A 230686-nucleotide genomic window follows, 5' to 3' on the forward strand; every position below is an offset into this window, starting at 1 on the left:
GCGCGCACCGAGACCGCCGACCGGGTGGCCCGCTCGGTGTGTCCGTACTGCGCGGTCGGCTGCGGCCAACGGGTGTTCGTCACCGGCGGGCAGGTCACCCAGATCGAGGGCGACCCGGACAGCCCCATCTCGCGGGGCCGGCTCTGCCCGAAGGGCTCCGCCAGCAGATCCCTGGTGACCAGCCCGCTGCGCCAGACCACGGTCCGCTACCGCCGGCCGTACGGCACCGAGTGGGAGGACCTGGAGCTCGACACCGCGCTGGACATGATCGCCGACCGGATCCTCGCCGCCCGCGACGAGACCTGGGAGGACGTCGACGGCGAGGGCCGCCCGCTGAACCGGACGCTGGGCATCTCCAGCCTCGGTGGCGCGACCCTCGACAACGAGGAGAACTACCTCATCAAGAAGCTGTTCACCGCGATGGGGGCGCTCCAGATCGAGAACCAGGCCCGGATTTGACACTCCGCCACCGTCCCCGGTCTGGGGGCCAGCTTCGGTCGCGGCGGCGCGACGGACTTCCAACAGGACGTCGCCAACGCTGACGTCATCGTCATCCAGGGCTCCAACATGGCCGAGGCCCACCCGGTGGGTTTCCAGTGGGTGATGGAGGCGAAACGGCGCGGCGCCACGGTCTTCCACGTCGACCCGCGGTTCACCCGCACCAGCGCGCTGGCCGACGTGTACCTGCCGATCCGGGCCGGCACCGACATCGCGTTGCTGGGCGGGGTGGTCCGGTACATCCTGGACAACGAGCTGGACTTCCGGGAGTACGTGCTGGCCTACACCAACGCCGCGACGATCGTCAGCGAGCAGTTCGTCGACGCCGAGGACGGCGACGGGTTCTTCTCCGGGTTCGACCCGGAGACCGGCAGCTACGTGCAGGACACCTGGCAGTACGCCGGGCACGAGGCGGACTCCGGCAGCGGGGGCACCGCCGCCGAGCGGGACAGCGCCGCCGGGTTGCAGCACGAGTCGCACGGCGCCCCGGTCGCCGGGCAGACCGAGCGGGACGAGACGTTGCGGCATCCGCGCTGCGTCTACCAGATCCTGCGGCGGCACTTCGCCCGCTACACCCCGGAGATGGTCGAGCGGGTCTGCGGCATCCCGCAGGAGAAGTTCCTGGCCCTGGCGCGGGCGTGGACGCGCAACTCGGGCCGGGAACGGACCGGCTGCCTGATCTACTCGGTGGGGTGGACGCAGCACAGCGTCGGCGTGCAGTACATCCGGACCGGGGCGATCATCCAGTTGCTGCTGGGCAACATGGGCCGCCCGGGCGGCGGGATCCTGGCCCTGCGGGGACACGCCAGCATCCAGGGCTCGACGGACATCCCGACCCTGTTCAACCTGCTGCCGGGCTACCTGCCGATGCCGCACCACGCCGACCACCCGACGTTCGACCAGTGGGTGGACAGCATCGCGCATCCGGGGCAGAAGGGGTTCTGGGGCAACGCCCGCGCGTACGCGACGAGCCTGCTCAAGGCGTACTGGGGGGACGCGGCCACCCCGGAGAACGACTTCTGCTACGGGCACCTGCCCCGGATGACCGGGGACCACGGGACGTACCAGCAGGTGTTGAACATGATCGACGGCAAGGTGAAGGGTTACTTCCTGCTGGGGCAGAACCCGGCGGTCGGGTCGGCGCACGGCCGGGCGCAGCGGCTGGGCATGGCGAACCTGGACTGGCTGGTGGTCCGCGACCTGTTCATGATCGAGAGCGCGACGTTCTGGAAGAACGGCCCGGAGGTCGCCACCGGGGAGATCGTCCCGCAGGAGTGCCGCACGGAGGTGTTCTTCCTGCCGGCGGCGTCCCACGTGGAGAAGGAAGGCACGTTCACCCAGACGCAGCGGTTGCTGCAGTGGCGGGAGAAGGCCGTCGAGCCGCCGGGCGACTGCCGCTCGGAGCTGTGGTTCTTCTACCACCTGGGACGCCGGCTCCGGGAGAGGCTGGCCGGCTCCGACCGGCCACGGGACCGCGCGCTGCTGGACCTGACCTGGGACTACCCGACACACGGCCGGCACGCGGAGCCGAGCGCCGAGGCGGTGCTGCGCGAGATCAACGGCTACGACGTGGCGTCCGGACGGCTGCTGTCGTCGTTCGGCGAGGCGGCCGAGGACGGCTCGACGGCGATCGGATGCTGGATCTACACCGGCGTGTACGCCGACGGCGTGAACCAGGCGGCGCGGCGTCGGTCGCGGCTGGAGCAGGACTGGGTGGCGGCCGAGTGGGGCTGGGCGTGGCCGGCGAACCGGCGCACGCTGTACAACCGGGCGTCGGCGGATCCGGCCGGTCGGCCGTGGAGCGAGCGGAAGAAGTACGTGTGGTGGGACGCCGGGGCCGGCGAGTGGACCGGCTACGACGTGCCGGACTTCGAGCGGACCAAGCCGCCGACGTACCGGCCGCCGGAGGGCGCGGCTGGGGTGGCGGGCATCGCCGGCGACGACGCGTTCATCATGCAGGGCGACGGCAAGGGCTGGCTGTACGCGCCGAGCGGGGTGCTCGACGGGCCGTTGCCGACGCATTTCGAGCCGGCGGAGTCGCCGGTGCGCAACCCGCTCTACGGGCAGCAGGCGAATCCGACACGTAAGGTGTACCGGCATCCGGTGAACTCGGTGAACCCGTCGCCGCCGCAGGCGCACGGCGACGTGTTCCCGTACGTGTTCACGGTGTCCCGGTTGACCGAGCACCACACGGCCGGCGGGATGTCGCGGACCGTGCGGCCGCTGGCGGAGCTGCAACCGGAGCTGTTCGTGGAGGTGTCGCCGGAGTTGGCCGAGCTGTGCGGGCTGGCGCATCTGGGCTGGGCGCACCTGGTGTCGGGGCGCGCGGTCGTCGAGGCGCGGGTGCTGGTGACCGACCGGTTGACGCCGCTGCGGGTGGAGGGCCGGATCGTGCACCAGGTGTGGCTGCCGTACCACTTCGGGTCGGAGGGGCTGGTGACCGGCGACTCGGCCAACGACCTGTTCGGGATCACCCTCGACCCGAACGTGCTGATCCAGGAGAGCAAGATCGGCACCTGTGACGTGCGCCCGGGGCGGCGGCCGGTGGGCCCGGCGTTGCTGGCGTTGGTGGCGGAGTACCGGCGGCGGGCGGGGATGTCCGACGAGCCGACGGGGCCGCTGCTGACCGCGCGGCCCCCGACCGACCCGGCAGGACAGGACGGGAGCCAGGATGCCTGACCGCAACAGTTTCTCCGGGCCGCTGGATCCGGCGCCGGACGCGGGATGGGTCGACGCCGAGCCCCGGGTGGGGTTCTTCACCGACACGAGCGTCTGCATCGGCTGCAAGGCGTGCGAGGTGGCCTGCAAGGAGTGGAACGGGGTGCCCGACTCCGGGTTCGACCTGCTCGGCATGTCGTACGACAACACGGGCGCGCTGACGGCCAACTCGTGGCGGCACGTGGCGTTCGTGGAGCAGCCGCGCCCGGCCGGTCCTGGTCCGGCGACGTTCGCCGGGGAGCCGACCGGCGGTCCGCAGCCGCTGGGCATGCCGGGCTCGCAGCCGCCGGGCCGCTCCACCGGCGTCGAGCAGCGCTCGGATTTCCGCTGGCTGATGATGTCGGACGTGTGCAAGCACTGCACGCACGCCGCGTGCCTGGACGTGTGCCCGACGGGCTCGTTGTTCCGTACCGAGTTCGGCTCGGTGGTGGTGCAGGAGGACATCTGCAACGGCTGCGGCTACTGCATCTCGGCGTGCCCGTACGGGGTGATCGACCAGCGGGCCGGTGACGGTCGGGCGTGGAAGTGCACGTTGTGCTACGACCGGCTGGGCGCGGGGCTGACGCCGGCGTGCGCGCAGGCCTGCCCGACGGAGTCGATCCAGTTCGGGCCGTTGGACCAGTTGCGGGAGCGGGCCGCCGAGCGGGTGGCTGCGCTGCACGAGCGGGGCGTGCCGCAGGCCCGCCTGTACGGGCACGACCCGGCGGACGGGGTGGGTGGCGACGGGGCGTTCTTCCTGCTGCTCGACGAGCCCGAGGTGTACGGGCTGCCACCGGATCCGGTGGTGGCCACCCGTGATCTGCCGCGGATGTGGCGGCGGGCGGGGTGGGCGGCGGCGGCGATGGCGGCCGCCGTGGTGGCGGCGTTCGTGGGTGGCGGGTCGTGAGCGGGGACGACGGCACCGACGGCCGGGGGCGGCAGCCGCGTCGGCGTCGCGGTGGTGGCGGGGAGCCGTTGGCGGTGCCGCCGGCGGAGTTCACGTCGTACTACGGGCGGCCGGTGCTGAAGCCGCCGGTGTGGCGGTGGGACATCGCCGCGTACCTGTTCACGGGCGGGTTGGCGGCCGGGTCGTCGCTGGTGGCGGCGGGTGGGCAGGTGACGGGCCGGCCGGCGCTGCGGCGGGCGGGCCGGTTGACGTCGTTGGCGGCGGTGGGCGCGAGCACGTACTTCCTGATCAACGATCTGGGGCGGCCGGCGCGGTTCCATCACATGCTGCGGGTGGCGAAGGTGACGTCGCCGATGTCGGTGGGCACCTGGATCCTCAGCGTGTTCGGTCCGGCGGCGGCGGTCGCGGCGGTCGCCGAGGCGGCGCCGTTGCTGCCGGGGCGGGGCGTGTGGGGTCTGGGACGCCGGGCGCTGCCGCCGGCGGGAGGCGCGGCGGGTCTGGTGGCCGCCGTGGCCGCGCCGGCGTTGGCCACGTACACCGGGGTGCTGCTGGCCGACACGGCGGTGCCGTCGTGGCACGAGGCGTACCGGGAGTTGCCGGTGCTGTTCGCCGGTAGCGCGTTGGCCTCGGGCGCGGGCGTGGGGTTGCTGGCGGCGTCGCCGGGGGAGGCGGGGCCGGTACGGCGGTTGGCGGTGGCGGGCGCGGCGATGGAGTTGTGGGCCGCGCGTCGGGTGGAGCACGGTCTGGGCCTGGTCAGCGAGCCGTACGCGACGGGTCGGCCGGGCCGGCTGCTGCGGGCGGCCCGGGTGTTGACGGCGGTGGGCGCGGTGGGCGCGGTGGGCGGGCGGCGCAGTCGGGTGGTGTCGGCGGTGTCGGGGGCCGCGTTGGTGGCGGCGGCGGTGTGCGCCCGGTTCGGGATCTTCCACGGCGGGGTGGCTTCGGCGCGGGATCCGCGCTACACGGTGGTGCCGCAGCGGGAGCGGCTGGATCGACGCGCGGCGGGCGGTGGCGGCTAGGGCCTCCTGGCGCGGACTGGTCGCGCGTGGGGCGGGCCGCTGTGGTTGACTGCTGCCTGGAGGCGTTCAGGCGGCTGGTGCCCCTCCCGGTCTTCAAAACCGGTGTGGTCCGGGATCCGGGCCAGGCGGGTTCGATTCCCGTCCGTCTCCGTCTGTCAACTTCGGTGGGGATGACGTCGATGTCCGGTGGTGTGGCCGATCCTCGGCGTCGGGTGCCGCGTACGGACGTGGTGCTGGCCGATCCGGCGGTGGCCGCGGCGGTGGCCGAGTTCGGCCGGCCCCGGGTGAAGGCGGCCGTCGGCGTCGCCCAGGAGCGGGCCCGTCGTGGCGAGGTCGCCCCGGAGGCGGTGGCGCAGGCGGCCCTGGCGGCGTTGGCCGCGCCGACGCCGCGGGTGGTGCTGAACGCGACCGGCGTGGTGCTGCACACCAACCTGGGGCGGGCGGCGTTGTCGGCGTCGGCGGTGGCGGCGCTGGTGGCGGCGGCCGGGCACACGGACGTGGAGTTGGATCTGCGGACGGGCCGGCGGGCCCGCCGGGGGCGGGACACGCTGGCCGTGTTGGCGGCGGCGGTGCCGCACGCGCAGGCGGCGCACGTGGTCAACAACGGCGCGGCGGCGTTGGTGCTGGCGGCGACGGCGTTGGCCGGGGGCCGTGAGATCGTGGTCAGCCGGGGTGAGCTGGTCGAGATCGGCGACGGGTTCCGGTTGCCGGAGCTGCTGGAGAGCACCGGCGCGCGGCTGCGGGAGGTGGGCACGACCAACCGGACGACGGTGGCCGACTACGCGGCGGCGGTGGGGGAGCGCACCGGGTTCGTGTTGAAGGTGCATCCGTCGAACTTCGTGGTGTCGGGTTTCACCTCGGCGGCGCCGGTGCGGGACCTGGCCGGGTTGGGCGCGCCGGTGGTGGTGGACATCGGTTCGGGTCTGCTGGCGGCGGATCCGTTGCTGCCGGCGGAGCCGGACGCGGGCAGCGCGCTGCGGGCCGGGGCGGCGTTGGTGACGGCCAGCGGTGACAAGTTGCTCGGTGGGCCGCAGGCGGGTCTGCTGTTCGGTACGGCGGACGTGGTGGACCGGCTGCGACGGCATCCGTTGGCGCGGGCGTTGCGGGTGGACAAGTTGACCCTGGCGGCGTTGGCGGCGACGGTGGCCGGTCCGGTGTCGCCGACATGGTCGGCGTTGCGGGCGGATCCGGTGGCGTTGCGGGGGCGGGCGCAGCGGCTGCGGGAGGATCTGGTGGCGGCGGGCCACGCGGCGGAGGTGACGCCGTGCGTGTCGGTGGTGGGTGGTGGGGGCGCCCCGGGGGTGGAGTTGCCGTCGTGGGCGGTGGCGTTGCCGCAGCGGTACGCGCAGCCGTTGCGGCTGGGTGAGCCGGCGGTGCTGGGTCGGGTGGCCCGGGGGCGGGTGTTGCTGGATCTGCGGTGTGTGCCGGCGGAGGCGGACGGCCGGTTGCGGGAGGCGGTCCTGCGGGTGGGCGGCGCGCGGTGTGGGTGATCGCCACGGCGGGGCACGTGGACCACGGCAAGTCGACGTTGGTGCGGGCGCTGACCGGGATGGAGCCGGACCGGTGGGCGGAGGAACGTCGTCGGGGCATGACCATCGATCTGGGGTTCGCCTGGACGCGGTTGCCGTCGGGGGGCACGGTGGCGTTCGTGGACGTGCCGGGTCACGAGCGGTTCGTGCCGAACATGCTGGCCGGGGTGGGGCCGGCGCCGGCGGCGTTGGTGGTGGTGGCGGCCGACGAGGGGTGGATGCCGCAGTCGGCGGAGCACCTGGCGGCGTTGGACGCGTTGGGCGTGTCGTTCGGGTTGGTGGCGGTGACGCGGGCGGATCTGGCTGATCCGGGTCCGGTGTCGGCGCGGGCCCGGGCGGAGCTCGCCGCGTCGTCGTTGGGCGAGGTGGAGGTGGTGGCGGTCAGCGCGGTCACCGGGGCCGGGCTGGCGCGGTTGCGGGCGGCGTTGGACCGGTTGGCGGCGCGGTTACCGCCGCCGGCGTTGGCGGGGCCGGTGCGGTTGTGGGTGGACCGGTCGTTCTCGGTGCGGGGCAGCGGCACGGTGGTGACGGGCACGTTGGGGGCGGGCCGGTTGCGGGTCGGTGACCGGCTGGCGGTGGCCGGCGTGGACGCCTCGGTGCGGGTGCGGGCGTTGCAGTCCCTGGGGGTGGCGCGGGATCAGGTGGACGCGGTGGCCCGGGTGGCGGTGAATCTGCGGGGGGTGGCGCGGGAGCGGGTGGGCCGGGGCGCCGTGCTGGTGTCGCCCGACGCGTTCGGCCTGACGGATCTGGTGGACGTGCGGGTGGCCGGCACGCCGGCCGGTGAGCTGCCGGCGACGGTGATGCTGCACGTGGGGTCGGCGGCGGTGCCGGCGCGGGTGCGGCCGTTGGGGGCGGACACCGTGCGGCTGCGGTTGGCCCGCGCGTTGCCGCTGTTGGTGGGGGATCGCGCGGTGCTGCGGGATCCGGGCCGGCGGCTGGTGGTGGGTGGGGTGACGGTGTTGGACGTGACGCCGCCGGGGTTGGCGCGGCGGGGCGCGGCGGCGGCGCGGGCGGTGGTGCTGGCCGGGTTGGACGGTCGGGCGGACGCGGTGGGCGAGGTACGTCGGCGCAGGCTGGTGCGGGCGGCGGAGCTGGCCCGGATGGGGGTGCCGGTGACGCTGACGCCGGTGGCGGGGGACTGGTTGGCCGACCCGGAGCACTGGGCGGGTCTGGCGGCGCGGTTGACGGCGGAGGTGGCCCGGTACGCGGGCGAGCATCCGTTGGAGGTGGGCGCGCCGGTGGAGGTGCTGCGGCAGCGGCTGGGGCTGCCGGACCGGGCGCTGGTGGAGGCGTTGGTGGGTCCGCCGTTGTGGTTGCGGGGTGGCCGGGTGGGCGCGTCGTCGGCGGTGGGGCTGCCGGAGCCGGTGGCGCGGGCGGTGCAGCGGGTGCGGGCCCACCTGCGGGGGCGGCCGTTCCGGGCCCCGGAGGCGGATCAGCTGGCGCGGTGGGGGTTGGGGGCGCGGGAGGTCGCCGCGGCGGCGCGGGCGGGGCAGTTGCTGCGCCTGGCGGAGAACGTGGTGTTGTTGCCGGACGCCCCGCAGGAGGCGGCGCGGGTGTTGGCGGGGCTGCCGCAGCCGTTCACGGTGGCGGCGGCGCGGGGGGCGTTGGACACGTCACGGCGGGTGGCGGTGCCGTTGCTGGAGCTGTTGGACCGGCGGGGGCTCACCCGGCGGCTGCCGGGTGACGTCCGGACGGTGGTGACGTGAGGGCCGGTTTCCCGAAGGTCGGGGTGGGGCGGGGGCTGTCCGGTTACGGTGCGGGTGTGGATCCGTCCGCGGTCTGGCGGGACCGGCTGCACCGGTGGCGCATCGAGGCGTACCGGGCGCCTGATCTGCGGTTCGCGGTGTTCGCGACGAACGGTCCGACGGAGTCTGCGCCGTTGTGGTTGTTCGGGATGCCGGCGTTGGCGCGGTGGTTGATGACGCACGCCATCGAGCTGGACGACCTGGAACCGGACTGACCACCCCGAACGGGTGACAACACCGCTTTTGCCCGTTTCGCCGCTCGGGTGGCCCTACCGTCGGCGAGGTGAAGGATCGAGGGCTGCGGGTCTTCGTGGCCGTGCTCACCGGTCTGGCGGTGCTCTACTTCGGCGGCGCCGGCCGGGACCCGGCCGAGGGTGGCCGGGTGTCCAACGGGGTGATCGTCCTGGCGGTGCTCGCCGCGCTGCTGGTGTGGCAGGTCACCAAACCGGGCGACACCTCGGCCAAGTAGCGGCCGGTTACCGGGTCGACGCGGCCCGGGTCACCGCGGCGGCCGACTCGGCCCCCAACGCCACCCGCACCAGCGCCGAGGTGAGCCGGCCGAGGTCCGCCGGCGCGACGAGCGCGGCCAGGTCCCGCGCCGAGGGGGGCAGGCCGAGCCGGTGGGCGCCGGCCAGGGCCCGCCGGTCGGCGAACGGCCGCAGGTCCGGCCAGACCGCCTGGACCTCCCGCAGGAAGATGTCCGCGCCGGTGGGGCCGATGCCGGGGAACGCGGTGAGCAGCCGGCGCAGCCGGTCCGGGTCCCCGGCGCCGGCGGCGCGCAACCGACGCAGGTCGCCGTGCCACCGCTCCAGGCACAGCCGCGCTCCGGTACCCAGCAGCGTGGCGGTCCGTTCGTCGTAGCGGCGGTAGTGGCCGCGACCGAGAGCGTCGACGCGGTCCTGCCAGTCGGCGGCCTCCATCCGCTGCGGCGTGGTCCAACCGGCGGCGAACAGCTCCCGGGCGGCGGCCACGGCCACGCCCGCCCGGATCCGGGTGCTGAGCAGGGTGGCCAGCACCAGCAACTGGTAGAGGGCGGCAGGCCGGTCGGCTAACCGGATGCCGGCCTCGTCGGCGTAGGTGTGGGGTTGGCGGCGCAGCAGGACCCGGGCCAGAGTGCGGTGGTCGCTCACGGTGACCGGATACCCACCGGCGGGCCGGTTCAGCCGTCGGACGGGCGGCCCGCCGCATGGGCCCGACCGGGTCGGGTACGCGGTGCGGACGCGGCCCGCGACGGTGGGTCGCAGGTTCCGGAAGGAGACTCCCGTGACGAACCCGCAACAGCCCGAGCTGCGACGTAACGGCCGCAACGACGCCGTACAGGACGCGAAGGGCCCGGGCCCGGGCGCGCGTCCGCGTGGCGGCGCCTCCCGGGGCGACGAAGGTCGTCCGGTGCCCCGCGGCCAGAGCTCCCCGTACGGGCCGGCCGCCGGGCAGGTCGCCGACGACGACAGCGACGACTAACCCCGCCATGGGGTGGCTGGCCGTAGCCGGTTCCAGGTGGCGGCGGCCACCACCCCGTACACCAGGTGCGGCACCAGGTCGGACAGCCAGTCCACGCGGCTCCACCGGCGCGGGTCGGTGACCCCCAGCGCGGTCATGCCGCCGTCGGAGAGGGCCATCACGCCCAGGCCGAGCACGGTTGCCGACACCGGCAGCGGTGGCCGGCGTCCCCGGGTGAGCAGCGCGAACCCCACCGCCGCCCCGACGCCGAGCCCGTAGCCGAGCAGCGGCCCGAGACCGGCGCGGCGGTTGGCCGCCGGCTCCGACGGCCCGAGGTCGACGTGCGCGGCGTCGGCGAGCCGTCCGGCGGCGGCGTCCGGGGTGCCGCTGGCGGGTCGGGCCCGGGCCACCATGTCCAGGTAGGTGGTCATGTTCAGCGCGGTGCTGCCGGCGGCGCCGGCGATCATCGCGTCGACCAGGGCCCCGCTCATCGCGGGTCGCCGGGTTCCCGCTCGCCCTTCGGGCCGAAGGTCCGCTCGCCACGGGGCACGCCCCGCTGGCCCCGGTCCTGTTGCAGGATCCGGTTGGCGACCTCGTCGGCGGCGCCGTCGGCGGCGCGTCCGGAGTTGTCCACCTGGTTACGCAGGCGGGCGCGTTGCTTGTCGTAGGCGTTGCTGCCCGGTCGTGGTCCCGGCATGACGTCGTCCCCTCCGTGCTGGTGGTCACCTTCCGCAGGGCCGGGTACCCGCCGTGTCGGCGGCCATGCCGCCCACCGGCCCTGGCCAGGCGGCCGTGCCGGGCCGGCCAGCGGCGCTCAGTGCGGGGGACGGACCACGGCCACCGGGCAGGCGGCGTGGTGCAGCATGGACTGGCTGACCGAGCCGAGCAGCAGGCCGGTGAGCTCGCCGTGCCCGCGAGCGCCCACGACCAGCAGTTGGGCCTGCCGGGACGCCCCGGCCAGGGCCGGGCCGGGCCGGTCGCGCGCCACCTGCCGGGTCACCGGCACCTGCGGGTAGCGGTCGGCGAGCCCGGCGACGGACTCGGCCAGGAGCCGCTCCTCGTCGCCGCGCAACGCCGTGTCGTCGTGCACGAGGGGTTGCATGTCGCCGGGGCCGGTGGAGGCGGGATGCCGGTAGGCGTGCAGCGCGACCAGGCCGACGCCGCGCGCGGCGGCCTGCTCGGCGGCCACCTCGACGGCGTACCGGGACAGCGGGGAGCCGTCCACGCCGACGAGCACCGGCGCGCCGGGGCGGTCGACGCCGCGGGCCACCAGCACCGGGCAGTCGGCGTGCGCGGCGACCTGCACGGCGACGGAGCCGACCAGCAGCGCGGTGAACCCGCCGAGCCCCCGGTCGCCGATGACGACCAGGGCGGCGGTCGGTGACTCGCCGAGCAGCACGGCGGAGGCCGCGCCGTCGATGATCTCGCCGGTGATCCGCAGGTCCGCGTCGACCCGCTCGGCTTCGGCGACTGCCTCGTCGACGAGGTGGCGGGCCTGCTGGCGCAGCCCGCCGGCGCGCGGCCCGCCGGGCGCCGGCTCCCCGCTGACCCGCAGCAGCGGCCAGATGAAGGCGTGCACGATCCGCAACGGCCGTCGACGGCGGCCGGCTTCGGCGGCGGCCAGCCGCACGGCGCGCAGCGCGGCCGGTGAACCGTCCACACCGACGACCACCGCCGCCGAGTCCGCCGTGTTCACCTCGTCGTCTCCTTCCCGTGACTCCCAGTATCGCCTGCGTGCGGGTCGTGGCGGGCCGATACCGGCCGGCCGGGGCGTCGGTACGCTGTCGGCCACCACAGTGGAGAGGGACGACACGCATGGACGAGCCGAGCGGGCCGAGCACCGCACGTATGATCGACTTCTGGTTGGGCGGGGACGACCACTTCCCGGTCGACGTGGCCGCCGCGCGGGCCTTCGAGCAGGCGTACGGGCCGTGCGCGCCGGTGTTCCGCTCGCTGCGGGCGTTCCTGGGGCGGGCGGTGCGGCACGTCGCCGACGCCGGGGTGGATTCCTTCCTGGTGTTCGGGGCGGGGGTGCCGACGTGCGGCAACGTCCACGAGATCGTCCCGCAGGCCCGGGTGCTCTACACCGATCTCGACCCGGTGATCGTGCGGCACGGCCAGCGGCTGCTCGCCGGCCAGAACCGGGTGGGCTACGGCTTCGGCGACGCCCGCGACGTCGCCGGCATCGACCCGGCGCTGCGGGAGCGGTTCCTGCCCGGTTGGGGCAGCCGCCCGGTGGGGCTGGTGTTCCTCGGGCTGGCCGCGTTCCTCGACGACGACACCCTGGCCGGCGTCCTGGACGACCTGTACGAGGCGGTGGCCCCGGGCAGCCGGCTGGCCGTCGACTTCGACACCGAGGAGCTGGCCGGGTATCCGCAGGCGCTGGCGATGATGGGGCCCGAGTTCCGGATGCGGGCCCCGAAGGAGTTCGCGGCGCTGCTGGGGCGGTGGCAGCCGACCGACGACGGGATCGTGCCGGTGGCCCGGTGGCGTCCGGACGGTTCGCCGGAGCAGGTGCCGGACGCGTTCTACGGGGCGGTGGCGGTCAAGCCCGCCGGGTGAGGGCCGGCGAGAGCGCCGGGGCGTCCTCCGTATGCTTGCTTGCCGTACGGCAAACAGTTTCTCGGAGGGTATCCATGCCGCAGGCGCCCGCATCGGTGTCGCGCGTGTTGCGTCACGCCCCGCCGGACCGGCTGGTCGAGGTCGCCGACCGGGCCATCCGGTCGGCGACCGGCGCGGTGCGGACGGACGTCTTCGTCGCCGACTACCGCATCGCCGGGCTGTGGCCGGTGTTGGACCCGAGCCTGTCGGCGTCCGACCCGTCGGCCGGCGGTGACGACGCGCAGCGGTGTTTCCGCAGCCAGCAGCCGGTTGTCGACAGCCCTGACGGGGGCCGGTGCCGGATGTGGTTGCCGCTGACCGTGTGGGGTGAGCGGCTGGGCGTGCTGCTGGTGGAGTTGTCGGGGCCGCCCGCCCCGGAGACGGTGGACTGGGTGGGGGAGGTCGCCGGTGACCTGGCGGTGGCGTTGCGCGCCGCCGACCGGGAGACCGACAGGTACCGTCGGGCACGCCGGCGGGAACGGCTGACCATGGCCGCCGAGCTGCAGTGGGACCTGCTGCCCGGACGCAGCCTCACCCATCCGGCGTTCCGGCTGGCCGGGCAGCTCGAGCCGGCGTACTCGGTGGGCGGGGACCACTTCGACTGGTCACTGGACACCGACCGGTTGACCGTCACGGTCCTCAACGGCACCGGCAGCGGTCTGTCCGCGGCGTTGCTGACGTCGGTGGCGGTCAACGCGATGCGCAACGCCCGCCGGTCCGGGGGCAGCCTGGTCGAGCAGGCGGAGCTGGCCTCGGACACGCTGTTCTACCAGCACCGGGGCGTCCGGCACGTGGCGACGCTGCTGTTGGAGGTGGACGTGCGCCGGGGCCGGGTGCGCGCGGTCGACGCCGGGTCGCCGCACCTGCTGCGGGCCCGTGCCGGCGCGGTCGAGCGGATCACGTTGGAGCAACAGTTGCCGCTGGGCATGTTCCCCGAGACCCGCTACCACCCGCAGGAGTTCGACCTGGACGTCGGGGACCGGCTCTTCGTGGTCAGCGACGGGGTGTACGCGGCCGATCCGACGGGCGCGGAGCCGTACGGGTCGCGGGCGATGGCCCGGTCGATCCGGTCGACGCGGCTGCAACCGGCCGCCGAGGCGGTTGGTACGGTGATGCGCGAACTGCACGCCTACCACGCCGACGCGGATCTGCGCGATGATGCGGTGGTCGTGTGCCTTGACTGGCGGGGCGGGTGGGAGCAGTAGCCGTACGTGTGGGGTAACCACGAGCGGGACAATCGCAGGGGACATCGGGTGGAGCGACCTCCGAATCTGGCTGCGGCGATCGAGGCGGCCGCCGGGGCTCTGGTCGGCGTGCTGGAGCAGGCCGGCTCCCGGCACAGCGTGTCGGTGCCGCCGACGCAGCTTCGGGTGCTGTCGATCGTCAGCGCCCGGCCGGACACGAACGTGAACCGGTTGGCGGAGCTGCTGGACGTGGTGCCGTCGTCGGCCAGTCGGCTCTGTGACCGGTTGGAGGCGACCGGCCTGTTGCGGCGGGTGGCCGATCCCCGGGACCGGCGGGAGGTGCACCTGGTCCTGACCCCGGCGGCGGAGAACCTGCTGCGGGAGATCACCGAGCGGCGGCACCGGGCGGTGCAGGCGGTGCTGGACCAGATGCCGCACCGGACCCAGCACGAGTTGCTGCTGGCCCTGGCGGCGTTCGGTCAGGCGGCCGCGTTGGTGGAGGCGGCCGCCGCCCCGCAGGACCGGACGGCCTGGACGGCCTGAGCGTCCCACACTCTTTCATCCTAGGACGATTTACAGAATATGGCACCCGCCACCAGCGCCACCCAACCGCCTCGACGACCGGAAACGGAAAAAGCGAGAGCCACACCCAGCGCAACGACCAGCCGCACGGAGTGGTCACGGGGGCCGGATATAGTGGCACCGCAGCGGGCCAGCCCATGATCGTCACGACCGGGCCGGGCCGCCGATCGCCCCGGCCCGGGGCGGAGGGCGCCCGACAGCGCACGTTCCTCCGCAGCGCCCCGACCGTCGGCCGGGAGTCGGACCTGTCACGGAGGGGAGGGTCGGTGACGCGTCGCGAGGTTCGGCCGGAGCGCTCCCGGCCCTCCGGTGACGCCGCCGACCGGGCCACGGACTCCGGGGTGTGGACGGTGCCCAACCTGATCAGCTTCGTGCGGCTGCTCGGGGTGCCGCTGTTCCTGTATCTCTTCCTGAGCCTGCGGGCCGACGTGGCGGCGATCGTGGTGCTGGCCGTGGGCGGCACCACCGACTGGGTCGACGGCTGGGTCGCCCGGCGGCTGCGTCAGGTGAGCCGGTTGGGGGAGCTGCTCGACCCGTTCGCCGACCGGCTCTACATCCTCGCCACGCTGCTGGCGTTCACCGCCCGGCAGGTGGTGCCGTGGCAGTTCACCGTCGCGCTGCTCGGCCGGGAGGTGCTCCTGCTCGGCGCGTTGGCCGTGCTGCGCCGCCACGGGTACGGTCCGCCGCCGGTGCACTACGTCGGCAAGACCGCCACCTTCCTGCTGCTGGCGGCGTTCCCGATCCTGCTGCTGGCCGCGACCGTCCCGGCCGCGGCCGGGGTCGCCACCGCGATCGGCTGGGGGCTGGCCTGGTGGGGCCTGGCGCTGTACTGGGTGGCCGGTTTCTTCTACGTGGTGCAGGCCGGCCAGCTCGTGCGGGTCCGTCGCGGGGAGGGCGCCCGATGAGCGGCCCCGACCGGCGTGAGCGCGGCTACCCGGCGGACTTCCTCACCGAGCTGTTCCGCAACCCGCTCGACGCCGGCTACACCGACGCGGCGGCCCGGCGACGCTCGCAGCCGCCGTCACCGGCGCGGCTGCGGGCCGGCCGGGCGGTCACCGCGGTGGTGCTGGTGGCGTTGGGGTTCCTGCTCGCCGTGGCGTACCGGCAGACGGTCGAGGAGGAGCCGAGCCGCAGTCAGGCCCGCTCGGGGCTGGTCGACCAGATCCGGGACCGGCAGGACGAGACCGACCGGCTGACCGCCCGGGCCGAGCAGTTGCGGGCGGAGGTGGCCCGGCAGCGCGACGCCGCCCTGTCCCGCAGCGCCGCGGCCCGACTGCGCGACCTGGAGGCGGCCACCGGGCTGGGCCCGGTCCGCGGTGACGGGGTGGTGGTGCGTCTCGCCGACGCCCCGGACAACGCCGACGTGGTGACCGGCGCCGGCGGTCCCGGGCCTGGTCGGGTGCTCTACCGTGACCTGCAACTGGTGGCCAACGCGTTGTGGGCGGCGGGCGCGGAGGCGATCGCCGTCAACGACCAGCGGTTGACCTCCACGTCGACGATCCGGTCGGCCGGGGAGGCCATCCTGGTGGACTTCCGGCCGGTGACCGGGCCGTACCGGGTGTCGGCGGTCGGGCCGGAGTCGATGCGGGACCGGTTCGAGGCCAGCTCGGCGGCGGCGCTGCTGCGTCGGGTGGCCGAGCAGACCGGGCTGTCGTTCGGCGCGCGGGAGGTCGAGGGGCTGACCCTGCCGGAGGCGGCGACCGATTCGGCCCTGCGGTACGCCCATCCGCCGCCGTCGCCGTCAGGTTCCTCCGTTCCGCGGCCGTCCGGGTCGGGAACGTCGTCTCCCCGTTCTTCCGGAGGTGGCCGATGATCGCGGTGCTGGCGCTGATCGCCGGGGTGGCGCTCGGGGTGTATCTGGATCCGACCGTTCCGGCCGGGCTTCAGCCGTACCTGCCGATCGCCGTGGTGGCGGCGCTGGACGCGGTGTTCGGCGGGGTCCGCGCCAAGCTGGACCGGATCTTCGACGACAAGCAGTTCGTGGTGTCGTTCATCTCGAACGTGCTGGTGGCGGGCCTGATCGTGTATCTGGGTGACCAGTTGGGCGTGGGTGGTCAGCTCTCCACGGGCGTGGTGGTGGTGCTGGGTGTGCGGATCTTCGGCAACGTGGCCGCGATCCGCCGGCATCTGTTCCGGGCGTAGTGGCCGGTTTTCGGGCGTAGGTTGGCAGGCGATGAGCGACGAACGCGACGACACGGGCACCGGCTGGCCGGAGCCGACGGGCCCGTCCCGGCCGATCGGGCCGGCGGCCGAGCCGGATCCCCGTCCGGACGCCCCGGATCCGGACCAGACGGCGCCGCTGCGGGCCGAGCCGGTCGACGACGACGTGGCCGAGCGGCGTCCCGTGCCGTCGGAGCCGTCGCCGGACGATCCGACGGTCGAGTTGACCCGTCGGCGGCCGACGGCCGGCGAGCAGGAGCCGGTCGCCGCGACGCCGCCGCGGCGACCGGTCAGCGTGGCCTCGGTGATGATCGTGGTGTTGCTGGCGCTGCTGGGGTTCACCCTGGTGGTGCAGTTGAGGAGCACCTCGGCGGATCCGACGTTGGCGGCGACCCGGCAGGAGGACCTGGTGCGGATCCTGTCGGACCTGGACGCCCGGGAGAGCCGGCTGCGGCAGGACATCGCCCAGTTGGAGGAGAGTCAACGGCAGTTGGCCTCGGGCGCGCAGGGCCGTGAGGCGGCGTTGGAGGAGGCCGCGCGGCGAGCTGACGAGCTGGGGATCCTCGCCGGGACGCTGCCGGCGACCGGGCCGGGGATGTTGATCCGGCTCAGCGGCGGCGGCAAGCCGGTGTCGGCCAGTCGGGTGCTGGACGCGGTGCAGGAGCTGCGGGGCGCGGGCGCGGAGGCGATGCAGATCTCCGGTGGGTCGGGCTCACCGGTGCGGATCGTCGCGTCGACGTACTTCCTGGACGGCGACGGCGGTGGGCTGGTCGTGGACGGGCGGCGGATCTCGGGGCCGTACGCGATCATGGTTATCGGTGATCCGGCCACGATGCGAACGGCGTTGAACATTCCCGGCGGGGTGGCCGCATCGATCAGGGGTGACGGCGGTACCGTGCTCTTCGAGGATCGTGCGGCGGCCGAGGTTTCGGCGTTGCACGCGCCGATCAGGTTGGAACACGCCCGTCCGGTCTCCTGACCGTACGGGCGGCGCCGGGCGACCCCCGGCGCGCCGTTTGTCGGTACGAGGACGAAGGACGCGTCTGGTGATTCCCGAGGACCTGCGGTACACCGCCGAGCACGAGTGGGTGGCGGGTGACGGCGACGGCCCCGTGCGGGTCGGCATCACCCATTTCGCGCAGGACGCGCTGGGTGACATCGTGTACGTCCAGTTGCCGGACGAGGGCGCGGTGGTGGCGGCGGGCGAGTCGTTCGGCGAGATCGAGTCGACCAAGAGCGTGTCGGAGATCTACGCGCCGCTGAGCGGCACGGTCTCGGCCCGCAACGAGGCGCTCGCCGACACGCCCGAGGTGATCAACACCGATCCGTACGGCGACGGCTGGTTGGTGGAGATCCGCCCGGACGATCCGGCGGCGGTGGCGGGTCTGTTGACCGCGGCCGCGTACCGGGACGTCACCGGGAGCTGAGTTTCCTTTCGCCGGAGCGAGGGTCGTCTCCGCGCGTCCGGTTGCCCTGCATTTCGGCGCTGGCTAGGCTCGCCCAGTCGACCGAGACAACCCAAAATTAGTTGAGCGTCGTGGAAATAGCCTTCCCGGGCACGGGGAGCCAGCCGCCGGGTGTTCCTGGGCCCGGCGGCCAAGACCGGTCATTACCCGACGCCGACCGAACAAGATCCGTGAGGTGGTCCCATGACGCGCCCAGACGACGAGTTCCCCCCGCTCGACGTCACGTCGACGCTCAATCTCGGCTCGCTCGACGAGGTCCTGGAGGGCCCGGACGCCGACGTGGTGCCGAGCCGGATGTCGGGCTCGCTGCCGCCGGGTATGGCGTTGCTGGTGGTCCGTCGCGGGCCGAACGCCGGCGCCCGGTTCCTGTTGGACCATGACGTGACGACCAGTGGCCGGCATCCCGATTCCGACATCTTCCTCGACGACGTGACGGTGTCGCGTCGGCACGCGGAGTTCCACCGTGACGGTGGCACGTTCACGGTGCGGGACGTGGGCAGTCTCAACGGCACGTACGTGAACCGGGAGCGCGTGGAGGCGGCGACGCTGAGCAACGGCGACGAGGTGCAGATCGGTAAGTTCCGCGTCGTGTTCATCGCCGGTCCGCGCCCGGAGGAGGAGGCCGGCCGGGGGTGAACGAGCCTGCGGCCTCCATGCCGCCCGGGGCGGCCCGGTCCCAACCGCTGATGAGCATCGGCGAGGTGCTGGCCCAGTTGCGGGTGGACTTTCCGGACACCACGATTTCGAAGTTGCGGTTTCTTGAGGCCGAGGGCCTGGTGGAGCCGCAGCGCACCCCGGCGGGGTACCGGAAGTACAGCTGGGACGACGTGGCCCGGTTGCGTTTCGTGTTGACCGCGCAGCGGGACCAGTACCTGCCGTTGCGGGTGATCCGTGAGCAGTTGGCGGAGTGGGACGCCTCGTCGGACGGTTCCGGTCGACCGCGGCCGACGCTGGTCGCGGTCGGTCCGGGCGGTGAGGTGCCGGGGCGTGCCCCGGCGGAGCCCGAGCCGGTCGAGTCGGCCGCGGTCCGGTTGAGCCGGACGGATCTGGTGGCCCGCAGCGGGGTGGACGAGTCGACGCTGGGTGAGCTGGAGCGGCTCGGGGTGGTGGTGTCGAGTCCGCCCGGCTGGTACGACGGCGACGCGTTGATCATCGCGCAGGCGGTGGCCGGGTTGGCGGCGTACGGGCTGGAGCCGCGGCACCTGCGGGCGTTCCGGACGGCCGCGGACCGCGAGGCGGGCCTGTTCGCGCAGTTGCTGCTGCCGTTGGCGCGGCAGAGCGACCCGCAGGCGCAGGCGCGGGCGGCAGAGACGGCCCGGGAGTTGGTGGCGTTGTCGCAGCAGTTGCACGCGGCGTTGGTGCGGGTGAGCCTGCGGTCGTCGCTGGGTCGGTGAGCGGTCGGCAGAGATCTGTCCGGCCGTAGCGTGCCGTAGGCTTGCGGGGGTAATCCCTCTCTGTCGCGGGTGCGCGGCGGGCGTGGTGCGCGGGGACGCTCCTTCCGGGGGCGCGTGTACCGTGCAGGGAAGGCGCGGTGCGTAGGTGACGACGACACGGAGGCGGCGGTGCGCGAGCTGAGCGTGGTCGGAGTGCGGGTGGAACTGCCCACCAACCAGCCGATCGTCCTGCTCAGGGAGGTCGAGGGGGACCGCTACCTGCCGATCTGGATCGGCGCGGTGGAGGCGACGGCGATCGCCTACGAGCAGCAGGGGGTGAAGACGGCCCGCCCGTTGACCCATGATCTGCTGCGGGACGTGCTGGCGGCGTTGAAGGCGCCGCTGCGGGCGGTGGAGATCATGGAGCTCAAGGAGAACGTCTTCTACGCCGACCTGCTGATCGGTGACGGCCTGCGGGTGTCGGCGCGGCCGAGCGACTCGATCGCGTTGGCGTTGCGGGTGGGCGCTCCCATTCGTTGTGCCGAGCAGGTCCTCACCGAGGCGGGGATCGTGATTCCCGACGAGCAGGAGGACGAGGTGGAGAAGTTCCGGGAGTTCCTGGACCAGGTGCGCCCGGAGGATTTCGCCGGTTGACCCCCGCCGTCGAGCGGGTTCACCGGGTGGGCGGCGCGACAGCAGCCGCCACCCGCTCTGGTGACGGTGCGTGAAGCACGGTGATCGTTCGGCGTGTCGCGCCCGTGCCTGCCCGGTGACTCCTGAACCGCGCTATAGGGTTGCGGTGTCGAGGGGTGCGCGTCCCGCGAGCGACGTGGCGCCGCACGGGCGGGGAGGTTTCGGGATGCACGGGCCACGAGATTCTGATCCGGGTACGGCGTCGCAGAGCCCGGACGTGGTGTCGCCGTCGGCGACCGACAGTGACGGCTCGGTGGGCTACCGGGGCGTGACGGCGTGCGCGGCGGTGGGGATCAGCTACCGCCAGTTGGACTACTGGGCGCGGACGGCGCTGGTGGTGCCGAGCGTGCGGGACGCCTCCGGGTCGGGTACGTCCCGGCTGTACTCGTTCCGGGACCTGGTCGTGTTGAAGGTCGTCAAGCGGCTGCTGGACGCCGGGGTGTCCCTGCAGAACATCCGCAAGGCGATCGAGGCGTTGCGGTCCCGTGGGGTGGGTGACCTGGCGGGCATCACGTTGATCTCCGACGGGACGACCGTGTACGAGTGCCGGTCGCCGGAGGAGGTGGTCGACCTGTTGCAGGGCGGCCAGGGGGTGTTCGGCATCGCCATCGGCGGCGCGTTCAAGGAGATCGAGGGTTCCCTGTCGCATCTGCCGGCGGAGCCGGCGGTGGCCGGGGTCGAGGAGCCCACGCCGACCGCCGGCGACACGGTGGGTGACGAGTTGGCGGCGCGGCGGGCACGCCGCCGGGCGGGTTGACCGAACGGTTGAGCGTCACCCGTCCGCTGTGGACGCCACCGGGACGCCGACAGGCCGGGCGCGGGTCGTCCACAGCGGCACGCTAAGGTCCGTCACACGGTTGGCTGGCGTGGCTGCGCGGGTTGGGCCAGCGACCGCGCTGTTCCCCTCCCGGAAGGAAACCCCGTGACGGTTACCGAGCAGACCTCCCCCTCGCACTACGAACGTATCGGGGGCGCGGCCTCCGTGAAGACCGCGGTCGACCTGTTCTACGACCGGGTCCTGGCCGACCCGGAGCTGGCCGGCTACTTCTCCGGCGTGGACATGGCGCGGCAGCGCCGGCACCTGGCGTTGATGCTGACGGTGGTGCTGGGCGGTCCGAACGAGTACGCCGGTCGGGGGTTGGCCGAGGCGCACCAGCCGTTGGGTATCACCGTCGCGCACTACCAGCGCGTCGGGGCGCACCTGGTGGACACGCTCACCCAGTTGGGGGTGCCGGCGGACGTGCTGGACCACGTGGGCGTGGTGCTGGCGCAGGTGCAGGACCAGGTGGTGGCCGCCGGGAACCGTCCGGGCGTCTGAGCGTGGACGTCGCGCGGCTCAAGCAGAGCTGGCATCAGGTCGCGGCGTACGGTGACCAGGTTCCGCTCTATTTCTATTCGGCGTTGTTCCTGTCCCATCCGGAGACCCGGCAGATGTTCCCCACGAACATGGCCGGGCAGCGGGACCGGCTGGTCACGGCGCTGGGGCACATCGTGTCCCACGTGGACCAGGTCGACCGGCTGACGGGGTTCCTGGGGGATCTGGGCGCGGACCACCGCAAGTTCGCGGTGCGGCCGGAGCACTATCCCGCGGTGGGGGAGGCGTTGCTGGCGACGCTGCGGCACTTCCTCGGTGACCGGTGGACCGACGAGCTGGCCCGGGACTGGGCCGGCGCGTACGGGCTGGTGTCGCAGGTGATGATCGAGGCGGCGCAGGCCGCGGAGCAGGTCCACCCGCCGTGGTGGGTGGCGGAGATCGTCGGGCACGAGCGGCGCACGTTCGACGTGGCGGTGCTGACGGTGCGCCCGCAGTACCTGCTGCCGTTCGTCGCGGGCCAGTCGATCGGGGTGTCGCATCCGGCGGTGCGGGCGTGGCGGTACTACTCGCCGGCGAACGCGCCCCGCCCGGACGGCACCCTGGAGTTGCACGTGCGGGCGGCGCCCGGCGGGGTGGTCAGCTCCCGCCTGGTGTACGGGTGCGCGGTGGGCGACCACATCCATCTGGCGGCGCCGGTGGGGGAGCGGTTGACCCTGTGGCCGGCCGGCGGCGCGGATCTGCTGCTGTTGGCCGCCGGCACCGGGTGGGCGCCGGTGCGGGCGCTGGTGGAGCAGGTGGCGGCGGAGGGCGCCCGACGGCGGGTCGACCTGTACGTGGGGGCGCGGTCACGGACGGAGTTCTACGACACCGAGATGATCGACAAGTTGGCCGCGACGTACCCGTGGTTGACGGTGACGTACGTGGTGGGCGTGGATCCGCGGCGTCCGGGGGAGGTCGTGCAGGTGGTGGACCGGGCGTTGGCCGACGGTGACTGGCGGTCCCGGCACGTGTACGTGTGCGGTTCCGACGAGATGGTGGGCCGGGCGGCGCAGACGTTGGCGGCGGCGGGCTACCACGCCGGTCAGGTGCACCATGAGGGGCTGGGCCGGCACTGGTACGGCCCGGCGTGGCGGACGGCGGTGGATGCTTCCCCGGCGGGAGACGAGTCCGGAGGTGCCCGGTGAGCGCGACCCCGATGAGCGGCTACGACGGCGTGCAGGTGACGCCGCAGGTGCGGATGACCGCCGACCGGGTGCGCCGGTGGGAGTTCTCCTCGGCGTCGTTCACCCGCCGCGGCTACGACCACCAGGACGTGGACCGGTTCCGGATGCAGGTGGCCGACGAGCTGGATCTGCTGGCCGCGCAGTTGGCGACCCTGCGGGCGGAGAACGAGCGGCTCACCGATCGGGTGGAGCTGCACCGGCACGGGGTGATCCCGAACGCCGGTCCGGCGGCGCCGGCGGCGAAGGAGGTGAACCTGCTGTCGGCCGCGCAGCGGGAGGCGGAGCAGATCATCGCCCAGGCGCACGACTACGCGCGTCGGGTCGCCGAGTACGCGCGGATGCAGTACGACAGCTATCTGCAGGCGGCGGCGGAGGAGGCCCGGCAGGAGGCGGAGCGGGCGGTGCAGGACTACCGCCGTGCCGCCGGGCCGCAGTTCGACGACTCGGTGGCCACCCGGGAGGCGTTGCGCATCTACGGCGAGATGATGATCGCGCACATGCAGTCGGCGGCGCGGCAGCTCGACGACGGCAGCGACCATTTGGCGCGGACGATGCAGCGGCTGGCCGCCGGGCAGGCTCCGCCGGGCGGCCAGCCGCCGGCGGTGGGGCACGGCGGGCCGCCGGGCGGGCAGCAGCCGGCGGCGCTGCCCCGCCAGTACCACCCGCAGCGGTGACCCACCGGGCCGGGCCACGACCCGGTGGCCCGGCCCGGTGGTCGTGACGGGTCGGCTGAGGCAGCATGGACACGTGACGGAGCAGGTCGACGCCCTCGCCGCGCTGGTGGCCGGCGGTCAGGTGGTGGTGCTCAGCGGGGCCGGGTTGTCCACCGAGTCGGGCATCCCGGACTACCGGGGGCCGAGCGGGGTGGCGCGCCGGCACGCTCCGATGACGTACCAGACGTTCACCGGTGACCCGTCGGCGCGTCGGCGCTACTGGGCGCGCAGTCATCTGGGGTGGCGGCTGGTGGCGCGGGCGGCGCCGAACGACGGGCACCGGGCGGTGGCCCGTCTGCAGCGGGCCGGGCTGGTGGATTCGGTGATCACCCAGAACGTCGACGGGTTGCACACGGCGGCGGGCAGCCCGCGGGTGGTGGAGCTGCACGGCCGTCTCGACGAGGTGGTGTGTCTGGGGTGTGGCGCGCGCGGCGGCCGGGAGGAGCTGGACGGGCGGTTGCGGCGGGCCAACCCGGGGTTCGACGCGACGGTCACCGCCGTCAACCCGGACGGTGACGTGGATCTCACCGACGACGAGGTGGCCCGGTTCCGGCCGGTGGACTGCGCGTCCTGCGGCACGGGCATGCTGAAACCGGACGTGGTGTTCTTCGGCGAGTCTGTTCCGGCGACCCGGGTGGCCCGGTGTTTCGACCTGGTGGGCTCGGCGCGGCTGCTGCTGGTGCTGGGGTCGTCGTTGACGGTGATGTCGGGTCGCCGGTTCGTCACGTACGCGGCCAGACGCGGCATCCCGGTGGTGATCGTCAACCAGGGGGTCACCCGGGGCGACGGGTACGCGACGTTCACCGTGGACGCGCCGCTGGGCCGGCTGCTGCCGGCCCTGGCCGACCGGGTCACCGCCGCGGGCGCCCTGACCGCCCCGTAGGGGGCGTGGCGTGGGGCTCGACACGCGGCGGAAACACCGGCGCTGGTAGCGTTGACCATGCCGGTACCCACCCACGCGGGAGAGACCACCCGGATGTCACGGGTGGCGCCGAAGGGGCAACCCCTCCCCGGAACCTCTCAGGCAGAAGGACCGCGTGGGGCAGGCACTGTGGAGCGCCGTGCCCGGGCGTGACAGAGGGGGAGGCCGACCCGTCGACCTCACCTCCCGGGAGCGCAACCCATGACCGCAGCACCGTTCGCCGCCCGCCACATCGGCCCCGATCCGGACAGCGAGCGCCGGATGCTGGAGGCGGTGGGCTACGGCTCCGTCGAGGAGCTGATGGACGCGGCGATCCCCGAGGTGATCCGCTGGCACGGCGGCCTGGACCTGCCGGCGGCGGCCACCGAGCAGGAGGCGGTCGCCGAGCTGCGGGCCCTGGCCGCCCGCAACACCGTGGCCGTGTCGATGATCGGTCTGGGCTACCACGGCACGCACACCCCGGCGGTGATCCGCCGCAACGTGCTGGAGAACCCGGCCTGGTACACCGCGTACACCCCGTACCAGCCGGAGATCAGCCAGGGCCGGCTGGAGGCGCTGCTGAACTTCCAGACGATGGTCACCGACCTGACCGGTCTGGCCACCGCCAACGCGTCGATGCTCGACGAGGCCACCGCCGCGGCGGAGGCGATGACCCTGGCCCGGCGGGCCGCCAGGGCGACGAGCAACGTGTACGTCGTCGACGCGGACACCCTGCCGCAGACCCTGGCGGTGATCGTCGGTCGGGCCGAGCCGCTCGGCATCGACGTGCGGGTCCTCGACGTCGACGTCGACGATCTGCCGGAGCAGTTCTTCGGTCTGCACCTGCAGTACCCGGGCGCGGGTGGGGCGGTACGCGACCATGCCCGGCTGGTCGAGGCGGCACACGCGGTGGGCGCCCTGGTGACCGTCGCGGCGGACCTGCTGGCGTTGACGCTGCTGCGTCCGCCGGGTGAGATCGGCGCGGACGTGGCCGCCGGCACCACCCAGCGGTTCGGGGTGCCGATGGGGTTCGGCGGCCCGCACGCCGGCTACCTGGCGGTGCGGGCGGGCCTGGAGCGGATGCTGCCGGGCCGGCTGGTCGGGGTGTCCCGGGACGCCGCCGGCGACCCGGCGTACCGGTTGGCCCTGCAGACCCGTGAGCAGCACATCCGCCGGGAGAAGGCGACCAGCAACATCTGCACCGCGCAGGTGCTGCTGGCGGTGATGGCCGGCATGTACGCCGTCTACCACGGCCCGGACGGGCTGCGGGAGATCGCCCGCCGCACGCACGCCATGGCGGCGCGGCTGGCGGCCGGGTTGCGGGCCGGCGGGGTCGACGTGGCGCACGTGGCGTTCTTCGACACGGTGACCGCGTGGGCGCCGGGCCGGGCCGCCGCGGTGGTCGCGGCGGCGGGGGAGCGGGGGGTGAACCTGCGGCTGGTCGACGCCGACCGGGTCGGGGTGTCCTGCGACGAGACGACCACCGAGGCGCACCTGGGGGCGGTGTGGGCGGCGTTCGGGGTCGACGCGCCGCCGGCCGGGCAGCAGCCGCCGGACGCGCTGCCGGCCGGCCTGGTCCGCGACAGCGACTTCCTGACCCATCCGGTGTTCCACCGGCACCGCTCGGAGACGGCGATGCTGCGGTACCTGCGGCGGCTGGCCGACGCCGACTACGCGCTGGACCGGGGCATGATTCCGCTCGGGTCGTGCACGATGAAGCTGAACGCCACCACCGAGATGGAGCCGGTGTCCTGGCCGGAGTTCGCGCACCTGCACCCGTTCGCGCCGGCGGAGCAGACCGCCGGCTACCGGGAGCTGATCGCCCAACTGGAGCGTTGGCTGGCCGAGGTGACCGGCTACGACGCGGTGAGCGTACAACCCAACGCCGGCTCACAGGGGGAGCTGGCCGGTCTGCTGGCGATCCGCTCGTACCACCGCAGCCGCGGGCAGGGTCACCGTGACGTGTGTCTGATCCCGTCGTCGGCGCACGGCACCAACGCCGCGTCCGCGGTGATGGCGGGCATGCGGGTGGTGGTGGTCGGCTGCGACGCCGACGGTGACGTCGACCTGGCCGACCTGGACGCCAAGATCGACCAGCACCGGGCGGACCTGGCGGCGATCATGGTGACGTACCCGTCGACGCACGGCGTGTACGAGAGCGGCATCGCCGGGTTGTGCGCGAGGGTCCACGACGCCGGCGGCCAGGTGTACGTCGACGGCGCTAACCTCAACGCCCTGGTCGGCTACGCCAAACCGGGCCGGTTCGGGGCGGACGTGTCGCACCTGAACCTGCACAAGACGTTCTGCATCCCGCACGGCGGGGGCGGCCCCGGGGTGGGGCCGGTGGCGGTGCGGGCGCACCTGGCGCCGTTCCTGCCGGGGGACTCCCTGGCCGGCCCGGACCGCGACCGGCCGGCGGTGTCGGCGGCCCGGTACGGGTCGGCCGGGATCCTGCCGATCCCGTGGGCGTACCTGCGGATGATGGGCGCCGACGGCCTGACCCGGGCCACCGGCACGGCGGTGCTCGCGGCGAACTACGTGGCGGCCCGGCTGCGCGCCCACTACCCGGTGCTGTACGCCGGCAACAAGGGCCTGGTGGCGCACGAGTGCGTCCTGGACCTGCGGCCCCTGACGAAGGCGACCGGGGTCAGCGTCGACGACGTGGCGAAACGACTCGTCGACTACGGCTTCCACGCCCCGACGATGTCGTTCCCGGTGGCCGGCACCCTGATGGTGGAGCCCACCGAGAGCGAGGACCTCGCCGAGCTGGACCGCTTCTGCGCGGCGATGATCGCCATCCGCGCCGAGATCGACAAGGTCGCCTCGGGGCAGTGGCCGGCGGGGGACAACCCGCTGCGCAACGCCCCGCACACCGCGGCGATGGTGTCGGCCGACGAGTGGCCGCACCCGTACCCGCGGTCGGTGGGCGGCTACCCCGACGGCGTGGACCGCGCCGGCAAGTACTGGCCGCCGGTGCGTCGCGTCGACGGCGCGTACGGCGACCGGAACCTGGTGTGCGCGTGCCCGCCACCGGAGGCGTTCGCCGGGTGAGCGGCGCCGACCTCACCCCGCCCCGGCGCGGACAGGTCGGGGCGGGCGGCTAGCCTGTGCACCGGCGACGACGCCGGCGGGTCGACCAGGGGCAGGTCAGGCGACGAGGACGTGCCGGGCCGGCCCACGGTGCGGGGCGATGGTGCGGCCGTCGGGAAGCAGCTCGCCGGTGTCCTCGAACACGATCACCCCGTTGCAGAGCAGGCTCCAGCCCTGCTCGGGGAAACAGGCGAGGACACGGGCGGCTTCCCGGTCGGTCGCCTCAGCGGAGGGACAGGTGGGTTGGTGCTGGCACATCGGGTTCTCCGGGCTGTGGGGGAACTGTGTCATGGTTCACATGACCAGTGACGCACAGTACCAAGCCGACGGGCGCGGTATCGACAAGCAACCGACACCGTTCCCACGAAATCCGCTGAACGGATGAGGCAGCATGAGCCGGTCGGCGTGGAAACGCTCCCACAGCGGCTGATCGACGCCCCCGCCGCCCCCACCCACTGCCGACCCCACCTCGTCGAGCGGGCCCGACTCCAGTGGCACACCACCGACGGCGGCGACCCCGCCCGCCTCGCCCAGGACTTCCTCACCGCCCACGGCCTGCCCGTCACCGACCTCGCCCGCCCCGCCCACCACCACCCCACCGGCGTCTGCGGCGCGTCCCTGTATCTCTCCGCCGCCGCCGGCGCCCACCTGACCGGCGCCCCACCCGGCCCACCCACACCCGTACCCACGCTGCCCGACCTCGTCGTGATCGTCTACCACCACGGCCGACCCCCCATCCCACCGGCCGACCCGCCGCCCCGCCCGTGGCGGCTCGGCCCCTGGCAGCCCAGCTGGACCCCCACCGCGCACGCCGCCGCCGTCGACACCGTCCGCGCCGCCATCGGCCGCGGCGACGTCTACCAGGTCAACCTCGTCGGACACGCCACCGCACCACACACCGGCGACCCCCTGCCCGCCCTCACCCGCCTCGGCGCGCTGCCCGGCGCCCGCTACGGCGGCACCCTGCACGGCGACGGCTGGGCCATCGGCTGCGCCTCCCCGGAAACCCTCGTCGCCGTCCACGCCGGCCGCGCCGTCACCCGCCCCATCAAAGGCACCCGCCCCGCCACCGGCCAGGGCCACCGCGACCTGCTCGCCTCCGCGAAGGAACGCGCCGAACACATCATGATCGTCGACCTGGAACGCCACGACCTCGGCCGCATCGCCCGCACCGGCACCGTCCACGTCGACGAGCTGTTCACCGTCCGCCGCTGGTGCGACCTGTGGCAGGCCGAATCCAGCATCTCCGCCGCCGTCGCCGACGGCCTCGGCCTGGCCGACCTGCTACGCGCCGTCTGCCCCGGCGGCTCCGTCACCGGCGCCCCCAAAATCGCCGCCCTACGCCACATCGCCGCCGCCGAACCCGTCGGCCGGGGCGCCAGCATGGGCGCCCTCGGCTGGATCGGCGCCGGCCACCTCGACCTCGGCCTGACCATCCGCACCGCCGCCGCCGACCCCCACCGGCTGCACCTGTGGGCCGGCGGCGGCATCACCTGGGACAGCGACCCCACCGCCGAGGTCGCCGAAGCCGCCGCCAAAGCCGCCCCGCTACGCGCCGCCCTCACCGGCCACTGACCACCACCCCCTTCACCCCCCGGCGAACCCGTCCACCGCGGCTACCACCGCCTCGGCCATCCCCGGCCCACCCGAGCCGTGCCCGGCCGCCTCCACCACCACCAACCGCGCCTCCGGCCACGCCCGCGCCAACCGCCACGCCCCCTCCAACGGAGTGGACACGTCCCACCGGCCGTGCACCAGCACCCCCGCAATCCCCGCCAACCGCGACGCCCCCCGCAACAACTGCCCCTCGTCGAGAAAACACCCGTGCCGCCAGTAGTGCGTCACCAACCGCGCGAACACCATCCGGAACCCCGCGTCAGCGAACCGAGGATCCGGCCCCCGTCCCGGCACCGTCGCCACATGCGTGTCCTCCCACGCGCACCACCGCCGGGCCGCCCGCTCCCGCACCACCGGATCCGGATCCACCAGCAACCGCGCGTACGCGTCGGCCAGACAACCGTCCCGGTCCGCCACCGGCGCCCCCGCCCGAAACCGCGCCCACTGCTCCGGAAACACCCGCCCCATGTCCCGCAGGATCCACTCCACGTCCCGCCGCTCACCCAACGTCACACTGAACAACACCAGCTCCGACACCCGATCCGGATGCCGCTGCGCGTACGCCAACGCCAACGTGCTGCCCCACGACGCCCCCAACACCAACCACCGCCGCACCCCCAGGTGCTCCCGCAGCCGCTCCAGATCCGCCACCAGACGACCCGTCGTGTTCGTCGACAGATCCACCCCCGGATCCCCGGCGCCCGGCGTGGACCGCCCACACCCCCGCTGATCCAGGAACACGATCCGGTACCGGGCCGGATCGAAGAACCGCGCCCACCCCGGCGAACACCCCGACCCCGGACCACCATGCACCACCACCGCCGGCTTACCGTCCGGATTCCCACCCACCTGCCAGAACACCCGCTGACCGTCACCGACGTCGAGCATCCCCCCGGCATGCGCCCGCATCTGTGGATACACCACGACCCCCTCACCCGGTCCACCACGAACACGACCCACCACCATCACCCACCACCGGCCACCCCGGCCACCCCCTTTCCCCACCCACCCGACCGGCGTACGCCGTACGAACCGGCCGCTAGGGTGAACCACGATGACCACCGAGTACAGCGGCACCGGCGACCCCGCCCGCAGCCTCGCCCTGCTCTGGCGCACCCGCGAACGCCCCCACCGCAAAGGCCGCACCGACCTCACCGTCGACCGCATCGTCCACGCCGCCATCACCCTCGCCGACACCGACGGCCTGCCGGCCCTGTCCATGCGCCGCGTCGCCGAACACCTCGGCGTCGGCACCATGAGCCTCTACACCCACATCCCCGGCAAAGGCGAACTCCTCGACGTCATGCTCGACACCGTCCACGGCGAACCCGACCCCGAACCCACCCCACCCGACGCCGACTGGCGCGCCCGACTGGCCGCCATCGCCCGCAACGCCTGGGCCCGCTACCTACGCCACCCCTGGCTGCTGCAGGTCGCCACCACCCGCCCACCCCTGGGCCCCCACGTCATCGCCCGCTACGAACACGACCTACGCGCCGTCGACGGCCTCGGCCTCACCGACCTCGAAATGGACGCCGTCGTCACCCTCGTCCACGGCTACGTCCACGGCGCCGTCCGCGGCGCCGTCGAAGCCGCCCAGGCCGCCCGCCACACCGGCATGACCGACGACCAGTGGTGGCACGCCCACGCCCCCTACCTGGAAAAAGTCCTCGACGCCCGACGCTGGCCCACCGCCGCCCGCGTCGGCGCCGCCGCCGGCCAGGAATACGGCGCCGCCACCGACCCCACCCGCGCCTTCACCTTCGGCCTCGACCGTATCCTCGACGGCGTCACCACCCTCGTCGCCGCCCGCCGACCCACCCCGCCACCCAACGCCACCGACGACTAACCTGCCGCCATGACCATGCGCCCCATCCGGATCATCGGCGACCCCGTCCTGCGCACCCCCTGCCAACCGGTCACCCACTTCGACGACGCCCTACGCGCCCTGGTCACCGACCTGATGGACACCCTCCTCGGCGCCCCCGGCCGCGCCGGCGTCGCCGCCCCCCAGATCGGCGTCGACGCCCAGGTGTTCGTCTACGACGCCGACGGCCACCGCGGCCACCTGATCAACCCCACCCTCGAACTGTCCACCGAGCTCGACCACGACGACGAGGGCTGCCTGTCCATCCCCGGCCTGTACTTCCCGACCCCCCGCGCCCGCCACGCCACCGCCCACGGCTTCGACCAGCACGGCCAACCCCGCACCGTCACCGGCACCGGATTCCTCGCCCGCGCCCTGCAACACGAAACCGACCACCTCGCCGGCACCCTCTACGTCGACACCCTCCGCGGCGACACCCGCCGCCGCGCCCTGCGCGACATCCGCGCCGGCCGCTACGACTCACCCCGCCGCTGACCCACCCCACGCCGACAACGTCGTCTCCTCGTACCCGGCCACCACCGTGAACCCCAACCGCCCGTACAACCGCAACGCCACCGCGTTGTCCGCCCGCACGTTCAACACCACATGACCCACACTCGCCCGTAACCGCCCACACAGCCGCGCCAGCACCGCCGCCGCCAACCCCCGCCCCCGCCACCGCGGATGCGTCGCCACGTTCCCCACCGCCGCCACCCCGTACCCCGGCGACCACACGTGCACCCCCGCCACCGCCACCAGCTCCCCACCGCGCCGCAACCCCACGTACGGCCCCGCCGCCAACATCCCCGGATCGAACCAGTTACCCGGATACGCCACCGCGTACAACGCCACCAACTCCGGCAGATCCGCCACCGTCAACGCCACCCCCTCCGGCCGCACCCCCGCCAACCGGCCCGGATCCGTCAACGCCAACCTCCGGTGCGCCACCACCGGCCCCACCCGCACCACCCCACCCACCGCCGCCGCCACACCGGGGGACAGGTGCGCGTGCACCCGCGCCGGCAACACCGGCGCCGCCCCCACCAACACCTCCGCCAACGCGCCCACCCGCTCCGGCCGCGCCAACGCCACCACCGTCGCCGGAACCACCCCGTGGAACATCAACACCACCTCGTCCCCACCCCGCCACCACGTCGTGAACGGCCACCACACATCATCAAGATCACCCAACTGGTACGCGTGCAACACCGGATCCCGCCCCAACAAACCCGCCAACACCCCCCGGTCATGCTCCGCCCGCACCCCCACCACTCACCCCACCACCCACTGGTCGTAACCCAACCGCGCCACCAACGCGCACACCACCACCAACAACACCACCCGCACGAAACCCGCGCCCCGCCGCACCGCCATCCGCGCCCCCACCACCGCCCCCACCACGTTGCACACCGCCATCGCCAACCCCAACCACCACCACACGTGCCCACTCACCCCGAACACCACCAACGCCCCCAGATTCGTCCCCGCGTTCACCACCTTCGCCATCGCCGAACCCCGCACGAAATCCGCCCCCACCAACACCGTGAACGCCACCACCAGAAACGTCCCCGTACCCGGACCCACCAACCCGTCGTACAACGCGATCACCCCACCCGCCACCACCACCGCCACCACCACCCGCGCCCGGGTCCGCCGACCCGGTGCCGCCACCACCCCCAACCTCGGCCGCGCCACCACGAACACCGCCACCCCCACCAACACCACCAACACCACCGGCCGGTACGCCTGCCCCGGCACCAAACCCGCCAACGCCGCCCCCACCCCGGCCACCACCACCGCCAGCACCGCCGACGGACCCGCCACCGCCCAATCCACCCCCGTACGCCGCGCATACGTCACCGCCGCCGTCGACGTCCCCGCGATCGCCGCCAACTTGTTCGTCCCCAACGCCGTCGCCACCGGCAACCCCGGCGCCGCCACCAGCAACGCCGGCAACAACACCAGACCACCCCCACCCACCACCGCGTCCACCCAGCCCGCCAGCACGGCCACCGTCAACAACGTCACCACAGAACCCGCATCCACGGGCCGCATTCTGCCCACCCACCCCACCCCTGACCCGCCCCCTGTGGCCAGCCTCACCGCCGCCGCCGCAACCCCCACCCCACCCACGCCACCACCACGAACACCACCACCAGACAGCACCACACCTTGATCATCAGGTAACCCTCCCACGCCCACGTATGGTGCAGAAATGCGCCTGGCCACCTTCAACCTCCTGCACGGCCGCTCCCTCGCCGACGGCCTCGTCGACCCCGACCGGCTCACCGCCGCCGTCACCGCCCTCGACGCCGACGTCCTCGCCCTACAGGAAGTCGACCGCGACCAGTCCCGCAGCGGCCACCACGACCTCACCGCCATCGCCGCCCGCGCCCTGCACGCCCCCGAACACCGCTTCGCCGCCGCCGTCGTCGGCACCCCCGGCCACCAGTTCCGCCCCCTCACCCACGACGACGACGGCCACGGCGAACCCTGCTACGGCGTCGGCCTCGTCAGCCGATACCCCGCCCGCACCTGGCAGGTCACCCGCCTACGCCCCGCCCCACTACGCTCCCCGGTCCTCATCCCCGGCCCCGGCGGCGGACTCGTCCTGCTCCGCGACGAACCCCGCGTCCTACTCGCCGCCGTCCTCGACACCCCCCACGGACCCCTCACCGCCGCCGCCACCCACCTGTCCTTCGTCCCCGGCTGGAACGCCCGCCAACTACGCCAAGCCATCCGCGCCCTACGCACCCTGCCCGCCCCCCGCATCCTCCTCGGCGACCTCAACCTGCCCACCACCCCCACCCGACTCCTCACCGGCTGGCAACCCCTCGGCCGACGCCCCACCTACCCCGCAGCCCAACCCCGCATCCAACTCGACCACATCCTCGCCGACCCCCACGACGCCCACCGCCTCCCACCCGTCACCGCCGTCACCACCCCACTGTCCACCATCTCCGACCACCGCCCCCTCGTCGTCGACCTCGGCTGAACCCCACCATTGACACACCACACTCCATTGGAGATCGTCGGACCACCAGCCACCCCACAGGAGGACCGGTGCCCGACCACCCCCACCCCACCCGACGACACCGCTACCTCATCATCGGCGCCGGACCCTCCGGCCTCCAACTCAGCTACTACCTCCAGCAGACCGGCAGCGACTACCTCACCATCGAACGCGCCCCCGCCCCCGCCGAATTCTTCCGCCACTTCCCCCGCCACCGCCGCCTCATCTCCCTCAACAAAACCCACACCACCAGCGACGACCCCGAAATCAAACTCCGCTGGGACTGGAACTCACTCCTCCACGAACCCGCCGACCTGCCCTTCCCCCACTACAGCCACGACTACTTCCCCCACGCCGACGACATGGTCCGCTACCTCACCGACTTCCACCACCACCACAAACTCAACATCCAGTTCGACACCCCCGCCCACCACATCGACCGCACCCCCCACGGCTTCACCGTCCACACCGACCACCACACCATCCACGCCCAATGCCTCATCGTCGCCACCGGCTGGGGCCACCCCCACATCCCCGACATCCCCGGCATCGAACACGCCACCGGCTACGAAACCATGTCCACCGACCCCACCCACTACACCAACCACCGCGTCCTCATCCTCGGCAAAGGCAACTCCGCCTTCGAAACCGCCTCCGCCCTCCTCGGCCACGCCGCCATGATCCACCTCGCCAGCCCCCGCCCCCTCCGCCTCGCCTGGAACACCAAACACCCAGGCGACGTCCGCGGCCACCACGGCGCCGTCCTCGACAGCTACCAGTTCAAAACCCTCCACTCCGTCCTCGACTGCGTCATCGACGACATCCGCCCCCTCGACAACCGCTACCAGGTCCACCTCACCTACACCCACGCCGACAACGAAACCGCCGTCATGGAATACGACACCGTCCTCCGCTGCACCGGCTTCACCATGGACACCACCCCCTTCACCCCCCACACCCGACCCCACCTCGCCCCCAACCGCCGCATGCCCGCCACCACACCCGACTGGCAATCCACCAACATCGACGGCCTCTACTTCGCCGGCACCATCGCCCAGGACCACGACTTCAAACGCGCCTCCTCCGCCTTCATCGACGGGTTCCGCTACAACCTCCGCACCCTCACCCACCTGCTCCGCGAACGCTACGACAACCAACCCCTACCCCACACCCACCACCAACCCGACCCCGACACCCTCACCACCCTCATCCTCGACCGCGTCAACTGGAGCTCCGCCCTCTGGACCCAGTTCGAATACCTCTCCGACGCCATCGTCATCGACCCCGACAAACCCGCCCGCCACTACCAGGACCTACCCGAAAACCACATCCGCCAACGCTTCCAACACCACCCCTACTACTACACGATCAGCCTCCGCTGGGGCCGCGACCCCCACCCCGACGTCTTCCACATCCGCCGCCACCCCCAACCCGACCGCGCCGCCGAAAGCGCCTTCATCCACCCCGTCATCCGCCGCTACCACGGCCCCAACCTCACCGACGAACTCCACCTCCTCGAAGACCTCCTCGCCGAATGGCGCCGCCCCGACCGCCACATCACCCCCCTCCACACCTGGCTCACCACACACCTCACCTGATCACCGCCACACCAACACCTCCTCCAACGGCTTCCGCCCCACATCCGGCACCCACGCATCCTCCGCCGGAAACCCCACCGGCATCACCACGAACGGACGCTCCTCCGGCGGACGCCCACACACCTCATTCAAAAACCGCATCGGACTCGGCGTATGCGTCAACGTCACCAACCCCGCCAGATGCAACGCCGTCACCAACACCCCCACCGCCATCCCCACCGACTCCTTCACGTAATACGGCTTCGGCGACCGCGGCCCCTGATGCACCTCGAACACCACGATCACCACCGGCGCCACCTCCAGAAACGGCTTACGCCAATCCGTCCCCAACGGCGCCAACGCCTCCAACCACCCCGACGACGCCCGACGCCCGTAAAACTCCCGCTCCTCCGCCTCCGCCGCCTCCCGCAACCGCCGCTTCCGCTCCACATCCGTCACCACCACGAACCGCCACGGCTGCACATTCGCCCCCGACGGCGCCGACGCCGCCGCCCGCACCGCCTCCTCCACCACCCCCAACGGCACCGGATCCGCCGAAAAATGACGCACCGAACGCCGCACCACCACCCGATCCGCGAAACCCCGCGCCACCCCCACCATCTCCGCCGCCGACAACCGACCACCCCCAGAACCCACCAACCGACCCACCACACACTCCCTTCACCCAAGACCACGACAGCCAACCCGCCGCGACCCCACCAGCCTCCCCCCACCACCACCCCCACCCCTAACGCCAAAAAGCCCAACCCCCACCACACCCTCCACACCCGACAACCACCACACCCCCACACCCCCACACAGGAGAAACACCCGGTGCCCCCACCCACCACCGCCCCCCGCATCGGCGTCGAAGAAGAATTCCTCGTCATCGACCCCACCACCGGAACCACCACCCCCCACGCCACCACCATCATCAACCACGCCACCCCCCACCTCGGCACCCGCGTCTCCGGCGAAATCACCACCCTCCACATCGAAACCCGCACCAACCCCACCACCTCCACCACCCAACTCCTCCACGAACTCCTCGACGCCCGCACCACCATCGCCCACGCCGCCACCACCAACGGACTCCACGTCATCCCCACCGGCACCCCCATCCAACCCGGCGCCGTACCCCCACCCATCACCCCCGGCCCCCGCCAAGACCACGGCACCGCCACCTACCGCGCCCTCCACGACGAACTCGCCATCTGCGCCGCCCACATCCACGTCGAAATACCCGACACCGAACACGCCCTCTACGTCAGCAACCACCTCCGCCCCCACCTACCCCTCCTCATCGCCCTCACCGCCAACTCACCCCACTGGGAAGGCCGCGACACCGGCTACGCAAGCTGGCGCACCATGACCTGGACCCGCTGGCCCAACGCCGGCCCCCCACCCCACTTCACCTCCCTCACCCACTACCACCACACCATCCACACCCTCACCACCGCCGGCGCCCTCGTCGACCCCGCCACCCTCTTCTGGGACATCCGCCCCTCACCCACCCACCCCACCCTCGAAATCCGCGCCGCCGACGTCCCCATCACCGCCACCGAAACCGCCACCCTCGCCGCCATCGTCCGCGCCCTCACCACCCACGCCACCCACGCCATCCACCACGGCGACCACGGCCCCGACACCCCCACCGAAACCCTCCGCGCCGCCTACTGGCGCGCCGCCCGAGACGGACTCGACGGCCACCTACTCGACCCCCACACCCACCAACTACGCCCCGCCCACCACATCCTCACCGACCTCATCGACCACCTCACCCCCACCCTCCACGCCCACGACGACCACCACCTCGTCACCACCACCATCAAGCACCTCACCACCACCGGCACCGGCGCCACCCGCCAACGACACGCCGCCCGTCAACACGGCAACCTCACCGACGTCACCACCTACCTCGCCAACCACCTCACCGCCACCCACCCCTGAGACCCCACCACACCCACACATCCCGCACGATCGCGACAGACCCCGCACCCCACCCACTGACACCATCGCCCCATGGCCGACACCACGCACCTACGACACCGCGCCCACGCCCACACCGACCTGCTCACCACCCGACTCCGACAACTCGTCGAACACGAAACCCCACCCGGCCACACCACCGCCCTCACCACCTGCGCCGACCTCCTCCACACCTGGGGAACCGCCGCCCTGCGCCGACCCCCCCGACACATCCACCGCGACGGACCACCCCACCTCCTCTGGGCCGCCGAAGACCAACGCGTCCTCCTCCTCGGCCACTACGACACCGTCTGGCCCGCCGGCACCATCCACGACTGGCCCTTCACCACCAACGGCCACACCGCCACCGGCCCCGGCATCTGCGACATGAAAGCCGGCATCGTCCAGATGCTCACCGCACTCGAACTGACCACCGACCCCACCCACATCGGCGTCCTGCTCACCAGCGACGAAGAAAGCGGCTCACCCACCTCCCGCGCCCTCATCGAAGAACAAGCCAGCCGATCCGCCGCCGTCCTCGTCCTCGAACCCAGCACCGAAACCGGCGACCTCAAAATCGCCCGAAAAGGCGGATCCGCCTACCAGATCCACATCCACGGCCGCGCCGCCCACGCCGGCGTCGAACCCCACCGAGGCATCAACGCCGCCGTCGAACTCGCCCACCAGATCCTCACCATCCGCGACCACAACACCCCCGACACCACCGTCACCCCCACCGCCCTCACCGCCGGAACCATGTCCAACGTCGTCCCCGAAACCGCCACCCTCACCGTCGACGTACGCGCCTGGACCCCCCACGAACTCCACCGCGTCGACACCCTCCTGCACAACCTCCGCCCCCACCTACCCGGCGCCACCCTCACCGTCACCGGCGGCATCAACCGCAACCCCCTCACCGACACCCTCTCCCGCCCACTCCTGCGCCTCGCCCAGGACGCCGCCACCCAACTCGGCCTACCCCCCATCCACGGCGCCCACGTCGCCGGCGCCTCCGACGCCAACTTCACCGGCGGCCTCGGCGTACCCACCCTCGACGGCCTCGGCGCAGTCGGTGGCCTACCCCACGCCCGCGGCGAATGGATCGACCTCACCCGCATGCCCGAACGCGCCGCCCTGCTCGCCCTCATGCTCGAACACCTCACCACCACACCCCACGCCACCACCACCAACCCGCCTGACCTCACCCCACCAACCCCGCCAACACCCGATGCGTACGGTTCGACCGCACCGCCGCCCGCTGCTGACCCGCCGTCACCTCGATGTACGACTGCGACGACGACAACGACGCATGCCCCAGCAACCGCATGATCTCCGCCGCGCTCGCCCCGTCCTCGGCCAACCGCGTCGCGAACGTGTGCCGCAACGCGTGCAACCGCGCGCCCACCGGCACCCGATCGGTGACCCCTGCCCGCCGGTAACACGAATCCACCAGATACTGCAGCCCGCCACGGCGCAACGGCTCACCCCGACGGTCCACCAGCAACGCCGAGTCCGGCCGTACCGAACGCCTACCGAACCGCCGCGCCCGGCTCTCCAGGTAGGCCACCAGCACCTCGTCCAACTCCGGCTCCACCGGCACCACCCGCGGCCGGCCACCCTTGCCCGCCACGTCCACCCGCCGCTCACCGGGCCGACCGGCCACACTCGCCACCCGTAACGCCAGCAGCTCCGACAGTCGCAGCCCCGTGCACAACGCCAGCGCCAGGACGGCCACGTCCCGCTCCGGCCACGGGTCGTGCTGCCGACCGGCGCCCTGCGCCACGGCGGCGAGCAGCCGCTCCGGGGTGTCCTCCCCGCGTAGCGGCTTGGGCTGGGGGAGTGGGGCGCGGGGCCGGTCCACCGCCGGCATCGGATTCCCGGCGACCACCCCCTCCGCCACCAGGTACGTGAAGAAGTTGTTCCAGGTGGACCAGGCCCGGTGCACCGACGCCGCCGCGCGGGGAGCGGCGTACGCCGCGAACGCGGCCCGCAGCAGCCGGGGGGAGAGGTCGGTGATCGTCAGGGCGTCCAGGGGGAGGGGAGTGGCCGCCCGTTCCGCCGCCAGGCGCGCCACCCCCACCAGGTCCCGCCGGTACGCGTCGAGCGTGTGCGGGGACGGCTTGCGGGTGGCCCGGGCGACGAGGAACTCCTCGACGAGCACCAGAAACACACTGTCCACTTTGTCATGCATAAGGGTAATTATGCATGATTTTCGGGTCCGGTGGCCAGGGCGGGGGAGAGCGGCAATCCGGCCGCCCACGTCTCCTCCGCCCCATGACGGGGACACGCCGGGCGCTCTGCGCGCATGACGGCCTGCGTCGCCGTACCGGAGAGGGACCCGACCACCGGGGGTGGAGACGGTGGCCCGACCCGGAGTGAGAGCCGTCGGGCCGGTGTCGGGCTGATCGGCCATCCGGCCGGCGCCACTCGGTACCACCCGGCCTCACGTCGGACCACGGATGCCTCGCGGTTGCTCGCGCCGCGCGAAGACGCCTCGCCGCGGCGCGAGGCGTCTTCGCGCAGTAGACCGGACTCCGGCTGGTGCGAAAATCCCGACCGATCCCGACCGGACCGCATGATCGACTCCAGATCAGCGAGACGGGGTGATCCGCCTTCGGGAGACACTCCTGTTTCCGTGAACCGCTCGACCCAGCCAAAATTCGATAATGTACATTATGTCAAGTTGAGGATGGCGAGCCTCCTCCGCCCGAAGGTCAGAGGCCGCCGCCGACGCGCAGCACCGTCCCGGTGGTGTACGACGCGTCCGGTCCCAGCAGCCAGGCGACGGCGGCGGCCACCTCGTCGGGTTCACCGGGACGGCCGAGCGGGATGCGGTCGGCGGAGCGGTCGGGTCGGTCCGGCATCCCGGACTGGGCGTGGATGTCGGTGCGGATGATGCCGGGCGCGACCGCGTTGACCCGGATGCCGCGCGGGGCGAGCTCCTTGGCCAGGCCGATGGTGAGGGTGTCGGTGGCGGCCTTGCTGGCGGCGTAGTGGATGTACTCCCCCGGGCTGCCGAGGGTGGCGGCGACCGAGGAGACGTTGACGATTGCCGATCCGGCTGCCATCCGGCGGGCGGCCTGTTGGGCGCAGAGCAGGTAGCCGACGATGTTGACGTCGACGACCTGGCGGATGTCGTCGACGGCGAGGTCGACGAAGGGGCCGATCGGGCTGGTGACGCCGGCGTTGTTGACCAGGCCGGTGATCGGGCCGAGAGTCTGGGTGGCGGTGTCGAACAGGTGGGTGACCTGGTCGGGTTCGCGGGTGTCGGTGGGCAGGGCGATGCCGTGGCGTCCGGCGGCGTGGATGTCGGCGAGCACCGCGGTGGCGGCGGCGTGGTCGCGTCGGTAGCACAGGGCGATGTCGTGGCCGGCGTGGGCGAGTCTGCGGGCGGTGGCGGCGCCGATGCCGCGTGCGCCGCCGGTGATGACGGTTACCGGTGCCACGGTGTCCTCTCCCCCGGTCGGTGGTCGTGTCGGGGAGGTTACCGGCGTGGTCGGGTGGGGGTGGTCCCCCGGCGGGTGGGGTGTCGGGGCGGGCTGGTATCAAGGCAGGGAAATCAGACAGATGTTCGGAAATGAGGTTGGCATGGGTGCCGAGGGCCAGGGTTTGTCCACTGACGAGGTGCAGGGCATCCGGGAGGCGTTGGCGGCGGGGCGGAAGCCGAGGGTGGTGTTCACGGCGTCGGCGGGGCAGGTGGCCGGTCAGGTGGGTCAGGTGGTGGAGTTGACGGATCCGGCGGTGTCGGACGAGTTCGTGGTGGTGCGGTTCGGGCGGGACGAGTTGCCCTTCTCCCCTGCCGATGTGGCGGTGGCGCCGCGGGGTGTGGGGCGGCGGGTGAAGGCGGAGCCGGAGCCGGAGGTGGCGCCGGTGGTGGAGGTGGCGCCGGTGGAGCCGGAGTTCGTGTTGGAGCGTCCGGTGTCGCGGGTCGAGGAGTCGGGTGGGCAGGGGGCGCGGCGGGAGGAGCCGAAGGTGGGGTCCGGGGAGGCGCGGCCGGCGCGGCGGCCGGTGAAGGCGGTGAAGGCGAAGGGGCCGTCGGGTCTGGTGGTGACGTTGCAGTACGCCGAGGGTGAGTGGACGGTGGCGGCGCAGCAGGGCAGTCGGTCGTTGGCGAAGCCGTACGTGGTGCGGCCGGCGGAGGCGTTGCGGATGGTGGCGTTGGTGGATGTGCCGGGGGTGCAGGAGGCGGTGGAGCAGATTCTGGCGGCGGAGCGGGCTGAGGCGGAGCAGCAGGCGGAGAAGTTGCGGGCGGAGTTGGCGGAGATCGAGGCGCGGTTGGCGGAGTTGCGCGAGGCGGGTTGAGGTTGTTCGGGTGGGTGGGGTGTGGCGCGGGGCGTTCGCTCCGCGCCACGGGTGTCAGTGGGTGGGGATGTGGGTGATGCCGATGCGGTGGCGGAAGACCCAGTAGGTCCAGCCCTGGTAGGTCAGGACGACGGGGGTGAAGAGGGCGGCGACCCAGGTCATGATGCCGAGGGTGTAGGAGGTGGAGGCGGCGTTGGTGGCGGTGAGGGTGCCGGCGGGGTCGGTGGTGGAGGGTAGGAGGGTGGGGTGGAGGGCGGTGAAGAGGGTGGCGGTGGTGAGGGCGATGGCGGTGGCGGTGGCGGTGAAGGCCCAGCCTTCGCGGCGGGCGCGGGTGGCGGTGAGGGCGGTGAGTAGGGCTGCGGTGGCGGTGGCGGCGAGGATGGTGGCGGTGGTGTTGCCGCGGATGGTGAGGGTCCAGGTGAGGAAGGCTGCGGTGGAGATGGTGGTGAGGGTGGCGAGGCGGGTGGCGAGGGTGCGGGCGCGGTGGCGGATGTCGCCGGTGGTCTTGAGGGCGGTGAAGACGGCGCCGTGGGTGAGGAAGAGGGTGGTGGTGGTGAGGCCGCCGAGGAGGGCGTAGGGGGTGAGGAGGTCGAGGAGGGTGCCGGTGTGGTCGTGGTGGTTGTTGAGGGGTACGCCGCGGAGGATGTTGGCGAAGGTGATGCCCCAGAGGAGGGCGGGGGTGAGGCTGCCGATGGTGATGGCGGTGTCCCAGCGGCGTTTCCAGGTGGTGTCGGGGCGTTTGTGGCGGTATTCGAAGGCGACGCCGCGGATGATGAGGGCGAGGAGGATGAGGAGGAGGGGTAGGTAGAAGCCGGAGAAGAGGGTGGCGTACCACTCGGGGAAGGCGGCGAACATGGCGCCGGCGGCGGTGATGAGCCAGACTTCGTTGCCGTCCCAGACGGGTCCGATGGTGTTGATCATGACTCGGCGTTCGCGGTCGTCGTGGGCGAGGAGGGGTAGGAGCGCGCCGACGCCGAAGTCGAAGCCTTCGAGGATGAAGTAGCCGGTGAAGAGGACGGCGATGAGGACGAACCAGACGGTGGTGAGGTCCATGGTGGGGCTCCGGGGTCAGTAGGCGAAGGCGAGGGGTCGGTCGGGGTCGTCGGTGTGGTCGGGTGGGTTGGGTTCGTCGGGGGGTAGGCCGGTTTTGGCGTAGCGGATGAGGAGCCGGACTTCGATGACGGCGAGGGTGGCGTAGACGAGGGTGAAGGCGGTGAAGCTGGTGAGGACTTCGGTGCGGCTGACGGCGCGGGAGACGCCGTCGCGGGTGAGCATTTCGCCGAAGACGATCCAGGGTTGGCGGCCCATTTCGGTGAAGATCCAGCCGAAGCTGTTGGCGGCGAGTGGGAGCAGGGGCATGGTGAGGCCGGCGCGGAGGAGCCATTTTCCGGTGGGGGTACGGCCTTTGCGGTGGGCCCAGAGGACCCAGAGGGCGATGGCCGCGGTGGCGAGTCCGAAGCCGATCATCATGCGGAAGCTCCAGTAGGTGACCGGGATGATCGGGGTGTAGTTGCCGGGGCCGTACTGGGCGGCGTATTGGGCTTGAAGGTTGTCGATGCCGTGGACGGTGCCGTGTGGGTCGCCGGTGCCGAGGACGCTGAGTAGGTAGGGGATTTTGAGGGCGTAGAGCTCGCGGCTTCCGTCGAGGCTGCCGATGGTGAGGACGCTGAGGGCGGCGGGGGTTTCGGTGGTGTAGAGGCCTTCGGCGGCGGCCATTTTCATGGGTTGGACGTCGGTCATGATTTTGCCTTGGATGTCGCCGGTGACGAGGACGGCGGTGGTGGCGGCGAGGGTGGTCCAGGCGCCGAAGCGGGCGGCGAAGCGGTAGGTGGGGGTGTCGGGGTGGTGGGGGTGTCGGGTGAGGTGCCAGAGGGCGACGGCGACGATGATGCTGCCGGCGACGAGGAAGCAGCCGGCGATGGTGTGGGGGAAGGTGACGAGGGCGACTTTGTTGGTGAGGACGGCGAGGAAGTCGGTGAGTTCGGCGCGGCCGGTGTCGGGGTTGATGTGGTAGCCGACGGGGTTCTGCATCCAGGAGTTGGCGGCGAGGATGAAGTAGGCGCTGAGGGTGGAGCCGGTGGCGGCGGCCCAGATGGTGGCGAGGTGGATGCGTTTGGGGAGGCGGTCCCAGCCGAATATCCAGAGTCCGAGGAAGGTGGATTCGAGGAAGAAGGCGACGAGGGCTTCGATGGCGAGGGGCGCGCCGAAGATGTCGCCGACGAAGCGGGAGTAGTCGCTCCAGTTCATGCCGAACTGGAATTCCTGGACGATGCCGGTGACGATGCCCATGGCGAAGTTGATGAGGAAGAGTTTTCCGTAGAATTTGGTGAGTTTGAGGTAGTGCTGGTGGCCGGTGCGGTGCCAGAGGGTCTGGAGGATGGCGACGAGGACGGACAGGCCGATGGTGAGTGGGACGAAGAGAAAGTGGTAGACGGTGGTGACACCGAATTGCCAGCGGGCGACGTCCAATGCGTCCACCAGGAACCCCCCAGGTCGTACTACATGGCGTAGTAGATACTACCGGGTGTCGTAGTCGTGGGGGTGGGAGCGGGGGTCCTGATCCGCCTCGGGTCGGATGACCCTGGTCACCCCGACCGGGCGGCTACCCTGTCCCCCGCCGTCCGGCGCGGCGTGCGACCATCCTCTGCTGATGGACACCTCCCCCTGGCGGACGCCGTGGTCGTGGCGTGCCGCCCAACTGGTCGCGCGGATCGTGGTCGCCGCGGTGGCCCGGCTGGAGGTCAGCGGCGACGTGCCGTCGGCGGCACGTCGGGGTCCGCTGATCCTGGCCGCCAACCACATCAGCCCGTTCGATCCGGTGGTGCTGGCCGCGGCGTGCCGCGCCCGTGGGGTCGCGCCGCGGTTCCTGGCCACCGGCGGGCTGTTCCGGGCGCCGGTGGTGGGCGCGATGATGCGGCACGCCGGGCACATCCGGGTGGACCGGGGCAGCGCGGCGGTGGGGCGGGTGCTGCAGGAGGCCGCGGCGGCGGCCATGGCCGGGTCGGTGCTCCTGGTGTATCCGGAGGGGCGGATCGGCCTGGATCCGGGGATGTGGCCGGAGCGCGGCAAGACCGGCACGGCGCGGTTGGCGTTGGCCTGTGGCGCGCCGGTGGTGCCGGTGGCGCAGTGGGGGTCGCACGAGGTGTTGCCGTACCGGGCGCCGAAGGGCATCGTGGCGGCGCTGTGGCGGGCGGTTCGACGGCGTCCGGTGGTCCGGGTGCGGTTCGGCGCGCCGGTGGAGTTGGGCGGGGTGGATCGGGTCGGGCCGGGGGCGGCGCGGCGGGCGACGGATCTGATCGTGGACGCGATCACCGACACGTTGGCGCCGTTGCGGGTCGACGAGCCGGACCGGCCCCGGCACGTGGATCCGGGTCGGCCGGTGGATGTCGGTCGTCGGCACCGGCGGCGACCGGCCGCCGGCTGAGCGGTGGGACGGGCGTTCGCCACGGCGGTGAGGTGGGTCGGGCGGGGAGATTTCGGCCGGTCTGTGGTGGTGTCGGCGTTATGGCCAGGACTACCGGTGGTGGTCCCGCGCGGGGCACGCTGACCGTGCAGGGGGCGTGACCGGCGTCTGCCGGGCCCGTGCCGATCTGGAGGCGGTATGCCGGTGCCGATGCCCCGCTCCCCCGTTCCCGCGTCCGCGCGGGTGACGCCGGTGCTGGCGTTGGTCTCGGTGTGGGGGCGGGATCTGCCGTTGCCGGTGGAGATCGTGGTGGTGGTGGCGTCGTCGTGGTTGGCGGGGCCGCTGGCGCTGGGGTTGGGGCCACGCAGATCGTGTTGCTGGCGCTGACCGCGGTGGTGGGGATCCTGACGGTGATGCCGGGTCGGGCGACCCTGTTGCAGGCGTGGGTGCGCCTGTCGCCGTGCGCCAGTTACCTGTTCGACCAATCCGTGAGGGGCCGGTGGTCGGTCTGACGGCGGTTGGTCGGACGCCGCTGGGGTGGCGGTCACCGGCGGGTCACCGGGCGCGGGCATACTGCCGGCGTGCCGCAGCATGCCTTTCTGGACGCGCCCGCCCCGTTGGCCTTCGCCCACCGTGGTGGGGCCGCGCAGGGTGACGAGAACACGGTGGCGGCGTTCGCGCGGGCCGTGGCGCTCGGTTACCGGTACGTGGAGACCGACGTGCACGCCACCTCCGACGGGGTGCCGGTGGTGTTCCACGACGCGACGTTGGAGCGGTTGACCGGGCAGCGGGGGCGGTTGGCGGCGTTGCGGTGGGCGGACCTGGTGACGGTGCGGGTGGGTGGGGCCGCGGTGGTGCCGAGGCTGGACGAGGTGCTGGACGCGTGGCCGCAGGTGCGGTTCAACGTCGACGTGAAGGCCGACGCGGCGGTGGAGCCGACGGTGGCGGCGGTGCGGCGGGGCGCCGCCGGTGAGCGGGTGCTGCTGGCGTCGTTCAGTGACGCCCGGCTGGCGCGGTTGCGGGTGGCGGCCGGGCCGGCGGTGGCCACGTCGTTGGGGATGCGGGGGGTGGCGTGGCTGCGGTGGGCGTCGGTGACGGGGCGGCGGCTGCGGTTGCCGCCGTCGGTGGTGGCCGCGCAGGTTCCGGTGCGGTGGGGGCGGGTGCCGGTGGTGGATCGGCGGTTGGTCGGTCACGCCCACCGGCTCGGGTTGCAGGTGCACGTCTGGACGATCGACGAACCTGACGAGATGCACGAGTTACTGGACCTGGGTGTGGATGGCATCATGACCGATCACGTCGGTGTGCTGCGCGACGTGTACCGCAGTCGCGGCCACTGGGCCGCCTGAGCCACCCCGGGGGTTCGTCGATGGCCGAGACCACCCTGCCGTCCGCGCCGGTGGGGCCGGTGAGCACCCGTCGGGAGCGTACCGGCTGGTATTTCTACGACTGGGCGATGTCGGCGTTCTCCACGACGGTGGTCACGGTGTTCCTGGGGCCGTTCCTGACGAGCGTGACGAAGGTGGCGGCCGGGTGCGGGTTGGGCGCGGACGGGTGTGACGGGCACGTGTACCCGTTGGGGGTGCGGGTGGCGGCGGGGTCGTATTTCCCGTACCTGGTGTCGTTGTCGGTGTTGTTGACGGTGTTCGTGTTGCCGGTGGTGGGGGCGGTGGCGGACCGGTCGCCGCGGCGTAAGCGGTTGTTGGCGGTGTTCGCGTTCGTGGGGGCGGGCGCGACGGTGGCGATGGCGTTGGTGACCGGGGGCCGGTACCTGCTGGGTGGGGTGTTGTTCGTGGTGGCGAACATCGCCTTCGGGGCGGCGGTGGTGGTGTACAACTCGTTCCTGCCGCAGTTGGGTGGGCCGGACGACCGGGACGGCATCTCCAGTCGGGGGTGGGCGTTGGGGTATCTGGGTGGTGGGCTGCTGTTGGCGGTGAACCTGGTGGTGGTGAACTCGTTCTCCGACGGCACGGCGCAGCGGACCCTGGATCTGGCGCGGTGGTCGATCGTGTCGGCCGGGGTGTGGTGGGCGGTGTTTACGGTGGTGCCGTTGGCGTGGTTGCGGGAGCGGCCGTCGGTGGCGGCCGTGGCGGGGGGCGGCCACGTGCTGGTCGACGGGTTCCGGCAGTTGGGTCGTACGGTGCGGGAGATGCGGGCGTATCCGTTGACGTTGTTCTTCCTGTTGGCGTTCCTGGTGTACAACGACGGCATCCAGACGGTGATCGCGTTGGCCAGCCAGTACGGCACGGAGGAGCTGCGGCTGGGGCAGTCGACGTTGATCGTGACGATTCTGCTGGTGCAGTTCCTGGCGTTCGGTGGGGCGTTGACGTTGGGGGCGTTGGCGAAGCGGATCGGGGCGTGGAAGACGGTGCTGCTGTCGTTGGTGTTGTGGACGGCGGTGATCCTGGCGGCGTTCCGGTTGCCGGCCGAGGCGCCGGTGCCGTTCATGGTGCTGGGGGCGGGTATCGGGTTGGTGCTGGGGGGTAGTCAGGCGTTGAGCCGGTCGTTGTTCAGTCAGATGATCCCGGCCGGCCGGGAGGGCGAGTACTACGGCTTCTACGAGATCAGCGACAAGGGGACCAGTTGGTTGGGGCCGTTGGCGTTCGGGGTGGTGTTCCAGCTCACGAGTTCCTACCGGGTGGGGCTGGTGTCGTTGCTGGTGTTCTTCGTGGTGGGGTTCGTGTTGTTGGCGGCGGTGCCGGTGCGGCGGGCGATCGTCGCGGCGGGCAACGTCCCGCCTCGGGTCCTGTGACCAGGCTCATTGGCGGCTTTCGATGGGATAGGCTGCCCGACCGTGACCGATGTCGACGACGCCGCCCCGACCTGCCTGGCCCGGCCGTTGCCGGGTGAGCCCGACGGTCCGGCCCGCGCCGCCGCGCCGGGGCCGGACGCGGGCCGCGCGGACGGGCGTCCCCGGCACGCCGCGGCGTTGAAGTTCTTCTGGGGGCCGATGGACTGCGGCAAGTCCACCATGGCGTTGCAGATGAACTACAACCATGCCCGGCAGGGCCGGCGTGGGCTGGTCACCACCCGCATCGACCGGTCGCTGGGCCCACAGGTCACCACCCGGATCGGGTTGGCGCACGAGGCCATCGAGGTCACCGACGAGCTGGACCTGCGGGCGTTGGTGCGTGGCCGGTGGGCCGAGGGGGTGCGGGTGGACTACCTGATCTGCGACGAGGCGTCGTTCTACCGGGTCGAGCACGTCGAGCAGATGGCGGAGCTGGTCGACCACGACGACGTCGACGTGTTCGCGTTCGGGTTGGCCACGGACTTCCGGTCGTGTTTCTTCCCGGCCGCGCAGCGGCTGTTCGAGCTCGCCGACCAGGTGGCCCGCATCCAGGTGGAGGTGCTGTGCTGGTGCGGGCGGGAGGGGCTGCTCAACGCCCGGGTCGTCGGTGGGCGGGTGGTCCGGGAGGGCGAGCGGGTCGTCATCGGTGACACCGCCGCCGACGCGCGGGTGCACTACCAGGTGCTGTGTCGGCGGCACTACCGCAACGGGGACCTGGGCCCGCGCGGCTGAGGCGGTCTCCGTGACCATGTCGTGATCGACGACGTGGCCGCACGCGCCAACCTTTCCGGTGGGCCCGGTTGTCTCTGACGGCACGCGGGGACGGCGGTCGGCCTCCCTGACGCGCGACGGCGACCGGGGGGACGACACACATGCAGGTGGCGCTACGGCGGGCCCGCGGGGCCACCGGTCTGCTGCTGGCCGCCGCGGCGGCCACGCTGGTCGCGGCGGTCGCGTTGACCGCGCTGGCCGGCTACCACCGGGACGTGGTCGACTCCGGGGCCCGGGCGGTCCTGTCCGCCGCGCCCGCCGAGGAACGCTCCGTGCTGGTGCGCGGGCCCGCCGGGCGGACCCCGCAGGCGTTGACCGACACCGACCGCGCGCTACGCGAGGCGGTCGGCGTCGCTCTCGACGGGTGGCCGGGCACGGTCACCACCGCCGGGTACGCCGCCGGACGGCAGTTGCGGGGGCCTGTCGGGGACGCCGTCGGCGACGGCGACGGGGTCGTCTACGCGGCGGTGATGTTCCTCGACGACCTGGCCGCGCACGCCCGGCTGACCGGTGGGGCGTGGCCTGTTGCCGGGGCCAGCCCGACGCAGGCCACCCTGCCCGAGTCGGTGGCGGTGACCCTGGGCGTGGGCGTCGGGGACCGGATCCCGGTCACCGACGGGTTCACCGGGCGGGTCACCGACGTCGCCGTGGTCGGGTTGTGGCGGCCGGACGCCGCCGGCGACCCGTACTGGCGGCTGGCCCCCGGGGCGGACGCCGGCGGGCAGGGCAGCCCGGGCACGTACGGGCCGGTGACCGTGCACCGGGACGACTTCGTCCGCGGTTTCCTCGGCAACGCCTCCGTCGGGTGGCTGGTCGCGCCGGACGTCGACACCGGCGCGGACGGCCTGGACCGGCTCGCGGCCGTCGACGCCGCCGCCGCCGGACTGCCGGACGCCGCCGGTCTCGGCGACGCCGGCACGGTCGCCACCGGCCTCGGCGCGCTGGTGGAGCGGATCCGCCGCTCCGCCCTGGTGGGCCGGTCCGCGCTAATCACCCCGATGCTGCTGGTGGCGGTGTTGGGCGGGTACACGCTGCTGCTGGTCGCCGCCCTGCTCACCGAGCGACGACGCGGCGAGACCGCGCTGCTGCGGGCCCGCGGCACCGGTCGGGTCCAGGTGGCCGCCCTGGCCGCCCGGGAAGCCGCGCTGGTGGTCGCGCCGGCGGCGCTGCTCGCGCCGCCGCTGGCCGCGTGGGCGCTGCGGCAGGCCGACGGCAGCGCGACGCTGTCGACGGCGGCGCTGCGGCTGACGCCCCGCCTGGACGTCGCCGCCTGGACGGTGACCGGTGTCGTCGCCGTCGGCTGCGTCGCGGCGATGCTGGCGCCGCACCTGCGGCGCGCCGACACCTACGTGGCCGACCTGGCGGCCCGGTCCCGGCCCGGCCGGCGCGGCCTGGCGCAACGCGCCGGCGTGGACGTGCTGCTGGTCGTGGTGGCGCTGCTGGGCTGGTACCAGCTACGCGCGTACGCCTCGCCGTTGTCGTCGGGTCCGGGCGGTGACCTGGGCGTCGACCCGCTGCTGGCCGCCGCCCCCACCGTGGCGGTGCTCGCCGGCGCGGTGCTGGCGTTGCGGCTGCTGCCGCCGTCGACGCGGCTGGCCCAACGGTGGGTCGACCGGACGAGGGCGACCGCGGCGACGCTGGGCATGTGGCAGGCGGGGCGGCGTCCGCACGCCGGGCCGGTGCTGCTGGTCGCCCTCGCCGTGGCGGTCAGCGCGTTGGCGTGGTCGCTGGCCGGCACCACCAGCCGGTCCCTGAGCGACCAGGCCGACCATCAGGTCGGCGCGGACCTGCGGCTGACCGAGACCCGACCCGACGCCGACGCGCGCCGCGGCGCGCAGGTGGCCGCGCTGCCCGGCGTGAGCGGCGCCCTGCCCGCCTGGCGGGACACGCTGCGTCTCGGCGCGGCCGCCACGCCGGCGTCGCTGCTGGCCGTCGACGCCGCCGCCGCGCCGACGGTGCTGCGGATGCGCGCCGACCTGGGCGGCGGCTCCCCACGTCGACTGTTCGACGCCCTCGCCGCCGCGCGGGCCGCCGCCCCGGTCACCGTGCTGCCGGCCGACGCGCGGCGACTGGCCGGCCGCTGGGTCGGCACGGTCGACGGCGTCGACGCGACGCTGCGCGCCTGGGCGGTGTTCGCCGACACGGTCGGCGGGCACCAGCGGGTGCCGTTGGGCGCCTCCACGGCCGGCACGCCCGTGGAGTTCACCGTGGACGTGCCCGACGCCGACGCGGCGGCCCGGCTGGTCGGGTTCACCGTGGAGGCCGACGCGCCCGCCGACGCGGCCGTGCGGTGGCGGCTGACCGGCCTGCGTGCCGGCGACGGCGTCGGCCCCGCCCGCCCGGTCGACCTGACCGGCGGCGGCCCGTGGCGCAGCGTCGACCGGGCCGGCGTGCGCCTCGACGCCACCGCCGCCGGTGACAGTCTGACCGCCGAGCACCGGCGGCCCGACGCCGCCGCGCGTCGACGCGGCGGCGTGGGCGTGGGCGTGCGCCTGGCGGTGACCCGCCCGGCCGCGGGGCCGGTGCCGCTGCTGCTCACCCCGGCCGCGTTGGCCGCGCTGCGGCTGGACGTCGGCGCCACCACCCGGCTGCTGCTCGGCGCGGCCGAGGTCGACGTGCGGGTCGTCGGCGCCGTCGCGGCCGTCCCCGGCGACACCGCGGCGGCCACGATCGTGGCCGACCTGCCGTCGCTGGCCGGCCGGCTCTTCGGCGACCGGGGTCTGCTGCGGGCCCCCCAGGAGTGGTGGGTGGGCGTGGACGCCGCGTCCCGCGACGCCACGGTCGCCGCCGCGGCCACGCTCGGCGGACTCACCGTGCACGACCGCGACGCCGTCGCCCGCGACCTGGCCGGGGACCCGTTCGGCGTCGGCGCGCGGGGCGCGTTGTTCGCCGCGACCGTCGCGGCGGCGCTGCTGGCCGCCGTCGGCGTCGCCGTCGACGTGGCCGCCACCGCCCGCCGCCGCCGCGCCGAGCTGGCGGTGCTGCGCGCCCTGGGCGCCGGGCACCGCACCGTCACCCGGTCGCTGGTGGTCGAGCAGGCGTTCCTCGCCGGCGTGGGGGTGACCGCCGGGCTGGCCGTGGGGGTCACGGTCGCCGCGACCATGGCGCCCCTGGTGGTGCTGACCCCGTCGGCGCAGCCACCCACCCCACCGGTGACACTGGTGATCGACTGGCCGCCGCTGCTGGCCACCGCCGCCGGGGCGCTGCTGCTGGCGGTGGCCGCCACCACCGTCGCCGCGCGGCGCACGCGCCGGCACGCCGAGGCCGGTCTGCTGCGCGACGGAGCGGACCGGTGAGCGCCGCCGCGCGCCGCTCCCGCGCCGGCGCCCTGGGGCGGCGGGTCCGCGCCACCGCCGGACCCACGCTGCTGCTGGCCGTGCTCGCCCTGGTCGCCGCGGCGCTGGTCACCGCCGCTCCCCGGCTCGCCCACGGCCACGCCGACCGGGCCCTGCGCGCCGACCTGGCGGCCCTGCCCTACCAGGTGCGCGACGTCACCGTGGCGGCGCGGTCCGGACCCACCGACCCCGCCCCGCCGTCGGACGCCCTGGAACGCATCGGCGCGGCGCTGCCCGGACCGCTGCCCGGCCTGGTCGGGCAGCGGTGGCAGGCCGTGGCGGTCGACGCGGAGCAGGCCGTGGCCGGCGGTGACGTCGGCCCGCTCGGTGAGGGCGCCCGGGTGCAGTTCGGGCTGCGCGCCCAGACCGGGCTGCCGGCGGCGGCCCGGCTGACCGCCGGCGCGTGGCCGCGCACCGCCGCCGGGCAACCCGCCCAGATCGCCGTGTCCGGGCCGGTCGCCGACACCCTGGGACTGCGTCCCGGCGTGCGGCTCACCGTCGGCGCGCCCGGCCGCGCCCGCGCCGACCTGATCGTCTCCGGGGTGTTCACGCCGACGTCCGACCCCGACTGGGAGCCGATGCCGCAGGCCCGGGAGCCGCTGCTGCCGGTCGGGGACAACGACCCGTTCGTGGCCGTCGCGGTCACCGACCCGGCCGGGATGACCCAGGTCGCCACCACGGCCGGGCTGCCGGTGACCCGGACCTGGCGCTACCGGCTCGACACCGACCGGATCGAGGCGTCGTCGGCGCAGGAGCTGGCCACCGCCGTCGGCGTCGCCCGCCGTACCGCCTGGCTGCCGGCGGCCACCGTGCAGACGTCCCTGGACACCACTTTGGTCGGTTTCGACGCGCGACTGGCGTCGGCGCGGACCCTGCTGGCCATGGTGCAGGCCGGGCTGCTGGCCAGCCTGCTCGGGCTGATCCTGCTGGCCGCGCGGGTCACCGTGCGGACCCGGCACGCCGAGCTGGCGCTGCTGCGGTCCCGGGGGGCGTCGCTGCCGGACCTGGCCCGGTGGACCCTGACCGAGGCGTTGCTGCTGCACCCGGCGGCGGTGGCGGCCGGATGGCTGGCCGGTCGGCTCGCCCCCGGCCGGGACGACCCGGCGACCCTGTGGGCGCTGCCGACGCTGGCGGTGGCCACCACCGTCGCCGTGCCGCTGTTCGCGGTGGCCGGGCACCGGCGGGTCACCGTCGTGACCGCGCGCGCCGACCAGCGTCGCCGCCGCACGGCGTGGCGGCTCACCGTCGAGGCCGGCGTGTGGGGCGCCGCCGCGCTGGGGGTGGCGCTGCTGCGCCGCCGCGGCGTCGACGACGGGCCGGTCGACGTGTACCTGGCCGCCGTGCCGACGCTGGTGGCCGTGGCGGTCGCGGCGCTCACGCTGCGGGTCACGCCCGCGGCGGTGCGGCTGCTCGACCGGGCCGCCGCCCGTACCCGGGGACCCCTGCTGCTGCTCGGCGCGGCCCGCGCCGGCCGGGGCGGCGTGTCCGCGGCCACCGGGCCCCTCGCCGTGCTGGTGGTCGCGGTGGGCACCGGCGTGTTCAGCGCCGTGGCCGCCGACACCGTCACCCGGGCCCGGGACACCGCCGCCGACCTGAGCGTGCCCGCCGACGCGTGGCTCACCGGGTACGCGTTCGACGCGGACACCGGCGGGCGGCTCGCCGCGCTGCCCGGGGTGCGGGCGGTCGCCCCGGCGCGGGTGGAGTCGAACCGGCCGCTGCTCACCGGCGTCGACCCGCGGGCCGAGCCCGTCACCACCGCCCGGGTGCTGGTCGTCGACGGTCCGGCGTTCGCCCGGGTCGTCGCCGGCAGCGGCGTCGACGTGGACGTGCCGGCGGCGCTGGCCGCCGCCGCCGCCCGCGGCGACGGGCCGGTCCCGGCGGTGGTGTCACCGCCGGTGGCCGCCGCCGTGGCCGCCGGCGCCACCGCCGCCGACGTGCAGGGCCGGCTGTACGCGTTCACCCCGGCCGCCGTGGTCGACACGTTCCCGGGCGTGGACCTGGACGCCGAACGGTTCGTGGTGCTGCCGTGGCAGGCCCTCGTCGAGAGCCCGGACACCCCGATCGTGGCCAACCGGTACCTGCTCGCCGTCGACGACGTGGACCGGGCGGCGTTGCTGCGGCTGGCCGACGACGGGCAACGGCGGTGGCTGTCGTCGGTGCGCGGGGACCCGGTGGGCGTCCCGGAGCTGCCGGCGCGGCTGCTCACCCGGCACGAGCACCGGCAGGCGCTGGACCGTACCGGCGTCAACGACGTGCTGACGTTGACGTTCACCGTCGGCGCGGTCGGCGGCAGCCTGCTGGCGTTGCTCGCGGTCGGGTTCGCGGTGCTCGCCGACAGCCGCTCCCGGACGCTGCTGCTGTCGCGGCTGTCCGCGCTGGGGCTGTCCGCCGGGCAGGGCCGCCGGCTGCTGGTGTACGAGGTGGCGCCGCTGGTGGGCGCGACCGCGGTGGCCGGGGCCGCCGTGGGGGTGGTCCTGCCGTTGCTGGTGGGCCCGGCGTTGGGGTTGTCCGCGTTCACCTCCGGGGTGAGCGCCGGCTGGCGGCTGGACCCGCTGGTGGTCGCCGCGGTGCTGGCGGTCGTCGCGGTGGGGGTGGCCGCCGGGGTGGCCGTGGAGATTCTGGTGAGCCGACGGGCCCGCCCCGGTGGGACGCCGCGGCGAGGAGAGGAGAACCTGTGACCGACGTGCGCGCTGGTGAGGACCTGGCGGCGTTGCAGCGGCGCGCCGCGCAGGCCGCCGCTGACCGGGCCGGCGGCGCCGACCGGCTGCGCGGGCACATCGTCTGCGACGGCCTGGTGCGGATCTTCACCACCGACGGGGTGGAGGTGGTCGCCCTGCAGGGCCTCGACCTGGTCGTCGACCGGGGTGAGCTGGTCGCGGTCGTCGGCGCGTCCGGCTCCGGCAAGTCGACCGTGCTGAACATCCTCTCCGGGTTGGACGTGCCGACCGCCGGGATCGCCCGGGTCGCCGGGTACGACCTGCTGACCATGTCGGCGCGGACCCGGCTGGCGTACCGCCGGCACACCGTCGGGTTCGTGTGGCAGCAGACCGCCCGGAACCTGCTGCCGTACCTGAGCGCGGCGGAGAACGTCGAGCTGCCGATGCGGTTGGCCGGGCGGCGGGGCCGGGCCGCCCGGCGGCGGGCCGTCGAGCTGATGGAGCTGGTCGGGGTGGGGCACTGCGCCGACCGGCGACCGGACCGGATGAGCGGCGGCGAGCAGCAGCGCTGCGCGGTGGCCGTGGCGGTCGCCAACGACCCGGAGGTGCTCTTCGCCGACGAGCCCACCGGGGAGCTCGACGAGAGCACCGCCGCGGAGGTGTTCGGGGCGCTGCGGGCCATCAACGCCGAGCTGGGCGTGACGGTGGTGGTGGTCACCCACGACCCGGCCGTGGCCGGTCAGGTCCGCCGGACCGTGGCGATCCGCGACGGCCGCGCCGCCAGCGAGGTACGGCGGGTGGCGCGGGTCGGCGCCGACGGCGTCGAGGAGGTGCGCACCGAGGAGTACGCGGTGCTCGACCGGTCCGGGCGGATGCAGTTGCCCGCCGGGTTCGTCGACGCTCTCGCCCTGCGGGACCGGGTGCGGCTGAACCTGGAGACCGATCACGTGCGGGTGCGACCCGGCGACGACAGGGAGGCGTGATGGGTGAGCAGGTGGTGACCGTGGAGAACGTCAGCCGGGACTTCCCGGCGGCCGGACGGCAGGTGGTGCACGCGCTGCGGGACGTGTCGTTCACCGCCGGTCGCGGTGAGCTGGTGGCCGTGCGGGGCCGTTCCGGGGCGGGCAAGACGACCCTGCTGAACCTGGTCGGTGGGCTGGACCGGCCCACCGGCGGTCGGATCCGGGTGGCCGGTCGGGAGGTCAGCGCCGCCCGGGAGCGGGAGGCGCTGGCGTTGCGCCGCGACACCGTCGGGTTCGTGTTCCAGTCGTTCGGGCTGATCCCGGTGCTGTCCGCGGCGGAGAACGTCGGCCTGCCGTTGCGGCTGGTCCGCGCGGATCCGGCGCGGCGGGAGCAGCGGGTGGCGATGCTGCTGGAGCTGGTCGGTCTGGGTGGGCACGCCCGGCAACGCCCGTACGAGATGTCCGGCGGGCAGCAGCAGCGGGTCGCGTTGGCCCGGGCCCTGGCCAACGACCCGGCGGTGCTGATCGCCGACGAGCCGACCGGCCAGTTGGACTCCGAGACCGGCGCGCAGGTGATGGACCTGCTGCGGGCGGTGGTGCGCTCGCGGGGCACGACCGCGCTGGTGGCCACCCACGACGCGGCGCTGGTGGCCGTCGCCGACCGGGTGGTGACGTTACGGGACGGGCGGCTGGTCGACGAGGCGTGAGTCAGTACGGGTCGCCGCAGATCCGCCACCCGTCGTCCTCCCGCACCACGGTGAGGTCACGGTGTTCGCTGCCGCCGCCGTCGCGGGTCAACCGCACCGCGACCGTGCCGGTGGGTCGGCCGCCGCGGGTGCTCACCGACACGTCGGTCACCTGGTGGCCGGTCACCACCGGCGGGGTGCGGGTCCACGCGGCGAACCCGATCGGGCTCCACCGGCTGCGCGCCGACGCGCACAACCGCCGGTAGGCGGCCTCGGCGTCGCCGGCGGTCAGGTCGGTGAGGAACGTCTCGGCGGCGTCGCGTACCGGCCCGTCGGCCTGCCGGACCGTCTGCACGTTCCACACGCCGAGCCCGGCCACCCCGACGCAGCACACCCCGGCCGTGGCCGCGGCGACGGCCGCGCCGACCCGCGCCGGGCGGCGTGGCCGGTGCGGTCGGGACCACTGCGCCGAGGACATGATGACCCACGGTAGAGAATCCGACACCTGCCGCGCAGGCGCTCGCCGCTGACGGCGCCGGCAGGCATCGTCTACGGTCGACGCGTCCCCGTCGTCGTCCCGGCAGGAGTGCCGCATGGCCCGTTTCGTGCAACCGGCGCCGGTCCCCGGCGACCCGTACACCGGTGATCCGCTGCTGCGGTCGTGGCTGGACCGGCAGCTCGGCGCGGCCGGACACGACGCGGCGCGGCAGCGGCTGGTCGACCTGGCCGCCGACGTGGTCGGGCCGCTGCGCGCCGCGCACGCCGACGCCGAGGCGCGCCCGCCGACGCTGACCCGCTACGACGCGTGGGGCGGGCGCATCGACCGGGTCGACACCAGCGCCGGCTGGCAGACGCTGCGGGCCGCCGCCGCCCGGCACGCCCTGGTCGCCCTGCCCTACCTGCCGGAGGCCCGCGGCACGTGGGGCGCGGCGGCCCGGGTCGTGCAGCACGCCCTGCTGCACCTGTACGGGGCGGAGTCGGCGACGTTCTCCTGCCCGGTGGCGATGGCCGACGGGGCCGCCGCGCTGCTGTCGCGTCCCGAGGTCGACCCGCGGGTGCGGGCGGCGTGGCTGCCGAGGCTGGTCGCCACCGACCCGCGGGTGGCGGTCACCAGCGGGCAGTGGATGACCGAGTCGCAGGGCGGCTCCGACCTGGCGCGTTCGGGCACGGTGGCCCGGCCCGCCCGGGACGGGTCGTGGCGGCTGACCGGGGAGAAGTGGTTCTGCTCGGCGGTGGACTCGGCGGTGGCGGTGGCGTTGGCCCGCCCGGAGGGCGCCGGCCGGGGCAGCCGGGTCCTCGCGCCGTTCCTGGTGCCCCGCTACGCGGTGGACTCGCCGTTGGCCGACGACGGCGGGGATCCGGGCGCGCCCGCCCCGGGGGTGCGGGTGCGCCGGCTCAAGGACAAGCTCGGCACCCGGGCGTTGCCGACCGCCGAGGTGGGGCTGACCGACGCGTACGCGTGGCCGCTGGGTGACCCGACGCAACCGGGTCTGGCGCGGGCGATGACGCTGGTGGTGGTGACCCGGCTGCACAACGCCGCCGCGGCGGCGTCGGGGATGCGGCGGGGCCTGGCGTACGCGCGGGCCTGGGCGCAGTCGCGGCAGGTCGCCGGGGGCCGGCTGGTCGACTCGCCGCTGCACCGGGCCACGCTGGGCACGGCGGCCGTGGACACCGCCGGGGCGTTCGCGTTGGCCGGGCACGCGTTCGCGCTGCTGGGCCGGGTGGAGGTGGGCGCCGACCCGGACGCCGCCGCCGAGCTGCGGATCATCGCGCCGCTGGCGAAGCTGGTCACCGGTCGGCTCGCGGTTGCCTGCGCCAGCGAGTACGTGGAGGCGTTCGGTGGGGCCGGCTACGTCGAGGACACCGGCGTGCCGAGGTTGCTGCGGGACGCGCAGGTCCTGCCGATCTGGGAGGGCACCACCAACGTGCTGGCCCTGGACGTGCTGCGGGCGGTGGCCCGGGAGGACGCCGCCCGGCCGCTGCTGCGTCGCCTCGCCGCCGCCGCGCACACCGCCCGGGGCCTGTCCCCCGCGCTGGCCCGTACCCTCACCGAGAGCACCGAGCAGCTACGGGACGCGTTCACGGCGGTCGCCGCGGACCCGGACGGGGTGGAGACGGTCGCCGGGGCCCGGGCGGTGGCGGCGCGGGCCGGGCACGCGTTGGCGGCGGCGCTGCTGGTCGAGCACGCCGCGTGGGGCGACGAGCCGGCCGAGGTGGCCGCCCGGCTGTGGGCGCGGCGCTGGCTGCGGCACGAGGACATCGCCGTGGACGCCCACCAGCACCTGGAGGCGCTGTGCTGACCGGGCCGGCGGGTCAGCCGGGCGTCCGGCGGGACCGGGCGGCCCAGATCACGTACGCCGGGTCGCGGTCCAGGTTGTGCCGGTCCCGGTCGTAGCGGCGGGTGGTGCGCGGGTCGGCGTGGCCCATGGCGTCCTGCACGTCTTCGAGGGGTACGCCCTCGGCGCGGGCGGTGGTGGCGAACGCGTGCCGCAGCGAGTGCGGGGACAGCCGCGCCCAGGAGGCGATGCCGGCGTCGCGGGCCAACCGGCGGACCAGCCGGAACACCGAATGCCGGTCCAGTCGACCGCCGGTGGCGGTGACCAGCAGCGGCCCGGTCAGCTCGGCCGGCGGCAGGCCCTGGGCGGCGGCCCGCTCGGCCAGGTAGGCGTCCACCGCGTACGCGGTGGGTGGCGTCAACGCCCGCCGCCGGGGCCGGCCGCCCTTGCCGACGAAGCGGACGCTGCGGTGTCCGCGCTCCACCCCCAGGTCGGTCAGGTCCAGGCTGACCAGCTCCCCCACCCGCAGACCCAGGTCGGCCAGCAGCGCCACCACGGCGCGGTTGCGGGCGGCGGTCGGGCCGGTGTCGGCGTGCGCGGCGGCCAGCAGCGCGTCCACCTCCTGCGGGCTGAGCCCGACGGTGGCCGAGTGGTCCCGGTCGACGCGGGGCCGGTCGGCGCCGGCGACCGGGTTGGCGTCGACCGCGCGCAGCTTCACCAGGAAGTCGTACCAGCTGGACACCGCCGACAGGCGGCGGGCGACGGTGGCCGGGGTCAGGGGCCGGCCGGTACGCGCGCCGACGCTGCCCTCCAGCGCGCGGGCATACGCGTTGACGTGCAGGAACGTGGCGCGCAGCGGGTCCAGGTCGGTGTGCGCGCACCAGGTCAGCCAGGCGGTGACGTCCCGCCGGTAGGCGTCGCGGGTGTGCGCGGACAGCCGACGGTTGGCCAGCCACGCCTCGGTGACGTCGACCGGCGCGGCGGGCAGCGCCGGCGTGGCCGTGGGACGGGGCAGCACCGGCACGTCGGGTGGGGGCATGGCTAGAGGTTCTCAGGTTCCGGCGGTGACGGCGACCATGCGGGTGGGGCGTGTCGGCGGGGGCACGCCCCACCCCCGGGGGTCAGCCGTCGATCTCCTTGCGGCCGTGGCCGTCGCGGGCGGCCGTCACGGCGACCCGGCGTGGCTTGGCGCGCTCGGCGACCGGGATGCGCAGGGTGAGCACCCCGTTGTCGTAGCCGGCTTCGAGGCGGTCGGTGTCGAGGGTGTCGCCGAGGAACAGCCGGCGGGTGAAGACGCCCATCGGTCGTTCGGCGGCAACCAGCTCGACGTGGTCGCCGGTGGGTCGGTGACGCTCGGCCCGGACGGTGAGCACGTTGCGCTCCACGGTGCAGTCGATGCTGTCGGGGCGCACGCCGGGCAGGTCGAGCACGGCGTAGAAGTGGTCGCCGTCGCGGTAGGCGTCCAGGTGCATCACGGTCGGCCGGGCGGCGGCGCCGAAGACCTGGTCGGCGAGGCGGTCGATGTCCCGGAACGGGTCGGTGCGCATCAGCATGGTGTGCCTCCTCGGCTCTCCTGGTACCGAAGGATCAGGTTGAGTCCAGGTGACTCAACTCGCTTCTTTGATACCGCGTCCGCGTCAGGTCGTCAAGTCGACGCCGGGCGGGTCCTGCGCGCCGCAGCGTCACACCCGGCTCGTACGCTGCCGCGCATGCTCTCCGGCGTCACCGGGCTGTCCCGGCACTTCACTCCCGACAGCCTGCGCGCGCACCTGCTCGCCCGCGCCGTACGGGCCGGGACCGGCTGCCTGATCGTCACCGGCTACGGCGCCCGACGCGGCGTGCACCAGAAGGTCGCCGGACGCGCCTGGGCGCACATCGCCGCCTACGCCGTCTTCGTCGGCGACTACGACCCCCGGCTGGAGGTCGACCATGTCTGCGGCGTCCCCGACTGCATCGAGCCCACCCATCTGCGGCAGGTGACGCACGCGGAGAACTGCCGCGCCCGGGAGCGCGCGCCGCGCTGCCGCAACGGCCACGACCGGGAGGTCGACCCCGCCACCGGCGCCTACCGTCGGACCTGCCGCGCCTGCAACCGCGACGCCCAACGCCGGTGGCGGCAACGGCAGGCCGCCGAGGTGGCCCGGGCCCGGCAGGCGTACGGGGTCGGCGTGCCGCCGGCGCGCCCGGACGGGCGCGGGTGAACGTCGCTCGCCGGCAGCGCTGATCGACCGGTCGGGCGACCGCATTACACCAGCGTAGTTCTTTACGCACCTTAACTGTCATTATGATGCACTACCTCTATGCCCGTTTTGTCCACGCGAATTATCGGATTGTCATTTCCGGTAATCCGATAATTGCTGAAAGGGAGGCCGGTGGCGCTCGCCACCGGGCCCCGGGTCAGCGGGGAGAGAAACAGGGTGGACAGCCGACAGGGCGAAGGCGAGTGTGGACCGATGAGCCAGGAAACCGTGGGGGGTCAGGCGGTACGGCGCGCGACGGCCGAGATGCTGCGGGCGCTGGAGCCCCACACGTCCGCCGACTGGAGCGTCCCGGCGGGCAGCGTGCGGTGGAGTTGCCGGGACACCGCCGTACACGTCGCCCACGACCTGCTCGCCTACGCCGGGCAGGTCGCCGGCCGACCCGCCGACGGATACCTGCCGTTGGACCTGACCGTCCCCGGGTCGGCCGGCCCGGCCGACGTGCTGCGGGTCGTCACCGCCTGCGGCGCGCTGCTGGCCACCGCCGTCGACGCCGCCGGACCGGACGTCCGCGCCTGGCACTGGGGGTCGTGCGACCCGGAAGGCTTCGCCGCCATGGGGGTCGCCGAGGTGCTGCTGCACACGTTCGACATCACCGCCGGCCTCGGCGTGCCGTGGCAACCGCCGGCCGACGCCAGCGCCGCCGTGGTGAACCGGTTGTTCCCCGACGCTCCCGCCGGGCCGCCAGTCCCGGTGCTGCTGTGGCTGACCGGCCGCGCCCCGCTGGGCGACCGGCCCCGCCGCGCCGCCTGGTCGTGGCGGGCGGCCCTGGGCTGACCGGCGTCACCGCGCCGGACAGCAGCGGTCATCAACGACGGTGCGTCCGCCGTCGCCCCGATGACCGCCCGGTATCCGGACACCGAAACCCCGTCGGTGACCTGCACGGCCCCAGCCCGGCCCAACCCGCCCGGGGAGACCCAGGCGACCGCTGCCAAGACGCCGACCGCAGCCAACAGCCGCCCAGCCCCGCTGGTAGCTCGTGATTCTCGTTTCATGGGGGTCGACACCGTAGAAACGAAAGCAGCCGGAAACCCGGGCCGAACGGCAACCGCGCGCCCCCGACGATCGTCAGGGTTGACCAGTCCGCGTTCTCTGTCACACAGCCGATGATCAACCCGCCACCTGCTCGCACCGCCACCAGGGCGAGGGTGACTCGGCCACCTCGCCACATCAGCAGGCCGCGCCCGTCGACGAGCACCAAGTCGACGCGCCGGCAAGTCGCAGAGGTCGCACAACATGTTCGACGGGGACAACCCGTGATGACGTTTGCACTCCCGTTCAGACGACGTCGTCTGATGAGGGAGGAGCACACATGCAGGGATGGATCGCAGCGGCCTACACGGTGGCCGTGGGAGCGTCATTCGTCTTCGCCGTGGCTTTCGCCGTGGCGTCCCGCAGCGAGAAGAAGCGCGCTGACGCCTACAAGGTCCTGGTGAGGCTGGCGGTGCTGATGGCCCTCGCCGCCGCCGTCATCTTCGCCCTGTAGGGAACCGACGGCCAACCGGCGGTCCGCTGGGCCGGGACAGGGTGTCGCGTCCCAGCGTCTCGCTGGGCCGGGACAGGGTGTCGCGTCCCAGCGTCTCGCTGCCCAGCGGACCGTCTACCCGGCCCGAACCAACTTTGCCCGGTGCTCGGAATGCCGGAATCCGGCGACATCATTATCAGATTGCTGGGTTGCGGCGTTTGCGCTGGCTGCGGTCCAGCCCGCGCAGCCCTGTCGTTGGTGTCGCCCAGGTCGACCGCCGGGGCCCGCCGTGGGGTGGTGGCCGGGGTCGGCTGGCGGGGAATGGCCGGTGGGGTGGGTCGGTTGTATCCCCGGTACGGCCGTAGCCCTCTTCGAGCGGGCGGGTGGTCGGGGTGGCCTCGGGGAATGGGGCCGGCCCGTCGGTCGTTACACCATGTCCACGCCGTTGGAGCAGCCCGCCGTGCGGGCCTGGTAGATCCCCCGGTCCCCTCCTCCGGCGCGGTGACATTCCCCCTGGATCTTTCTCAGAGCGCCCGTACGCGAGGTGCTTGCGCACAAACGCCCGTGCCTGCCCGTGTGGGTGGTGTGTCCGGGCGCGTGCGTCAACCCCCGAATGGAGCTTTGATCATGAACAAGCTTATTCAGCGTGGTGTGCTGTCCATCGCCGGTCTGACCGCCGCGGCCGGAATGGTCGCTGGCCCGGGTCTGTCGCAAAACACGACCCCCGCGATGGCGGGTAAGCCGGCGGCGGCGACCCAGCAGGTGTCGGTCGACAAGCTGCTGCCCAACGGTGTGCCGGCCGGGCAGTCGACGGCGCCGCTGAACGGCGAGCAGACCGCGAACGCCAAGGCCATCATCGAGGCCACGAAGAAGGCCGGCATGGACGAGCGGGCCGCCGTGGTCGCCATCGCCACCGCCCTGCAGGAGTCCAAGCTGGAGAACCTGGGTCACCTGGGTGACCGTAACGACCACGACTCGCAGGGCCTGTTCCAGCAGCGCCCGTCCAGCGGCTGGGGCACGGTCGAGCAGATCACCGACCCCGAGTACTCCACGATCGCCTTCCTGAAGGGCCTCAAGCAGGTCGACGGCTGGAAGGACATGCCGCTGACCCAGGCCGCGCAGAAGGTCCAGGTGTCGGCGTACCCCGACCACTACGCGCAGTGGGAGAAGCAGGCCGCCGACCTGGTCGCCGAGCACTGGAACAGCTGACACGCAGAACAGGCTGAGGGCCCCTTCCCGAGCGGGAAGGGGCCCTCAGCCGTTTCCGCGCGATCGCGGCTACGCGACAGGCGGGGGTGTGGCGGTGGGCGGCTGCTCGTGCTGGCCGGTGGCGGCCGTGGCCGCGAGCTGCCGGGGTGGTGTGCGTGCGGGTAGGGCCTTGTAGAGGGTGGCGATGGAGGTCAGGGACCGGTCGGGTTCAGCGAGCGGTTGGAGCGTGTAGGCGACCTTTTCGGGGTCATGGCGGGTGGGCGGCCGAGGCGTCGGCCGCGGGCGGCGGCGAGGCCCTCGTCGGTGTTGGCGACGATGATGGTGCGGATGAGCTCGGCCAGGGCGGCGAAGACGAACATGCCCCCGCCGGGACTAGCTGCTGCGGTCGCGCCACGGCCACCAGCGGCGGCGTCGCCGACCCGACCGGTCGGGCGCAGGCGCGACGCGGGTCGGCGTCGGGGCGGGACCGGCCGCACGGTCGGCGCGCCACCGCCGCGTCACCGCGTCGACGTCGACCGGGCGGACCGCCACCCGGGGGCCGGTGGGGGTACGCAGCCACGCCATGATCTGCGCGTTCAGGTCCTGCGCGTACGCCCGCACGGCCGTCTCGGTGGGCAGGTCACGGACCTCGGCGGAAAGTTGCTCGACGCGTCTGCGCAGCAGCAGCGGGGTGGGCAGGAACAGGTCGGAGGGGATCGACTCCCGCTCCAGGAAGCTCTTGATCCACCACTGTTCGTCGTAGGGTTGGTCCCGGCCGGGCAGCGGACGGCCCGCGCCGGGCAGGTTGTCGAACTCGCCGCGCTGCGCAGCGGCGCGGATCTGCGCCTCGACCGTCGCCTCCCACGCCTGCACCCGCGCCTCCCCCGTCGTGTGGCTTCCGTCGGGTCGCCACCCGGGCGTCCCGTCGGATACAGCGTGCCGGACCGGTCGGGCATTCCACCACCGGTGGCCTAGACTTCGCCCTCGATGGACGACCAGGCGAGCCCCGTCGAGACCCGGCCCTGCGCGCACTGCGGACGCGACGTGCCGCAACGCGCCGGCGCGGGACGGCCCTTCCGGTACTGCCGGGACAACGACGGGGACTGCCAGCGGGCCTCCCGAAACAGCCGGATGCGGCACCGTAACGCCCCCGGCCTGCCGGGGCAGGTGGCACGGACCTGGGAAGCGGTGGACCGGCTCGACCAGATCGTGGCGACGCTCACCGAGGCGCTGCACGCCGAGCTGTCGCCGGTCGGGGTGCAGCGCCAGCTCGCGCAGGTCCGCGCGGATACCGCCGCGGAGGTCGCGGCGGCCCACGCCGAACGCGACGAGGCCCGGCGGGCGGTCGAGGACGCCGAGGCCGCCGCGGCGGCGGCCCGCCGGGAGACCCGCGCAGCGGTCGCGGCCCGCGACACCGCCCACGCGGAGACGGCCCGGCACGCCGAGGCCGCCGCGCAGGCCGCCGACCTGGCCTCGGCGGCGCAGGCGGCCCGCGACGCCGCGCAGCACGCCGCCAGCGCCGCCGAGGCGCTGCGCGCGCAGGCCGAACGGGACCGTGACGCCGCCCGGCACGACCTGCGGACGGTCCGCGCGGAACGGGACACCGAACGGCGACTGGTCGCGGAGCTGACCACCCAGCGCGACAGCGCGCGGGCGCAGGCGCAGCGCGCGGACGCCGACGCGGCCGACGCCGCCGCCCGGGAGAGCCGGCACCGGGCCGACGCGGAGGCGGCCCGACGGGACGCCGACACACAGCGGGCCACCGCCGAGACGGCCCGGGCGCAGGCCCGGGCGCACCGCGCCGACGCGGAGGCGGCCCGACGGGAGGCCGCCGACGCGGCGCGGGCCGCGGAAGCGGCCCGCGCCGACGTCGAGGCGATGCAGGGGGAGATCGCCGCGACAGCCCAGCGGGCCCGGGAGGAGGTCGCCGCGGCCACCGCGCAGCGGGACCGGGTCGCCGGCGAGATCGACGCCGCCCGGCAGGCGGCGGCCGTCACGCAGGCGCGCCTGGCGGAGATGACGGCCCGGTTGCGGGCCGCCGAGACCGACCGGGACGCGGCCACGGCCCGGGCGGCGCAGCTCGCCGACCAGGTCAGTGACCTGGCGGCGGCGCTGGTACGGCTCGGCGCGGGGCAGGGCCCGGCCGCGTCGTCCCGGTGAGGCGACCGACCGGCGGCGGGCGGTCGTCGCCGGGGGCCGGTGGGCCGGTGCGGGTACCATACGTGGTGCCAGCCGACACGCTCCCGCCGTGCGCGACCGGCCGGGGCCAGGCGACGGCAGCAGACGGACGTCACCGCGTCACCGCCCGTGATCAGGGAATGCGCCCGTCGCGGCGGGCCGTTACACCGAGAAGACCAGCATCACCAACCGAGGGGAAGCCGAACATGGGCGAGCGCATGCTGCGCGGAAGTCGTCTGGGCGCGGTCAGCTACGAGTCCGACCGCAACACGGAGCTCGCGCCGCGTCAGACCCGCGAGTACCTGTGCGCCAAGGGCCACCAGTTCGAGGTGCCGTTCGCGGTCGACGCCGAGGTGCCGACGACCTGGGAGTGCAAGTTCGACGGCAGCGTCGCCCGCCTGGTCGACGGCAGCGAGCCCGAGCAGAAGAAGGCCAAGCCGCCGCGCACGCACTGGGACATGCTGCTGGAGCGCCGCTCGGTCGCCGAGCTGGAGGACATCCTCGCCGAGCGGCTGCAGGAGGTCCGCACCCGCCGCGGTCGCGCCTGATCCACCGACGTGCGCAAGCCCCCGGGTGGCGACACCCCGGGGGCTTGCGCACGTCAGCGGCCCGGTTCGACGATCTCGCCCTCGATGGCGGCGGCCGGGCCCGGCTCCGCCGCCGGCGGGGGCGGCGGCGGGTCGGCCGGTCGCGGCGCGCCGGGGCGCACCCGCACCCGGCGGGGACCGAACAGGTCACCGGCGGCCATCGACGACATGCGCCGCTCGGCGACCGCACGCACCCCGCCGCCGGCCAGCCGCCGCAGCGGCGGCGTCAGCAGCAGCACCCCGACCAACCCGGACAGCAGGCCCGGCGCGGCCAGCAGCACCGCCCCGAGCAACCCCACCAGACCGTCGGTGAGGCGCGGGCCCGGAGGCTGGCCCGACTCCACGCCGGCCCGGAAGCCCCGCCAGGCACGCATGCCCTCCCGGCGCAGCAGCAGCAGACCCGTCAGGGACGCGGCGAACACCACCAGCACCGCCCACCCGAACCCGATGGCCCGGCCGACCAGCACGAACACCGCCAGCTCGGCGACCAGAGCGGCCAGCAGCCCCAGCGGTACGAACCTCCACCTGCGGCGCATCACACCCTCGATCCCGGCCCTCGACGACGTCCGACCTGCTCAAGCATGCCACGGTCGGCGGTCACGGCCAGCGGCCCGGCACCGCCCGGCGGCGGGTCCACCGGCGGTCCTGCAGCCCCCACGCGGTGATCCGCCACAGCGCCTCCAACACGATCCACGGGCTCATCTTGCTGGCGCCGCGTTCCCGCTCGGCGAACGTGATGGGCACCTCCACCATCCGCGCCCCGGCCCGGTGCAGCAGCCGGGACAGCTCCACCTGGAACGCGTACCCGCGTGACGACACCGACGCCAGGTCGACCCGGTCGAGGGCGCGTAGCCGGTACACCCGGTAGCCGCCGGTGGCGTCGGAGACGGGCATCCGCAGCGCCCACCGCGCGTACAGGTTGCCGCCGCGGGACAGCAGCAGCCGCCGCCACGGCCAGTTCAGCACCCGCGCGCCGTGCCGCCAGCGGGAGCCGATCACCACGTCGGCGTCGCGGGCGGCGTCCAGCAGCGCCGGCAGGTCCTCGGGGGCGTGCGAGCCGTCGGCGTCCATCTCGACGACCGCGTCGTAGCCGTGCCGCCGCGCCCACGCGAACCCGGCCAGGTAGGCCGCGCCGAGACCGTCCTTGCCCTGCCGGTGCAGCACGTGCACCCGGTCGTCGGCGCGGGCCAGGTCGTCGGCCAGCGCGCCGGTGCCGTCGGGGCTGTTGTCGTCGGCGACCAGCACGTCCACCGTCGGCGTGCACCGGCGTACCCGGTCCACGATGCCGGTGAGGTTGTCGGCCTCGTTGTAGGTGGGCACCACCACGAGCACCCGTCCCATCTGCGGTGACCCGGCCTGCCGGCCGGTGCGCTCGCCCACTGTGCCGACCTCCCCCCGTCCGCCGGCCCCGCGGGCCGGCTGCCGTCTCCTATCCGGGTCCGGACGCGCGCCGCCGGCGGCGGGTCACGGCCGCGGCGGCCAGCGCGCCCGCGGCGGCGGCTGCCAGCAGCCCCTCCGGCCACGCCCCCAACCGGGTGGCCAGGGTACGGCCGTCGGCCGGTCGCATCTGCCGGAGCACCACCGCGGCGGTGTTGAACCCGGTGGAGGCGTCTACCCGCCCGTCGGGGGCGACGAACCCGGACACTCCGACCGTGGAGGCCATCAGGGCGTCGCGGCCGTGCTCGACGGCCCGCAACCGGACCATCGCCATCTGCTGCAACGCCTCCGCCTCGTCGAAGGTGGCGTTGTTGGTCTGCACGACCAGCAGTTGCGCGCCGCCGGTGACGGTGTCGCGGACCACGCCGTCGTAGGCGACCTCGAAGCAGATCACGTCACCGACGACGGCGGCGCCGGTGCGCAGCACGCCCGGTTCCGTGCCGGGCACGAAGTCCGCCCGGATCCGGTCGACCTGACTGCTGACCAGGCGGGCGACGTCGCGCAGGGGCACGTACTCGGCGAACGGCACCGGATGGCGTTTGGTGTAGAGCTGGTCGGTGTCGGGGCCGCTGCCGGGACGCCACAGCAGCCCCGCGTTGCGCACCTGCCCCGGGCCGGGGCCGCGCAGCACCGCGCCGACCAGGATGGGCGCGTCCACGGCGTCGGCGGCCTGGGAGATCCGCGCCCCGGCGGACGGGTCCCGCAGCGGGTCGATGTCGCTGGAGTTCTCCGGCCACACCACCAGGTCGGGGCGGCGGGCCTGCCCGGCGGTGACCCGCCGGGCCAGGTCGAGGGTCGCCTCGACGTGGTTGTTCAGCACCGCCTGGCGTTGGGCGTTGAAGTCCAGGCCGAGGCGGGGCACGTTGCCCTGCACGATGGCCACCGTGACCGGCTCACCACCGCCGCGCAGCCCGACCGGGGAGAGCAGGCCGGCGACGAACACCGCGGCCAGCCCGACGGCCGGGGCCGCCAGGGTCGGCCAGCGGGGGCGCCGCGGCTGCCACGCCAGCGTCAGCAGCAGACCACCGGCTACGGCGACGGCGCAGGTCACCAGGGGAGCGCCGCCGATCGCGGCGAGCCGCAGCAGCGGCGAGTCGCCCTGACTGAACGCCAGCCGCCCCCACGGGAACCCCCCGAACGGGGTACGGTCGCGCAGCGCCTCCTGGCCGACCCACAGCAGCGCGGTCAGCGCCGGCCAGGCGGCGCGGCGCCGGTCGACCAGCGGCGACACCCAGGCGGTGGCCGCGCCCAGCAACGCCAGGTAGGCGGCCTGCGACACCGACAGCAGCAGCCACGGCAGGTTCCCGGTGTGCAGGTTCGTCCAGGCCAGCAGCGGCGCGAACAACGCCACACCGGTCAGGAAGCCCAGACCCGCCCCGGCGCGGACCCGGCGGCGGTGCGCGGCGGCGGCCAACGCGGCCACCCCGACCGGCGCGAGCGGCCACCACCCGTACGGGGGGAAGGCGGCCAGCAGCGCCAGCCCGGCCGCCACCGCCAGCGGCCCGGCCACCGCCAGCGGCAGCGGCCGGGCCGGGGCGGGCACGGGCGGCGTGGCCGCCGGCCGGGTGTCGTCCAGCGTCGTCACCGGCACCTCACCTTTCGCCGTCGTTCCGGGCGAAGGCTACCCGCCCGCGGCCGACCGGCAGCGGGCGAGACCGGGTCGGGCCGGTAGCGCGCTGTTCCGGGCGCAGGGCGAACTGATGCGCGTGCGGGCCCGCGCCGAGAAACAGCGGAACGACCCGGAGACGAAAAATCGGGGCGCGGCTGACGCCGCGCCCCGATGCTCCCAGGCCCTTCCCGGCCGGTGGGGCCGAAACCAGACACGTCGACCTTCGGACCGACCTGGCGGTGGGCTGGCTGCCCCCGCCGGGCCGTTGTCTACTGGCCGTGCGCCTCGTCCTGCCCGGACACCGGTAACCGCGGCCGGTCCGCGCCGCCCCGCCGACCCCCGCCCGCTGGACCTGGCCGCCCGCGACCCGTGAAGGTCGCTCGGCCAGCGGACGAAGGGACGAAGCGAACAACAGCCGCTTCCCGTGGTAGGACTCAAAGACGGTACGTGCTGCCCCCCGGGGACTGTCAACCCGTCCCAGGCCGGTCGGGCGTGTCGCGCCCGGCGAGTCCCCGCCACACCCGTCAGGGCCGGCCGTCCGGCCACGCCACCCGGGCCAGCACCGCCCGCGCCGCCGCCGGATGCTCCGCCGCCAACAGACCCGCCGCGGCCAGCACGTACGCCGAATCCACCACCGGCCGTGCCGCCCGCGGCACCGCCCACCCGCCGGCATGATCCGACAACACCGCCGCCAGCACCGCCGCCGCGTCGGCCGGCGCGGCGTGCCGCACCACCCCGCCGGAACCCACCAGCAGCCGCACGTCCCGCAGATCCCGACCCGCCCGCTCCCCGGTGGCCGCCCCACGGGCGTGCCGACGCACCGCCACCGTCGCCGCCAGCCCCGCCAACCGCCGGTCCACCGCCGCGTCGAGCGGGCCCACCGGCACGAACCCCGGATCCGCCGCCCGCGCCCGCGCCGCCACCGCCAACCCGTCCGCCTCGACCGGATCCAGCAGCCGCTCCGCCACCGCGGCCCGCACCACCCCCGGCGCGCTCCACCGCATCCCCAGATCACCCTCCACGGTGCGGGCCCGCCACAGCGTCCCCGTCACCTCCCGGGCCGGGCCGTCGGCCCGCTCGTCCGGCGTCAACACCGAATACACGTCGGTGGTGGCCCCACCCACGTCCACCACCGCCAGGTCACCACCGTGCGCCTCGGCGAGCACCGCCACCCCGGTCAGCACCGCGTCGGGGGTGGCCGCCCGCACCAGCCGCCCGAAGCGCGGCCCCCGCGACAGCCGCTTCCCGCCGATCACGTGCCGCAGGAACACCTCCCGGATCGCCGCCCGCGCCGACGCCGCCGCCAGCACCCCCAGCCGCGGCAGCACGTTCTCCGCCACCGTCACCGGCACCCCCGCCCCGGCCAGCAGCCCCGCCAGCTCGTCACGCACGGCCACGTTGCCGGCCAGCACCGTCGGCACCCGCCAGCGGGCCCGCGCCAACCGGGACGCGTTGTGGGCGAGCGTGTCGGCGTCCCCACCGTCGGTGCCCCCCACCAGCAGCACCACGTCCGGACGGGCGGCCCGTAACGCGGCCAGCTCCGCCGCGCCCAACCGGCCGGCGGCCACGTGCACCACGTGCGCCCCCGCCGACAACCCCACCCGCCGGCCCGCCTGCGCCGTCACCAACGGCTCGTAACCCACCACCGCCAGCCGCAACCCGCCACCGGCCGACGAGCACACGTACCACGGCACGCCGTCGACCCGCCGGCCCCCGGCCGCCGCCGCGACCGCCGCGTCCAGACCACGCAGCACGTCCGAGCCCACCGTCGTACGGGCCGACGCCGACCCCACCAGCACGCCCGCGTCGACGTCCACCAGCGCGGCCTTAGTCCAGGTCGACCCGACGTCGGCGCACACCACCACGCTCACGCCGACGCCGGAACGACCACCGTGCCGGTCGCGGTCACCGCCACCACCGGTGGATCCAGCACCTCCGCCGCCGAGGCGCCCCGCTCCGGGCGCCCCCGGCACACCACCACGCACGCCAACTCCAACGTCCGGCTACGCGAACCCACCCGGACCACCCGCGCCGTCACCTCCACCACGTCACCGGCCCGCACCGGCGCCCGGAACCGCACGTCGGCGTACCCGGCGAACAGACCCTCGTCACCGTCGGTCCGGATGCACACCTCGGTGGCCACGTCCCCGAACAGACCCAACGCGTACGCCCCGTCGACGAGGTTGCCCGCGTAGTGCGCGTGCGCGTACGGCACGTACCGCCGGTGCGTCACCGTCAACCCCACCCGCGCGTCGGTCATGCCCCCGCCCCCCTGCTCGTGATCAACGCGTGCACCAGATACGACGCCACCTCACCGGGCGTGGTGCCCCGACCGAAGATCCGGTCCACGCCCAGCTCCACGGCCATCGACTCGTCGAACCGGGGGCCACCGACCACCAGCAGCGGACGCCGCCCCGCCGGCATCGCCTCCCGGAACGCCGCCGACATCTCCCGCGTGTTGTGCAGATGCGCGTCGCGCTGCGTCACCACCTGCGACACCAGCACCGCGTCCGCCCGCTCCCGCCGCGCCGCCTCCACCAGCTCCGGCACCCCCACCTGCGCGCCCAGATTCGTCACCGACAACTCCCGGTAGTACTCCAGGCCCTTCTCCCCCGCGATGCCCTTCACGTTGAGGATCGCGTCGATGCCCACGGTGTGCGCGTCCGTGCCGATACACGCCCCCACCACCGACAGCTTCCGCCGCAACCGCCGCTTCACCACCGTGTTGACCTCCTTCGCCGACAACAGGGGGAAGTCCCGCTCCACCACCCGCACCGCCGCCAGGTCCACCAGATGGGCCACCCGCCCGTACACCACGAAGAACGTGAACCCGTCACCCATCTGCTTCGCGTGCACCAGCATCGCCGGATCCAGGCCCATCTTCGCCGCGAGCTGCAACGCCGCCCCCTCCGCCCGCTTGTCGTGCGGCACCGGCAACGTGAACGACACCTGCACCATGCCGTCACCCGTGGTGTCCCCGTACGGCCGCACCACCGGCCCGCCGTTCACGCCGACACCGCCGCGCCGGCCCGCGCCGGCCGCTCCAGGATCTCGGTGGCCGGATTGAAGTAGTCCTCGTCGTGCCGCGCCACCCCGTCCAGGCCCCGCCCCCGGTCCGCCGGCCGCCGCATGATCCCGAACGTGCCCTCGGCGATCGCCGTCAACAACGACCGCTCCCCGATCCGCTCCAACAACCGCACCGCCTCGGCGAGCACCTCGTGCGCCCGCCGCTGGATGAACCCGCCCGGCGCCGGCACGAAATCCTCGTGCAACCCGCCGGCCGCGCCCAACACGTACCGCACGTTCTGCAGGGCGATGTCCCGGTCCGACAACCACGGCGTCACCACCGCCTCGGTCATCATCCCCACCAGCAGGATGCCCTGCCCCGTCATCGCGCCCACCAGGTTGAAGAACCCGTCCAGCAGGTTCCCCCGGAACACGTCACCGGTCATGTGCTTCGTCGGCGGCATCCACTTCAACGGCGCGTCCGGGAACAACTCCCGCGCCAACAACGCGTGCGCCAACTCCAGCCGGAACGACTCCGGCACGTCCGGGTTGATCTCGAACGCGTGCCCCAACCCCAACTGCCAGTCCGCCAGCCCCGCCTCGTGCGCGAAGAACTCGTTCAACAACTGCGACACCGTCACCGTGTGCGCCTCGTCCACCGCGTCCGCCGTGGTCAGGTAGTTGTCCTCACCGGTGTTGATGATGATCCCCGCCCGCGCGTGCACCTGCCGGGAGAACCGCTGGTCCACGAACGTCCGGATCGGATTGATGTCCCGGAACAGGATCCCGTACATCGAGTCGTTGAGCATCATGTCCAACCGCTCCAGACCCGCGAGCGTCGCCATCTCCGGCATGCACAACCCCGACGCGTAGTTCGTCAACCGCACGTACCGGCCCACCTCCCGCGACGAGACGTCCAACGCCGCCCGCATCAACCGGAAGTTCTCCTGCGTCGCGTACGTCCCGGCGAAACCCTCCCGGGTCGCGCCCTCCGGCACGTAGTCCAGCAACGACTGCCCCGTCGACCGGATCACCGCGATCACGTCCGCCCCCGCCCGCGCCGCCGCCTGCGCCTGCGGAATGTCCTCGTGGATGTCCCCCGTCGCCACGATCAGGTACACCCACGGCCGCCGCGCCGGATCCCCGTACCGCCGCACCAGCCGCTCCCGCTCGACCCGCCGCCGGTCCACCCGCCGGATCCCCGCTCCCACCGCCCGCCGCGCCGCCCGCCGCGCCGCCGTGGCCGCCCGCCCCGACGGCGCGACGAACCGCACCGACCCGGCGGCGGCCTTCTGCGCCAGCAACGTCACGTCGACGATCTCCTCCCGGGCCAACGCGTCGAACACCGGCGCCGCCACCCCGTGCCCCAGGCCGACGTCCGCCACCACCGCGTCCACCAGCCGGTTCACCCACGGAATCCCGTCCGGGTCCGCGCCCGTCACCCCGGCCAACCGCAGCACCGCCCGCTCCACCGACACCGTCGTGTGGCTGCGCGCCAACTCCACCACCGGCTGCCCGGCCCGACGCGCCAACTCCCGCGCCCGCGCCACCAGCACCGGATCCAGGTCAAGTTTGCCTGTCACGACGACCCTTCCTCGAAGATCACGTCACCACGCGACACCGTCCGCCGACACACCGGCAACGGCGTCGGATCCGCCGCCCCCCGCGCCTCCGGATCCGCCGCCTGCAACACCGGCAACCCCCGCCGCGTGCCCGCCGGCGTCGACCACACCGCGAACGTCGCCGGCGCGCCCAACGCCAACACCCCCTCGCCGTCGCGGCGCACCGCCCGCCACCCGCCCCGGGTGTGCGCCGCGAACGCCGCCGGCACGCTCATCCGCTGCACCGGATTGTGGTGCGCCGCCGCCGCCCGCACCGCCCCCCACGGATCCACCGGCGTCACCGGCGAATCCGACCCGAACGCCAACGCCACCCCCACCGAGTGCATCGCCCCCATCGGATTCGACTCCCACGACCGCTGAAGACCCAGCCGCGACTCGTACATCCGACCCGCCCCACCCCACAACCGGTCGAACGCCGGCTGCACCGACGCCACGATCCCGTACTCCACGAACCCCGCGATCAACCGCCGGGTCATGATCTCCGCGTGCTCCACCCGGTGCCGGCCCGCCCGCAACCGGTCCACCCCGACCCGACCCGCCGCGCCCGCGAACCCCTCCAGCACCGTCGAGATCGCCGCGTCCCCGATCGCGTGGAACCCGCCCTGCACCCCGTGCGCCACACAGTCCAACAGATGGTCACGCACCTGCTCGGCGCTCAGATAACCGTGCCCGCACCCCTCGGCGTCCCGGTACGGCTGCGACACGTGCGCCGTCCGCGACCCCAACGCCCCGTCGGCGAACAGATCCCCACCGGCGCCCACCGCGCCCAGCTCCCGCGCCCGCGCCGCCCCCGACAACTCACCCCAGTACCCGTACACCTCCGGCACACCCGCCCCCGACAACGCCAACAGGCCGGTGAAGTCCTCCTCGTCGGAGATCTCCGGCCCACCGCACTCGTGCACCGCCGCCACCCCCGCCGACGCCGCGTGCGCCAACGCCACCCGCTGCGCCGCCACCCGCTGCGCCCGGGTCACCGACGCCCGCGCCGCCGCCCGCACCACATGGTGCGCGTCCCGCCGCAACCAGCCCGACCCGTCGAACCCCGGCTGCCGCGCCGCCTGCGGACACGCCGCCAGCAACGCCGACGACACCAACGCCGAATGGATCGACGCCTGCGACAGGTACACCCGACGGCCACCCGCCGCCCGGTCCAGCGCCGCCGCGTCCGGCAGCTCCCGCGCCGACCAGGTCGACTCGTCCCACCCGTGCCCCAGCACCACCGCGTCCGCCGGCAGACCCGCCGCGAACCCGGCCACCGCGTCCAACAGCGCACCGGCCGACCGCGCCGCGGACAGGTCCAGCCCCGACAGCACCAGACCCGTGTCGGTGACGTGCACGTGCGCGTCCACGAACGCCGGCGTCACCAGCGCCCCCGCCAGGTCCACCACCCGGTCCGCGGCCGGCGCGTCGGCGTCCGCCCCCAACCAGGCGATCCGGCCGTCCCGCACCAGCAGCGCCGTCGCGCTCGGATCCGCCGGACAGTGCAACACTCCACCGCGGTACAGCGTCGAGGGGTTCGTCATGACGATCAGTCTGCCGCCAACCGGGCCTCGAACAAGCCCCGTACCCCGGGCTCCGAACGCACCAGCTCCAACGCCAGATCCGCGTGACCCGGCACGTACCCGTTGCCCACCAGCATCGTCACGTCCGCCGCCAGGCCCTCCGCGCCCAACGCCGCCGCCGCGAAACTCGTCGCCATCGAGAAGAACACCACAGTCCCGCCGTCCGCCGTGGCCAGGATCGCCCCGTGCTCGCAGCCGGGCACGTCCACACAGACCACCGTCACGTCCGCCGGCGTCCCCAACGCCGACGTCACCGCCGTCGACAGCGCCACCGGATCCCGGGCGTCGGCCACCGCCACCTGCGTGGCCAGCCCGGCCGCCGTCAGCGCGTCCCGCTCCGCCGCCGACGGCACCACCCCGACCGTACGGGTCGCGCCCGCCCGTCGCGCCGCCGCCAACGACAGCGACCCGCTCTTGCCCGCGCCCCCGATCACCGCCACGCCCACCCCGCGCCCGGCGCCGGACTCCCGCGCCACGTACCCGGACACCACCCGCGCGGTCAACGCCGGCGCGCCGCACACGTCCAGCACCGCCAGGGACAGTTGCGGGTCCTCGTCGGCCGGCAGCACCGCCGCGGTCGACCGGGCGAACAGGATCGCCCACCCGTCGCACGGCGCCTGCTCGCCCCGGCCGTCCCACCGGGCCAGCCCGTCGGTGACCGTGAGCGGGGTCAACGTCAACGACACCAGGGTCGCCACCCGGTCACCGGCGCGCAGACCCAGCGGCGAGCGACGGCCGGCCTCCTCGACGGTGCCGATCAGCATGCCACCGGAGCCGGTCACCGGGTTGTGCATCTTCCCCCGGCTGGTGATGATCTCCAGCACCTCGGCGCGGACCCGCTCGCCGTCCCCGCCGTGCTTCTCCGACAACTGCCGGAAGCTCGCCGCGTCCAGGTTCAGCCGCTCCACCCGGATCCGCACCTCGTTCGGCCCGATCTCCCGGGCGGCGTCCAGCCGCCACGCCGCCTGCGGCAGCACTCCCGCCGGGTCCACCACGCGATGCAGTCCTACCGGTGACGTCACGCCCACCTCCCTGTCCGGCCGCGCGAAGCTCCGGTCAAGACTCGCTTCGCGGGAAAACTTACGGCAGAATAATTTCTCTGCCGGATAATTTCCAGTAGCCTCCGGCTCGCTGACAGCGGCAACCGCACCGAGGAGGGTTCGTGACACAGACACAACCGGTGGAGACGGTCAGCCTGTCCCACCCCACCCCGGTCACCACGCCGACCGCCGGCCAGCCCTACGAGTACCGCCGCGCCCCGCTCGTCGAACCGGACTGGACCCGCTTCCCCGGCTGGCGGCACGTCACCCGCGACCAGTGGGAGTCCGCCCAGTGGCAACGCGCCAACTGCGTCAAGAACATCAAGCAGCTCCGCGCCGTCCTCGGTGACCTCGTCGACGAGACCTTCTACGCCGACCTCGACGCCGACCAGCGCGCCCTGGCCACCATGTCGATGCTCGTCCCACCCCAGATGATCAACACCATGTCACCGGCGGCCCCGCCCACCACCGAGGCGTTCCTGGCCGACCCGATCCGCCGGTACATGATCCCGGTCGCCAGCGACCGCCGCGCCGACTGGCCCTCGCACCCCTACGCCAGCCGCGACTCACTCCACGAGCACGACATGTGGGTGGCCGAGGGGCTCACCCACCGCTACCCCACCAAGGTCCTCGCCGAGCTGCTCTCCACCTGCCCCCAGTACTGCGGGCACTGCACCCGGATGGACCTCGTCGGCAACTCCACCCCGGCCGTCGACAAGCTCAAGCTCACCCTCAAGCCCGTCGACCGCTACGACGCGCACGTCGACTACCTCAGGGCCCACCCCGGCGTCCGGGACGTCGTGGTCTCCGGCGGGGACGTCGCCAACGTGCCGTGGCGCAACCTGGAGTCGTACCTGATGCGGCTGCTGGGGATCGAGACCATCCGCGACATCCGACTGGCCACCAAGGCGCTGATGGGGCTGCCCCAGCACTGGCTGCAACCCGACGTGGTCGAGGGCCTCGAACGGGTCGCCCGCACCGCCGCCCGCCGCGGCGTCAACCTCGCCATCCACACCCACGTCAACCACGCCCAGTCGCTCACCCCGCTGGTCGCCCGGGCCACCCAGACCGCCCTCGACGTCGGCGTCCGCGACGTACGCAACCAGGGCGTGCTCATGCGCGGCGTCAACGCCACCGCCGCCGACCTGCTCGACCTGTGCTTCGCGCTGCAGGGCGAGGCCGGGATCCTCCCGTACTACTTCTACCTGTGCGACATGATCCCGCACGCCGAGCACTGGCGGGTCCCGGTCTGGCATGCCCAGCAGCTCCAACACGACATCATGGGCTACCTGCCCGGATACGCCACCCCGCGGATCGTCTGCGACGTCCCGTTCGTCGGCAAACGCTGGGTCCACATGCTCACCGAGTACGACCGCGAGCGCGGCATCTCGTACTGGACCAAGAACTACCGCACCTCGATCGAGTCGGCCGACCTGGAGGCGCTGGACAAGCGCCACCCCTACTACGACCCGATCGACACCCTGCCCGAGCCGGGCCGGCGGTGGTGGGCCACCCACCGCGCCGACGACTGAGCCACCAGGGGGCGGCGCACAGACGGTGGGGGCGTCCGGTCACGTGACCGGACGCCCCCACCGTCGTTGTTCACTTCGTGAAAGCGTCTCGCACATCCCGACCGGCGTCCTTGACGTGCTCCCCGGCCTGGCGGGCCCGGGCGTCCGTCTGCTGCGCGGCGCCCTCGCCACGCATGCGCTCGTTGTCGGTGGCGTCACCGATGCGCTCCTTCGCGGCGCCGGTCAGCTCGTCGGCCTTGTTCTTCATCTTGTCGGCGAAACCCATCTTCACCACTCCCTCCGGCTGTTCCGGCCCGTCGTCGGGCCATGACTTCGGTGTGCCCACTGGAGGCTGGCTGGAAACGTTCTGGGTGGGGCTCACCACCCCTATGGCATCCTAGGAAGATAGGCGGAATAGGGTGCTGGTTGACTGGGGCCATGGGAGAACTCCTGCTCGTACGGCACGGCGAGACCGCCTGGAGCGCCGCACGTCGGCACACCTCGTACACCGACCTCGAACTCACCGCCGACGGCGAACGCCAGGCCCGCGCGCTACGCGACCGGCTCACCGACCGGACCTTCGTCGCCGTGCTGGCCAGCCCCCGCCGACGCGCGCTACGCACCGCCGAACTCGCCGGCCTGCCCGTCACCACCGTCGACGAGGACCTGACCGAATGGCACTACGGCGCGTACGAGGGCCGCACCACCGCCGACATCCACACCGAACGCCCCGACTGGACCATCTGGCACGACGGCTGCCCCGACGGCGAGTCACCCGACCAGATCGGCGCCCGCCTCGACCGGCTGCTGCGCCGGGTCACCCCGCTGCTCGACCGGGGCGACGTCGCCCTCGTCGGCCACGCCCACGCCCTGCGCGTGCTCGGCGCACGCTGGATCGACCTGCCAGCGTCGGCCGGCGGGAAACTCCGACTCGACACCGCCACCCTCAGCGTCCTCGGCCAGGAGCACGGCCGCCCGGTCATCCTCGGCTGGAACGCCCGCTGAGCCGGCATCGGCCACTCCCCCGACCGGCGCTCGCGCCCGTCACCCGACCGGTACGCCGTCGCTCGGCCGGCCCCGCCCAGCCCCCGGCGGACGCTTCTCGTACGGAGTGGACAGCACCACCGTCGTCCGGGTCGTGACGTTCGCCGCGGTGCGGATCTCCTGCAGCACCCGCTCCAGGTCCGCCGGACCGGCCACCCGCACCAGCAGCAGGTAGAAGTCCTCCCCCGCCACCGAATAACACGAATCGATCTCCGGCAGGTGGGCCAACCGCTCCGGCGCGTCGTCCGGCTGCGACGGGTCGAACGGCCGGATCGCCACGAACGCCGTCAACGGCAACCCCAACGCCTCGAACGACACCTGCGCGGCGTACCCACGGATCACGCCCCGCTGCTCCAGCCGCCGCACCCGCTGGTGCACCGCCGACACCGACAACCCCACCCGCTCGGCCAGGTCGGTGTACGACAACCGGCCGTCCACGCCCAGGGCGCCGACGATCGCGCGATCGATCTCCTCCACGGCGGCCAACCTACCGGGAAAACCCTTCCCCGGCGACGACCTTCCCCGCCGCGGCCCGCCCCCGTGGAACCCGGTCAGCCCTTCGCCAGCGCCCGGGAGATCACCAGCCGCTGGATCTGGTTGGTGCCCTCCACGATCTGCAGCACCTTGGCCTCCCGCATGTACCGCTCCACCGGATAGTCGGCGACGTACCCGGAGCCGCCGAGCACCTGCACCGCGTCGGTGGTCACCCGCATCGCCACGTCGGTGGCGAACAGCTTCGCCTTGGCCGCCTCGATCGAGTACGGCCGCCCCGCGTCCCGCAACCGCGCCGCCGCCAACGTCAACGCCCGCGCCGCCGACACCTGGGTCGCCAGGTCCGCCAGGGTGAACCCGAGGCCCTGGAAGTCGATGATCGGCTGGCTGAACTGCCGCCGCCCACGGGCGTAGGACACCGCGTGGTCCAGCGCCCCCTGGGCCAACCCGACCGCGCAGGCGGCGATGCCCAGCCGGCCGGAATCCAGCGCCGACATGGCGATGCCGAACCCCGACCCTTCCTCGCCGACCAGCCGCTCCGCCGGCACCCGCACGTCGTCGAAGGCGATCTGCGCCACCGGCGACGACCGTAGCCCCATCATCTTCTCCGCCGCCTGCGGCACGACGCCCGGCGTGCCCGCGTCGACAAGCAGACAGGAGATGCCCTTCGCGCCCGGCCCGCCGGTACGGCAGAACACGTTGTAGAAGTCCGCGGTGTGCGCGTGCGTGATCCACGCCTTCGTGCCCGACACCACGTACCCGTCGCCCTCGCGCGTCGCGCGGGTGGTCAACGCGGCCGCGTCCGAACCGCCCTGCGGCTCCGACAGGCAGTACGCCCCCAGCAGCTCCCCGCCGAGCATCTCCGGCAGCCGACCGCGCAGCTTCTCGTCGCCGTAGCGGGAGACCGGATAGCAGGCCAGGGTGTGCACGCTGACCGCCTCGGCCACCGCCAACCACCGGCTCGCCAGGATCTCCAGCACCTGCAGGTACACCTCGTACGGCTGACCGGCGCCGCCCTGCTCCTCCGGGTACGGCAGGCCGAGCAGCCCGGCCCGGCCCAGGACACGCAGCGGCTCCCGGGGGAACTCGCCGCGTTCCTCGTACTCGGCGGCCCGGGGCGCGAACTCCCGGTCGGCCAGCTCGGTGGCCAGGTCGAGCAGGTCTCGGGCCTCGTCGGTGGGGAGGATCCGGTCGACAGTCAGCACCCCGTCAGCTTAACGCTCGTTCGGGCCGACCGGATCGGGTGGTCGGACGACCGCGTCGACGGTGGGCGGATCCGCCGGGTCGGGCTGCGCGTACGCGCGGGCGACGGCGGCCCGGTCGAACACCCGCCAGGTGGCCGCGGTGACCAGCGTCGCCACCACGAACCCGACCCAGTACGGGGCGGTCAGCCCGAACCGGGCCACCAGCGCCCCGCCCAGCAACGCGCCGACACAGTTGCCGCCGGCCACCACGAACAGGTTCACGCTGCCCACCCGCCCCAACAGGCGCGGCGGAGTGAGCCGCTGCCGAAGCGACACCGCCACTATCCCCCACAGCGCGCCGTGCACCCCGAACAGCGTCAACGCGGCGCCCACCAGCCACGGATCCGGCGACATCGCCAGGACCAGGTGCAGCAGCACCTCGGTGAGCAGGCCCAGCCGGATCGTCCACGTCGCGGTGGCCCACCTGATCAGCCGGTCACCGACCACCGAGCCGAGCAGGCTGCCCGCCGCCAGGCAGGTCAGCAGCAGGCCGTAGCCGACCTCGCCCAGCCCGAGGCGCTGCTCGGCGACCAGCACCAGCATCGCGTACGCGGCGGTGAGGGTGACGTTCAACAGCCCGATCAGCACCGCCATGGCGCGCAGCAGCCGCTGCCCGGCCAGCCAGCGGATCCCCTCGAGCAGGTCGGCCCGGGCCGACCGGACCCGGGTGTCGGGGGTCGGCCCGAACGAGCCGGCGAGCCCGGCGAGGAGCACCGCGCCCACCGCGTAGGCGGCGGCGTTGGCGAGGAACGGCGCGCTCGCCGCGAGGACGAACAGGAACCCGCCGAGCGGGCCGGCGAGCATGCCGTGCGCCACCATGGCGCCGCCCACCAGCCAGCCGTTGGCCCGTTCCAGGCGCTCGCGCGGCACCACGGCGGGCACCAGCGCCTGACTGGCCGTGCGGTTCAGGATCTCGCCGGTGTTCAGCAGGAACAGCACCACGTAGAGCAGGGCGACGGTGACCAGCCCACCGACGATGGCCGCGCCCAGCCCGGTCAGCGCGGCCACCCGCAGCCAGTCCACGACGATCATCAAACGGCGGCGGTCGACCCGGTCGACCAGCACGCCGCCGGGCAGCGCGAAGAGCAGCCACGGCAGCCAGGCCACCGCGAACGCCCCGGACACCAGCAGCGGAGTCGGTGCGGGCGGCGACCAGCAGCGGCGCGGCGACCGTGCTCAGGCCGCTGCCCAGGGCCGAGGCGGTGCTCGCCGCCCACAGTCGACCGAAGCGGGCATCGAGCTGTCTCCCCGTCACCCGGGAGACGCTACCGACGCGCTCCGGCCCGGGCGACGGGGTTTTCCCGCCGCCCGGGCCCGGTCAGCCCTTGACGCAGACCACCTGCCGCAGGTGCGCGACCACCTCGACCAGGTCCTCCTGCCGCGCCATCACCTCGACGATGTCCTTGTACGCGCCGGGGATCTCGTCGACCACCCCGTGGTCCTTGCGGCACTCCACGCCGGCGGTCTGGGCGGCCAGGTCGTCGGTGGTGAAGGTGCGCCGGGCCTGGCCGCGCGACATCCGCCGGCCCGCCCCGTGCGAGGCGGAGCAGTACGCGTCCGGGTTGCCCCGCCCGCGTACCACGTACGAGCCGGTGCCCATCGAGCCGGGGATGACGCCGAGGTCGCCCGCGCCGGCCCGGATGGCGCCCTTGCGGGTCACCAGCACCTCCTCGCCGCCGTAGGTCTCCTCGGCCACGTAGTTGTGGTGGCAGGAGATCGGCTGGTCGTAGCGGACCTGCGGCAGGTGCGTGCGGACCACGTCGCACAGCAGCGCCAGCATGACCGCCCGGTTGCGCCGGGCGTACTCCTGCGCCCACCACAGGTCCCGCCGGTAGGCGTCCATCTCGGGGGTGCCGGTGAGGAACACCGCGAGGTCCCGGTCGGGCAGGTCGGCGTTGTGCGGCAGCCGCCGGGCCACCGCCATGTGCCGCTCGGCCAGCTCCTTGCCGATGTTGCGGGAGCCGGAGTGCAGCATCAGCCAGACCCGGCCGTCCTCGGCGCCGCCCTGCTCCACGCAGACCTCGATGAAGTGGTTGCCGCCGCCCAGGGTGCCAAGCTGGTGCCGGGCCCGGTCCTCGAGCTGGCGCACCCGCGGGTCCAGGTCGCCGAAACGCCGCCAGAACGCGTCCCAGCCGGCCTGCTCCAGGCCGCGGACCCGGCGCGGGTCGACCGGCCGGTCGTGCTTGGCGAAGCCGACCGGAACAGCCGCCTCGATGGCGCTGCGCAGCCGGCCCAGGTCGTCGGGGAGGTCGGCGGCGGTCAGCGAGGTCCGTACCGCGGACATCCCGCAGCCGATGTCCACCCCGACCGCCGCCGGGGACACGGCCTGCCGCATCGCGATCACCGAGCCGACGGTGGCGCCCTTGCCGAAGTGCACGTCGGGCATCACCGCGACGCCCTGCACCCAGGGCAGCGCGCCGATGTTGCGGAGCTGCCGCAGGGCCTGCTCCTCGATGGCGTACGGGTCGGTCCAGACCCGGACCGGGGCGCGGGTGCCGGGCAGCGGGGTGAAGCTCATGGTCGTCTCCTGGGGTTCGGCTGGCGGGGATGCCGGCCGGGCCCGAAGAAAGCCGCCCGACCCGGCAGGGGTGGGCGGCGTGGACGCCGTCAGGTGGGCGCGGTCAGCGCCACCACCCCGGTGAATGTTCCTGGCCGTGTCGGGGCGACGACGCCGACGGCACGACCGGCGCACACCACGACGGACGTGGCGTGCCGGTGCGGGCCGGGCGGGTCACGGGGCGCTCCCGAGGGGTCGGTGGGCGGGCTGTCGGGTCCACCGTAGGAGCCGGGTGGTCCGTCCGCAACGGATATCCACCCCGGGCGGGCGCGTCGCCGCGCGGAACGGACCGAAGTGGAAAGATCACGGTCTATGGAGCAGGGCTCCGGTTGTCGACGTGGGACGGGAGCGACGGGATGTCCACACCACGCCAACGCATGGTCGAGCTGGGCATCGCCCAGGAGGGTGATCCGGTGCTGGACCGCCCGGCGACGCCGTTCGCGCTGCCCGGCGAGGCCGACGAGGCCGGACGGCTGGTGGACCGCCTACGGGCCACCATGTCCCGGATCGCCACCGTGCACGTGTTCGCCAAGGGCATGGGCCTGGCCGCGCCCCAGGTCGGTGTCAGCCGGTCGGCCGCGCTCGTGCGCGCCCCGGACGGGGCGGAGCTGGTCCTGCTCAACCCCCGGGTGCTCGACGAGTCCCCGGAGACCGACGAGCAGTACGAGGGTTGTCTGAGCTTCTTCGACGTGCGTGGGCTGGTGCGCCGGCCGACCCGGATCGAGGTGGCCCACCAGCAGGCCGACGGCCGCACGGTGGTCACCGGGTTCCGGGACGGGTTGGCCCGGCTGGTCGCCCACGAGATCGACCACCTCGACGGTCGGCTGTACCGGGAGCGGATGCCGCCCGGGGTCGAGGTGATCCCGGTGGCGCGGTACCGGGGCACCGGGGCCCGCTGGTCGTACCGGGCCGGCGACGGCCGGGACGACTGACCGGGGCCGGGAACGGCGTGCCGCCCGCCGGACGGCTGTCCGGCGGGCGGCACGGGTGGATCGGGCGTCAGCTCGCGGCCCCCGAGCCGAACCGGCTGCGCCGACGCCAGAGGAAGGTCCCCAGCAGCATCACCGCGCCGGCGCCGACCAGGCCACCGCCGACCTTGATCGGCAGTTCCATGTCGTCACCGGTCACCGGCAGCTTCCCACCGTGGTGCGGGGGCTTACCGCCGTGGTGCGGGGGCTTGCCGCCGTGGTGGCGCGGCAGGACGGTCAGCACGGCCGTCGCGGTGCGGCCGGTCTCCAGCCCCCGGGCGGTGAAGGTCACCCGGCCGGCGCACCAGGCCCGGTAGGGGAACGAGAAGGAGCCCTGCGCGTCGGCGCGGACGGTGAAGGTCTGCTCGCCGCAGTCGCGCGAGCCGTCCCAGGTGCCGCCCCGGTGCTCGGGCGGGCCGTCACCGGGCTGGGAGGCGTCCTGCCGTTGCCGGACGACGGACGCCAGCGCCACGGTGCCGTCACCGTCGAGCCGGGCGCCGCGTTCCGAGTTGAGGGCGCCGGCGGCCAGCGGGCTGAACGTGATGGTGATCTCCACCAGCTCGTTCGGTCCGAAGCCGGTGCCGGTGACGGTGGTGGTCTCCCCTTCCACCACCGTGCTCGGGTTGACCGTCAGGGTCGGCCCGACCGGCGGGTAGGGCGGTGGCTGGGTCGGGCCGGGTGGACTGGTGGGCGGAGGTTGCGGCTGGGACAGGGCCGCCCCCGCCGCGGTCGGCGCGGCCACGACGGCCATGCCGACCGCGATGGCCGTGATGATGCGGGATAGCCGCATGATGGGTCCTTCCTACTGGTCACAGCGAGATGCCTGGTGGATGTGGGTGGTCCATGGGGTGGCGGTGGGAGTCAGCCAGAGCTCCGCCCCGCCGGTGCCCGTGGACGCCGTCAGCAGGTCGACCTCCAGGGCCCGGGTGGCGCCGGGTCCGACCGCCATGGTGACGATGGCGACCTGACGGCGGCGTTCGGTGCCGCTGCCCAACGCCGTGTCGACCCCGTCCAGTCGGGCGCGCACCACCGCGCCGCCGGCCGGGCTGAAGACGTTGACCAGGGTGTGGACGACGTACGGGTCACCGTCGCGTCCCATGCCGAGCACGGATGACGTGAGTCCCGCCCGGGGCGCCGTCGAGTGCAGCGACACCCTCAGTCGAAGCTCGCGCCGGCCGTCCGCCCGGCACCTGCCGACCGTCAACGACACGTCCGGCTTCAGGTAGTAGCCGAGTTTCGCGCCGCTGCTGTCGTTGAGGAACACGCCGACGGTCGGCTGTTCCTCCCGCTCCGGAAGCGTCCCGGTCAACCGGCTGTCGCCGAGCGCCTGTTGGTGCACCGGATCGGTACTCCAGAACAATATCCGTCGTTCACCTATAGAACGGTCGAATGCCGACAAAAGCGTTCGAGGATCGACCGGTCGGGTGAGAAACGCCTCGAAGACCTCCGCCGCCGCCCGGGCGAAGAACTCGTCCTGTTCGGCCAGGTCCAGCCGCAGGTAGCTGTCGGAGAGCAGGACCCGGACGATGGTGTCGCTGGTCAGCGCCCCGTAACCGGGAACCTCTACCGGACCGGTGCCGACCAGCAGGTAGGACAGGGCCACCGGGTCCATCGCCAGCACGCCGTCCACGGTCGTCCCGGTGTGCCGGCGGAACATCTCCCGGTACAGCGCGGCGGCGGTGGGGAAGTGCGGGGTCAGGTTGACGTCCGCGGGATAGATGCCGGGCAGGTCGGTGTAGAGGGCGCGCATCTCCCGGCTGATCCCCGGCAACGGCGGCTGGAAGTAGCCCATCTCCACGGCGGCGCCCTGTCCGGCCAGCCGTACCCGCCCCCGGTCCGCCTCGATCACCGCGTACGCGCCGAACATGCCGCCGGTGGCCCGCAGCTCGGCGAGGTTCTGCGAGACCAGCAGGTAGGACCGTTTTCCGCCCGCGCCGAGCAGCGACGGCAGGATGCCGGCGCCCCGGCTGACCGCGCCGGTGAGCCGGGCCAGCCGGTCGACCTCGGCGCGCAGCCCGGACAGCGCCGTGCGGACCTGGGCGGTCAGGCCGGCCGCCGGCACCGCGCCGAGCCGGCCGGCCGCCTGCCGCACCGCCGCGTCGGCCGCGGCGAGCTGCTCACCGGTCGACCGCAGCACAGCCAGGTCGAGGCGGCCGTCCCGGGGAAGCAGGCCGGTGAGGTCGACGGCGAGCAGCCGGGGGAACGCCTGGTGGGCCAGGTCGTCCAGGGCGACCGTGATCTGCCGGACGGCGGTCAGGTCGTCCCCGACGTACGGCGCCCTGCGGGCGAGGGACCAGCCAGGATCCGCGGCGGCGCGCCGGGCCGCGGTGGTCTGTTCCTGCAGGGCGGCCAGGGCGCGTCGGGCCCGGTCGGTGTCCCCGCCCACGAGCTGCGCGTTGAGATCACGGGCCAGACCGGCGACGCCGAGCAGGTGGCCGCGGGTCTGCCAGACGCGCAGGCCGACCCAGCCGCCCGCCACGAGCAGCAACGAGACAGCCACGAGACCGGCGAGAAGCGCCCGGCGCAGTCGCGGCCGGCGGTGCCGGCGGGTACGCCGTCGCCGGGGCGTCACGCGTGTCGTCACACCCGTTCTCCTGGGACAAAATGGTCAGAAAAGTACGCTTCCTTGGGATTTTCTACCCCATACTGATATGGCGTAGGGGTTTTAACGCCTTATTCAGTCTTATGTGTTATTCGCGAGGTGGCTTCACGTCGCCGACGGTCACGTCCCGCAGGATCCGCTCGATCCGGTCCACTCCGGCCGCCCGGGACATCTGCCGCTGGTACGCCTCGCGGCCCCGCCGCCCCATCTGCGCCCGCGCCTCGGCCGGGATCGTCGCGGCCAGCCAGAACCGGTCGGCCAACGCGGACCAGTCCTCCGGTGGGCAGGACAGTCCGGCCCGGGCCCGTTCGACGATCGTCACCGTGTCCCCGGCGGCGGAGGCCACCACGGGCGCCGCGCAGGAGAACGCGGCCTGGACCTTCGCCGGCACCACCCCGCGCAGCTCGGGCAGGTCTCGGGCGGCCACGAGCTGGTAGTCCGCCGCGGCGTAGAGGTCGGCCATCTCCACCGGCGACCGGCGCTCGAGGAACCGCACGTTCGGCACCCGCCGGTCGGCCACCAACGCACGCAGCCCCGGCTCGTCCACGCCCGAGCCGACCAGGACCAGATCCATCCGGTCGGCCACCGCGGCGGCGGCCCGCACGGCGGTGTCCAACCGCTGCCGTGGCCCGATCGCCCCCGCGTGCATCACCACGCAACGTCCGTCCCCGCCCACCAGTCGCCGGGCGGCCGGGCTCGGCCGGGCCGGATGGAAGATCCGCTCGTCGGTCCAGTTGAGCACCAGACGGACCCGGGCCGGGTCGGCGCCGGCGGCGACCACCAGGTCCCGCATGGACCAGGCGGTGACGACGACCGCGTCGGCGTCGGCGTAGAGCCGACGCGACGCCGCCGCCACCCGGGCCCCGACCGGATCGCCGGTCGACTCTTCCCGGGACCACAGGTCCTGCACGTGCAGGACGGTGGGCACCCGGCCCAGCACCCGCCGCAACGCGGCGGCGGCGAGGGTCACCGCCGGGACCTGACAGACGTGCAGCACGTCGATCCCGGCCAGGAAACCCCGAGCGGCCAGCGCGACCGCGCCGGCGAACGACACCGGGCCGGCCAGCCGGGCCGCCGGGGAGGCGTCACCGGTGGGATAACGGGGCACCCGCCGTACGGTCAACCGCTCGCTACGCGTCTCGTACCGCCAGTGCTGCCGCCAGCCCGGGTAGATCCGGCCGCCCGGGTGGTGCGGGAACCCGGTGAGCACCCGCACCTCGTGGCCCCGGGCGGCCAGCTCCTCGGCGAGGCTGCCGGGGACGAAGGCCGGCTCCGGCGGGAAGTGGTACGACAGGATGCCGATCCGCGCCACGCCGTCCCCTCACCCGCCGGCCGGCGCGGCGGGCTGCCGGACCGGCCGGCGGCCCGCATAGGATGCCGACACCCCCTCAACCGTCGGCCGGCCGACGCCCGGCTGGAGCGCCCCCCGGTCACGGCGCACGAGAGGGACTGTCATGCCAGAACAGGTGCTGTTCGTCTGCCACGCCAACCTGTGCCGGTCGCCGATGGCCGAGCACATCGCCCGCCGGCTGCTGGCCAGGTGGCCGGTCGCGGTGGCCAGCGCCGGCACCGCCGCCGTGCCCGGCCGGCCCATGCACCCGTACGCGGCCTTCGTCACCGCCACCCGGGGCGGCGATCCGACCGGGTTCCGCAGTCGGCGGCTGGACGCCGCGGACCTCGTCGAGGCGACCCTGGTGCTGACCGCCACCCGCCGGCAGCGGTCGTTCTGCGCCACGCTGGCGCCCGCCGTCCTGCGCCGGACGTTCACCCTGCGCCAGTTCGCCCGCCTCGCCGCGGCGGCCGACCCGCCGTCGGGCGGGGACGGGCGTCCGTTGCGGGCGGTGGTGGAGGCCGCCGCCCTGGCCCGCGCCCGGCTGCAACCGGCGCTCGACGGTGACGACCTGGCGGACCCGATCGGGGGCGGCCCGGCCGACTTCACCCGCTGCGCGGAGGAGATCGAACGGTCGGTGGCGCCCATCGGCGCGCTCATCGCGGCAGCCGGGTGAGTTCCTGGGTGGCGTTGTCGGCGGGGACGCGGTCCTCCCCGGCCCGGCGGGCGGCGGCCCGGTCGGCGGGCACCGACCGCGACGACACGACCACCCGGTACGCCTCGTACTGGTACGCCTCGCGCTTGTCCACCTTCGCCATGTTCAGCACACAGCCGAGGATCCGCACCGAGACCGACTGCAACGCCCGGGACGCGGCGGACACCTGGGTGCGGGAGATGCGCCCCTGCTGGGTGACCATCAACGCGCCGTCGGCCTGGACCGCCACCACGACCCCGTCGGTCACCGCGAGCAGCGGCGCGGTGTCGATGATCACGATGTCGGCCGACTCGCGCAGCGACGTCAGCAGTTCCGCCATCGCCTTGGAGCCGAGCAGCTCGCTGGGGTTGGGCGGGTTCGACCCGCTGGGCAGGACCAGCAGGGAACGGTCCCCCCACCGCTGCACCGCGTCACCGACCGGCACGTCGCCGAGCAGCACGTCGGTCAGCCCGACCGCGGACTCCAGGCCGAGGTACTCGGCCACCCGTGGACGCCGCAGGTCGGCGTCGACGAGCAGCACCCGCCACCCCGCCTCGGCGAGCGCGATGCCCAGGTTGCAGGAGAGGGTGGTCTTGCCCTCGCCCTGCAGGGCGCTGGTCACCGCGATGATCCGGGCCGGCTCGTGCACGTCGACGAAGCGCAGGTTGGTCCGGATCTTGCGGACCGCCTCGGCGCGGGCGGAGTTCGCCGCGTCACCGACGATGAGCGGATCGGTCCGGGCGGCGGCCTCGAACGGCACCACACCGAGCAGCGGGCTGTCGGTGATCCGACGGAGGGTGTCGACGTCGCGCAGCCGGTTGTCGGACATGCCCCGCCCGATGGCGAGCGCGACGCCGGCGATCAGGCCGGCCAGCAGGCCGAGCAGCAGGTTGCGGTCCGGGCGGGGGGAGACCGGGTCCGTGCCGACGCGGGGGCCGCTGACCACCTCCAGCTTGATCGAGAGCCGGCCGTCCGGCGGCGTCTCGACCTTCTGCACCAGGTCGACGAACTTCACCGACAGCGCCTCGGCGACCTTCAGCGCCCGGGTCCGGTCGGTGTCGGTGACGGTGGCCCGGAGCAGGACGGTGCCGGTCTGGACGCTGGTGTCCAGCCGGGCCCGCACCCCGTCGGCGCTGAGCCCCAGACCACGGTCCTCGGCGATGACGCGGGCCAGCCGCTCGCTGCGGAGCAGGTCCGCATAGGACTTGACCCGCTGCTGGAGCCAGAGGCTGCCCTGGTAGGCGTCGGTCACGCCCTGACTGGGCGTGGTGACGAAGAAGGTCACCGTGGCCTGGTAGCGAGGCTCGGCCCGCACGGTGAGGTAGCCGGCGGCCCCGAGGGCGGCGACGACGGTCACCAGCACGATCCACCATTGTCGGCGGACGAGCAGGACGTAGCTACGGAGATCCATCAGGCGTGACCTCGCTTCCGGATCACCATCGGATCGATGCGCTGCACGAAACTCCCCCAAACCGGACTAAAGACATGACAGGATGAAGACCGCTCACTCACCGCACAAAGCGTCTCGCCGAATGTAATGGATTAACCACTTCAAACAGTCGCATTCCCCTCAATGCGCTCCAATCACCTGAACAGGATCTTGAGGGCATACGATGGACCACGCTTCCGCGGCCGAGCCGAGCCGCGCCACGCCCCACCGGGACTGGGTGACCCGACGGGCCGCCACCCTGTCCCTGCTCACGGTCGACCTGCTGGCCTGGTGCGCGGGCTTCATGGCCGCCGCCTGGACCCGCTACGAGTTCGGCCTCACCACCCGCCAGACCAGCCTGGTACTCGGCAGCGCGCTGGTCTGCGCGATCCTGCACGCCGGCATCGGCCAGTGCTGGCTGACCGTCCGGGGACGACACCCGGTGGGCAGCGTCGGCGAGGCCGGAGCCGTGGCCGGCACCGTCACGCTCGCCACCGCCGCCATGCTGGCGGCGCTGCTGCCGATGGCCTACCGCCCCGTCCCGACGAGCACCCCGCTGCTCGGCGGCGCGCTCGCCCTGCTGGTCATGGTGTCGGTACGGGTCGCGTACCGCCAGCACCGGGACCGCCGCGACCGCCCCGTCCGGGCCGCCACCCGCACCCTGGTGTACGGGGTCGACGCCGCCAGCGAGCGGCTGGTACGGGCGCTGCTCGGGGACCCGCGCAGCAGGTACCTGCCGGTCGGGCTGCTCGACGACGACCCGGAGAAGTGCACCCTGCGGCTGCACGGACTGCGGGTGCTCGGCGGTCGGACGGCCATCCAGGAGGCGGTACGCCGGACCCGCGCGGCGACGGTGATCTTCTCGATGGCGGGCAGCGACCCGGAGCTGCTGCGCGACGTCCGCCGCCGGACCCTGGAGGCGGGCGCGGCGTTCAAGGTGCTGCCCCCGGTACGGGAGCTGCTGGAACGCCCGGTGGCGGTCACCGACGTACGTGACCTCCAGCTCACCGACCTGCTCGGCCGCGCCCACCGGGCCGCCGAGCTGACCGTCGAGCGCAGCGGGTTGGCCGGCCGACGGGTCCTGGTCACCGGCGCGGGCGGCTCCATCGGCGCCGAGCTGTGCCGGCAGATCGCCCGCTACGACCCCGGGGAGCTGATGATGCTCGACCGGGACGAGTCGGCCCTGCACGCGCTGCAACTGTCCCTGCACGGCCGGGCCCTGCTCGACGGGCCGGAGCTGATCCTCGCCGACATCCGGGACGCCGCCGGCATCGCCCGGATCGTCGCCGACCGCCGCCCGGACGTGGTGTTCCACGCCGCCGCCCTCAAACACCTGCCGCTGCTGCAACGGCACCCCGGCGAGGCGGTCAAGACCAACGTCCTGGGCACCCTCGCCGTGCTGGAGGCGTGCCGGGACGTCGCCCGGTTCGTCAACATCTCCACCGACAAGGCGGCCCGCCCGACCAGCGTCCTCGGCTACTCGAAACGGGTCACCGAGCGGCTCACCGCGCACTACGCGCAGGAGGCCGGCGACGCCTTCCTGAGCGTCCGGTTCGGCAACGTGCTCAGCAGCCGGGGCTCGGTGCTCAACGCGTTCCGCGCGCAGATCGAGGCCGGCCGTCCCGTCACCGTCACGCACCCCGACGTCACCCGGTACTTCATGACCGTGCAGGAGGCGGTGCACCTGGTCCTGCTGGCCGCCAGCATCGGTCGCGGCGGCGAGGCGCTCGTGCTGGACATGGGCCGACCGGTCCGGATCGCCGACGTGGCCCGCCGGCTCGCCGCCGAGGCGCCCCACCCGACCGAGATCGTCTTCACCGGGTTGCGCCCCGGCGAGAAGCTGCACGAGGACCTCTTCGGCGCCGACGAGACCGACAGCCGGCCCCTGCACCCGCTCATCTCGCACGTGCCGGTCCCCGCCCTGGACCCGGGGGACCTGCGCGACCTCGACCCGTACGCGGACCACGAAGAGGTGATCGAGCGGCTGGCGGCGCTGTGCACGGCGAGCGGACCGCTGCCGGTGCTTCCGCTGCCCCGGTGACTCTTCTCCCGTCTTACCGGCTCGCCGTCGCCGTCCCCGCTGGGTAGGGTCGGAGGCGGTGTGCCGGGAAGTCTGGTCGGCGATGGTTCCCTGCCGTCCTCAGACCGAGAAGAGTCACGTCCGTGAACGACCGCACCCCCGAGCGCCCTGACGGCGCCCGCCGGCTCTTCTCCCGCAGCGCCTCCTGGGGGGAGGCCCGGTTCCTCGGCGACGTCCTGCGCACCGAGACGGTCGGTGGCGGGCTGCTGCTGCTCGGCGCGGTGATCGCGCTGGTCTGGGCGAACTCCCCCTGGTCGGGCAGTTACACCGCGCTCGGCGAGTGGGTGCCCTGGCCCGGCGGGGAGCCGCTGCACCTCGACCTGAGCCTGTCCACCTGGGCCGCCGACGGCCTGCTCGCGATCTTCTTCTTCGTCGTCGGTCTGGAGCTCAAGCGGGAGTTCGTCGCCGGCGAGCTGCGCGACCCCCGCCGGGCCGCGCTGCCGGTGGTGGGCGCGGTCGGCGGCATGATCATGCCCGCGTTGATCTACGTCGGGGTCGTCCTGTTCGCCGGCGTCGACGGGCTGCGCGGCTGGGCCATCCCGGTCGCCACCGACATCGCCTTCGCCCTGGCCGTGCTCGCGGTCATCGGCTCCCACCTGCCCCAGGGCCTGCGCGCGTTCCTGCTCACCCTGGCCGTGGTGGACGACCTGCTGGCCATCGTCATCATCGCGATCTTCTACACCTCCAGCTTCAGCCTGCTGCCGCTGCTGGCCGCGGCGCTGCCCGTCGCCGCGTTCGCGCTGCTGGTGCAGCGCCGCAAAACCTGGTGGTGGGCGCTGATCCCGCTGGCGGTGACGGCCTGGACGCTGGTGCACTCCTCCGGGGTGCACGCCACCATCGCCGGCGTGCTGCTCGGCTTCACCGTCCCGGTGCTCGGCGGGCGGGGCTCCGGGCCGGGGCTCGCCGAGCACCTGGAGCACCGCTGGCGGCCGGTCTCGGCCGGCTTCGCGGTGCCGGTCTTCGCCTTCTTCGCCGCCGGCGTCTCGCTGCGCGGCACCGACCTGGGCGGGCTGTTCACCGATCCGATCGTGCTGGCCATCGTGCTCGGCCTGGTGCTGGGCAAGGTGACCGGCATCTTCGGCGCCACCTGGCTGGTGGCCCGGTTCACCCGGGCGGAGCCCGACAGCGAGCTGAGCTGGGCCGACCTGCTCGGCGTGGCCTGCCTGGCCGGCATCGGGTTCACCGTGTCACTGCTGATCGGTGAGCTCGCCTTCGGCACCGGCACCGACGCGGAGGACAAGGTCAAGACCGGCGTGCTCACCGGCTCGGTGCTCGCCGCGGTCGCGGCGTCGGTCCTGCTCACCCGCCGCAACCGGGTCTACCGCCGGATCAGCGAACGGGAACGACGCGACGAGGACCGCGACGGCATCCCCGACGTCTACCAGCAGCGCCCCGGGGACGCCCAGGGCTGACCGCCGCCGGCCCGCTGTCCGCGCTGGCCGGCCGCCCGCCGCAGCCGGCTATCCGCGGTGGGCGGTCGCCGTCGCGGCACGACCGGCGCCGCTCCCGGCGCCGGGGCCGGGCCGGGGTGGCCGCAGGGCGGCCCAGAGCAGTCGACGCAGGGCCACCACGGCCACCGCCCCCGCCAGGTCCACCCAACCCTGCGCGTCGGTCAGCCGCAGCAACCCGGCCGCGGTCAGCAGATCCAGCAGGACCCGCAGCGCGGTACGCCAGGAGCGGACGGTGACCAGCGCCACCGCCGCGCAGAGCAGAGCCGCCGCCACCACCACGGCGACCAGCCCGCTCACCGGCCGGCCTCGCTGACCTGACGCTGCTCCTGGGCGATCTCCCTGCGCAGGAAGTAGTTCAGCGCCGTCCGGATGGTGGCGATCGCGGCGAGCTGACCGATCTGGGTGAAGGTCGGGGAGACCGCCGTGCGGAGGATGTCCGCGGCGAGCTGGAACTCCAGACCGAGGGTGAGGAACCGGCCCAGCGAGAGCCGGATCGGGGTGAAGGCGGCGGCGTCGCGGCGCCGCAGCCCCTCGACCACGAACCGCAGCGCCGCCCAGAGCGCCCCGACGAAGATCACCGTCGCTCCGGCGATCTCCACCAGGGCCACCAGGAACTGGTCACCCTGACGCAGGAGCTCCTGAAGACCCACCGGCCACCGTTACCCACCCCCCGCCCGGGTAGTCACCGACCCGGCCCTGGTCAGGTGAGCTCGGTGACCGCCTCGAGGATCAGCCAGAGACCACAGATCGCGAAGAGGACCGCCGCGCCGTACTTGATGGTCTTCTCCGGCAGCTTGCGGCCCAGCATCCGACCCACCATGATCGCCAGGGCGTCGGCGGCCACCATGCCGATCGTCGAGCCGATCCAGGTGCCGAACCAGCCGTACTGGGTGGCCAGGGTGATCGTGGCCAACATGGTCTTGTCGCCCAGCTCGGCGAGGAAGAACGCCACCCCGACGGCCACCACCGCCGATTTGCTGTTCTGCTCGGCCTTGCGCTTCTCCTCCTCGGTGAGGGTGTCCCCGCGCAACGTCCAGGCGCCGAACCCGAGGAACGCCACCCCGGCGACCAGCGAGATCCAACCGGTCGGCAGGGCGGCGCCCAACCCGTGCCCGATGGCGACCGAGACGAGATGGACCACGGCGGTCGCGACGGTGATCCCGATCAGCACCGGCACGGTCCGGAACCGGGTGGCGAAGGTCAACGCCATGAGCTGGGACTTGTCGCCCAACTCGGCTACGAAGATCACGCCGAAGCTGACCGCCAACGCGACGAGGAAACCCTCCATGGACGTCCTTCCGGATCGAGCCGGGAGGAGGAACGGGGCGCCCTCGACCCGGCTGCCAACAGCCTGGGTCGAAGGTCTCGCCCGCCCCTGGCGGGGCCGCGTGGCCGGGCGCGGAACGCGCCAGTGTGTCGACCACGACGTTGCGGGCTACTCCCCTTCGCGCCGACCAGGGTAGCCGACCCGCCGGGCGGCGTGCCGCCGGGGCCTGCCCGACGCCGCGCCGGGTCACTCCGCCCGGGCCAGACTCACCCCGAACAGCCCGCCCGGGTCGGTCCAGCAGGCCTCGGTGGCGAAACCGGCCGCCGCCAGCTCGGCCGCCACGCCGGCCGGCCGGAACTTCGCCGACACCTCCGTCCGCAGCTCCTGCCCGGCGGCGAAGTCGACCGTCAGGTCGAGCACCCGGACCCGCATCGGCCGCGTCGCCCGCAGCCGCATCTCGATCCACTCCTGCTCCCGGTCCCAGTGGGCCACGTGCGCGAAGTCCTCGGGGACGAAGTCCGCGCCCAGCTCCCGGTTGAGCACCCGCAGCACGTTGCGGTTGAACTCGGCGGTCACTCCGGCGGCGTCGTCGTACGCCGGCACCACCACCGCCGGGTCCTTGACCAGGTCCGTGCCGAGCAGCAGCCAGTCCCCGGTCTCCAGGGCGGCCCGCATCGCGGCGAGGAAGGCGGCCCGTTCGGCCGGCAGCAGGTTGCCGACGGTGCCGCCGAGGAACGCCACCAGCCGCCGGCCACCGGCCGGCAGCCGGTCGAGGTGGCGGGTGAAGTCACCGACGATGCCGCGTACCCGCAGTCGCGGGTACGCGGCGGCGATGTCGGCCGTGGACTGCCGCAGCGCGCTGACCGACACGTCCAGCGGGACGAAGGTGCCCAGGGTGCCGTGCCGGCTCAACGCGTCCAGCAGCAGCCGGGTCTTCTCCGACGAGCCCGAGCCCAGCTCGATGAGGGTCTTGGCGTCGGTCAGCTCGGCCACCCGGGCGGCCCGCTCGACCAGCACCGCCCGCTCGGCACGGGTCGGGTAGTACTCGGGCAGCCGGGTGATCTGCTCGAACAACTCACTGCCCCGGGCGTCGTAGAGCCACTTCGGGGGCAGCCACATCGGCCGGGCGGTCAGGCCGGCCCGTACGTCCTCGCGCAACGCGCGGGCCACGTCCCCGGCCGCAAGATGGATCTCCAGCGGTTCGGCGCTCATCGGTCGTCGGTTCCTTCCGTCAGGTACGGGGGACGCGGCGGCCTGGGCCAGCCGGCCAGCGGGGTCACCTGCGCCCCGGCGGCGGTGGCCCGGACCAGCGAGCCGTCCGGCACCGCCCGCCAGGCCGGATCGTCGTCGTCGGGCTCGGAGGCGACCAGTACGGCGTCGTCGCCCGCGCGGACCGACAGGGCGTGCCCGGCGGCCGTCGCCACCACGACACGGCCGTCGGTGAGCAGCAGGTTCAGCCGGGAGCCGGGCGCCGCCGCGGCGACGGCGTGGACCGTGTCGGTCACCGCCTCGGCCGGCTCGGCCCCGGCCCGCAGCCGGTGCCGGACCAGCGCCCACAGCAGCGCCGAGTCGGTGGGCGCGTCCAGGGTGAGCAGGTCACGCGCCGGCAGCGCGGCGGCCAGCGGGGCCACCGAGTCGGGCCAGCCGCGCACCACGCCGTTGTGGCTGAACAGCCACCGGTCCTCGGCGAACGGGGCCGCCGCCTGGGCGTGCACCGGCATGCCGACCGTGGCGGAACGGACGGCGGCCAGCGCCGCCCCGGTGACGGTGGCGGCGGCCAGCCCCGGCAGCGCCGGATCGTTCCAGATCGGCGCCGCGCTCCGGTACCGCACCGGCGTCGGAGCGTCCGGGTACCAGCCGACGCCGAAGCCGTCGGCGTTGACCGTGCCGCCGCCGCGCATGTCCCGGGGGGCCCAGGACTGCCGCGCCAGCGAGTGCGGCGGGTCGAACAGCAACGCCCGCAGCGTCACCGCCGGCCCCAGGTACGCCAGGTGCCGGCACATCAGGGCGGGCCGCCGCGCCGGCCGGACACCACCGGCCGCCCGGTCACCGTTCCTCCGGGCGGGCGTCCCGGGCGCAGCGGAACCCGCTGAAGATCTGCCGCCGGATCGGATAGTCCCAGTTGCGGAAGGTGCCCCGGCAGGCCGCCCGGTCGGTGCCGAACGACCCGCCCCGCAGCACCCGGTGGTCGTCGCCGAAGAACACCTCGGAGTACTCCCGGTACGGGAAGGCGACGAACCCCGGGTACCCCCGGAACGGCGTCGACGTCCACTCCCAGACGTCACCGACGAGCTGGTGCGCGCCCAGCGGGGACGCCCCCGCCGGGTACGCCCCGACCGGGGCCGGCCGGAGATGACGCTGACCGAGGTTGGCGTGCCGGTCGGTCGGGTCCTCGTCGCCCCACGGGTAGCGGCGGGACCGGCCGGTCGCCGGATCCCAGCGGGCCGCCTTCTCCCACTCCGCCTCGGTGGGCAGCCGCCTGCCGGCCCAGGTGGCGTACGCCTGCGCCTCGTGGAAGCAGACGTGCGCCACCGGCTCGTCGTCGCGTACCGGCGACCACCGGCCGAACCGGCGGTACGCCCAGCCGTCACCGTCGCGTCGCCAGTGCAGCGGGGCGGTAAGCCCCTCGGCCTGCCGGTGCGCCCAGCCCTGCGGCGTCCACCAGCGCCTGTCGTCGTAGCCGCCGTCGGCGATGAACTCCCGGTACCGGCCGTTGGTCACCGGAGCCGCGTCGATCACGTACGCCGGCAGGTCCACGACGTGCGCGGGGCGCTCGTTGTCCAACGCCCACGGGTCCGTGGAGGTGCCCATGGTGAACGGCCCGGCCGGCACCAGCACCTCGTCGGCCACCGGCCCGGCCGGCTCGGGCGGCGGCGGGGCGTCGAGCACCGGCGGCCCGGCCCGCAACTGGTGGGTGGCGAGCATCGTCTCGTCGTGCTGCTGCTCGTGCTGGACGATCATGCCGAAGGCGAACCCGTCGGCGACCAGTCGCCGGTCGGTGAACCGGACCCCGTCCAGCAGGTCGTGCACCTTGTCCCGGACGGTCGCCACGTAGGCGCGGGCCTCCGCCGGCGGGAGCAGCGGCAGACTCGGCCGGTCCCGCCGGGGCTGCTTGAACGCGTCGTACAGGTCGTCGATGTCGTGGCGGACCGGTGGACGGCCGCCGACGTCCCGGACCAGCCAGAGCTCCTCCTGGTTGCCGACGTGGGCGAGATCCCAGACCAGGGGGGACATCAGCGGGGAGTGCTGTCGGGTCAGCTCGTCGTCGTCGATCCCCTCGGTCAGCGCGGCGGTGCGGGCCCGGGCGCGGGCCAGCTCGGCGGCGATCCGGCCGCGCAGGGTCTCCGGGTCCGATTCGGTGAAGGTCACCGGCCACCTCTCTCCGCGGCGGCGCGCCGCCGTCGTACGCCTGCCCGGATCTCCTCGTGCGCCCCGGTGGGCAGGTCGAGCCGGGGCAGGGCGGTCAGGGCCAGGTCGAGCAACGCCACGGCGGCCCGGGCCAGCGGCGGGTCCGCCAGCCCGTGCCGGGCGGCCTGCCGCCACCGGTCGGCGACGGGCAGGGCGTGTTCCGTCGCCGCCCGGGTGGTGGCCGGGTCGGCGAACAGCGCCGCCAGCACCGCCACCGGCGTCGACCAGTCCCGGCCCGGCTGGGCGTCCAGGTAGCGGATCTCCAGGTAGCCGCGCGGACGCACCGGCGGGAACAGGGTGCTCAGGTGGTAGTCGAGGTCGTCGGTGGTGGGTGGTCGGGGCAGCGCCCCGTCGATCCAGTCGACGAAGGTGATCCCCGACGGGACGGGCCAGTCGGGGCCGTCGGCGCGGACGCAGAGCAGCGGCGCGGACAGCGCGTACTCCGTCCAGGCCGTCACCGGGTCCCGCGCCGCCCGCGCCGGTGACCAGACCGGCCCGGTCCGGGGCGGGTCGATGGTGAGCCAGGCGGCCATCCGGGCCGACGCCCACCCGGTGGGCCGGCCGGCGTGCCGGTCGGCGGTGGCGAACGCGGCCAGCAGCGGCGGGCCGACCGCGTGCGCGGCGACCCACCTGGCCGGCGCGTCGTCCGGCGTCCCGGCGTCCAGGCACACCTGGAGCCCTGCGGTGCTGTACATCATGGCGCGTCCGGCGGGGCCGCGACGGTCGAAGGCCCGGCGCATCGCCCGGTATCGGGGGGTGTCGACGACCGGGCCGGGTGGGCGGTGGGGATCGATGCCGCTGCCGCCCAGCGCCAGGCCGGCGGCGGCGAGCCGACGGCTCAGGGCGCCGATGTCGGCGTCGGTGTCGGTGAGCAGCGCGGCGATCGAACGACGCGGCGCGGTGGAGAGTTCGACCTGCCCGCCGGGCTCCACGGTCACGGCGCCGCCGCACGGGAGCCGCTCGGCCGGGCTGGTGCTGTCCAGTGTGGTGGGGCTGTGCCGCCCCAGCGCCGCGCGCAGCCGTTCCCGGTCGACGGGACGGGCCGGATCCGCGGCGTCGTGCACGGTCCATTCCAGTTCGACGCCGGTGAACAGCGGCGGACCGGTCTTGAAGCAGATCCGGGCGATGTGGGCGGCGGCCACGCCGGCCTCCCGCAGGATTCCCGCCCGGTCGAGCTCCGGCGACATCACCACAGAGCCCCTCCTCCGCGTCGTCGGAACCGATGAGCCGGCGCACGCCGAGGCATCGGCAACCATCGTGTCCTGTCTAGCAGAGGCGTCGCGTTCGCGCGAGGTGACGGCAGCTACGCGCTCGGTGACGGGCTGCTGCCCGGTCCGCTCCGGTCCTTCGGCTCCTTCGGCGTCCGGCTGGGGCGGCTGGTGGCCGACGGACGGTCCGTGGGGCGACCGGTCGCGGTGGGCGCCTGCGCCGCGCAGTACGCGTCGACGTGCTCGGGTCCACCGGCGGCCTCGACCAGCGCGCGGAACATGGGCGTACGCAGGGACTTTCCCCGCTGGTCGGCCGGTCGGGCGCGGTAGGCGACGCAGAGCCCGGGCACGGACGTCGGGCCGGTGGACGGGCCGTGCGGCGGGCGACCGGCGTCGTTGTGGCCCGGGGCGCTTGGCGCGGGCGCCGTGGTCGGGGCGCCGTCGGACGCCGTCGTCGGCACGCCGGGGCTGGTGGGGCTGCCGGAGTCGCCGGGGTCGCCTGGGCTGGTGGCAGGCGGGTCGGTGACCGACCGGGTCGGCGTGGGCGCCGGGGCGGAGCGGTCCAGACCGACGGCGGCCACCGCCGCCCCGGCGGTCGCGATCACCACCACGCCGGCCGCCCAGGCCGCCACCGTGACCCGGGACCGGCGGCGGGCGGGCGTCGGCGTCGGTCGCTGGGCGCGGGCGTCCCGGAAGGCCGTCAGCGCGGCCTCCTCGCCGGCCAGCTCACCGGGGCGGGCCGGGGCGGCGGCGGCGGCCAGCAGCCGCCCGACCGGCTCCCGGGTCTCGACGCCGTCGGCGGTGGGGTCCTGCGCCCCGACAGCGACGTCGAGGAGCCGGTCGGCGGCCGACTCGGCGGTACGGCGGGATCGGCGGAAAGGCATCCAGGTTCCCCTCACGTCAACCGTCCGCGCCGGCACGGGTACGCGTCGGGGTGGCCGCGTCGTCGGCGGCGGAGCGGGTCGCCCCGCCCTGGTCGAGCAGCGCGGCGAGCCGGCGCAGACCCCGGTGGGCGGCGGTGCGGACCGCGCCGGGGCGTTTGCCCAGCACCCGGGCCGCGGTCTCCGCGTCCAGCCCGATCACGGCGCGCAGCAGGACGGCTTCGGCCTCCCGGGGCGGCAGCGTGGCGATCAGCGCGATCGCCGACTCGGTGCCCATGGTCTCGCTGGCGCGTTCGGCGGTGTCGCTGTCGCCGGGCAGCTCGCCGAGGGACTGGACGGGCACCGGCACGCTCGGCCGACGCCGCTGCCGACGCAGGTGGTCCAGGGCCCGGTTCCGGGCGATGGTGACGGTCCAGGCGCGGAACTCCCCGCCGGTGAAGCCGGACAGGTCCCGGGCGACCTGGAGCCAGGTCTCGGAGGCGACGTCCTCGGCGTCCGCCCCCACCAGCGCGGTGAGGTAACGCAACAGCCCGGGTTGCAGGGTCCGGTAGAGGAGACGGAATGCCTCCTCGTCGCCGTTCTGGGCGGCGGCCACCGCCGCGTTCAGCTCACCGGTCATCGGGGCGCTGATCCTGCCATACGTCGGGGGCGACCCGGTCCGCCGGGTCGGGACCGTCGGGGCACAAACCGACACGCCACAGCCAACCCCCGTCGACTCGGTCCAGTCCGCCGCCGGAGCGGGGTAACGCTAGGAGCGACATCGCGCGACGACAAGTCGGCAACCCGGAAGAAACAAGTGACGTACCTCAACACCCGGAACCGGCGGGTCGCCGTGACATGATCGACGCCTCGGACGCTGCCCGGCCGGATCGACCACCGCCATGACGTCGGCCCTGGTCGGCCGCGCGAGCGACCGGTCACCCAGGGTGCCCGTTCCGGCTGCGGCACGCCGACGGTACGGGGATCGCGCGCGGGTGGGCCGGGGCGGCGGTGGGTACGGTAGTGCCGTGTTGTCTTCGGAAGTCGTACTCAGCGGTCGGTACCGCTTGGACGAACGTGTCGCCACCGGCGGCATGGGTGATGTCTGGCGCGCGTCCGACGTGGTGCTGGGTCGACAGGTGGCAGTCAAGGTGCTGCTGCCCGCCCTGGTCTCCGACCCGGACTTCATCGCCCGGTTCCGCGCCGAGGCCAGGATGATGGCCGCGCTGCGCCACCCCGGCATCGTGCAGGTCTACGACTGCGGCCAGGACGAGTTGGACGGCGGGGCCAAGGCCGACTACCTGGTGATGGAGTTCGTCCAGGGTCAGCCGCTGTCCAAGCGGATCGAGGCCGACGGCCGGCTCGGCGTGGCCGAGACCATGTCGGTGGTGGCCCAGGCCGCCGAGGCCCTGCACGCCGCGCATCTCGGCGGCATCGTGCACCGGGACGTCAAACCCAGCAACCTGATGGTCCAGGAGTCCGGCGCGGTGGTGCTGGTGGACTTCGGCGTGGCCCGCTCGACGAATGTGACAAGCATCACCAGCACGAACGCGGTGCCGGGCACCGCCCTCTACATGGCACCCGAGCAGGCCGCCGGGCGGCCGGTCTCCGCCGCGACGGACATCTACGCGCTGGGCGCGGTCGCCTACTGCTGCCTGACCGGCGGTCCGCCGTTCACTGGGGACAACCCCCTGCAGGTGGCGGTGCGGCATCTGGACGACGAGCCGCCGCCGCTGCCCGACGAGATCCCCGAGCCGGTCCGGGCGCTGGTCTCCCGGGCGCTGGCGAAGGAGCCCGCCGACCGGTACGCCAGCGGCGCGGCGATGGCCGGGGCCGCCCGGGCCGCCGCCGGTGACGCCCTGGGCACCACCGCCGGCGGCACGCCGACCGTGGTGGTGTCGGGCGCCCTGCGCGCCTCCGGCCCGGACACCCGGACCGACCTGCCGGCGGTGCCGGCCGGCGCGGCGCCCGCCCCGACCGGACGCCCCCGTCGGGGGACGCTGATCGGCGCGGGCGCGGCGGTGCTGGTGGCGCTGACCGGCCTGGTCGCCGCGTTGGGCTTCACCAACGACAACGCCGCGCCGGCCACCAACCTGAAACCGACCCCGTCGGCGAGCGTGACGAGCGAGGTCCCCCAGCAGGTCGTCCCGTCGGACGAGAGCGACCCGGACCCGACCCGCCCGAACCGGCCCGGCACGTCGAGCAGTCGCCCCTCGGCCGATCCCACCGTCACGCCCAGCGCCGATCCCAGCGTCACCCCGAGCGCGCCGGCGCCGACGACCGGCCCGACGGGCGCGCCGACGACCACGCCGCCGGCCGCGCCGCCCACCACCGCGCCGACGACCACGCCGCCGGCCGCGCCGTCGGAGCCGCCTCCGCCGACCGACGCCACCGGCGGGGGCGGCTCCGAAGGCGACGAAGGCTGAGCCACCCCCCGGCGTCGGGCCCGTGGTGGCGGGCGGGTCAGCGGTCGACCAGGGCGCGCATCCGGTCGATCTCGACGTTCTGTTCGACGGCGACCGAGGTGGCGAAGTCCGACAGGGTCGGCTCCGCGCCGACCCTGAGCAGGTCCGTGGCCATGGTGACCGCGCCCCGGTGATGGTCGGACATCATCGTGACGAAGAGCCTGTCGAACTCGGCGCCCCGGGCCGCGGCGAGCCGCCGCACCGCCTCGGCGGACTGCATCCCGGGCATGGCGGCGTGGTCGTGGCCGGTCTCCTCCAGGGGCAGCCGGCGGGCGTCGAGCCAGCCGCGCAGCACGCCGACCTCCGGTGTCTGGTTGGCGCGGATCCGGTCGGCCAGCGCCCGTACGGTCGGATCCCCGGCCCGGTCCGGCGCGAGGGCGGCCATCTCCAGCGCCTGCGCGTGGTGCGCGATCATCATCCGGGCGAACCAGACGTCCATGCTGTTGTGCGCGGGTGACGGGTCGACGCCTACCGCGTCGCCGGGGACGGTCTCGGCCGGCTCGCCGGGGCGGCCGGGCACGATCACCGCGGGGGCGTCGGGCCGCGCCGCCGCGGTGGTGGTCGGGGCGGTCGACGGCGGGCGTGGGTCCGCTGTGGTCCGCAGCGCCACCGCCAGCGCCGTCACCAGCAGCAGCACCGCGGCCACCGCGACGAGCCGCCCGTGCCGGATGGACATCGGCGACCTCCCTTCCCCTGCGGTCGCCGGAATCGTATCCGTCGACGATAATTAGTGGCTTCCCATACATCGACTGATATCGTCGACGGCAGAGGCGCCCTGCGCCAGAATCCCGCCGCGAAGGATGCCGTCGATGAGCAGACTTTCCGCACCCAACCGCCGGTTCCGGCTGCTGGCCCTGGCCGCCGCCGGTCTGCTGGCCGCCACCCTGGCCCCCGTGACGCCCGGCATGGCCGCGGCCTCCTCCGCCGGGCCGGTGACCACCACCGTTCCCGGTGTCGACGAGATCGTCAGCAGCCCCAACCTCCGCCAGGTCGCGAACGTGCCCCGGCCCGCGCCGCTGGACGTCGGCTTCAACAGTGACCTGGCCTTCCAGGACCGGTACGTCTTCGTCGGCAACTACGACGGTTTCCTGATCTACGACATCGGCCGCCCGGAGCAGCCGACCCTGGTGTCGCAGGTGCTCTGCCCGGGCTCGCAGAACGACATCTCCGTCCACGGTGACCTGCTCTTCCTCTCGACCGACTCGCCCCGTAGCGACGACTCCTGCGCCAGCGAGCGGGTCAACCCGGACCAGACGGCGTGGGAGGGCATCAAGATCTTCGACATCAGCGACAAGCGGAGCCCGCGGTACGTCAAGTCCGTCCAGACGGCCTGCGGCTCGCACACCCACACCCTGGTCCCGGCCGCCCGGGGCCGCAACGTCGCCTACCTCTACGTCTCCTCGTACGGGCCGTCCGACACGTACGTCGGGTGCGCCCGGCCGCACGACTCGATCTCGATCGTGAAGGTGCCGCTGCGCGACCCCACCCGGGCCGCCGTGGTCGCCACGCCGAACCTCTTCCCCGACGGCGGGTACGAGGGCCGTCCGGGCGCGTCGGGCACCAGCGGCTGCCACGACATCACCGTGTTCCCGTCGAAGGACCTGGCCGCCGGCGCGTGCATGGGCGACGGGATCCTGCTGGACATCGCCGACCGGGAAGCCCCGACGGTGATCAACCGGGTGCGGGACACCACGAACTTCGCGTTCTGGCACTCGGCCACGTTCAACAACGCCGGCACCAAGGTCGTCTTCACCGACGAGCTGGGCGGGGGCGGCGCGGCGACCTGCAACGCCACGGTCGGGCCGGACCGGGGCGCGGACGCCATCTACGACATCGGCGGCGCCGGGGCGACCCGGACGTTGACCTTCCGCAGCTACTACAAGATCCCCCGGGCCAACGCGGACACCGAGAACTGCGTCGCGCACAACGGCTCGCTGATCCCGGTCAAGGGCCGCGACATCATGGTGCAGTCGTGGTACCAGGGCGGCATCTCGGTGTGGGACTTCACCGACTCGGCGAAGCCGAAGGAGATCGCGTTCTGGGAGCGGGGGCCGCTGTCGGACGCCACGCTGACCTTCGGGGGCACCTGGTCGGCGTACTGGTACAACGGCTACATCTACTCCAGCGACAGCATCAAGGGGCTGGACGTGCTGAAGCTGACCGACCCGCGTACCTGGTCGGCGAACCTGACCCGCTACCAGGAGCTGAACGTGCAGACCCAGCCGAGTTACCGGAGCTGGTGACCGTCCACTGAGCGCCCACGTCGGCCCGGTCCTCCCACGCGGAGGGCCGGGCCGACGTCCGTCGGGGTCCAGGATGGCCGGGCGACGCCGGTTTCCGCCGCGCCGGCCCGGGGTATCGCCCTGTCACGGAAGGGACGGTGATGACGATGGCGCGCAACGAGTACCACGTGGTGCCGAACGGGTCGGGCTGGAAGGTCGAGCAGGGCGGCAACCAGATCGGCTCGTACGACAACAAGCAGTCGGCGGTGGACGCCGGCCGTAAGGTGGCGCACGGGAACGAGCCGAGCCAGCTCGTCGTGCACACCGCCGACGGCAAGATCGAGACCGAGTACACCTATCAGGACGATCCGTACCCGCCGGCGGGCTGAGCCCCGCGCCCCGGGACCCCGACGCCCTGTCGGAGCCATCAGCGTCGATGGCCCCGGCAGGGCGTCGGTCGTGTGCGGGTCAGTCTCGACAGGATCCGGTCGAGCTGCGTGGCCAGCGCGGCCCCGGTCAGCTCCGGCCTGCCACCGGGAAGTCCCACGGTGGCCCGGCCGCCGCCACCGCAAGTCGGGCCGCCCGCTGGTACGGCTCGTCGCGCAGCAGGGCGAGCTGGGTCTCCGGCGGCTCCGGCCACCGGCCGGTGTGGTAGGAGGTCGCGATCACACCTGATCGGGACGGGTCGGCGAGCCGGGCTGCGCCTGGCATCGCGGGCACGGGTGCCGTTCGACCTCCGCGGTGTCACGCGAGTCGGATTCACGGTTCTCGGGCTCGACCATGCCGAGAGGTTCGCACACACATTTCTCAGGACTCCGGAGCAACACGCTTGCGTGCGAACGGAGAGTGGCGAACGGCGCTGTCGTCGATGACGCGGCAATTCGGTACAGCTTCCGCTGGATACATCAGAGAATGTACTCTGCGGTGGTGGAGACGATGACCTATGGGCAGGTGCTTGCCCGCTTCGGCCATGCCCTGTCCGATCCGACTCGGGCGCGGCTGCTGCTGGCCCTGCGCGACGGCCCTGGATATCCGGCCGAGCTGGCCGTGTTGCTGGGCACCACCCGGCAGAACCTGTCCAACCACCTGACCTGCCTGCGCGGCTGCGGCCTGGTCGTGGCCGTACCCGAAGGCCGGCGCACCCGCTACGAGCTGACCGACGCCCGGCTCGCCCACGCCCTGGGTGACCTGCTCGGCGTGGTCCTCGCGGTGGACCCGGTCTGCGGAGACCCGACCGAGGAAGGGTGCTGCTGATGAGCCTGCCCCCTATCCCCCGGACACCTGCCGGGCCGTCGGCACAGCGCCAGGCGGTGCTCACCCGCAGGGTGCGCCTGCTGATCGCGGCGACCATCACCTACAACGTGATCGAAGCGGTGGTGGCCATCACCGCCGGCACGATCGCGGACTCCACCGCGCTGATCGGCTTCGGACTGGACTCCATCATCGAGGTTGCCTCCGCCACCGCCGTGGCGTGGCAGTTCGCCGGCCGCGACCCGCAGGCCCGTGAGAAGACCGCGCTGCGCATCATCGCGATCTCGTTCTTCGCCCTCGCCGGCTACGTCAGCATCGAAGCGGTCCGCGCCCTGCTCGGCGGGGCCGACGCCCAGCACTCCACGATCGGCCTGGTCCTGGCCGGCCTGTCCGTGGTCGTCATGCCCGTGCTGTCGGGCGCGCAGCGCCGCGCCGGTCGCGAACTCGGCTCCCGCAGCGCGGTGGCCGACTCCAAGCAGACCCTGCTGTGTACCTACCTGTCCGCGGTGCTGCTCATCGGTCTGGCCGTGAACAGCCTGTTCGGCTGGTCCTGGGCCGACCCGATCGCCGCGCTGGTCATCGCCGTCGTCGCCGTCAAGGAAGGCCGCGAAGCCTGGCGCGGGGACACCTGCTGCGCCGTCCCTCCGGCCGCGCTGATCAACTCCACGCCGACCAAGGTCGATGAGCCGGCAACAGCCGGCAAACCCGTAACGGCCGGCGATGTGGCCCCGGACGCCTGCGGGTGCCAGCCCGGATGCTCCTGCTGCACCCCGCCCGGCATAAAGATCCGCAGCCTGTCCAGCACCAGCCCCTCGGCACCGTCCCGATGAGCGGCGACTGCTCCAGCCGGGACGGACGCGCCTGGACCCGGCGGCGGTGTGGACCTTCCCCGCCGACACCACCCCCCGGGATCGGTCTGGTCGCGCGCGGCGGGGCCGAGCCTGCGGTCACCGCGCGGTTCGACTACCTGCGTTTCCACAGGTAACCGGCGATCGGGCCGGGTCTCCCGCGACGGTGGGAGGCCCGGCCGGGCCGGGTCTAGCGGATCGAACCGCGCATCACCCCGGAGATCACCCAGCGTTGGGCCAGCAGGTACACCACCACCATCGGGGTCAACGCCATCAGGTACGAGGCGAACGCCACCGTGTAGTTGGTGTCGAACTGGCCCTGGAAGACGTACTGCGCCAGTGGCAGGGTCTGCGCGTCCGGGCTGGACAGGATCACCAGCGGCAGCAGGAAGTCGTTCCACGCCCACAGGCAGGTCAGGATGCCGACGGTGGCGTTCATCGGGGCGAGCAGCGGGAAGACGATCCGCCAGAACGTCGTCCAGATCCCGGCCCCGTCGGTCAGCGCCGCCTCCTCCAGCTCCCGGGGCACCGAGCGCAGATAGGCGACGTAGACGAAGATGTTGAACGCCAGCCCGTACACCACGTACAGAAAGATCAGGCCGAGCTGGTTGTCCATGTTCAGCCAGGCGGTCTGCTTCACCACCGGCAGCATGATGATCGGGAACGGCACGAACAGCGCCGACACGAAGTAGAAGTACAGCCCCTTGAACAGCCGGTGCTGCATGTTCCGGGCGATCGCGTAGGCGACCATCGAGTTGGTCAGCAGGGTCAACAGCACCGCCCCGACGGTGATCAGCGCGCTGTTCAGCGCGGCGTGTGGGAAGTCGGTGAGCCGCCAGGCGTCGGCGAAGTTCGCCCAGCGCGGGTCGGCCGGCAGGTCGAACCCGGCTCCGCCCAGCTCGTCGGGGGTCTTCAGCGCGGTGACCACGGTGAAGTACAACGGCACCAGCACGGTCAGCGAGCAGACCGCCAGCAGCGCGGTGAGCCACCAGCTCACCCCGGAGACCTGCCGCCGCCGACGCCGGGGCCGGTCGGGCGCGGCGACGGCCGGCGGCGGCGCGGTGGTCCCGGGCATCGAGGGAACGGACATCAGAGCGACACCTCCCGACGGCGCAGGACGCGCAGTTGGACCACCGACACCAGCACGATCACCACGAAGTACGCCACCGCGTTGGCGGTCTGGTACGCGAACTCGCCGCCCTGGAAACCACCCCGGAAGATGACCATCGACACCGGTTCGGTGCTGGTGCCCGGCCCGCCGTCGGTGAGCGCGACGACATGGTCGAAGACCATCATGAAGTTCTTCAACGACAGCACCATGTTGATGGTCAGGAACGCCGCGATCAGCGGGAACGTGACGCTGCGGAACTGCCGCCACCGCCCGGCCCCGTCGATCGCCGCCGCCTCGTACAGGTCGCCGGGAATGGCCTGGAGACCGGCCAGGTAGAGGATCACCGCGAACGCGGTGGCCTGCCATACCGCCAGCACCACCACGGCCAGCCAGGCCCACTCCGGGTCGGCGAGGATGCTGGTGGAGAGCGCGTCGACGCCGAGGGCCTGACCGAGCGCCGGCAGCGAGGTGCTGAACAGGTACTTGAAGATGTAGCCGACCACCAGCACGGCCAGCACGTTGGGCAGGAAAAAGACCGCCCGCAGCGTGGTGCGGAACCGGATCCGGGCGTGCAGCCCCATCGCGATCGCCAACGCCAGCACGTTGACCAGGATCGTCGCCACGATCGCGAACCGGAACGTGAACAGGTACGACGCCCGAACCCGGTCGTCGAGCAGCAGCGCGGCGTAGTTGTCCAGTCCGACGAAGTCCCACTCGCCGTAGCCGGCGTAGTTGGTGAAGCTGTAGAACACGCCCTGGAGCACCGGCACGGTGTGGAAGACGAAGAACAGCAGAAACGCCGGCAGCACCATCGCGTAGAACGCGGCCGGCACCCCACGTCGGCGGCGACCCCGCCGGCCGGGGGACGCCGGGCGGGCGGACGCGTCCGGGGGTCGGTCGGTCTGGACGGCCATAGGGGTACCTCCTGGTGTTCCCGGGCGGAGTCGGGTCAGCGACGGCGGGCGGCGACCTTCTCCCACTCCCGGTCCAGGGTGCGCAGCCACCGGTCCAGGTCACCGTCGATCAGGTACTGCTGGGTGACCGGCGCGAGCGGCACGGCCGGCGGGATCTGGTGGTCGACGAAGCCGGTCACCCGACCGTCACGGAACCAGGGCAGCGCCTCCCGCAGCACCGGGTCGGTGGGCTCGCTGCCACGCAGCGTCGGCACCGCCGCCTGCTCCCTGGCGTACGTCGCCACCACCTCGGGACGCAGCAGGTACCTGGCGAACGCCAGCGCCTCGGGACGGCGGTCGGTCTGCCGGCCGACGGTGATCGTCACGTCCACCCCGGAGACCAGGCGGGTCTCCTGCGGGGTGTCCGCCGGGAACGGGAAGACCCCGATGTCGAGATCCGGCCCGACGTCCCGGATCGGCGGCAGGGTCCAGCTCCCCTGCGCGTACATGGCCACCTCACCCCGGCCGAACGCCTGGTTGCCGGCGGCGTAGTCACGGGCGAACCGGTCCGGCTGGCCCAGCTCGGTGAGCTGCCGCAGTCGGCGACCGGTCTCGGCGTACCCGTCGGCGAAGGTGGTCTCCTCGGCGCGCAGCTTGTCGAAGAAGTCGTCCGGGGCGAAGTTGGTGGCGACGGCGTTGAAGGCGGGCATCGCCGTCCAGGCCTCCTGGAGGGTGAAGAAGAACGGGGTCACCCCGGCGGCCCGGAAGGTGCCCGCCGCCGCGAGCAGCTCCGCCCAGGTGGTCGGCACCGCCACCCCGTGCTGGGCGAAGAGCCGCTTGTTGTAGAGGATGCCGTTGGCGCTCGCGGCGAGCGGCAACGCGTTGACCTCGCCGTCGGCCCGGACGCCGAGGCCCTGCTGGATCTCCAGGATGCCCGGGTCGATCGTCTGCACCACCGGGTCGTCGGCGAAGTCGTGGAAGATGCCCGCCTCGGCCAGCTCGCCGAAGCTCCCGTCGCCGTTGAGCGCCAGCACGTCCGGCACGTCGTCGCGGACCAGCCGGGTGCGCAGCGCGGTCTCCGAGTCGGGCACGTGGTTCTGCCGTACCCGGATGTCCGGCCGTTCCCGCGCGAAGTCGGCGATGATCCGGTCGAAGGTGGCGATCGCCTCCGGTTTGAACTGGAAGAACTCGATGGTCGTCCGCCCGTCGGACGACCCGCCGGTCAGGGCGCACCCGGCGGCCAGCACGGTCAGGGTCAGCCCGGCGACGGCCCGGACGAGTCGACGTCGTACCACGGATCCCACCCCCGTTCCGCCGGAGGCGACATGCTTCCGGTTACGGACGGATCAATGGGTTAACTTCTACGCCTCGCCCCGGGGTCCCGCAATCCGAGCGCCGCTACGGCCGGTCATTCGGCCTCGTCGGGGGCGTCCAGATGCGGACGGTACTGCCGGATCCACGCCTCCACCTCGTCGATCCGCCACACCGCCCCCATCCCGAGCACGTCGTACGGCTTCGGGAAGTCCGGACGCGCGACAAGCTGCCGCACCCGCTGACGCGAGACCCCCAGCCGACGCTGGAGTTCACCGCTCCCGTACAGGTGTCGTGGCACGGCGTGAGATTAGCCGTGTGAACACTTTACAAACCGGCAGTGCCGATTCATGAACTTTACTAACCGGCACTGCCATCTTGACAAGAGAGCAGTCGACAGGCAGCGTGAAGTCATGCCTTGGTCACGGAGAATCACCCCGGTTCCGTACGCGCCGCGTCATCGGCCGGTGCTGCGGCGGTGGCGGCTGACCTGCTCGTGCGGGCTGCCGTCCTGGCGACGCTGCCCCGACCGACGCCACCCCGTTCCGCCTGGTCCGCTCGCCGCCCCGCCCCGAAGCTGCGCCGAGCGCCGGGCCCTCCCCCGGGCGACCGACGCGCCGCCGCCGCCCCGGCCGGGCCGCAACGCCGGCCACTGGACCCGCAGCCCTGCCCCCTGGCTGCACCGGCCGGCCCGACCGTCCTGGCGGTGCCGGGTGGACGGCGCGCCGTGGCCGTGTCAGCCGGCGAAGTCCCGGCTGCTCACGCTGTACGCCGACGACCGGTTGGCGCTGCTGATGCACCTCGGCGCGCTGATGCAGCGAGCCGCCGGCGAGTTGCCGGCCGACGTGGACGTGGTCGACCGGTTCCTGCTCTGGGCCCGCCGCGCCCCCGCCGTCGACGCTGGTCCGGTCACCGACGGCGACCGCCTAGCGGGCTGACCGTCCGGTCGGCGCTGTCGTAGCTGCGGGCCGCCACGAACGCCCCCGCCAGCCGGTCCACGTCGGCCACCGCGCGGGTCAACCGGCGGTCGGCGTCCCGGAAGCGCAGCGCCAGGCTCAGGTGCGGGATCCAGCGCCCCGGCGCGTGCCAGGGCAGCAGCCCGTCGGTGGCGGCGAGGGTGTCCCAGACGGCGGCGTGCAGCGCGGTGAGGGCGGGCGTGGGGCGCAGCAGCCAGACCAGCGGCGCGCTGCCGTCCAGCACGGCGACCCGGTCGAGTTGCGCCGGCAGCGGCAACGCCGCGTCGACCAGGGCGGCCAGGCGCTCCTCGACGCCGGGCGGGAACTCCGTCACCGAGGCGAGAGTCAGGTGCGGCCGGTTCGTCGGGTGGGTGTTACGGGCCAGGCTGGGCAACCCCACGCCGGCGAGCCGGCCCCACACGTCCCGGACGGTCTGCTCCAGCTCCGCCGAGCAGAGCAACTCCACCGTCCGCACCCGCCCAGGCTAACGACCGGGCGGGGCCCCTTCCCGACGGGTACGGGAGCGGCTCCTGCCTGGTCTCGCAGCACGCGCGACTGGGTCCACGGCGTCATGTGCCGGTCGCCGGAGCGGGCCGACGGCGGTGATGAAAGGCTTGTCGCATGAGTTCCGCACCTGTACGGCCCGATCCGACCGCCGGACCGGGCACCGACGACGAGGCGACCCCGTTCGCCGACCTCGGCCTGCGTGACGAGCTGCTGGCCGCGCTCACCGCGCTCGGCTACGAGGAGCCCACGCCGATCCAGCGGGAGGCGATCCCGCCCCTGATGGCCGGCCGGGACCTGCTGGGGCAGGCCGCCACCGGCACCGGCAAGACCGCCGCGTTCGCGTTGCCGCTGCTGCACCGGATGCCCGCCGACCGCTCCGGCGGTGACCCGGTGGCGTTGGTGCTGGTGCCGACGCGGGAGCTGGCGGTGCAGGTGTCCGAGGCGTTCCACCGGTACGGCAAGGACCTGGGCGCCCGGGTCCTGCCGATCTACGGCGGCCAGCCGATCGGGCGGCAGTTGCGTGCCCTCGAGGCCGGGGTGGACGTGGTGGTGGCCACCCCGGGGCGGGCGCTGGACCACATCGCCCGGGGCACGCTGCGTCTCGGTGACCTCGCCACGGTGGTGCTCGACGAGGCCGACGAGATGCTCGACATGGGCTTCGCCGAGGACATCGAGGCGATCCTGGAGCACACCCCGGCCGAACGGCAGACGGTGCTCTTCTCGGCGACGATGCCGAGCCGCATCGACGGGATGGCCCGCCAGCACCTCACCGATCCGGTACGCATCCTCATCGCCCGGGAGCAGCCGGTGGCCGGGGAGGCCCCCCTGGTGCGGCAGAGCGCGTACATCGTGGCGCGGGCGCACAAGCCGGCGGCGCTGGGCCGGGTCCTGGACGTCGAGTCGCCCACCGCGGCGATCGTGTTCTGCCGCAGCCGGGAGGAGGTCGACCGGCTCACCGAGACGATGAACGGCCGGGGCTACCGGGCCGAGGCGCTGCACGGCGGGATGAGCCAGGAGCAGCGGGACCGGGTGATGGGCCGGCTGCGCGCCGGTACCGCCGACCTGCTGGTGGCGACCGACGTGGCGGCCCGGGGCCTGGACGTCGAGCAGCTCACGCACGTGGTGAACTACGACGTCCCGTCAGCGCCCGAGTCGTACGTGCACCGGATCGGGCGGGTCGGCCGGGCCGGTCGGGAGGGGGTGGCGATCACCCTCGCCGAGCCGCGGGAGCACCGGATGCTCAAGACCATCGAGCGGGTGACCGGGCAGCGGATCGCCATCGACAAGATTCCCACGGTGGCCGACCTGCGGACCCGACGCCTTGAGCTGACCCAGGCGGCGCTGCGGGAGAGCCTGCTGGAGGACGACCTGGAGCCGTTCCGGGTGATCATCGAGTCGTTGTCGGACGAGTTCGACATGATCGAGGTGGCCCTCGCGGCGGTGAAGCTCGCCCACGAGGCCACCTCCCCCGGCACCGACGACGACGAGGAGATCCCGCAGGCGGCGGTCCGCGCGCCCCGCGAGGGCCGGCCGGGGCACGACGGGCGGGGTGAGCGCCGGCCGTCCTCCCGGCCCCGCGGCGCCGGCACCACGCAGGTGTTCATCGGGCTGGGCCGGCGGGCCGGGGTACGCCCGCAGGACCTGGTCGGGGCGATCACCGGGGAGACCCGGATCAGTGGCCGGGAGATCGGCTCGATCGAGATCGCCGACCGGTTCTCGCTGGTGGAGGTGCCGCAGGCGGTGGCCGACGAGGTGATCGCCGGGCTGCGGGGCAGCACCATCAAGGGCCGCAAGGCGACCGTGCGCCGGGACCGCGACGGCGAGGGCGAGGGTGAGCGCCGCTTCGACGGCGGCGACCGCAGGCACCCCCGCCGCTGAGCGCCGCCGCCGGACGTCGCGACGGCCCCCCGCTGACGCCTCGCGCGCAGCAGGGGGCCGTTCGCGTAACCGCCGTCAGGCGGCGGTGAGGGCGGGGCCGGTGAGGGCGTCGGCGTCGGCGGGGCGCAGCGCCAGGGCGAGCACGTCCGCGACGTCGGCGAGAGTGTGCACGGTGAGCGCCTGGCGGACCTCGGCCGGGAGGTCGTCGAGGTCCGGCTCGTTGCGGGCCGGGATGATCACCTCGGTCAGGCCGGCCCGGTGGGCGGCGAGCAGTTTCTGCTTCACCCCGCCGATGGGCAGCACCCGGCCGGAGAGCGTCACCTCACCGGTCATGCCGAACTCGGGACGGACCGGTCGGCCGCTGGCCAGCGAGGCGAGCGCGGTGACCATGGTGATGCCGGCGCTCGGGCCGTCCTTGGGCACCGCCCCGGCCGGCACGTGCAGGTGGATGCGTCGCCCGGCGAGGGCGTTCGGGTCCAGCCCGAGCCGCCGGCCGTGCGAACGCAGGTAGGAGAGCGCGATGTGCGCGGACTCCTTCATCACGTCGCCGAGCTGGCCGGTCAGGGTCAGCCCCGGCTCGCCGTCCATGCTTGTCGCCTCGATGAACAGCACGTCGCCGCCGACGCCGGTGACGGCCAGGCCGGTCGCGACCCCCGGCACGGCGGTGCGTTCCGCGGACTCCGGGGTGAACTTCGGCCGCCCCAGGTAGCGGGCCAGGTCGGCCACGTCGACACGGACCGGGGCCGGGTCGGTGGCCAGGGCGACGGCGACCTTGCGGAGGATCTTCGCCAGGGCCCGTTCGAGTTGCCGGACACCGGCCTCCCGGGTGTGTTCGCCGGCGATCCGCGCCAGGGCGGCGTCGGTGACGGTCACCTCCTCGGCGGTCAGTCCGGCCCGGTCCCGCTGGCGCGGGAGCAGGTGGTCACGGGCGATGGCGACCTTCTCCTCCTCGGTGTAGCCGTCCAGGGTGACCAGCTCCATCCGGTCCAGCAGCGGGCCGGGGACGTTCTCCACCACGTTGGCGGTGGCCAGGAAGAGCACGTCGGACAGGTCGAGGTCGACCTCCAGGTAGTGGTCGCGGAAGGTGTGGTTCTGCGCCGGGTCGAGCACCTCCAGCAGCGCGGCGGCCGGGTCGCCGGCGTAGCCGACGGCCAGCTTGTCCACCTCGTCCAGCAGGATCACCGGGTTCATCGAGCCGGCTTCGCGCAACGCCCGGACGATCCGCCCGGGCAGCGCGCCGACGTAGGTGCGCCGGTGGCCACGGATCTCCGCCTCGTCCCGCACGCCGCCGAGGGAGACCCGGACGAAGGTGCGGCCGAGCGCGCGGGCCACCGACTCGCCGAGGCTGGTCTTGCCGACGCCGGGCGGGCCGGCGAGGGCGAGGACCGCCCCCGAGCCGCGTCCGCCGACCACGCCGAGGTTGCGCTCGGCGCGACGGTTGCGCACCGCGAGGTGCTCCAGGATGCGGTCCTTGACGTCGGCCAGGCCGGCGTGGTCGGCGTCGAGCACGGCCCGGGCCGCGGCCAGGTCGGTGTTGTCCTCGGTACGGGTGGTCCACGGCATCTCCAGGACCGTGTCCAGCCAGGTACGGATCCAGCCCGCCTCAGGGGAGGCGTCGCTGGCCCGCTCCAGCCGGCCGACCTCGCGCAGCCCCGCCTCGCGGACGTTCTCCGGCAGGTCGGCGGCCTCGACGCGGGCCCGGTAGTCGGCGGAGCCGTCCGGCTCGTCCTCGCCGAGCTCCTTGCGGATCGCGGCGAGCTGCTGGCGCAGCAGGAACTCCCGCTGCGACTTCTCCAGCCCCTCGCGGACGTCGGTGTTGATCCGTTCGCTGACCTCCTGCTCGGCCAGGTGGTCCTTCACCCAGTTGACCAGGAGTTCGAGCCGGGCGGTGACGTCCGGCGCGGCGAGTAGCTGGGTCTTCTGGCCGGGCGTCAGCCAGGAGACGTAGCCGGCGGAGTCGGCCAGCTCGGAGAGGTCGGTCATCCGCTCGATGGCGTCGATGACCTGCCAGGCGCCACGCTGTTGGAGCACCGAGGTCATCAACGCCCGGTACTCGCGGGCGAGCTCCCGGGCCCGGCCGGTGGGCGCGGGTTCGACCAGTTCGGTGGCCTCCACCCACAGGGCCGCGCCGGGACCGGGCACGCCGGAGCCGATCCGGGCCCGGGTGAGACCCCGGACGACGGCCGCCGGCTCGCCGCTGGGCAGCCGGCCGACCTTCTCGATGGTGGCGACCGCGCCGACCGGGCCGTACGCGCCGTCGATGCGGGGCACGGCGAGCAGCTTGTGGTCGCCGGTGGCCCGGGCCGCGTCGACCGCGGCCTGGGTGGTCGGGTCGAGGGTCACCGGGATGACCATGCCGGGCAGCAGGACGGCGTCGGTCAGGGGAAGTACCGGAAGAGTAGCCATCGAACACCTGCCATCAGGGTTGGACTTGAGCGTGTCTGACTCAAGTCGTCGGCCCGACCCCTTGTTCCACGGTGTGACCCAGCACACACCCTGCCCACTTCCGCCGAGTGGCACCGGACGGGTGTCGTCGGCCGCCACGTTTTGCACAACAGGAACGTGAAGCGGATCACGTTCCGTTGTTGCGTAAACTGCGGAGCACGAACCGACCCGCCGTCGCCGCGCCCGGCGGGCTACGTCGACCTGCACGAAGACCCCGTCGGGCGACCAGCAATTTCCACGCTGAGGGTGGATTTCAGGGCCCGGCAGGGCAGCGTCGCAATGCCAGTCGCCGCGTATTGTTGCGGATTTGCGGTGTGATACGTCAAACTCTTAGCCACAACCGGCGCCACACAAGGAGTAATCGACGATGGCCAGGAAAGTAATCACAGTTCTGACGGACGACCTCGACGGCGGAAAGGCCGACCGGACGGTCGAGTTCGGGCTCGACGGCGTCATGTACACCATCGATGTGTCGGACGAAAACGCGGGGGTGCTCCGCAAGGCCCTGGACCCCTACATCAACGCTGGCCGGCGCATCGGCCGAGGCGCGGTCGAGAGCACCCGCGGGTCGCGCCGTCCCGGTCGTCCCGCGACGTCCGGAATGGATCGTGAGCAGAACCGCGCCATCCGCGAATGGGCCACCAAGAACGGCTACGAGATTTCCGAGCGGGGTCGCATCCCCGTCTCGGTCGTCGAGGCCTACAAGAACCGCTGAGCCACCCGGCTCCCGCATTACCCCCGCCCCGGAGCCCGGCCCGCACGCTGGGAATCACCGACCGCGCCGGTCGGGTCACCCTCTGCCCGCCCCACCCCCCAGGGGCCGAGCAGACGCACCGTGCCCCCGTTCCACGTTTCCGGCCGGCCGGGCCGCCGACCGCACGGCGACCCGGCCGGGACCGATCGGGGACGGTCAGCGACCCACCCGGATCCGCACCACGTCGAATGCCGGGGTCTGGTTGGCCCGCTCCATCATCGGCAACCGGTGCGAGCCGTCGCCGGCCCAGACCGCGCACTGGGCGACACCCGACTCCGGCAGGCCCGGCACCTGGATGCTGACCTCGTCCGGCTGCGCGCCGCCGCCACCGTCCTCGGTGGCCACGAAGAACGCCGGCACCGCCGCCGGGTCCGGCGGCGTCCGGGTGCTGCCGAGCATCCGGCAGGCGGTGTGGAAGTGCCCACGCACCAGCCCCTGGTCGTTGAGCAGGGAGCTCTCCAGGTAGTACCCGCCCTGCCCGGCGGCCAGGAAGCGGTCCCGCACCAGGTTGCGGGTGGCGACGCGCAGGGTGAACGCCTGGTTGACCCGGACCTGGTTGGGGAAGCGGGTGATCAGCAGCGACGGGTTGTTCGCCGCGCTGCCCACCTCGCCGAAGGCGGTGCTGACGCACCGGTTGCCGTTCTGGAAGCCGTCGTGGGGCTGGAGCCGGCTGTCGTCGCAGTCGTCGGCGAGCACGTCCAGCCCGTTGTCGCCGTCGTCGTCCCCGTCGTCGTCGCCGCCGCTGCTGCCGGAGGTGGTGACCTGGCACTCCGCGAGCCGGTCCAGACCCTCCGGCCGGGCGGCCACCCGGCCGATCGCCAGCGTGATCCGCTCCAGGGTGGCCCGACGCTTGTCGGCCAGCGGCCCCAGGACGGCCGCCCGGACGAACGCCTCACCCCGGTCCCCGTCGGCGGCCAACCTACGGTCCGCCTCGGCGATCTGGGTCTGGAGCAGGTTCAGGTTCCGGGTCACCTCGTCGCGGGCCCGGTCGGGAATCTCCGGCAGTTGCGCCGCCACGTCCGGGCAGCTCACCACCCGGGTCGTGGCCGGGCCGCCGGAACGGCACTCCTGCACCGACATCTGGCCGTCACCCCAGTGGTTACGGACGTCCCGCCCGTTCTGCCGGCTCACCGTGGTGCCACGGCCGCCCGGCGCCGTCGCGCCCGGCGCGGGGGCGACACACGCGCCGGCGGCGCTGGCGGTGCTGCGGCGGTCCTCGGCCGAGGAGATCTGGGTGACCGCGACGATCCCCGCGAAGACGGCGAGCGTGCCGACCACCGCCAGCACCCTCGTGCTCCGTGCGCGCCCCGTCGACCGGCGCGCCCGTGTGAACCTGCGCATCGCTGGGTTCTCCTTTTCGATCCGCCGTGCCTTCGCCCACCACGGGGCGAGCATGATCCTGTCCGTTCGGGCGGAGGTACGGACCCGCGCCGCGGAAGGTTCAACGCCTCGGCACACGCGGCCGGCGGAACCCGGCCGGGAGAGTCAGTCGAAGCTGAGGTGGTCCAGGTCGAACGGTCTGGCCATCTCGTCCCGACGGGCGCGCAGCCGGGCCACGTCCCGCCCCAACTCGCCCCGGGGCACCGTCACCGGCGCCCCGGCGTCGAGCGCCCGCAGCCGGTGACCGATCGCCGCGGCGGCCAGATCCTCGGCCAGTCGGGTGGCGTCCACCCCACAGGTGAAGCGGTGCTCCCACACCCGGACCCGCTCGACCAGGCACCGGCCGGGGCTCGTCTCGACCCAGCCCCAACCCTCGGCGGGGCCGTCCGTCCAGCGCACGCGCAGCCCGCGCAGGATCGGGTCGACGAGCTGCCGCCCCACGTACGCCTCCACGGCGGCGGCCCGGGCGATCGCGCCCAGGTCGTTGACGGGGCCGCTGCGACCGTCCGGAAGGCGACCGATGATGTCCCGGAAGCCGACCGGCGCCGGATCCGGGTCGAACCGCTCCGGCATTCCGGCGCTGTAGCCCCGGGCGTCGATGAGGTACTCCACCAGCCGCCGCCCGTGCGTGTCGGCCCGCAACGTCGCCGATTCGACGTGCAGCGACGCCAGACCGACCGCCGCGCAGACCGCCTGACGCAGCCGCACGTCCCGTCGGGCCGCCGCGGTGGCCGGCGGCGGGGCCAGCACCACCACGAAGACCGGCCGACCGGTGTCCGCGTCGGACACGACGAAGTCCAGCACGGCCCGTCCCGCCACGCTCCACTGGTGACCGGTGATCCCCGGCGGGCGCCTGAGCAGCAGCTCACCGAGCCGACGGTCGGCGTACACGAGATGACCGCCCCGCTCCAGCGCCGGCGCGCGTCCGGTGGCCTGCGGCGGGCGCGGCGGGGCGCCGTCGTCGGTGATCGTCATGGTCCGTCCCTCTCGTGCCGGCCAGAGTCTAGGACGCCGGTCACGCCCGTCACCCGGCACGGTCGGTGGTCTTCTACCCTCGGACGCATGCTGCACCGTGGCCGCCCCCTGGACCGGCTGACCAAACAGAGTCTGGTCACCGTGTCCCATGCGATCGAGCAGGCCGCGTCGGCCACCGCCGAGGACGGGCCGCTCGTGGTGTTCGCCCTGTTCCAGCGGATGCCGTACTTCGAGCGGGAGCGGGCGCGGTACGAGCGGATCGCGGCGGTGGCCGCGGTCACCGTGGTCGGCGCGGTGACCCCCACCGCGCCGACCGTCCTGCCGGAGCCGGTCACCGGAGTCCCCCTCGACGAGTCCGAGGAGCTGGCCCGGGAGTGGACGGTCGTGGCGCTGACCCCCCGGTTCGGAGCGGCCCTGGTCGCCCACGACCGGATCGAGGTCGACCCGGCGGCGACCAGCCTGGAGGCCGGCCGGCTCTTCGACGGCTGGTGGGGGTTCCGCCGGGACGAAGCGTTGCACGAGGTGCTCCGGTTGCGCCGGACGCTTGCCGATCGCCTGCCCCCGGCCGTGCTGGCCGCCGTCGACGACGTGGTCGCCCGGGTCCGGGACCTGCCCGCCGCCCCCGGCGAGGCCCGCGGTGAGGCGGCGTTGCGGCTGCTGGCGGACCGGGTCGAGCGGGCCGGCCGGGTCGTCGCGGCGCCCCGGCGACGCGCCACCGGGGCGGACACGCCGGTGCTCGACGAGGCGGCGCTGCTGCGGTGGGCCGGGCGGGGGGCCGCCTCCGGGTCGCTGCCCGTCGCGTTGGTAGGGGTCCGGGTGGAGGAGCCGGCCGGCGCGCCGGAACGGATCGGTCGACGCACCGCCGCCCGGGAGACCCAGGCGGTGCTCGGCGCGGTCACCGCCGCGCTGCGCCCGGTCGACCGGGCGGTACGCCTCGACGACCAGGAGTACCTGCTGGTGCTGCCGGCGCTGACCGAGCAGGCGGCGGTCGCCGTGGCCCACCGGGTCACCGAGCAGGTCGCCGGGCTGGCCCGGTCCTACCCTTTCGTCGCGTACGCGGTGCACGCGGCGGTCACCGTGACCGCCCGGCGGCCCCTGCCCGTGGGCGACCTGCGTTCGGCGCTGCGCTGGGCCGTCCGGGAAGGGGTGCCGGTGGCGACGCTCGGCGAGGAGAACCACCCCCCGCCGGCCAGCCGGCTGCGGTGACGGGAGGCGACCGGGTGCGCGTGGTCTCGTTGGTGCCGTCGCTGACCGAGGCGGTCGCGGTCACCCTGCCCGGCGTGCTGGTCGGGGCGACCGACTGGTGCGCCCACCCGGCCGACCTCGACGTGCCCCGGGTCGGCGGCAGCAAGTACCCCGACCTGGAGCGGGTGCTCGCGCTCCGCCCGGACGTGGTCCTGTGCAACGTCGAGGAGAACCGTCGGGAGGACGCCGACACGCTCGCCGCCGCCGGCGTGCCGGTCCGGGTCACCTATCCGCGTACCGTGCCACAGGCCCTGGCCGAGCTGACGGACGTCCTCGCCGAGCTGGGCGCGGACCGGGAGCCGACCTGGCTCACCACCGCCCGGCGGGCCTGGACGACGCCGTCCGTCCCGGCGGCGCTCGCGAGCCGGGCCGTGGTCCCGGTCTGGCGGCGGCCCTGGGTGGTCCTCGGTGGCGACACCTTCGCCGGGGACGTGCTGCGTCGGCTCGGGGTGCGGCACCGCTACGCGACGGACCCGCGCCGGTACCCCCGCCCCGACCTGGCCGAGCTGCGCGGGCACCGGCCGGACCTGGTCGTGCTGCCGGACGAGCCGTACCGGTTCACCGCCGAGGACGGGCCGGACGCCTTCCCCGGGGTGCCGTGCGCGTTGCTCTCCGGCCGACATCTGACCTGGTACGGCCCGTCGCTGGCCGAGGCGCGCGACGTGCTCGCGGCGCAACTGGCGCGTCCCGTCTCCCACCAGGGCTGACCCACGCCCCCGGTTCCGGTCCGGCCCCGCCTCCGGTTCACGCCCCGGCCCTGGTCCGCGCCCGACGGGCCCGACGGGCCCGTGGAAAGGGGGGCGAAGGTCCCGGGTCGGCCGGGACCGGTCGGCCCTGCCCGCCACCGTCGCGCCGGGCTGGAATGGAGATGCCACCGGGAAGCGGTGCGAAGCGCGAAGGAAGGGACGGACACCATGACCGCGACGATCGAGCGGAACACCGCCCGCGCCGCCACCCCGGCGGCGCCCACCGAGGCCCGGGTGAACGGGACCCCGGCGACCCGGACCGGGCGGGAGCGCGCCACCCGGTACGTCTTCGCCGGCATCCGGATCGCGCTCGGCTGGACCTTCCTCTGGGCCTTCCTCGACAAGACGTTCGGGCTGGGTCACGGCACCGAGGCGAAGAACGCCTGGATCGACGGCGGCAGCCCGACCAGGGGCTTCCTCGCCTTCGGCGCGGAAGGTCCGTTCCAGGGCGTCTACCACGGGATCGCCGGGGCGGCCTGGGCGGACTGGCTGTTCATGACCGGTCTGCTCGGCATCGGCCTGGCGCTGCTGCTCGGCATCGGCATGCGGATCGCGGCGGTGGCCGGTGGTCTGCTCTACGTGCTGATGTGGACGGTCGTGCTGCCCCCCGAGAACAACCCCTTCCTGGACGAGCACCTGATCAACGCGGCGCTGCTGGCCGGTCTCGCGCTGGTCGCCGCCGGCGACACCCTCGGCTTCGGTCGGGTCTGGGCGAAGCTCCCCCTCGTCCGGCGTCTGCGCTGGCTGCGCTGACCACGACCGGCGTCGGGCCGGGTGGGCCGGCGCGCCCACGACGGTAACGGCGGACGTCACCAAGCGGTGACGTCCGCCGTTTCACGTGTCCCACCGCGGACCTGCCTCCTGGCGCGCATCGGCGTCGCACGATCCGGCAGGATCGATCTGAACAGTGATCGCACGGAGGCAGGAGAGCCAGGATGAACAAGCCAGAGGTAGGCCCGATCGAGGGCGCGCCGCCCGCCGACCTCGTAATCGAGGACGTCACCGTCGGCGAGGGCCCCGAGGCGGAGCCGGGTCAGCTCGCCAGCGTGCACTACGTCGGCGTGGCGCACTCCACCGGCCGCGAGTTCGACGCCTCCTGGAACCGGGGGGAGACCTTCGAGTTCCGGCTCGGTGGCGGGCAGGTCATCTCCGGCTGGGACCGGGGCGTGGTGGGGATGCGGGTCGGTGGTCGCCGTCGGCTCACCATCCCGCCGCACCTGGGCTACGGCAGCCGGGGCGCCGGGGGCGTGATCAAGCCGAACGAGACGCTGGTCTTCGTCGTCGACCTGGTCGGCGTGAGCTGACCCACGCCGCGACGGACCGACCGGCAGCGCCCGCCCGGCGGCGCCCGGCGCCCGGCGGATCAGCCGCTCGGCGGTCGCCACTTCGGTGATGTCGTGCCGCCACCAGCGACGACGACACGACATCACCGGAGACGGCGGGACGGACCCGGACAGGCCACGGCGAGCGGACGGCGGAGGCCGCCACCCGGGGCGAACCGGATGGTCAGGCCGCGGCGAGCGGGCGACGGGCCAGCGTCGGGCGTGGCCTGGACGGGCCGTCGACCGGCAACCCGACCCGGGCCGGGTCCGACTCCAGCGGAGCCCACCCGACGCCGCCCCACGGGCCGTCGACACCGACCGGGCGGCCCGGCGGGACGGCGCGCCGCCCGGCAGCGGACGACGCCCCCGCCCCGACCGCCGACGTCTGCGCCGGCAGGGTGACCCGGGTCGGGCCCTGGACCACCGGGACGACCCGGTGCAGCCCGGTGCCACGGAGCACCCGCACGATCATCGGATGCGGGTCGACCAGCACCAGCTCGCCGCCCCTGGCCCGGACGCCCAGGTGGGCGGCGATCAGGGTGCGGATCGCGGCAGCCGAGAAGACCGACACCTCGGAGAGATCCAGCCGCAACAGCGGCCGGACCGGCTGCGCCCACAACACCGACCGGAACTGGGCCACCGTCGCGATGTCGATCTCGCCGGCCACCCGCACGTCGACCGCCCGGTCGCTGACGGCGACCTCGACCTGGAGCTGGTCATCACGCTGCCTCATGACCTCGAATCTAGGCGGTGGGGGTGACAGTTCTCCTCATGCCGGAGGCCGATTCCGGGTACTCCCCGGGTCGGATCAGGGACACCCCCGACCCCGCGGGGCGGACGTCCGGCGAGCCCGCTCGGCCGTACGGGTGAGCATGGTCGGCGCCCGGGTCAGCGTCCGACGGTGTAGTCGAAGGTGAAGCCGTGTTCCCCGTCCACCAGCCGGATCTCCATGACGCCGGTCAGGCCGGTCAGGTCGCCGGTGCCGGTGTCCGGCACCACCCGGATGGTGAGCGCGCCGCTGCCCCGGTCCATCACTCCGCAGTGTTGCAGGACGAAACTGCCCAGCCGTCCGTGCAGGGTGCCGACCACCCGTTCGAAACCGACGTAGCCGCCCGAGCCGGGGCGCGTCGCCTCCGCCGTCAGCAGGTGGCCGACGCTGGACGCCTGTAGGTCGCCCTGGAACTCCTTGGTCACCACCGCCCGGGCAAGCCGGCCGCCCGCCCGGTCGTCGTAGGGTGGCTGCTCCTCCCAGATCAGGTCGACGGCGCCGACGGCACGGACACTCATGACTCGCTCCCCCCGGGTGGCACCCGACGGAGATCATCATGCCTGACCAGCGCTAACGTCGCAGTCCACCACCCGGGCGATCTCGGGCGGGCGACCGGCGACCGGGTGGTCAGCCACCGCTGCCGGACCGGGTCGGCTCCGGGGTGGCCCCGGTGACCGGCGCGGCCGGGCTGGGCGACGTCGCCGGCCCGAGGTTCGCCGGCACCGGCAGCGCGCTGCCACGCACGAACTCGTCCCAGCTCACGTTCCAGGCGGTCCAACCGTTGCCCGGCTGCAACGGCACCTCGGTGCCCCGGACGGTGATCAGGTCCCCGACCTGGGTGACGCCCATCAGCCAGTCGGCGGCGTCGGCGGAGACGTTGGCGCATCCGTGCGACACGTTGGTGTAGCCCTGGTCCCCCTCCGACCAGGGCGCGGAGTGGATGAACTCCCCGCCCCAGGTGTACCGCTGGGCGTCGTCCACGTCGACCACGTAGCCGCCGTCCGGCTCGCCCCGGGTGTCGAAGGTGGTCCGCTCGTGCTTCTCCATGATCACCATCTTGCCGCTGGAGCTGGGCGTGCTCGGCTTGCCGAGACTGACCGGGATCTTGCGCACCAGCTTGCCGTCGCGGAACACCGACATCTGCTTGGTGGCGTTGTCGACCTCCAACGCGACCTGCCGGCCGATCCTGGACGTCGCCCGCCGGTCGGCGTCACCGATCCGGTCCTTGCCGATGGGCAACCCCTCCAGGGCCGAGCGGACGTCGATCGTCGTGCCGGGCCGCCAGAAGTCCGGCGCGCGGTAGTAGACCTGGGTGCCGTCGTCCAGCCACGACCAGGCCCCCGGCTGCGGCGGGTCGGTCCTGACGAACAGTCGACGCTGAACGTCGTCCCTGGCCTCTTTGGGAATGGGCGGGTCGAACGCCACCGTTACCGGCATCGCCGTTCCGTACGTCCGGTTACCGACGAAGTAGAGCGTGCTGGTAATTGCCGGGACATTTGATTTGGGGGCGGTGGTGAAGGTCGTCCGGCGGGTGGTGGTCTTTCCGGCGTCATCGGTGGCGGTCACCTCTGCGGTGTACGTGCGGCGGTGGGCCAGCGGCGCGGTGGGCACCCACGCCGAACCGTCGGCGCGGGGCTCGGCCCGTACCGGTCGGCCTTTGTCGTCCCGGATCCGCACTTCGGTGACCTTTCCACCGCGCACCGTCACTCCCACCTCGCCGCTGATCGGGATGTTCCGGGCGTGGTCGGTCGGGGTGACCGTCAACTCCGTCGGTGTCCCGGCTCCCGCCCGGGCCTTTCCCGGCCCGCGGTCGGCCGTGCACCCGCCGAGCGCCAGCGCGGTGGCGGCGATGGTCGCCGCGGACAGCGTGAACCGCCGCCTCAACTCCATGATGCTCCTCCCCGTTCAGGTTCCTCCGGCACATTGTGGCCAGGCGCGACGAGCCGGCGTGGCAATTTCGAAGAATTCTCGGAGATCGTCGCCGGACAATTCCTTTTGGTAGATCCCGGGCGGCGTCCGCCGTTTCGCCCGCACTCGACCCGGCCGCCGCCACCGTGCCGCCCCCGCCCGTCGACACACCGAAGCGACCGTTTCGAGTCGTTGGCGCTATTCGAGCGTTAAGCCGCAGATGCGAAACCAGGAGCGCACTCCGACCGGGGTCGCGACCACCCGGGCGACCGCGACCACCGCCGACCCGGGTCGGGTCGGGGCCGCGCCCCGGGTCGGTCCGACCGGCAGCTCCCCGACCCCGCCTTTTGTCGAAAGAGACGGAACTTCTGTCGAAGAAGAGCCAGCTTGCGCACACTGCGATCTAAGGTACGGTGCCTTACAGATGGAAATTTGCCCATTGGTCGATCTTGTGTCGCCCTGCCTCGCCGCCTGCGGGGCCCCGACGGGCGGGACGGTTCGTCCCGCGCGAGCCGCGCCTCCGGCGTCCGACCGGCCATCCCGGACGGCGGCCGTCCCTGCCCGACGACCACGTGGATCGACCCGGAGCCAGCCGGACCCCTCGTCCGGCGGGAAGGAACTCCATGGAGCAGGACTCCACCCCCAAGGTCGGCGACGGCCCGACAGCCGTCAGCAGACGTGGCCTGCTGCGGGCGGCCGGCGTCTCGGCCGGCGCGCTGGGCGCCGCCGGGCTGCTGGCCGCCCCGGCCACCGCCGCCCCGACAGCCCCGGCCGGCCGGCCGGGGCGCCGGCGGGTGCCGCCGGACCAGATCAGCATCCAGCTCTACACGCTGCGTGACCAGCTCGCCGCCGACCTGCCGGGCACCCTCGCCGCGCTGCGCCGGATCGGCTACCGGCGGGTCGAGCACGCCGGGTTCGTCGGCCGCACGGCCGCCGAGTTCCGGGCCGCGCTGGACGAGGCGGGACTGCGCGCCACCTCCGGACACGCCGCGATCCCCCAGCCGTTCGACGCCGACGCCTGGCGGCGGACCCTGGCCGACGCCACCGTCGTCGGCTGCCGGTACCTGGCCCACCCGTGGTTCGGCCTGGACGCGAACGGACAACCCATCCGGGACCCGAAGGTCTACCAGGACCTCGCCCGCGACCTGAACCGGGCCGGCGAGCTGGCCGCCCGCGCCGGCATCCGGTTCGGTTACCACAACCACCAGTTGGAGTTCGTGCCGCTGACCGGCGGCGGGACCGGGTTCGGGATCCTGGCCGAACGGACCGACCCGAAGCTCGTCCACTTCGAGCTGGACCTGTTCTGGACCTGGCGCGGGGCGCACGACCCGGTCGACCTGTTCCGCGCCCACCGCGGCCGGATCCGCCAGGTCCATGTCAAGGACCTCGACGCCGACGGCAACTTCGCCGACCTCGGCGACGGCCTGATCGACTTCGGACGGATCTTCGCGCAGGCCCGGGAAGCCGGCATCGAGGAGTACATCGTCGAACGCGACGACGCCGGCACGCCGCCCCGTACCCCGGCGGACGCCCTGGAGTCGGCCCGGGCCGGCTTCACGTACCTCAACGCGCTCCGTTACTGACCCACCTAGCCAGACGGGGTTCCCCATGCGAAAGACCGCACTGCTGTGCACGTTCGCGCTGGTCGCCGGGGGGTTGGCCAGCGTGCCGACCACCGTGGCCGCCGCGCCGTCGGCCCCACCACCGGACACCAGCTTCCAGAAGGTCACCCTCAACGACTTCCCCGGCGAGCCGATCAGCCTGGCCGTCCTACCCGACCTGCGGGTGCTGCACACCGCACGCGACGGGAAGATCCGCATCCACGATCCGCGTACCGGCCTCAACACCCTCGCCGCCGACGTGCCGGTGTACCAGCACGACGAGGAGGGCCTCCAGGGCATCGCGATCGACCCGGACTTCCGGCGCAACAAGTGGGTCTACCTGTACTACTCGCCCCCGATGGACACTCCCGTCGACGACCCGGCGACGCCAGGCGTCAACGAGGGTGACGCGCCGCTGGAGGGCACCGAGGCGGACTGGAAACGGTTCCAGGGCGTGCTGCGACTGTCCCGCTTCAAGCTGACGGGCGCGCGGCTCGACCTGAAGACCGAAGAGAAGATCATCGAGGTTCCCACCGACCGGGGCATCTGCTGCCACGTCGGCGGCCAGATCGACTTCGACGGCAAGGGCAACCTCTACCTGTCCACCGGCGACGACAGCAACCCGTTCTCCTCCGACGGGTACGTGCCGATCGACGAACGCCCGGAACGGAACCCGGCGTACGACGCGCAACGCGCCTCGGCCAACACCAACGACCTGCGGGGCAAGCTGCTGCGGATCCGGCCGAGGAACGGCGGCGGGTACACCGTCCCGAAGGGCAACCTGTTCCGGCCCGGCGCCCGCGACACCCGGGCCGAGATCTACGCGATGGGGCTGCGCAACCCGTTCCGGTTCGCCGTCGACCGCCGCACCGACGACGTCTACCTGGCCGACTACTTACCGGACGCGAACAGCCCGAACCCGCAACGCGGGCCGGCCGGACACGGCCGGTGGATGCGCATCGACAAACCCGCCAACTACGGCTGGCCGTACTGCGTGACGCCGACCATGCCGTACGTCGACTACGACTTCGCCACCGGCACGTCCGGCAAGCCGTTCGACTGCCGCCGCCCGGTGAACGACTCACCGCGCAACACCGGCCTGCGCGAGCTGCCGCCGGTGGCCGAGCCCGAGGTGGTCTACAGCTACGGGGTCTCCGAGCAGTTCCCGCAACTCGGCACGGGCGGGATCGGCCCGATGGCGGGCCCCGCCTACGACTACGACAGGCGTAGTGACTCCCGGGTCAAGTGGCCGGCCTACTACGACGGCGCGCCGCTGTTCTACGAGTGGACCCGTGACTACATCCAGGAGTTCCGTCTCGACCGGCGGGGCGACGTGGCCGACATCCGGCAGGTGGCCGCGTCCGTGGTCGCGGACAACCCGATGGACATGGAGTTCGGCCCGGACGGCGCGCTCTACGTCCTCGAGTACGGCGACGGGTACTTCGCCGAGAACCCGGAGGCCCAACTGGCCCGGATCGACTTCGTCCGGGGCAACCGCACCCCGATCCCGAAGATCAGCGGTACCCCGACCGTCGGGCAGGCCCCACTGACGGTGAGCTTCTCCAGCGAGGGCACGGTGGACCCGGACGGCGACGCGCTGCGCTACGCGTGGGACTTCGACGCCGACGGGAAGGTCGACTCGACCGAGCCGAACCCGTCCTGGACGTACGAGGCCAACGGGTCGTACCAGCCGACGCTGAAGGTCACCGACCGCACCGGACGGTCGGCGTCGGCCACGCTGCCGCTGCTGGTCGGGCCGCGCGCACCGGTGGTGGAGTTCGTGACCCCGGTCGAGGGTCAGCCGTTCGAGTTCGGCCAGACCGTCTCGTTCGAGGTGTCGGTCACCGACGACCTGCCGGTGGACTGCGGGCGGGTGACGGTCACCTACGTCCTCGGGCACGACGAGCACGGGCACCCGCTCTCCTCCACGTCGGGCTGCTCCGGCACGATCACCACGTTCCTGGACTCCGGGCACGCCGGGGCCGACAACCTGACCGGGGTGTTCGTCGCCGAGTACACCGACGCGCCGGACGACCCGCAGGTGCCGCCGCAGACCGGCAGCGCCACGGTGGTCCTGGAGCCGTCGAACGCGAGCTGACCGGCCCGTCCGACCGCACGCGGGGGCCTTCCGTGGGAAGGGCCCCCGCGCCGCGGGCGGGAGACCGGTCAGACCGCGGCGACGAGCAGGGCGGGCTGTTCGACGCAGTCGGCGACGTGCCGCAGGAACCCGCCGGCCACCCCGCCGTCGCAGACCCGGTGGTCGAAGGTCAGGCTGAGCTGGGTCACCTTGCGGACGGCGAGCTGCCCGTCGACCACCCAGGGCTTGTCCACGATCCGCCCGACGCCGAGCAGCGCCGCCTCGGGATGGTTGATGATCGGCGTCGAGCCGTCGACGCCGAACACGCCGTAGTTGTTCAGCGTGAAGGTGCCGCCGGTGAGCCGGGCCGGGGGCAGCGTGCCGGTACGGGCCGCCGCGGTGGTCTCCGCGAGCGCGACGGCCAGCTCGGCGGTGGTGAGCCGCTGGGCGTCGCGCAGCACCGGGACGAGCAGCCCCCGGTCGGTCTGCGCGGCGATGCCCAGGTGCACCCCGGCCGACTGGACGATCCGCTGCCCCTCCCCGTCGACCCGGGCGTTGAGCTGCGGGTACCGCCGCAGACCGGACAGACAGATCCGGGCCAGCAGGGCGAGCAGGCTGACCGGCTGGTCGGGGCGGGCGGCGTTGATCGCGGCGCGGGTCTGCGTCAGCCCGGTCGCGTCCACGTCCACCCAGATGGTCACCTCGGGGATCTCCCGCCGGCTGCGGGAGAGTTTGTCGGCGATCGCCTTCCGGACCCCGGTCAGCGGGATGACCACGTCCTCGGCGGCGGGTGGCCCGGACGGGACCGGTCCGGAGGCCGGCGTCAGGGCTGAGGGCGGCGTCCGGGCGGCGGTCGGCGTGTCGGCCGCGGCGACGGCCGCCTCCACGTCGGACCGCCGCACCACGCCGCCGGGGCCGGTGCCGGTCAGGGTGGTCGGGTCGAGGCCGTGCTCGCGGGCCAGCCGCCGGACGATCGGCGAGATGACCGGGGACCCGCCGCCGGCCGACCCGGACGGCCGGGGCGCGGGCCCGGATCCGGCCGAGGACGGCGGCCCGGCGGACCCGGCCGAGGGCGGCCCGGCGGGCCGGATCGGAGGCTCCGGCGCGACCGGCCGGGTCGGGGACGCCGACGCGGCCGTCGGTCGGGCGCGCCGACGCCGCCGGCCGGTGTCGCCGGGCCCGGTGCCGTACCCGATGAGGACGTTGCCGGAGCCGGCGCGTTCCTCCTCGCGGTAGGTGGCGTGACCGGACGGCTCGGCGTCGGCCACCGCCCCCGCGTCGGCCACCGCCCCCGCGTCGCGGGTCGCGGCGTCCAGCGACGCCACCGTGACCAGCGGTCGGCCGACCGGCCGGACCTCGCCCACCGCGCCGTGCAGGGCGACCACCCGCCCGGCGTACGGGCAGGGCACGTCCACGACCGCCTTCGCCGTCTCCACCTCGACGACGATCTGGTCCACCGTCACCACGTCGCCGACGGCGACCCGCCACTGCACGATCTCCGCCTCGGTGAGCCCCTCCCCCAGGTCGGGCAGGAGGAAAACCTGGTCTCCGGTCACCGTCGTCATGCCGCGCTGCCTTCCAGTCGGGGCAGCCACCGCTCGTCGGGCCGGTCGTCCCACTGCAACCGGGCCACCGTGTCGAGCACCCGGTCCACCGACGGCAGGTGCACGTGCTCCAGCATCGGCGCCGGGTAGGGGATGTCCAGGCCGGTGACCCGCAGCACCGGGGCGTGCAGGGCGTGGAAGCAGCGTTCCTGCACCCGGGCGGCGATCTCCGCGCCGACCCCGGCGAAGCCCTGGGCCTCCTGGACGACCACGCAGCGACCGGTGCGGCGGACCGACGCGGTGACCGTCTCGTCGTCGAACGGGACGATGCTGCGGCAGTCCACCACTTCCAGGTCCCAGCCCTCCTCCCGGGCGGCCTCGGCGGCCGCCAGGGCGACCGGCACCGCCGGCCCGTACGCGACCAGGGTGGCGTCGCGGCCCGCGCGACGCACCACGGCCCGGCCGATCGGCGCCCCCCGGGCCGGCAGTCGCGCCTCGGCGCTGGAGAAGTAGAGCTTCTTCGGCTCCAGGAAGACCACCGGATCCGGGTCGTCGATGGCCGCGCGCAGCAGGGCGTACCCGTCGTCCACGGTGGCCGGGGTGACCACCTTGAGCCCGGGGGTGTGCGCGTAGTACGCCTCGGACGAGTCGCAGTGGTGCTCGACCCCGCCGATGCCGCCCGCGTACGGGACCCGGATGACCATGGGCACGCTCAGCGCGCCCCGGGTACGGTTGCGCAGTTTCGCCACGTGCGAGGCGATCTGCTCGAACGCCGGGTACGCGAACGCGTCGAACTGCATCTCCACCACCGGGCGCAGCCCGGACATGGCCAGGCCGACCGCGAAGCCGACGATGCCGGCCTCGGCGAGCGGGGTGTCGAAGCACCGTCGGTCGCCGAAGCGGGCCAGCAGCCCGTCGGTGATCCGGAAGACGCCGCCGAGCTGGCCGACGTCCTCACCGAAGACGACCACCCGGTCGTCGTCGGCCAGGGCGTCGGCGAGCGCCGCGTTGAGCGCCTTCGCCATCGTGGTGGTGGCCATCAGCGTCCCCCGTCCTGCTCGGTCTCGGCGGCCAGTTCGGCGCGTACCTGCTCGCGTTGTTCCCGCAGTTGCGGCGTCGGCTCGGCGTAGACGTGCTCGAACAGGCTCATCGGGTCGACGGCCGGCCGGTCGTGCATCCGGGCGCGCAGGTCGGCGGCGTACGCCTCGGCCTCGGCGTCGATCTCGGCGACGGCGGCGTCGTCGAGCACGCCCCGGGCCCGCAGGTAGGTCTCCAGCCGGGCCACCGGGTCGCGGTCGCGCCACGCCTCGACCTCGGCGCGGTCCCGGTAGCGGGTGGCGTCGTCGGCGTTGGTGTGCGCCTCCATCCGGTAGGTGTGCGCCTCCACCAGGTACGGGCCGAGGCCGGCGCGGGCGTGCGCGACCGCGCGGGTGAGCACGGCCAGCACCGCGACCGGGTCGTTGCCGTCGACCTGCTCGGCCGGCACGCCGTACCCGACGCCCTTGTACGCCAGCGACGGGGCGGCGGTCTGCCGGGACAGCGGGACGCTGATCGCGTAGCGGTTGTTCTGCACGAAGAAGACGACGGGGGCCTTGAACACGGCGGCGAAGTTGACGCCCTCGTGGAAGTCGCCCTCGCTGGTCGCGCCGTCGCCGACGAAGGCCAACGCGACGGTGTCGCGGCCCTGGTACGCCTCGCCGTGGGCGAGCCCGGCGGCGTGCACGCACTGGGTGGCCAGCGGGGTGCACTGCGGCGCGGTGTGCCGCACGACCGGGTCGTAGCCGCAGTGCCAGTCGCCGCGCAGCAGGGTGAGCACCTCGACGGGGTCGATGCCCCGGCAGACCAGCGCCATCGACTCGCGGTAGGTGGGGAACAGCCAGTCGGTGTCGCGCAGGGCCAGGATCGCGCCGATCTGGCAGGCCTCCTGCCCGCGCGCGGAGGGATAGACGGCCAGTTTGCCCTGTTTGGTGAGGGCGGTGGCCTGGGCGTCGAACCGGCGGCCGACGACCATCCGGCGGTGCATCTCGCGTAGCGTCTCGACGGGCGGCTCGGGCAGGTCGGTGGGCAGCGGCGTGCCGGTCGGGTCGAGCATGCGGACCGGCTCCGCGCTGGGCAGCAGTTCGCGCGCCGGGTCGGACGGGGTGGCCGTCCGACGGGTGGGAGACGGCGCCCGGCGGACCGCCTGAGGTGTGGTCGTCACGGCGGAACCTCCTGGGACGAGTGGTGGCCCTATGCTCGACCGTGCGGATGGTTGACTCAAGATCAACCAAAAATGCGGGACGAACGGCAGCCAGGAGGCGGTGGGGTGAGCCAAGAGGACCGACCGGCAGCCGACTTGCCCGCCGAGGCGGGACGAACGGCACGCCCACTCGACGAGGTGGACCGCCAGATCGTCGCTGAGCTGGTACGGGACGGCCGGATGTCGATGCGAACCCTGGCCGAGCGGGTGCACGTGTCACGCACCAACGCGTACGCCCGGGTGGAGCGGCTGCTGCGCGACGGCGTGATCACCGGTTTCCGCGCCCAGGTCGCCCCGGCGCAGGCCGGGCTGGGCACCTCGGCGTACGTGGCGTTGACGATCGAACAGAACACCTGGCGGGAGGTGTCGGCGCAACTGGCCCGGGTGCGCTACATCGAACACGCGGCGCTGCTCGGCGGCGACCACGACGTGCTCGCCCTGGTCCGCGCGCCGGACAACGCGGCGCTGCGGGACGTGGTGCTCGGCCAGGTGCAGAGCATCGCGGGGGTGCTGTCCACCCGCACCTGGCTGGTCTTCGAGGAGTTCGACGGCGCCCGGCAGCCGTGGGCCTGACCACGCAGAGGCCGGGCCCGGCCGTCGGCCGGTGGCGGACGCTCCGGCCCGCCACCGGCCGGGCGGTCACCGGCTCTCGCGCTGCAACCGCTCCTTGAGCAGCTTCCTGCCCTGTTCGCCGGCCTTGCGATTGTTCTCCTGGATCTTCCGGAACCAGGTGGCGAGCTCCTGGTCGCCCCGATCCTCGGCGTCGGCGATGTACGTCTCCATCCGCCAGATGTGCTCCAGCGAGAGCTGAAGCGTGTGGATCAGGTCGTAGTCCTTGTCCTTGACCGGGCTCACCGGTTCCCTGACCATGGTCGCCACGGCGGGCCTCCCCTCGTCGGTTCCTCCGCGCGCTTACCCGCCCGAGGTCCGACTACGCGCCGCCGTCGCCGGAAGGGTTATCCGCGCCGGGTCGCCGGGTACGGGTGGGCGCATGGCGGAACTGGCGGCGTTGTGGATCGTGCGACACGGCGAGAGCACGGCCAACGTGGCGGCGACCGCGGCCGAGGCGTCCGGCGCGGAGTCGATCGAGCTGACCCACCGGGACGCGGACGTGCCGCTGTCGGCCACCGGCGAGGAGCAGGCCCGGGCCACCGGACGGTGGTTGGCCGGGCTGCCCGAGGCGGACCGCCCGGACGTCGCGGTCGTGTCGCCGTACCTGCGGACGGTGCGGACCGCCGAGCTGATCCTGGCCGACGCCGCCGTCCCGGCCAGCCGCGACGAGCGGCTGCGGGACCGCGAGCTGGGCGTCCTCGACGGGCTGACCAGCCACGGGGCGCGTCGGCGGCACCCGGAGGAGGCGCTTCGCCGGGACCGGCTGGGCAAGTTCTACTACCGCCCCCCGGGCGGCGAGTCCTGGACTGACGTCGTGCTGCGGCTCCGCGCGCTCCTGGGTGACCTGCGCCGCGACCACGCCGGCCGGCGGGTGCTGCTGGTCGGCCACGACGCGCTGGTGTTCCTGCTCCGGTACCTGGTGGAGGGGCTCACCGAAGCGGAGCTGATGGCGTTGACCCGTCGGCACGCCATCGCCAACTGCTCGGTCACCGGCTGGCGGGCCGACGCCGCCGGCCGGCTGACGCCGGTGGTGTTCAACGACATCGGCCACCTGCGGCAGCAGGGCGCCCGACCGACCACGGAGGACGAGGTCCATGCCGAACCGGTCTGAGCCGAAGGTGATCACGCCTGGGCTGCTGCGGGACTGGCCGCTGCCCGTGCCGTCGGGCGGCAAGGAGAGCCGGGGCACGGTGCTGGTGGTGGGCGGGTCCCGGGTGACGCCGGGCGCGGTGCTGCTGGCCGGGGTGGCGGCGCTGCGGGCCGGGGCCGGGGTGCTGCAACTGGCCACCGCCGAGTCGACGGCCGCCGCGTTGAGCATCCAGGTGCCCGAAGCGCTGGTGGTGGGGCTGCCGGAGACCGTCGACGGCGCGGTGGCCGGGCGACACTCGGCACGACTGGACGAGCTGGTCGCCACGGCCGACGTGGTCGCCATCGGCCCCGGCCTGCACGACATCGACGAGACCACGACCCTGCTGCGCCAGGTGCTCGACGCGGCGGGCACACGGACGTCGCTGGTGCTCGACGCGTACGCGCTGGGCGCGCTCAGCCACGAGCCGGGCCTGCTGGTCGACGCGGGACGGCCGGCGGTGCTGACGCCGAACCTCACCGAGGCCCGGCACCTGCTCGGCCGGGAGCCCGGCGACGACCTGGACGCGGAGGCCGGCGAGCTGGCCGAGCGGTACCACGCGGTGGTCTCGCTCTACGGGCACATCGCCGCCCCGGACGGCCGACGCTGGCGGGAGGAGAGCGGGGACGCCGGGCTGGGCACCTCCGGCAGCGGCGACGTGCGGGCCGGGCTGCTGGCCGGGCTGCTCTCCCGGGGCGCCGAGCCGACCCAGGCGGCCTGCTGGGCGGCGTTCACCCACGCGGTCAGCGGTCAGCGGCTGGTGCCCCGGTACGGCCGGATCGGTTTCCTGGCGCGGGAGCTGCTCGACGAGATCCCGCAGACCCTCGCCACCGTCTGACGGCCCGCCGCGGTCACCCGGCGCGACCGTCACCTGTCCGGGTGATACCGGTTTGCCCGGTCAGGGACCCGGGTAGCAGGGCGGGCACCAGCTCAACCAAGGAGGTCGCCGGTGTCCACCGATGCCATCGTGCTGCTCAAAGAGGACCACAAGGAGATGCGCCGCCTGTTCCGGGAGTTCCAGGGCGCGCAGGACGGTCCGCCCGGCCGGCGGCAGCAGCTCGTGAACCAGATCCTGGAGGCCCTCACCGTGCACACCTACCTGGAGAACGAGGTGATGTACCCGGAGGTCCGCAAGCTCCTGCCGGACCTGGAGGACGACATCCTGGAGTCGTACGAGGAACACCACGTCGCTGACGTCCTCTGCGCCGAGCTGGCCACCATGGACGCCTCCGACGAACGCTTCGTCGCCAAGGTCACCGTGCTGATCGAGAACGTCACGCACCACGTCGAGGAGGAGGAGCAGGAGTGGTTCCCGAAGGTCCGGGAGGCGCTCGGCCGCAACCAGTTGCAGGAGATCGGTGAGAAGATGATCGCCCTGCGCCCGGACGCCCCGCGCACCCCGACCGCGCCGAAGGCGCTGAAGAAGGCGCTCGACGCGATGACCGCCTGAGCCCGGCCTACCGGGGTGGCTGCGTCGACGGCCACTCCGGTAGGTCCCCCTCGGGCGTCGGCAGGATCTGCCGCAGCCGCGGCGGGTACGTCCGGCGCGTCCACTCCCGCGGGTAACCCACCGACACCTCCTCGAACCGCACCCCGTCGTGGAACGTGGTGCGGGGCACGTGCAGATGGCCGTAGACCATCACCACGGCCCGGTAACGCAGGTGCCAGTCGGCGGTGGCGGTCGTCCCGCACCACTGGGCGAAGATCGGGTAACGCAGGATCCGGGTCGGCTCGCGGACCAGCGGATAGTGGTTGACCAGGACGGTCGGGGTGTCGTCGAGGGCGTCCAGGCGGGCCCGGGTCTGCGTCAGCCGGGTCGCGCACCACGCCTCGCGGCTGGGATGCGGATCCGGGTGCAGCATGTGCTCGTCGGTGCAGACGATCCCCTGCCGGTACGCCTCGGCCAGCGCCGCCGCCTGGTCCATGCCGTCGGGCAGGAAGGTGTAGTCGTAACCGAGGAACAGCGGCACGACCCGGACCGGCCCGCCCGGCCCACGCCACACCTCGTACGGGTCCTCCGGGGTCACCACGCCCAGCCGGCGGCACACGTCCACCACGTGCCGGTAGCGCTCCTCGCCGCGCAGCGTCACCTCGTCGGTCGGCGGCGTCCACAACTCGTGGTTGCCGGGCACCCACACCACCCGGGCGAACCGCTGCGCCAGCGTCCCCAGGGTGCGCTCGATGTGCGCCACCGTCTCGCCGACGTCCCCGGCGACGAGCAGCCAATCCTCCGGCGACTCCGGGCGCAGCCCGTCGACGACCTTACGGTTCTCGGCGTAGCCGACGTGCAGGTCGCTGATCGCGAGCAGTCTGCCGCCGCTGCCGGCCTCCCCCACCATGGCACCGATCTTACGGATCGGGGCCCGCCCCGGCTCCCCCGTGTCGCCGCCGGCCGGTCACGCCGGCCGGCGGCGACCGGTTCACTCCGCGGAGCCCGGCTCGGCCATCCGGCGGTGCTGCTCGGCCTTGAGCCGGTCCGGGATCAGCCGGCTCGCGGCCACCTGCGCCTTGTTCTTCAGGGAACCGGCGGCCTCGGCCTGCTCGCCCTTCATCATCGCCGCGAAACCCTGCTCGGCGACCGTACGCGGGTCGTCCTTCTTCCCCGCGCCCACCTTCGTGTCGTTCATCTCCGCACGGTCGAAGAACTCGGTGTCGGTCGGGCCCGGCATCAGCGCGGTCACCGTGACGCCGGTGTCCTTCAGCTCGTTGCGCAGCGCCTCGGCGAACGACTGGGTGAACGACTTCGAGGCGTTGTAGACCGCCTGGAACGGGCCGGGCATGGTCGCGGCGATCGAGGAGGTGAACAGCACCCGCCCGGCGCCACGTTCCACCATCCCCGGCAGCAGTCGCTTGGCCAGGTGCACCGTCGAGCGCACGTTGAGGTCGACCACGGCCAACTCGTCCCGCAGGTCGGTGCCGCCGACGAACTCCCCGCCGGCGCCCCGGCCGGCGTTGAGCGCCAACGCGTCGACCGCACGGCCGGTGTCGGCCACCGCGGCGCAGAGCTCCTCGACCCCGTCCGGGGTGGTCAGGTCGACCTGGACCGGGCGCACCTGCGGACCGCCGTCGCGGTGCAGGGAGTCCGCGGCCGTCCGGATGCCGTCGTCCTCGGCGGCGGCCACCACGTCGTACCCGTGTGCGACGAACTGGCCGGCCAGCTCGTACCCGATTCCGCTGGACGCGCCGGTCACCACGGCCAACGGCCGGTCGGTGGTGGGTGTGCTCATGGTCGCCCCTCTCCGTCCACGGGCTCCGGCGTCGCTGCCGGGCCCTCCCCTGCTGTGCCCGGTACGCGCCGGTCCAACCGTCCGCCCCGCCACCCGCCCGCGGGCAGGTCCGGGCGGGCAGGCCGGAGGCCGCCGGAAGGACCCGGTAGGATCGGAGCCGGGCCGTGACTGGCGCGTGGGGATGGAGCACCATCGGGAAGCGGTCCCGTCACGATGACGCACGCCGAGCGCCTGGGCCTTCCGCACATCTGATGGAGGTCGCATGCCGTCGTCGAGCGCCGAGTCCACCGCCTTCCGCAGCGCGCTGGAGGTGATCCGCGCCGTGGAGCCCCGGGTGGCCGACGCCATCGGCGCCGAGCTGGCCGACCAGCGGGAGTCCCTCAAGCTGATCGCCAGCGAGAACTACGCCTCCCCGGCCACCCTGCTGGCGATGGGCAACTGGTTCAGCGACAAGTACGCCGAGGGCACCGTGGGTCGGCGCTTCTACGCCGGCTGCCAGAACGTCGACACCGTCGAGGCGCTCGCCGCCGAGCACGCCCGGGAGCTGTTCGGGGCCGCGCACGCGTACGCGCAGCCGCACTCGGGCATCGACGCGAACCTGGTCGCCTTCTGGGCGATCCTGGCCGACCGGGTGGAGGCCCCGGCGCTGAAGAGGGCGCAGGCCCGGCACGTCAACGACCTGACCGAGGCGGACTGGTTCACCCTCCGCCGCGAGCTGGGCGACCAGCGGATGCTCGGCATGTCGCTGGACGCCGGCGGGCACCTCACCCACGGCTTCCGGCCGAACATCTCCGGCAAGATGTTCGACCAGCGCAGCTACGGCACCGACCCGGCCACCGGCCTGGTCGACTACGACAAGGTCGCCGAGGCGGCCCGCGAGTTCCGGCCGCTGATCCTGGTCGCCGGCTACTCCGCGTACCCCCGGAAGGTCAACTTCCGGATCATGCGGGAGATCGCCGACTCGGTCGGGGCCACCTTCATGGTGGACATGGCGCACTTCGCCGGCCTGGTCGCCGGCAGGGTGTTCACCGGCGACTTCGACCCGGTGCCGCACGCGCACATCGTCACCACCACCACCCACAAGTCGCTGCGCGGCCCGCGCGGCGGCCTGGTGCTCTGCGGGCCGGAGCTGGCCGAGCAGGTGGACCGGGGCTGCCCGATGGTGCTCGGCGGCCCGCTGCCGCACGTGATGGCGGCCAAGGCGGTGGCGTTGGCCGAGGCCCGCCGGCCCGACTTCGCCGACTACGCGTCCCGGATCGTCGCCAACGCCCAGGCGCTCGCCGAGGGGCTGCTGCGCCGGGGCGCGACCCTGGTCACCGGCGGCACCGACAACCACCTGGTGCTCATCGACGTCACCGGCTACGGCCTGACCGGCCGCCAGGCCGAGCAGGCCCTGCTGGACTCGGGCATCGTCACCAACCGCAACGCGGTGCCCCAGGACCCGAACGGCGCGTGGTACACCTCCGGCATCCGGATCGGCACGCCGGCCCTGACCACCCGGGGGCTGGGCGTCACCCAGATGGACGAGACCGCCGAGCTGATCCACACCGTGCTGAGCCAGACCCGGCCGGGGTCCAACGCCGACGGCACCGCCTCCAAGGCGAAGTACGTCCTCGACCCGGCGCTGGCCGATCGGGTCGCCAAGCAGGCCAGCGACCTGCTCGCCGGCTTCCCGCTCTACCCCACCGTCGACCTCGGCTGAGCTGTCGTCGCCGGGGCGGGTCGGCGGGTGGACGCCCGCCGACCGCGCCCCGGGCGACTCAGATGGTGATCGGCCGCTTGAGGTGGTACCGGTGTACCTCGGTGCTGCCCTGGACGTTGTTGACGTCCTCGGCGGCGGTGACCAGCTCCCAACCCTCCCGGCCGACCCGGTTCAGGTGGGCGACGGCGGTGTCGCCGTAGGGGGTGACGTCCCGGCGCGAGCCGTCCGGTCCGTACCAGATGAACGTGACCTCGAAGCTGCGTCCCTGCCCTTGGTAGCGGCGGACCAGCAGTGCGTACTCCCAGGCGACCATGCGGACATTATCGTCGTCCACAGCGGAGCGTGCCGTCCTGGCCGGCCCGTGTCGCGCCCGTGACGCCGGAGCGCCGCCCTCACGCCGCCGGGGCCGCCCGCCGACGCAGCTCGTCGGTGAGCAGCGCGGCCAGCCGGTCCAGGCCCTCGTCGATCTGCCCGGGGGTGACCGCGCTCACCGACAGCCGTAGCGCGGGCGCCGCCGCGGTGTCGTCGTAGAAGTGCGCCATCGGCGTCCAGAGCACCCCGAACTCGCGGGCCGACCTGGTCAGCAGCGCGTCGTCGACCGGGAACGGGACGGTCACCACCACGAAGAAACCGCCGCGCGGCACGTTCCAGCCCACCGGCGACGGCGGCGGGAAACGCGCGGCCAGACCGGCGACCAGCCGGCGCAGGTTTCCCGCGTAGACCGCCCGTTCCCGTACGTTCGCCCCGACCAGGCTGCACCCGTGCTCCAGCAGCCGCCCGCCGATCACCGCCTGGGCGATCGGCGAGGTGTTGACCGTGACCATGCTCTTGATCTTGGCCAGCTCGTCGGCGAGGAACCCGACCGCGCCGTCCGAGCCCCGGACCCGCTGGTCGGCCAGCACGTACCCGACCCGCGCGCCGGGCAGCACCGTCTTGGCGAACGAGCCCAGGTAGACCACCCGCCGCCGGGTGTCCAACGCCTTCAGCGTGGGCAGCCGCCGCCCGGCGTCGTCGGCGGGGAACAGCCCGTACGGGTTGTCCTCGACGAGCAGCAGGTCCTCCGCGTCGGCCAGGTCCAACAGCCGACGGCGGTCGGCGAGCGAGAGGCTGACCCCGGACGGGTTCGCGAAGTCCGGCATCACGTAGCACGCCCGGGGCCGCTCCCCGGCGGCCCGCGCCCGGTCGAGCTGCGCGCGCAGGTCGGCCAGGTCCAGGCCGGCCGGACCGCCGGCCACCGGACGCACCGGGAAGTCCAGCAGCCGCGCCGCGCCGGTCAGCCCGACGTACGTGGGCGAGACGGCGAGCAGCACGTCCCGGGGGCCGGCCCGCAGCGCCCGGAGCACCAGGAACATCGCCTCCTGGCAGCCGACCGTCACCACCACCGCATCCGGGTCGACGCTGATCTGCTCGTCCAGGGCCAGGTTGCGGGCCACCAGCTCGTGCAGGATGCCCTTGGTCCGGCCGTACTGGAACAGGGTGCGCCGCGCCTGCGTGGCGTCCTGACCGAGGTCCTCGGCCAGGTGCCGGCGGAACCGGTCCAGCCAGCGGCCCGGCGCGTCGTCGTCGAAGAACTCCTCGCACGGCCGGCCGGCGGCCAGGCTGATCGCGTCCGGGTAGTGCTGGGCGATCTCGTTGAGGAAGTTCATCGACCGCAGCGCGGGGTCGTCGACGGCCGGATGCAGGTCACTCACGTCGAGGTCCACCGGGTCGCTCACCCGGGCCCCCCGACGCGGGCCCGGAGCTGCCGGGCCTCGGTCGGGTCGGCGCAGCCGGCCAACGTCAACGCGTCACGCAGCTCCGTGGCGAGCAGCGCCAGCGCCTGCTCGGCCCCGGCCCGCCCGGCCACCGCCAGCGCCCACAGCAGCGGACGCCCGACCAGCGCCCCGGTCGCCCCCAGCGCCAGGGCACGCAGCACGTCGACCCCGCCGCGGACCCCGCTGTCCAGCAGCACCTCGCAGCGGTCGGCCACCGCCGCGACCACCTCGGGGAGCATGGTCACGCTGGCCGGAGCGCCGTCGAGCTGCCGGCCGCCGTGGTTGGAGACGACCACCGCGTCCGCGCCGACGGACGCCGCGAGGGTGGCGTCCCGGGGGTCGAGGATGCCCTTGACCAGCAACGGCAGCCGGGTCTCCGCGCGCAGCCACTCCAGGTCCGGCCAGGTCAGCGCCGGGGCGAAGACCGCCCCGGTGTGCGCGGCCACCGCCGACACCCCCGGTGTCCCCCGGTGGGCCAGGTCGTCGCGGCCACCCGGCAGGTTCGCGGCGACCACGTCGGCGGGCAACGAGAACGCGTTGCGCACGTCCCGCAGCCGCCGACCGAGCACCGGCACGTCCACGGTGACCATCAGCGCCGCGCAACCGGCCTCCTCGGCGCGGGCCAGCAGGTCGACGACCAGGGCCCGGTCCCGCAGCCAGTAAAGCTGGAACCAGACCTCAGCGCCGGTCCCGGCCACCTCCTCGATCGGACAGCTGCCCAGGGTGCTCGCCACGTACGGCACGCCCGCGGCGCGGGCCGCCCCGGCCAGGGCCAGCTCGCCGTCCGGGTGCAGCAGTTTCTGGTACGCCATCGGCGCGACCGCCACCGGCAACGCCGACGGCCGGCCCACCAGCGCCGTGTCCAGCCTCGGCGCGCCCACCCCGCGCAGCACCCGGGGCAGCACCGTCACCTCGTCCAGGGCGGCCCGGTTCGCCGCGAGGGTGGTCTCCGCGCCGCTGCCGCCGGAGACGAAGTCCCACACCGGGGCGGGCAACGCGGCCCGCGCCCGGTCGGCGAAGTCGGCCAGGCAGACCACCGGCCCACCGACCGACCGCCCGGCGGGCACCGCGGGCCCGGCGGACACCGCGGACCCGGCGGACACCGCGGACCCGGCGGGCACCGCGGAGGCCGGCGACTCAGCCATCGGCCCGCCTCGCGCCGACCGGCCGGCCGGCCCCGGCGGCGTACGTCGCGCCGGCCTCCGAGGTGAGCAGCCGACCGCGCAGCCACCCGGCCGCCTGGTCGACGGCCCGCCGTCCACCGTCGAGGACACCCGACATGGCGAAGAACCCGTGGACCATGCCGGGGTAGCGGGACAGCTCGGTCGGCACCCCGGCGTCCCGGAGACGTTCGGCGTACCGCTCCCCCTCGTCGCGCAGCGGGTCGTACTCGGCGGTGATCACCAGAGCCGGGGGCAGGCCGCCGAGGTCGTCGGCGAGCAGCGGCGAGGCGAGCGGGTTCCGCCCGTCGGCCGGGTCGGCCAGGTAGTGCCCCCAGTACCACTCGACGGAGGTCCGGTTGAACAGGTACGGGTCGTCGGCGGCGCGCATCGACTCCGTCTCGCCCCGGTGGACGGTGTTCGGGTAGACCAGGAGCTGGCCGGCCAGCTCCGGAGCGCCGTCCCGGCGGGCGAGCAGGGTGACCGCCGCGGCCAGGTTGCCGCCGGCGCTGTCCCCGCCCACGGCCAGCCGCCGGGGGTCGACGCCCAGCTCGGCGGCGTGCGCGGCGATCCAGGTGGTCGCGGCGTGGCAGTCCAGCACGGCGGCGGGGAACCGGTGCTCCGGGGCGAGCCGGTAGCCCACGGTGATCACCTGGCAGGGCACCGCGTTGGCGAGTCGACGACAGATCCCGTCGGCGGTGTCGACGCTGCCGAGGGTCCAGCCGCCACCGAAGAAGTAGACCAGGGTGGGCAGCGGGCCCGCCCCGGCCGGCCGGTGGATCCGGATCGGCAGGTCGCCGTCCGGGCCGGGCACGTGCGTGTCGCGTACCTCGTGCACCGGCTCGGCGTCACCGCCGCCGGCCCGGATCGCGGCCAGGTCGGCGGCGCGGGCCTCGGCGAGGGTCTGCTGGTAGAGCTGCGGCGTGCCGGCCGCCGCCCGACGGGCACGGTACGCCACGACCTGCGGGTCGAGGGGCATGTCGGTCTCCTAACCGCCGGTGGTGACGAAGAGCTTGTCGATGCCGCGCAGGAACAGGCTGCCGCTGTAGGCGGGCGGCGCGGTGACGGCCAACCCGGGGAAGCGGGCCAGCAGCCGGGGCAGGGCGAGTCGCCCCTCCAGCCGGGAGACCGCCGCTCCCAGGCAGAAGTGCAGACCCATCCCGAACGCCAGCGACGGCGGACCGGCGCGGCGCGGGTCGAACCGGTCCGGGTCGGGGAACCGGACCGGATCCCGGTTCGCGCCGGCGAGCAGCAGCAGCACGTTCTCGTCCCGGGCCACCGGGACGCCGGCCAGGTCGACGTCGTGCGGCGCGGCGCGGGCCAGGAAGTGCACCGGGTTGCGCAACCGCAGGATCTCGTCGACGCTTCCGGCCGCGAGGGCGTCGTCACCGGGCAGCGCGGCGGCCACCGCCGGGTGCTCCAGCAGCAGCGGGAGCCCGTTGCTGAGCAGGTAGACGGTGGTGACGAAGCTGGCGTTGAACAGCACGACCAGGTTGCTGATCAGCTCGTCCTCGGTGAGCTCGACGCCACCGGAGTCCAGCGCCTCGACCAACGCGCTGATCAGGTCCGCGCCGGGGGCGCGGCGACGTACGGCGATCAGGTCGCGGTAGAACCCGCGCAGCTCGGCGGCGGCGGTGTCGGCGGCGGCCAGCCGTTGCGGGGTCTTGCCGGCCACGTCGAGGAAGTCGTCGAGCCGGTCCACCCGCTCCCGGTACCAGGTCAGGTCGGTCGCGGGAATGCCGACGAACTCCGCCATCACCAGGGCCGGCACCGGGTGGGCGAAGTCGGCGACGAAGTCGACCTCGACGCCGCCGGCGCCGTGCTCGGCCATCCGCTCCAGGCAGGCGTCCACGACCCGGGCCACCACCGGCTCCAGCGCCCCCAACCGGCGCGGGGTGAACGCCTTCGCGAAGACCTGCCGCATCCGGGTGTGCTCCGGCGGGTTGACGAACATCATCGAGGTCTGGAAGGTGCGGGTCACCTCGTGTTCCTGCCAGCGCGGCGGCGCCTGCTTGTAGAAGCCCGGGTCACGCAGCACCCCGGCGACCACGTCGTAGCCGACCGCGACGGCCGACACCGCCCGGTGCTCGCCCCGCCGCGGGACGGCGGCGACCGGCCCGAGCGCGTGCAGGGCGGCGTAGTACGGGTAGGGATCCTGCCGACCGGCCTCGCTGTAGAGGCCGGTGAGGATCGATGCGACGTCCACGTGTGCAGTTTCCTCCCCAGGTACGACGGCCGGAAGCGGCGGGGGTGTCCGACCCCCGCCGCTTCCGCCGGTTGCGCTACAGCCCGAGCAGACGCAGCGGGATCGCCGCCGCCATCGCCTGGTTGCCCAGGTCGTTCGGGTGGATGTGGTCGCCCGAGTCGTACGTGGCCAGCAGCCGGCTCGGCCGCGCCGGGTCCCGCAGCGCCCGGTCGAAGTCGATCACGCCGTCGAACTCGGCGCTGCCGCGCAGGTACGCGTTGACCGCCTGCCGGGTGGCCTCCTTCTCCGGCGTCCAGACGCCCGGCTCGCCGTGCCCCTCGTACGGGGTGAGCGTGCCGACCAGGCTGGTCAGGCCGCGCTGGCGGACCTGCTGGTTGATCTGCCGCAGGCTGGCGATGATGCTCTCGGCGGAGTCACCGGACATCCAGATGTCGTTGATGCCGAGGTGGGTCACGACGGTCTTCACCCCGGTCTGGGCGAAGACGTCCTCGTTGAGCCGGGCCAGGGCGTTCGGCCCCAGCTCGTGGTAGCCGGGGAAGCCGCCCGCGCCGGGCTCGGTGCCCTCGTGGTTGAGCCGGTTGCCGGCCAGGCTGGCGTTGAGCACGCCCGGGGTGCGGACCTCGGCGCGGGTGTCGATGAACCGGTCGGCGAGGAAGTCCGGCCAGCGCTTGTTCGCGTTGACGGTGGTCTTGTTGCCGTCACCGATCGAGTCGCTGAGCACCACCACCGACCCCGGGCTCATCCGCCGCTCGACGTCGACGCCGGAGAGGAAGAACCAGCAGCAGTCCGGGCGGATCGAGAAGCCCGCGCCGTCGGCGGCCCCGGTGAGGTCGGTCGCGCCGATGTAGGTGGTCTGCCGGGACTGGCCGTGGAACGTGACCGGCCCGGTGAGGGTCGGGAAGTACAGCGTCACCACCAGGTCCTGCTGCTCGCCGACCGGCAGGGCGACCGGGTCGCTCAGCAGCTCGCCACCCTTGTGCATGGTGGTCGTGGCGGCCCCGCCGAAGGTCAGCTCGCGCACCGTCGAGGTGTCCACGTCGGACAGGTCATCGGGGGTGGCGGTGTTCGGCCTGGCGACGGTGGCCCGGCCGAGCTGGACGGCCTGCTCACCGTAGACGTTGCTGAGTCGTACGCGCAGCCGGTCGCCGCCGACGGTGGTGTGCACGACCATCCGTACGCTCTGGTTGTTGAGACCGGTGTTGGTCAGCCCGACCGAGTTGCCCCGGGTGACCGCGGCGGCCCAGGTGCCCGCCCACACCTCGCGCGCCCGGTCGTTGCGGTCGGCGGCGTCGGTGGACGGGCCGGCGCTGGCCACCACGGCCGGTGTGCCGGTGACCAGCAGCGCCGCGGCCGCAGCCACGACCTGCCATCGTTTCGGGGTCGACATTGAACCTCCATTATCGGCAGCCCAGGGCCGTTCGACGACGGCAGCGCCTGGACGATGGTCCAGAAACCTAGCCCCGTGCCCCACAGGCGTCAATCAACCGGATCGACATGATCAACTACCCCACGGCCGACGCCCCGCGACGATCGGCTCTGGCCCGCCGCGGCACCGTCCACCTAGGCTCGACGGGCGGCGGCGCGGCCGTCGACCGCACCTCGACGCCGTCCCGCCGCAGCCACGACTCCCGCTCCGGCCGGGCGCGTCCTGTCCGGACGGCAGCCGCCGGCGGGGCGCCCCGAACCCGATGGGAGCTGCCGCATGTCCGACGGATCCGCGCGCCCGACGACGTACGTGCACGACGCGCTGGCGCTGTTCGCCGGGTACGGCGACCGGGAGGCGCTGGTCGGCGGCGACCGGCGGCTCTCCTACCGGGAGGTCGCCGCCGAGATCCGGGCGTTGGCCCGCCGGTTGCGTCGGCACGGCGTCCGCCCCGGCGCGGCGGTGCTGGTGGTGGCGGGCAACGTGGTCGAGGCGCCCCTGCTGCAACTCGCCCTGCACCTGCTCGGCTGCCGGTCGATGTGGGTCGCGCCGGTCACCTCCCGCCGGGAGATCGACGAGTTCGTCCGGCTGGCCCGTCCGGACGCCGTCGTCTACGACGCCCGCCGCCCGGACGGCCTCGGCCCCGACCTGGTCGCCGCGCTGCCCGGCGTGCTGGTGTGCTGCCTCGGCCCCGGACCCGGCCCGGACCTGACCGTCCCCGACGACGACGTGCCCGACCTGACCGCGCCCGCCGACGCCGATGCCGCCGTCGACCCGGCCGGAATCGGGCCGGCGCCGGAGTCCTTCCTGCAGACCAGCGGCAGCACCGGCACGCCCAAGCTGGTGCACCACCGGGAGAGCTTCTACCGGCAGGTCCTCGCCATCGCCGGGGCGCTCCGGGACAGCGGCGCCCCCCTGCTGCGGCACCTGTCGCACTCCCCCATGTGGATCGCCAGCGGACAGGTGACCACGCTCGTCAACCTGTTCACCGGCGGGGTACTGTTCCTGGCCGACGACTGGGACCCGGCCCGCTTCGTCGCCACCGTCGACCGGGAACGGATCAACTCCACCTTCCTCACCCCGCCGATGCTCTACGAGGTGCTCGACCACCCGGCGCTGGACGGCGCGGACTTCACCGACATGTTCATGTTCAACGTCGGCGGCGGTCCGGCCGCGCCGGCCCGGCTCCGGCAGGCCATCGCCCGGTTCGGCCCGGTGCTGCGGATCGTGTACGGGCTCAGCGAGGCCGTCGTCGTCACCGCGTTGCCGCAGTTGACCGAGGACCCGACGCGCCCGCAGCGGCTGCGCTCCTGCGGCCGCCCGTACGGCGACGTCGAGCTGGAGGTCCGCGACCCCGACGGACGGCCGCTGCCGGCGGGCGTGGACGGCGAGGTGTGGGTCCGTACGAGGCTCAGCTTCGTCGGCTACTTCGGGCAGCCGGAGCTGACCGCCGACACCCTGGTCGACGGTTGGGTCCGCACCCGCGACCTCGGACACGTCGACGGCGACGGCTACCTCTACCTCGTCGACCGGCTGGCCGACCGGATCCTCACCGGGCGGCGGAGCTGGCCCATCCACAGCCGCCCGATCGAGGACGTGCTGGCCGGGCACCCGCAGGTCGCCGCCGCCGCGGTGATCGGGGCGCCCGGCGACGACGGAGCGGAGACCCCGTACGCGTACGTGACGCCCGTCCCCGGCGCGACGGTCACCGGGGCGGAGCTGGTCGACCTGGTGACCCGGGAGCTGGGTGAGCTGTGGGCGCCGCAGCAGGTCGAGTTCGTCGACAGGTTGCCGGTCAACCGCTCCCACAAGGTGGACAAGCCCGCCCTGCGCGCCCGGCACACCGCCACACGGCAGGCGATCGGCGTCATCCGGTGACGCCGAGGGCGCGGCTGGCCACCCTGGTCGCCGCCGACATCGTCTCCACGCTGGGCAGCCGCGTGTCGATCGTGGCGATCCCCTGGCTGGTGCTGGAGACCACCGGCAGCCCGGCCATGATGGGACTGGTCGCGGCGGCGGAGACGATTCCGTACCTGTTGAGCAGCGCGCTGGCCGCGCCGCTGGCCGACCGGGTCGGGTTGCGGCGGACCTCGGTGGTGGCCGACGTGGGCAGCGCCGCCGGGATGCTCGCGGTGGCGTTGGCCCCCTGGCTGGGCCTGCCCGCGCTGGTCGTCCTGGTCGCGGTGGTCGGCGGGCTGCGCGGCATCGGCGACCGGGTCAAGCACGCGATGATGCGTCCGGCCGCCGAGGCCGCCGGGGTACGCCTGATCCGGCTCACCTCGGTCTACGAGGGACTCAACCGGGTGGTCACGCTGCTCGGGGCGAGCCTCGGCGGGCTGCTGATCCTCTGGTTCGGCGTCACCACGGCGCTGCTCATCGACGCGGTCAGCTTCGCCGGCTGCGCCCTGCTGGTCGGACTGTTCGTCGCGCTGCCCACCGTCGCGCCGGCCGACGGCGATCCCACCGACGCCCGGGAGGGCTACTGGACGGCGTTGCGCGGCGGCTTCCGGTACGTGCGCGCCGACCGGTTGCTGCGCGACATGCTGGTGGTGGTGTTCGCGTTGAACCTGGTGACCAACGCCAGCATCGCGGTGTTCGTCCCGCTCTGGGTCGACCAGGTGCTGCGCTCCCCCGCCGGGCTCAGCCTGGTGCTCGGCGCGTTCGGCGGCGGGGCGCTGCTGGGCAGTCTGGTCTTCACCTGGCTCGGTTCCCGACTGCCCCCGTTCGCCACCTTCGTGGCCGGCGCGGCGTTGTGCGGCACGCCCCGGCTCTTCGCCCTGGCCGCGACCGACGACCTGGGCACCGTGACGGCGGTGACCTTCGTGTCCGCGATCGGGGTCGGCGCGATCAACCCGCTGCTCGGCGTGGCGCTGTACGAACGGGTACCGCAGGCGTTGCAGACCCGGGTCATCGGCATCGCCGGGGCGGTCGGCTTCGCCGGACTGCCGGCCGGCGCGCTGCTCGCCGGTTGGGGTGTGGCCCTGTTCGGGCTGACCCCGGCCCTGCTGCTCCTGGCGTTCGCCTGTCTGGTCGTGACCGCCGTGCCGCTGGTCGGCACGGGACGGTCGGCGCGCGCCCGGCCCGACCTGCCGCCGTCGGCCGCCCAGCCTGGTGGCACGGCTCCGCCCCGGCGGGGGCGAAGCGTCGCCGCAGATCGTCACGGGCGGGTGTAGCCGGCGCACGGGTCCGGCCGCAGAGCGGTGTCCGTCAGATCCCCCGCCCGGTCCGCGCCGGGCTCACCCGACCCCCCACGGGGACGGCCGATAGGGTGGAGAGGTTCGCCGCCGAGCTGGAGACCGGATGATCACGCCCACCACCGTCGCCGCAGCCGATCCGCTGAGCACGGAGCCCGCGCTGAGCTCGGAGCCCGCGCTGCTGACGTACCACGACGACGCCAACGGGGAGCACGCCGCCCTGACGGCGGTGGAGCTGGGCCGGTGGTCCGCCCGTACGGCCCGGTTGCTGCGCGACGGGTGCGGGCTGGGGCCGGGCAGTCGGGCGGCCGTGCTGCTGCCACCGCACTGGCAGACCGCCGCCGTGCTGCTCGGCTGCTGGGCGGCCGGGGTCGCGGTGTCGTTCCGCGGCCGGGCCACCGCCGGGCTGCCGGCGCTCGGGCCGGGCGCGGACGGGCCGCTGGACGCCAGCTTCGTGCACCGGCCCCGCATCGACGACTGGCTGGACAACCCGCCCGAGGCGACGCACCGGTACGTCCTCGGACTGGGCCCGGTCGGCGCGCCGACGCCGGACGCGCCGCCCGGCTACCTGGACTTCCTCGCCGAGCTCGACCGGCACCCCGCCGGCCCCGATCCGGCCGCCCTGGTCCGACCCACCGCCGCGGCCAGCGTGGACGGCACCAGCTACGCCCAGTGGGGCCAGGTCGCCCGGGGCGTCGCCGACGCCATGGGCCTGCGCCCCGGCGACCGGATCCTGGTCGACGCCGCCGTCCACGACGAGCCGGTGAAGTGGCTGCTCGCCCCGCTGGCGGTCGGGGCGTCCGTGGTGCTCTGCGCCAACTGCGACCCGGACCGGCAGGCCGCCCTGGCCGCCGCCGAGCAGGTCACCCGGATCCTCTGACCAGCCCCACCCTGACGCGCCGACCCCCGCCTACGGACGATCGGGTCCGGAGCCGCTCCGGACGGCGCGCGGGCGTCCGGTCAGGGCAGCTCCCACACCATCGGGAGGACCCTGGCGTTCCCGGAGCCGTCGTCGGGAGTCTCCAGCAGCTCCGCCATCCTGGCCTGCCAGGCCACATCGGCCGGGTGCTTCTCGAGAGCCCGCAGCATCGCCTGGTAGTCCACGACCTCCACCAGGTGGAACAGGTCCTGACCGTCCCGCCAGATCCGCCAGGCGCGTACCCCGGCCGCGCGCAGCGCGGCGTCCAGCTCGGCTGGGATCACCGCGTGGACCTGGTCGTACTCGGCCTCCCGGCCCGCCTTGAGCCGCGTACGCAGAGCGATGGTCTCCACATGTTCCCCCTGTCCCACGGCACCGGCCGGTCCGATGCGGTCCGGGAGACGATAACCACCGACCGTCCGGTCCGACACGTCGACATCTGGTCAGCGGCCCGCAGCTCGGCTACGGTGCCGATCATGCCGGCGACGACGCTCACCGAGGACACCGATCCGTACTGTCTGCGGGAGGGGGAGAGCGCGGCCCTGCTCGCCGGGCATCCGTGGCGGCGGTTCGTGGCGCTCGGCGACAGCGTGGCCGAGGGGCTGTGCGAGCCGGTCGACGGATACAGCCGGCTCCAGTGGGCCGACCGGATCGCCGCCGAGCTGCGCGCCGTCGCGCCCGACCTGGCGTACCTCAACCTCGGCCGGCGCGGGCTGCGGGCGCACGAGGTGCGCGCCGGGCAGCTCGCGCCGGCCCTGGCGTTCCGCCCCGACCTGGCGCTGGTGGTCTGCGGCGGCAACGACGCGTTCCGCCCGGCGTACGACCCGGACGCGGTGGACGTCGAGCTGACCGCCATCGTCACCGCGTTGCAGGCGGCCGGGGCGCTGGTGATCACCGTCGGCATGTTCGACGTGTCGCACAGCCCGGCCGTGCCCGAGCGGGTCCGTCCCGGCCTGCGGGAACGGATGCGGTTGCTGTCGGCCCGCACCGGCCGGCTCGCCGAACGGCTGGGCACGGCGCACGTGCCGCTGACCGACCATCCGCTCACCGCCGACCCGTCGATCTACAGCAGCGACGGCCGGCACGGCAGCGCCCGCAGCGACGCCGTCGCCACCGCCGAGACGGCCCGCTGCCTCGTTCGACACCGGACCGGCCCGGAGCGGGGACAACGGATCGTCCCCTGACGCCGCCGTCCGGGAACGGCAGGCGCGGCCCCCGCGGGCCGGTCGGACGCTCCCGGCCGGCCCGCGGGGGATCGCCGCCCGTCAGGCGGTCGGGCTGATCACCGACGGCGTGAAGGTGTGGGCGCGTCCACAGACCGGGGCGGGGTCGGGGCTGAGCGGCGCTGTCCGGCAGACCTGGATGACGACCTTGTCGATGCCCACCGGGAGGGTGCCCGCGTCCAGGACGAGGTCGACCCGGGCCATCCCGTTGTCCACCCGCCGAGCCTCCTCGTCCACCCGCCGGTCGCCGGCGTAGGCGACGTAGGTGGCGATGGTGTACCGGCCGTCCTCGCGGCAGACGCTGCCCGGGTCGTTCGGGATCGGCCGGTCGGCGACGACCCCGGTCACCCGCACCGCGCTGGTGGGCGTGGCGGACCGCCACTCGAGCGTTCCCTCGGTGTAGCCGTACGTGCAGGTGTCCCCGGAGGGCACGGAGAACCGCTGCAGGAGGCTGGGGCTGGCGCTGGCGCTGCCGGCGGCGAGGACTCCGGCGACGAGCGCGGCGCCGAGGACGGACGCCGCGCGTGAGAGCACGCTTGTCATCTGTTTCCCTTCCGGTCGGGTGGTGGCGGGGCGGCGGTGTCGTCGGGCGGACGCCGGACCGCCGCACAGATGCATTTAAATATATCTATAAAAATGCCGGACGTCAGCACCGGCTGCCGCCGGCGGGACACCAGCGGCGCGCCCGCCGGCGGTCGGCGTCAGTCGACCAGGAAGATGCCGGAGAGGAGGACGCCCCGGGCCAGGTTGAGCACGCCTTCGCAGCCGGGGAAGCCGGACCGGACGCAGGCGTTGGCCGGCTGCCGCCCGAACAGGTACGGGGCGATGCTGTACGGCACCTCCTCGGTCACCGTCTCGCCGGTCTCGATGTGCACGAAGTCCATCGGCACCACGTCGGCGTGCGCGTACTCCTGGAGGATGTGACCGCCCCGGTCGACACCCCGGCGCAGCGCCTGCGCCCAGCCCTGCGCGTCGGTCTCCCGGCCGATCACCACGTCCACGCCGGCCGACCCGTCGGCGGGCTTGGCGACCAGGTCGTGCCGCCCGGCCACGGCCCGGTCCAGCAGGTCGGCGGTGAGCAGCTCGGTGCGGGGCAGGTGCCGCCGGACGATCGCCCGGTCCGCCTCGTCGAGGGTGTCCAGGTCGGACCAGAGCCAGGCCAGGAGCTGCTTGTTGCCGAGCAGCCAGGCCGCCCCGGAGGTGAACGCCGGCAGCAGGCCGGAGAGCACCAGGGACTCCAGCGCGTCCAGGCCGGGGCCGCGGGTGACCCGGTTGAGCACGAACAGCCGGAACACGCCGTCGACCGGTCGACCGGCGACCAGCGGGCCGCCGTCGGCGGCGACGCCGACCGAGGTGACCGCCTCGATCGGCATCACCAGCCCGAACCGCGCGGCCCGCTCGGTGACCGGCGCGAGGACGCGGCGCATCAGGTCCGGGTCGTCCAGGCCGGGGTAGTCGGCGTCGAAGTCCAGCAGCAGCGGCACCACCGCCCCCTCCGGCAACCCGAGGGTGGCGCGGATCGCCGCGAACCGGGTGTCCATCGCCGAGGGCGCCGGCCGCAGCGCGCCGGCGTCGAGGATCCCGCGTTCGGCGTACACGCGGGTGAACCGCTCGACGACCGTGTCGGCGTCCAGCACCCCGCCGATGCTGCTGTCGATGTTGAACTCGACGACCCGGGGCACGCCGTCGCTGAGCAGCACGTCCGGGCGGACCGCGGCCAGCAGGCGCTCGTCGAGCGGCTCGTCGGTGGGCAGCATCCGGGTGCCGACGGGGTCGACGCCGAGCACGGTGGCCAGCTCACCGGTGGTGCCGGCCCGCCGTCGCGCCGCGTCCAACAGCAGCTCGGCCAGCCGCAGGGAGACGGCGTTGAGCATCCGGTAGCTCTCGGCGGTCAGCACCGGCGGACGGGCCAGCCGCCACTGCTTGTTGTAGGTGGCCCGGCCGTGGAAGATCTCCGCCCAGTTCCCGGCCCCGGCGGCCACCATCCCGGCGCGGACCGGCTCCGGCAGGTCGAGCCACGCCTGCCCGGCGGGCGGCCATTGGTACGTCGCGTCGATCATCAGGCGTCCTTCATGACGTGGTGGATGGCGGCGGTGAGTTGTTCCCGGCCGGGCTGCACGGCCCGGTCCAGGGTCGGGGCGTACGGCAGCACCGCGCCGTCCGGGCGGGTGACCCGGGCCGGCGGCGCGACCAGCGGCACCCCCCGCTCGGCCAGGGTGGCGATGATCTCCCCGGCGATGCCGCAGGAGCGGTTGGCGTCGTCGACGACGACCAGCCGGCCGGTGCGCGCCACGGACCCGGCCAGCCCGTCCCAGTCGAACGGGTACAGCGTGCGCGGGTCGAACACCTCCACCGACACGCTGCCGGCCAGGTCGTCGGCGACCGCGAGGGCGTCGTGCACCAGGTGCCCGACGGCGACCACTGTCACGTCGACGCCGGCCCGGCGGACCGCGCCGACACCGAGCGGCACCGGGGCGAGGGTGGCGAAGTCCACGTCGGCGCGGACGCCCATCGCCCCGGCCGGGGCGAACACCACCACCGGGTCGTCGTGCCGGATCGCCGAGACCAGCAGCCCGTACGCGTCGGCCGGGGTGGCCGGGACCACCGTGGTGACGCCGACGTGCGCGAAGAGGCTGTACGGGTGGTCGGAGTGCTGCCCGGCCCAGCCGGCGCGGGACCCGGAGCCGGGCACCAGGTAGGTGACCGGCACGGCGCACTGCCCGCCGGTCATCAGCGGGAACTTGTGCGCGTGGTTGACGATCTGCTCGAACACCAGGAACAGCAGCGACGGGATCTGGAACTCGATGACGGGCCGCAGCCCGGCCATGGCGGCGCCGGTGGCGAAGCTGGTGAACGCCTGCTCGGACAGCGGGGTGTCCACCACCCGCTCCGGGCCGAACCGCCGGCACAGCCCGGCGGTGACGTGCGACGCGCCGACCCGGACGTCCTCGCCGAGCAGGAACACCGCCTCGTCGCGGGCCAACTCGTCGCCGAGGGCCCGGTTGAGCGCCTTCAGGTACGACAGTCGGGGCATCAGTGTCCTCCCGCCCGGGCCACCAGCCCGCTCGGGTACAGGTGGTCCAGCGCGCCGGCCGGGTCGGGTTCCGGGCCGGCGAGGGCGAACTGCACCGCCTCGGCGAGCACCTGCTCGACGTCGGCGTCGACCTGTCGCCGTAGGTCGGCGGGGAGCCGGTCGCCCTGGATGGTGACCGGGTCACGGGCCCTGCCCCGGGCCACCTCGGCCGGGTCGCGGTAGTCGAGACGTACCGTGTGCTCGAAGGTGTGGTGGGCGTCGAACCGGTAGGTACGGGCCTCGACCAGCTCCGGTCCCCCACCGGCCCGGGCCCGGTCCACGGCGACGGCGGTGACGTCGCGGACCGCCTCCGGGTCCTGCCCGTCGACCAGGGTGGCGCGGATGCCGAACGCCTCGGCGCGGCCGGCGATGGTGCCGGCCACGGCGGCCTCGACCGGCATGGTGGTGGCGTAGCCGTTGTCCTCGCAGACGAACACCACCGGCACCCGCCAGAGCGCGGCCAGGTTGAACGCCTCCAGCAGCATGCCCTCGTTGACCGCCCCGTCGCCGAAGAAGCTCACCCCGACCTGGTCGCCGCCGCGGCGGCGCAGCGCCCACACCGCGCCGGTGACGATTGCCCCGGACGCGCCGACGATCGCGTTGGCCCCGTACACGCCGACGCCGAAGTCGGCGGCGTGCATGGAGCCGCCCCGGCCCCGGTTGAGTCCGGTCTCCCGGCCGCACAGCTCGGCGAGCATCCGCGCCGGGTCGGCCCCCTTGGCGAGCACGTGCCCGTGGCCCCGGTGGGTGCCGGCGACGATGTCGTCCGCGCGGAGGGCGGCGCAGACACCGGCCGCGACGCCCTCCTGCCCGAGGTACGGATGGATGCCGCCGACGATCGCGCCGGAGCGGACCAGGTCGATCGCCTGCTCCTCGAAGCGCCGGATCAGCCGTACGGTCCGGTAGAGCCGGACCGCCTCGGGCGCGGTCACTACGCGCGGCCCTCCTTGACGGCGGCGAGGATGTCGTCCCAGAGCCGGGCCCGGGCGGCGAGCGCGGTGTTCACGGTGTCCGCGCACTCCTGCCACTTGACGTCGTCGTCGCCGCACAGGTCGGCGAGCATCTGCATGGCCATCGGGGTGTGCTGCTCGCCGTCGACCTCGATGTGCCGCTCCAGGTAGTCGACGAACGTGCCGAGCTTGCGGCTGCGCTCGTTGACCGCGACGACCTGGGTGAACATCTCCGGGATCAGGTCCTCGCGGCCGAACGCGAACGCCGCCGCCTGGCAGTGCACCGGGGTGTTCTCGATGATCTGCCAGGTGGTGCCGGCGAACGCCGCCGACGCGGCGGGCACCCCCGCCTCGACCAGCGCCTCGGGCACCGGGCGGCCGGCGCGCAGCAGCTCGACGAGCCGGTCGACCGGGCCGGTGTCCGCGCCGGCCTCGGCCATGCCGCGCACGTACAGCTCGAAGTGGCTGAGGTAGCCCTCGCCGAGCTCGTCGCTCTCCTCCACCATGACGATGTCGTTGATCAGGCGGCGGCTGCCGGTGGGTCCGGTGGGGATCCACGGCACGGTGACGCAGGTGAGCTGCCGCTGCAACGACTTGAGCAGCGACATGAAGTCCCACACGGCGAAGACGTGGTGCTCCATGAAGGTCACCAGCGCCTGGTGGGTGTCCAGGTTGGCGTAGAGCGGGTGCGCGACGACCACGTCGCGGCGGGCGGTGACGGCCTGCTCCAGCCGTTCGATGCCCGGGTGGGTCTTCCCCCAGTCGTACCGTGACATTGTCAGCCTCCTTGCCGGGCGCTCGCGCGCCAGATGACCGGGCAGTATTCGGGATCGGCGTAGTCCGGTCGCCCGTCGGGCGTACGGCGGACCAGCACGTCGTGGTTGTACGCGGCGCGGCTGCCGTCGGAGAGCGGGAACTCCCGCCAGGCGTTGTCGCCGTCCTGCAGGTGCAGCGAGATCGCCCGGCGGGGGCGTCCGCTGACGTTCGGGCCGCTGCCGTGGTAGGTGCGGCAGTGGTGGAAGCTGACGTGTCCCCGGGGGATCACCATGGGGATCTTGCGGATCTCGGCGTGGTTGTGCGCGGCGTTCTCGGCCAGCATCTCCTCGAGCTGGTCGCGGTCGCGGTCGGCGAAGTGCCGGACCACGGTGTCGTCCGCGCCGATCTCCTGCCAGCGGTGCGAGCCGTCGACCATGGTGATGGTGCCCATCTGAACGTCGCAGTCGTGGAACGGGACGAACGCGGTGAGCATCCGCTCCGACGACGACGACGACCAGTAGTGCTTGTCGAAGTGCCAGGGCACGATGTTGCTCGGCTCACCGGAGATCGGCGGCTTGTAGATCATCGTGGACTGGAAGACCCGGATCTCGTCGGCCCGGGCGAGCCGGGCGGCCACCGCGCCGATCAGCGGCTTGCGCAGGATCCGACCGATCACGTCGTGCTCGTGGTGGACGTAGTCGTTGTGCCGCTGCACGTCGCCCTTTGCCGGCTCCCAGTAGGCCAGCTTCGGCGGGCGGGTCGGCAGCAGCCGGTCGCGTTCGCCCGCGTAGTAGCGGTCGGAGGCGGCCGTCAGCTCGTCGATCTCGTCGTCGGTGAACAGCTTCCGCGACAGGTACCAGCCGTGTTCGGCGTAGAAGGCCACCTCCTCGTCGGTGGGCAGCAACGCCCGTTCCCCGTCGGTGAGCCGCGGCTCGGTGGTGATCTCGGTGGTGGTCATGGCTACCCTCCCTGCGGGGCTGCCGCGACGGCGGCCAGCTCCCGTTCCTTCGCCTCGTAGAGCGCCCTGATGTTGCCGCTGCCGAAGGTGAGCGCGCCCCGCCGCTCGATCAGCTCCAGGAACAGCGTCCGGCGTACGTGCATCGACTCGGTGAAGATCTGCAGCAGGTGCCCGGCGTGGTCCCGGTCGACCAGCACCCCCAGGTCACGCAGCCGGTCGATCGGGGCGTCGAGCCGGCCGACCCGGTCCTGAAGGACGTCGTAGTAGCTGCCCGGGGTGCCGGCGAACCGCACGCCCCGGCCGCGCAGCTCCTCGACGGCGGCGACGATGTCGTCGGTGGCCAGGCCGAGGTGCTGCACGCCGGCCCCGGCGTGCCGGTCGAGGAAGGCGTCGATCTGGCCGGGCCGGCGGGTGGCGTCCGGCTCCAGCAGCACCAGGGTGACCTGCCCGGACCGGCTCTGCACCACCGTGGAGTTCATCGCCTGCCCGGCCACCTCGACGTGCTCGGTGAAGATCGGGTCGAACCCGAAGACGTCCCGGTAGTGCGCGACGGTGTCGTCGAGCTGTCCGGGCGGCACGCAGATCGCCAGGTGGTCGATCCGGGTGAGCGGCCCGCCGGTCTGCCCGGCCGGCTCGGCCAGCGGCTCGAACACGCCGGGCAGGAACCGCTCCCGGTCGCCCCGGCGCTGCACCAGCCGGTGCCGCACGTCGCCGAAGCCGCCCACCTCGGCGACGACCACCTCGGCGTCCGCGCCGGTGAAGGCGTGCGGCGGGGTCAGCGCCGTCGCCCCCCGGGCGACCAGGTCGGCGTACGCGTCGGCGATGTCGTCGACCTCCAACGCGACGACGGCGACGCCGTCACCGTGCCGCTGCACGTACGTCGACGCCTCGTGCCCGGCGGTCAGCCCGGAGGTGAGCACCATCCGGATGTCGCCCTGCCGCAGCAGCAGCGACCGCTGGCCGGTCAGCCCGGTCTCCGGGCCGCCCTGCCCGCAGAGTTGGAAGCCGACGGCCGTGCCGAAGTAGAAGGCCGCCTGCCGGGCGTCCCCCACGAACATCTCGATATGGTCGATTGCGCGTATCTGCATTGGTCTTTCCAGCCTCTCCACAGTTCCCCCCGTGTGGTCGGACCGGGCCGCCGGCCCGGGTGCTGCGTGACTCACCTCCCCGGCCCGGCGGCCCGGCCGAGCAGCAGGCTGACGTTCTGCCCGCCGAAGCCGAAGGAGTTGGACAGGGCGAACTCCGGGTCGGCCGCGCGGGCCCGCGTGCGGATGTGGTCGGCCGGGCAGTCCGGGTCCGGGTCGTCCAGGTGGTACGTGGGCGGCAGCAGCCCCCGCCCCAGGGCCAGCGCGGTCACCGCCGCCTCCAACGCGCCGGACGCGCCGAGCAGGTGCCCGGTGAGCGCCTTGGTGGAGCTGACCGGCACCGCCCCCGCCCCGAAGACGTCGGCCAGCGCGACGGTCTCGGCGACGTCGCCGAGTCTCGTGCCGGTGCCGTGGGCGTTGACGTAGCCGACGTCGCCCGGCCCGACGCCGCCGACGGCCAGGGCGCGACGCATGCTCGCGGCGGCGCCGGCCCCGTCCGGGCGCGGCGTGGTGGGGTGGTGCGCGTCGGTGGTGACCCCGTACCCGGCGAGCCGGGCGTAGCCGGTCACGCCCCGGGCGGCGGCGTGCCCGGCACGTTCCAGCACCAACAGCGCGGCCCCCTCGGCCAGCACGAACCCGTTGCGTCGCCGGTCGAACGGCCGGCTCGCCCCGGTCGGGTCGGCCCAGCCCCGGGCCAGGGCGCGGGCGTTGCCGAAGGTGTCGGCGAACGTCCCGAACAGCGGGGCCTCACTGGCCCCGCACAGCACCACGTCCGCCTCGCCGGCGCGGATCAGCCGGGCCGCGTCGGCGATGGCCTGCGCGCCGGACGCGCAGGCGGTGCCGACAGCGGAGGCGTACCCGCGGATGCCGTGGGCGATGGCGATCCGCGCCGCCGGCATGTTCGGCAGGATGCCGGTGAGCAGGTACGGACTCACCGCCGCCCGGCCCCGTTCGGCCCGTGCCACCGCCTGCGCCTCCAGGGTGGCCATCCCGCCGACACCGCCGACGATCACGCCGATCCGGTCGGGGTCGACGTCCCGGCCGACCTCGATGCCGGCGTCGGCGAGCGCCTCGGCGGCGGTGAGCAGCGCGAGGACCACGATGCGGTCCAGCACCCGGGTCTCCGGGCCGGTGGCGACCGTACGCGGGTCGACGTCCGGCAGGAACCCGCCGACCTCCACCGACGCCTCGGCGGGGTGCCCGGCGGGCGGGCGACCCAGCCCGGACCGGCCGGTGGTCAACGCGGCGAAGGTCTCCGCCGGACCCCGACCGGCCGGCGTGAACAGCCCCATGCCGGTGACCAGCACGGTCATGACGGCGCCTCGGCCAGGTACCGCTCCCGCAGCGCCACCTTGCGGACCTTGCCGGTGACGGTGACCGGGATGTCGTCGGCGCCCACCGGCGCCACCCGACGCAGGGTGGCCCCCACCTCCGGGCCGAGCGCGGCCCGCACCGCCTCGACGCGGTCGAGCCCCGGGTCGGCGCCGACGGCGAGCTCCAGCAGCACGTCGGTGACCACGCCGGCCGGCTCCCGGACCATGACCACGGTGCAGTCGACCACGTCCGGGCAGGCCGCCAGGACACGTTCCTCGCTGAGCGCGGTGAAGAACCGCTTCCCGCCGCCGACGTCGACCGAGTCGACGGCCCGGTCCAGGTGGTAGTAGCGGCCGTCGGCGTCGGCGTACACCAGGTCGCCGGTCAGGTACCAGCCGCGCAGCCGGAACCGGTACGTGGTGGCCGAGTCGTTCCAGTAGCCCCGGAACAGCGACGGCGAGTCGACGCCCAGCCAGCCGACCTCGCCGGGCGGAAGCTCGTTGCCGTCGAGGTCGAGCACCGCGACCCGGGCGAACCGGTACGGGCGGCCCACGCAGCGGCCGTACCGGTCGGTGTCGGCGTGGTGGGTGACGTGGAACATCGAGTGGCCCATCTCGCTGGAGCCGAGACCGTCGACGAACACCGAGCCGGGCACCCGGGTGACGCCGTCGCGGGTGACGACGTCCCGGGCGCCGACGGCGACGAGTTTGCGCACGTGCGGCTCGTGGGAGCAGTCGCCGGTGTTGAACCACAGCCGCACCGACTCCAGGTCGTAGCCGGACAGGTCGAACCGGGCCAGCTCCGCCCAGGTGACCGAGAACCCGAACACCCCGTCGGGCCGCCACCGCTGGATGGCGTCCAGCACCCGCCCGCCGCCCTGTTCGGACAGCAGGAACATCTCGGCCCGGTTGCCGAGCGCCTGGTTGACCATGAGGACGGTGGCGGTGTGCGGGGCGGGCAGCGCGTTGAGGATCCGGCTGGTGCCCTGCGCCTGCGGCATCGTCAGCAGGTGCCGGGTGGCGGCGAACAGGCTGGCGTGCGAGTGCAGCACCGCCTTGGGGATGCCGGTGGTGCCGGAGGTGTGGGTGATCACGACCGGGTCGTCCGGGTGGTGCCGGTACGGCGTCGGCGCGGCGGCCGGGTCACCGGCGCCGGCCTCGGCGGGCGTGCCCAGCAGCGGCACGCCCAGGTCGTGGTCGGCGAGCAGGGCGGCGTGCGCGTCGTCGGCGAGCACCCCCGCGCCGCGCAGCCGACGCACGTACTCGGCGGCGATCTCCGGGCGCAGTCGGCCGTTCATCAGCGCCGGGATCGCGCCGAGCCGGCTCAGCGCGAGGAAGCTGAGCACCATGTCGGCGGCGTCGCCGGCCCACACCGCGATCGGGTCGCGGGGTCGCACGCCCCGGGCGTGCAGCCAGGCCGCCCGGGCGTCCACCATCCGGTCGAGCTGGCCGAGGGTCAGCGGGCGCTCGGCCGGGTGGCCGTCGACAGGCGTGTCGAAGGTGAGCCCCGGCCCGTCCGGGTCGGCCCCGTGGGCCAGCACCCGGGCCAGCACGTTGCCCGCGCCGATCAGCTCGTCGGCGGCGAGCCGACCGCGAAGTCCCCTGGTCCGCATTCCGTTTCTCCTTGCCCCAGCAGCACCGCGACCGCGTGGTCGCCGGTGGCGGTTTGTTCGATCAGGACCAGCAACGCCTCGTCCGCGTCGCCGTCGTACAGCAGCAGGTCCGCCTCGGCGACACCGTCGGCGCGGGAGTCGCCGGTGGGGCCGAGACAGAGCACCGGCCCGCCGAGTCCCCACCGCGCCGCCACGTGCCCGGCGATGCTGTTCGGCACGGACTGGAAGAAGAACAGCGGGCCGGGTCGCCCGCCGGCGGCCACGGTGGCGCGCACGTGCTCGGCGCTGTCCCGGTCACCGCTGGCGCTGACCAGCAGCACGGCGGTGCGCGCGCCGACGTCGGCCGGGGCGGGCGCGGCGCCGTGCCGGCGGACCAGACAGCGTTCGGCGACCGCCGCGACCAGCGGCGGGAACGTCGAGCGCACGAAGCCGGGCACGACCGGCGGCGTGGTGTCGCCCGGCTCGGGCCAGCGGGCCTCGGCGAGCACCCGCAGCCCGGGGTGGTGGTCGTGGGACGCGGCGGCGGTCATGCGGCGCCGACCAGCAGGGCGGTGTTCGCGCCGCCGAAGGCGGCGTTGAGGCTGAGCGCGTACGGGGTGGACGCCGGGCGGGGCGCGTCGCGGATCACGTCCAGCGGGCACGCCTCGTCCGGGCCGAGCCAGCCGGCGTTGACCGGCAGTTTCCCGTGCCGCAGGGCGAGCACCGTCACCACCAGTTCGAGCAGCCCGGACGCCTCCAGGGCGTGCCCGTGCAGCGCCTTGGTGGAGCTGACCGGAACCCGGTCGGCCGCCGCGCCGAGGGCGGCGCGCAACGCGTTGGCCTCGGCGGCGTCGCTGAACCCGGTGCCGGTGGCGTTGGCGTTGACGTACCCGACGGCGTCGGCGGACAGGTCGGCGCGGCGCAGCGCCGCCCGGACCGCGCGGGCCAGCCCCGCCCCGGTCGGGTCGGGCCGGCAGGGGTGGTAGGCGTCCCCGGCCCGCCCCCAGCCGAGCAGGTCGGCGAGCGGTCGGCGGGCCACCCGGGCCGACTCCAGCACCAGCGCCGCCACCCCGTCACCGAGCAGCGACCCGGTCCGCCCGGCGCTGAACGGGCGGACCGCCCCGTCGGTGGCCAGCGCCCGGCCGGCGTCGAACAGCGCGTACTGGTCGGGCTCGACGAGGTAGCCGGCGGCCACCACGACCCGGTCGGCGTCGCCCCGGCGGATCAGGGCGGCGGCGTCGGCCACCGCCGAGCTGGCCGAGACGCAGGCGGTCGTGTAGACCCGCCGGGGTCCGCCGAGACCGGCGCGGGCGGCCAGGTCCGCGGCGAGCGGCCCGGCGTCCGGTCCGCCGTGGACGGCCAGCAGCAGACCTGTCGCCTGCCGCCGCGCGCCGGTCAGGTCCGCCTGCGCGCAGGCCGCCCCGATCGCCGCGCCGAGCTCGTCGTCGAGGGCGTCGACGTCGGCGCAGGTCGCCGCCTGGTCGACCCGTCGGGCGGTGGTGTCGAAGCGGCGCACCGGCCCGAACGCCGCCGCCCCGGCGAGGACGCCGGCGAGCTGGGCGTCGGCGCCCCGGCCGAGGGCGCTGGTGGCGTGCACGCCGGTGACGCGGACGGTCGGCGGCCCCTCAGCCATCTGCGGGGGCGGTCAGGCAGGTCCTGAAGACCTCCCGGGCGTCGTCGACGGTGCGGATCCCGGCGAGCTGGTCGTCGGTGAGGTCCAGGCGGGCGTCGTAGCGCTGCTCGACCAGGTGCACCAGCCAGGCCAGCTCCATCGAGCCGAGCCGCTCGGGCACCTCGGCGGCCGGTCGGGCGGTCAGCTCGGCGAGCATGTCGACCAGCTCGGCCCGCCCGGGTACGGGCTGGGCGGCCATCAGCCGAGGTCGCTGGTGGCCGTGGCGGAGACCCGCTCGGCGACCATGCGGGTGAACTCGCCGACGGTCATCAGGGCGAGCTTCTCGTTCTCGTCCTCGGCGAACGTCAGCCCGTACCGGTCCTCGACCCGGACGGCGAGGTCGGCCAGGGCCAGCGACTCCAGGTCGACGCCGGCCGGACCGAGCGTGGTGTCGTCGTCGATGTCCTCGACGTCGTAGTTCATGTCCGTCAGTTGCGCGATGACGAAGGTACGGACCTCGTCGGACATGCGGTTAACCTCTTTCCGTGAGCCAACTACCGGTGCCCGGTCGGGACGCCGTGTACGTGTGGGTCGACCGCGTCACCGGCGGTCAGCCGGAGACGACGCGGCGGATGGTGACGCGGGCGGCCGTGACGCTGCTCGACCGCGCGCCGGTCACCGTGTGGCGGGACGGGCAGGGCCGGCCCCGGGTGCGCGCCGGCGGCGTGGAGCTGCCGGTCAGCGTCAGTCACGTCGACGGGGTGGTGGCCGTGGCCGCCTGCCGGCACGCCACGGTCGGGGTGGACGTGGAGCGTCGCCGACCGGTGCCGGCGCAGGCGCTGGCCCGGCGCTGGTTCGAGCCGGCCGCCGCGACCTGGGTGCGCGGGCGTCCGTCCCCGGCCGAGCAGGCGGACGCCTTCCTGCTGCTGTGGACGGCCAAGGAGGCCGTCGGCAAGGCCCTCGGGCTGGGCCTGCGCGCGGGCGGGCTGACCCGTGCGGTGCCGCTGCCCGCCGCCGCCGACGGCACGGCGGACCCGGGTGGGTCGGGGCCACTGCTGCGCGCGGTTCCCGGCGGCGCGGGCACGCGGGTCGGGCATCCGGACGCCGGCCCTGAGCTGGTGCTGGCCGTGGCGGTGGTCGGCCCGGCCCGGGAGGTCGTGGTGCTCGGGCCGGACCGGCAGGTGGCGGTGGAGCAGGCCGGGCGGGCTGGTCACGACGTCGCCGCCCGCAGCGCCTCGGTGGAGCGGACCAGCTTGCCGGTGGTGGTCCGGGGAAGCTGGGACAGCAGGCGCAGGACCCGCGGTCGCTTGTAGCCGGCGAGTCGTTCGGTGAGCAGCTCGTCCAGGTCGCCCTCGGTGAGCGTGCCGTCGGTCTGGACGTACGCGGCGATGCCCCCGTCGTAGACGACCACGGCGGCGCTCACCCCGGGCAACGCGGTGACGGTGGCCTCCACCTCGGTCAGGTCGACCTTCAGCCCGCCCACGCTGACCTGCGAGTCGAGCCGCCCCCGCACGGTGACCAGCCCGGTGCCCGGATCGACGACGCCGGCGTCGCGGGTCCGTAACCAGCCGTCGGACCACCGGGTCGGGTCGGACAGCCCGACGTACGGCGATTCGGGGCAGCTCACCCACAGCTCGCCGGCGACCTCGCGGACCTCGACGCCGGGGGCGGGCGCGACGGCCGGGCGGTGCCGGCCGTGCAGGTCGGTGCCGATCACCCCGACCTCGGTCATCCCGTACATGTTGCCCAACGGCACGCCGTGGCGGTCCTGGAAGGCGCGCGCCACCGCGGCCGGGACGAGTTCCCCGCCGGTGGTCATCCGCGTGAACTGCGGCAGCGGCGTCGGCGGGCGGGTCGAGGCGAGCAGTCCGATGTGGAATGGCACCCCGAGCACGGTGGCCGGCGTGTCCTGGGCGGCGATCGCGGCGAGCACGGCGTCTCCGCTGAGCCGTTGCGGCGGCACCAGCTCGACGCGGGCGTGCAGCCCGTACAGCAGGCCGCCGACCAGGCCGAGCACGTGCACCATGGACGGCAGCAGGATGATCCGCTCGCCGGGCCGGGCGACGCCGTCGATCAGGGTGTAGCGGCGCACCTCGGCGACCAGGTCGGCGGCGGTACGACCGATCACCTTGGACGGTCCGGTGGAGCCGGAGCTGAGCTGGACGACCGCGTGCCCGCTGCCGGCCGGCCGGTCGCAGTAGCCGCTCAGCTCCTCCGTCACGTCCGCGAAGACACGCAGCGCGCCACCGCCGACGTGGGCCGGCGTGACCACGACCTGCGGGCCGAGCCGACGCAGGGCGGCGTCCACCTCGTAGTCGGTGAGCCGGTGGTCGAGCAGCACGGCCTGGCCGCCGCCGCGCCAGGTGGCCAGCAGGTTGACCACGTAGGACAGTGACGGGGGCAGCCGCAGCGCGACCGCGCCTCCGGGGCGCAGCCCGGCGGCGGTCAGCCGGGCCTGCGCGTCGGCGACCAGCCGGCGCAGCGCGTCCCGGCGCACCGGCTCCGGGAGGCGAAGACAAACGTCGGTGGCCGGCCCGCCGAGCAGGACATCGTCCACCCAGCCCGGGTCGCTCACCGAAGATTCTTCCGCCGCACGAAACATGGTCACCGCCGCCCAGCGCCCAGCACGAAATAGGCGATATTCGCCCAATCAGTGCGCCTGTTGATGTGTTGCGGGGAACCCTACGACAGCGTTCCGGGGCATGACCAGATGCGAATGGCTAGATCAATTCGAGCGCCGGGCCCTATTGCCCGATGGCGGTCCGGCGGGCAGGATCGTCCGGCCGAGCGACGCTCGGGCAACCGTCCACTCCGACCGTCCGAACAGATTCGCCCTCAGGCGGCGACGTCCTGATCGCCGTCGGCCGGGCCGGCGTCGGGCCGGGGGACGTCGGCCGGGCCGGCGTCGGGAGGGGCCGCACGCAGCACCAACGCGCTGTTGAAACCATCGAAACCGCGGGCGCACACCACCACGATCCCGCTGCGCGGCCGTCGAGCACGACGCAGGAAGTCCAGCTCGCAGCCGTCCGCCGGCTGCTCCGGGCCAGCCGAGACGGGCAGCAGACCGTGCCGGAAGGCGAGCAGCGCGGTCGCCACGTCCAGCGCCGACCCGCCCTGGTGGGCCCGGCCGGTCAACGGCTTCTGGGTGGTCACCGGCACCGGCCGCGACCCGAACACCGCCCGCAACGCGGCGGCCTCACTGCGGTCGTACCGGAGCGTCCCGAGCGCGTCCGGAAAGACCACGTCCACCGCCTCCGGACCCACCCCCGCCCGGCCCAGGGCCAACCGGACAGCCCGCGCGTACTGGACCGGATCGCCGGCCGCGTCCGGGCCGGTGTGCACGGCGTCATGGGTGGCCCCCCACCCGGCCACCTCACCGTAGATCCGCGCGCCCCGGGCCAACGCGTGCCCGAGCTCCTCCACCACGAACACCGCGCCGCCCTCCGCCGGAAGATAACCGGAGGCGGCCACGTCGAACGGCCGGTACGCCAACGCCGGATCCTCGACAGCGCTGAGCAGCCCGGACCGGAGCTGACAGGCCAACGCGTACGGACTCAGCGGGCACTCGGTCGCCCCGGCCACCACCACCGGGGTGCCCCGCCGGATCGTCCGCGCCGCATGGGCGAGACTGTCCAACCCGCCGGCGGACTCGCTGACCAGCACCCCGCTCGGCCCCTTGAACTGGTGGTGGATGGACACCTGCCCGACACTGGCCGCGTAGAACCAGGCGATCGACTGGTACGCCCCGACCGTCCGCGACGACCCACCCCACAACCGTTGCAGCTCACGCTGACCGAACAGGTTCCCACCGGAGGAACTGGCCAGGGTGACCGCGTACCCGTACGGGTCGGGCGCCCGCTCGGGCAGCCCGGCGTCGGCCAGCGCCAGGCCCGTCGCCGCGAACCCGAGCTGCGTCCACCTGTCGGTCTGCACCAGCCGGCGGCGGTCCGCGTACCGGGCGGCGTCGAAGTCGGGCACCTCACCGGCCAACCGGGTCGCATAACGGCCGTCCGGATCGAACAGCGTGATCGGGCCGGTCACCCGGGCCCCGGCGGTCACCGTACGCCAGTGCGCGTCCCCGCCGATCCCGCTCGGAGCGACCACCCCGACGCCGGTGACCACCGCCCGCACGCTCACCCCGACACCGGCCCGCGCAGCCGACGGAACACCAGCGCCGACTGGAACCCGCCGAACCCGCTGCCCACCGACAACGCCACGTCCACCGGCAGCTCCCGGGCCACGTTCGGCACGTAGTCCAGATCGCACTCCGGATCACGGGTGGCCCAGTTGGCCGTCGGCGGCACCACCCCGTACTCGATGGCCAGGGCACAGGCGGCCATCTCGATCGAGCCGATCGCGCCGAGCGAATGCCCGACCATCGACTTGATCGAGCTGACCGGCACCCGGTACGCGGCCGCGCCCAACGCCCGCTTGAACGCGGCCGTCTCGTGCCTGTCGTTCTGCCGGGTACCCGAGCCGTGCGCGCTCACGTACGACACCTCGTCCGGGTTGAGCCGGGCCTGCCGCAACGCGTCCTCGATCGCCAGCGACATCTCCACCCCGTCGGGGCGCAGCCCGGTCATGTGGTAACCGTTGCTGCGGCTGGCGTACCCGGCCACCTCGCAGTACACGTGCGCGCCCCGCCGCCGGGCGTGCCCGGCCTCCTCCAGCACCAGCACCGCCGCCCCCTCGGCCAACACGAAACCCCGCCGGGACGCGTCGAACGGCCGGGACGCGTGCGCCGGGTCGTCGTTGTCCGGGGTGGTCGCCCCGATCGCGTCGAACGACGCCACCGTCACCGGGGAGATCGGCGAGTCGGACGCCCCGGCCAGCACCACGTCGGCCTCCCCGTCCACGACCAACTGGTGGGCGTACCCGATCGCGTCGATGCCGGACGTGCAACCGGTGGAGACCACCTGCGCCGGGCCGTGCAGCCCGTACCGGCAGGCCACGTCGGCGGCCAGGCTGCTGGGCACCAACGCCTGGTACAGGTACCGGCCGCCCCGGGCCGGGTCCACCAGCCAGCGCGTGCCCGAGTCACTGACCCGCACGTACTCCTGCTCCAGCGCGGTGGTGCCGCCCACCGCCGTGCCGAGCACCACCCCGGCGACCTCCCGGACGGCGTCGGTGAGGTCCAGACCGCTGTCGGCCAGCGCCTCCGCCGCGCAGGCCAGGGCGAACTGCACGTACCGGTCGGAGCGTCGACGCTCGGCGACCGACAGCCCGGCGACCTCCGGGTCGAAGTCGCACTCGGCGGCCAACTGGGACCGGAACGGCGACGGGTCGAAGAACGTGATCCGGCGGGTGGCCGTACGCCCCTCGGTGATGCCCTTCCAGAACCGGTCCCGGGTCACGCCGCCCGGGGCGACCACCCCGATCCCGGTCACCACCGTACGCCGCCCGGTCACGACGTCGCCTCCGCCACCGTCGGGCCGGCGTGCGCCCCGGCGTCGGCATCCACGCCGGCGGCATGAACCTCGGTGTCGACATGGCCCAGCTCCGGTCGGGGCGCGAGCGGACCGAGGTGGAACACCACCTCGGCCGGCTCGTCGCCGGTGTTGCGCAGCCGGTGCCGCACGTTCACCGGCACGAACAGCGCCTCCCCCGCGGCCAACGGCACCGGCCGGTCGTCCAGGTCGACGATGATCGCGCCACGGCAGACGTAGAGGAACTCCTCGCTGTACGGGTGGTAGTGCTCGGCGACACGTTCCCCGGGCCGCAACGCCGCCACCCCCAGGAAACCACTCGTCGATCCCACCGTCTTCGGGCCGAGCAGCACCCGCAGCTCACCGCCGCGCCGCCGGTCGGCGGGCACGCCCCGGGCCGCCACCACCCGGTCGGCTGTCTCACTCATCGTCGTCGACCTCCAGCCCACGCCGCCGGGCCAGCAGCTCCACCTTGTCGCGGATGACCGCCATCTGCAGCGGCGTGTTGGTGTTCAACCGGTCCTCCATCCCCCGGTCGTCCAGCGGCGCGCCCGGACGCAGGTGGAAGTCCTGCACCCAGGTCATCCGGGTGCTCCCGTCCGGCTCCGGGGTGTACCGCCAGTGGATACGCATGTACTCGAACGGCCCGGTCTCCACCCGGTGCGCGTGCACCTCCCTGGCGACCGGATCCACGGTGCGCTCGCTGACCCAGCTCCACACCGTCCCGTCCGGATCGGGATGCATCGTCAACCGGAACCGCACGGTGTGGCCGTACCGTTCCAGGATCTCCACCGACCGGTACTCGGTGAACAGGTCCGGCCACGTCGCCACGTCGTTGGTCACCTCCCACACCAACGGCAGGGGCGCGCCGACGACGATGCTGTTCTCGGTGTGCCCGTGCCGGTCGGCCGGCCCGGCAGCGGACCCGGCCCGGCCGACCGGCCCGACCGCGTCACCGTCGCGCTGCCCGGCGACCAGCTCGGCGACGGCGGCGATGGTCAGCTCCTGGGTCTCGGCCGGAATCCGCGCCCGGTACCGGTCGGCGACCACGGCCTGCAACTCCAGCAGCGCCAACGAGTCCATCCCCAACTCGGCGAGGGTGGCCGCGGGCGCCCGCGCCGGCGCCTGCGGATCCAACCCGCAGTGCGCCACCAGAATGTCGGTGATCTCGGTGGCCAGGGCCGTAGCGGCCGGTCCTCGGGTGACGGTCATCGGATCCTCCTCAGAGTGCCGGGTTCATCGCCGTCGCCCGTTGGACGACGCGTCCCACTGGTAGAAACAGCGCGCCAGCGCGTCCCGGGGAGACCGCCAGGTCGGCAGGTACGGCGAGATGTAGGGCCGCAGCCGGTCACTGATCCGACTGAACTCGGGATGCTGCCGGGCGTGCTCCACCACGCCCTCCCCCGCCGCGTCGGTCTCCAACAGGTGCACGTAGAGGTCGTGCAGCCGGTACAACGACCGGTGCCGCACCCCGACCAGACGCGGCAGCTCCGTCGCGTCCGACTCGGCGAAGATCTCCGCGACCCGCCCCTCGGCGGTCGGCAACACCTTCGCGACGATCAACGAACGGTCCATGCTGGCCCTCCCCCTACGGCGTACGCCGGCCGGCGCCACGGCCGGACGGCTGCGGACACGATGCCGACGACGGCGTCATCCCGGCGTCACCCGGAACCGTTCACCGCCCCACCCCAGCCGTGACGCTCGGTTGACGCCAGGGCACCACACTCCAGCCGACCACACACCAGATTTTCCAGCTCAGAGGCATTCTCGGAACGCGCCGACAAGTACACTTCCCGACCACCCTGTTGACCCAGCGTAATCGATACCGATAATCTTCGTCGCGGTCAGCCCACCGTCAGGGCCCACCCGTGACCGCGCCGCGACAGCACGCCGTCGGGCGGCAGCCACTGGCGGACACCGTGGACGACGGGTTCCCGGTTCTCGCTGCAGGGGGGTACGCGGCCGTGGCCTCTGACACCGGCATGCCGACCACCACCCGCCACGTCCGGCTGCTCCTGCTCGGCGGCTTCCGACTGCTGCACGACGCGAAACCCGTCGTGGTGCCCCGCGGACTGCAACGGGTCATCGCGCTGATCGGGTTGCGCCCCGGCACCACCCGCAGCCACCTCGCCGGGCTGCTCTGGCCCGACGCCACCGAGGAACGCGCCCTGTCCTCCCTACGCACCGCCATCTGGCGACTCCGCCAGGACCCCTGCTGCCCCCTGCACACCATCGGCGACACCGTCCGCCTCGACCCCGCCGTCGACCTGGACGTCGACGACCTGGTCCGCACCGCCGCGCGCGTCGCCGACGACGGCGACCCCCGCGCCGCCGCCCGCGCCCTCGCCGCCGGCCGACACGACCTGCTCCCCGGCTGGTACGACGACTGGGTGCTGCTGGAACGGGAACGACTCCGCCAACTCCGCCTGCACATGCTCGAACAGATCGCCCGCACCCACCTGACCGCCGGCCGACACGGTGAGGCGCTCCAGGCCGCCCTGGAGGCCATGGCCGCCGAGCCGCTCCGGGAGACCCCGCACCGCCTGGTCGTCCAGATCCACCTCGCCGAAGGCAACGCCTTCGAGGCCCTGCACGCCTTCTACGTCTACCGCGACCTGATCCTGCGGGAACTCCACCTCGAACCCTCCGCGGCCATGTCCGCGCTGCTCGACGACACCCTCGCCCCCATCCGCCGCCGCCCCACCCCACCCGGCCCCCGCCCACCCGACGCCGACCCCGGACCACCACGCCGTCACCACCACCCGCCCCCGGATGACGGCGCCGTGACAGCGCCACCGGCACGGTGACCTTACGGGCGCCCACCGGGCCCGGGCACCGGCCGCGAAAGGGGTACCGATGGGTCGGCTACTGACCGTCAGCAGGATCGTCCCCGGCTCGGAAGGACGCATCGCCCAGATCTTCGGCGAATCCGACGCCACCGGGCTGCCCGCCATGACCGGCGTACGGCACCGCTCCCTGTACTGCCTGCACGACATCTGCCTGCACCTGATGGAGACCACCGACGTCGACCCCGGCGCGGCGGCCGACGCCCGCACCCACCCGCTCTACCTCCAGGTCAACGAACGGCTCTCCGCCCACACGTCCCCGTACCTGCCGACCTGGCGCCAACCCCGGGACGCCATCGCCGGCTGCTTCTACCGCTGGGACGCCACCGCCAGCCCGTCCCCCGGCCCCGCCGACTGACCACGCCACAGGAGGTCCCGTGTCCCCCAGCCGTCCCCACGTCCTGGTCATCGGCGCCGGCACCGGCGGCCTGTGCCTCGCCCACGGCCTGCGCCGGGCGGGCGTCAGCGTCGCCGTCTACGAACGCCACCGCGCCCGCACCGACGGACTGCTCGGCTACCGGGTCGGCATCGGCCCCACCGGCAGTCGGGCGTTACGCGAATGCCTGCCACCGGAGCTGTTCGACACCTTCGTCGCCACCTGCGCCCGATCCCCCGCCTACTTCAACGTCATCACGGAGAAACTCCGCCAGACCGCGTCGTTCGCCCTGCGACCCGACACCGACCCGCTCGGCACCGACCGGTCCGTCTCCCGGATGACCCTGCGCCAGGTCCTGCTCACCGGCATGGACGACGTGGTCCACTTCGACCGGACCTGCGTCGGCTACGAACAGCACGACGACGGCGCCGTGACCGCGCGTTTCGCCGACGGCGGCACCGCCACCGGGGACCTGCTGGTGGCCGCCGACGGCACCCACTCCGCCATCCGCCGGCAGTACCTGCCGCACGCCGTCACCCGCGACGCCGGCACCATCAACATCGCCATGAAGATCCCGCTCACCGAACACACCCGCAGCCTGCTGACCGAGCGGATCCTGCACGGCATCTCCCTGATCTTCGCCAACGGCGGCGTGATGGGCATCCTGCACGTCATGGAGTTCAAGTGGGACACCACGGGACGGCCACGGTCCGGCATCGGCAGCGCCGACGCCGAACTGCTCGGCCACTGGCCCGGACTCCTCTACGACAACACCCGCGACTACATCGCCATCGTCGTCTGGAGCGCCACCCGCCGTTTCCCGGCCGACATCATGCGCCGCCGCGGCGAGGACCTCGTCCAGATCGCCCTCGAACTGACCAGAGGCTGGCACCCCCACCTGCGGGAGCTCATCGCCCGCAGCGACCCCGGCAGTTGCCTGCCGGTCAAGGTGGCCACCTCCGAACCGGTCCCGCCCTGGAAGCCCAGCACCGTCACCCTGCTCGGCGACGCCATCCACACCATGACCCCGGGACGCGGCTCCGGCGCGAACACCGCCCTGCGTGACGCCGCCCTGCTCTGCCGGCAGATCACCGCCGCGGCCAACGGCGAGAAGACCCTCCTGGACGCCGTCGGCACGTACGAGGCGCAGATGCTGCCGTACGGGTTCGCCCGGGTCGCCGACTCGCTGAAGGACAACGGCACCAACGGCGACGACGCCCTCTACCGTCCGGTCGTCGGTCGACTCGCCCTGCTCGGCGCCCGCGGCTACTTCGGAGTCGTCAGCCGGGTACCGAGGCTGCGGCAGCGGTTCGTCGACGAGATCTACGCCTACCGGGGCGCGCCCGACTGACCCCGTCGGCGCGCCCACGCCGGGCCGGCCTGCGCCGACGCCGGCCCGCTGACCGGCAGCCCGTCACCCACCGCCACGTCGACGCGGCACGGCGCGTCCACGTGGCCGCCCTCCCACCTGCCCGTCGGGCCGATCCGTCCGACACGCTCCCGGCCTGGCTGAGCCGGTAACCCGGGTATGCGAAGCTTCGGCGGACTTTTCTCGCACTTCCGCCGTACGCAATGGGAGGTACGCCGTGGCGTGGACTTTCGGGCACACACTGTTACTGATCCTGGCTCTGATCGCCGGCACCGCGGCCGGTTGGGCGCTACGCGGCCGGCCGGCCGCCGACCGGACGCGGTCGAGGGAGAACCCGGCCCAGCCGGTCCCGGCCCAGCCGGTCCCGACCCGACCCGTCGCCCCGACGAGCTCTCCGGTCGCCGCGCCGGCCGACGACGACTCCGCCACACCGGACCGGACGTCCGACGCCCTCCCGACGGCAACCGCGTCCCCGGTCGCCGAGGTGGCGCCCGCCACGCCCGAGGTCGCCGAGATGTCCCCGACCACGTCCGAGGTCGCGCCGGATGCGGTCGATCCGGCGGCGGCCCAGACCGACGTGACGCCGACGGCTCCCCCGAGCAGCGAGGAGAGCGTCCCGGCGACGTCGCCCGAGCCCGAGCCCGTTTCCGTCGCGCCCCCGGCCGCGTCGGTCGACGCGACGTCGACGGACGGGGCTGTCGACGGGCCGGTGACGGACGAACCGGCGGCCGTCGCCCCGCTGCCGAGCGGGAGCATTCCCGGCCCGCGTGCCTCCGACGAGTCCATCGCCCCTGACGAGTCCTCCGCCCCCGACGAGCCCATCGCTCCTGACGAATCCTCCGCCTCCGACGAGCCCATCGCCTCTGACGAATCCTCCGGTCCCGACGACTTCCGGCGGATCCAGGGCATCGGCCCGAAGATCGCCACCGTGTTGCAGGACGCCGGTATCCGCACCTACCGGCAGCTCGCCGAGTGGGACGAGCCTCGCCTGCGTGAGCTGGTCCGGACGGCCGGCCTGCGCAGCGCGCCCGGCCTGGCGACCTGGCCGCAGCAGGCCAGGCTGCTCGCCGGCGCTCCGGACGAGGTGGAGAAGGTGCTGCCCCGCCCCGCCACCGCCTGACCCGCTCCCGCCCGCCCCCGCCGGCGGGCCGGCGGGGGCGGGCGGCTGTTTGGGCGTTTGCGGGGGGTGGGTACACCCTGCCTCACCTTGACCACTGTCAACGAGGAGGCAGCCATGCGGCGTGGCCCGTCGATTTTCGGCGTTCTTCTGGTCATCTGGCTCGTCATCGGCGCGGTCGCCGCTGGCCAGCGGGGCTATTTCAAGGGTGACGACACCAACTGCGCCGAGGCCGGCACGATCCTGGTCACGGTGGTGGCCGGCCCGCTGAACTACATCGGGGCCAACCCCAAGGTCGACTGCACGCTCCCCCAACCCTCCGAGTAGAAGGTCGCCCGTCAGTTCCTTCTCTTCCGGCCCGCGTCCACCAAGTGGTGACGCGGGCCGGCGCGTGTCTGACGGGAGTCCGTCGTCAGGCGCGACCGGCCATGCTACCCCTACAGCATCCTAGGAGGATGGGTTGATGTCCCGGTCGGTTGAGCCGGGCGGCCCGGATGATCTGGGCGTGCCGGTGGTCACCGGCCGGCCAGGCTTCGGCAAGGACGGTGGGCCACCGCGGTCGGTGCCACCGCCTGGAGCGCGTCCGCGCGGGACGCGCTCCACCCGATGGCAGCGCCAGGTCATCGCGTCCGATCCCCGGCAGCCGTCGTACGACGCCCTACTGGAGGCCTGCGCCCTCGCCCTCACCGAGCACCCCCGCGCCGCCCGGTACCTCCTGGATCCCCACACGACCCACCCGGCGCGCGCCCGCACGTCGTCGCACGACACCACGACACCACGCCACCACCCTCACGTTCAGTGATGCCCTGCCGGATACCCGCACATCTCGTTGCTCCCTTTGCTCTGCGCCCTGATACGCACCGATTACCCACGGTGATCAGACCCCCAATGCGACACCACCTCACCCTGCCGATGTTTCCCATGCTCAAGCAGAGTGGTGCCGATACGGGTGCAGAGCAAAGCCTGCGACTGGGTGGACAACCGTCACCTATGGCGTCACACTGCGCAACGAAACGACGGCCAAGCCGGGCGGTCACTACGGGTAGTTGACCCCAGGTACCGGCGCCCAACGTCACCATCAGCCCGGCACACCGATCCGACCGCCTCTCCGTCGCGAGCGCCCACGGGACACGAGCAGCCGCGCGCCGGGAGCGGATCGGATCCCAGGCGGTGCGCCGGAGCGGCCCGGTTGGTCAGCCGCCCACGTGGATGCCGGGTCGACGGGTCGGATCGGGCTCGGCCCTGCGGAGGATCTCGCGTACCACCGGTGGAGTGTCGCCCCGACCGAGCACCAAATACCGCACCAGATGTGCGACCGGGCTGCCCTCGGACCATTCGAAGTGGCAGTGCGGGCGTACCCCGGCGCCGTCCCGCAGCGCCAGCAGGATCGCCGCGATGGCGTTCGGGGTGGCCGGGCTGCCGGCGCGCAACACCCGGTACCCGGCCACCTCCACCCCGCGTACCCGCAGCACGTCCCGGAATCCCGACGGGTCGGTCACGTCGATCTCCAGGAAGAGGACGTCGGTCGCGCCGGGCACCGGGTTCATCGCGCGCTGCCCCCGCTCCTTGAGCGTGTACTCCTTCGCCGAGCCGGGGCCACGCTTGTGGGCGATCAGGTGCAACCGGCCGCTACGCCGCAGCGAATCGGTGACGAACCGGCGGGCGGCCTCGTCGAAGTCGACCCGGTCGGCACGCAGCTCGGTGGTCCGGGAGACCCGGGACACCAGCGACACCACGATGATCGCGGCGATGAACAGCGCCGAGATGGCGATCCCGTCCGGCTTGGCCACCACGTTCTCGACCAGCGCGTACAGCAGGACCACGGTGAGCACGGCGTAGCCGGCCACCAGCCGACGGCGTCGGCGGCGCAGCGCGGAGATGGTGACCGCCACCGCCGCGGAGACCAGCATCGCCAGGATGCCGGTGGCGTACGCGCCGGCCTGCGCGGTGACGGACGCCCCGAAGGCCACCGTGATCGCCACGCTGACCAGCGTGTAGACGATCACCACCGGGCGCACCGCCCGTCCCCACTCCGGCGCCATCCCGTACGACGGAAGGTACCGCGGCACGATGTTGATCAGCCCGGCCATCGCCGAGGCCCCGGCGAACCACAGGATGAGCACGCTGCTGACGTCGTACGCGGTGCCGAAGAGCTCACCGAGGCGCTGGTGGGCCAGGTACGCCAGGGCCCGCCCCTCGGCCGCGCCGCCCGGCCGCAGCTCCGTCTCGGGAACCAGCAGGGTGGTCACCAGGCTGGTGCTGACCAGGTAGCCCGACATGATCAGGGCGGCGGTGGTGAGCAGGCGGCGGGTGTTGCGGATCCGGGCCCGCAACCGCTGCCCGGGATCCTCCCCGGCGCCGGCCACCAACGGCATCATGCTCACCCCGGTCTCGAACCCGGACAGCCCCAGCACCAGCAGCGGGAACGCGAGCACGGCGGTGACCAGTACGTCGCCCGGCCCACCGAGCGCGCCGACCGCGCCCCACCAGTCCCGCAGCACCTGCCCGTCGGCGGCGACCGCAGCCAGCCCGGATCCCACCACGACCGCGTTGAGCAGCAGGAAGGCCACCACCAGCGGGACGGCGACGCCGACCGCCTCCCGGAAGCCGAGCAGGAACACCCCGCCGAGGACGAGCAGCAGCGCGACGGTCACCAGCACCGCGACGGTCCGGCCGGCGAGCGCCGCCGGCAGGTACGGGTTCTCCAGCAGGTGCACGGTAGCGTCGGCGGCGGAGAGGGTGATCGTGATGATCCACGAGGTGGCGACGAAACCGAGCAGCACCAGGACGAAGAGCTTGCCGCGCCAGAACGGCAGCAGCCGTTCCAGCATCGCCACCGAGCCCTGACCGTGCGGGCTCTCCCCGGCCACCCGCCGGTACATCGGCAGCATGCCGGCCAGGGTCAGCGCCACGATCGCCAGGGTCGCCAGCGGGGAGAGCACCCCGGCGGCGAGCACCGCGATCCCCGGCAGGTACGACAGGGTGGAGAAGTAGTCGACCCCGGTCAGGCACATCACCCGCCACCACGGGTGGGCCCGGACGCTGCCCTCCCCCGCCTCCGGCCCGGCCGGCTGGACGAAGTGCCGGAACATCCACCGCCGCAGCGGCCCCGGCGGCGGGTCGGCCCGGCTCGGGACCTCGACGTGGTCCGGCAGGACGCGCCCGTCGTCGCGGCCCGGAACCCAGCCGGGCGGACGGCCACCGGCAGCCGGGTCGGGTCGACGCCGCGCCGTGGCCGGGTCGGGTCGACGCCGCACCTCGGTACGCCGGACCTGTCCCCCGTTGCGCCGCCGGTTCGCCATTGGCCTCCCCTCCCACCCCTACACGGTAGGTGGCAAAAGACGCGGATCGGCAAGATCTACCGGATACCGCTCTGGGTCGGTCATCCGTCGACGCCGACGCCCCGTCGGACGGCAGCGACGGAGGCGTCGAACGCCGCGCGGCGCGGCCGGCGGCTATTGGAGCAGCGCCCCGAGGGGCGAGAGCAGCAGCCGGCCGAGCCGGGCGGCGGTGTCGTCGAGCCGGGCCCGCTCCCCCTCCCGGGCGAGGGTGTCGTGCCGTACCCGCCAGATCCGCTGCGCGTTGCGCCACGCCACGTCCCGGGTGTACTCCACCAGCCCACCCTGGTACCAGTCGTCGAGGTTGCCGTTGAGGGTGTCGATGATCAACTGCCAGCGGTCCAGGTAGCCCCGCCGCAACACCGGGATCGACTCGGCGAAGATCTCGTTGATCTGGAGGTAGTCCCGGTGCTGGTCGCTGCCGTCGACCGGCTCGGACTCCAGGTGGTCGAACGTGGTCACCAGGGCGAACGGCAGATCGAAGTTGATGTGCGCGTTGACCCCCGCCGCCGCCGACGGCAACGGCCGGGCGTCCGGGCCCTGCATCCGCTCCAGGATGCAGGTCCAGGCCTGCGGCGTGCCCGGGCTGCCCTCGGTCCACAGCCGCAGCGCGTCGAAGTACCGGGCGGCGAACTCCACGTCGAGCCGGGACAGGAACGCCGGGTCGGCGAAGCTGCCGTCGTACAGCCGCTCCAGCACCTTCTCGGTGATCGTCAGGTACAGCCCGTTGAAGTCCGCCAACGGGCAACTGGCCTGCAACGGAGGCAGGCGCACCAGGACGTCCTGCAACTTGGTGAGGTGGTCGACCACGGCCGGCACGTCAGCGGGATGCTCGGCGAGCAGGTCGACGATGTCCTGGTGGACCGGACCCCAGACCGATTCGGTCATCTTTCCTCCACTGTGCTCCTGCGGCGCCCCCGGGTCGCCGCCGGTGCCCAGCCTGGCAGCCGAGCAGAGCTCGCGGATCAGTAGAACGACGTATCCCTCGCCGACCTCAGCGGGGCCGGTGCCGCAGGTGGATCGCGCTGGCCTGGACCCTCGTCCGGACCTGGAGCTTGTCGAAGATGTGCGACACGTGCACGCCGATGGTGCGTTCGCTGATGAACAGCCGCTGGCCGATCTCCCGGTTGGTCAGCCCCTCGGCCACCAGGGCCAGCACCTCCCGCTCACGCGGGGTCAGCACCGCCAGCTCGTCGGGCGCCGGCTCGGGCGGCGGCGCGTCGGCCACCTCGGTGGCCGTCCGCACCGACACCCGGGCCCGGGTCGCCAGCGCCAGGATCTCCTCGCTCAACGGCCGGGCGCCCAACGACTGGGCCATCTCGTACGCCTCCCGCAGCAGAGCGGCCGGCACCGGGTCACGGGTACGCCGGGCCAGCAGCGCCTCGGCCTGCCGCAGCCGGGCGTACGCCGCCGGGTAGGGCTGGTTGCGCCGGTCCCACACCCGGGCCGCGTGCGCCCACAGCTCGGGGTCGCCGGGGCCGTCGAGCCGACCGACCTCGGCGTCGCAGAGCGCCAGGAACGCCTCGACCACGTCGCGCACCGGTCGGGCGGCCTGGGCGCTCTTGCGACGGACCCGGTCGGCGATCTCCCGCAGCCGCCGGACCGCCGTCTCGTCCACCGGGACGGTCCGATTCGCGTACGCCTCCGCCTCGGCCCGCAACCCGTGCCAGACCAGCGTGCCCAGCAGCACGATGTCGTCCGAGCGGCTCTCGGTCAGCCCCCGGGCCACCGCGTGCCGCGCCTCCGCGTGCCGCCCCTGCCACATGGCCAGCCCGGCCCGGAGGGTCAGCATCGGCAGCACGTGCCGGGCCGAGCCGCCCCCGGCCAGCAGGGTGGCCACCGCCTCCAGATCCCGGTCGGCGGCGTCCACGTCGCCGTACCCGACGGAGAGTCGGCAGCGGGCCAGCAGCAGCTCCGCGGCGTCCGCGCCGGACGGCCGGTGGCGCAGCGCGGCGGCGATGACCTTCTCCGCCTCGGCCCACTGGCCGACCCGGAACAGCCCGTTCGCGGCGGTGGCCAGCAACCGGGTCTCCGAGGTACGGCCCTTGCCCAGCTCGGCGACCCGCTCCGCGCCCCGGCGGGCCACCACCACGCCCTCCTCCACGTTGAGCGACTCGGTCAGCAGGGTGGCCAGGTGGAAGTACGCGAGCTCGACGTCGCCCGGCCGGCCGGACCGCTCGGCGGTCTCCAACGCCTCCCGGACCACCGCCAGACCGGCGTCCGGATCCTCCAGGCGCGCCTCGCTGAAGCCGAGAGCGGAGCTGGCCACCACCCTCGCCGTCGAGGTCGGCGTCTCCACCGACACCACCGGCACGCCGTCCACCGACGCTGCCGGAGTGGCCGTCTCCACCGCCGCCGCCAGCTCCAGCGCCGTCCGGGCCTGCCGGTTGGCCTCGGCGTACCGACCGAGTTGCAGCAGCAGCTCCGCCAGACGGGCGGCCGCGCCGGCCCGTTCGTGCGGGGAGCAGTCCGCAGCGGCCAGGGCCCGCTGGTACTCCTCCTCGGCCAGCGCGGAGCGACCGGCGGCGGCGAGATAGCGCGCCCGCCGGATGTGCAGGGCGCAGGTCGGCGCGCCGGGCAGGCCGGCCCGCTCCTCCAGCAGGGCCAGCGCGCGGGCGTGCTCACCACAGTGGTGGGCCGCCTCCGCGGCCTTCTCCAGCAGGGTCACCCGCTGCTCGTGCCCCGGGCCGGTGACCGCCGCCGCCTCCAGCGCGATCGACCAGTGCCGGTGCGCCTCGGCGTACCCGTGCAGCCGCTCGGCCTCCTCGGCCGCGGCCACCGCCGCCCGCAGGGCCCGGGCCGGCTCGCCGGCCCGCCGCCAGTGGTGGGCCAGCCGCGCCTGGTGCAACTGGGGCGGCCCGTCCACCGCCCGGGGCCGGTGCGACGGCGGCGGACCGGCGGCCAACGCCTCGGCGTACCGCCGGTGCAGGGCCGCGCGTTCGGCCGGAAGCAGCTCGTGCACCAGCACCTCGGCGACCAGCCGGTGCCGGAGCTGGTACGCGTCCTCGGCGTCGATCAGCAGCCGATGGTCCCGGGCCGCCCGGACCGCCTCCAGGAGCTCGTTCTCCGGCAACGGGACCACCCGGGCCAGCAGCCAGTGCTCCACCGGCTCCACGCCGGCCGCGACCGCGCGCACCACCTCGTGGGCGTGCGCCGGCAACGCGTCCACCCGGTCGAGGAAGATCTCCCGCAGGGTGACCGGTATCCCGTCACGCCCGTCCCGCAGGTCCCGGGCCAGCTCCTCCACCAGGAACGGGTTGCCGCCGCTGCGCCGCCACACCCGCTCGGCCGCGTCGGTGGTCAGCGGCCGACCCACGATCGCCGCGGCGAGCTGGTCGGTCTCGGCCCGGCCCAGCGGCCCCAGGTCGAGCACCCGCACCGAACGCAGCCGACGCAGCTCGGTCAGCACCCGGCGCAGCGGGTGCGCGCCCTGCAACGCCTCGGCGCGGATCGCGGCCAGCACCGAGAGCTGGATGTCACCGAGCCCGGCCAGCAGGTACAGCAGGAGCTGCCGGGTGCTGCGGTCCACCCACTGCAGATCGTCGAGGACCAACACCAGCGGTCGCCCCTCGGCGATCAGGTGCAGCCCCCGTGACACCCGTTCCAGCAGGGTGCCCGCGCCGTCGCTGCCCGGGGTCTCGTCGGCGAACATCTGCAGCAGGCCGCGTACCGCCGAGGAGGCGCGGGCGTGGGACGCCTCGTTCTCGAAGCGGCGCAACGCCTGCAGCAGCGGATGCAGCGGGGAGGCGTCGCCGATGTCCAGGCAGCTCCCGGTGAGCACCACCGCGCCGGCCGTCCGCAGCCCGCCGGCCACCTCGCCGAGCAGGCGACTCTTCCCGACGCCGCTCTCGCCGTTGACGAAGACCGCGGCGGTCTGCCCCTGGGGCACCCCGTCGAGCAGGGCGGCGCGCACCATCGCCACCGCGTCCGCCCGGCCGACGAGCGGTGCGGTGTCCACATCGCTGGCCATGGCACGCAGCCTAGTGGCACTCGCTGAGGGGTTCATAAGGGTAAATCCAACCTGTGGTACTCCCCGCGTCGTCATTACGACTAAATGGTTGCTGTACGCCGACATACGTCGTTCGGCAGATCCGCCGTCGACCCGCTGGTGGGAATCTCCAGAAGTCGTCCGACACCACGGGGGAAAGGTGAGCGCGATGCCTCTCAGCACAGTCACCCAGCAGGCAGCACCGACGATGATCGTGGAGCCACGATGGCCGGTGCCGGAGGAACGCCGCACGGTCAGCGTCCTCTTCGCCGACATCGTCGGCTCGACCAGGCTGGTCGACCGGCTCGACCCGGAGGACGTCCGGGCCCTGCAACGGGACTACTTCGACACCATCGCGACAGTGCTGCGCCGGTGGAACGGGGTGGTCGAAAAGTACATCGGGGACGCCGTCATGGCCCTGTTCGGCGGGACGGACTCCGACGGCTTCGACGCGTACCGGGCGGTGCGCGCGGGGCTGGAGATCCAGCGGACGCTGGACCGCCGGCTCCTCGCCGGCGGCGTCGCGGTGCGGATCCGGGTCGGGGTCGCCACCGGCGAGGCCCTGGTCGACCTGGCCGCCGTCCACGACGGCGGGCACGCGGCGGTCAGTGGCGCGGTGGTCACCCTGGCGGCCCGCCTCCAGGAGCACGCCCCGCACGGCGCGGTCGTGGTCTGCGCGGCCACCCGGCGGGCCACCGCCGACCTGGTCGGCTACCGACGCCTGCCCGCGGTGACGATGGCGGGCAAGGACCTGCCGACCGACCTCTGGCAGGCCGGGGTGGACGCGCCGACCCGCCCGGCCGGTGGGGAGCCGCCGCTGATCGGCCGGCGGCGGGAGCTGGCCACCATCCGCGACCACCTGGTGCGGGCGATCAGGGGCCGGGCCCCGGGCTGGCTGACGCTGGTCGGGCCGGACGGCATCGGCCGGACCCGGCTGCTCGCCGAGACGACCCGGGCGGTACGGCGGGTCGACGGCCTATCGGTGCGCTGGTGCCGGACGCAGTGCCCGCCCGGCCCGGAGGCTCCGCTGGCCCCGGTCGCCGGCCTGGTGCGGCACGTCGCCGGCATCACCACCGAGGACACCCCGGACACGGCTCGGCGACGGCTGGCCGACGCGTGCGCTCCGCTGGTGCCGGCGGGTCTGCTGACGGCGACCGTGGCGGCGCTGGACACGCTGCTCACCGGAGGCGAGGACCCCGCCGGTCAGGGGCTCCAGCGGGGGCTGGAGGTCCTGCTCGGCCTCGCCAGCCGGCAGCCGGTGGTGGTCGCGGTGGACGACGTGGACCGGGCCGGGCCCGAGGTGAGCCGGTTCCTGCACCGGCTGCACGCCGCCGCGACCGCCCGGCGGCTGCCGCTGGTCGTCCTGGTCACCCACCACCCGGACGGGGCCGACCTGATCCCGCTCGGCGCCGCGAACCGCCGCCACCGGGTCACCGTCGCGCCGTTGGGCGCCGTCGACACCGGCCGCCTGCTGCGGCACCTGCTCGGCGACGGCAGCGCCGAGCAGGTTGCCCGGCTGCTGCCGCTGGTCGGTGGCAACCCCGGCTACGCCCGTGCCTACGCCGGGCGGGCGGCCGACGGCTGGCCCGAGGCGGGCGAGCCGCCGGTGCCGGAGGAGGTCCACCGCTGGGCCGCCGCCCGGCTCGACCGGCTCGACGGCGTCGGCCGGGCCGTGCTGATGGCCGGCGCGGCGTTCGGGCCGGGGTTCTCCGCCGAGGATCTCGCGCGCCTGCTCGACGTGCCGGCGGAGACGCTGCCGTCGACGCTGCGGGAGCTGGTCGGGCGGGGCCTGCTGGTCTGGCGTTCCGCCCGGCAGTGCTACGACCTCGCCGACCGGACGCTGGCCCGGGTCGCGTACGAGCGGCTGCCCCGCACGGTGCGGGCGGAGTTCCACCGCCGCGCCGAGTCCGTCTCCCGGGCGGACGCCGGCCGGCCCGCCCGGCTGGCCGGCGCCACGGCCCCACCGACCGTGCCCCGGCTGGTCGTCGCGGCGGCGGCCTGACCGAGCGGCGCGACGACCAGGTCCGCCCGTCGGCGGAGGGGAGGACGGGCGGACCTGGTCAGCCGGAGGCGGGGGTCAGCGGCAGCGACTCCCGGACCCGTCGCCAGAGCAGCGCGGTCTCGGCCGGCGCGTGCTCCGGCAGGTCCGGGTCGGTGAAGAGGTGGGCGACGCCCGGATAGCGGCACACCTCGACCCGGGCGCCGGCCGAGGTCAGTCGCCGCTGCCAGGCGGTCACCTCGTCGGGCGGGTCGTACGGGTCGGGGTCGGCGATGTGCAGGCGCACCGGCAGGCCGACCCGGACCGCCTCGGGCGTGCCGCCGGTGCCGTGCAGGAGCAGCAGGCCGGCGGCGGCGGGGCGCTCGGCCAGCAGCGCCCCGGCCACCCCGGCGCCCATCGACAGACCGGCCAGCACCGTGTCGGCGGGCAGGTCACGCGCCGCCGCCCGGGCCCGCTCCAGGACGGTGTCCAGACCGATCCGGTCCAGCAGCGCGAAGCCCTCCTCGACGGTCCCGACCGGCGGCACGCCGTACAGGTCCGGGGTGACCACCCGGTGACCGGCGGCGCGCAGCAGGTCGGCGGCGGCCAGCACCGCCGGACGCAGCCCGTACACCGAGTGGAACAGCACGATCTGCCTCATCCGGTCATCCTGCGCCGTCCCGGTCCGGGCCGGGGGCCGGCGCGCCGACGACCAGCAGGGTCTTGCCGAACACGGCACGCGCCTCGATCGCGCGGTGGGCGTCGGCGGCCCGGTCCAGCGGGAAGGTCTGCCCGATCACCGGGCTGAGCCGGCCGGCCGCCGCGGCGGCCAGGGCCCGGGTCAGGTGGGTCCGCGCCGACTCCGGCGGAAACCGGAGGTCGTCGATGCCGATCACGGTGATCGCCCGGTCGGCGGCCCAGCCGGGGTCGGGCGCCGCGAACGAACCGGCCGGGGTGCCGTGGGCGGAGAGTCGGCCACCCGGCTCCAGCAGGTCGAGGGCGGCCCGCCCGTAGTCGCCGCCGGCGCCGTCGAACAGCACGTCGAGTCCGCCGACGACGGCGCGCACCTGGTCCGTCCAGTCCGGCGTGGCGTAGTCGACGACGTGGTCGGCGCCGAGCCGACGGAGCCGGTCCAGTTTCGCCGCGCCCCGGGCGGCGGCGACCACCGTCGCCCCGGCGGCGTGGGCGCACTGCACGAGCAGCACCCCCATGCCACCGCCGGCCGCGGTGACCAGCACCCGGTCACCGGCCCGGACCGGCAACCGGTCGAGCACCCCGAAGGTGGTGGTCCCGTCGTGCAGCAGGGCCGCCGCGTCGGCGGTGGCGACCCCGTCGGGCACCGGCGTCAGGGCGGCGACCGGGACGGCGACGCGTTCGGCGTACCCGCCGTACTGGCCGGTGCGGGCGGCCACCCGACGGCCGCGCCAGGCCGGGTCGACGCCCGGCCCGAGCGCGCCGACCCGGCCCGCCACCCCCGGACCCGGCCGGTACGGCGGCTGGACCGGGAAGTACCGGCCACCGTGCCCGGCCCGGATCATGGTCTCCGCCCACAGCACGTCCGCCACGGCCACGTCGACCACCACCTCGCCCGGGCCGGGCACGGGCTCCGGCACGTCGACCGGGACCAGCACCTCCGGCCCCCCGAACCTGGACACCTCGATCACGCGCATGCCGCCTCCTCGTCCTCGACGCCGGTCGAGTCTCGGAGGTGAAGCGGAGTTGAAGTCAACGGGTGGATATGCTGATCATCGGGCAGCCGGCCGGCCGCCCAGGTCGCGCCCGGCGCCGCGTACCCGGGGAGGAGCCATGGCCGACGGTCCGCGGACCGACCCGGACGTCGACCTGCGCCGACCCGCCGACCGGGTCGAGCTGCGCGCCCGCCCGGCGGCCACGCTCGGGGCGATCGCCGCCGGTGGCATGCTCGGCGCGCTGGCCCGGGCCGGGGCGCAGGCCGCCGTGCCGCACCGGCCCACCGGTTTCCCGTGGGCGACGTTCGGGGTGAACGCGCTCGGCTGCCTGCTGATCGGCGCGCTGATGGTGCTGCTCACCCGGGTCTGGGGCGGCCGATGGTTGCTGCGCCCGTTCCTCGCGGTCGGGGCGCTGGGCGGTTTCACCACCTTCTCCGCGTACGCGGTGGAGGCGCAGCAGGCGGTCCGGGCCGGCGCCCCGGCCGTCGCGCTGGCCTACCTGACCGGCACGCTCGTCGCCGCGCTGGCGGCGGCCCGGGCCGGGGAGGCGGCCACCGACTGGCTGCTGGACCGGCGTGGGGTGGACCGGTGACCATCCTGCTGGTCGCGTTGGGCGCGGCGGTCGGCGCTCCGCTGCGCTACCTCACCGACCGGGCCGTGCAGGCCCGGCTCGGCCCGGCCTTCCCGTGGGGGACGCTCACCGTCAACGTGACCGGATCGCTGCTGCTCGGCGCGCTCGTCGCCGTACCGGTCGATCCGGCGGTGACCGCGCTGGTCGGCACCGGCTTCTGCGGCGCGCTGACCACCTACTCCACCTTCGGCTACGAGACGCTGCGGCTGGCCCGGGGCCGGGCGCGGCGCGCCGCGCTGGCCAACGTGACGCTCAGCGTGGGCGCCGGGCTCGCCGCGGCGTGGCTGGGTTTCGCCGCCGTACGCCTGCTGGCCGGCTGACCGGCCGGCGCTCAGCTCCGGCGGTTGATCACCGCGAACGCGGACGCCCCCACCAGGAGCTCCGCCAGGAGCAGCAGCCCGATCACCATCTGGGCGGCGACGCCGAGGCCGATGGTGATCGCCGCCGCCCCGGTGAGCGGGAGGGCGGCGAGCCCCAGCACGGCCAGGGCCCGGGTGAGCACGGCGTCGTCGCGTTCGTCCCCGGTCTGGGTCCAGGCCCGCTCGAACACGGTCGTCCGCTCCGGTCGTCTGCTCAGCCGCCACGCCACGACCAGGACGCCGAGCAGGCCGACCGCCGCTCCCTGGAGGAAACCCACCCCCATGTCGCCGGGCGCGTGTTCCCTCAGCAGCAGGCCGACGGCGACCAGCAGCGCCAGGACCGTCAGCATGCTGCCGAGCACCAGCGGCCTACGCAGGGGGTTTCGTGAATCAGTCGACATGGAAGATCTCCTCGACGGCGCGGTGGAAGTGCCGGGCGATGGCGATCGCCAGCGACAGGGACGGGTCGTAGCGTCCGGTCTCGATCGAGTTGATCGTCTGGCGGGAGACCGCCAGCGCCTGGGCCAGCTCACGCTGGGAGAGGCCGGCGGCCAACCGGAGCTCACGCAGGTCGTTCCGCACGAACCCCCTGATGTCAAGCAAGCTTGTCAGGTAAAGGATGCTTGACATCAACGACGTGGTCAAGTCCGCTCCGGGCCGGGCGACACGCCCGGGCAGCGGATAGGTGTGACGCGGAGCAGGGATTTCGTCGCTACGCGGCCGGGCGGTGCCGGGCCCGGAGATCGTCTCTGGTTACCCTGGGAGCGGTATCATCGATCGCCGACAGGGAGTCGTCAGTGACACAGACCGGGCACCACGCCGAGCCGGGGCCGGTCGCCCAGCCCCGGGTCGACAGTTCGGTGGCGCACAACGCCCGGGTGTGGAACCACTGGCTGGGCGGCAAGGACAACTTCGACGCCGACCGCCGGGTCGGCGACCACGTCCGCCAGATGTTCCCGGTGATCGGTGAGGTGGCCCGCGCCGACCGGCGGTTCCTGGCCCGGGCGATCGGCTTCCTGGCCGGCGACGCCGGCGTCCGCCAGTTCCTCGACGTGGGCACCGGGCTGCCGACCGCCGACAACACCCACGACCTCGCCCAGGCGATCGCGCCCGAGTCCCGGATCGTCTACGTCGACAACGACCCCATGGTGCTGGTGCACGCCCGGGCGCTGCTGACCAGCCGGCCCGAGGGCGTGACCCGCTACGTCGAGGCGGACGTGCACCAGCCGGAGACGATCCTGGCCGCCGCCGCCGAGACCCTCGACCTCGACCGGCCCGTCGCGGTCATGATGCTCGGCATCCTCAACTTCGTGCTGGACACCGACGAGGCGTACGCGATAGTGCGCCGGCTGATGGACGCGGCGCCGTCGGGCAGCTACCTGGCCGTCACCCATCCCACCCTGGAGCTGGACGGCGAGGCGAACATGGCGGCGATGGAGTTCTGGAACGCGCACGCCGCCCCGCCGATCCGGGCCCGCACGGGGGCGGAGATCGCCGGGTTCCTCACCGGGCTGGAGCTGGTCGAGCCGGGACTGGTGTCCTGTTCGCGGTGGCGGCCGACCAACCCGGACGCCCCGTCGGTGCCGCAGTACGGGGCCGTCGCCCGTAAGCCCTGAGTCAGTCGGGGCGACCCGTCGGGGCGGCGACGAAGCGCAACTCGGCGCTGTGCCGGCGACCCGCCCGGTCGGTGAGCCAGAGCTGGTCCGGGCCGGGCAGCATCTCGGTGACGGTCAGCCGGGCGTCCGGCCCGGCCACCCGCGTCGCCCGGCGGACCGCGCGGCACAGCACCTCCGCCGACGCCAGACTGTCCAGGTCGACGTGCACCGGTTTCCGTTCCCCGTCGGCGCGGACGAAGACGTGCCGGGGCAGCCCGTGACGGCGCAGCCAGGCCCGGATCCGCAGGAACCGACCGGCCTCGTCCGGGTCGCCGGCGAAGTCCAGGCCGGCGGCGGGGAAGGTCCACGACTCCCGGCTGACCACCAGCCGGTCGATGGTCACCCGGGGGCGGTGCGGCGCCGGGGAGAGCAGCCGGAAGTGCGGCATCAGGTTCGCCGCGACCAGGTCGGCCAGCACCTCCAGCAGGTCGTGGCAGGTCCCGTCACGGCGCTGCCGGACGACCAGCCGGCCATCCCGGTCGAGCACGTCGCAGCCGCCCAGGACCAGATCCCGGTCGGGGTCGTGGCCGCAGGTGTCCGGCGCGACCACCAGCCGCCGGTCGGCCGGGCCGAGCAGCCGGGGGGAGAACCTGGTGGCGCTGCCGCCCTGCCCGTCGGTGGCGGCGAGCCGGACCACCCCGTCGGGCAGGTCGGCCGTCATCGCCCGGGCCAGCTCGTCGGGCGCCGGGTGGCAGTCGACCCAACTCGCGTACCGCATGGTGTGGTAGCCGGGGTGCAGCTCACCGAGCACCCAGTCGACGTCCCCGGCGGCGACGGCCGTCAGGTCCGGCGCGGCGATCATCAGGTCGGGGCTGTGCTGGACCGCGCTGGCCCAGCCGGGCGGGCCGGCCGGGAACACCGCGGCGACGCCGTCGCGCAGGTCGGCCGCGCCGCGCCACACCCGCCGGCTCTCCCCGGGCAGCGCGAGGAGACGTTCCCAGCGCAGGCGCAGCGCCCGGGTGAGCGGACGGACCACCGGCCCCGGGTCGTCGATCAGCAGGCCCCGGGCGGCCAGCCACAGCTCGGCCAGCGGCACCGGCCCGGTCGGGCGGCCGGCGGCGAGCTGGTCGAAGACCCCGCGCAACGCCCGCCGGTAGAGGGCCGCCCCGGCGGCGGTGTACCAGCGGGCGCTGTCCAGCAGCAGGGCCAGCGGGGCCCGCAGCGCGTCCAGCGCCGCCGGGCCGATGCGCAGCGTGTCCGGCCGCCGGCACTCCTCGAAGACCAGGGTACGGCCGGCGTAGAGCTGCCCCGCCGCCCGCTGCGGAGCCGCGCCGGTCAGCTCCGTGAAGGTCGCGCCCAACGTGGCCAGGGCGTCACGGACCTTCGTCGCGTCGCCCCGGGCGGCCAGCACGGTGTCCGTCGCCGCGGCGAGCCGGTCGAAGGCGGCCAGCGCCGGTCCGCGTACGGCGGGATCGTCGACCCGGTCCACCACGGTCCGCATCGTGTCGGCGGCGCGCAGGTCGTCCGCGGGGGCCTCCAGGGTCCACGCGATCCGCCCGTCGGCGTGCAGCCGGGCCAGGGCGGCGTGGATCCGCGCCGGGTCGGTGGTCGGGGCGGCCGGGTCGGCGCGGACCGCCGCGACGACCTGCCGGGCGGTGCGGTCCGGGCGCAACGCCCGCAGCACGGCCGCCTGCGTCGGCTCCAGCGGTGTCGGCTCGGCCGACGGGGCCCGCAGGGTGTCGCCGTCCACGTCGAGCAGGGGCAGCAGCCGGGGCGTCAGCCACGGCCGCAGCGGCGGGGCGAGCGCCCGGCCGAGCGCCGCCAGCGCCCACCCTTCCAGGTGGAGGACGCGTTCACCGGGCGTGCCGTCGTGGACGGTCCGGATCGGCTCGGTCTGTGCCGGGTCGATCCGGGCCCAGCGCAGCGGGCCGAAGAAGCCGATCGTGTCGTTCTTCGCGCAGTACCGGTGCAGGTAGCTGGTGACCAGCGCCTCGGTCTTGCGGTGTCGGCCGGTGCGGGCCACGGTCTCCGGGTCGCGGCGCAACAGGGTGTCGAAGCCGGTGGTCAGCGCGGTCGGGTTCTGCCAGGCGACGGCCTCCCGGATCCGGGGGTCGGCGGCGGCGTCGCGCAGGGCCCGGGCCAGGGTCCGTTCGGCCACCCGGAACCGCGCCAGGTACCGCGCGAGCCGTTCCGCGCCGTCGGGATCAACGCCGCCGCCTTCAGGGCCGGCGCCGGGGCCGCCGGCGTGGACCGCGTCGGCGAGGGCGGCCAGCTCGGGGTCGGCCAGCGGGGCGAGCAGGTCGACAGGGAAACCGGCGGCCCGGACGACGAACCACCGCCACAGACCCCAGCCGCCGTCGAGCTCGACCAGATGCGCCTCGGGCATCAGCCGGCCAGCACCGCGGTCACCAGATGGTCAGTGTCCGAACGGGTGAGCAGTCGCTGACGTACGTCGGTGAAGCCGGCCAGGCGCAGCAGGTCGACCAGCTCGTGGTAGCCGTACGCGCGACCGCCCTGGGTGTGGAACAGGTTCAGGCTGAACATCCGGACGAACGCCTCCCCCGGCCCGGCCGGCCGGTCGGGCGCCTCGGCGAGCGGCTCCAGCAGGGCGACCCGACCGCCGGGACGCAGCGCGGCGGCGGCCCGGCGCAGCAGGGTCAACGTCTGCTCGCGCTGGTAGCCGTGCACGATGTTGAACAGCAGCACCAGGTCGTGGCCGGCGCCGAGGTCGGCGGTGAAGAGGTCGCCGGCGCGCAGCTCCACCCGGTCGGTGAGCCCGGCGGCGGCGACGGTCTCCGCGCCCTGGGCCAGGGCCCCCGCCAGGTCCACGACGGTGGCCCGGAGCTGGGGATGGGCGGTGAGGAACGCGACCGGGTAGCCGGCGTGCCCGCCGCCGACGTCGAGCAGGCTGCGGGCCCCCGCGGGCACCGGCAGCAGCTCGACGATCTCCTCGCCGAGCACGGCGGCGAGCCGGCGGAGCATGGTCTGGAAGTCGGCGAGGACGTCCGGCCGCTGCTCCAGCCAGGCGTAGAAGTCGCCGGTGGGGCCACCGGCGCGGATCGACGCCTCCAGGTCCTGCCACCAGTGGGTGAGCAGCGCGGACCAGAAGGACAGCGCCGGGGCGAAACTGTCCGGGACGGCCCGCAGCAACCAGCGGGACGTGTTGGCGCTGTTGGCCCAGGCCCCGTCGGCGCTGGTCAGATAGCCGAACCCGACCAGCGCGTCGAGCAGGATCCGCAGCCCCAGCGGGTCGCCGCCGGTACGGGCGGCGAGCTGGTCGACCGGCAGCGGGCCGTCGGCCAGCGCCTCGAACACGCCCAGCCGCAGGGCGGCGCCGACGGCCCGGAAGGAGACCGCGTCGAGCAGGTCCAGGTACGCGGCGGGGGCCGCGTCGGAGTCGAGGAAGGCTTTCGCCTCGTCCGGGCTCAACGGCACCGGCATGACAGTGGCTCCTTCGTACGGGGTCAGCGGTTGGTGGGCACGGCGCCGTCCACGTCGGACGGCTGCGGGTCGGGCGCGGGCGCGGCGGGCGCGGCGGGGATCGCGTCGGGCAGGTCGTCGACGCCGCGCAGCACCGGACGCGCCCACGCGGTGGCCGCGAGCAGCACCATCAGCGTCCCGGTGACCGCGAACACCAGGGCGATGCCCCGGCCCTCCCCGGTGCCGATCACCGCGCCGACCGAGTCGGCGAGCGGACCGTCGGGGCGCAGCAGCGGCTCGAAGATCCCGTCGGCAAGCGGCCCGGCCAGCACGTACGCCAGGGGCACGCTGGCGTCGCCGACCACCCGGGCGGTGGCGAGCACCCGGCCCAGCACGGACGGCTCGGTCTTGGTCTGGATGAGCGTCATGGTGGAGCTGTTCACGATCGGCAGGGTGAACAGGAACAGCGGGGCGACCACCCCGATCAGCCAGGCGGACGGGGCTGCGGCGTGCAGCACCAGGGCCGCTCCCCCGGCGGCGAGCCCGCCGCAGACGGCGGCGATCCGCCGGGGCGGCCCGCCCCAGGCGCCCATCACCAGGCTGCCGGCGAACAGGCCCGCGCCGCCGGCGAACATCAGCACCCCGAGGGTGTCCGCCGTGGCGAACGAGAGGATCAGCGGCTGGACCAGGACCCCGGCGATGCCGAACAGGAAGTTGTACCCGCCGAAGACCACCATGAGCTGGAGCAGGCCGGGGCGTTCCCGCAGGTGCCGCCAGCCGTCGGCGGCCCCGCGCAGCACCGGTTCGGCGGGGCCCGACCCGGCCGGTCGGGTCACCCCGGCGGGCAGCCGGACCAGCAGCAGCGTGCCGGCGGCGACCACGAAGGTGACCAGGTCGACGGCCATCACGCCACCGATGCCGATGGTCACCACCAGCACCCCGGCCACCAGCGGCGCGGCGATCTGCACCGCCCGGGAGACCTGCATCAGCCCGTTGAACCGGCCGAGGTGCCGCTTGCCGACCAGCGCCGGGGTCATCGCCTGGTAGGCGACCTGGTGCACGGTGGACGCGGCGGCGCTGAGCGCGGTGGCCAGGTAGATGTGCCACACGGCGAGCGCGTCGGCGGCGACCAGGGCGGCCAGCGCGGCGGTGCCCACGGCGGCGAGGGTGTCGCTGGCCAGCATGAGCCGGCGGCGGTCCCGGCGGTCGGCGAGCGCCCCGGCGAACGGGGCGACCAGCACCGCCGGGAGCGTCGCGGCGAGGAAGATCATCGAGAACTGGGTGACCGAGCCGGTCCGCTGGTAGACCCAGACCCCGAGGACGAACCCGGTGAGGCTCGACCCGATCAGCGAGACGAGCTGCGCCAACCAGATGGCGATCCAGCGGGCGGCGGGCACCGGACGGTCAACCATGGGCCCTCCCGGGCGGCGGATCGAGCAGACCGGCGGTCACGAACCCCGCCAGGTAGGTGTGCAGCAGCTTCTCGTCGGCGGGCGGACAGACGATGCCGGCGGCGGCGAGCGTCGACTCGGTGCCGGAGCAGTCGAAGTCGGGCTGCACGCGGACCGGGGTCGCCGCGCCGAACAGCGGGGTGAACCCGGCCAGGGCGGCGTCCGGCCGGGCCAGCAGCGCGGCCCGCCAGCGCGGGTACGTCGTCAGCTCCACCGGGTAGCCGAAGCTGGTCAGCGCCTCGGCCAGCGCCGGGTAGCCGATGGTGCGGTTGTTGTAGTAGTGGTGGTCGCCGGTGGATCCGGCCCGGGTGAGGTGCCCGATGCCGGCGCCCACGTGGTCCACCGGGGCGAGGTCGGCCGGGTCGTCGAGGTCCGGCACCGCCCCGAGCTGCACGCAGGTGACGAGGAACCGGCTGAAGAAGTCGTCCGGGTTGCCGACGCCGGTGCGGGCGTCCCCGGTGATCCGGGCCGGCCGGTGCACGCTGACCGGCAGACCCCGGTCCCGGGCGGCGCGGACCAGCGCGTCGGCGACCCACTTGCTGGCGTTGTAGCCGTCGTGCAGGCCGGCGCAGTCGTCCGGGACGTCGCCCTCGCGGACCAGGGCGCCGGTGCGCGCCGGGGTGACGAACACGCCGAGGGTGGAGACGAAGTGCACCGCGCTGGGCCGCGCCACGGTGGCCAGTCGCAGCACCGCGAGGGTGCCGTCCACGTTGGCCGGCCGCAGCGCCCGGTACGGCCGTACGAAGTCGACCAGTCCGCCGTTGTGCACGATCGCGTCGACCCGGGCCCCCAGCTCGGTGAAGGCCGCTTCGGTCAGCCCGAGCCGGGGCGCGCCGAGGTCGCCGGGGACGCCGACGAGCCGGTCGGCCCACTCGGGACGCCACTGCCCGTACCGGACCAGGTTGGCGCGGACCCGGTCGACGGCGGCGGCCGGGGTGTCCGCGCGGACCAGGCAGCACACGGTGGCCGGGGTGTGGGTCAGCCAGTCGGCGAGCAGGTACGCGCCGAGGAAGCCGGTGGCCCCGGTGAACAGCGCCGTGCGCGGCGGGGCGGGCGGCCCGCCGCCGGGCACCACCAGGTCGTCGGCGCGGCGGGCCTCGGCGCGCAGCAGGTCGGCCTGGTCCGTGGGGTCCGGTCCGTCGCCGTCGACGATCGCCGCCAGGCCGGTCAGGTCGGTGGCCCCGAACAGCGCCCGCAGCGGCAGGTCCACGCCGAGGGCGGCCCGGATCCGGCCGACCACGGTGGCCGCCAGCAGCGAGTGCCCGCCCAGGTCGAAGAAGTTGTCCCGGCGGCCGACCGGGCCGACGTCGAGCAGGTCGGCCCAGATGCCGGCCAGGGTCCGCTCGGTGGGGGTGGCCGGCGGCTCGTGGGCCGGCCGGTCGGCGTCCTGCGGAGCGGGCAGGGCGGCCAGGTCGAGCTTGCCGTGCCGGTTGGTGGGCAGCTCGGGCACCCGCACGAACGACGACGGGACGAGATGCTCGGGCAGCCGGCGGCGCAGCGCGGCCCGGGCGGCCGGCCCGTCCGGCGTGTCGTCGTCGCCGACCAGGTACGCCACCAGGCGCGGCCCGACCGGGTCGACCACCACCGCGGCCCGGCGCACCCCGGGCAGCGTCGCGCAGGCCACCTCGACCTCGCCGATCTCGATCCGGTGCCCCCGGATCTTGACCTGCCGGTCGGTGCGGCCGAGGAACTCCAGGGTCCCGTCGGCGCGGTGCCGGGCCAGGTCGCCGGTGCGGTAGAGCCGACCGCCGGGCGGCCCGAACGGGTCCGGCACGAACCGGGCCGCGGTCGCGGCGGGCTCGCCGAGGTAGCCGCGGGCCGGGGCGACGCCACCGACGTACACCTCGCCGGGCAGCCCGATCGGCACCGGCCGCAGCCCGGCGTCGAGCAGGTGCGTCCGCACGTTGGGCACCGGGCGGCCGATCGGCAGCCGGAGCAGGCCGGGCAGCTCGGCGGCGTCCACCGTGGCGTACGTGGTGGCGCAGACGGTCGCCTCGGTGGGCCCGTAGTGGTTGTGCAGGGTGACCCGGCCGCCGGTAAGTCCCGCCCAGCGGCGCACGGTGGCCACGTCGACGGCTTCGCCGCCGACCAGCACGGCCCGCAGCGGGCCGGGGTCGACCGTCCCGGCGGCGGTCAGGTCGTCGACCCAGCGGGCCCACAGCGGCGCGGCGGTGTCGACCAGGGTGAGCCGGTGGGTCCGGCACAGCTCGGCCAGCGCGGGGCCGGTGATCGCCGCCGGTTGCCGGTGCGTCACCACGGTCGCCCCGCTGACCAGGGCCGGGAACAGGTCGCCGACGGAGGCGTCGAAGCTGAGCGGCGGCAGCATGAGCAGCCGGTCCCCGGGGCCGATGCCGTGCAGGTCGGCGAAGGCCAGGGCCAGGTTGACGGCGGTGCGGTGGCTGACCGCCACGCCCTTGGGGGTGCCGGTCGAGCCGGAGGTGTGGATGACGTAGGCGAGCTGGTCGGGGTGGACCGGCCCCGGCCCACCGACGGCGGCTACCGGCCGGCCGGGCCCGTCGACGGCTACCGGTTGGCCGTGCCCGTCGACGGTCAGCAGGGCGCCGTCGTACGGCGGGTCGTCCGGTCCGTCGGAGGGGCCGGCCAGGGCGGCCGACAGCTCGGCGGGGGCGAGGCAGACGGTGACCCCGGCCGAACGCAGCAGGGCCCGCAGCCGGGCCGGCGGGTGGGCCGGGTCCAGCGGCAGGTAGCCGCCCCCGGCCTTGAGGATCGCCAGGACGCCGGTGACGGCGGCGCGACCGGCGGCCAGGGCGAGGCCGACCGGCTGGTCGGGACGGACCCCGAGCTGACGCAGCCGCCGGGCCAGCCGGGCGGCGTCCGCGTCGAGCCGGCCGTAGCTCACCGGCGGCCCGGCGGGGGCGTCCGGGCTGGCGTCGACCAGCGCGGGCGCGTCCGGGTCGGTCGCGGCACGCGCGGCGACCAGCTCGTGCAGACCGACCCCACCCGGGTACCCGCGCCCGGTGGCGTTCCAGCGGGCCAGGTCACGCCGCTCGGCGGGGCCGGCCAGGTCGAGGGTGGACAGCCGGCGGTCCGGCTCGGTGGCCACGGCCCGCAGGACCGTCCGGAACCGGTCCACGAACCGGGCCACGGTCTCCTCGTCGAACAGGTCGGTGCGGTAGTCGACCACCCCGGTCAGGCCGTCGGGCCCGGTGGCCAGGGCGACGGTGAGGTCCAGCCGGGCGGTCTCCCGGGTCGTCGGGACGGCCCGGACGTCCAGGCCGGCGCGGGACCCGGTGACGTCGGCCTGGTTCAGCACCAGCATCACCTGGAACAGCGGGTTGCGGCCCAGGTCACGGGGGACCCTGGTGAGCTCCACGATCCGCTCGAAGGGCAGCTCCGCGTGCGCCATCGACGCCACCACGGTGTCCCGGGTGCGGGCCAGCGCCTCGGCCATGGTCGGGTCGCCGGACAGGTCGGTCCGCAACGGCAGGCTGTTCACGAGCAGGCCGACGATCTCCTGCTGGGCGGCGTCGGCGCGCAATGACACCGGGGAGCCGACACAGACGTCGTCGGTGTCGGCGAGCCGGGCCAGCAGCGCCGTCAGCGCCGCCAGCAGAAGCTGGAACCGGGTGACGCCGGCCTGCCGGCCCCGCGCGTCGAGCGCCGCGGTGAGGCCGGCGTCGACGGTGAAGCCGTGGGTGCGGCCGGCGTAGGTCGGGGTGGCCGGACGGGGCCGGTCGGTGGGCAGGTCGAGCAGCCCGGAGAAGTCGGCCAGCCGGTCCGCCCAGAACGCGCGGGCCCGGTCGGCGCCCCCGGCGGCCAGCCGGTCGTGTTGCCAGACCACATGGTCGGGGAACTGGGTGACCGGCGTCGGCGGCGACGCCGCCACCCCGGCGCGCCGCCGGTGGTGGCCGTCGAGCAGCGCGGTCAGCACCAGGTCGAGGGAGCGTTCGTCGGCGACGATGTGGTGCGCGCCGACCACCAGCAGGTGGTCGGTCGGGCCGAGCCGACCCAACCGGACCCGCAGCAGCGGCGCGCGGCCGAGGTCGAAGCCGGTCTCGCTCTCCTGGCGGACCAGGGCGGCCACCGCGGCGTCCCGCCCGTGGGCCGGCACGCCGGTCAGGTCGTCCCGCACGATCCGGCACCGGACCGCGGGCGCGGCGAGCACCTCCTGCTCGACCTGGCCGTCCCGCTCGACGAACCGGGTCCGCAGGGCCTCGTGCGTGGCGACCAGGTCGTCGACGGCGGCCTGCAGGGCGTCCGGGTCCACCGTCCCGCCCAGCCGGAGCGCCTGGGTCATCACGTAGAGGGGGCTGCCCGGGTCGAGCCGGTCCAGGAACCACATCCCCTCCTGCATCGGCGACAGCGGCACCCGGGCCCCGGGGGTCCGCCGGGGAATGCCGGGTCGGACGCCCGCGCTCAGGCCACGCCGGGCCATGAGCTCCCGGATCAGACGTTCCCGTTCGGTGACGCTCACGACCCACCGTCCAGCAGCAGCGCGCGCAGCTCGTCCTCGGAGAGCCCGGCGACCTCCTGCCGCAGCGCGGCCACCGCGTCGACGTGGCCGGCAGCGGGCTCGGCGGCGCGTAACGCGGCGGCCAACGTGGCGACCGTCGGATGTTGAAACAGCAGCCGCACCGGCACGTCCATCTCCAGGGCCGCGCCGAGCCGGCTCACCGCCCGGGTGCCGAGCAGCGAGTGCCCGCCGAGCCGGAAGAAGTCGTCGTGCGCGCCGACCGGCCCGGCGTCCAGCACCTCCGCCCAGACGTCGGCGATCAGCCGCTCGACCGGGTCACGGGGGGCGACCCGGTCGACCCGGGGGTCACCCCAGGTGGGCGCGGGCAGGGCCGACCGGTCGACCTTGCCGTTGCCGTTGAGCGGGAACGCGGCCAGCGGCGTCACCGTCGCCGGGACCATGTACCCGGGGAGCCGGTCGACCAGGGCGGGCCGGACCCGTTCGGGCACGGTGGCCGGGTCGACCCCGGCGGCCGGCACCACGTACCCGACGAGCCGGGTGTCGCCGTCCGCGCCGGTCCAGGTGGTGACGACCGCGTCGGCGACGGCCGGCTGCTCGCGCAACGCCGCCTCGATCTCCCCCGGCTCGATCCGGAAACCGCGCACCTTGACCTGGTGGTCGACCCGGCCCAGGTACTCCAGCCGGCCGTCGGGCCGCTGCCGGGCCAGGTCGCCGGTGCGGTAGAGCCGACCGCCGGGCTGGCCGGAGAACGGGTCGGGCAGGAACCGCCCGGCGGTCAGCGCCGGCCGACCGTGGTAGCCGCGGGCCACGCCCGTCCCGCCCAGGTACAGCTCGCCGACCACGCCGACCGGCACCGGCTGGAACGCCTCGTCGAGCAGGTGGACCCGGGTGTTGGCGATCGGCCCGCCGAGGTCGACGGGGGCCGGGGCGGGCGGCACGGGCGTCGCCGTGGAGTAGACGGTGGTCTCGGTGGGGCCGTAGCAGTTCCAGACGGCCGCGCCGTCGGTGAGCAGCGCGTCGGCCAGGTCCCGGGGCAACGCCTCGCCGCCGGAGATCCGCAGCCGCACCGAGGGCGGCACGCCGCCGGCGGCCAGCAGCATCCGCCAGGTCGCCGGGGTGGCCTGCAGGACGGTGACGCCCTCGCCGGCCAGCCGGCGACGCAGCGCCGGCCCGTCGGCGACCTCGTCCGCGCCGACGACCAGCAACGCGGCCTGCCGGACCAGCGGGGCCAGCAGTTCCAGCACCGAGATGTCGAACGACAGCGTGGTGATCGCGGCGAACCGGTCGTCCGGGGTGAGGTCCAGGTCGGCGGCGAGCGCGGCGACCAGGTTGACCACCGCGCGGTGCGGCACGGCCACCCCCTTGGGCCGCCCGGTCGAGCCCGAGGTGTAGATCAGGTAGGCCAGGCCCTCCGGGTGCGGGGCGACCGACGGCGACGGCGCCTCCGCATCGCCGACCACGCCCGCGCCGGGTTCGTCGAGGTCGTCGAGGAACAGGACGGTGTCCGTGCCGTCGAGGGCCCCGCCGAGCCGGTCGTACGTCGCGCGACGGGTCAACAGCACGGACGCGCCGGAGTCGGCGAGCATGAACCGTAGCCGCTCACCCGGCAGGGCCGGGTCCAGCGGCAGGTAGCCGGCGGCGGCGGCCCACACTCCCAGCACCGCCGCGACCAGCTCCACCCCCCGGTCCAGGCAGACGCCGACCGGGGTGTCCGGGGTGACCCCGGCGGCGGTCAGCCGGGCGGCGATCCGGTCGGCCCGGCGGCGCAGCCCGGCGAGGTCGAGCTGCCCGTCCGGGCCGGTGACCAGGGGCCCGGTCCCGGCCGGAGGGGCGGGGATCAGCTCCCGCACGGTGGCCACCGGCGGGACCGGGCGGGCGGTGTCGTTCCACTCGACCAGCACCCGGTGGCGTTCGTCGCCGGTGAGCAGCGGAATCCGGGACAGCGGCCGGTCCGGGTCGGCGGCGGCCACGGTCAGCAGGGTGGCCAGATGCCGGCCGAACCGGTCCACGGTGGTGGCGTCGAACAGGTCGGTGTCGTACTCGAAGGCCAGCCGCAGGACGCCGTCGGCGAGCCGCTCGCCGACCAGGGTCAGGTCGAACTTGGCGCTGCCGCTGTCCACCTCCAGCGCGGTGGCGGCGCAACCGGCCAGCCGGAACCCCTGGTACGGGGCGTTCTGGAGGATGAACTGCGCCTGGAACACCGGCGCGTGGGCCAGGCTGCGGTCCGGTCGCAGCTCCTCGACCAGCTTCTCGAACGGCACGTCGGCGTTGCCGAGCCCGGCCAGGGTGGCCTCGCGGACCCGACCGACGAGTTCCCGCAGCGACGGTGACCCGGCGGTGGAGACCCGCAGCGGCAGGGTGTTCACGAAGAACCCGATCAGCCCCTCCAGGTCGGGGTGGCCGCGGCCGGCGACCGGGGTGCCCACCACGATGTCGTCCTGCCCGCTGTGCCGGGACAGCACCGCCTGGAAGCCGGCCAGCAGAATCATGAACAGCGTCGCCCCGGCCGTCCGGGCGACCTCCTCCAGCCGGCCGGTGACGTCGGCCGGCAGGGTGAGGTAGTGCGCCGCGCCCCGGTACGCGCGGTTGGTCGGGCGGGGCCGGTCGGTGGGCAGGGTGAGGCGGGTCGGGGCCCCGCGCAGGTGCTCGCGCCAGTGGTCGAGCTGCCCGCGCAGGGCGTCGCCGGCCAGCCGGTCGCGCTGCCAGACGGCGAAGTCGGCGTACTGGGTGGGCAGGTCGGGCAGCCGCGCCGGCTCGCCGGCCCGCGCCGCCGCGTACCCGGCCGCCAGCTCGTCGAAGAGCACCCCGATCGACCAGGCGTCGGAGACGATGTGGTGCAGGCAGAACGCCAGGTGGTGCCGGTCGGGGCCGGTCCGGACCACCAGGGTCCGCAGCAGCGGCCCGGTGGCCAGGTCGAACGGCCGGGCGGCCAACTCCTGGACCAGGCGGGTCGCCTCGGCGGCCCGGTCGGCCGCCGACCGGCCGGTCAGGTCCACCTCGACCAGGTCCGGCTCGCCGGGCGGGTGGACCACCTGCGTCGGCTCCCCACCGGACTCGGCGAAGGTGGTACGCAGCGTCTCGTGCCGGGCCACCACCGCCCGCAGGGCGGTCCGCAGCGCGGTCACGTCCAGCGGTCCGCGCACCTGGAACGCCACCGGGATGTTGTAGACCGCGCCACCGTCGGTGAACCGGTCCAGGAACCAGAGCCGCTGCTGGCCGAAGGAGGCCGGGCGACGGCGCGGGGCGCGGGCCCGCTCGGCGAGCAGCCGGGCCAGCAGCGCCCGCCTGTCCTGCGCCGCTTCCGAGGTGGTCATCGGTCCCCCTGGTTGACGGGCTGGCGCGGGGTCGGCACGTCGACGGCGGCTTCCGGCAGGTCCAGGCCGTGCCGGCGGGCCGCCACGGCGACCTGCCGGCGCAGCGCGGCCGGACCGCTGTGCGCGAAGTGCCGCAGATAGCCGGCGAGGGTCACCGGATCGTCGGCCAGGAACGGCAGGTCACTGGCGACCATGTGCCGGACCACCAGCATCGGCACCGGGCTGCGCAACGGCCGGAACGTCTGGTTCCACAGGCCGCCCTTGGCCGGCGGGCCGTCGTGGAACTCGCCGAGCATCAGCCCCTGCTCGGTGTAGGCGGGCTTGAGGCGCTGCTGGGTGCGGTCCACGACGTCCCGGGCCACCTCGGCGGGCAGGTCGGGCAGGGTCAGCAGGATCGTCTTGAACTGGGCGGCGGGGCCGTCGTGCGGCTCCAGCCGACGGAACCAGTCCCGGTGCACGGCCAACGCCCCGTCCAGCTCGGCCGGGTCGATGTCGACGCCCCGCTGCACCGCCAGGTAGAAGATGTCGCGGTCGAGCGACCCCTGCGCGTACGGGCAGACCGGGCCCTTGCGGCCCAGCTCCGGGTGGGGCGCGCAGAGGTACTCGCGGGCCCAGTCGACCACCGACCGCAGTTGCCCGACCGCGCCGTCGAGCAGCGGATGCGGTTGCTCGGCGTGCAGGTCGGCCTCGGTGAACAGGGTCTGCGCGGGAAACAGCGGATGGGTCAGCACCCCGCTCACCGCCCTGTCGACCGGCGACGGCCGGCCCGGACGGCGGCGGCGACGGCGAGCCCGGCGGTCACCGCGAGCCCGGCGCCGGCCGTACGCAGGATCCGGTCCTGCCGGCGGGCCCGGGCCAACGCGTCGGCGTACGGGGTGGTGGTGTGCGACACCATCGCGTACAGCGACGCCCAGCGGTCGGGCAGCAGACGGGACAGCACCCGGTCGGCGGCGGCCGAGGCGGTGTAGCCGAACCGGTGCACCCGGTCGCGCAGGTCCACGAAGTTCGCGGTGGACAGCTCGGCGAGCACGTCGGTGTGCGGCTTGCGGGCCGCCTCGTACGCGGCCAGCGCCGCCGCCCGGTCCGGGTGGGCGGCGAGGCAGCCGTCGAGGACCAGGCAGTCCTCGAACGCGGAGTTCATGCCCTGCCCGTAGAACGGGTACACCGCGTGGGCCGCGTCCCCGACGAGCACCACCCGGTCGGCGTGCCGCCACGGCGCGGTGCGGACGGTGACCAGATGCCCGACCGGGTGCGCGGTCATCTCCTCGACCAGGTCGGGCATCAGCTCCTCGGCGTCGGGGAAGCGCTGCCGGAAGAAGGCCCGGACGGCCTCCGGGGAGTCCAGGGCGGCGAAGCTGACCGGCCCCTCGTGAGCCGTGAACAGCGAGCAGGTGAGCGAGCCGTCCCGGTTGGGGTGGGCGACCATCAGGGCCTCGTGGCCGGGCCAGACGTGCAGCGCCTCCAACCGGACCCGGGGCCGGCCGTCGACGCCGACCGGGATGGTCAGCTCCCGGTAGCCCCAGGGCAGGAACTCCTGCGCGTAGTCGGCGCGGCGGCCGTGCTGCATGTGCTGACGGACGGTGGAGAACACCCCGTCCGCGCCGACCACCAGGTCGGCGGTGACCCGGGTGGTCGGGCCACCGTCGGTGGGGGCGACCTCGACGGTCGCGGTGTCCCGGTCCAGCCGCGTCAGCCGGCTGCCGAAGTGGAACCGGACCGCCGGTTCGGCCTCGGCCGCGTCCACCACCAGGGCGATCAGCTCCTCACGGAGCACCGAGTGCAGGATCTCGTGCTCCCGCACCCCGTACGGCTGGAAGCGGACGTCGCCGTCCGGGGCGTGCACCACCCGGCCCCGCATCGGCACGCTGCGCTTGAGCACGTCGGCGAGCAGCCCCACCTCGTCCAGGGCGCGCATGCCCCGGGCGGACAGGCCCAGGTTGATCGACCGGCCCTCCGGGCTGGTCAACGCGGACCGGGGGTCGGGGCGGCGTTCGTGGACGTCCACCTGGTAGCCCCGGCGGGCCAGGTAGAGGGCGGCCAGGGAGCCGGCCAGTCCGGCGCCGACGACGACCACCCGTTCCCGACGCTCGGTCATACGCCCTCCTCGGCGATCAGGGTGTCCAGCAGGGCGTCGACCTCGCTGTCGGAGAGGTCGTCGATGCTGGCGAGCAGGTCCTGCGGGGTCGGCGCGGCGGGACCGATCCGGTCGGCCGGGCCGACCCGCTCGACGCCGTCCGGGCCGGGTCCCGCCCCGACGGTGAGCAGCTCGGCGAGCCCGGCGACGGTCGGCGCGCCGAAGAGCCGACGCAGCGGCAGGTCGACGCCGAACGTGGCGCGGATCCGGGCGATGAGCCGGGTCGCGGTCAGCGAGTGCCCGCCGAGGGCGAAGAAGTTGTCGTGCGCCCCGATGTCGGGGCGGCCGAGCACGTCCCGCCACAGCGCGGCGAGCTGCTCCTCGACCGGGCCGCGCGGGGCGGTCGGGCCGGTGGCGGTGGTCTCCCGCCAGGTCGGCTCGGGCAGGGCCCGCCGGTCCAGCTTGCCGCCGGCGGTACGGGGCAGCGCGGCGACCCGGACCAGGGTGGCCGGCAGCATGTACTCGGGCAGCCGGCGGGCCAGGGCGGCCCGGACGTCCGGCCAGAGCTGCGCCGGGTCGGCGTCGGTGACCGCGTACGCGGCGAGCCGCACGTCGACGCCGGCGCCCCAGGTGGTGACCGCGGCGTCGGCGATGCCCGGCTGGTCGCGCAGCGCGGCCTCGATCTCGCCCAGCTCGATCCGGAAACCGCGCACCTTGACCTGCTGGTCGGCCCGGCCGAGGTAGTCGAGCCGGCCGTCGGGCAGCCGCCGGGCCAGGTCGCCGGTGGCGTACCGCCGACTGCCGGGCGGGCCGAACGGGTCGGGGCGGAACCGGTCGGCGGTCAGCCCGGGACGGCCGTGGTAGCCGCGGGCCACCCCGGTGCCCCCGATGTGGATCTCCCCGGCCACGTCCTCGGGCACCGGCCGGCCGGCCGGGTCGAGCAGGTGGATCCGGGTGTTGGCGACGGGACGGCCCAGGTCCACCGGGCCGGCCGCGCCGACCGGGCCGATCGAGGAGTAGATCGTGGTCTCCGACGGCCCGTACCCGTTGAGCAGCCGGGCCCCGTCGGCGCGCAGCGCGTCGGCCAGGTCCCGGGGCAGCGCCTCGCCGCCACTGATCCGCGACCGGATCCCGGCCGGCACGCCGCCGGGCGTGGCGGCCAGCATCCGCCAGCTCGCCGGGGTGGCCTGGAGGACGGTGACGCCCCGGTCGACGCAGGCGGCCCGCAACGCGGCCGGGTCCCGGGCCGTCTCGGCGTCCAGCAGCTCGATCCGCGCGCCGGCCAGCAGCGGCAGCGCCAGCTCGACGACGGAGATGTCGAACGCCGGCGTGGTGATCGCCGCGACCCGGTCGGCGGGGGTGAGCCCGAGCAGCCGGTGACCGTCGAGCAGCAGGTTCACCACCGCCCGGTGGGTGACCGCGACACCCTTGGGCGTGCCGGTGGAGCCGGAGGTGTAGAGCAGGTACGCCAGGGCGTCCGGGTGCCCGACCGGCGGCGACGGCTCGGTCGGCGGGTCGGCCGGGTCGAGCTGGTCGAGGCGGAGCACGACCGGCGCGACCCCGGCCCCGGCGACCGCCTCGGCGGCGCGCGCGGCCCCGGCGGCGTCGGTGAGCAGGACCGGCACGGCGGCGTCGGCCAGCATGGTGGCGAGCCGGCCGGCCGGCAGGGTCGGGTCCAGCGGCAGGTAGCCGCCGCCGGCCCGCCAGACGGCGACGATCGCCGCGACCAGGTCGACGCCACGGTCGAGGCAGAGCCCGACCGGCACGTCCGGCCCGACGCCGTGGGCGCGGAGCAGACCGGTGAGCTGGCGCGCCCGGTCGGCGAGCTCCCGGTGGGTACGCGTGCCGTCCGGCCCGGCGACCGCGACGGCGTCCGGGTCGGCCGGCGGGTACCGGTCGAGCAGCTCGCCGACGCCGGTCACGTCGGGCAGCGGCAGGTCGACGCCGTCGCCGGCGCGCAGCAGCCGGTCCCGCTCGACGGCGTCCAACAGCGGCAGCTCACCGACCGGGACGTTTGGTTGGTCCAGGGCGGCGGCGAGCAGGGTGAGGTACCGGTCGGCGAGCCGGCGGATCCGGGGCTCGTCGTACAGGTCGGCGCGGTAGGTGATCCGGCCGCGCAGCCCGTCCGGCCGGTCCTCGACGGTCAGGGTGAGGTCGAACTTGACGGCGCCGTTCTCCCAGAGTCGTGGGTCGATCCGCAGCCCGGCGGCGGTGACCGCCGCCGGCGGCTCGTCGAGGGCGAACATCACCTGCGCCACCGGGGCGTGGGCGAGGCTGCGGGTCGGGGCGAGCCGGTCCACGATCCGGTCGAAGGGGACGTCCTGGCGGTCCTGCGCGGCGGTGGCCGAGGCGCGGGCCCGGGCGAGGACGTCGGCGGCGTCGGTCCGGTCGGTGAACCGGGCGCGCAGCGCGAGGGTGTTGGCGAAGAAACCGACCACGTCCCGGGTCTCCGGGCGGGTCCGCCCGGCCACCGGCACGGCCACCAGCAGGTCGTCGGCGCCGGTGAGCCGGTGCAGCAGCATCTGGAAGCCGGCCAGCAGCCGGGTGAAGAGGGTGCCGTCCCGGGCGGCCCGCAGCCGGGCCGTGAGGTCGTCGGGCACCACGAAGCCGACCTCGCCGCCGGTGTCGGTCTGCTCGGCCGGGCGGGGCCGGTCGGCGGGCAGGTCCAGCAGGGTCGGCGCGCCGGCCAGCTCGGCGTGCCAGAAGTCCAGGTCGGCGTCGAACGCGCCCCGCTCGTCCTGTTCCCGCTGCCAGACGGCGAAGTCGGCGTACTGCACCGGTGGCGGGGGCAGGTCGGGGGTGGCTCCGGCGACCGCCGCCGCGTACCCGGCGGCCAGCTCGCGGAACAGCACCCCGAACGACCAGCCGTCGGCCACCGCGTGGTGCACGACGACGGTGAGCACGTGGGCGTCGGCGGGCCGCCGGATCAGGCCGAACCGGGTCAGTGGGCCGGCGGCCAGGTCGAACGGCTCGCGCGCGGCGGCGGAGACGAGGCCCCGCCAGGCGTCGCCGGGCCCGGCGTCGACGACCGGCAGCCGCGTCGGCGCGGCCGGCACGACCACCTGCGCGGGCTCACCGTCGACGGCGGTGAAGTGGGTACGGAGGGTCTCGTGCCGCTCGACCAGCCAGGTGAGGGCGGTCTCGAGGGCGGTCACGTCGAGTGGGCCGGTCAGCTCGACCGCCCAGGCGATGTGGTACGTCACCGCGCCCGGGTCCATCTGGTCGAGCATCCACAGTCGACGTTGGGTGAACGACGACGGCAGAACGTAGGTTTCGGTGTTCATCTTCCCGCCTGGTTGCGGTGTGGACGGTCCGGCCGCCGGTCGGTGGCCGGGTTCGCCGCGCCGGTCGACGCGACGCCGGCCGGTGCGGGGGTACGGGTGTCGACGGCGACGAGGCGCAGCTCGGCGGTGCCGGGTCGGCCCCGCGCGTCGGTGAGCCACGCCTGTTCCGGGGTGGGCAGCATCTCGGTGAGCCGTACGGTGGCCGCCGGGTCGGCGGCGACGGCGCGGCGTACCGCGCGGGCGAACACGTCGACCGAGGCGAGGCTGGCGAGGTCGAGGTGGAACGGCTTCTCCTCCGCCGGGCTCTTGACGAAGACGTGCCGGGGCAGGTGGTGTTCCCGCTGCCAGCGGCGGACCCGACGGAACCGCTCGTCCTCGTCGGCCAGTCCGGCGACGTCGAGGCCGGCGGCGGCGAACCGCCAGCTCTCCCGGGCCAGGACCACCCGGTCCACGGTGATCCGGGGCTGGTGGTCGGCGGGTCGCCGGATGTCGAAGCGTTGCACCAGGTGCATCATCAGCGCCTCGCCGAGCGCCTCGGCCAGCGGCAGCCGGTGTCGTCCGTCCCGGCTGGACACGGTCAGCACCCCGGCCTCCGGAGCCAGCACGCAGTCCGCGACCGGCACGGACGTGGCCGGGTCGAGGCCGCAACTGTCGTGACCGAAGACCAGGCGCAGGTCCCGGCCGGTGACCAGGTGGTCGGTGAGTCGGGACGACGCGCCGCCCTCCTCCCCGGTTGCGGCCAGCACGAGCCGGCCCTGCGGCAGGTCGGCGGTCATCGCGGCGGACAGCTCCGCCGGCGCGGGGTGCTGGGCGACGAAGAGCGCGGAGCGGAGCGTGTTGACGCCCGGATGCACCTCGCCGACCACCCAGTGGTAGTCGCCCCGGGCGACCGCGTCGGGGTCGGTGGCGGCGAGCAGCACGTCCGGGCTGTGCTGGTAGGCCCCGGTCCAGCCGGGCCGGGGCGCGGCGAACGCGGCCCGTACGGTGTCGCGCAGCTCGGCGGAGGTGGCGGTGATCCGGTGGTCGACCGGCTCGGGCAGGATCCGCGCCCACCGGTCCTGCAGGCCGCGTGCCACCGGCGCGACGAGGTTCTCCGGCGGGTCGAAGAGCAGGTCGTTGACCCACAGCCAGTAGTCGGCGAAGGAGACGGTCGCCGAGCCGACCCGGGCCGCCAGGTCGCGGTACCGTTCCGCGCAGGCCCGCCGGAACAGCGCCGCCCCGGCCGAGGTGAACCAGCGGGCGCTCTCCAGCAGCAGGCCCAACGCCGGCCAGCAGGTGGCGACCAGGTCGGGGGTGAGGGTGACCTCGACGGCGGAGCGGCAGTCCTCGTAGACCAGGGTCCGGCCGGCGTACACCTGCCCGGCCCGCCGGGTCGACGACGTGCCGGTGAGGGCGGTGAAGCGGGTCTCCAGCCCGGCGAGGGCGTCGCCGAGCCGGTCGGCGTCGCCGGCCGCCGCGGCCACCTCGTCGCGGGCCCGCTCCAGGTCGTCGAGGACAGCCAGGGCGGGTCCCCGGACGGCCGGGTCGTCGACGGCGGCGAGCCGGGCGCGCAACGCCCGTTCCGGCCGCAGGTCCTCCTTGGACACCTCCAGCGACCAGGTGATCCGTCGGGCGTCGCGCAGCTCGGCGAGCAGCCGGTAGACCTCCTCCGGGTCACCGACGTCGCTGTCCGGGTCGGCGACCAGGTCGGCGGCGATCGCCCCGGCCGGTCGAACGCCGTCGCAGGCGCGCAGCAGCCGGGCGGTCAGCGGGCTCAGCGGGAGCGGCGGCGTCAACGGCAGACGCAGCTCGTCGTCGACGACGGCCAGGAACGGCATCCGGCGGGGCACCAGCCACGGCCTCAGCCGAGGGTCCCGGACGGCGAGCGCCCCGGCCACCTCGGTCACCGCCCAGCTCTCGAAGTAGACGGTCCGGACGGCCAGCGGCGTCGGACCGTGCCGGACGGCCAGCGGGGTCGGCTGGTCGGCGATCCGGGCCCAGCCCACCGGCCCGAAGAACCCGATGGTGTCGTTCTTGGCGCAGTAGCGTTGCAGGTAGCTGGCGACCAGCGCCTCGTGCTGACGGTGCCGGGACCCCCCGGTGGAGGTGCGCAGCGCGTCCACGCCGCTGCGCAGGGCGTGCCGGTTCTGCCAGGTCACCGCCTCCCGGAAAGCCGGGTCGGCGGCAGCGGCGCGCAACGCGGCGGATCGCCGTCGGGCGGCCGTCTGGTACGTGTCGCGGTACCCGGTGAGCGCGGCGTCCCGCTCGTCGTACGCGGCGCACAGGTCCGCGTGGGCGCGCGTCAGCGCCCCGCCGTCGACGCTCGCCGCGTCGGCGGGCAGCGGCTCCGGCGGCGCGTCCCGCCGGACCTGCCGGACGGCCCGGTTCCATCGGGCCCGCTCGCCGGGCGGGCTGGCGGTACGGGCCTGACGCAGCCGTTCGGCCAGCTCCCGGCGGGCCCGGGTGAGCCGCTCCTCGGCGACGAGCGCCGCGTCGGCGGCGGCGACCAGATCCGGGTCGCCGAGGGCGGTCAACGTCCCGACGGGAAAGCCGGCGGCCCGGAGGCCGATCCAACGCCACAGCGCCCACGGCCCGTCCTCCGGCCGGACCAGGTGCCCGGCGCCCCCACCGGCCGACACCGAAGCGGCCGGCGCGGACCCAGGCGACGCGGACACGTCCGGCGCGGGACCGGCAGGACCACCCGACGCCGCGCCATCCGACGCGGGACCAGCCGACGCGGGACCAGCCGGCGGGCCGGCTGGCGCTGTCGGCGACGGCCCGGAGCGGTAGGCGGCGCGGTCCCGGCGGACCACCCCGGCGGCGCTGGCGGCCCGGCTGCCGGCGGTCGGTCCGGCGCCGATGACGGCGGCCAGACCGGCGAGCGTCGGATGGTCGTAGACGGCGCGGACCGGGATCTCGACGCCGAACCGGTCGGTGACCGCGAAGGTAAGCCGGGTGGCCAGCAACGAGTTCCCGCCCAGCACGAAGAAGTCGTCGTCCACGCTGGCGGGCACGGCGCCGAGCAGCTCGGCCCAGACGGCGGCCAGCCGGAGCTGCACCGGGTCGGACGGGCCGGCGGCCGGCGGGCGGGCGGGGCGCCCCGGCAGCGGCAGGGCCCGCCGGTCGACCTTGCCGTTGCGGGTCAGCGGCAACACGGGCAACACCTGGTGGACGGCGGGGCGCAGGTGGGCGGGGAGCCGCCCGGCGACGTGGTCCGCCAGCTCCGACGGCGTCGGCGGGGTGACCCCGGGGCGCGGGGTCACGTAGCCGAGCAGTCGACGCCGCTCCCCCGCCCCGTCGACCACCACCACGGCGTCCCCGACCGCGGGATGGTCCCGCAGCACGGCGGCGACCTCGCCCGGCTCGACCCGGAAACCCCGGATCTTCACCTGCTCGTCGATCCGGCCGAGGAATTCCAGGACGCCGTCGGGACGCCAGCGGACCCGGTCGCCGGTCCGGTACATGCGCGCGCCGGGACGCGGGGCGAAGGGGTCGGGCAGGAACGCCGCCGCGGTGGCCGCCGGCCGACCGAGATAGCCGCGGGCCAGGCCGATGCCGCCGGTGTACAACTCGCCGGGCACCCCGACCGGCACCGGTCGACCCGCCGCGTCCAGGACGTACACCGTGGTCCGGGGCACCGGCCGGCCGATCGGCACCGGGTCGGGCACGGCCTGCGGGTCGGTCATCGGGTGGACGCAGGTGAACGTGGTGTTCTCGGTCGGGCCGTACCCGTTGACCAGCGGCGCCCCGCCCCGGGCCCGCAGCGCGCGGCGGACCGCCTCCGCGGCGAGCACGTCCCCGCCGGCGAGGAGCTGCCCGACCCCGGCCAGACAGCCCGGGTCGAACTCGACGAGCTGGTGGAACAGCCCGGCGGTGAGCCAGAGGACGCTGATCCGCTCCCGGCGCAGCAACCGGGCCAGCTCGGCCAGGTCGGGCGTGCCGGGCGGGGCCACCACCAGGCGGGCGCCGGTGGCCAGCGCCCCCCAGATCTCCAGGGTGGCCGCGTCGAAGGCGACCGGGGCGAGTTGGAGCAGCGTCTCGGTGGGGCCGAGCCGCAGGTAGCCCGGCTCGTGGACGAGGCGGACCACCGCGCCGTGACCGACGGCCACCCCCTTGGGGACGCCGGTGGAGCCGGAGGTGAAGCTGACGTACGCCAACCCGGCGGGGTGGACCCGGCCGGGCGGGGCGGTCGCCGGCTGCTCGGCGGCGGCCCGCACGAGCTGGTCCAGCCGGAGCAGCCGGGGGGCGCCCGGCAGGTCGTCGGCGGCGAGCACCGGCGGGTCCCCGGCGACGGCGAGCAGTTGCCGGATCCGGGCCGGCGGGTCCCCCGGGTCCAGCGGCAGGTAGCCGCCGCCGGCCTTGAGCACGGCGAGGAGGGTCACCACCAGCTCCACCGACCGGGGCAGGGCCACCCCGACCGGCTCGTCCGGGCGGACGCCGGCGGCGACGAGCTGGCGGGCCAGCCGGTTGGCACGCTCCTCCAGGGCCCGGTAGCTGAGGGTGGCCCCGTCGGGGCCGGTCACGGCGACCGCGTCGGGTTGCCGGCGGGCGACGTCGGTGACCAGGTCCGGCACGGTGACCCCGGCCGGGTACGTCCCGGCGGGCACCGGGTCGCCGCCGGCGCGGAACCGGGTGAGCAGGGCCCGGTCGGTGGCGTCGAGCAGCGGCAGCGCGGCCACCGGCCGGTCCAGCCCGGCGGCGAGCCCGGTGAGAACGACCTCGAACTGACGCAGCATCGCGTCGGCCGCCGCGTCGTCCAGCCGGCGGCGGTCGTGGTAGAGCAGGACGGTCATCCTCGGCTCGCCGAAGACGCAGACGGTCACCGGAGGGCCGGGGTGCCGGCGCACCCGGGCGACCCGGTCTCCCCAGCCGGGCACCGAACGGCTCAGCGCGGTCTGCAGGTCGCGGTGCTCGTACATGAGCAGGGAGTCGAACAGCGGGGTACGGGCCGGCACGCCGGCCCAGCGGTGGATCCGGGCCAACGGGGCGAGCTGGTGGGGGCGCAGCTCGTCGAGGCGTCGACGGACCTCGCGCAGCCAGTCGCGTACCGGCTGGTCGGGGTTGATCCGGACGCGTACCGGCACCGTGTTGATCAGCAGGCCGAGCATCCGGTCGGCGCCGTCCACGGTGCCGTGCCGGCAGGTGCGGGTGCCGCCGAAGACCACGTCGGTCTCGCCGGAGTACCTGTGCAGCAACACCGACCAGGCGGCGGTGACCAGGGTGCCCACCGGCACGCCTGCGGCGCGGGCCGCCGCGGTCACCGCCGCGGTGACCCCGGTGGTGAAGGTGCGGCCCACCTCGCGGACCGAGTCGACCGTCCGGGGCGGCTCGTCCGGCCCGCCGGTCGACGGCAGCGGGACCAACGGCAGGGGGGTCGGCAACGGCACGCCGGCCAGGTGGGCGCGCCAGAACCGGCGGTCCTCGTCCAACGGGCGGGCGGCGGCCCAGACCGCGTAGTCGCGGAACGGCCGGCGGGCGGGCGGGTCGTACCGGCGACCGGCGACGATCGCGTCGTGCTCGGCGCAGACCTCGTCGAGCAGCAGGTGCACCGAGCGGCCGTCGAGGATGGCGTGGTGCAGGGTGACGGCGAGGGTGTGCCGGTCCGGCCCGTGGGTGAGCAGGGTGACCCGGACCAGCGGCGCGACCGAGGAGTCGAACCCGGCGGCGCGGTCGTCGGCGAGGAGCCGCGCCAACCGGTCGGCCTGGGAGGCGGCCGGTCGGCCGGACCAGTCGTGGTGCGTCACGGGCAGGTCCACCCGGGGTCGGACCTGCTGGGTCGGCTCACCACCGCCGGCCGGCCAGACGAACGCGGTACGCAGCGCCTGGTGCCGCTCGGTGGCCCGCTGCCAGGCGAGCCGCATGGCGACCGGGTCCAGGGGCGCCGGCCAGCGCACGGCCACCTGGAGGATGTCCACCCCTGAGCCGGGCTGGCGTTCGTGCGCGACGAGCATGCCCGGTTGGAGGGTGACGGTGCCGTACCGGCCGTCGACATCGGTTTCGGCGGGTGTAGCCGGCACGATGAACTCCTTCACGTCCGGTGGGCCGGACAGAAACACCCGGAAGCGGCTGACCACGGTGAACCCGTTTCCTGACGCCGGTGACGGTATTGCTAAATGGCCGGCGGGGAATTGCTGACAAGCAAGCTACGAGAGCGGTCCAGGTCTGTCAACGGCTGGAATCAGCTTTTCCGGGCGGCTCCGTCGCCCGCCGCAATGCGGCATAGTGTCCGCATTTTTCCCGGACAATGGCGGACAACACCCCGCCCGGCCGACGGGGTCGGTGGACGGGGGTCAGCCGTGCGCGGCGAGCCACTCGCGGAGGCTGCGCGGACGCATGTCGGTCCACACCTCCTCGATGTGCGCCAGGCAGGTCGCCCGGTCCCCGGTCACGCCCACCGGCCGCCAGCCGGCCGGGACGTCCGCCTCCTCCGGCCAGATCGAGTACTGCTCCTCGTCATTGACCACGACGTGGTAGCGGCGCGTGTCCACGGATTCTTCCATCGACTCTCCCCAGTTGCGGCGGTGCCCATAATTCGACCGGAGACTATACCGCCAGGTCTACCCGGGCGAGTTGGCCGATCGGTGGCGACAAACCACCCGTTCGAGTGCCGGATTCGGGCCGGTAATGCGAATCCCGGCCGGTCGGGCGAATTCGCGGGTCCACTGCGGATCGCCGTTCCGACAACATTCCCGTACGCAAACAGTCGGCCGCGCCGGCGGGCCGGGCCGGAAAACGGCGGCGAGCCCACGACGCCGTCGCGCCGTGGCGGCGCGGGGTCGTGGGCTCGCCGTCCGGTCAGCCTGAGACCGGTGGTCAGCGGAGCGCGGTCAGGATCACGGGCTGGTGCAGGTGAGGGTCGGGGCGGACGGGGTGCCGGTGCCGAGGAAGCCGAAGGTGGTGTTGCCACCGGCGGGCAGCGAGCCGTTGTACTCCACGTTGCGGACGGTCACCGTCGAGCCGCTGACGGTGTGGCTGCCGTTCCAGAGCTGGCTGACGGTCTGGCCGTTGGCGAGGGTCCACCGCACCGTCCAGCCGTTGATCGCGGAGCCGCCGGCGGTGACGGTGACGTCGCCCTGGTAACCGCCGGACCAGGTGTTGGTGGTCCGGTAGGTGGCGGTGCAGGCGCCGGCGCCCGGCGGCGGCGTGGTGGTCGGCGGCGGGGGCGCGGTGGTGGTCGGCGGCGGCGGGGTGGTGGTGACCGGCGGTGGGGTGGTGGTGGGCGGCGCGCCGCCGAACTGGGTGAAGAAGTTCCAGGTCTCGGCGGGCAGCCAGGTCCGGGTGCCGCTGTCGCCGGGCGCCCCGTCCTGCGGCGCGGCGATGTGGCCCTCGTCGAACGCGGCCCACACCACCGGGTAGCCGCTGCGGCAGCCCGAGTAGGTGGTGGTGACGTGCCGCAGGCTGCCCTGCGTCGGCTCCGGCGCGTTCTGGGCGGCGCAGCCGTTGTTCTGGACGAACCGGTCGCGCAGCGACCGTCCGGTGGAGATCGGGAAGACGTTGTCCCGGATGCCGTGCGCGCCGAAGTACGCGATGGGCTGGGTGCCGCCGCTGCATCCGCTGATCGCGCCGGCGCCGTAGACGGCGACCGCCCGGAAGACGGTCGGTCGGGCGCACGCCACCGCGTAGGTCATCGCGCCGCCGTAGCTGAAGCCGAGGGCGAAGCGCTGCGTGGTGTCGACGCAGAGGGCGTTGTCGATCCGGCTGATCATGTTGTCGACGAAGGTGACGTCCTCGCCGCCGGAGTTGCCCCAGCCGTTGTTGATCCCCTGTGGGGCGACGAAGATGGCGCTGTTGTTGGCCAGCCGCTGAAGCCCGTAGTAGGCCCAGGTGTTGCGGTCCACGGTCTGACCGGTGGCGACGTCGGTGGCGGTGGCGCCCACCCAGTGGAAGCCGAAGACCAGCCGGTAGGGGCGGTCGTTCTGGTAGTTGTCCGGCACCCGCAGGATGAACGAGCGGTTCTTGCCGTTGCTCTGGATCGTGTGCGTGCCACTGGCCAGCCCGGGCGCCTTGCCGCAGCCGGCGGTCGCGGCGGCGGTCCCGACCCCGGACGCCGAGGCGGGCGTGCCCGCGCCGCCGTCGAGCGCCGCGCCGGCCATGGCCACGACGAGCGACGCGGCGACCGCGACCGGCCCGAGAAGTGTTCTGTACCTCACCATCACGCAGCTTCCTTTGCCGTTCGGACAGGACGGGGTGGGCCTCCGAGCTCCGGCACAGCCGACCGGAGCTGGTGTTAGCCGGCTCTCTCGTCCGGCGCGGGTCACCCACCCGGACCCGAGCCGTGGACGCCGCCAACAGGGCTGCCCGGGTTGCCCGCCGACCGACGTCGGGTGCGCTCGCCCGCGTCTGCGTGTCGGCCTGACGGGACGGTGGAGTGTGCCCTTCACTCCCACTCCGCAAGCTACTGTGTTAGCGATAACATCGCAAGTTATAGATCTATTTTTCGGCTGTTTCCGGAACAGTTCGTCAGGCGGACGGCCGTCGCCACCCCCACCATGGACACGTTGGGTCGGATTCCGGGAGGTGGGCCGTCGGGTCACCGCCGGGGAGACCGCCGAGGAGCGGCCCGTGGAGACTCTGGTGCTGATCGCGGTGCTCGGCGCCACCGTGCTGGTCGGGACCACGATCGGGGGCCGGTACCGGGTCGCGCCGCCGGTGCTGCTCATCGGGACGGGCAGCCTGCTGGCGCTCACCCCGCCGCTGTCGGACGTGGTGCTCGACCCGGACGTGGTGCTGCTGCTGTTCCTCCCCGCGATCCTCTACCGGGAGAGCCTCACCACCAGCCTCCGGGAGATCCGGCGCAACCTGCCGGCCATCGGGCTGCTCGCCGTCGGACTGGTGGCGGTCACCATGGTCACCGTCTCCTGGACGGCGCAGGCGTTCGGCGTCGACCCGGCCGTGGCCTGGGTGCTCGGCGCCGTGCTCGCGCCCACCGACGCCGCCGCCGTCGCCGGACTGGCCAAGCGGATGCCCCGGCGGTTCCTCACCATCCTGCGCGCGGAGAGCCTGATCAACGACGGCACCGCCCTGGTCCTGTTCGCGGTCGCGCTCGGCCTGCTCCAGGGCGCTCGACCGCCGGGGGCGGTCGAGCTGGTCGGGTGGATCGCCGGGTCATTCCTCGGCGGGGTCGCCGCCGGTCTGGTGGTCGGCGGCGTGGTGATCCTGATCCGGCGACGCCTCGACGACCCGCTCCGGGAGGGCGCGCTCAGCGTGCTGACCCCGTTCGCCGCGTTCCTGCTCGCCGAGACGGCGCACGCCAGCGGCGTGCTGGCCGTGGTCGTGGCGGGTCTGCTGCTGTCGTACGCCGCGCCCCGGATCGTCCGGGCCCCGTCCCGGGTGCTCGTCTACTCCTTCTGGGACCTCAGCACCTTTCTGATCAACGGCTCCCTCTTCGTGCTGCTCGGCATGCAGATCCCGCGCATCGTGCGCGACGAGGCCAGCCGGTCGCTCGGGCAGGCGCTGGTCATCGCGCTGGTGGTGGCCGGCGTGGTCACCGCCACCCGGATGGCCTGGGTGCACCTGTCCACGTACCTGTTGCAGGCCGTCGACCGGCGGGAGTCGCAGCGCGAGCTGCGGGTGGGCGGGCGGGTCCGCACCGCCGCCGGGTGGGCCGGCTTCCGGGGGGCGGTGTCCCTGGCCGCGGCCCTCGCCGTGCCGCTGACCACCCACGCCGGCGAGCCGGTCCGGGAACGCGACCTGGTCATCTTCTGCACGGCGCTGGTGATCGTGCTGGTCATGCTGGCCCAGGGCACCACGCTGCCGCTCGTCGTCCGGTGGGCCGGCCTGGTCGGCGACCAGCCCCGGGCCGAGGAGGCCCGACACGCCCGGTCGCGCGCCACCCACGCCGGCCTCGCGGCGATCCCGGCGGCGGCCCGGGAGCTCGGCGCGACGCCGGAGGTCGTCGAGCGGGTACGCGCCGAGTACCAGGCGCACCTCGACGACCTGGAGGCCCCGGACGAGCGACGGACGGACCCACGGGACCGGGAGACCGAACGCCGGTTGCGGCTGGCGGTGCTCGCCGGCAAACGCCGGGAGGTCACCCGGCTGCGCAACCGCAACGAGATCGACGACACCGTGCTACGGGAGCTCCAGGCGGCGCTGGACATCGAGGAGATCCGCCTGCTCGGCCCGCAGAGCACGGAATGACCGCCCCGGGGCCGGCGTCACCCGGCCCCGGCGTCGGCCACCGTGGACCGCCGCCGGGCGCCCGCCCGGCGGCGGCGTCCACGTCCTCCGCCCGTCAGCGGCCACCTGCGGAGACGCCGCCCGCGGCGCGGGAGCGATCCGGCGACCGGCGACGCCAGGCGGCGACGACCAGGTCGACGACGAGGAAACCCACCAGGGTGACGCCGAACAGCGGCATCGCCCAGCCGAGCAGGAAGACCGCCGGCAGACCCACCACGATCACCCAGGACGGCAGCCCCCACCAGGCGCCCCGACCGACCGGCGGAGCGCCCACCGGCGCCCGTCGACCGGCCCGGGTCGGCCGGCGCTGCCACCACATCCGGTAACCCCAGAAGATCACCACGAGCAGGCCGACGGCCAGCGCGGCCAGCAGGAACTGGTTCACCGGCCCGAAGAGCAGACCCATGTGCGCGCTGATGCCCAGGTCGCTCAGTTGGGCCAGCAGCGGCCAGTCGGCGAAGTCGCTGCGGGCCACCACCGTCCCCTTTCCGGGGTCGACCGCGACCCGGTCCTGACGGGTCGGCCACGACTCGTCGGTCTGCGTCACCGTCCACGCCGAGGCCGCGTCGGCCCCCGGGGTCACCTCGACCGGCCCGTCCAGCCCGGCCGCCCGGGCCACCCGGACGACCTGGTCGAACGCGGCCGGGTCCAGCTCCGGGGCGGTCGCCGGGCCGGCGTCGTGGTGGCCGCCGCCGGCCGGGGCGCCGGCGCCGTCCAGGGCGGTGGCGAGGACCGGCCGGCGGGCGTCGAGCGCGTCCAGGCCCGCGCCGAAGTTCGCGCCCGCGTACCGGGACCAGGTCAGCCCGGTCGCGGAGAGGAAGAGCAGCCCGACCACCAGCCACACCCCGGTGCTGGCGTGCCAGCCGCGGGTACGACGTACCCCCCGGCGGGCCGCCAGGTCCGGCAGCAGCAGCCGGCGGACCCGACCCCTGACGCCCCGCTGACGACGCCACCACAGGGCCAGGCCGCCCAGGGCCACCACCCACAGCCAGCTCGCCGCCAGCTCGGAGTAGTGCCGGCCGACCGCCCCCAGGTGCAGGTTGCGGTGCAGGTCGTCGAACCAGGTACGCAGCGGCGTGTTCCCGAACCAGGTGGTCAACTGGCCCTTCACCTCGGCCGTGTACGGGTCGACGTACACGGTGTGCTGCCGCTCCTCCGCCAGCCCGGGGACGTCGAACACCACCTGGGTGGTCGCCCCGTCCCCGCCCAGCGCGACGTACGACAGAGTGCCCTCCGGGTGGGCGGCCCGGGCGGCGGTCACCTGCTCGGACACCGGAAGCGCGGACCGCCCCGCCGCCTCGGCGGTCAGCTCGGCGCGGTGCACCACCGCGTCCAGTTGCGGGGTGATCGTGTACGCCAGCCCGGTCAGCGCCGCCACCACCAGGAACGGCGCGATCAGCACGCCGGCGTAGAAGTGCAGCCGCAGCAGCAGCGGACCCAGGCCACGGCCCGGGTCGCCGCCGGCCGTGCCACCGGGTGTCGGGGCGGACCTGGCCGCTCCGGGCGGGCGGGTGGATGTGATGGACATGGACTCTCCGATCGGGGCTACGGCAGGACACGGTGTACCGGCGCACCCTGGTAGTCGTCGTGATCGGAGCTCCGGTTCCAGGCTCAGTCGGTGACCGTGAATCCGGACCGCAGCAGGTCCTCGTCCCGGGAGGACGGCCCGACCCGCAATTCGAACGCGCCCGGCTCGACGACCCGGCGGCCCTCGGCGTCCACCAGCGAGCACTCCGCCACCGGCAGGGTCAGCTCGACCGTGCGCGCCTCGCCGGGCGCGAGATCCACCTGCCGGTACGCCTTCAGCTCCCGCTCCGCCCAGGTCACCGAGGTCACCAGGTCGCTGACGTACGCCTGGACGGTTTCCCGGGCCGGTCGCCGGCCGGTGTTGCGGACCTCGACGGTGGCGCGCAGGGTGTCCCGGGCGGTGAGCGTCGGCGTCAGCACGCGCAGGTCGGCGTACTCGACGGTGGTGTAGCTGAGGCCCTCGCCGAACACGAACGCCGGGCGCTGGGTGAGGTCGGCGTACCGGGTGCCGTGCTGGCCCCGGATCTGGTTGTAGTAGGTGGGCTGCTGACCGACGTGCCGGGCGAACGAGATCGGCAGCCGGCCCTGCGGCTCGGTCAGGCCGAGCAGCAGCTCGGCGACGGCCCGGCCGCCGCGCATGCCCGGGTTGGCCGCGTAGACCAGGGCCGCGGCGTCCAGCGCGGACGGCGGCAGCGCCAGCGGCTTGGAGCTGACCAGGACGACGACCAGGGGCGTGCCGGTGGCGGCGAGCGCGTCGAGCAGCGCGACCTGACCGCCGATCAGCTCCAGGGTGGCCGTGGAGCGGCCCTCCCCGACCAGCTCGATCCGGTCGCCGACCACGGCGACCACGTAGTCGGCGTCCCGGGCCGCCGCGGCCGCCGCGGCGATCGCGGTCGGGTCGGGCTCGGCCGGTTGGACCACCGGCGGGCGGGGCTGCCCGTCCGGGAAGTACGCGCCCTCCGGGTCCGGCCCGACGGTGAGGATGTCCGCGCCCCGCGTGTACGTGACGGTCCAGTCGGCGGGGGCGTGCGCGCGCAGCCCGTCCAGGACCGTCCGGGTCAGTTCGCGCGGATGCCCGTCGGCCAGCCACTCGGCCTGCCCGGACGCCCCGGCCCAGTCGCCGAGCTGGGTGTGCGGGTCGTCGGCGTTCGGCCCGACGACGGCGATCCGGCGTGGCCCGGTCCCGGCCGGCGCGACGGCCCGGCCGGCGTCGTCGGCGGCGCACCCGCCGGCCAGCGGCAGGACGCCGTCGTTGCGCAGCAGCACCAGGCTGCGCCGGGCGGCCTCCAGGTTGAGCGCGGCGTGCGGGGCGCAGCCGATCACCTCGGCCTGGGCCGCCGGGTCCGGCCGGCGCGGGTTCTCGAAGAGGCCGAGCTCGACCTTGAGGGTGAGGATCCGGGTCACCGCGCGGTCCAGGTCCGCCTCGTCGAGCAGGCCGGCGGCGATCGCCTCCGGCGCGCCGGTGAAGAACTGCGGGGTGGTCATCACCATGTCGTTGCCGGCCCGCACGGCCGCCGCGGACGCGTGCGCGTAGTCGGGTTGGATGTGCTGCTCCCAGACCATCCGGCCGACGTTGTCCCAGTCGGTGACCAGGGTGCCGGACCAGCCCCACTCGCCGCGCAGGACGTCGTTGAGCAGCCAGTCGTTCACCGTGATCGGCACCCCGTCGGTGGACTGGTAGCCGAGCATGAAGGTCCGGCAGCCCTCCCGGGCGACCCGCTCGAACGGCGGCAGGAACCAGGACCGCAGTTTCCGCCGGGAGATGTCGGCCTCGCTGGCGTCCCGGCCGCCCTGGGTCTCCGAGTACCCGGCGAAGTGCTTGGCGCAGGCCAGGATCGCGGTCGGGTCGGCGAGACCGTCGCCCTGGTAGCCGCGCACCATGGCCGAGGCGAGCTCCCCGATCAGGAACGGGTCCTCGCCGAACGTCTCGCTGACCCGACCCCAGCGCAGGTCCCGGGCGATGCACAGCACCGGGGAGAACGTCCAGTGCACGCCGGTCACCGCGACCTCCACGGCGGTGGCCCGGGCGACCCGCTCCACAAGCGCCGGATCCCACGTCGCGGCCAGCCCGAGCTGGGTGGGGTAGATGGTCGCCCCGGCGAAGAACGAGTGGCCGTGGATGCAGTCCTCGGCGACCAGCAGCGGGATGCCCAGCCGGGTCCGCCCGGCCGCGGCGACCGCCTCGGTGATCCGTTCCGGCGAGGCGTGCAGGATCGACCCCACGTGGAGGTCCTCCACCAGGCGGCGGACGTCGTCACCGGCCGGCAACTGGAGCATCTGGCCGACCTTCTCCGCCAGCGTCATGCGGGCCAGCAGGTCGGCGACGCGGTCGGCGACGGGCAGCGTCGGGTCCAGGTACGGCGGGGTGGGCACGGGGTGGCTCCTTCCCGGACGCGGGGCGCGTCACGGTCGGCGAGGGTCGACGGGTCCGTGCGCACCCTAGCCGGACGGGAGACGGCGGCGCGTCGCCCGCCGCCTCCCGCCGCCGCTCACCGGACCGGGTGCAGCCAGCCGTCCGGGTCCGGGGCCGTGCCGTGGTGCAGGTCGACCAGCGCCTGCCGCAGTCGCCGGGTGACCGGGCCGGGCTGACCGTCGCCCACCGTCCAGCCGGTGTCGCCGTCGCGTACCGAGCCGACCGGCGTCACCACCGCAGCCGTCCCGCAGGCGAAGACCTCGGTGATGACGCCGGCCGCGCACTCGCGTCGCCAGTCCTCCACGGTCAGCCGGGTGGTGCCGGCGCGGTAGCCTAGCCGGGACGCGAGGGTCAGCAGCGTGTCGCGGGTGACGCCGGGCAGCAGCGTCCCGGTGAGCTCCGGGGTGAGCACCTCGGCGTCGACGCCGTCGCCCCGGACGAAGAACAGGTTCATGCCGCCGAGCTCCTCGACCCAGCGGCGTTGCCCGGCGTCGAGCCAGACCACCTGGTGGCAGCCCTGCATCTGCGCCTCCCGCTGGGCGAGGAAGGCCCCGGCGTAGTTGGCGGCGCACTTCACGTCGCCGGTGCCGCCGGGGAAGGCCCGGGCGGTCGACCGGCTCACCCACACCCGCACCGGCTCGACCACGCCGCCGAAGAACCCGCCGGCCACGAACGCCATCATCATGAACGTGTACTCGTTGGCCGGCCGGAGCATCAGGTTGGCCTCGCTGGCGAACAGCAACGGACGCAGGTAGAGGCTGACGTCGGGGTCGTCGGGCACGTGCCGGCCGTCGGCCGCGACCACCGCCTCCACCGCGCGCAGGAACATCTCCTCGGGCACCTCCGGCATGGCCAGCCGGCGGGCGGAACGCTGGAACCGGCGGGCGTTCTCCCGGGGCCGGAAGACGGCCATCGAGCCGTCGGCCTGCCGGTACGCCTTCAGGCCCTCGAAGACCACCTGTCCGTAGTGCAGGCCGATCATGCCGGGGTGCATGGCGAAGTGGCTCAGCGGGCCGAGCCCGGCGGGGCCCCAGCCGACGGACGGGGTCCAGGTGGCGGTGACGAGGCTGTCGGTGAACTGGGCGCCGTGCTCGACGTGCGGGGCGCGGGCGGCGGTGTCGGTCTCGATCATGATGGCTCCTCGGGGGTCGGGCCGGGGCGGCTGGGCGGGCGGAAGGTCACACCAGCGGGGCGGAGAAGTAGGTCTCCCGGCGGGTGATGCCCCCCGCCGCGTCGAACTCGAAGAAGTCGGCGAAGCGCAGGTCGATGGGGTTGCCGTCCAGGCCCACCCCCCGGAACCCGCCGTGGGTGGCGACGCCGCGGTCGTCGACGATCACGGCGTCGAGGGTGTGCGCGCCCGAGCGGATCGGCCGCAGCTTCCGGTAGAAGTGGGCGATCCGGTCCTGACCGACCATCGGCGCGTGGCCGGGCCGGTGGTAGACCGCGTCGGGGGTGAACAGCGCGACCGAACCGAGCAGGTCGCCGGCGTCGATCAGGCCGAAGTAGTCGCGGACGGTCCGGGCGTACGCCTCGTGCCGGTCGGTGGGGTCAGTCATGTCCCTGCTCCCTCGTGGTGGTCGGGTCCGTCCCGCCGCGGGCGTCCGGTGCGCCCGGCGGGGGGTTCAGGCGGGCGGCGAGGACCGGCCCCACGTGGGCCAGCGCCGCCGGGCTGGTCATCAGCCCGTGGACGGCCGGTACGGCGTGCGCCTCGATCGCGCCGGTCACGTGCGCCGGCCACCGGTCGGCGGCGGTGGACCCGACCGCGGTGAACAGCAGCAGGTCGCCGTCCCAGGTGACGGAGGTGACCGACCGGGCGAGGTTCACGTGGTCGACGAAGACCCGCTGCACCGCCGCGGCGTCGGCGCCCAGGGCGTCCAGCCCGAGCGTGGACAGGTCGTCGAGGCTGAGCGGACCGTCGGGCACCGGCTGGCCGAGCGAGTCGAGCACCGCGGCCAGGGCCGCCCGCTCGCCGGGCCGCAACGCCCCGGCGTCGGGGTCGACCGCGAACGGGTAGCCGTCCAGGACGGCGAGCAGGGCCACCCGCTCACCGTCGGCGCGCAGCCGGGCGGCGACGGCGTGCGCCAGCGCGCCACCGAAGGACCAGCCGAGCAGGTGGTACGGGCCGACCGGCTGCACCGCGCGGATCTCGTCGAGGTGCCCCGCCACCAGGGCGTCGAGGTCGCCGACGGGCCGGTCCGGCCCGGCGAGCCCCGGGGACTGCAGCGCGTACACCGGACGGTCGGTGAGGTACGGCCGCAGTCCGGCGTACACCCAGCCGAAGCCCGCCGCCGGGTGGACGCAGAACAGCGGGGGCGCGCTGCCGTCGCGCCGCAGCGGCAGCATGGTGGCCAACGGGTCGGCCCAGGTGTCGAGCCGTTCGACGAGCCGGGCCACGGTGGGGGCCTCGAACACCGAGCGGACGCTGACCCTGGCCCCGGTCTCCCGGGCGACCCGTCCGGCCAGCGCCGCGGCGAGCAGCGAGTGCCCGCCGAGGGCGAAGAAGTCGTCGTCGACGGTGACCGACGGCAGCCCGAGCGCCTCGGCGAAGAGTCCGCACAGGAGCCGTTCGAGGTCGGTGCGCGGTGGCCGTCCGACGCTGTGGTACTCGGGCGCCGGCAGGGCGGCCCGGTCGAGTTTGCCGTTGGCGGTCATCGGCAGCCCGTCCAGCGCCACGATCGCCGAAGGCACCATGTGCTCGGGCAGCAGCCGGGCGACGTGCGCGCGGATCTCCGCCGGGTCCACGTCGCCGACCACGTAGGCGACCAACCGCCGGTCCTGTGGCCGGTCCTCGCGGACCTCGACCGCCGCCCGGGCGAGCGCCGGGTGGCTGAGCAGCGCCCGTTCGACCTCGCCCCGCTCCACCCGGAAGCCGCGGATCTTCACCTGGTCGTCGGCCCGTCCGACGAACTCCAGGTCCCCGTCGGGACGCCGGCGGGCCAGGTCGCCCGTGCGGTACATCCGTCCGGCGGCGAACGGGTCGGCCACGAACCGTTCGGCGGTCAGGCCCGGTTGGGCGGCGTAGCCGTGCGCCAGGCCGGCGCCGGCCAGGTACAGCTCGCCCACCACCCCGGGCGGCACCGGTTGCAGCCCGGCGTCGAGCAGGTACGCGCGTTTGTGGGCGACCGGCCCGCCGACGGGCACCGTGGACGCCGACCCGCCCACCTCGCGTGGCACCTCGTACGCGGTGGTCAGCCCCATGCTCTCCGCCGGTCCGTAGCCGTTGGTCACCCGCAGCTCGGGCCACCGGCCCATGGTCCGGCGCACGTGCTCCGGCGAGGCCGTCTCGCCGGCCGTGATCGCCCAGCGCAGGCCGCCGAACACCGTCGGGTTCTCGTCGGTCATGAAGTTGAACAGGCTGGCCGACATCTGGAGCATGGTGACGTTGTGCGCGGCGACCAGGTCGGCGATGGCGGCCGGCTCGGGTCGGCTGCCCGGTTGCAGCACGCACGCGCCACCGAACAGCAGCGCCCCGAACAGCTCCAACGCGAAGGCGTCCCACGACATCGGGGCGCACTGGAGGAAGACCTGGTCGGCGCCGAAGTCCACGTACGACTGGCCGAGGAACGTGCCGACCAGCGCCCGGTGCGGGCTGGCCACCCCCTTGGGCCGGCCGCTGGAGCCGGAGGTGAACATCACGCATGCGGTGTCGCCCGGGTCGGTCGGCACCGTGGGCGGGGTGTCCGGGCGGGCGGCGACGACGGCGGCGTCGGTGTCGACCCGCACGTACGTGACGTCCTCCGCGCCGAGCCGGTCCCGCAGGCCGGCCCGGGTGACCACCACCGGCGCCGCCGTGTCGGCGAGCGCGCCGCGCAGCCGTTCGGCGGGGAAGTCCGGATCCAGCAGGGTGTAGCCGGCCCCGGTCTTGAGCACGGCGAGCAGACCGATCACCAGGTCCGGCCCCCGTTCCAGGTGGATGCCGGCGATCGCGCCCCGACCCAGGCCCAGCGGCAGCAGGTGGTGGGCCAGCCGGTTGGCCGCCCGGTCCAGGTCCCGGTAGGTGATCCGCTGGTCGCCGAAGACCAGGGCGGTCGCGTCGGGGGTCGCGGCGGCCTGTTCGGCGACCAGGTCGTGCAGGCACCGGTCCGGGGTGGCCCCGTCGCCGGTGTCGTTCCACTCGACGAGCAGCCGGTGGCGTTCCTGCGCGGTCAGCAGGTCGACGGCCCCGATGCGGGCGCCGGGATCGGCGGTGACCGCCTCCAGCAGCCGCGCCAGGCGTTGGGCCAGCGCCTCGACGGTGGCGTGGTCGAACAGGTCCCGGGCGTACTCGACGACCCCGTCGACGCCGGCCGGCGCGCCGTCGTCGTCGTGGTTCTCACCGAAGGCGAAGGTGAGGTCGAACTTCGCCGCCCCGGTCCCGACCGGCTCGGTGGCCACCGTGAGGCCCGGCACGACCAGCTCGCCGCGCGCGTTGTTCTGCACCGCCAGGCTCACCTGGTACAGCGGGTGCCGGGCCGGCGACCGGGTCGGGCGGACCAGGTCCACCAGCGCCTCGAACGGCACGTCCTGGTGGGCGTACGCGGTCAGGTCGGTCTCCCGCACCCGGGCCAGCAGCTCGGCGAAGGTGGGGTCGCCGGAGGTGTCGGTACGCAGCACCAGCGTGTTGACGAAGAAGCCGACCAGGTCGTCCAGCGCCTCGTCGGCGCGGCCCGCGACCGGGGTGCCGACGGGCACGTCGACGCCCGCGCCGAGGCGGGTCAACAGCGCGGCCAGGGCCGCCTGGATCACCATGAACATGGTCACCTGGTGGGCCCGGGCCACGGTGGCGAGGCGCGCGTGCAGCGCGGCGTCCAGCGGCAGGGCGACCGTCCCGCCACCGGCCCGCAGCACCGCCGGGCGGGGCCGGTCGGTCGGCAGGTCCAGCTCGTCGGGGAGGTCGGCCAACGCGCCGGCCCAGTACTCGGTCTGGCGGGTGTGCAGGCTCTCCGGGTCGTCCGGGTCGCCGAGCAGGTCCCGCTGCCAGAGCGTGTAGTCGGCGTACTGCGCCGGCAGCGGCGACCAGTCCGGCGTCCCGCCCGCCCGCCGGGCGGCGTACGCGGCGGACAGGTCCCGCAGCAGCGGGGCGGTGGACCAGCCGTCGCAGGCGATGTGGTGCAACGTCAGCAGCAGGACGTGCTCCTCGTCGGCGACGACGAACAGCTCGGCCCGCACCGGCGGGTCGACGGCCAGGTCGAACGGGACGCGGGCGGCCCGGTCGAGCGTGGCCGCGAGGTCCGCCGCCGGGCAGGGCCGTGCCGGCAGCGCCGGCCGCGCCTGGTCGGCGGGAAGGATCCGCTGGTACGGCACGCCGTCCACCGCCTGGAACACGGTCCGCAGCGCCTCGTGCCGGCCGACCACGTCGCCGAGGGCCGCGGTCAACGCGTCCCGGTCGAGGGGGCCGGTCAGCCGCAACGCGAACGGCGCGTTGTACGTCGCGCCGGGCCCTTCGAGCTGGTCGACGAACCAGAGCCGGTGCTGGGCCGACGACAGCGGCAGCAGCTCCGGGCGGGCGCGCCGCAGCACCGGCGGCCGGGTCGGCTGGTCGTCGTCGAGCCGACCGGCCAGCTCGGCCACCGTGGGGTGCTGGAACAACGTCCGGATCGCCAGCTCCACGCCGAGGGCCGACCGGATCCGGCTGATCAGCCGGGCCGCCAGCAGCGAGTGCCCGCCGAGGACGAAGAAGTCGTCGTCGACGCCGACCCCGGGCAGCCCGAGCACCTCGGCGAAGAGACCGCAGAGGATCTCCTCACGCGGGGCGCGGGGCGCGCGGCCCGCTGCGACGCCGGTGAACTCGGGCGCCGGCAGGGCCCGCCGGTCGAGCTTCCCGGTCGGCGTCAGCGGGAACGCGTCGACCAGCACGAACGCCTGCGGCACCAGATGCTCGGGCAGCCGGTCGGCGACGTGTCGGCGCAGGTCGGCGACGCTGATCGCGGTGTCGGGGCGGCCCACCACGTACGCGACGAGCCGGTTGTCCCCCGGCGCGGCCTCGTGCACCACCACCGCCGTACGGGCCACGCCCGGGTAGCCGGCGACAGCCGTCTCGACCTCGCGCGGCTCCACCCGGAAGCCGCGAATCTTCACCTGGTCGTCGGCCCGCCCGAGGAAGTCGAGCACCCCGTCGGCCCGCCAGCGCACCACGTCGCCGGTGCGGTACATCCGCTCCCCGGGGCTGCCGTACGGGTTCGCGACGAACCGCTCCGCGGTCGACCCGCTCTGCCGGACGTACCCGTGGGCCAGCCCGACACCGGCCATGTACAGCTCACCGGCGACCCCGACCGGCACCGGCCGCAGGGCGGCGTCCAGCACGTACACCCGCTTGTTGCGCAGCGGCCGGCCGACCGGGACGGTCCCCCGGACCGTGTCGGCCGACGTCACCAGGTGGCAGGTCGTGAAGATCATGCTCTCCGCGGGCGAGTACCCGTTGACCACGCTGATCCCCGGGTGTCCGGCCAGCAGCGTGGCGAGGTGGGGCGCCGACGCCCGCTCGCCGCCGGTCAGCACCTGACGGACGCCGTCGAGCGCGCCGGGGTACTCGTCGAGCAGGAAGTTGAGCAGGCTGGCCGACAGGTGCACGGTGGACACCCGGTGCCGGGAGATCAGCTCCGCGATCACGCCCGGCTCGGGTTTCCCGCCCGGTTGCAGCACGCAGACGCCGCCGAAGAGCAGCGCGCCGAACAGCTCCAGCGCGAACGCGTCCCAGGAGACCGGGGAGCACTGGAGCACCACCTCGCCGGGGCCGAAACGGCCGAACTCCTGCCCGCGGAGGGTGCCGACGACCGCCCGGTGCGGTGACGCGATGCCCTTGGGCCGGCCGGTCGAGCCGGAGGTGAACATGACGCAGGCCAGGTCGCCCGGCCGGGCCCGGCCGACCGGACCGGGTCGCGGCGCGGACGGGTCGGGCAGCGGCGCGGCCAGCAGGTCGGTCACCCGGCGCAGCGGCGCCGGGCAGGTCAGCGCCGTGTCGGTGACCACCAGGTCGACCGCGGCCCCGGTGACGACGGCGGCCAGCCGCTCGGCCGGGAAGTCCGGGTCGAGCATGGTGTAGCCGGCGCCGGCCTTCAGCACGCCCAGCACCGCCGCCACCAGCTCCGGCCCCCGCGCCAGGTGCACGCCGACCAGGTGGCCGACGCCGATCCCCACGTCCGCCAGCCCGGCCGCGACCCGGTCGGCGTCCGCGTTCAGGGCGGCGTAGCTGACCGTCCGGTCGCCGTACACCAGGGCGGTGGCGTCCGGGCGGTCGACGGCGTGCGCCTCGAACAGCTCGTGCAGACAGCGGTCGGGGAACGGCCCGGCCGTGTCGTTCCACTCGTCGATCAGCCGGGCCCGTTCGGCGGGCTCGAACAGGTCCACCGCGCCGACCGGCAGGTCCGGGTCGGCGACCAGGGCGGACAGCAGCCGGACCAGCCGACGGCCGATCGTCTCGACGGTCGAGCGGTCGAACAGGTCGCAGGCGTACTCGACGTACCCGGTCAGACCGTCGGGCCGACCGTCCCGCAGCTCCTCCACGAACGCGAAACCCAGGTCGAACTTGGCGACGTCCGCGCCGACCGGCAGGACCTCCGCGCGGACCCCGGTCAGCTCGGCCACGGCCGCGGAGTTGTTCTGCACCACCAGGTTGACCTGGAACAGTGGGTGCCGGGCCGTCGACCGGGCCGGGTTGAGCGCCTCGACCAGCCGCTCGAACGGCACGTCCTGGTGGGTGTACGCGGCCAGGTCGGTCTCCCGTACCCGGCCCAGCAGCTCGGCGAAGGTGGGGTCGCCGGAGGTGTCGGTACGCAGCACCAGCGTGTTGACGAAGAAGCCGACCAGGTCGTCCAGCGCCTCGTCGGTGCGGCCCGCGACCGGTGAGCCGATCGGCACGTCGGCCCCGGCGCCCAGCCGGGTCAGCAGCGCCGCCAGCCCGGCCTGGAGCACCATGAACAGGGTGACCCCGTGCTCCCGGGCGGTCCTGACCAGCGCGGCGTGCAACGCGCCGTCCAGCTCCAGACGCAGCACGTCGCCCCGGTGGCTCGGGCGGGCCGGCCGGGGCCGGTCCACCGGCAGCGTCAGCTCCTCCGGCAGGTCGGCCAGGGCGTCGGTCCAGTAGCGGAGCTGGTCGGCCAGCAGGCTCCGCGGGTCGTCCTCCGCGCCGAGCAGCGCCCGCTGCCAGAGCGTGTAGTCGACGTACTGGACGGCGAGCGGGGCCCAGCCCGGCGGGTCGCCGTCCCGGCGCGCCCGGTACGCGGTGGACAGGTCCCGCAGCAGCGGCCCCAGCGACCAGCCGTCGCTGACGATGTGGTGCAGCAGGAGCAGCAGCACGTGGTCCTCCGGGCCGACCGCGAACACGGTGGCGGTCACCGGCGCCCGGTCGGTCCGGCCCAGGTCGTGCGGCTCGGCGACGGCCCGGGCCAGGACCCCGTCGAGGTCGTCGGCCGGGCACTGCACGACGGACAGGTCGACCTCGGCGGGTGGCAGCACCACCTGGTGCGGCTCGCCGTCGGCCACCGCGAACACCGTCCGCAGCGCCTCGTGCCGGGTGACCACGTCGGTCACCGCCGCCGCCAGCGCGGGCAGGTCGAGCTGACCGCGCAACCGCACCGCCAGGGGCGCGTTGTAGGTGGCGGTCGGCCCGTCGAGCCGGTCGAGGAACCACAGCCGCTGCTGCGCGAACGACAGCGGCACCCGGTCCGGGCGTGGCCCCGGCCGCACCGGTGGACGCCCGGTCGCGGTGAGCCGCCCGGCGAGCCCGGCCACGGTCGGCCACTGGAACACCGCGCGGATCGGCAGCTCCGCGCCGAGCACCGACCTGACCCGGCTGGTCAGCCGGGTGGCCAGCAGCGAGTGCCCGCCGAGGGCGAAGAAGTCGTCGTCGATGCCCACCCCGGTGAGCCCCAGCACCTCGTCGAAGAGGCCGCAGAGGATCTCCTCGCGCGGGTTGCGGGCCGCCCGGCCGGTGACGTCCGGCCCGATCTCGGGGGCCGGCAGGGCGCGCCGGTCGAGCTTGCCGTTGACGGTCAACGGCAGGGCCGGCAACGCGACCACGGCCGCGGGCACCAGGTACGCGGGCAGCCGGTCCTCCAGGTAGCGGCGCAGGCCGGCGACCGGGTCGGTGCCCCGTACCGGCACGACGTAGGCGACCAGCCGCCGGTCCCCCGGCCGGTCCTCCCGGACGACCACCGCGGCCTGCGCGACGGCGGGATGCCGGTGCAGCACCGCCTCCACCTCGCCCGGCTCCACCCGGAATCCCCGGATCTTCACCTGGTCGTCGGCCCGCCCGGCGAAGTCCAGCACCCCGTCGGGACGCCACCGGGCGAGGTCGCCGGTGCGGTACATCCGCTCCCCCGGCGCGCCGTACGGGTTGGCCACGAACCGTTCCGCGGTCAGCGCGGCCCGGTTGACGTACCCGTTGGCCAGACCGACGCCGGCCACGTACAGCTCACCGGTCACCCCGGGCGGCACCGGGGCGAGCGCGGCGTCCAGCACGTACACCTTCTTGTTGGCCACCGGCCCGCCGATCGGCACGGCGCTCAGCGCCGCCACCGACGCGTCGGCCGGGTGCGCCGTGGTCAGCCCCATGCTCTCCGCCGGGCCGTAGCCGTTCACCACTTGCAGGCGCGGGAACTGCCGCGCCGCTCTCGTCACATGTGTCACGGACGCTGACTCCCCTGCGGTGATCGCCCGACGGAGACCCCGGAACGCGGCGGGGAACTCGTCGAGCAGGTGGTTGAAGAGGCTGGCCGAGAGTTGGAGCATGGTGACGCCGTGCGCGGCGGCCAGGGCCGCGACGGTGTCCGGCTCGGGGCGCTGCCCCGGGTGCAGCACGCAGGTCGCGCCGGTCAGCAGCGCGCCGAGCAGCTCCAACGCGAACGCGTCCCAGGACACCGGGGCGCACTGGAGGAAGACCTCACCGGGGCCGAAGTCGACGTAGGACTGACCGAGGAAGGTGCCGGCGAGCGCGCGGTGCGGCGCGACGATCCCCTTCGGACCGCCGGTCGAGCCGGAGGTGAACATCACGCAGGCCGGCGCGGCCGGGTCGATCCGCCGGCCGACCGGCCCGGGCGGGCCGTCGAGCGCGGCGGGTGACGTCGTCGTGGTCGCGAGACCGGCGAAGACGTCGGCGTCGGCCGTGACGACCAGCGGGACACCGGTGCCGGCCACCACGTCCCGCAGCCGGGCGGCCGGGAACGCGGTGTCCAGCAGCGTGTACGCGCCGCCGGCCTTGAGCACGCCGAGGAGGGTGGCCACCATCGTCGGCCCCCGGTCGAGGTGCACCCCGACGACGACGTTCGCGTCGACGCCCCGCCGGGCCAGGCCGTGCGCGATCCGGTTCGCGGCGGCGTCGAGATCGGCGTAGCCGACCACCTGCTCCCCGTACCGGAGGGCGACGGCGTCCGGGGTCGCCACGACCTGCCGTTCGAACAGCTCGGGCAGGGCGAGACCCAGGGGCACGTCGACAGCGGTGTCGTTCCAGTCGGTCAGCACCCGTCGCCGCTCGGCCGGATCCAGCAGGTCGACCGCGCCGATCCGCTGGTCCGGGTCGGCCAGCACCGCCGAGGTCAGCCGGAGCAGGGCGGCCACCATGGTCTCGGCGGTGGCGGGCGCGAACAGGTCGGTGGCGTAGTCGAGGGAGCCGGTGATGTCGTCCGGGCCCCGGGTGAGGGTCAGGGTGAGGTCGAACTTGGCCGGCGACACCCCGACGGGCTCGGGCCGGCACTCCAGGCCGGGCAGGCCGAGGTCGCCGTCGGGCGCGTCGGTCACCACCAGCATCACCTGGAACAGCGGATGCCAGGACGGCGACCGGGTCGGGTTCACCGCCTCGACGACCCGCTCGAACGGCACGTCCTGGTGGGCGAACGCGGCCAGGTCGGTCTCCCGGACCCGGTCGAGCAGGTCCCGGAAGCTCGGATCTCCCGAGGTGTCGGTACGCAGCACCACCGTGTTGACGAAGAACCCGACCAGGTCCGTCAACGCCTCGTCGGTCCGGCCGGCCACCGGGGAGCCGATCGGCACGTCGGTGCCCGCGCCGAGCCGGGTGAGCACCGCCGCCAGGGCCGCGTGCAGCACCATGAACGGCGTCACCCGGGCCGCCCGGGCCAACACGCCGACCCGACGGCAGGTGTCGGCGTCGAACCGTACCGGCACCGAGGCCCCGGCGGTCCC

Annotated in this window: 201 protein-coding genes, 1 tRNA gene, 1 pseudogene and 2 riboswitches (2 of these 205 running past the window's edge); of the genes and pseudogenes, 90 read left to right on the forward strand and 113 right to left on the reverse strand. The window is 74.3% G+C overall.

Annotated elements, in window-relative coordinates:
- The 8 genes from fdh to O7606_RS05145 form a co-directional block, all read left to right on the forward strand.
- Positions 1–3177 carry the 3' portion of a formate dehydrogenase gene (gene fdh / locus O7606_RS05110; RefSeq protein WP_281597874.1) on the forward strand. 111 nt of this gene lie to the left of the window's left edge, so 3177 of the gene's 3288 nt are visible here — the last part of the coding sequence; its start codon lies off the left edge, out of view; it ends in the stop codon at positions 3175–3177.
- A complete protein-coding gene (locus O7606_RS05115) occupies positions 3170–4102 on the forward strand; it encodes a 4Fe-4S dicluster domain-containing protein (RefSeq protein ID WP_281597876.1) in 933 nt (310 codons plus the stop codon). The genes fdh and O7606_RS05115 overlap by 8 nt, the downstream gene beginning before the upstream one ends.
- Positions 4099–5118, forward strand: a complete 1020-nt coding sequence (gene nrfD / locus O7606_RS05120; protein WP_281597877.1) for an NrfD/PsrC family molybdoenzyme membrane anchor subunit — start codon at positions 4099–4101, stop codon at positions 5116–5118. The genes O7606_RS05115 and nrfD overlap by 4 nt, the downstream gene beginning before the upstream one ends.
- Positions 5119–5176: 58 nt before the next feature.
- Positions 5177–5269: transfer RNA gene (locus tag O7606_RS05125), tRNA-Sec, on the forward strand.
- A gap of 28 nt (positions 5270–5297) precedes the next feature.
- Positions 5298–6608, forward strand: coding sequence for an L-seryl-tRNA(Sec) selenium transferase (selA, locus tag O7606_RS05130; RefSeq protein ID WP_281597878.1), 1311 nt, complete (start codon positions 5298–5300; stop codon positions 6606–6608).
- On the forward strand, positions 6599–8353 hold the full coding sequence (gene selB / locus O7606_RS05135; RefSeq protein ID WP_281597879.1) for a selenocysteine-specific translation elongation factor: 1755 nt from the start codon (positions 6599–6601) through the stop codon (positions 8351–8353). The genes selA and selB overlap by 10 nt, the downstream gene beginning before the upstream one ends.
- Before the next feature lie 56 nt (positions 8354–8409).
- Positions 8410–8607: a hypothetical protein gene (locus O7606_RS05140; protein ID WP_281597880.1), complete on the forward strand. Its 198-nt coding sequence runs from the start codon at positions 8410–8412 to the stop codon at positions 8605–8607.
- Between the two features lie 95 nt (positions 8608–8702).
- Positions 8703–8861: an amidophosphoribosyltransferase gene (locus O7606_RS05145; protein WP_281599492.1), complete on the forward strand. Its 159-nt coding sequence runs from the start codon at positions 8703–8705 to the stop codon at positions 8859–8861.
- 7 nt (positions 8862–8868) lie between these two features.
- On the opposite strand, the gene O7606_RS05150 is transcribed toward O7606_RS05145, so the two are convergent.
- Complete coding sequence (locus tag O7606_RS05150) at positions 8869–9522, reverse strand: hypothetical protein (RefSeq protein ID WP_281597882.1); 654 nt, start codon at positions 9520–9522, stop codon at positions 8869–8871.
- A 133-nt stretch (positions 9523–9655) separates the two neighbouring features.
- Here O7606_RS05150 and O7606_RS05155 point away from each other — a divergent pair, with 133 nt between their 5' ends.
- A complete protein-coding gene (locus O7606_RS05155; RefSeq protein ID WP_281597884.1) occupies positions 9656–9853 on the forward strand; it encodes a hypothetical protein in 198 nt (65 codons plus the stop codon).
- Here the strand turns inward: O7606_RS05155 and O7606_RS05160 are convergent.
- The 3 genes from O7606_RS05160 to O7606_RS05170 all read right to left on the reverse strand — a co-directional run bounded on the left by O7606_RS05160 (position 9850) and on the right by O7606_RS05170 (position 11528).
- On the reverse strand, positions 9850–10323 hold the full coding sequence (locus tag O7606_RS05160) for a hypothetical protein (protein ID WP_281597886.1): 474 nt from the start codon (positions 10321–10323) through the stop codon (positions 9850–9852). The genes O7606_RS05155 and O7606_RS05160 overlap by 4 nt on opposite strands.
- Entirely contained in the window at positions 10320–10529 is a 210-nt protein-coding gene (locus tag O7606_RS05165) for a phosphatidylethanolamine-binding protein (RefSeq protein WP_281597887.1), read from the reverse strand. The genes O7606_RS05160 and O7606_RS05165 overlap by 4 nt, the downstream gene beginning before the upstream one ends.
- A gap of 117 nt (positions 10530–10646) precedes the next feature.
- Positions 10647–11528: a universal stress protein gene (locus O7606_RS05170; protein ID WP_281597888.1), complete on the reverse strand. Its 882-nt coding sequence runs from the start codon at positions 11526–11528 to the stop codon at positions 10647–10649.
- A gap of 119 nt (positions 11529–11647) precedes the next feature.
- Here O7606_RS05170 and O7606_RS05175 point away from each other — a divergent pair, with 119 nt between their 5' ends.
- The 17 genes from O7606_RS05175 to gcvP all read left to right on the forward strand — a co-directional run bounded on the left by O7606_RS05175 (position 11648) and on the right by gcvP (position 27094).
- Positions 11648–12394 carry an SAM-dependent methyltransferase gene (locus tag O7606_RS05175; RefSeq protein ID WP_281597889.1) on the forward strand — a complete coding sequence of 249 codons (747 nt, stop codon included), beginning with the start codon at positions 11648–11650 and terminating at the stop codon, positions 12392–12394.
- A gap of 74 nt (positions 12395–12468) precedes the next feature.
- Positions 12469–13638, forward strand: coding sequence for a PP2C family protein-serine/threonine phosphatase (locus O7606_RS05180; RefSeq protein WP_281597890.1), 1170 nt, complete (start codon positions 12469–12471; stop codon positions 13636–13638).
- A 48-nt stretch (positions 13639–13686) separates the two neighbouring features.
- Positions 13687–14160: a MarR family transcriptional regulator gene (locus O7606_RS05185; protein ID WP_281597891.1), complete on the forward strand. Its 474-nt coding sequence runs from the start codon at positions 13687–13689 to the stop codon at positions 14158–14160.
- 380 nt (positions 14161–14540) lie between these two features.
- Positions 14541–15104, forward strand: a complete 564-nt coding sequence (locus O7606_RS05190; protein ID WP_281599494.1) for a CDP-alcohol phosphatidyltransferase family protein — start codon at positions 14541–14543, stop codon at positions 15102–15104.
- The gene (locus tag O7606_RS05195) at positions 15101–16012 is read left to right on the forward strand and encodes a DUF881 domain-containing protein (RefSeq protein ID WP_281597892.1); all 912 of its coding nucleotides are present in this window, start codon (positions 15101–15103) and stop codon (positions 16010–16012) included. Before O7606_RS05190 ends, O7606_RS05195 begins: the two co-directional genes overlap by 4 nt.
- Positions 16009–16341 carry a small basic family protein gene (locus O7606_RS05200; RefSeq protein ID WP_281597893.1) on the forward strand — a complete coding sequence of 111 codons (333 nt, stop codon included), beginning with the start codon at positions 16009–16011 and terminating at the stop codon, positions 16339–16341. The genes O7606_RS05195 and O7606_RS05200 overlap by 4 nt, the downstream gene beginning before the upstream one ends.
- A 31-nt stretch (positions 16342–16372) precedes the next feature.
- On the forward strand, positions 16373–17338 hold the full coding sequence (locus O7606_RS05205; RefSeq protein ID WP_281597894.1) for a DUF881 domain-containing protein: 966 nt from the start codon (positions 16373–16375) through the stop codon (positions 17336–17338).
- A gap of 67 nt (positions 17339–17405) precedes the next feature.
- Positions 17406–17786: a glycine cleavage system protein GcvH gene (gene gcvH, locus O7606_RS05210; RefSeq protein ID WP_281597895.1), complete on the forward strand. Its 381-nt coding sequence runs from the start codon at positions 17406–17408 to the stop codon at positions 17784–17786.
- Between the two features lie 222 nt (positions 17787–18008).
- Complete coding sequence (locus O7606_RS05215) at positions 18009–18461, forward strand: FHA domain-containing protein (RefSeq protein WP_275029596.1); 453 nt, start codon at positions 18009–18011, stop codon at positions 18459–18461.
- Positions 18462–18511: 50 nt separating this feature from the next.
- Positions 18512–19219 (forward strand): MerR family transcriptional regulator, encoded by a 708-nt coding sequence (locus O7606_RS05220; RefSeq protein WP_281599496.1) that lies wholly within the window; start codon positions 18512–18514, stop codon positions 19217–19219.
- 168 nt (positions 19220–19387) lie between these two features.
- On the forward strand, positions 19388–19852 hold the full coding sequence (locus O7606_RS05225; RefSeq protein ID WP_281597899.1) for a bifunctional nuclease family protein: 465 nt from the start codon (positions 19388–19390) through the stop codon (positions 19850–19852).
- Between the two features lie 205 nt (positions 19853–20057).
- The gene (locus tag O7606_RS05230) at positions 20058–20648 is read left to right on the forward strand and encodes a MerR family transcriptional regulator (RefSeq protein WP_281597901.1); all 591 of its coding nucleotides are present in this window, start codon (positions 20058–20060) and stop codon (positions 20646–20648) included.
- Between the two features lie 165 nt (positions 20649–20813).
- A complete protein-coding gene (locus tag O7606_RS05235; RefSeq protein ID WP_281597902.1) occupies positions 20814–21209 on the forward strand; it encodes a group 1 truncated hemoglobin in 396 nt (131 codons plus the stop codon).
- Between the two features lie 2 nt (positions 21210–21211).
- Entirely contained in the window at positions 21212–22390 is a 1179-nt protein-coding gene (locus tag O7606_RS05240; RefSeq protein WP_281597903.1) for a globin domain-containing protein, read from the forward strand.
- Entirely contained in the window at positions 22387–23103 is a 717-nt protein-coding gene (locus tag O7606_RS05245; protein WP_281597904.1) for a cell division protein DivIVA, read from the forward strand. Before O7606_RS05240 ends, O7606_RS05245 begins: the two co-directional genes overlap by 4 nt.
- A gap of 73 nt (positions 23104–23176) precedes the next feature.
- Positions 23177–24025, forward strand: a complete 849-nt coding sequence (locus O7606_RS05250; RefSeq protein WP_281597905.1) for an NAD-dependent protein deacetylase — start codon at positions 23177–23179, stop codon at positions 24023–24025.
- A gap of 66 nt (positions 24026–24091) precedes the next feature.
- Positions 24092–24188: riboswitch (glycine riboswitch) on the forward strand.
- A gap of 77 nt (positions 24189–24265) precedes the next feature.
- A complete protein-coding gene (gene gcvP, locus O7606_RS05255) occupies positions 24266–27094 on the forward strand; it encodes an aminomethyl-transferring glycine dehydrogenase (protein WP_281597906.1) in 2829 nt (942 codons plus the stop codon).
- Between the two features lie 96 nt (positions 27095–27190).
- Here gcvP and O7606_RS05260 read toward each other — a convergent pair whose 3' ends face one another.
- A complete protein-coding gene (locus tag O7606_RS05260) occupies positions 27191–27391 on the reverse strand; it encodes a DUF5999 family protein (RefSeq protein ID WP_281599497.1) in 201 nt (66 codons plus the stop codon).
- Positions 27392–27514: 123 nt separating this feature from the next.
- Between O7606_RS05260 and O7606_RS05265 the strand changes: the two genes are divergently transcribed.
- Positions 27515–28708 carry a chorismate-binding protein gene (locus O7606_RS05265; RefSeq protein ID WP_281597907.1) on the forward strand — a complete coding sequence of 398 codons (1194 nt, stop codon included), beginning with the start codon at positions 27515–27517 and terminating at the stop codon, positions 28706–28708.
- 12 nt (positions 28709–28720) lie between these two features.
- Here O7606_RS05265 and pip read toward each other — a convergent pair whose 3' ends face one another.
- Positions 28721–29716 (reverse strand): prolyl aminopeptidase, encoded by a 996-nt coding sequence (pip, locus tag O7606_RS05270; protein ID WP_281597908.1) that lies wholly within the window; start codon positions 29714–29716, stop codon positions 28721–28723.
- Between the two features lie 88 nt (positions 29717–29804).
- On the opposite strand from pip, the gene O7606_RS05275 reads away from it, so the two are divergent.
- Both O7606_RS05275 and def read left to right on the forward strand, forming a co-directional pair.
- Entirely contained in the window at positions 29805–30599 is a 795-nt protein-coding gene (locus O7606_RS05275) for a TetR/AcrR family transcriptional regulator (protein ID WP_281597910.1), read from the forward strand.
- 9 nt (positions 30600–30608) lie between these two features.
- Positions 30609–31112 carry a peptide deformylase gene (def, locus tag O7606_RS05280; protein WP_281597911.1) on the forward strand — a complete coding sequence of 168 codons (504 nt, stop codon included), beginning with the start codon at positions 30609–30611 and terminating at the stop codon, positions 31110–31112.
- Here def and O7606_RS05285 read toward each other — a convergent pair.
- Both O7606_RS05285 and O7606_RS05290 read right to left on the reverse strand, forming a co-directional pair.
- Positions 31098–31880 carry a GNAT family N-acetyltransferase gene (locus O7606_RS05285; RefSeq protein ID WP_281597912.1) on the reverse strand — a complete coding sequence of 261 codons (783 nt, stop codon included), beginning with the start codon at positions 31878–31880 and terminating at the stop codon, positions 31098–31100. The genes def and O7606_RS05285 overlap by 15 nt on opposite strands.
- 9 nt (positions 31881–31889) lie before the next feature.
- Positions 31890–32663: a TSUP family transporter gene (locus tag O7606_RS05290; RefSeq protein WP_281597913.1), complete on the reverse strand. Its 774-nt coding sequence runs from the start codon at positions 32661–32663 to the stop codon at positions 31890–31892.
- 169 nt (positions 32664–32832) lie between these two features.
- On the opposite strand from O7606_RS05290, the gene O7606_RS05295 reads away from it, so the two are divergent.
- Entirely contained in the window at positions 32833–33612 is a 780-nt protein-coding gene (locus O7606_RS05295; RefSeq protein ID WP_281597915.1) for an endonuclease/exonuclease/phosphatase family protein, read from the forward strand.
- A gap of 68 nt (positions 33613–33680) precedes the next feature.
- Positions 33681–35228 (forward strand): NAD(P)-binding domain-containing protein, encoded by a 1548-nt coding sequence (locus O7606_RS05300; protein WP_281597917.1) that lies wholly within the window; start codon positions 33681–33683, stop codon positions 35226–35228.
- Here the strand turns inward: O7606_RS05300 and O7606_RS05305 are convergent, their stop codons facing one another.
- Entirely contained in the window at positions 35229–35828 is a 600-nt protein-coding gene (locus tag O7606_RS05305; RefSeq protein ID WP_281599499.1) for a nitroreductase family protein, read from the reverse strand. It lies immediately after the preceding gene.
- A gap of 213 nt (positions 35829–36041) precedes the next feature.
- Between O7606_RS05305 and O7606_RS05310 the strand changes: the two genes are divergently transcribed.
- Positions 36042–37157, forward strand: coding sequence for a glutamate--cysteine ligase (locus O7606_RS05310; protein WP_281597918.1), 1116 nt, complete (start codon positions 36042–36044; stop codon positions 37155–37157).
- A 72-nt stretch (positions 37158–37229) separates the two neighbouring features.
- A pseudogene (locus tag O7606_RS05315) lies at positions 37230–38318 on the forward strand (M20/M25/M40 family metallo-hydrolase); the annotation flags it as partial.
- 58 nt (positions 38319–38376) lie between these two features.
- On the opposite strand, the gene O7606_RS05320 reads toward O7606_RS05315, so the two are convergent.
- Both O7606_RS05320 and O7606_RS05325 read right to left on the reverse strand, forming a co-directional pair.
- The gene (locus tag O7606_RS05320) at positions 38377–39366 is read right to left on the reverse strand and encodes a tyrosine-type recombinase/integrase (RefSeq protein ID WP_281597919.1); all 990 of its coding nucleotides are present in this window, start codon (positions 39364–39366) and stop codon (positions 38377–38379) included.
- 523 nt (positions 39367–39889) lie between these two features.
- Complete coding sequence (locus tag O7606_RS05325) at positions 39890–40621, reverse strand: SDR family oxidoreductase (RefSeq protein WP_281597920.1); 732 nt, start codon at positions 40619–40621, stop codon at positions 39890–39892.
- Between the two features lie 142 nt (positions 40622–40763).
- On the opposite strand from O7606_RS05325, the gene O7606_RS05330 reads away from it, so the two are divergent.
- A complete protein-coding gene (locus O7606_RS05330) occupies positions 40764–41477 on the forward strand; it encodes a hypothetical protein (RefSeq protein ID WP_281597922.1) in 714 nt (237 codons plus the stop codon).
- 54 nt (positions 41478–41531) lie between these two features.
- Here the strand turns inward: O7606_RS05330 and cydB are convergent, their stop codons facing one another.
- A complete protein-coding gene (cydB, locus tag O7606_RS05335; RefSeq protein WP_281597923.1) occupies positions 41532–42530 on the reverse strand; it encodes a cytochrome d ubiquinol oxidase subunit II in 999 nt (332 codons plus the stop codon).
- A gap of 15 nt (positions 42531–42545) precedes the next feature.
- Positions 42546–43955 (reverse strand): cytochrome ubiquinol oxidase subunit I, encoded by a 1410-nt coding sequence (locus tag O7606_RS05340; RefSeq protein WP_281597924.1) that lies wholly within the window; start codon positions 43953–43955, stop codon positions 42546–42548.
- A 172-nt stretch (positions 43956–44127) separates the two neighbouring features.
- On the opposite strand from O7606_RS05340, the gene O7606_RS05345 reads away from it, so the two are divergent.
- The 9 genes from O7606_RS05345 to O7606_RS05385 all read left to right on the forward strand — a co-directional run bounded on the left by O7606_RS05345 (position 44128) and on the right by O7606_RS05385 (position 56100).
- Positions 44128–44901, forward strand: coding sequence for a lysophospholipid acyltransferase family protein (locus tag O7606_RS05345; protein WP_281597925.1), 774 nt, complete (start codon positions 44128–44130; stop codon positions 44899–44901).
- 189 nt (positions 44902–45090) lie between these two features.
- A complete protein-coding gene (locus tag O7606_RS05350; protein ID WP_281597926.1) occupies positions 45091–45267 on the forward strand; it encodes a hypothetical protein in 177 nt (58 codons plus the stop codon).
- Between the two features lie 194 nt (positions 45268–45461).
- The gene (locus tag O7606_RS05355; protein WP_281597928.1) at positions 45462–46226 is read left to right on the forward strand and encodes a glycerophosphodiester phosphodiesterase; all 765 of its coding nucleotides are present in this window, start codon (positions 45462–45464) and stop codon (positions 46224–46226) included.
- A gap of 20 nt (positions 46227–46246) precedes the next feature.
- Complete coding sequence (locus O7606_RS05360) at positions 46247–47629, forward strand: MFS transporter (protein WP_281597929.1); 1383 nt, start codon at positions 46247–46249, stop codon at positions 47627–47629.
- Positions 47630–47716: 87 nt separating this feature from the next.
- A complete protein-coding gene (locus O7606_RS05365) occupies positions 47717–48400 on the forward strand; it encodes a thymidine kinase (RefSeq protein WP_281599500.1) in 684 nt (227 codons plus the stop codon).
- Positions 48401–48540: 140 nt separating this feature from the next.
- Positions 48541–51735 (forward strand): ABC transporter permease, encoded by a 3195-nt coding sequence (locus tag O7606_RS05370; RefSeq protein WP_281597930.1) that lies wholly within the window; start codon positions 48541–48543, stop codon positions 51733–51735.
- Positions 51732–54452: an ABC transporter permease gene (locus O7606_RS05375; protein WP_281597932.1), complete on the forward strand. Its 2721-nt coding sequence runs from the start codon at positions 51732–51734 to the stop codon at positions 54450–54452. Before O7606_RS05370 ends, O7606_RS05375 begins: the two co-directional genes overlap by 4 nt.
- Complete coding sequence (locus O7606_RS05380; protein ID WP_281597933.1) at positions 54449–55414, forward strand: ABC transporter ATP-binding protein; 966 nt, start codon at positions 54449–54451, stop codon at positions 55412–55414. The genes O7606_RS05375 and O7606_RS05380 overlap by 4 nt, the downstream gene beginning before the upstream one ends.
- A complete protein-coding gene (locus O7606_RS05385) occupies positions 55414–56100 on the forward strand; it encodes an ABC transporter ATP-binding protein (protein WP_281597934.1) in 687 nt (228 codons plus the stop codon). Before O7606_RS05380 ends, O7606_RS05385 begins: the two co-directional genes overlap by 1 nt.
- 1 nt (position 56101) lies before the next feature.
- On the opposite strand, the gene O7606_RS05390 is transcribed toward O7606_RS05385, so the two are convergent.
- Complete coding sequence (locus O7606_RS05390; RefSeq protein WP_281597935.1) at positions 56102–56557, reverse strand: hypothetical protein; 456 nt, start codon at positions 56555–56557, stop codon at positions 56102–56104.
- A 115-nt stretch (positions 56558–56672) separates the two neighbouring features.
- On the opposite strand from O7606_RS05390, the gene O7606_RS05395 reads away from it, so the two are divergent.
- Positions 56673–58379 carry an acyl-CoA dehydrogenase family protein gene (locus tag O7606_RS05395; RefSeq protein ID WP_281597936.1) on the forward strand — a complete coding sequence of 569 codons (1707 nt, stop codon included), beginning with the start codon at positions 56673–56675 and terminating at the stop codon, positions 58377–58379.
- Between the two features lie 13 nt (positions 58380–58392).
- Here O7606_RS05395 and O7606_RS05400 read toward each other — a convergent pair whose 3' ends face one another.
- Together O7606_RS05400 and O7606_RS05405 are read right to left on the reverse strand one after the other, a co-directional pair.
- The gene (locus O7606_RS05400; RefSeq protein WP_281597937.1) at positions 58393–59394 is read right to left on the reverse strand and encodes a tyrosine-type recombinase/integrase; all 1002 of its coding nucleotides are present in this window, start codon (positions 59392–59394) and stop codon (positions 58393–58395) included.
- A gap of 82 nt (positions 59395–59476) precedes the next feature.
- Positions 59477–59908 (reverse strand): Hsp20/alpha crystallin family protein, encoded by a 432-nt coding sequence (locus tag O7606_RS05405; RefSeq protein ID WP_281597938.1) that lies wholly within the window; start codon positions 59906–59908, stop codon positions 59477–59479.
- A 156-nt stretch (positions 59909–60064) separates the two neighbouring features.
- Here O7606_RS05405 and O7606_RS05410 point away from each other — a divergent pair, with 156 nt between their 5' ends.
- The 4 genes from O7606_RS05410 (at position 60065) to O7606_RS05425 (ending at position 63287) form a co-directional block, all read left to right on the forward strand.
- The gene (locus O7606_RS05410; RefSeq protein ID WP_281597939.1) at positions 60065–60556 is read left to right on the forward strand and encodes an HNH endonuclease; all 492 of its coding nucleotides are present in this window, start codon (positions 60065–60067) and stop codon (positions 60554–60556) included.
- A 252-nt stretch (positions 60557–60808) separates the two neighbouring features.
- Positions 60809–61390, forward strand: a complete 582-nt coding sequence (locus O7606_RS05415) for a maleylpyruvate isomerase N-terminal domain-containing protein (protein ID WP_281597941.1) — start codon at positions 60809–60811, stop codon at positions 61388–61390.
- Positions 61391–61925: 535 nt separating this feature from the next.
- The gene (locus tag O7606_RS05420) at positions 61926–62099 is read left to right on the forward strand and encodes a hypothetical protein (RefSeq protein WP_281597943.1); all 174 of its coding nucleotides are present in this window, start codon (positions 61926–61928) and stop codon (positions 62097–62099) included.
- A gap of 606 nt (positions 62100–62705) precedes the next feature.
- The gene (locus tag O7606_RS05425; protein WP_281597944.1) at positions 62706–63287 is read left to right on the forward strand and encodes a hypothetical protein; all 582 of its coding nucleotides are present in this window, start codon (positions 62706–62708) and stop codon (positions 63285–63287) included.
- A 191-nt stretch (positions 63288–63478) separates the two neighbouring features.
- Here O7606_RS05425 and O7606_RS05430 read toward each other — a convergent pair whose 3' ends face one another.
- Together O7606_RS05430 and O7606_RS05435 are read right to left on the reverse strand one after the other, a co-directional pair.
- Positions 63479–63646 carry a hypothetical protein gene (locus tag O7606_RS05430; protein WP_281597945.1) on the reverse strand — a complete coding sequence of 56 codons (168 nt, stop codon included), beginning with the start codon at positions 63644–63646 and terminating at the stop codon, positions 63479–63481.
- Between the two features lie 13 nt (positions 63647–63659).
- The gene (locus tag O7606_RS05435) at positions 63660–64139 is read right to left on the reverse strand and encodes a DUF1992 domain-containing protein (protein WP_281597946.1); all 480 of its coding nucleotides are present in this window, start codon (positions 64137–64139) and stop codon (positions 63660–63662) included.
- Positions 64140–64253: 114 nt separating this feature from the next.
- Between O7606_RS05435 and O7606_RS05440 the strand changes: the two genes are divergently transcribed.
- Positions 64254–65426 (forward strand): hypothetical protein, encoded by a 1173-nt coding sequence (locus tag O7606_RS05440; RefSeq protein ID WP_281597947.1) that lies wholly within the window; start codon positions 64254–64256, stop codon positions 65424–65426.
- Positions 65427–65650: 224 nt separating this feature from the next.
- Positions 65651–65992, forward strand: a complete 342-nt coding sequence (locus O7606_RS05445; protein WP_281597948.1) for an RNA polymerase-binding protein RbpA — start codon at positions 65651–65653, stop codon at positions 65990–65992.
- Between the two features lie 53 nt (positions 65993–66045).
- On the opposite strand, the gene O7606_RS05450 is transcribed toward O7606_RS05445, so the two are convergent.
- The 9 genes from O7606_RS05450 to O7606_RS05490 form a co-directional block, all read right to left on the reverse strand.
- Complete coding sequence (locus tag O7606_RS05450; RefSeq protein ID WP_281597949.1) at positions 66046–66567, reverse strand: FxsA family protein; 522 nt, start codon at positions 66565–66567, stop codon at positions 66046–66048.
- Positions 66568–66628: 61 nt separating this feature from the next.
- A complete protein-coding gene (locus O7606_RS05455) occupies positions 66629–67372 on the reverse strand; it encodes a polyprenol monophosphomannose synthase (RefSeq protein WP_281599501.1) in 744 nt (247 codons plus the stop codon).
- A gap of 88 nt (positions 67373–67460) precedes the next feature.
- Positions 67461–69053, reverse strand: a complete 1593-nt coding sequence (gene lnt / locus O7606_RS05460) for an apolipoprotein N-acyltransferase (RefSeq protein WP_281597950.1) — start codon at positions 69051–69053, stop codon at positions 67461–67463.
- Positions 69054–69601: 548 nt separating this feature from the next.
- Complete coding sequence (locus tag O7606_RS05465; protein ID WP_281597951.1) at positions 69602–70948, reverse strand: glutamate mutase L; 1347 nt, start codon at positions 70946–70948, stop codon at positions 69602–69604.
- Positions 70945–71337, reverse strand: coding sequence for a hotdog domain-containing protein (locus tag O7606_RS05470; protein WP_281597952.1), 393 nt, complete (start codon positions 71335–71337; stop codon positions 70945–70947). Before O7606_RS05470 ends, O7606_RS05465 begins: the two co-directional genes overlap by 4 nt.
- A complete protein-coding gene (locus O7606_RS05475; protein ID WP_281597953.1) occupies positions 71334–72086 on the reverse strand; it encodes an OAM dimerization domain-containing protein in 753 nt (250 codons plus the stop codon). Before O7606_RS05475 ends, O7606_RS05470 begins: the two co-directional genes overlap by 4 nt.
- Entirely contained in the window at positions 72083–73666 is a 1584-nt protein-coding gene (locus tag O7606_RS05480; protein WP_281597954.1) for a lysine 5,6-aminomutase subunit alpha, read from the reverse strand. Before O7606_RS05480 ends, O7606_RS05475 begins: the two co-directional genes overlap by 4 nt.
- Positions 73663–75228: an amidohydrolase family protein gene (locus O7606_RS05485; protein WP_281597955.1), complete on the reverse strand. Its 1566-nt coding sequence runs from the start codon at positions 75226–75228 to the stop codon at positions 73663–73665. The genes O7606_RS05480 and O7606_RS05485 overlap by 4 nt, the downstream gene beginning before the upstream one ends.
- Before the next feature lie 5 nt (positions 75229–75233).
- A complete protein-coding gene (locus O7606_RS05490) occupies positions 75234–76289 on the reverse strand; it encodes a zinc-binding alcohol dehydrogenase (RefSeq protein ID WP_281597956.1) in 1056 nt (351 codons plus the stop codon).
- Positions 76290–76429: 140 nt separating this feature from the next.
- On the opposite strand from O7606_RS05490, the gene O7606_RS05495 reads away from it, so the two are divergent.
- Positions 76430–77839: a lysine 2,3-aminomutase gene (locus O7606_RS05495; RefSeq protein WP_281597958.1), complete on the forward strand. Its 1410-nt coding sequence runs from the start codon at positions 76430–76432 to the stop codon at positions 77837–77839.
- A 70-nt stretch (positions 77840–77909) separates the two neighbouring features.
- Here O7606_RS05495 and O7606_RS05500 read toward each other — a convergent pair whose 3' ends face one another.
- Positions 77910–78104: a CsbD family protein gene (locus O7606_RS05500; protein WP_281599502.1), complete on the reverse strand. Its 195-nt coding sequence runs from the start codon at positions 78102–78104 to the stop codon at positions 77910–77912.
- Between the two features lie 152 nt (positions 78105–78256).
- On the opposite strand from O7606_RS05500, the gene O7606_RS05505 reads away from it, so the two are divergent.
- Positions 78257–78823 (forward strand): histidine phosphatase family protein, encoded by a 567-nt coding sequence (locus O7606_RS05505; protein ID WP_281597960.1) that lies wholly within the window; start codon positions 78257–78259, stop codon positions 78821–78823.
- Positions 78824–78862: 39 nt separating this feature from the next.
- Here O7606_RS05505 and O7606_RS05510 read toward each other — a convergent pair whose 3' ends face one another.
- The 4 genes from O7606_RS05510 to O7606_RS05525 form a co-directional block, all read right to left on the reverse strand.
- A complete protein-coding gene (locus O7606_RS05510) occupies positions 78863–79339 on the reverse strand; it encodes an Lrp/AsnC family transcriptional regulator (protein WP_281597961.1) in 477 nt (158 codons plus the stop codon).
- Positions 79340–79413: 74 nt separating this feature from the next.
- A complete protein-coding gene (locus tag O7606_RS05515) occupies positions 79414–80556 on the reverse strand; it encodes an acyl-CoA dehydrogenase family protein (protein WP_281599503.1) in 1143 nt (380 codons plus the stop codon).
- A 12-nt stretch (positions 80557–80568) separates the two neighbouring features.
- A complete protein-coding gene (locus O7606_RS05520) occupies positions 80569–81723 on the reverse strand; it encodes an MFS transporter (protein ID WP_281597962.1) in 1155 nt (384 codons plus the stop codon).
- Positions 81724–81916: 193 nt separating this feature from the next.
- A complete protein-coding gene (locus tag O7606_RS05525; RefSeq protein WP_281597963.1) occupies positions 81917–83116 on the reverse strand; it encodes an RtcB family protein in 1200 nt (399 codons plus the stop codon).
- 395 nt (positions 83117–83511) lie between these two features.
- On the opposite strand from O7606_RS05525, the gene O7606_RS05530 reads away from it, so the two are divergent.
- Positions 83512–84087, forward strand: coding sequence for a peptide deformylase (locus O7606_RS05530; protein WP_281597964.1), 576 nt, complete (start codon positions 83512–83514; stop codon positions 84085–84087).
- Between the two features lie 67 nt (positions 84088–84154).
- Here O7606_RS05530 and O7606_RS05535 read toward each other — a convergent pair whose 3' ends face one another.
- The 3 genes from O7606_RS05535 to O7606_RS05545 form a co-directional block, all read right to left on the reverse strand.
- Complete coding sequence (locus O7606_RS05535) at positions 84155–84913, reverse strand: hypothetical protein (protein ID WP_281597966.1); 759 nt, start codon at positions 84911–84913, stop codon at positions 84155–84157.
- 12 nt (positions 84914–84925) lie between these two features.
- Positions 84926–86707 carry a DUF4012 domain-containing protein gene (locus O7606_RS05540; RefSeq protein ID WP_281597968.1) on the reverse strand — a complete coding sequence of 594 codons (1782 nt, stop codon included), beginning with the start codon at positions 86705–86707 and terminating at the stop codon, positions 84926–84928.
- A gap of 106 nt (positions 86708–86813) precedes the next feature.
- Complete coding sequence (locus O7606_RS05545) at positions 86814–88037, reverse strand: glycosyltransferase family 4 protein (RefSeq protein WP_281597970.1); 1224 nt, start codon at positions 88035–88037, stop codon at positions 86814–86816.
- Positions 88038–88179: 142 nt separating this feature from the next.
- Here O7606_RS05545 and O7606_RS05550 point away from each other — a divergent pair, with 142 nt between their 5' ends.
- Entirely contained in the window at positions 88180–88731 is a 552-nt protein-coding gene (locus O7606_RS05550; protein ID WP_281597971.1) for a low molecular weight phosphatase family protein, read from the forward strand.
- On the opposite strand, the gene O7606_RS05555 is transcribed toward O7606_RS05550, so the two are convergent.
- Positions 88712–90160, reverse strand: a complete 1449-nt coding sequence (locus O7606_RS05555; RefSeq protein WP_281597972.1) for a polysaccharide biosynthesis tyrosine autokinase — start codon at positions 90158–90160, stop codon at positions 88712–88714. The two genes, O7606_RS05550 and O7606_RS05555, sit on opposite strands and share 20 nt — an antisense overlap.
- A 202-nt stretch (positions 90161–90362) precedes the next feature.
- Here O7606_RS05555 and O7606_RS05560 point away from each other — a divergent pair, with 202 nt between their 5' ends.
- Both O7606_RS05560 and nhaA read left to right on the forward strand, forming a co-directional pair.
- Entirely contained in the window at positions 90363–92219 is a 1857-nt protein-coding gene (locus tag O7606_RS05560; protein ID WP_281597973.1) for a polysaccharide biosynthesis protein, read from the forward strand.
- A 122-nt stretch (positions 92220–92341) separates the two neighbouring features.
- Positions 92342–93670, forward strand: coding sequence for a Na+/H+ antiporter NhaA (gene nhaA, locus O7606_RS05565; RefSeq protein ID WP_281597974.1), 1329 nt, complete (start codon positions 92342–92344; stop codon positions 93668–93670).
- A gap of 48 nt (positions 93671–93718) precedes the next feature.
- Here nhaA and O7606_RS05570 read toward each other — a convergent pair whose 3' ends face one another.
- From O7606_RS05570 to O7606_RS05610, 9 genes are all read right to left on the reverse strand, one after another.
- Positions 93719–94006: a hypothetical protein gene (locus O7606_RS05570; RefSeq protein WP_281597975.1), complete on the reverse strand. Its 288-nt coding sequence runs from the start codon at positions 94004–94006 to the stop codon at positions 93719–93721.
- Positions 94003–94359: a DUF1622 domain-containing protein gene (locus O7606_RS05575; protein ID WP_281597976.1), complete on the reverse strand. Its 357-nt coding sequence runs from the start codon at positions 94357–94359 to the stop codon at positions 94003–94005. Before O7606_RS05575 ends, O7606_RS05570 begins: the two co-directional genes overlap by 4 nt.
- A gap of 50 nt (positions 94360–94409) precedes the next feature.
- A complete protein-coding gene (locus tag O7606_RS05580) occupies positions 94410–94997 on the reverse strand; it encodes a TMEM165/GDT1 family protein (RefSeq protein WP_281597977.1) in 588 nt (195 codons plus the stop codon).
- A gap of 225 nt (positions 94998–95222) precedes the next feature.
- Positions 95223–96188, reverse strand: coding sequence for an L-histidine N(alpha)-methyltransferase (gene egtD, locus O7606_RS05585; protein WP_281597978.1), 966 nt, complete (start codon positions 96186–96188; stop codon positions 95223–95225).
- The gene (egtC, locus tag O7606_RS05590) at positions 96185–96979 is read right to left on the reverse strand and encodes an ergothioneine biosynthesis protein EgtC (RefSeq protein WP_281597979.1); all 795 of its coding nucleotides are present in this window, start codon (positions 96977–96979) and stop codon (positions 96185–96187) included. The genes egtD and egtC overlap by 4 nt, the downstream gene beginning before the upstream one ends.
- 43 nt (positions 96980–97022) lie before the next feature.
- Positions 97023–98345, reverse strand: coding sequence for an ergothioneine biosynthesis protein EgtB (gene egtB, locus O7606_RS05595; protein WP_281597980.1), 1323 nt, complete (start codon positions 98343–98345; stop codon positions 97023–97025).
- Positions 98342–99577 carry an ergothioneine biosynthesis glutamate--cysteine ligase EgtA gene (gene egtA, locus O7606_RS05600; RefSeq protein WP_281597982.1) on the reverse strand — a complete coding sequence of 412 codons (1236 nt, stop codon included), beginning with the start codon at positions 99575–99577 and terminating at the stop codon, positions 98342–98344. Before egtA ends, egtB begins: the two co-directional genes overlap by 4 nt.
- A 110-nt stretch (positions 99578–99687) precedes the next feature.
- Positions 99688–100476 carry a hypothetical protein gene (locus O7606_RS05605; RefSeq protein ID WP_281597983.1) on the reverse strand — a complete coding sequence of 263 codons (789 nt, stop codon included), beginning with the start codon at positions 100474–100476 and terminating at the stop codon, positions 99688–99690.
- 16 nt (positions 100477–100492) lie between these two features.
- On the reverse strand, positions 100493–101092 hold the full coding sequence (locus O7606_RS05610; RefSeq protein WP_281597984.1) for an RNA polymerase sigma factor: 600 nt from the start codon (positions 101090–101092) through the stop codon (positions 100493–100495).
- A 388-nt stretch (positions 101093–101480) separates the two neighbouring features.
- On the opposite strand from O7606_RS05610, the gene O7606_RS05615 reads away from it, so the two are divergent.
- Positions 101481–102878 carry a serine/threonine-protein kinase gene (locus O7606_RS05615; protein WP_281597986.1) on the forward strand — a complete coding sequence of 466 codons (1398 nt, stop codon included), beginning with the start codon at positions 101481–101483 and terminating at the stop codon, positions 102876–102878.
- Between the two features lie 37 nt (positions 102879–102915).
- Here O7606_RS05615 and O7606_RS05620 read toward each other — a convergent pair whose 3' ends face one another.
- A complete protein-coding gene (locus O7606_RS05620) occupies positions 102916–103593 on the reverse strand; it encodes a DUF305 domain-containing protein (protein WP_281597987.1) in 678 nt (225 codons plus the stop codon).
- Between the two features lie 133 nt (positions 103594–103726).
- Between O7606_RS05620 and O7606_RS05625 the strand changes: the two genes are divergently transcribed.
- Together O7606_RS05625 and O7606_RS05630 are read left to right on the forward strand one after the other, a co-directional pair.
- The gene (locus O7606_RS05625) at positions 103727–105160 is read left to right on the forward strand and encodes a hypothetical protein (RefSeq protein ID WP_281597988.1); all 1434 of its coding nucleotides are present in this window, start codon (positions 103727–103729) and stop codon (positions 105158–105160) included.
- Positions 105161–105306: 146 nt separating this feature from the next.
- Complete coding sequence (locus tag O7606_RS05630) at positions 105307–105528, forward strand: DUF2188 domain-containing protein (RefSeq protein ID WP_281597990.1); 222 nt, start codon at positions 105307–105309, stop codon at positions 105526–105528.
- Between the two features lie 127 nt (positions 105529–105655).
- On the opposite strand, the gene O7606_RS05635 is transcribed toward O7606_RS05630, so the two are convergent.
- Positions 105656–105850 (reverse strand): hypothetical protein, encoded by a 195-nt coding sequence (locus O7606_RS05635; RefSeq protein ID WP_281597991.1) that lies wholly within the window; start codon positions 105848–105850, stop codon positions 105656–105658.
- 201 nt (positions 105851–106051) lie between these two features.
- Here O7606_RS05635 and O7606_RS05640 point away from each other — a divergent pair, with 201 nt between their 5' ends.
- A complete protein-coding gene (locus O7606_RS05640; RefSeq protein ID WP_281597993.1) occupies positions 106052–106393 on the forward strand; it encodes a metalloregulator ArsR/SmtB family transcription factor in 342 nt (113 codons plus the stop codon).
- The gene (locus tag O7606_RS05645; protein WP_281599505.1) at positions 106393–107220 is read left to right on the forward strand and encodes a cation transporter; all 828 of its coding nucleotides are present in this window, start codon (positions 106393–106395) and stop codon (positions 107218–107220) included. Before O7606_RS05640 ends, O7606_RS05645 begins: the two co-directional genes overlap by 1 nt.
- Positions 107221–107428: 208 nt before the next feature.
- On the opposite strand, the gene O7606_RS05650 is transcribed toward O7606_RS05645, so the two are convergent.
- From O7606_RS05650 to O7606_RS05665, 4 genes are all read right to left on the reverse strand, one after another.
- Positions 107429–108328 carry a carbohydrate ABC transporter permease gene (locus tag O7606_RS05650; protein ID WP_281597994.1) on the reverse strand — a complete coding sequence of 300 codons (900 nt, stop codon included), beginning with the start codon at positions 108326–108328 and terminating at the stop codon, positions 107429–107431.
- The gene (locus O7606_RS05655) at positions 108328–109263 is read right to left on the reverse strand and encodes a sugar ABC transporter permease (protein WP_281597995.1); all 936 of its coding nucleotides are present in this window, start codon (positions 109261–109263) and stop codon (positions 108328–108330) included. The genes O7606_RS05650 and O7606_RS05655 overlap by 1 nt, the downstream gene beginning before the upstream one ends.
- 35 nt (positions 109264–109298) lie before the next feature.
- The gene (locus O7606_RS05660) at positions 109299–110537 is read right to left on the reverse strand and encodes an extracellular solute-binding protein (protein WP_281597996.1); all 1239 of its coding nucleotides are present in this window, start codon (positions 110535–110537) and stop codon (positions 109299–109301) included.
- A 113-nt stretch (positions 110538–110650) separates the two neighbouring features.
- Positions 110651–110854, reverse strand: a complete 204-nt coding sequence (locus O7606_RS05665) for a DNA-binding protein (RefSeq protein ID WP_281597998.1) — start codon at positions 110852–110854, stop codon at positions 110651–110653.
- A gap of 166 nt (positions 110855–111020) precedes the next feature.
- On the opposite strand from O7606_RS05665, the gene O7606_RS05670 reads away from it, so the two are divergent.
- On the forward strand, positions 111021–111491 hold the full coding sequence (locus O7606_RS05670; RefSeq protein WP_281597999.1) for a hypothetical protein: 471 nt from the start codon (positions 111021–111023) through the stop codon (positions 111489–111491).
- Here the strand turns inward: O7606_RS05670 and O7606_RS05675 are convergent.
- The gene (locus O7606_RS05675; protein ID WP_281598000.1) at positions 111463–111984 is read right to left on the reverse strand and encodes a 2'-5' RNA ligase family protein; all 522 of its coding nucleotides are present in this window, start codon (positions 111982–111984) and stop codon (positions 111463–111465) included. The genes O7606_RS05670 and O7606_RS05675 overlap by 29 nt on opposite strands.
- Positions 111985–112130: 146 nt before the next feature.
- On the opposite strand from O7606_RS05675, the gene O7606_RS05680 reads away from it, so the two are divergent.
- The gene (locus tag O7606_RS05680; RefSeq protein WP_281598002.1) at positions 112131–113894 is read left to right on the forward strand and encodes a DEAD/DEAH box helicase; all 1764 of its coding nucleotides are present in this window, start codon (positions 112131–112133) and stop codon (positions 113892–113894) included.
- 75 nt (positions 113895–113969) lie between these two features.
- Here O7606_RS05680 and lon read toward each other — a convergent pair whose 3' ends face one another.
- Entirely contained in the window at positions 113970–116300 is a 2331-nt protein-coding gene (lon, locus tag O7606_RS05685; protein WP_281598004.1) for an endopeptidase La, read from the reverse strand.
- Positions 116301–116706: 406 nt separating this feature from the next.
- Here lon and O7606_RS05690 point away from each other — a divergent pair, with 406 nt between their 5' ends.
- Complete coding sequence (locus O7606_RS05690; protein WP_281598005.1) at positions 116707–117054, forward strand: Lsr2 family protein; 348 nt, start codon at positions 116707–116709, stop codon at positions 117052–117054.
- A gap of 195 nt (positions 117055–117249) precedes the next feature.
- Here the strand turns inward: O7606_RS05690 and O7606_RS05695 are convergent, their stop codons facing one another.
- Complete coding sequence (locus O7606_RS05695; RefSeq protein WP_281598006.1) at positions 117250–118380, reverse strand: hypothetical protein; 1131 nt, start codon at positions 118378–118380, stop codon at positions 117250–117252.
- 198 nt (positions 118381–118578) lie between these two features.
- A complete protein-coding gene (locus tag O7606_RS05700; protein ID WP_281598008.1) occupies positions 118579–119448 on the reverse strand; it encodes a hypothetical protein in 870 nt (289 codons plus the stop codon).
- A gap of 87 nt (positions 119449–119535) precedes the next feature.
- Between O7606_RS05700 and O7606_RS05705 the strand changes: the two genes are divergently transcribed.
- The 4 genes from O7606_RS05705 to O7606_RS05720 all read left to right on the forward strand — a co-directional run bounded on the left by O7606_RS05705 (position 119536) and on the right by O7606_RS05720 (position 122743).
- Positions 119536–120654 (forward strand): DICT sensory domain-containing protein, encoded by a 1119-nt coding sequence (locus tag O7606_RS05705; protein WP_281598009.1) that lies wholly within the window; start codon positions 119536–119538, stop codon positions 120652–120654.
- Between the two features lie 14 nt (positions 120655–120668).
- A complete protein-coding gene (locus O7606_RS05710) occupies positions 120669–121400 on the forward strand; it encodes a helical backbone metal receptor (RefSeq protein WP_281598010.1) in 732 nt (243 codons plus the stop codon).
- A gap of 207 nt (positions 121401–121607) precedes the next feature.
- Positions 121608–122192: a hypothetical protein gene (locus O7606_RS05715; protein ID WP_281598011.1), complete on the forward strand. Its 585-nt coding sequence runs from the start codon at positions 121608–121610 to the stop codon at positions 122190–122192.
- 182 nt (positions 122193–122374) lie between these two features.
- On the forward strand, positions 122375–122743 hold the full coding sequence (locus tag O7606_RS05720; protein ID WP_281598012.1) for an FKBP-type peptidyl-prolyl cis-trans isomerase: 369 nt from the start codon (positions 122375–122377) through the stop codon (positions 122741–122743).
- A gap of 202 nt (positions 122744–122945) precedes the next feature.
- Here the strand turns inward: O7606_RS05720 and O7606_RS05725 are convergent, their stop codons facing one another.
- The 3 genes from O7606_RS05725 to O7606_RS05735 form a co-directional block, all read right to left on the reverse strand.
- Positions 122946–123494 (reverse strand): STAS domain-containing protein, encoded by a 549-nt coding sequence (locus tag O7606_RS05725; protein WP_281598013.1) that lies wholly within the window; start codon positions 123492–123494, stop codon positions 122946–122948.
- Between the two features lie 155 nt (positions 123495–123649).
- Positions 123650–124048, reverse strand: coding sequence for a DUF3224 domain-containing protein (locus O7606_RS05730; RefSeq protein WP_281598014.1), 399 nt, complete (start codon positions 124046–124048; stop codon positions 123650–123652).
- 109 nt (positions 124049–124157) lie between these two features.
- Positions 124158–125420 carry an Ig-like domain-containing protein gene (locus O7606_RS05735; RefSeq protein ID WP_281598016.1) on the reverse strand — a complete coding sequence of 421 codons (1263 nt, stop codon included), beginning with the start codon at positions 125418–125420 and terminating at the stop codon, positions 124158–124160.
- A 641-nt stretch (positions 125421–126061) separates the two neighbouring features.
- On the opposite strand from O7606_RS05735, the gene O7606_RS05740 reads away from it, so the two are divergent.
- Positions 126062–127021 carry a sugar phosphate isomerase/epimerase gene (locus tag O7606_RS05740; protein ID WP_281598018.1) on the forward strand — a complete coding sequence of 320 codons (960 nt, stop codon included), beginning with the start codon at positions 126062–126064 and terminating at the stop codon, positions 127019–127021.
- A 25-nt stretch (positions 127022–127046) separates the two neighbouring features.
- Positions 127047–129137 carry a PQQ-dependent sugar dehydrogenase gene (locus tag O7606_RS05745; protein ID WP_281598019.1) on the forward strand — a complete coding sequence of 697 codons (2091 nt, stop codon included), beginning with the start codon at positions 127047–127049 and terminating at the stop codon, positions 129135–129137.
- Positions 129138–129205: 68 nt separating this feature from the next.
- Here O7606_RS05745 and O7606_RS05750 read toward each other — a convergent pair whose 3' ends face one another.
- Genes O7606_RS05750 through pdhA form a run of 3 tightly spaced genes read right to left on the reverse strand, consistent with a single transcriptional unit; the run spans position 129206 to position 132860 of the window.
- Entirely contained in the window at positions 129206–130681 is a 1476-nt protein-coding gene (locus tag O7606_RS05750) for a dihydrolipoamide acetyltransferase family protein (RefSeq protein WP_281598020.1), read from the reverse strand.
- Complete coding sequence (locus tag O7606_RS05755; protein ID WP_281598021.1) at positions 130678–131700, reverse strand: transketolase C-terminal domain-containing protein; 1023 nt, start codon at positions 131698–131700, stop codon at positions 130678–130680. The genes O7606_RS05750 and O7606_RS05755 overlap by 4 nt, the downstream gene beginning before the upstream one ends.
- Positions 131700–132860 (reverse strand): pyruvate dehydrogenase (acetyl-transferring) E1 component subunit alpha, encoded by a 1161-nt coding sequence (gene pdhA, locus O7606_RS05760; RefSeq protein ID WP_281598022.1) that lies wholly within the window; start codon positions 132858–132860, stop codon positions 131700–131702. The genes O7606_RS05755 and pdhA overlap by 1 nt, the downstream gene beginning before the upstream one ends.
- Before the next feature lie 177 nt (positions 132861–133037).
- On the opposite strand from pdhA, the gene O7606_RS05765 reads away from it, so the two are divergent.
- Positions 133038–133472: an Lrp/AsnC family transcriptional regulator gene (locus O7606_RS05765; protein ID WP_281598023.1), complete on the forward strand. Its 435-nt coding sequence runs from the start codon at positions 133038–133040 to the stop codon at positions 133470–133472.
- Positions 133473–133538: 66 nt separating this feature from the next.
- On the opposite strand, the gene O7606_RS05770 is transcribed toward O7606_RS05765, so the two are convergent.
- On the reverse strand, positions 133539–133769 hold the full coding sequence (locus O7606_RS05770; protein ID WP_281599506.1) for a hypothetical protein: 231 nt from the start codon (positions 133767–133769) through the stop codon (positions 133539–133541).
- Between the two features lie 121 nt (positions 133770–133890).
- Here O7606_RS05770 and O7606_RS05775 point away from each other — a divergent pair, with 121 nt between their 5' ends.
- The 3 genes from O7606_RS05775 (at position 133891) to O7606_RS05785 (ending at position 136087) form a co-directional block, all read left to right on the forward strand.
- On the forward strand, positions 133891–134622 hold the full coding sequence (locus O7606_RS05775) for a histidine phosphatase family protein (RefSeq protein WP_281598024.1): 732 nt from the start codon (positions 133891–133893) through the stop codon (positions 134620–134622).
- Positions 134606–135475 (forward strand): NAD(P)H-hydrate dehydratase, encoded by an 870-nt coding sequence (locus O7606_RS05780; protein ID WP_281598025.1) that lies wholly within the window; start codon positions 134606–134608, stop codon positions 135473–135475. The genes O7606_RS05775 and O7606_RS05780 overlap by 17 nt, the downstream gene beginning before the upstream one ends.
- Positions 135476–135586: 111 nt before the next feature.
- The gene (locus O7606_RS05785; protein WP_281598026.1) at positions 135587–136087 is read left to right on the forward strand and encodes a hemerythrin domain-containing protein; all 501 of its coding nucleotides are present in this window, start codon (positions 135587–135589) and stop codon (positions 136085–136087) included.
- A gap of 7 nt (positions 136088–136094) precedes the next feature.
- Here the strand turns inward: O7606_RS05785 and O7606_RS05790 are convergent, their stop codons facing one another.
- Together O7606_RS05790 and O7606_RS05795 are read right to left on the reverse strand one after the other, a co-directional pair.
- The gene (locus O7606_RS05790) at positions 136095–136976 is read right to left on the reverse strand and encodes a metallophosphoesterase (RefSeq protein ID WP_281598027.1); all 882 of its coding nucleotides are present in this window, start codon (positions 136974–136976) and stop codon (positions 136095–136097) included.
- A gap of 81 nt (positions 136977–137057) precedes the next feature.
- Complete coding sequence (locus tag O7606_RS05795; protein ID WP_281598028.1) at positions 137058–137864, reverse strand: SDR family NAD(P)-dependent oxidoreductase; 807 nt, start codon at positions 137862–137864, stop codon at positions 137058–137060.
- 154 nt (positions 137865–138018) lie between these two features.
- Positions 138019–138108, forward strand: a riboswitch (ZMP/ZTP riboswitch).
- A gap of 18 nt (positions 138109–138126) precedes the next feature.
- Between O7606_RS05795 and O7606_RS05800 the strand changes: the two genes are divergently transcribed.
- Positions 138127–139566 carry a glycine hydroxymethyltransferase gene (locus O7606_RS05800; protein WP_281598029.1) on the forward strand — a complete coding sequence of 480 codons (1440 nt, stop codon included), beginning with the start codon at positions 138127–138129 and terminating at the stop codon, positions 139564–139566.
- Positions 139567–139624: 58 nt separating this feature from the next.
- Here O7606_RS05800 and O7606_RS05805 read toward each other — a convergent pair whose 3' ends face one another.
- From O7606_RS05805 to O7606_RS05830, 6 genes are all read right to left on the reverse strand, one after another.
- On the reverse strand, positions 139625–139879 hold the full coding sequence (locus O7606_RS05805; protein WP_275029396.1) for a hypothetical protein: 255 nt from the start codon (positions 139877–139879) through the stop codon (positions 139625–139627).
- Positions 139880–139958: 79 nt separating this feature from the next.
- Entirely contained in the window at positions 139959–141281 is a 1323-nt protein-coding gene (locus tag O7606_RS05810; RefSeq protein WP_281598030.1) for a PLP-dependent aminotransferase family protein, read from the reverse strand.
- The gene (locus O7606_RS05815) at positions 141278–142465 is read right to left on the reverse strand and encodes an alpha-hydroxy acid oxidase (RefSeq protein ID WP_281598031.1); all 1188 of its coding nucleotides are present in this window, start codon (positions 142463–142465) and stop codon (positions 141278–141280) included. Before O7606_RS05815 ends, O7606_RS05810 begins: the two co-directional genes overlap by 4 nt.
- The gene (locus tag O7606_RS05820; RefSeq protein WP_281598032.1) at positions 142458–143459 is read right to left on the reverse strand and encodes an alpha/beta hydrolase; all 1002 of its coding nucleotides are present in this window, start codon (positions 143457–143459) and stop codon (positions 142458–142460) included. The genes O7606_RS05815 and O7606_RS05820 overlap by 8 nt, the downstream gene beginning before the upstream one ends.
- A gap of 9 nt (positions 143460–143468) precedes the next feature.
- Positions 143469–144686, reverse strand: a complete 1218-nt coding sequence (locus O7606_RS05825; RefSeq protein WP_281598033.1) for a cytochrome P450 — start codon at positions 144684–144686, stop codon at positions 143469–143471.
- A gap of 76 nt (positions 144687–144762) precedes the next feature.
- On the reverse strand, positions 144763–146046 hold the full coding sequence (locus O7606_RS05830; RefSeq protein WP_281599507.1) for an SGNH/GDSL hydrolase family protein: 1284 nt from the start codon (positions 146044–146046) through the stop codon (positions 144763–144765).
- A 342-nt stretch (positions 146047–146388) separates the two neighbouring features.
- Here O7606_RS05830 and O7606_RS05835 point away from each other — a divergent pair, with 342 nt between their 5' ends.
- From O7606_RS05835 to O7606_RS05845, 3 genes are all read left to right on the forward strand, one after another.
- Positions 146389–147987 carry an AMP-binding protein gene (locus O7606_RS05835; RefSeq protein ID WP_281598034.1) on the forward strand — a complete coding sequence of 533 codons (1599 nt, stop codon included), beginning with the start codon at positions 146389–146391 and terminating at the stop codon, positions 147985–147987.
- On the forward strand, positions 147984–149282 hold the full coding sequence (locus O7606_RS05840; protein WP_281598035.1) for an MFS transporter: 1299 nt from the start codon (positions 147984–147986) through the stop codon (positions 149280–149282). The genes O7606_RS05835 and O7606_RS05840 overlap by 4 nt, the downstream gene beginning before the upstream one ends.
- Before the next feature lie 127 nt (positions 149283–149409).
- Complete coding sequence (locus O7606_RS05845) at positions 149410–150183, forward strand: TIGR03089 family protein (protein WP_281598036.1); 774 nt, start codon at positions 149410–149412, stop codon at positions 150181–150183.
- A gap of 80 nt (positions 150184–150263) precedes the next feature.
- On the opposite strand, the gene O7606_RS05850 is transcribed toward O7606_RS05845, so the two are convergent.
- Complete coding sequence (locus tag O7606_RS05850; RefSeq protein ID WP_281598037.1) at positions 150264–150575, reverse strand: L-rhamnose mutarotase; 312 nt, start codon at positions 150573–150575, stop codon at positions 150264–150266.
- Positions 150576–150698: 123 nt separating this feature from the next.
- Between O7606_RS05850 and O7606_RS05855 the strand changes: the two genes are divergently transcribed.
- Positions 150699–151406, forward strand: coding sequence for an SGNH/GDSL hydrolase family protein (locus O7606_RS05855; protein WP_281598038.1), 708 nt, complete (start codon positions 150699–150701; stop codon positions 151404–151406).
- 81 nt (positions 151407–151487) lie between these two features.
- On the opposite strand, the gene O7606_RS05860 is transcribed toward O7606_RS05855, so the two are convergent.
- The 13 genes from O7606_RS05860 to O7606_RS05920 form a co-directional block, all read right to left on the reverse strand.
- The gene (locus tag O7606_RS05860) at positions 151488–151988 is read right to left on the reverse strand and encodes a hypothetical protein (protein WP_281598039.1); all 501 of its coding nucleotides are present in this window, start codon (positions 151986–151988) and stop codon (positions 151488–151490) included.
- Positions 151989–152146: 158 nt separating this feature from the next.
- On the reverse strand, positions 152147–153505 hold the full coding sequence (locus tag O7606_RS05865; protein ID WP_281598040.1) for a hypothetical protein: 1359 nt from the start codon (positions 153503–153505) through the stop codon (positions 152147–152149).
- Positions 153505–154479 carry a transketolase C-terminal domain-containing protein gene (locus O7606_RS05870; protein WP_281598041.1) on the reverse strand — a complete coding sequence of 325 codons (975 nt, stop codon included), beginning with the start codon at positions 154477–154479 and terminating at the stop codon, positions 153505–153507. Before O7606_RS05870 ends, O7606_RS05865 begins: the two co-directional genes overlap by 1 nt.
- On the reverse strand, positions 154479–155450 hold the full coding sequence (locus tag O7606_RS05875; RefSeq protein WP_281598042.1) for a thiamine pyrophosphate-dependent dehydrogenase E1 component subunit alpha: 972 nt from the start codon (positions 155448–155450) through the stop codon (positions 154479–154481). Before O7606_RS05875 ends, O7606_RS05870 begins: the two co-directional genes overlap by 1 nt.
- Positions 155450–156244, reverse strand: a complete 795-nt coding sequence (locus tag O7606_RS05880; RefSeq protein ID WP_281598043.1) for a DUF3050 domain-containing protein — start codon at positions 156242–156244, stop codon at positions 155450–155452. The genes O7606_RS05875 and O7606_RS05880 overlap by 1 nt, the downstream gene beginning before the upstream one ends.
- Before the next feature lie 2 nt (positions 156245–156246).
- The gene (locus tag O7606_RS05885; protein WP_281598044.1) at positions 156247–157182 is read right to left on the reverse strand and encodes a phytanoyl-CoA dioxygenase family protein; all 936 of its coding nucleotides are present in this window, start codon (positions 157180–157182) and stop codon (positions 156247–156249) included.
- Between the two features lie 2 nt (positions 157183–157184).
- Positions 157185–158270, reverse strand: coding sequence for a 4-hydroxyphenylpyruvate dioxygenase (gene hppD / locus O7606_RS05890; protein WP_281598045.1), 1086 nt, complete (start codon positions 158268–158270; stop codon positions 157185–157187).
- 71 nt (positions 158271–158341) lie between these two features.
- On the reverse strand, positions 158342–159580 hold the full coding sequence (locus O7606_RS05895; RefSeq protein WP_281598046.1) for a beta-ketoacyl-[acyl-carrier-protein] synthase family protein: 1239 nt from the start codon (positions 159578–159580) through the stop codon (positions 158342–158344).
- Positions 159577–161193 (reverse strand): class I adenylate-forming enzyme family protein, encoded by a 1617-nt coding sequence (locus O7606_RS05900; RefSeq protein ID WP_281598047.1) that lies wholly within the window; start codon positions 161191–161193, stop codon positions 159577–159579. Before O7606_RS05900 ends, O7606_RS05895 begins: the two co-directional genes overlap by 4 nt.
- A complete protein-coding gene (locus O7606_RS05905; protein ID WP_281598048.1) occupies positions 161148–161723 on the reverse strand; it encodes a hypothetical protein in 576 nt (191 codons plus the stop codon). Before O7606_RS05905 ends, O7606_RS05900 begins: the two co-directional genes overlap by 46 nt.
- The gene (locus O7606_RS05910) at positions 161720–162805 is read right to left on the reverse strand and encodes a beta-ketoacyl synthase N-terminal-like domain-containing protein (protein WP_281598049.1); all 1086 of its coding nucleotides are present in this window, start codon (positions 162803–162805) and stop codon (positions 161720–161722) included. Before O7606_RS05910 ends, O7606_RS05905 begins: the two co-directional genes overlap by 4 nt.
- Positions 162798–163043 (reverse strand): acyl carrier protein, encoded by a 246-nt coding sequence (locus tag O7606_RS05915; RefSeq protein WP_281598050.1) that lies wholly within the window; start codon positions 163041–163043, stop codon positions 162798–162800. Before O7606_RS05915 ends, O7606_RS05910 begins: the two co-directional genes overlap by 8 nt.
- Complete coding sequence (locus O7606_RS05920) at positions 163043–163312, reverse strand: phosphopantetheine-binding protein (RefSeq protein WP_281598051.1); 270 nt, start codon at positions 163310–163312, stop codon at positions 163043–163045. Before O7606_RS05920 ends, O7606_RS05915 begins: the two co-directional genes overlap by 1 nt.
- 17 nt (positions 163313–163329) lie before the next feature.
- Here O7606_RS05920 and O7606_RS05925 point away from each other — a divergent pair, with 17 nt between their 5' ends.
- Positions 163330–164097 (forward strand): 4'-phosphopantetheinyl transferase superfamily protein, encoded by a 768-nt coding sequence (locus tag O7606_RS05925; protein ID WP_281598052.1) that lies wholly within the window; start codon positions 163330–163332, stop codon positions 164095–164097.
- Here the strand turns inward: O7606_RS05925 and O7606_RS05930 are convergent.
- The 6 genes from O7606_RS05930 to O7606_RS05955 all read right to left on the reverse strand — a co-directional run bounded on the left by O7606_RS05930 (position 163995) and on the right by O7606_RS05955 (position 169785).
- A complete protein-coding gene (locus O7606_RS05930) occupies positions 163995–165386 on the reverse strand; it encodes a class I adenylate-forming enzyme family protein (RefSeq protein WP_281599508.1) in 1392 nt (463 codons plus the stop codon). The genes O7606_RS05925 and O7606_RS05930 overlap by 103 nt on opposite strands.
- Before the next feature lie 233 nt (positions 165387–165619).
- On the reverse strand, positions 165620–166921 hold the full coding sequence (locus O7606_RS05935) for a beta-ketoacyl synthase N-terminal-like domain-containing protein (RefSeq protein WP_281598053.1): 1302 nt from the start codon (positions 166919–166921) through the stop codon (positions 165620–165622).
- A complete protein-coding gene (locus O7606_RS05940; RefSeq protein WP_281598054.1) occupies positions 166918–168192 on the reverse strand; it encodes a beta-ketoacyl-[acyl-carrier-protein] synthase family protein in 1275 nt (424 codons plus the stop codon). The genes O7606_RS05935 and O7606_RS05940 overlap by 4 nt, the downstream gene beginning before the upstream one ends.
- A complete protein-coding gene (locus O7606_RS05945; RefSeq protein ID WP_281598055.1) occupies positions 168189–168638 on the reverse strand; it encodes a cupin domain-containing protein in 450 nt (149 codons plus the stop codon). Before O7606_RS05945 ends, O7606_RS05940 begins: the two co-directional genes overlap by 4 nt.
- Entirely contained in the window at positions 168631–169422 is a 792-nt protein-coding gene (locus O7606_RS05950) for an SRPBCC family protein (protein ID WP_281598056.1), read from the reverse strand. The genes O7606_RS05945 and O7606_RS05950 overlap by 8 nt, the downstream gene beginning before the upstream one ends.
- A 24-nt stretch (positions 169423–169446) precedes the next feature.
- A complete protein-coding gene (locus O7606_RS05955; RefSeq protein WP_281598057.1) occupies positions 169447–169785 on the reverse strand; it encodes a TcmI family type II polyketide cyclase in 339 nt (112 codons plus the stop codon).
- Positions 169786–170192: 407 nt separating this feature from the next.
- Between O7606_RS05955 and O7606_RS05960 the strand changes: the two genes are divergently transcribed.
- The 5 genes from O7606_RS05960 to O7606_RS05980 all read left to right on the forward strand — a co-directional run bounded on the left by O7606_RS05960 (position 170193) and on the right by O7606_RS05980 (position 174245).
- Complete coding sequence (locus O7606_RS05960; RefSeq protein WP_281599510.1) at positions 170193–171017, forward strand: bacterial transcriptional activator domain-containing protein; 825 nt, start codon at positions 170193–170195, stop codon at positions 171015–171017.
- A gap of 49 nt (positions 171018–171066) precedes the next feature.
- Positions 171067–171414 (forward strand): TcmI family type II polyketide cyclase, encoded by a 348-nt coding sequence (locus O7606_RS05965; protein ID WP_281598058.1) that lies wholly within the window; start codon positions 171067–171069, stop codon positions 171412–171414.
- 19 nt (positions 171415–171433) lie between these two features.
- Positions 171434–172783 carry an NAD(P)/FAD-dependent oxidoreductase gene (locus O7606_RS05970; protein WP_281598059.1) on the forward strand — a complete coding sequence of 450 codons (1350 nt, stop codon included), beginning with the start codon at positions 171434–171436 and terminating at the stop codon, positions 172781–172783.
- A gap of 235 nt (positions 172784–173018) precedes the next feature.
- A complete protein-coding gene (locus O7606_RS05975) occupies positions 173019–173921 on the forward strand; it encodes a hypothetical protein (RefSeq protein WP_281598060.1) in 903 nt (300 codons plus the stop codon).
- 114 nt (positions 173922–174035) lie between these two features.
- Positions 174036–174245, forward strand: a complete 210-nt coding sequence (locus O7606_RS05980; RefSeq protein WP_281599512.1) for a hypothetical protein — start codon at positions 174036–174038, stop codon at positions 174243–174245.
- Positions 174246–175111: 866 nt separating this feature from the next.
- On the opposite strand, the gene O7606_RS05985 is transcribed toward O7606_RS05980, so the two are convergent.
- The 3 genes from O7606_RS05985 to O7606_RS05995 all read right to left on the reverse strand — a co-directional run bounded on the left by O7606_RS05985 (position 175112) and on the right by O7606_RS05995 (position 181226).
- Entirely contained in the window at positions 175112–177220 is a 2109-nt protein-coding gene (locus O7606_RS05985; protein ID WP_281598061.1) for an amino acid transporter, read from the reverse strand.
- Between the two features lie 153 nt (positions 177221–177373).
- The gene (locus tag O7606_RS05990; protein ID WP_281598062.1) at positions 177374–178144 is read right to left on the reverse strand and encodes a DUF5995 family protein; all 771 of its coding nucleotides are present in this window, start codon (positions 178142–178144) and stop codon (positions 177374–177376) included.
- A gap of 106 nt (positions 178145–178250) precedes the next feature.
- Entirely contained in the window at positions 178251–181226 is a 2976-nt protein-coding gene (locus tag O7606_RS05995; protein WP_281598063.1) for a helix-turn-helix transcriptional regulator, read from the reverse strand.
- Between the two features lie 187 nt (positions 181227–181413).
- Here O7606_RS05995 and O7606_RS06000 point away from each other — a divergent pair, with 187 nt between their 5' ends.
- Positions 181414–183246: an adenylate/guanylate cyclase domain-containing protein gene (locus O7606_RS06000; RefSeq protein ID WP_281598064.1), complete on the forward strand. Its 1833-nt coding sequence runs from the start codon at positions 181414–181416 to the stop codon at positions 183244–183246.
- A gap of 58 nt (positions 183247–183304) precedes the next feature.
- Here O7606_RS06000 and O7606_RS06005 read toward each other — a convergent pair whose 3' ends face one another.
- Together O7606_RS06005 and O7606_RS06010 are read right to left on the reverse strand one after the other, a co-directional pair.
- The gene (locus O7606_RS06005; RefSeq protein WP_281598065.1) at positions 183305–183883 is read right to left on the reverse strand and encodes a dienelactone hydrolase family protein; all 579 of its coding nucleotides are present in this window, start codon (positions 183881–183883) and stop codon (positions 183305–183307) included.
- A 4-nt stretch (positions 183884–183887) separates the two neighbouring features.
- Positions 183888–184892, reverse strand: a complete 1005-nt coding sequence (locus tag O7606_RS06010; protein ID WP_281598066.1) for a zinc-binding dehydrogenase — start codon at positions 184890–184892, stop codon at positions 183888–183890.
- Positions 184893–185028: 136 nt separating this feature from the next.
- Here O7606_RS06010 and O7606_RS06015 point away from each other — a divergent pair, with 136 nt between their 5' ends.
- Both O7606_RS06015 and crcB read left to right on the forward strand, forming a co-directional pair.
- Positions 185029–185502: a CrcB family protein gene (locus O7606_RS06015; protein ID WP_281598067.1), complete on the forward strand. Its 474-nt coding sequence runs from the start codon at positions 185029–185031 to the stop codon at positions 185500–185502.
- Complete coding sequence (crcB, locus tag O7606_RS06020; RefSeq protein ID WP_281598068.1) at positions 185499–185861, forward strand: fluoride efflux transporter CrcB; 363 nt, start codon at positions 185499–185501, stop codon at positions 185859–185861. Before O7606_RS06015 ends, crcB begins: the two co-directional genes overlap by 4 nt.
- 11 nt (positions 185862–185872) lie before the next feature.
- On the opposite strand, the gene O7606_RS06025 is transcribed toward crcB, so the two are convergent.
- Together O7606_RS06025 and O7606_RS06030 are read right to left on the reverse strand one after the other, a co-directional pair.
- On the reverse strand, positions 185873–186301 hold the full coding sequence (locus O7606_RS06025) for a hypothetical protein (protein ID WP_281598069.1): 429 nt from the start codon (positions 186299–186301) through the stop codon (positions 185873–185875).
- Positions 186291–186482: a helix-turn-helix transcriptional regulator gene (locus O7606_RS06030; RefSeq protein ID WP_281598070.1), complete on the reverse strand. Its 192-nt coding sequence runs from the start codon at positions 186480–186482 to the stop codon at positions 186291–186293. The genes O7606_RS06025 and O7606_RS06030 overlap by 11 nt, the downstream gene beginning before the upstream one ends.
- Positions 186483–186697: 215 nt before the next feature.
- Between O7606_RS06030 and O7606_RS06035 the strand changes: the two genes are divergently transcribed.
- Positions 186698–187516, forward strand: coding sequence for an SAM-dependent methyltransferase (locus tag O7606_RS06035; protein ID WP_281598071.1), 819 nt, complete (start codon positions 186698–186700; stop codon positions 187514–187516).
- Position 187517: 1 nt separating this feature from the next.
- Here O7606_RS06035 and O7606_RS06040 read toward each other — a convergent pair whose 3' ends face one another.
- From O7606_RS06040 to O7606_RS06090, 11 genes are all read right to left on the reverse strand, one after another.
- Positions 187518–189881: a lantibiotic dehydratase gene (locus O7606_RS06040; RefSeq protein ID WP_281598072.1), complete on the reverse strand. Its 2364-nt coding sequence runs from the start codon at positions 189879–189881 to the stop codon at positions 187518–187520.
- Positions 189881–190936 (reverse strand): methyltransferase, encoded by a 1056-nt coding sequence (locus tag O7606_RS06045; protein WP_281598073.1) that lies wholly within the window; start codon positions 190934–190936, stop codon positions 189881–189883. Before O7606_RS06045 ends, O7606_RS06040 begins: the two co-directional genes overlap by 1 nt.
- A 23-nt stretch (positions 190937–190959) precedes the next feature.
- Entirely contained in the window at positions 190960–192327 is a 1368-nt protein-coding gene (locus O7606_RS06050; RefSeq protein ID WP_281598074.1) for an MFS transporter, read from the reverse strand.
- Positions 192320–196801 (reverse strand): amino acid adenylation domain-containing protein, encoded by a 4482-nt coding sequence (locus tag O7606_RS06055; RefSeq protein ID WP_281598075.1) that lies wholly within the window; start codon positions 196799–196801, stop codon positions 192320–192322. Before O7606_RS06055 ends, O7606_RS06050 begins: the two co-directional genes overlap by 8 nt.
- The gene (locus tag O7606_RS06060; RefSeq protein ID WP_281598076.1) at positions 196798–200115 is read right to left on the reverse strand and encodes an amino acid adenylation domain-containing protein; all 3318 of its coding nucleotides are present in this window, start codon (positions 200113–200115) and stop codon (positions 196798–196800) included. Before O7606_RS06060 ends, O7606_RS06055 begins: the two co-directional genes overlap by 4 nt.
- Complete coding sequence (locus tag O7606_RS06065) at positions 200112–200846, reverse strand: DUF6875 domain-containing protein (protein ID WP_281599513.1); 735 nt, start codon at positions 200844–200846, stop codon at positions 200112–200114. The genes O7606_RS06060 and O7606_RS06065 overlap by 4 nt, the downstream gene beginning before the upstream one ends.
- A 5-nt stretch (positions 200847–200851) precedes the next feature.
- Positions 200852–202210: an NAD(P)/FAD-dependent oxidoreductase gene (locus tag O7606_RS06070; protein WP_281598077.1), complete on the reverse strand. Its 1359-nt coding sequence runs from the start codon at positions 202208–202210 to the stop codon at positions 200852–200854.
- Positions 202207–205473 (reverse strand): amino acid adenylation domain-containing protein, encoded by a 3267-nt coding sequence (locus O7606_RS06075; protein WP_281598078.1) that lies wholly within the window; start codon positions 205471–205473, stop codon positions 202207–202209. The genes O7606_RS06070 and O7606_RS06075 overlap by 4 nt, the downstream gene beginning before the upstream one ends.
- The gene (locus tag O7606_RS06080) at positions 205470–211469 is read right to left on the reverse strand and encodes a non-ribosomal peptide synthetase (RefSeq protein WP_281598079.1); all 6000 of its coding nucleotides are present in this window, start codon (positions 211467–211469) and stop codon (positions 205470–205472) included. The genes O7606_RS06075 and O7606_RS06080 overlap by 4 nt, the downstream gene beginning before the upstream one ends.
- 273 nt (positions 211470–211742) lie before the next feature.
- Complete coding sequence (locus O7606_RS06085) at positions 211743–211952, reverse strand: MbtH family protein (protein WP_281598080.1); 210 nt, start codon at positions 211950–211952, stop codon at positions 211743–211745.
- 333 nt (positions 211953–212285) lie between these two features.
- Positions 212286–213605 carry a cellulose binding domain-containing protein gene (locus tag O7606_RS06090; protein WP_281598081.1) on the reverse strand — a complete coding sequence of 440 codons (1320 nt, stop codon included), beginning with the start codon at positions 213603–213605 and terminating at the stop codon, positions 212286–212288.
- Positions 213606–214014: 409 nt separating this feature from the next.
- Between O7606_RS06090 and O7606_RS06095 the strand changes: the two genes are divergently transcribed.
- On the forward strand, positions 214015–215592 hold the full coding sequence (locus O7606_RS06095) for a Na+/H+ antiporter (RefSeq protein ID WP_281598082.1): 1578 nt from the start codon (positions 214015–214017) through the stop codon (positions 215590–215592).
- A gap of 94 nt (positions 215593–215686) precedes the next feature.
- On the opposite strand, the gene O7606_RS06100 is transcribed toward O7606_RS06095, so the two are convergent.
- The 5 genes from O7606_RS06100 to O7606_RS06120 form a co-directional block, all read right to left on the reverse strand.
- On the reverse strand, positions 215687–217159 hold the full coding sequence (locus O7606_RS06100; RefSeq protein ID WP_281598083.1) for a PepSY domain-containing protein: 1473 nt from the start codon (positions 217157–217159) through the stop codon (positions 215687–215689).
- Between the two features lie 83 nt (positions 217160–217242).
- The gene (locus O7606_RS06105; RefSeq protein WP_281598084.1) at positions 217243–219531 is read right to left on the reverse strand and encodes a glycoside hydrolase family 3 N-terminal domain-containing protein; all 2289 of its coding nucleotides are present in this window, start codon (positions 219529–219531) and stop codon (positions 217243–217245) included.
- 116 nt (positions 219532–219647) lie between these two features.
- Positions 219648–220703, reverse strand: a complete 1056-nt coding sequence (locus tag O7606_RS06110; RefSeq protein ID WP_281598085.1) for a branched-chain amino acid aminotransferase — start codon at positions 220701–220703, stop codon at positions 219648–219650.
- Positions 220704–220749: 46 nt separating this feature from the next.
- Complete coding sequence (locus tag O7606_RS06115) at positions 220750–221127, reverse strand: nuclear transport factor 2 family protein (protein WP_281598086.1); 378 nt, start codon at positions 221125–221127, stop codon at positions 220750–220752.
- Positions 221120–230686, reverse strand: partial view of a non-ribosomal peptide synthetase gene (locus O7606_RS06120; protein WP_281598087.1) — the 3' portion only. 8934 nt of this gene lie beyond the right edge of the window; only the last 9567 of its 18501 coding nucleotides appear in the window; its start codon lies beyond the right edge, outside the window; it ends in the stop codon at positions 221120–221122. Before O7606_RS06120 ends, O7606_RS06115 begins: the two co-directional genes overlap by 8 nt.

It is taken from the genome of Micromonospora sp. WMMD882 (assembly GCF_027497255.1).
Classification (GTDB): domain Bacteria; phylum Actinomycetota; class Actinomycetes; order Mycobacteriales; family Micromonosporaceae; genus Micromonospora.

Bases quoted from the DNA above. Each gene is read 5' to 3' on its own strand.
- O7606_RS05790 (WP_281598027.1), bottom strand. From the start codon at position 136,976: ATGGTGGGGGAGGCCGGCAGCGGCGGCAGACTGCTCGCGATCAGCGAC.
- O7606_RS06050 (WP_281598074.1), bottom strand. From the start codon at position 192,327: ATGGTTGACCGTCCGGTGCCCGCCGCCCGCTGGATCGCCATCTGGTTG.
- O7606_RS05905 (WP_281598048.1), bottom strand. From the start codon at position 161,723: ATGACCGCCGCCGCGTCCCACGACCACCACCCCGGGCTGCGGGTGCTC.
- O7606_RS05995 (WP_281598063.1), bottom strand. From the start codon at position 181,226: ATGGCCAGCGATGTGGACACCGCACCGCTCGTCGGCCGGGCGGACGCG.
- O7606_RS05990 (WP_281598062.1), bottom strand. From the start codon at position 178,144: ATGACCGAATCGGTCTGGGGTCCGGTCCACCAGGACATCGTCGACCTG.
- O7606_RS05385 (WP_281597934.1), top strand. From the start codon at position 55,414: ATGGGTGAGCAGGTGGTGACCGTGGAGAACGTCAGCCGGGACTTCCCG.
- O7606_RS05415 (WP_281597941.1), top strand. From the start codon at position 60,809: ATGAGCCAGGAAACCGTGGGGGGTCAGGCGGTACGGCGCGCGACGGCC.
- O7606_RS05390 (WP_281597935.1), bottom strand. From the start codon at position 56,557: ATGTCCTCGGCGCAGTGGTCCCGACCGCACCGGCCACGCCGCCCGGCG.
- O7606_RS05730 (WP_281598014.1), bottom strand. From the start codon at position 124,048: ATGAGTGTCCGTGCCGTCGGCGCCGTCGACCTGATCTGGGAGGAGCAG.
- O7606_RS05980 (WP_281599512.1), top strand. From the start codon at position 174,036: ATGCGGCGTGGCCCGTCGATTTTCGGCGTTCTTCTGGTCATCTGGCTC.
- O7606_RS05865 (WP_281598040.1), bottom strand. From the start codon at position 153,505: ATGATCGACGCGACGTACCAATGGCCGCCCGCCGGGCAGGCGTGGCTC.
- O7606_RS05680 (WP_281598002.1), top strand. From the start codon at position 112,131: ATGAGTTCCGCACCTGTACGGCCCGATCCGACCGCCGGACCGGGCACC.
- O7606_RS06075 (WP_281598078.1), bottom strand. From the start codon at position 205,473: ATGAACACCGAAACCTACGTTCTGCCGTCGTCGTTCACCCAACGTCGA.
- O7606_RS05215 (WP_275029596.1), top strand. From the start codon at position 18,009: ATGACGCGCCCAGACGACGAGTTCCCCCCGCTCGACGTCACGTCGACG.
- O7606_RS05735 (WP_281598016.1), bottom strand. From the start codon at position 125,420: ATGGAGTTGAGGCGGCGGTTCACGCTGTCCGCGGCGACCATCGCCGCC.
- O7606_RS05770 (WP_281599506.1), bottom strand. From the start codon at position 133,769: ATGGTCAGGGAACCGGTGAGCCCGGTCAAGGACAAGGACTACGACCTG.
- O7606_RS05700 (WP_281598008.1), bottom strand. From the start codon at position 119,448: ATGACGATCACCGACGACGGCGCCCCGCCGCGCCCGCCGCAGGCCACC.
- O7606_RS05550 (WP_281597971.1), top strand. From the start codon at position 88,180: ATGCCAGAACAGGTGCTGTTCGTCTGCCACGCCAACCTGTGCCGGTCG.
- O7606_RS05750 (WP_281598020.1), bottom strand. From the start codon at position 130,681: ATGACGACGGTGACCGGAGACCAGGTTTTCCTCCTGCCCGACCTGGGG.
- O7606_RS06040 (WP_281598072.1), bottom strand. From the start codon at position 189,881: ATGCCCGAGGCGCATCTGGTCGAGCTCGACGGCGGCTGGGGTCTGTGG.
- O7606_RS06000 (WP_281598064.1), top strand. From the start codon at position 181,414: ATGCCTCTCAGCACAGTCACCCAGCAGGCAGCACCGACGATGATCGTG.
- O7606_RS05745 (WP_281598019.1), top strand. From the start codon at position 127,047: ATGCGAAAGACCGCACTGCTGTGCACGTTCGCGCTGGTCGCCGGGGGG.
- O7606_RS05900 (WP_281598047.1), bottom strand. From the start codon at position 161,193: ATGCGGACCAGGGGACTTCGCGGTCGGCTCGCCGCCGACGAGCTGATC.
- O7606_RS05640 (WP_281597993.1), top strand. From the start codon at position 106,052: ATGTACTCTGCGGTGGTGGAGACGATGACCTATGGGCAGGTGCTTGCC.
- O7606_RS05910 (WP_281598049.1), bottom strand. From the start codon at position 162,805: ATGGCTGAGGGGCCGCCGACCGTCCGCGTCACCGGCGTGCACGCCACC.
- O7606_RS05345 (WP_281597925.1), top strand. From the start codon at position 44,128: ATGGACACCTCCCCCTGGCGGACGCCGTGGTCGTGGCGTGCCGCCCAA.
- O7606_RS05455 (WP_281599501.1), bottom strand. From the start codon at position 67,372: ATGGGACGGGTGCTCGTGGTGGTGCCCACCTACAACGAGGCCGACAAC.
- O7606_RS05650 (WP_281597994.1), bottom strand. From the start codon at position 108,328: ATGTCCGTTCCCTCGATGCCCGGGACCACCGCGCCGCCGCCGGCCGTC.
- O7606_RS05440 (WP_281597947.1), top strand. From the start codon at position 64,254: ATGGACGACCAGGCGAGCCCCGTCGAGACCCGGCCCTGCGCGCACTGC.
- O7606_RS05775 (WP_281598024.1), top strand. From the start codon at position 133,891: ATGGCGGAACTGGCGGCGTTGTGGATCGTGCGACACGGCGAGAGCACG.
- O7606_RS05470 (WP_281597952.1), bottom strand. From the start codon at position 71,337: ATGACCGACGCGCGGGTGGGGTTGACGGTGACGCACCGGCGGTACGTG.
- O7606_RS05330 (WP_281597922.1), top strand. From the start codon at position 40,764: ATGGGTGCCGAGGGCCAGGGTTTGTCCACTGACGAGGTGCAGGGCATC.
- O7606_RS05955 (WP_281598057.1), bottom strand. From the start codon at position 169,785: ATGGACCGTTCGTTGATCGTCGCGAAGGTGTTGCCGACCGCCGAGGGG.
- O7606_RS06100 (WP_281598083.1), bottom strand. From the start codon at position 217,159: ATGTCCATCACATCCACCCGCCCGCCCGGAGCGGCCAGGTCCGCCCCG.
- O7606_RS05655 (WP_281597995.1), bottom strand. From the start codon at position 109,263: ATGGCCGTCCAGACCGACCGACCCCCGGACGCGTCCGCCCGCCCGGCG.
- lon (WP_281598004.1), bottom strand. From the start codon at position 116,300: ATGGCTACTCTTCCGGTACTTCCCCTGACCGACGCCGTCCTGCTGCCC.
- O7606_RS05370 (WP_281597930.1), top strand. From the start codon at position 48,541: ATGCAGGTGGCGCTACGGCGGGCCCGCGGGGCCACCGGTCTGCTGCTG.
- O7606_RS05360 (WP_281597929.1), top strand. From the start codon at position 46,247: ATGGCCGAGACCACCCTGCCGTCCGCGCCGGTGGGGCCGGTGAGCACC.
- O7606_RS05275 (WP_281597910.1), top strand. From the start codon at position 29,805: ATGACCACCGAGTACAGCGGCACCGGCGACCCCGCCCGCAGCCTCGCC.
- O7606_RS05835 (WP_281598034.1), top strand. From the start codon at position 146,389: ATGTCCGACGGATCCGCGCGCCCGACGACGTACGTGCACGACGCGCTG.
- O7606_RS05885 (WP_281598044.1), bottom strand. From the start codon at position 157,182: ATGACCACCACCGAGATCACCACCGAGCCGCGGCTCACCGACGGGGAA.
- O7606_RS05295 (WP_281597915.1), top strand. From the start codon at position 32,833: ATGCGCCTGGCCACCTTCAACCTCCTGCACGGCCGCTCCCTCGCCGAC.
- def (WP_281597911.1), top strand. From the start codon at position 30,609: ATGACCATGCGCCCCATCCGGATCATCGGCGACCCCGTCCTGCGCACC.
- O7606_RS05450 (WP_281597949.1), bottom strand. From the start codon at position 66,567: ATGCGCCGCAGGTGGAGGTTCGTACCGCTGGGGCTGCTGGCCGCTCTG.
- O7606_RS05945 (WP_281598055.1), bottom strand. From the start codon at position 168,638: ATGAGTGAGACAGCCGACCGGGTGGTGGCGGCCCGGGGCGTGCCCGCC.
- O7606_RS05260 (WP_281599497.1), bottom strand. From the start codon at position 27,391: ATGTGCCAGCACCAACCCACCTGTCCCTCCGCTGAGGCGACCGACCGG.
- O7606_RS05895 (WP_281598046.1), bottom strand. From the start codon at position 159,580: ATGACCGTGCTGGTCACCGGCATGGGGCTGTTCACGCCGGCCGGTCGG.
- O7606_RS05870 (WP_281598041.1), bottom strand. From the start codon at position 154,479: ATGCCCCGACTGTCGTACCTGAAGGCGCTCAACCGGGCCCTCGGCGAC.
- O7606_RS05425 (WP_281597944.1), top strand. From the start codon at position 62,706: ATGAACAAGCTTATTCAGCGTGGTGTGCTGTCCATCGCCGGTCTGACC.
- egtC (WP_281597979.1), bottom strand. From the start codon at position 96,979: ATGTGCCGGCACCTGGCGTACCTGGGGCCGGCGGTGACGCTGCGGGCG.
- O7606_RS05530 (WP_281597964.1), top strand. From the start codon at position 83,512: ATGTCCACACCACGCCAACGCATGGTCGAGCTGGGCATCGCCCAGGAG.
- O7606_RS05305 (WP_281599499.1), bottom strand. From the start codon at position 35,828: ATGGTGGGGGTGGCGCGGGGTTTCGCGGATCGGGTGGTGGTGCGGCGT.
- O7606_RS05815 (WP_281598031.1), bottom strand. From the start codon at position 142,465: ATGGCTGAGTCGCCGGCCTCCGCGGTGCCCGCCGGGTCCGCGGTGTCC.
- O7606_RS05610 (WP_281597984.1), bottom strand. From the start codon at position 101,092: ATGACCGGTGAGCTGAACGCGGCGGTGGCCGCCGCCCAGAACGGCGAC.
- O7606_RS05690 (WP_281598005.1), top strand. From the start codon at position 116,707: ATGGCCAGGAAAGTAATCACAGTTCTGACGGACGACCTCGACGGCGGA.
- O7606_RS05560 (WP_281597973.1), top strand. From the start codon at position 90,363: ATGGACCACGCTTCCGCGGCCGAGCCGAGCCGCGCCACGCCCCACCGG.
- selA (WP_281597878.1), top strand. From the start codon at position 5,298: ATGTCCGGTGGTGTGGCCGATCCTCGGCGTCGGGTGCCGCGTACGGAC.
- O7606_RS05555 (WP_281597972.1), bottom strand. From the start codon at position 90,160: ATGGATCTCCGTAGCTACGTCCTGCTCGTCCGCCGACAATGGTGGATC.
- O7606_RS06015 (WP_281598067.1), top strand. From the start codon at position 185,029: ATGGCCGACGGTCCGCGGACCGACCCGGACGTCGACCTGCGCCGACCC.
- O7606_RS05350 (WP_281597926.1), top strand. From the start codon at position 45,091: ATGCCCCGCTCCCCCGTTCCCGCGTCCGCGCGGGTGACGCCGGTGCTG.
- O7606_RS05755 (WP_281598021.1), bottom strand. From the start codon at position 131,700: ATGGCCACCACCACGATGGCGAAGGCGCTCAACGCGGCGCTCGCCGAC.
- O7606_RS05485 (WP_281597955.1), bottom strand. From the start codon at position 75,228: ATGACGAACCCCTCGACGCTGTACCGCGGTGGAGTGTTGCACTGTCCG.
- O7606_RS05820 (WP_281598032.1), bottom strand. From the start codon at position 143,459: ATGCCCCTCGACCCGCAGGTCGTGGCGTACCGTGCCCGTCGGGCGGCG.
- O7606_RS05985 (WP_281598061.1), bottom strand. From the start codon at position 177,220: ATGGCGAACCGGCGGCGCAACGGGGGACAGGTCCGGCGTACCGAGGTG.
- O7606_RS05860 (WP_281598039.1), bottom strand. From the start codon at position 151,988: ATGACAAGCGTGCTCTCACGCGCGGCGTCCGTCCTCGGCGCCGCGCTC.
- O7606_RS05915 (WP_281598050.1), bottom strand. From the start codon at position 163,043: ATGGCCGCCCAGCCCGTACCCGGGCGGGCCGAGCTGGTCGACATGCTC.
- O7606_RS05505 (WP_281597960.1), top strand. From the start codon at position 78,257: ATGGGAGAACTCCTGCTCGTACGGCACGGCGAGACCGCCTGGAGCGCC.
- pip (WP_281597908.1), bottom strand. From the start codon at position 29,716: ATGGTGGTGGGTCGTGTTCGTGGTGGACCGGGTGAGGGGGTCGTGGTG.
- cydB (WP_281597923.1), bottom strand. From the start codon at position 42,530: ATGGACCTCACCACCGTCTGGTTCGTCCTCATCGCCGTCCTCTTCACC.
- O7606_RS05795 (WP_281598028.1), bottom strand. From the start codon at position 137,864: ATGAGCACACCCACCACCGACCGGCCGTTGGCCGTGGTGACCGGCGCG.
- O7606_RS05410 (WP_281597939.1), top strand. From the start codon at position 60,065: ATGCTCTCCGGCGTCACCGGGCTGTCCCGGCACTTCACTCCCGACAGC.
- O7606_RS05715 (WP_281598011.1), top strand. From the start codon at position 121,608: ATGACCGCGACGATCGAGCGGAACACCGCCCGCGCCGCCACCCCGGCG.
- O7606_RS06010 (WP_281598066.1), bottom strand. From the start codon at position 184,892: ATGCGCGTGATCGAGGTGTCCAGGTTCGGGGGGCCGGAGGTGCTGGTC.
- O7606_RS05500 (WP_281599502.1), bottom strand. From the start codon at position 78,104: ATGGGTTTCGCCGACAAGATGAAGAACAAGGCCGACGAGCTGACCGGC.
- O7606_RS05855 (WP_281598038.1), top strand. From the start codon at position 150,699: ATGCCGGCGACGACGCTCACCGAGGACACCGATCCGTACTGTCTGCGG.
- O7606_RS05525 (WP_281597963.1), bottom strand. From the start codon at position 83,116: ATGAGCTTCACCCCGCTGCCCGGCACCCGCGCCCCGGTCCGGGTCTGG.
- O7606_RS05395 (WP_281597936.1), top strand. From the start codon at position 56,673: ATGGCCCGTTTCGTGCAACCGGCGCCGGTCCCCGGCGACCCGTACACC.
- O7606_RS06110 (WP_281598085.1), bottom strand. From the start codon at position 220,703: ATGATCGAGACCGACACCGCCGCCCGCGCCCCGCACGTCGAGCACGGC.
- O7606_RS05445 (WP_281597948.1), top strand. From the start codon at position 65,651: ATGGGCGAGCGCATGCTGCGCGGAAGTCGTCTGGGCGCGGTCAGCTAC.
- O7606_RS05845 (WP_281598036.1), top strand. From the start codon at position 149,410: ATGATCACGCCCACCACCGTCGCCGCAGCCGATCCGCTGAGCACGGAG.
- O7606_RS05880 (WP_281598043.1), bottom strand. From the start codon at position 156,244: ATGTCACGGTACGACTGGGGGAAGACCCACCCGGGCATCGAACGGCTG.
- O7606_RS05950 (WP_281598056.1), bottom strand. From the start codon at position 169,422: ATGACCGTCACCCGAGGACCGGCCGCTACGGCCCTGGCCACCGAGATC.
- O7606_RS05160 (WP_281597886.1), bottom strand. From the start codon at position 10,323: ATGAGCGGGGCCCTGGTCGACGCGATGATCGCCGGCGCCGCCGGCAGC.
- O7606_RS05180 (WP_281597890.1), top strand. From the start codon at position 12,469: ATGCCGCAGGCGCCCGCATCGGTGTCGCGCGTGTTGCGTCACGCCCCG.
- O7606_RS05200 (WP_281597893.1), top strand. From the start codon at position 16,009: ATGATCGCGGTGCTGGCGCTGATCGCCGGGGTGGCGCTCGGGGTGTAT.
- O7606_RS06085 (WP_281598080.1), bottom strand. From the start codon at position 211,952: ATGGAAGAATCCGTGGACACGCGCCGCTACCACGTCGTGGTCAATGAC.
- O7606_RS05965 (WP_281598058.1), top strand. From the start codon at position 171,067: ATGGGTCGGCTACTGACCGTCAGCAGGATCGTCCCCGGCTCGGAAGGA.
- O7606_RS05960 (WP_281599510.1), top strand. From the start codon at position 170,193: ATGCCGACCACCACCCGCCACGTCCGGCTGCTCCTGCTCGGCGGCTTC.
- O7606_RS06115 (WP_281598086.1), bottom strand. From the start codon at position 221,127: ATGACTGACCCCACCGACCGGCACGAGGCGTACGCCCGGACCGTCCGC.
- O7606_RS05720 (WP_281598012.1), top strand. From the start codon at position 122,375: ATGAACAAGCCAGAGGTAGGCCCGATCGAGGGCGCGCCGCCCGCCGAC.
- O7606_RS05725 (WP_281598013.1), bottom strand. From the start codon at position 123,494: ATGAGGCAGCGTGATGACCAGCTCCAGGTCGAGGTCGCCGTCAGCGAC.
- O7606_RS06090 (WP_281598081.1), bottom strand. From the start codon at position 213,605: ATGGTGAGGTACAGAACACTTCTCGGGCCGGTCGCGGTCGCCGCGTCG.
- O7606_RS05625 (WP_281597988.1), top strand. From the start codon at position 103,727: ATGAGCAGACTTTCCGCACCCAACCGCCGGTTCCGGCTGCTGGCCCTG.
- gcvP (WP_281597906.1), top strand. From the start codon at position 24,266: ATGACCGCAGCACCGTTCGCCGCCCGCCACATCGGCCCCGATCCGGAC.
- O7606_RS06045 (WP_281598073.1), bottom strand. From the start codon at position 190,936: ATGCCGGTGCCGTTGAGCCCGGACGAGGCGAAAGCCTTCCTCGACTCC.
- O7606_RS05420 (WP_281597943.1), top strand. From the start codon at position 61,926: ATGCAGGGATGGATCGCAGCGGCCTACACGGTGGCCGTGGGAGCGTCA.
- O7606_RS05535 (WP_281597966.1), bottom strand. From the start codon at position 84,913: ATGCGGCTATCCCGCATCATCACGGCCATCGCGGTCGGCATGGCCGTC.
- O7606_RS05430 (WP_281597945.1), bottom strand. From the start codon at position 63,646: ATGTTCGTCTTCGCCGCCCTGGCCGAGCTCATCCGCACCATCATCGTC.
- O7606_RS06025 (WP_281598069.1), bottom strand. From the start codon at position 186,301: ATGTCGACTGATTCACGAAACCCCCTGCGTAGGCCGCTGGTGCTCGGC.
- O7606_RS05635 (WP_281597991.1), bottom strand. From the start codon at position 105,850: ATGCCAGGCGCAGCCCGGCTCGCCGACCCGTCCCGATCAGGTGTGATC.
- egtD (WP_281597978.1), bottom strand. From the start codon at position 96,188: ATGAGCGCCGAACCGCTGGAGATCCATCTTGCGGCCGGGGACGTGGCC.
- O7606_RS05800 (WP_281598029.1), top strand. From the start codon at position 138,127: ATGCCGTCGTCGAGCGCCGAGTCCACCGCCTTCCGCAGCGCGCTGGAG.
- O7606_RS05320 (WP_281597919.1), bottom strand. From the start codon at position 39,366: ATGCATGACAAAGTGGACAGTGTGTTTCTGGTGCTCGTCGAGGAGTTC.
- O7606_RS05920 (WP_281598051.1), bottom strand. From the start codon at position 163,312: ATGTCCGACGAGGTCCGTACCTTCGTCATCGCGCAACTGACGGACATG.
- O7606_RS05645 (WP_281599505.1), top strand. From the start codon at position 106,393: ATGAGCCTGCCCCCTATCCCCCGGACACCTGCCGGGCCGTCGGCACAG.
- O7606_RS05220 (WP_281599496.1), top strand. From the start codon at position 18,512: ATGAGCATCGGCGAGGTGCTGGCCCAGTTGCGGGTGGACTTTCCGGAC.
- O7606_RS05805 (WP_275029396.1), bottom strand. From the start codon at position 139,879: ATGGTCGCCTGGGAGTACGCACTGCTGGTCCGCCGCTACCAAGGGCAG.
- O7606_RS05740 (WP_281598018.1), top strand. From the start codon at position 126,062: ATGGAGCAGGACTCCACCCCCAAGGTCGGCGACGGCCCGACAGCCGTC.
- O7606_RS05405 (WP_281597938.1), bottom strand. From the start codon at position 59,908: ATGCTGATGCGCACCGACCCGTTCCGGGACATCGACCGCCTCGCCGAC.
- O7606_RS05195 (WP_281597892.1), top strand. From the start codon at position 15,101: ATGAGCGGCCCCGACCGGCGTGAGCGCGGCTACCCGGCGGACTTCCTC.
- O7606_RS05705 (WP_281598009.1), top strand. From the start codon at position 119,536: ATGCTGCACCGTGGCCGCCCCCTGGACCGGCTGACCAAACAGAGTCTG.
- O7606_RS05930 (WP_281599508.1), bottom strand. From the start codon at position 165,386: ATGTTTCGTGCGGCGGAAGAATCTTCGGTGAGCGACCCGGGCTGGGTG.
- O7606_RS06005 (WP_281598065.1), bottom strand. From the start codon at position 183,883: ATGAGGCAGATCGTGCTGTTCCACTCGGTGTACGGGCTGCGTCCGGCG.
- O7606_RS05580 (WP_281597977.1), bottom strand. From the start codon at position 94,997: ATGGAGGGTTTCCTCGTCGCGTTGGCGGTCAGCTTCGGCGTGATCTTC.
- O7606_RS06070 (WP_281598077.1), bottom strand. From the start codon at position 202,210: ATGACCGAGCGTCGGGAACGGGTGGTCGTCGTCGGCGCCGGACTGGCC.
- O7606_RS05205 (WP_281597894.1), top strand. From the start codon at position 16,373: ATGAGCGACGAACGCGACGACACGGGCACCGGCTGGCCGGAGCCGACG.
- hppD (WP_281598045.1), bottom strand. From the start codon at position 158,270: ATGCAGATACGCGCAATCGACCATATCGAGATGTTCGTGGGGGACGCC.
- O7606_RS05605 (WP_281597983.1), bottom strand. From the start codon at position 100,476: ATGCCTTTCCGCCGATCCCGCCGTACCGCCGAGTCGGCCGCCGACCGG.
- O7606_RS06060 (WP_281598076.1), bottom strand. From the start codon at position 200,115: ATGACCACCTCGGAAGCGGCGCAGGACAGGCGGGCGCTGCTGGCCCGG.
- O7606_RS05115 (WP_281597876.1), top strand. From the start codon at position 3,170: ATGCCTGACCGCAACAGTTTCTCCGGGCCGCTGGATCCGGCGCCGGAC.
- O7606_RS05175 (WP_281597889.1), top strand. From the start codon at position 11,648: ATGGACGAGCCGAGCGGGCCGAGCACCGCACGTATGATCGACTTCTGG.
- O7606_RS05780 (WP_281598025.1), top strand. From the start codon at position 134,606: ATGCCGAACCGGTCTGAGCCGAAGGTGATCACGCCTGGGCTGCTGCGG.
- O7606_RS05400 (WP_281597937.1), bottom strand. From the start codon at position 59,394: ATGCCCCCACCCGACGTGCCGGTGCTGCCCCGTCCCACGGCCACGCCG.
- O7606_RS05265 (WP_281597907.1), top strand. From the start codon at position 27,515: ATGAGGCAGCATGAGCCGGTCGGCGTGGAAACGCTCCCACAGCGGCTG.
- O7606_RS05230 (WP_281597901.1), top strand. From the start codon at position 20,058: ATGCACGGGCCACGAGATTCTGATCCGGGTACGGCGTCGCAGAGCCCG.
- O7606_RS05620 (WP_281597987.1), bottom strand. From the start codon at position 103,593: ATGTCCATCCGGCACGGGCGGCTCGTCGCGGTGGCCGCGGTGCTGCTG.
- O7606_RS05630 (WP_281597990.1), top strand. From the start codon at position 105,307: ATGGCGCGCAACGAGTACCACGTGGTGCCGAACGGGTCGGGCTGGAAG.
- O7606_RS05165 (WP_281597887.1), bottom strand. From the start codon at position 10,529: ATGCCGGGACCACGACCGGGCAGCAACGCCTACGACAAGCAACGCGCC.